The following is a 197,517-nucleotide window of genomic DNA, read 5'->3' on the forward strand; positions in this document are numbered from 1 at the left end:
ACTGATTCAGGAGTAACTGCGTGCAACAACAGCGAGTATCCTATTTGGGATTAGTCATGATCCTTGGCTTGCTTTCTATGCTAATGCCATTGGCAATTGATATGTATTTGCCAAGTATGCCAACGATCGCTGAAAATTTTGGTGTCAGTGATGGTTTGGTTCAGATGACGCAGAATAGCTATATTCTGGGTTTTGCCATCGGTCAAATGTTTTATGGGCCAATGGCGGATAGTTTGGGGCGTAAGCCTATCATTTTAGGGGGAGTTATTGTTTTTGCCATATCTTCTGCCGCATGTGCTTTAGCTCAAGATATTCATACCTTTATTTCCATGCGTTTCTTGCATGGTTTTTCTGCTGCCGCTGCCGGTGTTGTAATCAACGCCTTGATGCGTGATATGTTCACAAAAGATGAATTTTCCCGCAGCATGTCTTTTGTCACATTAGTGATGGTTATCGCACCCTTATTAGCTCCCATGTTAGGTGGGATGATGCTGATATGGTTCAACTGGCATGCCATTTTCTGGTCAATCGCTATTGCAGCGGTGGTCTCTGCGGTTTTGGTCACTTTCTTCATTAAGGAAACATTGCCGAAGGAAAAAAGGCAGCGCTTTAATTTAAAAAACACGCTAATGCAGTTTATTATGCTGTTCCGGCAACGTCAGGTATTATGTTATATCTTAGCCAGTGGTTTTTCCTTTGCCGGTATGTTCTCTTTCCTGAGTGTCGGGCCATTTGTTTACATTAAATTAAATGGCGTGTCTGAACAGAATTTTGGTTACTATTTTGGGTTGAACATTATTTTTCTGTTCATTATGACAACCATTAATAGCCAGTGTGTTCGTAAATATGGTGCATTGAAAATGTTGCACATTGGGTTGCTCGTCCAATTTGTCATGGGGCTGTGGTTATTGTTTAGTACCCTGTTTGATCTGGGATTTATTTCTTTAGTCATCGGCGTTGCTATTTATATCAGTGGAATTTCTATGATCACATCTAACACAATGGCTGTTGTGTTAGACGATTACCCTCATATGGCCGGAACCGTTTCTTCACTGGCAGGAACGATCCGTTTTAGTATTGCTGCATTGGTGGGGGCTACTTTGTCTTTTATGCCAGGAGAAAGTGCTTGGCCGATGGTAGGAGCAATGGTGTTATGTGCGACATTGGGAATGCTGCTTATTACCCAAGTACGTAAGGCACAAAAATAAAAAACTAAAAGGCTGTCTCTTTGTATGGGATGGCCTTGTGTTATCACTTCTGTTTATTATCTCTTCTTCACTCTTAGGTATAAGAACATATAGATTTTCTCAAGTTTTTTATGTGCTTAGAGCTAGTTTTGCATTTTCCTTCCTAAAATTTCTTGAATGCGCAAAGAAGCGATTGGTTGCACTGATAGACAGGAAATACCGAGTGATCATCAAATAAATGTAGAAAATTATTAATTTCGTTATGTTCAGATAGTATTAATGTGTTGGCTTTTTGTTAACTTTTTACGATTGGTTTCATAACTACAAATGATAATGGTGTTGTTATTAATTAACCTATTGTAAAAAAACAAAATTAATCTTTTTCTGGCGTTAGGTAAAGTCTAAAGAAAGCAAATATGTAAATGAATCTTGAATAAAAAGTTGCCATATTGCGTGAAAATAAGTTGAATTATTTACTTAAACAGTATAAATATATACAAAATGCGAGTTTGATCGCACTTTTTCAGGATGAAAAGGGAAGTAAGTGCGATAATGTGGTTTTCATTTTAACCTTTTTTTTACTTTTCTGTTGGGTGGTTATTCGGTTTTGACGAGTCGATAACCGACAGCTGGTGGTTAGATGTATTAATGTTGTTTCTGATAGGAATAATACGTGAATAATATCCAACTTTCGGTAGTACACAGACTGCCGCAAAGTTATCGGTGGTCATCTGGGTTTGTTGGTACAAAAGTTGAAATTATACCAGCAGAGGAAACAGATATAGGAAACAGCCTGACGGGGCTGAAGTTGTTAAGCCATGAAGGCGAAAAAGCACAGGAGATTTTGCGTACTATAAATCAGTCTATCGCTGATATGCAGATACTAAGTGCAGTGATTGAATGGGAAGGGGAGCCATGTTTGTTTTTTGCTAAGGAAGATGAAAGTGCAGTGATATGTCGTCTTAAGACGTTAGGAGCTGCAATTGCGGAAAACATAACGGCGTTATACCCGCTATAATTTTTTACCCATTAATAAAAAACGCTTCCTGAATGGAAGCGTTTTTTATTGCTTGCAAGGGAATTTTTTGAATAATACGGCCTTATGCCCGATTTAATGATGGGTTATATTGTGGCCTTCGTATCATCTGATAGTACTCGCCTTGCACCGTAGTATCGTTTATTCCAATAGTTATCAGTCAACTTAGAGACGATAACCCCACTACTGGTTGAAGCATGCACAAATTGGTTATTGCCGATGTAAATACCAACGTGACGCATATAACGGCCAGTTTTGAACAGTACTAAATCACCTGCACGTAATTTAGTACGGCTAACGGTTTGACCTATACGCTGTTGTCCTGATGTTGAACGAGGTAAATCCATGCCGAATTGATCATGAAAAGTACGCTGTACAAAAGCAGAACAGTCAATACCGCGTTTTGTATTCCCGCCTAACCGATAAGCAACTCCTTTCCAGTCTGCATATTGATTAAGTAACTTGGATTTAATATCTAAGTTGTTAACTAGAGTTTCAAATTCATCCTGAGATGGTTGCAGTAAGAAATGCTTTTGAGAGTTTACTGCATGCGTCTCAGTATGCTTATTACGTAGTTTGGAATCTGGTGAACTACATGCGGTCAGTGCCACTGCCGCCAGAATTGCGGGTATCAGCCGCAATATATATCTCAGTATTGGTTGAGATTTGACCATTGTATTAATTTTCCCTTGCAGCCCTTAAATCTGATTTATTACCACCATAAAAACACTAAACGTTTTAAAGCCTAGTAAGAATATGATGAATTAACAAATTTTCTGTCCCTAAAGTGTGTGAAGCAACACATTTTATTAGTTTCTTTACAAAACGCATTATTTTAACAAACAGGACGCAGGGAAGATTACTTAATTCATTAGTAAAAAGCGAGAGACAAAAAGGGTTATTTACAAAAAATTAGATTACTAACTAAGAGGTTAGAATGGCTTGTTGTTATTTTATACTGGTATGGTGAAAATTTTATGGTAATTGAGGAGATAGCTGATATCTCCTCAATATTATGGCCTTAATTTGTTCGTCTGATATGCGGTAATTTCTTATCCAGCCATTCTGCTATGTTGTCACTAAATGGCGTCAGTAATACCCAACTCATGCCGATCAGCGTCAGAGACAGGGAGCCTACGGCAACATCTGTAAACCAGTGAGCACCTGCCATAATGCGAGGGAGGGCGAAAGTGATCATAATCAGCAGGGCAATAAAAAATGCGCCGCGGGAGACATAACGTAGAATAAAGCTGCTGAAAATCAATAGCATTAGGCCATGATCGCCAGGGAAACTGTCTTTTGAGGCATCTTTTGTATGCCAGCTTGTCATACCGTCTATACGGTTGACGTTTTCAAATGTCAATGTTGGGCTTGGACGAGTGACAGGTATCTGGTGACCTATCTGATTAATGATGACAGCGGAAATGAGCATGACAAGGCCAATCATGAAAAGTCGGCGTTTACCCGCATAATCTTGTTTGCGAAATGCACTGTAATAAAGCATTCCCATAAAGAGTAGCGAGATCACATCAAATGCTCTGACATTGGCGATTGCTACAAATAGGGTAAATTTTGAGTTTGGCAGCAGTTTCTCATTAAAAAAATAAAAAATAGAAGAATCAATGTGAAACCAAAAGCCGTGGTTCTCAGGTAAGTACCATGAGAGAAACAGGGCGATGCCAAGGATATTAAGCATAAGTATAGCGAGTGGGCGACTGCGAGTCATGAAGTACCTATCTAACACGTAAAATGGTTTTAGTAGACAAATTAACAAGGGGGGCACTATAACAAACTTTCCAGAAAAGGGTAATCGCTGTGGAATATAATTGTTAACGTATGGTTATATCAGCATATTTTTAAAGTTAATCGGTTAAGTTTTTCTCATTAATATGGAAATGGTTCAATGATATCGGAAAAATAGCTAAATCCTAATTTCAGTACCGATAATATATATTTGATACGACATTGATATCTGACTATTATTAAACAACCAAGAATTGATTCCTTCATATCCAAACTTATTAGAATATTCTGTTGAATTGCGGGCTGAATAAATAAAAGGTATAAAGAAATTCTTCCATTTGCCGTTATATAGATAGCAGAGCGTTACACTATTATCTGGTTTAAAATTAGCGCGGGGCTAAAATTGAAAATAAAGATAATAATACCTGTAGTGGAGATTGACTGCTTATGTTACGAAAAATGACGACTTTTTTGTTTATGTCTCTATCTTATCCTGCAATGGCTCATTCTCCGTCAACCTCAAATTCTGGAACTATTCATTTTCAAGGTGCTATCGTCGATCCTCCATGCCAATTTAGTTGGGATGAAGAACATACTGAAATGGTTTGTTGGTATAATGGCGAAAAAATAACTCAAGATAAAGTAATTGAATATCAAAAGGATAAGAAGATTCTGTTATCTCTTCAAAAACATATCGGAACAGAAGAAATCAGATGGGTGGGAAAAAATAAGAAATTAGGCATTATTACTATAACTTATCACTAAATGTTATATGTGATAAATATAATTATCTTGTTTATTTTATTTAAATAATATAAATGAAATTTGCAGAATTTATTTGTGATTTAGTTCAATAAATGATTTTTAATAACATTTTTGTAAATTATTTAATAAAGGCATTAACTTTATTTTTTAGTCAAAGATTCACTTTTGATATTTATCAATAAAATGTGTCAATGTCGTATTTTTTTCATGTGAAATAGTTATGATGGAAAGGAAGGAATAAAAAGTAGTTGAGTCTGAGTTAATGGAAAAACGAAAGTGAGGTGACCATGCGAAATTATCTTAAATTGCTAATTAGCTGTTTGTTGGTTTCATGGCTTTCTTATGGGTATGCAGAATCTAATGGAGGAGTAATTCGGTTTTCAGGTGCAATTGTTGATCCAGGATGTCAAGTTGTCGTATCAAATATCCAAGCTAATATCTCTTGCTATCGGTTAGGGAAAAACCTCACTGTCAAGCAAATCATCTCAACTAAGAAAACAACAGGTAATGTTATGCTTCCCGGGAACATTGGTGTTTCCAGTGTGAAGTGGACGGATAACCAAAAACGAGTGGCAATCGTTAATGTGGATTATTTCTGATTTAATAGGTAATGAGTTGCTCTTTTTATCGGGTATTATTTCGACGAAGAGAGCAGCTCATATTTAAAGAGTATAGGATTAATCACAACGTCCCATATAACGACGTTCTGTAATATGAATGCGGATTTTTTCGCCTGAACTCAGATATTCAGGAACTTGAATAGTCAATCCTGTACTCATTTTGGCGGGCTTAGTTCTGGCACTTGCTGATGCGCCTTTAATACCCGGTGATGTTTCTTCAATGACCATATCAACAGTTTGTGGTAATTCAAGAGCCAGTAATTGCCCATCCATTGTTAGGACTTGCATTCCCGGTAAACCCTCTTCTGGAATGAAGAGTAATTCTTCTTCGATTTGATCTTTCTTGAAGTGATAGGGAGTGAAATCTTCATCATCCATAAAGATATATTCATCACCATCAATGTAAGAAAAACTTACACTACGGCGAGTTAATGTGATGGTTTCAAGAATGTCATCACCTTTGAAACGCTCTTCCACTTTCTGACCAGTACGAATATCAGTAAAACGCATTTTATACAAAGTGCTGGCCCCGCGTGCGCTAGGAGACTGAATATCGATGTCTTTGACTAATAGTAGTTTTCCATTGTGGCTGATTGCAGCACCGCGTTTAATTTCATTGGCTTTAGCCATAGATACCTTCCATAAGAACGAGGAAATAGTGGAATGAATATTCAAGTGGCGACAAAATTACTCGCAGTCGGTCTGTTAGGCAAGAGTTGAATGAATGCCCCAGTAAAAATACTGGGGAATAAGGAAGGTATCAGCGATAAGTAGGCAACAAATTAAACAAAGAGAGAATATGGGCTGTCGCATTGATCAAGCCGAACAGAATAACAAAGACTATCAGAAAATTACCGCCCGGAACTCGATAGCCAGATGTTGGATAACGCTTACGACTAGCTCGAACCATTAACGCAGGGATAATCACTGCCCAGATGGTTGCTGCCAGACCAGCAAAGCCGATTGCGTACAGAAAGCCATTGGGGAAAATCAGTGCCAGTACAGTGGGTGGAACAAATGTAATTAATGCTGACTTAAGACGACCTTTGCCACTGTCATCGAATTTAAAAAAGTCGGCCAGATAATCAAACAACCCCAGCGATACGCCTAAGAATGAACTTGCCAGTGCCATATATGAGAAGGCATTCAGAAACTGGGTCACGGTTGCATTGTTGGATGTATTATCCATTTGTTGCAGTAAGTTACCAATATTGCCCCCATCCGCAATAATTTGTTTGAAAGCTTCACGGGGAATGTTTCCCTGAATCACGTACTGCCACAAAATATAGATGACTAATGTTATTAATGTTCCGTATAACAAGCTGCGGGCAACAGCTTTACTGTCTTTGTGATAATACTTAATAAGCCCGGGAACATTACCATGATAGCCAAACGAGGCCAGTAAATAAGGCAGGGCGACTAAAGCGTAAGGTAAATAATTCGCTTCGGTATTGGCTTGGTCAAATAAAATAGCGGGTTTTACTTCAGTAAACATACCACCGACAGACATGATAAAGGTGATTACCATACCACCTATCAGGATGGTGCTTAAACGGTCTACAGCTTTCGTGGATAACCAGACAATGAAGGCAACGATAAAGGCGAAAATCAGACCGGCTAAGGGTTGTGTTATCGGGATAATATGCCCAATGTTATGAACAATAATTGAGCTCCCCGCTGAAACATAAGCATAGGTCAGGATATACAGAACAAAAGTAATGGATAAGCCTGTCAGGATGCTCCAGCCATTGCCTAGTAAATCTTGGGTAACCGTATGGAAACTGGAGCCAGCGGGATAATGCAGATTAGCTTCCATAATCATCAGGCTAGAAAAATACAGGCATGCGCAGGTATACACCAGCAAAATGATTGAACCTGTAAACCACACGCCTGAAGTAACGATCGGAATGGAAAACATACCAGCGCCGATAGCTGTACCGGCAATAATCATCGCGCCGCCAAATATGGAGGGACGTTTTAAATTTTGCGTTACCTCAATGGTCATAGAGACTCCCTGATGAATGGTGTTACCTTGTACTAGCGCGAAGATACATTAATGAATAATATGTGTAAACAAATATTTATGGAAACGCATTAAGTCACGTTGTCACATTTGGGATACATTTGCCGATAACTCAGGTAAGGCAGGTTATTTGAGTGAACCTGCCTTAAGGGATATTAAGCTTCTGAGTAGAACTGTGCCTTTTGCCATAGCTTGATGGCATTGCGGCTGGCTTCAAAATGCGGTTCGGGAAGATAATTAGGATTGCACCAAATGAGTTGTGAACATTTCTCTGGTTCCATTACTTTAGGCTCACCTCCGGTATACTGTGCTAACAAACAGACTGAAACTGTGTGTTTTCCTTCTTCATGATAAGTTTCGAGATTATTGCAAATACCATAAACCTTGGGGCTTTGGATTGTCAGCCCAATTTCTTCCTGAATTTCACGAATAGCGCAGTCTTCAAACGTTTCACCAGGATCAACATGCCCGCCAAAGATTGACCAATATGGCGCATGTTTGCTGGTACGTTTTCCCAATAAAACTTCACCTTTATCGTTAACGATAACAACACCTACTCCGACAACAACTGACACTGATATATTCCTCCGATAGTACTTAATGACGCTGGTTCAGATAGATTCTAGCTATCTGTAACAGTTTTCTTTTGTTACATAACAAGAAAACATATCGCAGCATATTTTTACTTTTAGATCGCGGTGACACAATGATCAATCAAGGAATAATTTTAACTGAAACGATTCAATTTTGATGATATAAATACATAGATAAATCTTAACGTTACTTATGACTGCTTATTCAGGAGAAACCGGGCAAGATGAGCCGCCGAGTTGCCACAATTACCTTAAATCCAGCTTATGATTTAGTTGGTTTATGCCCAGATATTACTAAGGGAACCGTTAACCGTGTACAGACAGCAGGGTTGAATGCTGCTGGTAAAGGAAACAATGTTGCGAAGGTACTGCGTGACTTAGGGATTGATGTTACTGTCAGCGGTTTTTTGGGGCGGGAGAATCAGGAAGGGTTTCAGCAGTTTTTCAGCGAAAATAATATGGTCAATCGCTTCCATTTGGTTTCAGGGCGAACGCGAATCAATGTAAAACTGACAGAAAAACACGGTGACGTGACGGATTTTAATTTTTCCGGTTTCCATGTGACGCCAGAAGAATGGAATCAATTTGTCAGTGATTCTCTCACGTGGTTGGGGCCGTTTGATATGGTTGTTGTCAGTGGCAGTTTGCCAGAGGGAGTGACGCCTGAGTTGTTTTCAGATTGGATGATACAACTACGGCAGTGTTGTCCTTGTGTTATTTTTGACAGTAGCCGTGAAGCTTTCGTTGCGGGTCTTGACGCATTGCCATGGCTGGTAAAACCCAATCGCCATGAATTGGAAATTTGGGCAGGTAAGCCACTGCCGGATTTAAACAGTGTGATTGATGCTGCCCATGAGTTACGTAACAGAGGGATTGCCCATGTCGTCATATCATTGGGAGAGCAGGGCGCGTTATGGGCTAATTCCTCTGGCGCGTGGCTGGCAAAACCACCCCATTGTGAAGTGGTCAGCACTGTTGGGGCAGGGGACTCCATGGTGGGTGGACTGGTTTATGGTTTGCTGATGCGTGAATCCAGTGAGCATACATTGCGTCTGGCAACCGCAGTTTCTGCACTTACGGTCAGCCAGTCGAACGTTGGAATTAGAAGCCGTACTGAACTTGCTTCAATGATGTCAAGGATTGAACTGATTTCAGTCAGATAATCAGTTCTGTTGGGATTTCAGCCAGGCAATTTCCTGGGCCCAAATATCTGGATTGATCGTTTCGAGTACTAAGGGAATACCACTGAAGCGATCATCTTTCATGATATAGCTGAAAGGCGTTTTGCCGATATTACCTTCGCCAAGACTGTGATGTCGGTCAACCCGGCTGGAAAATTCACTTTTGGCATCGTTCAAATGCATAGCTTTAAGATATTTGAACCCGACTATTTTATCGAATGCCTGAAAAGTTTCATCGCAGTCTTTTTCAGTGCGTAAATCATAGCCAGCAGCGAAAGCGTGGCAGGTATCAATACAGACACCAACCCGGCTTTTGTCTTCAACACCGTCAATAATTGCAGCGAGTTGTTCAAATTTAAAACCAAGGTTGGTTCCTTGTCCGGCGGTATTCTCGATGACAGCAATGACGCCTTGTGTTTTGTCTAACGTGATATTAATGGATTCTGCGATACGAGCGAGGCACTTATCTATGTCAATTTTGTTGAGATGGCTGCCCGGATGGAAGTTGAGCAGATCGATGCCTAACTGCTCACAGCGTTGCATTTCATCAAGAAAAGCGGCACGGGATTTTTCCAGTGCTTCCGTTTCAGGATGACCAAGATTGATTAAGTAGCTGTCATGGGGAAGAATTTGTCGGCTGCCATAACCATAACGTTCACAGTTTGCCTTGAATTTATCAATAACTTCTGTTGATAGCGGCGGGGCGTGCCACTGGCGCTGATTTTTCGTGAACAGGGCAAATGCGGTTGCTTTTAATTCGTGGGCTCGGGTCACCGCCTGATCAACACCACCCGCAGCGCTCACATGGGCTCCAACAAATTTCATATTCTTTTCTCCTATTTTCTCGTCATTATGGCATTGTTTGTTCCGTTGATACAATTTTGCCGGAAACAGTCAATTCAACTGAGAGTTAGATCCTCTTCATGCTGGATTAGCTAAATAAATGCTGAATGCCTTGATTGATGATTAGCCCTCCCACCATTAGCCAAATAAACAAGATGAGTGCCAATAAAATGGGCTTAATTCCTGCCTGACGTATAGCACTGATATGTGTGGTTAAGCCTAAAGCAACCATTGCCATTGCCAGCATGATGGTATCTATGGCAATGATATTGTTAACAAAGGATTCAGGTAATAAATGAAAGGAATTAAAACCTGCTGTCGCAATAAAGAACACAGCAAACCACGGAATAGTGATTGGGGATTTTTTCTGATCGGTCTGGCAATGTGCTGTTTCCATGCGGTTGATATAACCGGAAAGCAGCAACAAGAATGGTGCCAACAACATCACTCGGATCATCTTGCTAATGACGGCCGCATTTTCAGCATCGCTTCCTAATGTATGCCCAATAGCGACAACTTGAGCGACTTCATGAACGGTTGAACCAGAAAAGGTACCAAATGTTTCTTGAGAAAAGTTAAACCACTGGTAATGGGCATTGAGCTGATAAAACCACGGATAGATAAAGATTGCAAGCGTACCAAAAATTACCACTGTAGATACAGCCACAGCGACTTTGCTGGCCGCGGCTTTGACGACGGGTTCTGTTGCCATAACAGCCGCAGCGCCACAAATGCTGCTGCCGGCACCTATCAGAATGACGGTTTGGTTATCCAACTGAAAAAAAGAGCGTCCAACCCATAAGGCGATAAAAAAAGTTGAAGAAAGCATCATGACATCAATCAGTATTCCTGTTGCACCTACATCGGTGATTTGTTGGAATGTCAATCGAAAGCCGTAAAGAATGATGCCAGCCCGTAATAAATAATGTTTGGCAACATGAACGCCACTATCACAAGTGGGTTTTAAAAAAGGATATAGTGTGTTGCCGACACAAATTCCTAATAAAATAGCGAGTGTCAGCACGCCTAACCCCATGTTGATAAACCACGGAATATTACCAATATTGATAGCGAAGGCAGTCAGGATTGCGGTTAATATGAATCCAGGAATTAATTTTATTGCAGTGTGTTGGTGGCTTTTTTCTGGTTCACTGAATTGAGTTTCAGACATCTGGGCTACTCTATTGCTTATGTATTTTGGGAATAAGCATATAGCTAATCTTAAAATCAATAAAATTGATAATTTTTATATATATAACCACTAAAAGTAGTTAATTGCTGGTGACTTTTGTTAAGTTGCATAATACTGTCTAAAATCAAGACTACCTTTCAACTTATTTTGCTTCCCGTGAGGCCATATGCGTATCACTCTGAGACAACTGGAGATTTTTGCAGAAGTTCTGAAAAGTGGTTCAACGACACAGGCTTCTCAGCAGTTGGCGTTATCACAATCTGCGGTGAGTGCTTCATTGACAGATCTCGAAGGACAGTTAGGAGTACGGCTGTTTGATAGAGTGGGGAAACGTCTGGTGACTAATGAACATGGGCGTTTACTCTATCCTAAGGCATTAGCATTGCTTGAACAGGCTGGTGAAGTGGAACAGCTTTTCAAACTTGAATTGGGGGCATTGCGGTTAGCGGCCAGTAGCACGATTGGCAACTATATGTTGCCTGAAATGCTGGCGAAATATCGTCAGGATTACCCTGATACACCATTGGAATTGAATATCGGCAATACTGAAGATGTCATAAAGGCAGTTGCGGAATTTCGTGTCGACTTGGGATTGATTGAAGGTTTGTGCCATGAGCCTGAATTGATCACCCAACCGTGGATGAAAGATGAGCTAATTATCTTTTCTTCGCCGGAAAGTTCATTATTACAGCGTGATCTTACTATTGAGGATTTGATTACAGCACCTTGGATATTGAGGGAAAAAGGATCAGGAACCAGAGAAGTGTTAGATCATCTTTTATTCTCACAAATTCCTCGGTTCAATATTGCAATGGAGTTGGGAAATTCGGAAGCCATCAAACATGCGGTTCAATATGGAATGGGGATCAGTTGCCTTTCACGGAAAGTCGTTCACGAGCAACTAAAAAACGGGACGTTAACAGAGCTCATAATCCCTGGGCTTAGCCTCAATCGCAACCTGTATTTGATTTACCATCGCCAGAAACATATGTCCAATGCACTGCAAAAATTACTGAATTATTGTCGCTAATGTTAAGAGCATAATCGTGTAGCTTATAATTGGTTATGGATTATGAAGGTATCTTATAACCACGAATCGCCGCTATTCTGGAGACGAGGATTTGTTACAATTCCACATTAAAGTTATTTTTATGATATGGGAATAGAATGTCTCAAGAACAGTGTACGCCACGGGATCAGGCTCCGAAAAACCTGCGCCGTGAATTAAAAGCACGACATATGGCAATGATTGCCATCGGTGGATCAATTGGTACGGGATTGTTTGTTGCCTCAGGCGCAACTATTTCTCAGGCTGGCCCAGGTGGAGCTTTACTTTCCTATGCCTTAATTGGCCTGATGGTCTATTTCTTGATGACCAGTTTAGGCGAATTGGCTGCGTACATGCCGGTTTCGGGATCATTTTCAACCTATGGCTCCAAATATGTGGATGAAGGTTTTGGCTTCGCATTGGGCTGGAACTACTGGTATAACTGGGCGGTGACAATTGCTGTTGACCTTGTCGCTGCACAATTGGTGATGGGGTACTGGTTCAGTGATGTTCCTGGCTGGGTATGGAGTGCGTTGTTCCTTGGCCTGATTTTTCTGTTGAATTTCATCTCGGTTAAAGGCTTTGGTGAAGCAGAATATTGGTTCTCCTTGATTAAAGTCTCTACGGTTATCGTTTTTATCATCGTCGGTATTTTGATGATCGTCGGCATTATGAAAGGTGCTGAGGGGGCTGGTTGGCATAATTGGGCCGTTGATGATGCGCCATTTGCCGGTGGTTTTGCTGCTATGATTGGCGTGGCTATGATTGTCGGCTTTTCCTTTCAGGGGACAGAATTGATTGGGATCACCGCTGGGGAATCCAAAGATCCGGCGAAAAATATTCCTCGTGCTGTTCGTAAAGTATTCTGGCGTATCCTGCTGTTTTATGTGTTCGCCATTTTGATTATCAGCCTAATCATTCCTTACACTGATCCAAGCTTATTGCGTAATGGAGTGAAAGATATCAGTGTCAGTCCATTCACATTGGTATTTCAAAATGCTGGATTGCTATCAGCCGCTGCCATAATGAATGCGGTAATATTGACTGCTGTGCTTTCGGCAGGGAACTCAGGAATGTATGCCTCTACCCGAATGTTGTTCACACTCGCAAGAGAAGGTAAGGCGCCGAAAATTTTTGGTCATTTGTCAAAAGGTGGGGTTCCACGTAATGCACTTTATGTAACCACTGTGGTGGCAGGATTGTGCTTCCTTAGCTCTATGTTTGGCAACCAAACCGTTTATCTGTGGTTATTGAATACCTCAGGAATGACCGGGTTTATCGCCTGGTTAGGAATTGCGATCAGTCATTACCGTTTCCGTAAAGGCTATGTTGCGCGCGGGCTGGATCTGAATGATCTGCCATACCGTTCCGGTTTCTTCCCTATTGGGCCAATTTTTGCCTTTATTTTGTGTCTGGCAATCACATTGGGGCAGAACTATCAGGCGTTTCTGCAAGATAAGATTGATTGGTATGGGGTTATTGCAACGTACATTGGCATTCCGCTATTTCTGATTATTTGGTTTGGTTACAAATTAAAAAAGAAAACTCGCTTTGTTAAGTACAGTGAGATGGAATTTCCAGTATTCAACTACACTAATAAAGAATAGTTGTGAATAAATATTCAATGGATTGATATTTATTGATTACAACATTATGACTTTTATGTGACAAAAAGCTGCCTGTTCTGTGATGGAATCGGCAGTTTTTATTTTTCAGGGGATTAAGGGGAAAAATATAGACTGTAAATTTGGGATACACCGAATCAATCGCATTGATAAGTATTCTTATTTGCTTTATTGTTAGCGCCACAATTGTTGCATGAAGAGGCTAACTAAAGTGAAGTTTGTATTCCAAGCAGTCGTTAAAAGTATGGGTGTCAGTCTGATAGCAGGCTCCGCCATGATGGCAAGTTTTGCATCTTGGGCTGAAACAGTCACTGATGTTGCTGGACGTACTGTGGAAGTGCCTGAGAAAGTCAATCGGATTTTGTTGGGCGAAGGTCGTCTATTCCATTCTGTTGCACTGTTGGAAGGAGATAAACCCCTGGCTCGCATTGCTGGCTGGCAAGGTGATTTCCGCAAGTTAGATCCACAAACTTACGCCATTTATAAAGCTAAATTCCCTGAAATCGATAACATTCCCCTGATTGGTAATACCAGCGAGGATAGCGTCAGTTCTGAAAAAGTACTTACATTGAATCCTGATGTCGCTATTTTCGGCCTGTCTGGGCATGGTCCCGGAAAAAACAGCGAACTGGTAAAACAGTTGGAAAAAGCGGGTATTCCGGTTGTTTTTGTCGATTTCCGCAACGATCCTTTGAAAAACACATTACCTAGCCTCCGTATGCTGGGCAAAATCCTGCACCGTGAAGAACAAGCAAATGCTTACGCCGATTTTTATGAAAAAAATCTGAAACTGGTGACTGATATTACTGATCGTATACCAGAAGCTGAGAAACCTTCCGTATTTATTGAGTTAAGAGCTGGCTCCAGCGAAGATTGCTGTGGTACGGCAGGTAACGGCAATATGGGGAATTTCATTGACTTGGCTGGAGGCAAAAACATCGCCAAAAATGTATTGCCATCTCCATTGGGTACAATGAATCTGGAAAAAGTGATTGCCGATGATCCTTATATCTATATTGCAAGTGGTGCACAAGATCCGGGCGATAAAGATGAGGGCATTAAAATGGGTGCTCAGACTTCCGCAGATATTGCCCGTGCTGGACTAAAAGCCATCACTGAACGTAATGGCATCAACACGTTAACCGCAGTGAAAGAAGGCCGTAGTTATGCTATTTGGCACCATTACTACAACTCTCCTTATAATGTTGTTGTTACGCAAATTTTTGCCAAATGGTTCTACCCTGAAAAATTTGCGGACTTAGATCCACAGCAAACATTGAAAGAGCTTCACAATAAATTCTTGGCTGTTGAACCAGCAGGTACGTATTGGGTTAGTGAGAAATAAGTAGTAACAGGTAATAAAAATGAGCATCACTACCGAGCCTATGCCAATGGTGAAACAGAAATTGAATGAGTGCGATATAAAAGCACATTATCGTCATATCCTGCGTCGACGTGTTGCATGGATATTGTTCATCGTTTTGGTGATTGGCACTTCTGTTGTACTGGATTTTACAATGGGGCCATCGGGGTTATCACTGCAAACCCTTTGGCAAACCCTGGTTTCACCGGGAAGTGTTAACGCAGCAACACGGGTGATTGTTTGGGATATTCGATTACCCTATGCTCTGATGGCGGTAGTGATTGGCCTGTCTCTCGGGCTGGCCGGTGCTGAAATGCAGACAATCTTGAATAACCCATTAGCCAGCCCGTTTACTTTGGGTGTTTCCAATGCCGCTTCTTTTGGTGCGGCATTGGCGATTGTGCTTGGAATCGGTATTCCTGGCATTCCGGATCAGTGGTTCATTTCGGCAAATGCTTTTCTTTTTGCATTGTTGGCCGCGTTGATGCTTGATGGTATTACCCGCTGGACCAGAGTGGCAACTTCCGGTGTTGTATTGTTCGGTATTGCGATGGTATTTACCTTCAATGCGCTGGTTTCTATGATGCAATTTATCGCCACGGAAGATACCTTACAGGGTTTGGTCTTCTGGACGATGGGGAGCCTTTCCAGAGCGACGTGGGAAAAATTGGGCGTTATGATGCTGGTCTTTTCCGTTATTATGCCTATCTCAATGAGCAATTCTTGGAAATTGACCGCGTTGCGTCTGGGAGAAGATCGCGCTACCAGCTTTGGCATCAATATCAGCCGTCTTCGTTTAGGAACATTACTGCGTATTAGTATCTTGACTGCATTAGCGGTTGCGTTTGTTGGCCCAATTGCTTTTATCGGACTGGTGGCACCTCATATCGCCAGAATAATGTTTGGTGAAGATCATCGTTTCTTCCTGCCTGCAAGTGCATTAATTGGTGCATTGGTTTTGTCGATGGCCTCCATTGCCTCTAAAAATTTGATCCCGGGTGTCATTATCCCTGTGGGGATCGTGACATCGTTAGTCGGTGTGCCTTTCTTCCTTAGTATAGTTTTACGCCATAGGGGGAATGTATGAGTCAGGGCCTAAAAATCAATCGCCTGACGACGGGATATCCGAAGCATCCTGTCATTCAAAACCTGGATGTCAATACATTGCCGCGTGGTCAAATCACTGTGTTACTGGGACCAAATGGCTGTGGAAAATCCACACTTCTGCGTTCGCTGGCCGGATTGAATAAAGCGAGTGGAGAACTGCTGCTGGATGGGCAGGATTTGATGCAGATGAATTTTGCCCAACGCGCAAAAAGCGTAGTGTATTTGCCTCAATCGCTACCAGCGGGCGTTCATCTCCACGTACTCGAATCTGTGATTGTTGCTCAGCGAGCATCAGGTGGTATCAGCAATAGCCAGTGTGAGAAAGAAGTCATGGAGCTGCTACGCCAGCTCGGTATTGATCATTTGGCTCTTAGCTACTTGGATCAATTATCGGGTGGTCAAAAGCAGTTGGTTGGATTGGCTCAGTCATTAATCCGCCATCCGGCTCTGTTATTACTTGATGAACCATTAAGTGCACTGGATTTAAATTACCAGTACCACGTCATGGATTTGGTTGCACGCGAAACGAAACGTCGTAATATTATTACTGTTGTTGTTGTTCACGATATAAATATTGCATTGCGTCATGCAGACCATGTATTAATGCTAAAGAAAGGCCAATTAATTTCTGAAGGTGCACCTGAACAGGTTATCACACCTGATAGTTTGGCTGAGGTTTATGGTATTAAAGGCCGAATTGAGCGTTGTTCTCAGGGTGTGCCACAAGTATTAATTGATGGTTTAGTGACGGAATTGGCGAGTTAGAATAATAAAAGATATAAACGGTTTTATTAAATTAAAAAGTCATTAATTTAATAAACATAACACTGATAGGGATAAATACTTATCCCTATATTACGAGCGTATGTCGATTATCCATATTAAATTAATTCTATTCTACCTTTTGGAGAATCGGGAATGGCTGTTTTTGCAAAGAAAAAAATCGTATTAGGCATTATTGCTGCTATCTCATCCAGCACTGTTTTGACTGTTAATGCAGCTAATGATGGTGAAGATAAAATAATTGTAACAACCGCAGCGGGTTTCCAGCAAAAAATTGAAGATGCACCTGCTTCCATTTCAGTTGTTAGCCGTGAACAGTTGGAAACTAAAGCCTACCGTGATGTAACGGATGCATTGAAAGATGTGCCGGGGGTGGTTGTTACGGGTGGTGGTAGCAGCAGTGATATCAGTATTCGTGGCATGGCATCCAAATATACCATGCTCTTAGTTGATGGCAGACGTGTAGATACACGTAGCACTCGTCCAAATAGTGATGGTTCTGGAATTGAACAAGGATGGTTACCACCACTGTCTGCAATTGAGCGTATTGAAGTAGTACGAGGGCCAATGTCTTCTCTATATGGTTCTGATGCTATGGGTGGTGTTATTAATGTTATTACTCGTAAGGCTCAGAAAGAATGGCATTTAAGTCTGAGAACAGACGCTACCCTGACTGAAAGTAAAAATTCTGGTAACAGTTACCAGAATAGTATTTATGCCGCAGGACCAGTAATTGATGGATTGCTAGGATTGAGGGTAAATGGTTCATATTCGCATCGTAATGAAGATAAATTCCTCGGAGGATTTAGAAAGCAGGAAATGCGCAATGGTGCGGTGGCTCTCTCTTTAACTCCAGATGAGAAAAATGCTTTTACTTTTGAAGCTGCCCGCTATGAACAAGATCGCGACTCAACGATTGGTAAGACTCGTGACTGTCAGCCAAAATCTTGTGAAAATGATCTAAGCCGTTATAAAAGAAACAATTATTCCATTACTCATCATGGTGTTTATGATTTTGGAACGACTACGTCTTATATTCAAAGAGATGAATCTCGTAATCCTGAACGTGAAATGACAAACAACGATACGGTATTTAATAACCATACGACGTTTATTTTTGATGACCACACAATAAGTATTGGTGGTCAATATCGTTATGAAGATTTGCGGGACAATAGTAACAAACTACCTTCGGCCAAAGATGTTAATAAGTTAACTCGTTGGAGTTGGGCATTAGTTGCGGAAGACGAATGGCAAATGATCAATGATTTTGCTCTGACTGGCGGAGTTCGGTTAGATAAAGATCAAAATTTCGGCATGCATTGGACACCTCGTCTATATGGAGTATGGCATGCTGATGAGCAATGGACTATTAAGGGTGGTATTTCTACAGGTTATCGTTCTCCTGATATAAGACAAGTTGCCCCTAACTGGGGGCAGACAACAGGCGGACGTTTCAGTAAGGGCATGATCTTAGGTAACTCAAACCTCAAGCCAGAGAAGAGTGTTAATGAAGAAATTAGTATTATCTGGAATAACCAAGAGAACTTTAATATTGGTGTAACTGTGTTTAATACTGATTTCAAAGACAAAATCACTGAAATTAAAGATTGCGAAAAAGATTGTAATCTCGGTGGTGAGGGTTATGACTTTATTAACAAACGTATAAATGTTGATAAAGCTAATATTCGTGGTGTTGAAACTACCATGAGTTGGGATATCGTTGAGAGTCTATCATTGGCAGCAAACTATACTTATAGCGATTCTGAGCAAAAAAGTGGTAAGTTCAAAGGACAAGCGTTAAATAAAATGCCAACACATATGGCGAATGCAACCTTGAGTTGGCAGCCATTATCTGAATTGGATACATGGACTCGTATTAATTTCCGCGGTAAGACAAAAAATTATCAGAGCCGTACTGGTATGAAAGATGGAACTCCTTCTTATACTTTTGTCGATTTAGGGGTAACTTATAATTTGGCTAAAAACTTACGTGTGTTAGGTGGGGTTTATAACGTTTTTGATAAACGAGTAACCGCAGAAAGCCATGATGCAGTACTTGACGGCCGCCGTTACCATGTCGGCATTAATTATGATTTTTAATTAGCATTCACTTTTTTATTAATATTAGTCATTATACTTAGCATTTAGACGTAATATAAAATCATCCCACATCAATTTTATGATGATGGGATGATTTTTTTGACATCAACGTCATCATAATTAATTGGCACATAATTTCTCTCTGTGCTAAAAATTTACAGAGGCTAATCAATGGATATGATGGCGTTAAATTTTAGCACTGACTCAGTAAGGGCCTGTTCTCTAAGGCTCTGTAGTGTCGTAAAAAATAATAGATTTTTAGTGTCATAGCGCTTGCTATTTCTGGACTCGAAGTGCAAAATGCGTGCACTAAAAATAACTGATGCGTAAATATGCATCAGTTATTTTTTTTGCGTTGAGTTATTTTTTACAACACCAAGAGGCCGGATTTTGTTCCGGATCGATACTGACCAATAAGCAACCATAATTGAAACAAGGTTGCTGTACTGAGGAATGCAAATATGGAGCAATTATTCTCTTTTGCACTTGTGCCGATTGGCGCTCGTTGCTGCAACGATGACTACGGGGCATGGCGCTCTGTTAATTCACCATCCTCTAATTCTTCTTTCTTTTCTGTTTATAGACAGATGCGAAGTCTACCCAGTAACTATCGATTAAGTAGTTGTATCAGTACCCAGATCGAAGTTATGGGAGGTTTCGCTCATGTCGCATAATTCAATCTCTCTCGGCACTAACCAAGCCAGTGCCAATAACCGCGTCCAACTGAGAAAAACCCTGACCTTGTTTCAGGTGGTCATGATGGGCCTTGCTTATATACAGCCAATGACTATCTTTGATACTTTTGGCATTGTCTCTAAATTAACGGGCGGGCATGTCGCGACATCTTATGCTATTGCACTGATCGCAATTTTATTTACAGCTTTAAGTTACGGGAAATTAGTAAAACGTTTTCCATCAGCAGGTTCTGCCTATACATATGTACAAAAATCAATGAACCCTCATCTTGGGTTTATGGTAGGTTGGTCATCTTTGCTGGATTATCTGCTTATGCCGATGATCAATATCCTGCTGGCAAAAATTTATCTTCAAGCCATTTTTCCTGGGGTTGATCCTTGGATCTTTGTTGTTGGTTTGGCTATTTTGATGACAGTTTTCAACCTGAGTGGTATCAACGTTGTGGCTAACCTCAACGGTTTGATCGTGGTTGTGCAAGTAGCTGTTATAGTGGCATTTGTTGGCTTATTAATGTACGGCGTACATAATGGTGAAGGTGCTGGCACATTGCTCAGTATGCGGCCGTTTACGTCGGAAGAAGCAAAATTGATTCCAATGATAACCGGAGCGACGATACTTTGTTTCTCTTTCCTCGGGTTTGACGGCATCAGTTCCTTGTCTGAAGAAACACCTAATGCAGAAAAGGTCATTCCGAAAGCGATTTTTCTGACCGCATTAATTGGTGGAGTTATCTTCATTGCGGTATCTTATTTTTTACAACTCTATTTCCCTGATATTTCGCGATTTAAAAACCCGGATGAATCTCAGCCGGAAATTATGTTGTATGTCGCTGGGGCACTATTCCAAGCGATTATTTTAGTCTTCTCTTGTGTCACTGTAATGGCTTCTGGTATGGCTGCTCATGCGGGCGTTTCCCGACTGCTTTATGTGATGGGGCGTGATGGTGTATTGCCTGAGAAAGTGTTTGCTTATGTTCATCCAAAATGGCGTACTCCTGCGATTAACGTCCTATTGGTTGGCATTGTTGCTCTATCAGCCTGTTGGTTGAATCTGGTGACTGCAACTGCATTGATTAATTTTGGTGCATTGGTGGCATTTACTTTCGTTAACTTGTCGGTTATCTCGCAATTCTATGTTCGTGAACGCCGCAATAATACACTGAAAGACACCTTGAATTTCTTGATCCTGCCACTTTTGGGGGCAGCGACAGTAGGTGTTTTGTGGATGAACCTGGAAACAAAATCGATGGAATTGGGTTTGATTTGGGGCGGGTTTGGTCTCCTTTATATGTTCTTTGTGACTCGTAGCTTCCGTCAACCAATGCCACAGTTCAGTGAGTCATGATATCAGTGGATCATGATAGTAAAAAATGATTTCAGATTGCTGCTGCTACAGTAGTGGCCTGAAAGAAAAGAGTACATTGATACTTTTTTGAAACAGCACCTTCGGGTGCTGTTTTTGTTAGAAAAAATAGGAAATAGAAAAAAGCAGTTATTGCATGAAGAACATTAAAAGGCAGTCGGTGTTTAATAGATTCTAAGTTGAAAGGTGGATAAGAAATCAACAAATTATAATGAAAAGGGTATAATAGATAATAATTTCGCCATACCTGATTTCAGCAAGAGCCTGTCTGGTAGGTTCTCATAAGGTAATAGTACTATTATGAATGATGTTAAAAGCCCACAAAATCAACAAATAATTGCTGTTCTCACCAATATCGTTGGTTCTTCCTATATCCTCACTGAACCCAGAAAAACAGAACGTTATCGAAAAGGTTTTCGTTCCGGACAAGGCAATGCCCTTGCGGTTGTGTTTCCGGGGTCGCTATTGGAACAGTGGAAAGTTTTCAAAGCTTGTGTTGAAGCTGACAAAATTATCTTAATGCAAGCAGCTAATACTGGATTAACGGAAGGATCTACACCGAATGGCGATAATTATGACCGTGATATCGTCATCATAAGCACCCTACGGATGGATAAAATTCAGGTTCTGCAATCTACCAATCAAGTTATTGCATTTCCCGGCAGTACATTGTGGCATCTGGAAAAAGTATTGAAGCCGTTGGGACGCGAACCTCATTCAGTTATAGGTTCATCCTGTATTGGTGCCTCTGTTATTGGGGGGATCTGTAATAATTCAGGGGGTTCTCTGGTTCAGCGTGGACCCGCTTATACCGAAATGGCGTTATATGGTCGTGTTAATGAAAAAGGCGAAGCTGAACTCATTAACCATTTGGGAATATCATTAGGTGATAAACCTGAAACTATTTTGTCTTGTCTGGAAGAACAGCGTTATCGTGCCGAAGATATTGAGCACACTGAAAGAGTTGCTTCTGATCATGAATATTCACAGCGTGTCAGAGATGTCGATGCAGAAACACCATCACGTTTTAATGCCGATGAGCGAAGATTGTTTGAAGCCTCTGGCTGTGCGGGTAAATTAGTTGTCTTTGCTGTTCGCCTTGATACTTTTCCGGCAGAATCATCTTCGCAGGTTTATTATATCGGCACGAATCAACCTGAGGTACTGACGGAGTTACGCCGTCATATTCTGTCAAATTTCGAGAACTTGCCCGTTGCAGGAGAATACATGCATCGGGATATTTTTGATATTGCTGAAGTGTATGGAAAAGACACTTTCATCATGATTGATAAACTAGGCACAGACAAAATGCCAATGTTTTTCAGCCTGAAAGGGCAGATGGATGCCATATTGGGTAAAGTACCGTTTTTGTCTTCTCATCTTACCGACCGTGTCATGCAGGGCTTGAGCCGTTTATTACCTGCTCATTTGCCCGCTCGTCTGAAAGAATACCGAAATCGTTTTGAACATCACTTAATGCTGAAAATGTCTGGTGAAGGTATTAAGGAAGCGAATGAGTGGTTGAAAAGCTACTTCAAGCAGGCTGAGGGAGAATATTTTGCCTGTACGCCAGAAGAGGGAACAAAAGCATTTTTACACCGTTTTGCAGCCGCAGGGGCCGCTATTCGCTATCAAGCTGTTCACAGTAATGAAGTGGAAGATATTCTGGCATTAGATATTGCTTTGCGACGCAATGATCGTGGATGGTTTGAGACCTTGCCTGAAGATATCAATGAAGCATTAGTGCATCGGTTGTATTATGGTCATTTTATGTGCCATGTATTCCATCAGGATTATATTGTCAAAAAGGGGACAGATGTTTATGCACTGAAAGCAAAAATGTTGGAAATTTTGAATCAACGTGGAGCCGAGTATCCTGCTGAACACAATGTGGGTCATTTATATGAAGCTAAATCACAGCTCAAACAGTTCTATCAGATGACTGATCCTACCAACACCTTAAATCCGGGGATTGGCAAAACCTCCAAACTAAAAAATTGGGTGGGAGAGTGTGGGTGCCAGAATATGGATAAACAGCATGACTAGCTTGATTTAATGAGGAAATAGAAAAAGACAAAACCTGACGTGTTGTCTTTTTCTATTGTAAAAACAATATATTATTATAAAAACAATGTGGAAATTGTGTGGCAGTTTTATCCAGCTAGTTGGATTGCATAATCAACCAATGCTTTTAACTGGCGGCATTTTTCTTCATCAGATTGATATTCCACAAAAAGTGCTTCAATTGCTGCAAGATATTGATTAATACTTTCTTGTGTCAAAATATCTCGGCGATGACGTAACCAGCGTTGTTGTTCGTCATAATCCAGAGTTGCCGGATAGTTTCTGGCGCGATAACGGAATAAGAGTGCCTTAATGCGTACATCCTGGAACGATAAATCCAATGCCGGTAAATTTTGAGGGGCGGTTTCTCGAATAATTTCCATTGCGGTTTTATCGGCATCACTGAAAAAGCCATTATATAACTTGGTATCGACATTATCAGATTCTGGAAATTCTTCTGGATGAGAAAACAATTCAACAACTTTTTCTCTGATTTGGGGATGATTGCGCAAAATAGCTAAATTTTGCTCGCATTGGTTGCGATCTAATCCTACTCGTTCTGCATCCGCTGGCCGTAATGTATTTTCTGGTGCGATGATTGGACACTTATTGATATGCACTAATTTAATGGGTACTGGAGCTTGATCTGGCTGTAGTTCGTTACGCCGGGTGTATAAACGATCGCGTAACTCATCTGCATTGAGTTCCAATAATGGGGTGAGATCGCCTGCCAGGTCACACATGATCACCGCGTTACGATTTGTCGGATGCCATGCTAAGGGGGCAATAAGGCTGATATTACTGCGTAACGTACCAAACATACCTGATACATGAACCAGAGGTTTCATTTGTGGAATATCAATCTGATGACTGATTTTCTGCTTGTTTCTTAATTGGAAAAAGTAATCAAACAAGCGAGGTTGAGCTTTTTTTACCAGCTTTGCCATTGCGATAGTGGCATAAACATCGGACATAGCATCATGGGCCTGAGTATGTTCAATACCGTTGGCTTTTGTCAGATGTTCTAGCTTGAAACTCGGTAACCCATCATCATTTTCTGGCCAGATAATACCTTCTGGGCGCAAAGCATAGCAGGCACGTAATACATCAAGAAGATCCCAGCGGGAATTACCTTTTTGCCAACTATAAGCGTACGGATCGTAAAAATTACGATAAAAAATGTTGCGACTGACTTCGTCATCAAAACGAATATTGTTGTATCCAAGGATACACGTATTTGGTTTACTGAATGCTGCATGGATTTGACGAGCGAACTCCGCCTCATTGACGCCTTTTTTCAGAGCCAATTGTGGTGTAATGCCTGTGATCATGACAGCTTCAGGATCAGGAAGATAATCGTCAGCGGGAGCACAATACACCACTAAAGGTTCTTCAATGATATTGAAATCACTGTCGGTGCGAACGCCTGCAAATTGAGCGGGACGATCTAGGGCAGGGTGTTTACCAAAAGTTTCATAATCATGAAAGTAGAAACTTTGTTCTTCTTTACTGGTGTTCAACGTTGAGTTATCCCCATTTAATTTGTCAATTAATTATAGAGTTATGCTGTTATTGGCATCTCACTTGTTTGGTTAATATAGCTAAATTTCTTTATTGTTTTCCTGAGTAAATGCTGTGCATGTGTACCAAACTCCTGTTTAAGATGTGTACTCAGGATTACGGTTCTTAGTGACACCAGATTAAGCCTTTTACATGGTAAACCATATTCAAGCCAATCTGAATTATTAGATATGGATGGTTTTGGGATTAAGGTATCCGTTCTGTTGTGATATTTCCTTTCGCATACCAAAAAGCACACTTGCCGATTATCGGGTAAGGCGTGCTTTAACTAAACAGGTGTACTTTTTGATATGCGAGAATAGAAAAAATGGTCGGATGCCCTTTAATTCGGTGCTGCTATTTGGTCAGAGAAAGGAGTGCATAAGCATGGATGTTAGCAGCTTCTGGATTAAGGTGTACCAATCCTCTATCCAGTAAACGTAAGTCTATGTTGCTGTTATCCCACACAAGTGGATCAACACAATCATCAGCTAGAAGATCAGGAATATAATATTTTGTACCTTTCAGAGGTGGTTTTCTTTCAGGTACAGGCACGTCACATTCGCCAATGCGGATAATTAGCGGATTAGGCTTTAGCCTGAATTCCAATGTCTTGATAAAAATTAAATTCTTAGTGCAATTCTGCCAATTTTCGGAAGCATCCTTGCGGTATTGAAACCAGCGCCATGGTTCATCATGTTCGGCTGCGAGTTTTGCATATTCCTCAATTAAAGCTGCATGCGGGTGCGGGTACGCGGCTACTACAGTGTCAGAATGAACAAAGACACCATTAATCAAATACTTACCATTGTTTTGCTCTGTGAGTTTATAAATCTTGTTTTTAACTAAATTGTTTTGGGGATCGTCTTTCCCGATATATTTGGCGTACATGTGTATTCCTCGGCCTTTGCAATGTTTAACTCATTACAGTCCACTCGAAAATGAGCTAGAGTTAGTTAAATCTGCAGTAATTCAAGTTTCATCTTTTTACCGAAATCTGTTTTCCAATGTATTCAGGCAATTCTTTAAATTTCCCAAGTGTGGGCAATCTTACCTAAGGTTTCGACAAGATTTAATAAACCGATTTTGGATTTTATGATGAGCTCGTTAGTATGAGGCATGTGAATTCCCTGGTGAGGCAGAGAAGATAGAAATTACAGAAATACTTCTAACCTCACAAGAAGATGTCATATTACGTGAGCGAGCTGGCTTGTCTGCAAAGTCCATTGAATCTGCGGAGGAAGGGTTACTAAATTTACTGTTTGCAATCTGTTTACGCGATCAAGGTATCAATAAATTGTCGAAACTGACTTGTCTATGTGTGGCTTGAAATTGTATTGTGTAGTTAGCATAAGAAATTATCGGTCTGATTAAAAAGGTGTAAAAAATGGACAACACAAATAAACCAACATTCCACAATGTACTGGAGTTTGTGCGTATATTCCGTCGTAAGAACAAATTACAGCGTGAAATTGTAGATAATGAGAAAAAAATTCGGGATAACCAAAAGCGTGTGCTACTACTTGATAACCTAAGTGACTACATCAAACCGGGGATGTCAGTTGAAGATATTCAAGGGATTATTGCTCATATGCGCAGTGATTATGAAGAGCGCGTTGATGAATATATCATTAAAAATGCTGAGCTATCTAAAGAGCGCCGTGAATTATCTAAAAAGCTCAAAGCGATGGATAGTGGAATCAAGTGAGTTTTTAGTTGTTCAAGTTTGAACAGACAATTAACCACGCCATTAGGCGTGGTTGTGTTTTTAGGATCTTTTGTAAATCAGTTCCAATGCGGTTTTAGCTCAGGATCAACTAAGGCATAAATCTGGTAGTAAGTTTGTTCATCTTCGGCCATTTGTGCCAATTGCTTGGCGACATCTTCCCGGCTTACCATGCCATGAACTTCTTCTTGATAACGCTGACAATGGCCTGTACCTGATTGATCAGTTAAGCCACCAGGACGAATGATTGTAAAATCCAATGTGCTGGTTTGCAGATAACTCTCTGCGAGTGATTTGTGCCGGACTGACTGCCCAAATAATGATTTGGCCCGTGGAGATAATGTCTTCCAACTGTCACCACATCCGATAGATGTCACCAATAACATGCGAGAGATCTTAGCCTGTTCCAACACATCTATGATGGCAATATTTCCGTAATGATCGGCATCTCCCCCTCCAATAGTTGAAAAGATGATTGGATTTTCTCCTGCTTGTGAAATCGCTTTTTCTATACTCTTTTTGTCACAGGCATCACCGTGTATTACGTTAACGCCTGCTGTACTCAGTTCCAACACCTGTTGATCATTGCGGATTAATGCTGTGACAGGGCGATTCTGTTCCAGAGCAATAGTGACCAAATGGCGTCCAACTCCTTTTCCTGCACCAAAAATAAGCCAAGGTTTCATAGATGGGAATTTCTCCATAAAATTAACTAGATTAAATGAGAATGATAACCATCTAATTTTATTGGAATAGTTGGTTAAATAAAATTAAATTGGCTTATATTTATCGTATATGGATAAAAAAATGGCTCCTAACAAGAGGAGCCAATTTGAGTTCTACAGAAAATCACACTACCTGATTATTCGAATGATTGTGGTTTCGACATAGCAGAAGTTGCGATATTTGTTGCAGAATGTCCACCTGCACCACCTTTACCTTTGAATGGATAAGCAGGGCGCTGCCATTCAGTGATAACAACGGGTTTTGTTGCCATATCTGGTGCCGGCGCTTTCGTCATTGGGGAATAAGCGTGATGATTTTTTTCCACGATAATCGAAGACTCAGCAGCTTTTGCCTCTTCCGTTTTAACTTCCTCTGCCTTAGCGCATACTTCCGTTGCGACAGTTGGTTGTTCTTCATGATGTTCCTGTTCAAGAATAGGCGTCACAATGATGGCTTCCGCAGGGTGACGTGTTTCTTCAGCATCACATGATGCTGCATTATCATGCTGCACTGTCTCATGGGGCATGGTTTCATGAAGTATAGTTTCATGAGATATGGTTTCATGAGGCACAGTTTCATGGAATACGGCTTTATGAGGTGTAGTATCACCTACAACTTCTGGCTGATGTTTTTCATGATGATTGATAATAGGTTCCGCGATTTCCGGTTCTGCAACTTGAGATGTTTCAAGTTCCGGTTCTACAGGTATCATGATAGACGCATCATTGCTGGCTGATTCAGCTTTATCATAAGTAGTGACATCTTGTTTTTCAGCAACCTCAATATGAACTTTTGCTGAAGCAGGCGCAGATTCAACTACTGCTGGCATTAGAATCACATTTTCTTGCTGCACAAATGTTGTTTTTTCTTCAATGGTATCAATAGCTACCGGAGTTTCAAGCTCAACAGATGTTACTGGTGTAACAGGATAACGAACCCAAACTTTGCCTGATGCCAGCTCTGGTGAAACGACAGCCATTGTCAATGGCACGGGTGATTGAGTCAGATTACGTTCATCACGATAACGACGACGACGTTGACCACTGACACGTAAGTGGCGTGGCGAACGGCGGGAGCGACGTGGCATCGTGTTATCTGGTTGCTCATTATTTTGTGAAGCTGCATTTTGTGCAACCGGGCTTTGTGGCATAGCGGGTTGATTTGCTGCTTCAATATTCGTATCGATAACGGCAGGGACAGGCGCTTTAGCTTTTTGCGCTTCTCCTGTGTTTGTTGATACAGTTTCAGGCATTACTGTTGGTAAAGCTGCAATGCTGACTTCTTTTTTCACTTCATCAGTGATACGTACTTTTTGCTCAAGCTGGCGACGTTGACGACGAGGCATGACAGGCTGGAGCTCTTCTACTTCCTCTTCGACAACATCAGGTTTATTTGTTGCCTGTTGAGCTTTGGCTTCCAGTTGTTGCTGGCGTTTTTCTTCCTGACGACGACGCTGACGTTCAGCTCGTTGCTCACGGCGTTGTTGTTGCTGTGCTTCACGAACTTCATTGTCTATTGCCGGGTTTTCTTGAGCATTATTTTTCTGCTGAACATTGCGGCCCTTGCGTTGTTCATCACGTTCACGGTTATTGCGAGTTTCATTCTCGTTGCGTTCACGGCGTTGATTCTGGCGGCGAGAGTTGCGGCGGTCTGCTGAGCGACGGTTATCGTTACCAGAAGGTTTTCTCCCCTTTTCCTGAGTTTGTTTTTCTTCTTCACCACTGAACATTTTCTTCAGGGCAGAAACAAAACGGCTGAATAACCCAGGTTTTTCAGCTTGCTTCTGATTATTAACAGTTGTCTTTTTCTCTTTTGCTTTTGCAACAACAGGTGCTGGTGTTTCTGCCGGCAGATCAAACGTTGAAATGGCAGGTTGTTCTGGACGTTTACGCTCATGCTGACCGTCATCTTGAACGTTTATCATTTCAGCTTCATGAACTTGCGGGAGCATATAGCTTAAAACAGAAATTTCTTCACCTTTACGAACACGTAAAACGGAGAAATGCGGGGTCTGCATCTGATCGTTCGGAACAATAACAACGCCTACACCACCCTGACGATGTTCAATTGCGCTGACTGCCTTACGCTTTTCATTCAGTAAGTAGGAAGCAATTTGTACCGGAACAATAGCATGAACCTGATGTGTATTTTCTTTTAGTGCTTCTTCTTCAATGAGGCGCAGTATTGACAAGGAAAGTGATTCATTGTCGCGAATAGTTCCTGTGCCGCTACAACGAGGGCAGACATGGTGACTGGATTCGCCCAGAGATGGACTTAAACGCTGGCGTGACATTTCCAATAGGCCAAAGCGGGAAATTCGGCCAATTTGAATACGAGCCCGATCTTGGCGTACCGCATCACGCAACCGATTTTCAACTTCACGCTGGTGGCGAACAGGCGTCATGTCAATAAAGTCAATAACAATGAGGCCACCGAGGTCACGCAAACGCAATTGGCGGGCAATTTCATCAGCAGCTTCCAAGTTAGTATTAAAGGCCGTTTCCTCGATATCGCCACCGCGGGTTGAGCGGGATGAGTTAATATCGATTGCGGTCAAGGCTTCAGTCGTATCAATGACCACTGAACCGCCGGAAGGTAAACGAACTTCACGCTGGAAAGCTGATTCAATTTGTGACTCTATTTGATAATGGCTGAACAGGGGAACTTCACCGCTGTACAACTTGATTTTACTGGCAAAATCAGGACGGCCCAGAGCAGTGATGTGTTGGCGTGCTAAGTCAAGGATTTTCGGGTTATCAATCAGGATTTCGCCGATGTCTGGCCGCAGATAATCACGGAAGGCCCGCACGATAACATTGCTTTCCTGATGAATCAGGAATGGAGCGGGGTGGCTGTCTGCCGCTTTCTTAATTGCTTCCCAATGTTTCAGACGGAAGTTCAAATCTCCCTGCAAGGCTTCAGCAGATTTGCCTACACCTGCGGTACGGACGATAAGCCCCATCCCCTCAGGAACTTCAAGAGAAGAAAGCGCCTCTTTTAATTCGATACGATCATCACCTTCGATACGGCGAGAAATTCCGCCTGCTCTTGGGTTATTTGGCATCAGAACCAGATAGCTGCCAGCCAGACTGATAAAGGTTGTTAAGGCTGCACCTTTATTGCCGCGTTCTTCTTTATCAACTTGAACGATGACTTCCTGACCTTCTTTAAGGATATCCTTAATATTAGGGCGACCATGGGAGTGATAATTACTTGGGAAATATTCGCGAGCAATTTCTTTAATGGGGAGGAAACCATGCCGTTCTGCGCCGTAATCAACAAAAGCAGCTTCCAGACTAGGTTCAATCCGGGTAATTTTACCTTTATAAATATTGGCCTTTTTCTGCTCGTGTCCTGGGCTTTCAATATCCAAATCATAAAGACGCTGCCCATCAACAAGGGCAACACGCAACTCTTCCTGTTGGGTTGCGTTGATTAACATTCTTTTCATTCTAACTTACTCATTATTTTTTACATTAATATAGAGCTGCGAGCAAAAAAGAGATGCGCTACTGGTTACCGATGGCCTCGTGTCTTTTACAAAACCGCCAGCCTCACGGCTATCGTTTGTATAGAGGCGCCTATTTGTCGGTGAGCCTGAATTTCATTTAAATACAGCGCTCTTTATTTGGGACACTGTAATAAATTGGTACAGATTTTACCCAATCCAGTAAGCTGCAACTCGCAGCCCATAAATTGTTTGTTTAAACATTACGTCTTACGCCATTGCTGCGTTTTTGTTCAAACAAACAGATAACAAACAATTTCAATCTTGCCATTCATAGTTTAGTAAACTGTGGCCAGAAAGCATTATTCCATTGCTATTGGGGTGATAGCAAGGTGACTTTATCGCTTTGCGGCTTTTTTATTAGGAAATAGTGATAAGTTGTTAATCTTTAGCCTTTATCCTAAGACACTTGGAATAATGAAGTAAGAAAATATGGATGTTATTTAGTCATATTTAAAAATGAGTGGCACTATGTTTGTTGGATAATTAGAATCTCGCCCATGAAAACAAATAATCAAATTGTACAGTTTGTCACTATTGATGACGATGAAGCAGGTCAGCGAGTTGATAACTTTTTGCTGGCTCGTTTAAAAGGTGTACCTAAGAGCATGATCTATCGAATCTTGCGAAAAGGTGAAGTTCGAATTAACAAGGGAAGAGTCAAACCTGAATATAAATTGACCGCAGGTGACGTTCTCAGAATCCCGCCTGTCAGAGTTGCAGAAAAGCAGGAAACCCCTGTATCTGCGAAATTGGATAAAGTGGCTGCTCTGGCAGAGTGTATTTTGTACGAAGACGACCATATTCTGGTCATTAATAAACCCTCTGGAACGGCAGTACACGGTGGTAGTGGGCTGAGTTTCGGGGTGATTGAGGGATTGCGTGCGCTGCGCCCGGAAGCACGTTTCCTTGAGTTGGTGCATCGTCTTGATCGCGATACATCGGGTATTTTGTTGATTGCCAAAAAGCGCTCTGCGTTGCGAACTCTGCATGAACAGTTACGTTTGAAACAGATGCAGAAAGACTATTTGGCTTTAGTTCGCGGGCAATGGCAATCTCATTGTAAAGTCGTAGAAGCCCCCTTGTTGAAAAATATCTTGCAAAGTGGGGAAAGGGTAGTCAAAGTCAGTAGTGAAGGCAAACCTTCTGAGACGCGTTTCAAAGTTGAAGAGCGGTATGCGTTTGCTACATTAGTGCGAGCAAGCCCGGTTACAGGGCGAACGCATCAGATCCGTGTGCATACTTTACATGCGGGCCACCCTATTGCTTTCGATGATCGCTATGGTGATAGAGCATTTGATGCACAGCTTGCAGAAACAGGCCTTAACCGCCTGTTTCTGCATGCAAGTTCATTGAAGTTCACTCATCCCTCTACGGGCGAAACGTTACGTTTCGAAGCGCCAATGGATGATAGATTAAAGCAATGTTTAAAAATATTGCGGCAAAATAATCAATAAGAGTATTCCGTCAGTGGGTTGACCCCCTGACGGATAAACATGTCTGTCAAAGTAATCAATGGTAATCCGATAAGTGTGTTGGGGTCTTTACCATCTAACCTTTCAAATAACATAATTCCCAGCCCTTCACTTTTAAAACTGCCGGCGCAATTGAAAGGTTTCTCTTTGTTTAAATAGCTAATGATTTCTGTTTCAGTAAGTTCTCTGAAATAAACATTAAATAACTCACAACGGGTATCTGTGTTCCCGGTTTTGCTATTTAACAGCGTAATCCCCGTATAAAAGGTGACACACTTCCCACTGGCTTTTTGGAGTTGAATGAAAGCGTTCTCAAAATTATGGGGTTTGCCTGTAATTTTGTTATCTAAAACGCAAACTTGGTCTGAACCTATAATAAGATGGTTAGAATAATTCAACTGTAATGAACAGGCCTTTGTCTGTGCTAGCCGCATAACTAAATTTTCTGGACTTTCGTTCTCCTGCGGACTTTCATCAATATCGGGAGAGGCACAAGTAAAAGGTAATCCTATTTTTTCCAATAATAGGCGGCGATATACAGAAGTTGATGATAAAACAATCGGAAGCATCATTTTTCCATAAAATACGTAGAGAAATATTCGCAGACATTTTAAACTATACGCCGCTTAATAAGCGAATTTTTGGCGGAAAGGTGTAGATGTGTGGCCTTTTTCTTTGACTATGTCTCATTACAAAGATAATATGCGCGCCTTATGCAAAAGGTAAAATTACCCCTGACCATCGATGCGCTTCGAGCAGCTCAGAAAAGATTGGACTACCAAGGTAGTTATTCTGCTGGGCAAGTTTCTCGTATTGCAGAATCTGTGGTCAGTGTGGATAGTGATGTAGATAACTCATTATCATTTGAAATTGATAATCAGCGTCTGGCAGTTGTAAAAGGGCATTCTGATGTGGATGTCACGCTTCGTTGTCAGCGTTGTGGCAGTAATTTCAGTCATCATGTTCACACAACGTATTGTTTTAGCCCTGTCGTCAATGATGAGCGGGCTGAAGCATTACCGGAAGAGTATGAGCCAATTGACGTTAATGAATTTGGCGAAATAGATTTGCTGGCAATGATTGAAGATGAAATAATTCTATCTCTGCCGGTGGTTCCGGTACATGATTCTGAACACTGTGAAGTGTCCGACGCGGACATGGTATTTGGTGTTCTGCCTCTTGAAGCAGAAAAACCAAACCCATTTGCCGTATTAGCCAGTTTAAAGAAAAGTACTTAAGGAGTAAGGTCAATGGCCGTACAACAGAATAAACCAACTCGTTCTAAACGTGGTATGCGTCGTTCTCATGACGCACTGACTGCAACACATGTCTCTGTAGACAAAACTTCTGGTGAAACTCACCTGCGTCACCATGTGACTGCTGATGGCTACTACCGTGGCCGCAAGGTAATCAACAAGTAATTTCAGCTAATTATTAGCAAGTTGATATCTTGGCTAATCTAACCTTAGCGTTAGATGCAATGGGCGGGGACTTTGGTCCTCGCGTCACGGTGCCTGCTGCATTGCAGGCACTGGCGTCTAATCCACAACTAAAATTGTTGTTGGTCGGTAATCCCGAAACCATCTCTCCTTTGCTTGCAAATAAAAATGCTGAGCTGCTCAGTCGCTTGCAAATAATCCCTGCGGAACACGTTGTTTCCAACGATGTAAGGCCTTCCCAGGCTATTCGTTCCAGCCATGGTACTTCAATGCGCATTGCTCTGAATTTAGTTAAATCGGGTGAAGCGCAGGCTTGTGTCAGTGCGGGAAATACAGGGGTTTTGATGGGATTGGCCAAATTGATGCTGAAATCCATAGAAGGAATTGAACGGCCTGCATTAATGACAGTGATACCTAATTTAAAACAACAGAAGACCGTTGTATTGGATTTAGGAGCTAATATTAATTGTAATAGCGGTATGTTAGTTCAGTTTGCGATTATGGGCGCCGTAATGGCGGAGTATGTTGCAGGGGTTAATAATCCTCGTGTTGCATTACTCAATATCGGGGAAGAGGAATCCAAAGGGCTGGATAATATCCGCGAAGCTGCTATGACCTTACGCAATAGCCCGGCAATTAACTACATAGGTTATGTGGAGGGAAATGAGCTACTGACAGGCAAAGCTGATGTGCTCGTATGTGACGGCTTCGCAGGTAATGTTACGCTGAAAACGATGGAAGGTGCGATCAGAGTGATTCTATCTCTGGTAAAATCACCGGGTGGTCAGCAGAAAAATTCATCTTGGTTGATGAAAATATTCAAGATGAAGATATTCAAAAAATGGTTGCTGAAACAGCTGACCAGACGGTTTGGGCATCTAAACCCTGATCAATATAACGGAGCAACATTAATAGGGTTGCGTGGCATCGTCATAAAAAGTCACGGTGCTGCCAATGAACATGCGTTTAAGGCTGCTATTGATCAAGCAGTACAGGCTGTAGAGAAACAAGTTCCTGACAGAATTGCTGCCCGGTTGGATGCAGTATTACCCAAGAGTGAATAAAACATAAATGTATACAAAAATCTTAGGTACGGGCAGTTATTTGCCTGCGCAGGTGCGTACTAACGCAGATTTGGAAAAAATGGTGGATACGTCTGACGAGTGGATCGTCACGCGGACTGGCATTCGTGAACGCCGTATTGCAGCTGAAGATGAAAACGTTGCAGTTCTGGGGTTTAAAGCCGCTGAAAAAGCCATTGAAATGGCAGGTATCGATAAAACACAAATTGATTTAATCGTTGTTGCGACAACAAGCTCAACTCACGCTTTCCCAAGTGCTGCTTGCCAAATTCAGCAGTTATTAGGAATTCAGGGCGTTGCAGCTTTTGATGTTGCGGCAGCATGCGCGGGCTTTACTTATGCGTTAAGTGTTGTCGATAAATTTATTAAAACTGGTGCCGCTAAGCACGCATTGGTGATTGGTTCCGACATTATTTCAAGAGTTTTAGATCCTGAAGATCGCAGTACAATTATCCTGTTTGGTGATGCTGCGGGAGCAATGGTGGTCGGAGCTTCAGAGGAGCCAGGTATATTATCTACCCATCTTCATGCTGATGGTCGTTATGGTGATTTGTTGTCGTTGCCTCATCAGAGACAAATGAAGGGTGATACACCAGCATACGTTACGATGGTTGGTAATGAAGTCTTTAAGGTTGCCGTCCGGGAATTGGCTAATATCGTTGATGAGACATTGGAAGCTAATAACTTGGCTCACACCCAGCTTGATTGGCTGGTTCCTCATCAAGCTAACTTGCGTATTATTTCGGCAACAGCCAAGAAATTGGATATGACAATGGATAAAGTGGTTATCACACTGGATCGTCATGGCAATACTTCGGCTGCATCTGTTCCGACAGCGTTCGATGAAGCGGTGCGTGATGGAAGAATCCAGCGTGGCCAGCTTATCTTACTTGAAGCATTCGGCGGTGGCTTTACCTGGGGCTCAGCGCTAGTACGTTTTTAATTTAACAGGAAGATAGACATGTCTGATTTTGCAATGGTGTTTCCCGGTCAAGGTTCTCAGTCTTTGGGGATGCTGGCGAATTTGGCCGCAGAATTCCTACTGGTTGAACAAACCTTCGCAGAGGCTTCTGCGGTTTTGGGATATGATTTATGGGCATTGGTTCAGCAAGGGCCAGCAGAAGAACTGAACAAAACGTGGAAAACCCAACCTGCGTTGTTGGCCGCTTCAGTAGCGATTTGGCGAGTATGGCAGGAAAAGGGAGGAAAAGCTCCTTCCATGATGGCGGGCCATAGCCTTGGCGAATATTCAGCACTGGTTTGTGCTGGCGTGATTGAATTCCAGCAGGCCATCAAGCTCGTTGAGTTGCGTGGAAAGCTGATGCAAGACGCTGTACCGGAAGGGCAAGGAGCGATGTATGCCATTATTGGTTTGGATAATGAATCCATTGCAAAGGCATGTGAAGAATCAGCACAGGGTCAGGTAGTTTCACCTGTTAACTTTAATTCGCCTGGTCAAGTAGTGATCGCAGGTGACAAAGACGCCGTAGAGCGTGCGGGAGCCGCATGTAAAGCGGCTGGCGCAAAACGTGCATTGCCTCTGGCTGTTAGTGTGCCTTCGCATTGTGCACTCATGAAATCTGCCGCCGGGCAATTAGCTTCTGCGTTGCAAGAAGTTGTATTTAACCAGCCACAGTTCCCTGTCGTCAATAATGTTGATGTAAAAGTGGAACAATCTGCCGATGCTATCCGCGACGCGCTGGTTCGTCAGTTGTATAATCCTGTGCGCTGGGCAGAATCAGTTGAATATATTGCCGAACAGAATATTGCACAATTGTTGGAAATTGGGCCGGGCAAGGTATTGACTGGGTTGACTAAACGAATTGTTGATACTTTAAGTGCTGTAGCAGTAAATGATGTATCATCACTCACAGTTGCTCTGAATAAATGACTGGGGAAAACATGAGCTTTGATGGAAAAATTGCACTGGTCACTGGCGCTAGCCGTGGTATAGGTCGCGCGATTGCTGAATTATTGGCTGCACGTGGTGCATGTGTTGTTGGCACTGCAACCAGTGAAAAGGGAGCAGAAGAAATCAGCTCCTACCTTGGTGATAAAGGCAAAGGTTTTGTACTGAATGTCACAGATTCAGAATCTATTGAAAATGCACTATCGAATATTCGTGCTGAATTTGGTGAAATAGACATATTGGTTAATAATGCTGGCATCACTCGTGATAACTTGTTGATGCGCATGAAAGATGATGAGTGGCAAGATATTATTGACACTAATCTTTCTTCGATTTTTCGTCTGTCAAAAGCAGTAATGCGCTCTATGATGAAAAAACGTTATGGACGTATTATTTCCATTGGATCTGTTGTTGGGACGATGGGAAATGCAGGGCAGGCGAATTACACGGCAGCGAAAGCAGGAGTTATTGGTTTTAGTAAATCATTGGCTCGTGAAGTCGCTTCTCGTGGCATCACCGTCAACGTTGTTGCACCTGGTTTTATCGAAACAGATATGACAAAGGCGTTGACAGACGAACAACGTGCAGGTATTTCTGCTGGAATTCCTGCTAATCGTCTCGGTGATGCAAAAGAAATTGCCAGTGCTGTAGCGTTTCTTGCTTCTGACGAGGCCGCTTACATTACGGGTGAAACATTGCATGTCAATGGTGGCATGTACATGATCTAAAAATGAGCGAACCCTCTGTTTTTGATGCGTTTTTTGTACAAAAAGAAGCAGAAAGAAGCAGATTGTGGTTCGACCAGCCGGGATTTGGTTGCATCTTTTCCTGTATTTTATAAACTACGAAAACCATCGCAAAAGCGAGTTTTGATAGGAAATTTAATAGTATGAGCACTATCGACGAACGCGTTAAGAAAATCATCGTTGAACAACTGGGTGTTAAAGAGGAAGAAGTTGTGAACACAGCTTCATTTGTTGATGACTTGGGCGCTGATTCTCTTGACACAGTTGAACTGGTAATGGCTCTGGAAGAAGAGTTCGATATCGAGATCCCAGACGAAGAAGCTGAAAAAATCACCACAGTTCAGGCTGCTATTGACTACGTTGAAAACGCAGGTAAATAAGCACACATACCTAGGCGGTCGTTCGACCGCCTATGTTTTTCGTCCTAAATTTTTTCCCTCCCTGGAGGATAACCGTGTCTAAGCGTCGAGTAGTCGTGACCGGACTAGGCATGTTATCTCCTGTCGGCAACACAGTAGAATCTTCTTGGAATGCTGTTTGTGCCGGACAGAGTGGTATCGGCCTTATCGAACATTTTGACGCCTCTAACCATGCAACTAAATTTGCTGGTGTGGTGAAGAATTTTAATCATGAAGATTTCAATATTTCGCGTAAAGAAGCGCGGAAGATGGATCTCTTTATTCAGTATGGTATTGCTGCAGGCATACAAGCCTTTGAAGATGCAGGAATCAAAGTAACAGAAGCCAATGCTAGCCGCTTTGGTGCTGCTATTGGTTCTGGTATTGGTGGTTTGGGCCTGATTGAAGAAAACCACAGTACATTGCTTTCGGCGGGGCCTCGCAAGGTCAGCCCATTCTTTGTACCTTCGACCATTATTAATATGGCGGCAGGCCATCTGAGCATCCTTTATGGTCTGCGTGGCCCTAGCATTTCCATCGCAACCGCGTGTACTTCTGGTGTACATAATATCGGTCATGCGGCTCGTATCATTGCTTATAATGATGCTGATATTATGCTGGCGGGTGGTGCAGAGAAAGCCAGCACAGAATTTGGTATTGCCGGATTTGGTGCTGCACGAGCATTATCAACCCGTAACGATAATCCTCAGGGTGCAAGCCGTCCTTGGGATAAAGATCGTGATGGTTTTGTTCTGGGCGATGGCGCAGGTGTTGTCGTTCTTGAAGAATATGAACACGCCAAACAGCGTGGTGCAAAAATCTATGCTGAAGTTGTTGGCTTTGGCATGAGTAGTGATGCTTACCACATGACATCACCTCCTGAAGATGGAGCTGGTGCTGCTTTAGCGATGGAAAATGCCCTGAAAGATGCGGGTATTTCACCAGAACAGGTGGGTTACATTAATGCTCATGGTACTTCAACATCAGTTGGTGATATTGCAGAAGCTCGAGCGGTTGAGTCTGTTTTTGGTGAAGGCACTAAGGTATTGGTGAGTTCAACCAAATCCATGACAGGCCACTTACTGGGAGCTGCGGGAGCGGTTGAATCTATTTTCACTATTCTTTCCCTGCGTGATCAGATTGTTCCTCCGACCATTAATTTGGAAAATCAGGATGAGAACTGTCATTTGGATTTAGTTCCAGGTGAAGCGCGTAAAGTTGAAGGAATGGAATACGCATTGTGTAACTCTTTCGGCTTCGGTGGCACTAATGGGTCATTGATCTTCCGTAAGATCTAAAAACGCTTTGTGTTTATAAAGAGCCTCAACATTTGTTGGGGCTTTTTTACATCTGTTTTCTGACGGATTGTTTTTTTATGGTTTTTTGCACTGTCCGGACTCCTATACTATTATAACGCCCCTTAATAGTTGAGGTTATCACGCCTTTTTATCGAAAATAAGAAGTTAAAATGACGTATTGGATTAATGGTAATCAGTGTGATCAATTGCCTGTGAATGATCGCGCGGTACAATTTGGTGATGGTTGCTTTACTACAATAAGAGTTGAGCAAGAACAACCCGCTTTGTTGCCTTTGCATATAAAACGGTTGCAAAAAGGCGTTGAAAAACTGTTTATGCCAGCACCGGATTGGACGCAGCTTGAGAGTCATATTAAACAAGTAGTGCAAGGGTGTGAATCAGGTGTTCTGAAGGTTATTCTTTCCAGAGGAGCTGGAGGGCGTGGTTACGGTATTGACCATGAAATTGAACCTACAAAGATTCTCTCTTTGAACCCATATCCTGCACAATATATTACCTTGCGTCAAAATGGTGCTGCGTTGGCTCTTAGCCCTATTTCCATGGGGATTAATCCTTACCTTGCGGGTATTAAGCACTTGAATCGCTTGGAACAAGTTTTGATCAAAAGATTCATTGAACAATCCAAAACGGATGAAGCACTGGTGCTTGATAGTGATGGTCTATTGGTTGAGTGCTGTACTGCGAATATTTTTTGGCGGAAAGGAAAAAATGTTTATACGCCAGATCTCAGCCAGTGTGGCGTGGAAGGGATTATGCGGCAAAAAATAATCGAATTATTGGCAGACAGTGATTATAGCCTGTCATTTGTTATGCGTTATCCTGAAGCACTGGCTCATGCCGATGAAGTGATTATCTGTAATTCTCTGATGCCCGTGGTTCCAGTAAATCAAATTCAAGCACACAAATATCAACCTGCGTGGAAATATCAATCAAGGGAGCTGCATGAATTTTTATTACCAGAATGTTTAACACTTTAATTTTTAATTAAATAATGCTTAAGTTTTTAGCTATTTAGTCCTCATCATTGAAGCACACATAAAAGTGATTACCGAATGAAACTAAAAAAGCGCCTTCTCATTTTACCCGGATTGATTATCGCAATTGCTATGATCGTATTCTTTTCTTTTGTGAAAAAAATAAAAGACTTTGCAGATAAGGATATTATTCTTAATCAAGAGGTTATATTTACTGTACCGGCGGGCGCTGGGCGTACAGGTCTGGAAACCTTACTGATCCAGCAGAAATTAATTGAAGATAATCGATTATTGCCGTGGTTATTTCGACTTAAGCCTGAACTGGCAAAATTTAAGGCGGGAACTTATCGTTTGCAAAAAGGGATGTCCTTAAGAGCCGTTTTGCAGTTGTTTGCCAGTGGTAAAGAAACCCAATTTACTATCCGTTTTGTGGAGGGGAGTCGCCTTTCTGATTGGTCAAAAATCTTGCAGAATGCGCCATACTTAAAGCATGAAGCGGAAAACAAAACTGCGCAGGAGCTGGCTGATACATTAGGAATGAAAGAAGGAAAATCACTGGAAGGATGGTTTTATCCCGATACTTATCTGTATACAGCAGGCACGAGTGATGTGGAATTACTCAAGCGGGCGCATAACAAAATGAAAACGGTACTGGATCAGGAGTGGAAAAACCGCGAACCGAATCTCCCGTATAAGAATGCTTATGAGATGTTGATCATGGCATCCATCATCGAAAAAGAGACAGCGATTGAATCTGAACGTACCAAAGTGGCTTCTGTATTCTTGAATCGTTTAAGGTTAAAGATGCGGTTACAGACTGATCCGACAGTGATTTACGGCTTGGGAGATAAATACTTAGGTACGATTTTTCGCAGCAATCTCACTACCCTTACGCCATATAATACCTATATGATTGATGGATTGCCGCCAACACCTATTGCTATGCCAGGTTTGGCTTCGATTAAGGCAGCAGCCCATCCTGCCGCTACTGAATATTTATATTTTGTTGCGAATGGCAATGGCGGCCATACATTCACCACTAATCTGGTAGCACATAATAAGGCAGTAAATCTTTATCGTCAGAAGTTAAAGCAGGATAAATGAACAGCAAATTTATTGTAATCGAAGGGCTTGAGGGCGCAGGGAAAACGACTGCGATCCAAACAATTGTTGATACGTTGAAACAGTATGGTATTTCCGACCTGATTTTTACCCGTGAACCTGGTGGAACACCACTGGCAGAAAAGTTACGTCAGCTAATTAAACAGGGAGTCGAAGGCGAATTACTGACAGATAAAGCAGAAGTATTGATGCTATATGCTGCCAGAGTTCAATTGGTAGAAAACATCATCAAGCCAGCGTTATCAAAGGGAACTTGGGTTGTTGGTGATCGTCATGACCTTTCTTCTCAAGCTTATCAGGGTGGTGGTCGTGGTATTGATCAAAACCTGATGGCATCATTGCGCAAAGCTGCATTAGGTGATTTTTATCCTGATTTGACTATCTATCTTGATTTACCGCCAGAAGTAGGGTTACAGCGCGCTCGTGAACGTGGTGAATTGGATCGTATTGAAAAAGAATCGTTGGATTTTTTCAATCGCACACGTGAAAAGTATCTCGAATTAGTGGCGGAGAATGACAGCATCAGAAAGGTAGATGCAACTCAGTCATTAGAGAAAGTGCAGGATGATATTCGTCATACCTTACTTAATTGGTTAAAAGAACAGGAAACGCAGGCATGAATTGGTATCCGTGGCTTAATCATGCGTACCGTCAATTAGTTGAATTCCACCAACAAGGGCGGGGGCATCATGCAATTTTACTTCATGCGCATGAAGGGACGGGTGCAGATGCGTTATTGTATGGATTGAGCCGCTGGTTAATGTGCCAGAATAAACAGGGTCTGAAAAGCTGTGGCAAATGCCACGGCTGCCATTTAATGTTGGCAGAAACCCACTCTGACTGGCATGTTCTTGCTCCTGAAAAGGGAAAAAATATCATTGGAGTGGATGCCGTGCGTCAGCTTAGTGAAAAACTCTATGAGTATTCTCAGCAAGGAGGAGCAAAAATTGCCTGGTTGCCATCAGCAGAATCCCTGACTGATGCTGCTTCCAATGCCTTATTAAAAACTTTGGAAGAGCCACCTCAAAACACGTATTTTCTGTTGCGCTGTCAGCATCCCACAAATTTGCTGGCAACACTGCGTAGCCGTTGTTTTTATTATTTCCTCCCTGCGCCTGAAAATTCTATAGGGCTTTACTGGCTGAAAAATCAGCTTCCGTCCGTATCATCGCTGGATGCGCAGACAGCGTTAAGACTTTCTCAGGGAGCGCCACTGGCAGCGGAAAAATTGCTTCAGACTGAAAAATGGCATCAAAGAAATTCACTTTGTCAGGCAATTACACAGGCATTACGTAATAGTGATACCTTGTCGCTTTTGCCATTGTTGAATCGTGATGATGTACAGCAATCCTTGCATTGGTTGATCAGTTTATTATCAGATGCTGTAAAATGTCGGCAGCAAGTGCAACATTACTGCGTTAACCAAGATCAGCAGGCTTTGATTTATCTCCTTGCCTCTGCTCAAAATGCGGAAAGATTGTTAAGCACGGTTGATGATTGGATACGTTGTCGTCATCAATTATTATCTGTGGTGGGTATCAATCGTGAATTATTGCTGACAGAACAATTACTCAATTGGGAAAAGCAACTCGGCCTCACACAGTAACTTATTTAGATATGAGCATATTATGTTTTTAGTTGATTCACATTGTCATCTCGATTGCCTTGATTATGAAACATTACACAAAAGTGTAGATGATGTCGTGGCTAAAGCCGCAGAACGCGATGTTAAGTATATGTTGGCAGTAGCGACTACATTGCCAGGATTTCAACAAATGAAAAACCTGATTGGCAAACGAGAAAATGTAGCATACTCCTGTGGCATCCACCCATTGAATCTGGATGAAGGTTATAATTTTGAGGAACTCGCCCGTTTGGCTGCGGATGAGGATGTCATCGCAATGGGTGAAACGGGGTTGGATTACTATTATCAGAAAGAAAACGCTGAACTCCAGAGAACATCATTTCGTGAGCATATCCGTATCGGTCGTGAACTGAACAAGCCAGTGATTGTGCATACCCGCGAGGCAAGGGACGATACACTGATGGTGTTGCGGGAAGAGAAAGTGCAAGAATGTGGTGGTGTTTTGCACTGCTTCACAGAAGATAAAGAAACAGCAAGGCTTTTGCTTGATTTGGGATTTTATATCTCTTTTTCTGGTATTGTTACCTTCCGCAATGCAGAGCAGATCCGAGAAGCGGCAAGATTTGTACCACTTGACCGCATTTTGGTGGAAACTGATTCACCTTATTTAGCACCTGTTCCCTATCGCGGCAAACAGAATCAGCCTGCTTATGTGCGTGATGTTGCTGAATATATGGCAGTTTTAAAAGGCGTTAGTATTGAAGAATTGGCAGCAGTGACCACAAAAAACTTTTGTGAACTGTTTCATGTCAATATTGCATAAAATTAAGTGGAAAAGGAGAAATGAGATGGCAGAAGAAACTATTTTTAGCAAAATTATTCGCCGTGAAATTCCTGCTGATATTATTTATCAGGATGATTTAGTCACAGCATTCCGTGATATTTCCCCACAAGCACCGTCACATATTTTGATTGTTCCTAATGTGCTGATCCCGACTGTTAATGATGTCACCGCTGAGCATGAGCTTGCTTTGGGTCGTTTATTTACGGTTGCAGCAAAAATAGCGAAAGATGAAGGCATTGCAGAAGATGGCTATCGCTTGATTATGAACTGTAATCGTCACTCTGGTCAGGAAGTTTTCCATATCCATATGCATTTAGTGGGTGGACGGCCACTAGGCCCGCTTTTGGCAAAATAATATTATTCATGAGTATCGGTACAAGGTAGCGATGTAACTGGGGTAGATTAATGAAAAGAATTCTCTTTGTTATATTATCAGCAATGTTGCTGGCAAGTTGTGTAATTGAAAAAACGCAACAGCCTGCTCCTGTTACGCCAGTGGAACCAAAGAAAAAACAGGAACCACCAGTAAAACCATCGGAAAAAGTTCCTCAACCCCCTAAGATCCAGTCTATTAATTGGAATAGTGTCGTCCAGCCATTGGTAGAGCAGATGGTTGGGGCCAACGGCGTGGAAGCAGGAAAAGTATTGCTTGTTGATTCTGTCAAAAATAATACCAATGGTTCATTGCGGACACTGAAAGCGACAGATGCGATTACGGATGCAATCAGTAACAAACAAGTCTTTCAGGTTGTCCCGAAATCTCAAGTCCATACTGCCCGGCAGGCTTTGGGGTTGTCATCGGAAGATAGCTTGGGGTTACGCAGTAAATCTATTGGTCTCGCGCGTTATTTGAATGCTGATTATGTTTTGTATACCGCAATTTCCAGCCATAATGGTCAGCGTGACATAGAGATGCAACTGATGCTGGTTAAAACCGGTGAGATACTCTGGTCTGGTCGTGGTGACGTTAACTAACCATCATTCTTTGTTAAAGATGTTGTCTCAGCAATGGCCTGATATTCCAGTAGATTCCTGGGAAATTAGGCCATTAACGGGTCTGACACAGGCAAGTTATTACATTACGGATGGTGTTCGTCAGATGGTTGGACGTGCACAAACATCATATAGTAGTACGTTGGGGGTAAACCGTCAGCGGGAAAATCAGATTTTGCGCAGATTAACCCCTACTGGTGTCGCACCTAAGGTACTGGCGACGAACGAAACTTGGTTATTGCTGGAATGGCTCAAGGGAACAAAAGTAGACGCTGATACATTGAGTTCACCAGCTATACAGAAATCATTGGCTCAAACGCTTGCCACTCTTCACAGCCACTCTCCATTGGGCTATCCCCTTAAGCTTAAGCAGCAAATTGCATATCAATGGCAGCAAATAGATCGGAGACGTCTGTCCCCTCGTTGGTTACGCCTGCATAAATTATTTATGGCTGCCAGAATGCCAGCCACATTAAAAATCGCTCCGGCTCACATGGATGTTCACCCTGATAATCTGTTAATGACCAAAGATGGGCTAAAATTGATCGACTGGGAATATGCTGCTGATGTTGATATTGGTTTCTCATTGGCTGTTCTATTTAAAGGAAATCAATGGGATAAACTACAGCAAAAAACCTTTTTGAATTATTATTGCATCCAAATGTCAGGATATTCAGATATCCAACGATTACAGCAGCAGATTGAACGATGGGAGTCGTGGGTTAGATACATGATGCTGATGTGGTATGAAGTACGCTGGCAGCAAACGAAAGAGCAACAATTTTTATCACTGGCGTATCCTTTGCGCCATGCTTTTAAACTGTCGTAACAAATTGACACTGGCGTAGTGCGCGGGTGGAATTTTAATCAACGATAATATGGCAACCAATAAAAAGAAGTGAGGAATGCTATGGGTCCAGTAATGTTAGATGTTGTTGGCTATGAATTGGATAATGAAGAACGAGAAATTCTGCAACATCCATTAGTGGGCGGTTTAATTCTGTTTACCCGCAATTTCCACGATACAAAACAATTACGCGAATTAATTCGTCAAATTCGCGAAGCTTCCCGTCATCGTCTGGTGATTGCAGTGGATCAGGAAGGTGGGCGTGTTCAGCGGTTTCATGAAGGTTTCACTCGTTTACCCGCAGCACAGTCATTTGCCTGTATGAATGATTTGCTTATGGGAGCACATTTGGCAGAAGAGTCTGGTTGGCTGATGGCATCAGAAATGATTGCAATGGACATCGATATCAGTTTTGCGCCAGTGCTGGATTTGGGGCATAAATGTACGGCAATTGGAGAACGTTCATTTCATGAAGAGCCTGAACCTGCAATGGTAATGGCAGAAAAATTTATCAAGGGCATGTATTCTGCGGGCATGAGATCGACGGGTAAACATTTTCCGGGACATGGGGCAGTGACGGCAGACTCTCATAAAGAAACACCGAGGGACAATCGTTCAATGGATGCCATTAGTTGTCACGATATGGTGATATTCCGTGATTTTATCCAACGCAATCTGCTGGACGCCATCATGCCTGCCCATGTTATTTACCCTCAAGTAGATCATCGCCCTGCTAGTGGTTCGCCGTATTGGCTGAAATCTATATTGCGTGAGCAACTGGGTTTTGAAGGTGTCATTTTTTCTGATGATTTATCAATGGAAGGTGCCGCAGTTATGGGGAGTTACCCCGAGCGCGCAACAGCTTCATTAAATGCTGGTTGTGACATGATCTTGGTGTGTAACAATCGGGAAGGGGCTGTCAGTGTACTGGATAACCTTCCGATTATCGACTCAGGTAAAGTCACACGGTTATATCATCAAGGTAAACAATTTAGTCTGGAAGAATTGCAGAAATCTGACCGTTGGCAACAGGCTAATAAAGCCTTACACGGTCTGTGCGAAAAATGGCTAAGATGTGAATCATGATTGAATAATATAGGCTTATTTCAATAAAGTCGGGAATAGGGGTGCCATTGGTGATCTTATTCCCGACTTTTCTTCAATAATGCTATTTCTCACCTTTCTCTTCAATAACTTTGATATTTTGCCCTGAAAATCCCATATTCACATAATATTAACATTTACAATGTTAATTATTCATAAATCTGATTTATATCTAATTAATTGAAAATTATCATACAAATTTTGTGATTGTTGTCTAATTAATCAAAAGAATTTGATTGAAGCTATTTTTGGTATGACCAACTGACCTGCCATGATATTCTGGAGATATTTGCAGTATGAAATTTGTTTGACTTGGTGTTATTTAAGGACGTTATCCAAGGTTTTTACTCAAAAAAATGGGTTTAGCACCTTACATAACATTATGTTGTATTTTCAGTGGGGTAGTCATGACAACGCCAAAGACAAGAATTGTCATCATTGGTGGGGGCGCTGGTGGTTTAGAGCTGGCAACGCGTTTGGGACATAAATTGGGTCGTAAGCAAAAAGCCGAAATTACTTTGGTGGATCGCAACAACAGCCATTTATGGAAACCGTTATTACATGAGGTAGCAACAGGTTCCCTGGATGATGGTGTTGATGCACTGAGCTATTTAGCGCATGCCAGCAACCATTATTTCAATTTTCAGCTAGGTACGCTCACGGATATTAACCGTGAAGAGAAAAAAATCACTTTGGCGGCAATCCGTGATGAAGGCAGTGATTTGTTGGTACCAGAGCGTGAGTTGGCCTACGACATTCTTGTCATGGCATTGGGCAGCCAGTCGAATGATTTTGGGACGGCTGGAGTGAAGGAAAACTGTATTTTCCTTGATAACCCGCAGCAGGCACATCGTTTCCACAATGAGATGCTGAATTTATTCCTGAAATACTCTGCAAATCAATGTGCAGAAGAAAAAGTGAATATCGCGATTGTTGGTGGCGGCGCAACAGGTGTTGAACTTTCTGCTGAGTTATATAATGCGGTCAAGCAGCTTCATAATTATGGCTTTGAAAGCCTGAGTTCAGATGCTTTAAATGTGACTCTGGTTGAAGCTGGTGAGCGAATTTTGCCTGCATTGCCGGCGCGTATCTCTGGCGCGGCCCATCAAGAATTGACTAAGCTTGGCGTCAAGGTCTTAACCAAGACAATGGTGACCAGTGCTGATGAACATGGCTTGAATACTAAAGATGGTGAGCAGATCAAAGCTTCCCTGATGGTCTGGGCGGCAGGAATTAAAGCACCAGACTTTATGAAAGACATTGGCGGATTGGAAACAAACCGTATTAACCAATTAGTGGTGAAACCAACTTTGCAAACCACACTGGACGATCGTATTTTCGCCATTGGGGATTGTGCATCATGCCCGAAAAAAGAAGGTGGATTTGTTCCTCCTCGGGCTCAGTCCGCTCACCAGATGGCAAGCCGTTGTTATGATAATATTCTGGCATTACTGAATGAAAAACCATTGAAAGAATATGTTTATAAAGATCATGGTTCATTGGTTTCATTATCGAAGTTCAGTACGGTTGGTAGCCTGATGGGGAACTTAATGCGTGGATCAGTGATGGTGGAAGGCCGTATTGCCCGTATAGTTTATATCTCCTTGTATCGGATGCACCAAGTCGCTTTGCACGGATATATTAAAACAGGATTGATGATGTTGGTTGGTGGAATTAACCGTGTTATTCGTCCACGGTTGAAGTTACACTAATTAGTTAGCTGAGAGACTGAGTTAGCTAAGAGAATTAGCTGAAAATGGTTCATCTAGACATAATCAACCCAGATGAGCCATTTTCCTGCTTATTATATTTATTGTTATACATATCATAATTATTCTTATCTAAATCAATCGCAGTTATTTATTATAATGAATAAAACTGTATTTAATATAATTACAGCCATCCATTTGAGTTAACTCATTATTGTTATATATAAAATATATTAACATAATGAGGTTGTTATTATTTATATATTAAAAACAATAAGCCCAGATAACTCAATTGCATATGCGTTACCTGTAGGTAAATGAAACAATTTATCAGTGTATCTAATTAATCGTTGTAATAAAGCCAGTTTTAGTTAGGTTACTGTAGTATCATGACTTTGATCTGGCTGTTAGAATTAGATACATTATAAATGATATATGACCTTCATTTTTCGAGTTACCGCTTTACTGGTTGTATTAATACACTTCAGTTTGTAGTTATATAACATATAGATATATCACATCTTATTCTATGATAATGTTTATTTTTCATTGTGTTACAATTTTTTGGCACAGAAAAGAAGCGAAGAATATAAAATTAAATCTCCTTACTGAATGATAATGATTTTATTATATTAGATTAAGGAAATAGGATTTTTCTTAAATAACGAATTTAGCGCATTTTTAGCTTACATAAAATATCGGTAAAACTATTAATATATCAAGGTGCTATGTGGTTAAATTAAAGATAAGACAGTATGTAATTGGTTCAATAATTACTATTGCCATTATTGGTACTGCTGTAACGTTCTGTTTTGAATCCCCACGTCCCAGCGTTGCACAAGTATTATACTCGAAGCCTATTAGATCAACTGTTGCGGTTAGTCAATCCTATTGCCATATCACAGTATCTCCCATTCCTGCTACAGCAAAAGATATTACGGAAAGTTTTTTACCGAATCATGAATATCGTATATTAACACTTATTAATACTTTAAAAGTAAAGAGGGAATACCCTGCGTTAAAGCATTCGGAGCTAAAAAATTGTGTCATCGTTGATGTTAAGCAACCACGTGTTGTTGGGTACGATGTCGTTTATCGTATCGGAGATAAAACAGGGAAAATCAGGATACCATATATACCAGGGGAAACGATCCCTTTAAATGAGAAAGGCCAATTAATTTTAAAGGTACAGTAGAATAATACGTTCACGATACTCTTTAGTAGAGGGTTATTTAGAGGATTACACTGTTTAGCGGATAGTTCACATGAAATTAAATTGGTGAACAGTATTAGCAAAACAGTGCAATCATAAAATTAACTCCTCAACTTTTAATTTACAGGTTAAGGGCTATTGGGGACAACTCTGATGTTGAATAAACGCTTCCAACAATTGCTGAATGAAAGATAAACGAGCTGCACGCTCCGTCAATTCTGTAATAAATTTCAGTTTAGACGGGCCATCTAGTCGATAGATATGAGGCTGAGTCTGTAATAAACCGATCAAATAATTAGGATCGACTTTATTATCATTGCTAAAATCAATGAAGCCCCCTTTCTCATGTGCTTCAATACGTTTGATACCCAATTTACGGGCTATCAGGCGAATGGAAGCCGATTGTAACAGTTGGCGTCCCGGGTCAGGCAATAAACCAAATCGATCAATGAGTTCGACTTTCAATTCATCCAATTCGGCATCATCTTGCGCGCTGGCGATGCGTTTATAGAAAGACAGGCGCATGTTTACGTCCGGGATATAATCATCGGGTAAAAGTACCGGCATGCGTAGCTCTATGTCGGTCTGGTTATTGGTGAGATCTTCAAGTGAAGGTTCACGTCCGTTTTTGAGTGCATCAACAGCACTTTCCAACAATTCCATATAGAGGGTGAAACCGACGCTGGCCATCTGCCCACTTTGATCTTCACCTAGTAATTCACCAGCCCCTCTGATTTCCAGATCATGAGTCGCCAATGCGAAACCGGCACCTAAATCCTCAAGAGATGCGATAGCCTCCAGCCGTTTTTGGGCGTCACTGGTCATAGCTTTTGGATGTGGTGTCAGCAAATAAGCATAGGCTTGATGATGAGAGCGTCCGACACGTCCACGTAATTGGTGTAATTGAGCCAATCCAAAATGATCGGCGCGTTCAATGATAATGGTATTGGCACTGGGAATATCGATACCTGTTTCAATAATGGTGGTACACACCAAAACATTAAAGCGTTGGTGATGGAAATCTGTCATAACGCGTTCCAAATCACGTTCACGCATTTGACCATGTCCTACAACAATTCTGGCTTCGGGAACCAGTTCTTCCAATCGTGCTTTTGCCTTTTCAATGTTTTCGACATCGTTATAAAGATAATAAACTTGCCCGCCACGCAATATTTCACGCAGGATGGATTCGCGAACAACGAGGCTGTCATATTCCCGCACAAAGGTTTTTACTGCCAAACGACGGGCAGGAGGAGTGGCGATAATGGATAAATCGCGCATGCCACTCATTGCCATATTGAGTGTGCGAGGAATTGGCGTTGCAGTAAGCGTTAGGACATCAACATCTGCACGAATGGCTTTAATACGTTCCTTATGGCGAACCCCGAAGCGATGTTCTTCATCAACGACTAACAAACCGAGATCTTTCCAGCGCAGATCACTTTGTAAAAGTTTATGGGTGCCAATAATGATATCCACTCTCCCTTCAGCCGCCATGTCAATGACTTGTTGTTGTTCCTTTGCACTGCGAAAGCGTGACATAACTTCAATGTGCACAGGCCAGTTAGCAAAGCGATCACGGAAATTATCATAATGCTGCTGTGCCAATAGGGTTGTTGGTACAAGTACGGCGACTTGCTTGTTATTGGTAATGGACAGAAATGCGGCACGCATCGCCACTTCTGTTTTTCCAAACCCGACATCGCCACATACCAGACGATCCATAGCAATGGGCTGACACATATCACCCAGTACAGCGTTGATGGTCTGTTCCTGATCTGGAGTCGTATCGAATGGGAAACTTTGGCAGAACAATTGGTATTGTTCACGATCTTGCTTGAAGGCAAAACCCGGCTTAACAGCGCGTTGGGCATAAACATCCAATAGTTCGGCGGCAACATCACGCACTTTTTCGGCCGCTTTTTGGCGGGCCTTGCTCCATGCTTCTCCCCCCAGTTTATGCAGCGGTGCGCTTTCCTCTGCACCACCAGCATAACGGCTTATAAGATGGAGAGAGGAGACTGGAACGTACAATTTATCTTCTCCTGCGTAGGTAAGGATAAGATACTCAGCCTTGATGCTGCCCGCTTCCAGCGTTGTTAGACCTTGATAACGCCCGACACCATGTTCAAGATGTACGACAGGTTGACCGTGCCGTAACTCAGCGAGATTTCGGATTAGCGTATCAGTATTGATAGTACGCCGGTTATCCTGACGGCGACGACTGACCCGTTCCCCAAGCATGTCACTTTCACAAATAAGCGCGAGTTTATTGTCTTCATCAATAAAACCGTGTTCTGATGCTCCAATCATCAAAAAATGGCCGGGTTTATCAGCTTCTGTTAGCTGGCTTATTTTGGCTGGATTGACTTTGATTCGTGATAACAATTCTTGTACGGATTCCCGGCGTCCTTCACTTTCCACCGAGAACACAATCTTACCGTTAAACTGCTCCATAAAACGGCGCAATTTATCCAAAGGCGCTTTCTGCTGTGGAGACACCGATAGATCAGGCAGAACTTGATAAGCAAGATTGATGTTTCCTGCTTTTTGGGGAAGTGTTTCGTTATCAACTTGAAGACGGGGCCAGTTTTTTAACGCTGAGAATAGCTTATTGACTGGCAACCAAATCCGCTCAGGGGAGAGTAGCGGACGCATGGGATCAACTTTGCGGCTTTCAAATCGTAGTTTTGTGTCCTGCCAGAAACGTTCGGCAGCACTGATAAAATCCTGAGTGATGAGCAGCGTATTTTCGGGTAGATAATCAAGGATGGTCGGCAAGGGCTGTTCAAAGAATAGTGGCTGCCAATACTCAATGCCGGCGGGTAACACTTTTTTACTGACTTGCTGATAAATATGTTCAGCATCACGGCGAACTTCAAACTGCTCGCGCCATTGACTGCGAAAGAGTTCAATCGCATCTTGGTCAGTTGGAAATTCATGGGCTGGCAATAAACTGATTTTTTCCACTTCTGCCAGCGTTCGTTGGGTATCCACATCAAAAGTGCGCAGACTATCGATCTCATCATCAAAAAAATCAATGCGATAAGGATATCCACTACCCATTGGAAACAGATCGAACAAGGCTCCGCGCGTAGCAAATTCACCATGTTCAAGCACTTGTTCAACGCTGCGATAACCGGCTTGTTCTAATTCTGCCCGCAGTTTATCACGGGAAAGGTGTTGCCCTTTGTGCATGACCAAAGCGTGTCCCTTGAGGTACTCATGGGGGCAGACACGCTGCATCAGCGTATTGACAGGTAGGATTAATGCGCCTTTTGTCATGAATGGCAAGTGATACAGCGTGGATAGACGGTTAGAGATGATTTCCTGATGAGGAGAAAAACTATCATAAGGCAAGGTTTCCCAATCTGACATCATCTTTATCGGTGCGCGGGTGAATTGCTGAATTTCATCACGCAATCGAAGGGCATTCTGCATATCCTTTGTCACCAGCAGTATTGGCCCCGAGTGGCGTTCAATGATTGCGGCGCATTCAACAGCGCAGGCGGCACCGGTCAAATGACCTAATTGGCGGATATCACCGCGGCGTTCAGGAAGTTGATAACGATTTTTTGCTGACATAAGTGTTTGATGTGTTCTCTAAGATTCAGTTCATTCCCAACACACTTTTGACCCAGTAGCCTTGTAATAAATAAGCTGGCAGGTTGAGAGAAAGTAAAAAAACAGAACCGGGATGTGAATGGCTCCATAAAGTACAGCTACCCTTTATTATCCTCGTACACTTTGCTTTGGCAACAGGAGAGTAGCAGATTTCATGTTTAGATCAGAAATGAGTGACTTGGCACACTTGGAGATTGTTGATAACTAAAATTTATTTTTTTGTTGATGAGGTTGAAAATACTTGTTAGAAAATTTGGATTGACTGAGGTGTTGTACCATGATGTGGCGTATGACTTTCTGAATTCAGCAATAAGATACGCTGAAATTATTTTGCATAAAAGACAATATACAAAGGTGAAATTTCTATATTTAATAGTCAGAATTCCATCCTATATCTAAAATTTCCATCGTAGCGGTCCACTGGATTCATCAGTACAAAAACATAAAAAATAGAGGGGGTATTATATAGTGATACTTTTGTAGCTATTAATGTGAACATGAATAAATGGAATGCGAAGATATTTTAGAAACTATTTTTATATTACAATATAAACAATCATTTTAATTAATTGTATATTTAATGCTGGGTGATAAAGTATTTTCTATTTTATTATTAAGATTGAATATCAGATATCTGATTAATTTTATGTGTTTTTATTATAGGGTAATGTATGTATATTAATAATTTAATTATTGGAGTTGATATATAAGCATGCAATTTAACTTTCATGGAATTTAAAGAGTGAGAAATAAAATGATTGAAATTCTCGATGTTTGGGGTGAGGGAAGAATAGTTGATGGTAATTGTCCATCTGTTTTTTGTCCAGATACTATCATTACAGGTTTTCCAAATGCAGTAAATATAAATAAATATGATCAAAAAATTTCTAATGGCCCTAATAAAGGAATGGATATTCCTAATCTTTCACCTGTTGATGATTATATAAATCCGAAATTTGCTATAGAAAGTGGTTCATGTAAATACATTACATTAATGGGATCACCGTTAAGTCGCGGTACAGCTGAAGAGATTTTGCGGGTTTTCAGTGAAGAGCAGGGATTCGGGAAAATCTTTTTCTATGATTTATCTTATGTATATTTACAAATGTTTATAGGTATGGCTAGAGATAATTTTGTAATACATGATGGACGGTATAAACCGACTGAATTAAAACACCCTTTTAATGAGATTACAGCAAGCGCTGTTGATGTTTTCTTGCGTGAGTATACTTGTTAAAAATTAGGAGGATTTATGGCTAAAGTCACTGATATTGTTTCCATTGCTAATAATACACCTTATACGATGTCTTTAATAAATGGTGAAAATAGTGAACAAATATTTTCAATTGGAGCAGAAAGAGCCTGGAATGGACATTTATGGGTACCTTGGATTGGAAAGACTTCTGAAAATCACAAAGCTATAAAATTAATTTTAGGGCCAAAGAGTGATAATTACATTTATGTTTTTCAGGATTACTATAATCCTTCTGGTGAGAATGCCGTTAAATATTTTGAGGGATTATCTATGAACTACGATGGTGACACTAAAGAAGTTGAAGGTGATAATAGAGGCGGAGGAAGAAAAATTCTGGTGGTGAATCTAACTGGTAGACATTATGTTTTGAAAATGTTCAGTGGAAATCTATGATAGTTAAAACATAAATTGGCATAATATTTTCATTAAAATAACTTATATTCTAAGGGAACGAAAAATACATTGGTCTAGACTCACTTTAATAAAGTGATAGTTCCCTTTGTTAATATAAGATATTATTTATAGTATTTTTCTGTGTCTATATTTTTATGTTTTTCTAAAATTAAATTTTTTAATTGCTATTAATTCTATTCTTTATGAATTAAGTCATTACGTTGGAGGGTTGTTTGTTTTATAACCTGTACTATGCTTCGTTATTGTCACTCATTTTCTTCGTAAGTGCTTTAAATGTTCGCTTAAGTTCCCTTGATGTAAGCTCATTAAAGTTATGATTGTAAATGAAATTTGTTTAGTTACTTTACTTGCTAAATTATCAATAAATAACTAAAACAGTAAGCTTCTGTAGAAGGCTGTGATTTAGCAGTTTTTTATCTTTGATTTGAAAAGGGAGTAAGTAAATTTCGATAAAACGATGATAGTATGTAGTCAGTGAAGTTAACTTAATAGTTTTTAATTTATACAGAACGTACGTTCATAAATAGAGATAGAATATGGAATCTTTCACTAATCTATTGTTTCTAAATAAATTTCTTTGATACGGCGGATTTCATGTTTCAATCTGTCTCATTATTTATAGGATTGCGCTATATGCGCGGGCGAGCGGTCGATAAATTTGGCCGTTTTGTTTCATGGTTATCAGCTATTGGTATTACGCTGGGGGTGGCTGCACTGATTACCGTATTGTCAGTAATGAACGGTTTTGAGCGCTCACTGGAGAGCAGCATTTTAGGTTTTATGCCTCAGGCTATCATTACATCGGAAAAAGGTTCTATTAATCCGGTTGATCATCCGAGTGATCAGTTGAAAGGATTAAAAGGTGTTAACAACATTACACCTATTGTGCAAGGAGATGTAGTGTTACAAAGCCCCGGTAATGTTGGGGTTGGTGTTATGTTGGGTATCACTCCACATGAATATTCTCCATTGGCGGAACATATTGTCGATGCTGATCGTAGTCAATTACAACCAGGGCGATATTTTGTCATTCTGGGAGAAAGATTGGCTGCAAAATTGAATGTTAAACGTGGTGATAAAATCCGCGTTATTGTACCAAGTGCCAGTCAATTGACGCCGATGGGAAGGATCCCTAGTCAGCGGTTATTTACTGTCGCTGGCACGTTCTTTGTCAATAGTGAGGCTGATGATACAGAAATGCTGGTTAATCAGCAGGATGCAGCGCGATTGTTACGTTATCCTATTGGTAATATTACAGGTTGGCGCTTATATCTCAATGAACCCCTGTTGGTTGATGAACTGAGCCAACAAACTCTGCCGGAAGGGTTGATTTGGAAAGATTGGCGCGAACGCAAGGGGGAATTTTTTCAGGCAGTCCGCATGGAAAAAAATATGATGGGTTTATTGTTGAGCCTGATTATTGCTGTTGCTGCTTTTAATATTATTACTTCTCTTTCTTTGCTGGTGATGGAGAAACAGGGGGAAATAGCCATTTTGCAAACGCAAGGGCTGACCCGCCGTCAGGTAATGGCAATCTTCATGATCCAAGGCGCGGGAGCAGGCATCGTTGGTGCTTTACTGGGAACTGGATTGGGAGTGCTGCTTTCCAGCCAGTTAAATAATCTTATGCCGGTTGTTGGACTGCTGGTTGAAGGCATTCAATTACCTGTTGCCATTGATACCACGCAAGTGGTGATGATCGCTATCAGTGCGATGCTGATATCCCTATTATCAACTTTATATCCTTCCTGGCGCGCGGCTGCCACTCAACCTGCTGAGGCTTTACGTTATGAGTAACCAACCTTTATTGCTGTGTCATCACCTGTGCAAAAAATATCAGGAAGGAAAGGTCTCCACTGAGGTATTGAAAAATGTCACTTTCTCCATGCAGCAAGGAGAAATGATGGCTATTGTCGGGAGTTCGGGATCAGGTAAAAGTACACTTTTACATTTACTTGGTGGTTTGGATTCTCCTACTTCGGGAGAAGTGCTTTTCAAGGGGCAATCACTGAACGATATGTCCTCTTCTGCGCGGGCAGAATTGCGCAACAATGAAATTGGTTTTATTTACCAGTTTCATCATTTATTGCCTGATTTTAATGCACTGGAAAATGTTGCCATGCCGCTATTGATTGGAAGGAAGCCAATTGGCGGGAAATCAATTGGCGGTAAGAAACGTCTGGCACAACAAAAAGCACTGGATATGCTGGCGGCCGTTGGGTTGGAACATCGGGCGCAACATCGGCCATCCGAGCTGTCAGGAGGGGAGCGGCAGCGTGTAGCGATTGCCCGGGCGTTGGTAAATGCGCCTTCATTGGTATTGGCGGATGAACCAACCGGTAATCTTGACCAGCGTAATGCAGACAGTGTGTTTCAGCTTTTGCAAGAGTTGAATCAGCAACAGGGCACGGCATTTCTGGTTGTGACTCATGACTTGAAATTAGCTGACCAACTGACGCGTCAGGTAGAAATGCGTGATGGGTATTTACAGGATGAATTAACCCTAACGGGAGAGATGTAATGGCAAATCTGCCTCTTGCATTACTGACTGCTTTACGGTTCAGCCGGGGCCGCCGTCGTTCAGGAATGGTATCTCTGGTTTCTGTTATTTCGACACTGGGAATTATGCTGGGCGTTGCAGTATTGATTATTGGTCTGAGCGCTATGAATGGCTTTGAGCGAGAACTGAAAAACCGGGTACTTTCTGTTGTTCCACATGGGCAGATTTATGCAGTAGAGCAGCCTTTTCAAGATTGGCAACCGGCGCTTGAGCGTGTAAGGCAGACGCCGGGTATTGTGGGAGCGTCTCCCTATATTACGTTTACCGGCTTGATGGAACGTGGCGAAAAACTCCATGCTGTACAGGTGCGGGGGGTGGATCTGGAAACTGAAGCGGAAGTCAGCACCTTACCTCAGTTTGTGCGTAATGAAGCGTGGAAAACGTTCAGGGCAGGTAAGCATCAGGTAATTTTGGGGCAGGGTGTGGCGAATTCACTGAATGTAAAACAAGGTGATTGGCTGACGGTCATGCTCCCCAATACGGACCCGAGCCTGAAACTCTTACAACCTAAACGTATCCGCTTACAAGTTGCCGGCATTTTCCAATTGGGTGGGATGTTAGATCACAGTTTTGCTTTGGTTCCTTTATCTGATGCCCAGCAATATCTGGATTATGGTAATGCCATTACAGGGATTGCCATCAAAGCCGACAATGTTTTTGCTGCGGAGCAGCGGGTTTTAGAGGCAGGCAAAGCGACTGAAAAATATGTTTATATCAGCACATGGTTAAAAGATTATGGCTATATGTACAACGATATCCAGATGATACGCGGCATTATGTATCTGGCTATGGTTCTGGTTATCGGTGTTGCTTGCTTTAACATCGTTTCAACGCTGATTATGGCTGTCAAAGATAAAAGCAGCGATATTGCTATTTTGCGCACACTGGGCGCTAAAGACAGTCATATCAGGGCCATATTTTTGTGGTATGGATTACTGACAGGCATGATTGGTAGCATCATTGGCGTGGTTGTTGGAGTTTTCACATCATTAAATTTGACGACTATTATTAAGGGACTGGAAAAACTGCTTGGGCATCAATTTTTGTCAGGCGATATCTATTTTATTGATTTTCTGCCGTCAGAATTACATATGATGGATGTTTTTTATGTTTTGCTAACGACATTAGTATTGAGTTTATTGGCTAGTTGGTATCCTGCTCGTCGGGCCAGTCAGCTTGATCCAGCCCGAATTTTAAGCGGTCAATAATAAGCTAAAGTATCAACATGTATTTGATCACGCTATTGTATGATCTTCAATCGGCAAAAAATGGATCAGCAAAACGCTCTCAGGTACATGTTCTGAGTGGAATTAAGAACACCATGCCTTAAGGAAATAGCCATATGCGGGTTCGTTATCGGTGCAGTAAATTTTGCCGGATTAGACGGTTACGGCGTCAAAGGCTGCAAAGACAAATTTTTTACAGGGATACTCAATTGGCAAATAAAATAAGAAAACCCCATGTGGTGGTGCTGACTGGAGCGGGTATTTCTGCCGAGTCAGGCATTAAAACATTCCGCTCTTCCGATGGCCTGTGGGAAGAGCATCGTGTTGAAGATGTTGCTACACCTGAAGGTTTCCAGCGTGATCCGAGTTTAGTACAGGCTTTTTACAATGCACGACGGGAACAGCTCCAACAACCAGAAATTAAACCTAATGCAGCGCATTATGCTTTGGCAGAGCTTGAACAGGTGCTTGGTGACCATTTTCTATTGGTGACACAAAATATTGATAATTTGCATGAACGTGCGGGGAATCATCGTGTGTTACATATGCACGGTGAATTGCTGAAAGTTCGTTGTTGCCAGTCTGGGCAAGTGATTGAGTGGACGGCTGAACTAAGTATGGAAGATCGTTGCCATTGTTGCCAATTCCCATCTCTATTGCGTCCTCATGTCGTGTGGTTCGGGGAAATGCCATTAGGTATGGAGCAAATCTATTCTGCTTTGACTGACGCCGATATCTTTATCGCTATCGGAACATCAGGTCACGTTTACCCCGCTGCCGGTTTTGTACATGAAGCAAAATTATCTGGAGCACATACGGTTGAGCTGAATCTGGAGCCCAGCCAGGTTGAAAACCTGTTCGATGAAAAACACTATGGCTATGCCAGCGAAATTGTTACTCAATATGTTCAGTCTTTAATTCAGCAGGTGAAGGCAGATAAAAGCTGATTTGACGCAATACCTGCGCTATTCATCTTCTCCATAATAAATCCACATGAATTAGGGGGAGAAGATGGATAGACTATTAGAGCGTTTTTTTAAATATATTGCATTTAATACTCAATCAAAACCATCCGCTAAGACCATTCCCAGCAGCGGCGGCCAACTGCAACTCGCTAAAGCCTTATATGAGGAGCTGATTCAACTTGGCTTTGTCGATACTACTTTCGATGGGCGGGGATGTGTTATGGCTACATTACCATCAAATGTTGTCTGGCCTGTACCGATGATTGGCTTTATTGCGCATCTTGATACCTCACCAGACTTTTCTGGAAAGCATGTTAATCCTCAAATTTTGGAAAATTACCGTGGCGGTGATATTGCATTGGGAATAGGCGATGAAGTGTTGTCGCCGGTGATGTTTCCGGTACTGCATAACTTACTGGGAAAAACCTTGATTACGACCGATGGAAAAACCCTGTTAGGTGCGGATGATAAAGCAGGTATCGCTGAAATCATTACCGCTATGGTGCGCTTGCAGCAAAAAAATATCCCACATGGCGATATCCGGATTGCATTCACGCCTGATGAAGAAATTGGTAAAGGTGCGCACTATTTTGATATAGCAGCTTTTGGTGCTGAATGGGCCTATACCGTTGATGGCGGAGGTGTGGGGGAATTGGAATTTGAGAACTTTAATGCGGCATCAGTGCTTATTAAGATTGCAGGTAACACGGCTCATCCCGGCAGTGCCAAAGGCGTAATGGTCAATGCGTTGTCGCTGGCAATGCGTATTCACCATGAATTGCCTGCCGAAGAGACGCCTGAACATACAGAAGATCGTGAAGGTTTTTATCATTTGCTGAGCATAAAAGGTACGGTAGAGCGAGCTGAGATGCACTATATCATCCGGGATTTCGACAGTACAAATTTTGAGAAACGCAAAAAAACACTACTCGCCATTGCTGGAAAAGTAGGAAAAAGCCTGCATCCAGATTGCTATATAGAACTGACGATTGATGATGATTATTACAATATGCACAAAGAGATAATTAAACATCCGCATGTGATTGCATTGGCTAAACAAGCCATGCTGGATTGTGGTATTGAACCGATCATCCAGCCGATTCGGGGTGGCACGGATGGAGCACAGTTATCTTATCGTGGGTTACCTTGTCCGAATATTTTTACCGGCGGATATAATTATCATAGTAAGCACGAATTCATTTCGCTAGAAGGTATGGAGCAGGCGGTTAGCGTTATCATGCGGATTGCTGAATTGGCTGCAAGTCATGAAAATAGAGTGATATCTGATTAATGCTATGACACCAACAGAGTATTTTCTCTTATCACTGATAACGGTTCAGAAATAGGTATCTCAGGTTAGAAATACGAGAAAAGGGGCAAAAAAGAGCCCCTTTGTTCACAGATTAATCATTAAAATACCAATAACCGCTATTAACCAAGGCGGTGAGCAGGCTGATAAACCGAACATCATCGATGGCATCACCCAAAAGTTTGGCGTTGACTTTATCATATTGACAAAGCGCATCAGCGGCGTGGATGTGAGAAGTATCCATCAATTCTCCATTGACGAAACATTGATCACCGACACGCAGGACGCGCAATCCACTCAACCGATTTAGCTCTTCACCCTGTTTCAGTAATTCATAAATCTCGTCACTTTCATAAGGTGGTTCAGGTGGTGCAAGATCCAATTCATGGCGTGATTGCGAGATAAATTCACCAAACCAATGTTGGAAAGTTTCGGGTTGTTCCAACAATTCACGCATCATTGAACGCAGTGAATCCAGTTCATTTGTTTGGATCAACGCTGGGTTATCACGGAATTTCAGGTCGGGATCGCTGTAACGATTGCTGCCTAATTCATTTGCCAGAATATAATCAGCAAATCCACTGAATAACTCACGGGCATTAGGGGCACGGAATCCGACCGAATAATTCAGCGAGTCTTCAATAGCATAGCCTTCATGTGGGAAACCCGGTGGAATATAAAGTATATCGCCCGGCAGCATTTCTTCATCAATAATTGCCTCGAAGGGATCTACCTGCAATAAATCAGGATGAGGGCAATGTTGTTTCATAGGTATTTTTTCACCTACGCGCCAGCGCCGGCGACCTTTTCCCTGAATGATAAAAACATCATATTGATCAAGATGAGGGCCGACACCACCACCGGGCACAGAGAAAGAGATCATCAAATCATCCATGCGCCAGTCAGATAGCACACGGAAAGGTTTCATAAGTGCAGAAGAGGGGAGATGCCAATGGTTGACCGCCTGTACAAGCAATGACCAGTCTTTCTCGCCTAAATGGTCGTAGGATTCAAATGGCCCATGGGAAACTTCCCAGCGCCCATTTTTCTGGCTGACCAAACGGCTATCAATTTCATTTTCCATCGCCAGACCCGCCAGTTCATCGGGAGAAAGGGGATCGATAAACTGATGGAAACCCTGCTTAATCAGCAATGGTCGTTTTTGCCAATGGTTTTGCAAAAACGCCTGCCAGTCCAGATTCAGCTGATAATCCATAGTGACATCCTGAAGTGAGAAGTGAATTTCGCGCTATTATAACGAATAGTTAACGGCGATATCAGATTTGGTTGAAATATTTCGCGATTGTTATGGCAATCACTTAACTATCAGTCAGCTAGGTATCAGCCACCTAGCTATCAGCGATATTGATTTGTTGCACCTGAAATATCACGCTCACTCTGGCCCCACCAAGTGGGCTATCTTCAATATTGATAGTACCTGCATATTGCTCGACAATTTCAGAAGCTATCGACAGACCTAATCCTTGTCCTACTCGCAATGTATCAGCTCGTAAACCACGCTGGAAAATCATTTCACGTTTGTTTGGTGGTACGCCAGGGCCATCGTCATCAACTATTATAGTGACAGAGTTTCCTCCCATGGTGGCGGTGACTCTGACAAACTCCAGACAATATTTACAGGCGTTATCCAGAATACTTCCCATTACTTCAAGAAAGTCATTCTTTTCACCTAGCCATGTCACTTCAGGGGATACATCCAGCGTAATACTGATGCCTTTATGTTGATAGACTTTCGTCAGCGCGCTGATAAGGCTATCCAGCAAAATTGGGACGGAAGAAACTTGTCTGAGGAGCAGGGGATGATCACTGTGCATATTGGCTCGATGCAGATAGTAGCCGATTTGTTGGGATATCCGATCAATTTGCTCAAGCATGATGGGTTCAGCTTGTTCAATGGTCATTTTTTGCGGGGGACGTAGAGAGCGCAGGGTCGATTGTAGCACTGCTAAAGGTGTTTTCAGGCTATGCGTTAAATCAGAAAGCGTTGTGTGGTACTTAGCATAGCGTTTACGCTCATTGTTTAATAAGGAATTTAAGTTCCTGACCAGTTTTTTTAATTCTGTGGGGGGATTTTCATCAAGTTTTTCTCGTTCTCCGTTTTCTAAGGAGCTTATTTGAGTAATCAGCGACTTAATGGGACGAAGGCTCCAATCAGCAGCAAGCCAAATGAGTGGAATAACCAGAAGTAAGTTGGCTATTAACACATATCCAAACCATTCCCAGACCTTTGCTGATTCTTGTACATCCTGTGGCATGATATCAATAATGACGATAGTCAGTGCAGGCAGTCTATCAGTTGCGGGATAAATATTGACCGCCACCGAGTACGTTAACAACACATCATTATCGTCGATTGACTTGTTTGTATCACCTTGATTTGATGTTTGATTATAAAGAAAATCTCCTTTTTCTTTGAGATTTGTCTCTAGTTCATGTAAGCCATCTTTTTTCAGCCAATTAGGATCGAGCATTTTTTCCAGTTCAGGCACATTATTCTGACGCCAGAGTATATTTCCTCTATTGTCATAAATCAGAACCGATAAGCGTGGGTTCATGGAAAAATGCTTCGGAATAAGAATATCCAGCTTGTTGTTATGCCATTGAGCAAGCGTAAAAAATAAATTACTTTGGCTCCGGAGTATAGAGTAGGTTGTTTTATCAAAACTCACTAAATACCCAACAATAGCGACAATTCCATATGATAGCGTTAAGGCTAAAATAATCGCGGCTGTTGCTATGAGGAACCGGGTTCTTAAAGAAAGATGTTTTTCAGAGAAATTACGCATCATGTGATTTCACGTCAAAACGGTATCCTTGACCACGGACGGTGACTATCACCTCCTTGGACCATTCACTCAATATTTTTTTCCTCAAACGTCCCATTAATACATCAATGGTATGACTTTCACGTAATTCTGCATCAGGATATAACTGACGCATTAACGATTCTTTACTGACAACCTTGCCATTATTACGCATCAAGGTTTCAATAATAGTGTATTCAAAGGCGGTCAGCTTGATATTGTTACTATTGATAGAAAACTCTTTTCGTGAAAGATCAATTAAAAAAGGTGAAATTTCAACTAATTGTGAGGCCAATCCATTATTACGTCGCATTAATGCTTGTATCCGGGCATTAATTTCTTCCAGATGGAAAGGCTTAGTCACATAATCATCTGCTCCTGCGTTTAACACAGTTGCTTTTTCCTGCCAGCTATCACGAGCAGTAAGAACAAGAATAGGTAAGTTAATCTGCTCATTACGCCAACGGCGTAACATACTCAGCCCATCCTCGCCAGGTAAACCCAGATCAACGATAGCAATATCAGGATGACTTTCTTTAAGATAATAATCGGCTTCTTTAGCATTCTCCGCGGCATCGACTTGATGCCCAATATCCCGCAGTTGTACGGTTAAGTGATGACGAAGTAATGCGTTATCTTCAACAATCAATATCCGCATAATGATTCCTTATGCTAATCAATAACGTTTACCAAATAAATTTAAAATAGCTAAGTAGTCAAATTCGTCAATAAATATTAAATAAAATTATGGGTAAATCTTTTTATGAGTAACCTTAAGTATAGTAACTATTTAGCTTTTGTTGGTATGTTAATGAGTGAACCATTTAAAAACAAATAATTAGATAGAAATAACAAATAAATTTACAATCTATTTATATTTTATATAAGGTTAGGCTGTTTTTGGAGAGTTTGCTCTCTATATTTTAACTCATTGTTCTGCTGATTTTATTCACTTCTTCAAACCCTGTGGTTATCTACACATTAGCCATGCTCCCTAATAGAGAGTCATTTTTGTTTCAGCTCTGTTTCAATACTGAAAGCATAAGATTTGCAGGTGATTTTTGGTAGGAAGTTCAGCTAATTAAGAAAATCAGTTAAGTGTCGTTGAAGTACAACTTGGATGAGGCGTATTGAATATGGGCGGGATATACTCCGCCCATTTGCATGAAAAAAGTTTATTTCAACTTATCAACCAGCAAAGTGGCATAACCAATGTAGTTTGCTGGTGTCATGGATTTGAGGCGTTCTTTTTCCGCTTCAGGAAGTTCAAGGCCATTGATGAACGTTTTCATTCCTTCAGCATCAACACGTTTGCCGCGCGTCAATTCCTTCAATTTTTCATAAGGTTTTTCAATGCCATAACGGCGCATAACAGTCTGAATAGGCTCCGCCAGCACTTCCCAGTTGTGATCCAGTTCATTCAGTAGGTGCTGTTCATTAACCTCCAACTTACTCAACCCTTTCATGGTGGATTGATAAGCAATCAAAGCATATCCCAGACCTACACCAAGATTGCGCAGTACGGTTGAATCCGTTAGGTCACGCTGCCAACGGGAAACAGGAAGTTTGCTGGCAAGGTGCCCCAAAACGGCGTTTGCCAATCCCAGATTTCCTTCTGAGTTTTCGAAATCAATCGGGTTGACTTTATGTGGCATGGTGGAAGAGCCGATTTCCCCAGCAATGGTTTTTTGTTTGAAGTGATTCAGGGCGATATAACCCCAGATATCGCGATCAAAATCGAGCAGAATGGTATTGAAACGCGCTACACAGTCAAACAGTTCTGCAATGTAGTCATGAGGTTCGATCTGGGTGGTATACGGATTCCATTGGATACCCAGAGAAGTCACAAATGATTCGCTGAATTGATGCCAGTCAATATGTGGATAGGCTGACAGGTGCGCATTATAGTTACCGACTGCTCCGTTGATTTTACCCAGAATGTCTACTTGACTGAGCTGACGGCATTGGCGTTCCATACGATAAGCGACATTAGCCAGCTCCTTGCCGACGGTAGAAGGAGTCGCTGGTTGCCCGTGAGTACGTGATAGCAGAGGAAGATCGCGATAATCGTGCGCCATACGCGTGATGGTGTCGATCAACTGACGCCACTGAGGCAGTAAAACTTCTTCACGGGCAGTTTTAAGCATCAACGCATGTGACAGGTTATTGATATCTTCTGACGTGCAGGCAAAATGAATAAATTCCGCAACTTGATGCAAGGCTGGAATATGCGCGACTTTTTCTTTCAGAAAATATTCAACAGCCTTAACGTCATGGTTAGTTGTGCGTTCAATTTCTTTGATACGCAACGCATCCTGTTCATTGAAATTTGCAATAATTTCATCAAGGTAAGCGTTTGCGTTGGCGTCAAAAGCAGGAACCTCTTTGATTTCTGCTGTAGCGGCCAGTTTTTGCAGCCAACGTACTTCGACCTGCACACGAAATTTCAGTAAGCCGAACTCACTAAAAATGGCGCGTAGCGCGCTGACTTTATCGCCGTAACGGCCATCAATTGGAGAAACAGCGGTCAGTGAGGATAATTCCATTGGTAGCAACTCCCGGATTTTATTTAACAATTTGTGTCTAATAATTTTGTTTAACAACGAGCAAGAATATCTTTTGCCTGTTTGATCAGGCGCTGACGGGAAAACATGATTTGCAGGCGAGTACCGCCAACCTGTTTCCATAAAACGGCACTGCGAATGCCCGCCAGTAAAACGGATCTGACTTTTGCCTGAATGAGTGTATTACGTAATACATCAGGCGACCCTGTAACTTGGATACGAGGCCCCAGTGGACTGATGACGTCGACATAAATCCCTGCAAGAGCGTTGAGCATTCCTTCTGACATAGGTTCAAAATAGGCTTGCTGACGTTCTAACTGATTGATGCGATTTGCTAATTCATTAGCAGCAGATTGATTTTTACTCAGATGACGTTCCAGAGCCATTAAACCCAGCATATAGCGGGTAAGGTCGGCAGAAACACCGCTATGTGAGCCATTGAACATGCCCAGCATAGCATCAAGGCCAATGCGAAGGTTGCAGGCATTGTTGCCAAAAACATCCAATGTGGATGCCGGGTTCATATTCAAAATACTGTTGAGCATCATTTCAAAAGCATCATTATCGCACTGGCCTTCATGAGCAAGCTTTTGTACCAGACGACCTGACTGGCAGATACCTGCCAGCGCCAGTGTAATGTCGTAATAATTTTTAGCCACAATTACTCCTGTATACGTTGTTCGATCACGCCACCACCGAGACAGATCTCATCTTGATAAAACACGGCTGATTGGCCGGGAGTGACAGCGGCAACAGGGCTATCAAAACGGATTTCAATTTTATCTTCGCTTAGGGGAACAATAGTGCAGGGAATATCGTGCTGACGGTAGCGTGTTTTCACTACACAACGAATTTTTGTCTTCAATGGTTGGCGATCAACCCAATGAAGTTGCTGTGCAATCAAACCAACAGACATCAGGCGAGGATGTTCATGGCCTTGAGCAACAACCAGCGTATTGTTTTCGACATCTTTATCAACAACATACCATGGTTCTTCACTGCCATCCTTCGTTCCGCCGATCCCCAATCCTTTGCGTTGGCCCAGTGTATGATACATCAAGCCAGAATGCTGGCCGATAGTTTGCCCGTCGACTGTCATAATTGGGCCCGGTTGGGCAGGCAAATAGCGTCCCAGAAAATCACGGAATTTGCGTTCACCAATAAAGCAGATACCAGTCGAATCTTTTTTCTTTGCTGTGATCAGACCGAGCTCTTCGGCAATGCGGCGTACTTCAGGTTTTTCGAGTTCGCCAACGGGGAATAGACTCTTGGCAACCTGCTGGTGACTTAAGGTATATAAGAAATAGCTTTGATCTTTATTGCCATCCAGACCGCGAAGCAATTGGCTAATGCCATCGACATCCCGGCGACGGACATAGTGCCCGGTTGCAATGTAGTCAGCACCCAAATCCTCAGCGGCAAACTCTAGAAACGCTTTGAATTTGATCTCTTTATTGCAAAGAATGTCCGGATTTGGGGTTCTGCCAGCTTTATATTCAGCAAGAAAATGTTCAAATACATTGTCCCAATATTCGGCTGCAAAATTGATGGTATGCAGTTCAATGCCCAGTTTGTCACAAACGGCTTGCGCATCGGCAAGATCGGCGGCTGCCGAGCAATACTCTTCACCATCGTCTTCTTCCCAGTTTTTCATGAACAGGCCAGCTACCTGGTAGCCCTGCTGTTGCAGAAGGTAGGCGGAAACTGATGAATCAACACCGCCGGACATTCCGACAATGACTTTTTTCTGGCTGTTATCTGACATGGATATATCTCACTGCGGAAAAAAACAAACGCAATACTTTAGCACGTTGGTGGCTGTGGTGCATCAAACGTCTCACGTTCTTTCTATTCGATTTTTTTATTTATGCGGCCATTTTCAAAAGGGGGGCCGTAACTGTCCAATATCGATAGAGGATACGCCTTGTGTTCTAAGTAGCAGTGAATACTTTCAGCGACCAGTGGTGAGCGTAGTTGAGAACTGTTAATAATTTCTTCTGCGCTTAACCAGTGGCAGCAATGGATATCGTCATCTTGTGGATTAGTATCAATGATTTTTTCCATTTCAACCAAGAACAGAAAACGGATAAATGGCGTTCCATCGGGAGCAATCCATTGATATAGTTTTAAAAATGCCTGTAGTTGAGCACGAATCCCTGTTTCTTCCCACAATTCCCGTTCAGCGGCTTCCTGCAATGTTTCTCCGGCTTCAAGATGACCAGCAGGCTGGTTCCAGAGAGATTTACCATTGATTAGTTCTTCGACAACCAGAAATTTATTTTCTGCATGTACAATACAAGCAACAGTGATATGTGGACTAAACAAGATTAATTTCTCTCCATTCTCCGGGGGACAATGAGCTTAATTGTATCGAACCCATACTGAAACGAATTAGGCGCAATGTGGGAAAACCAACATGAGCAGTCATTCTGCGTACCTGACGGTTACGGCCTTCATATAGCGTTATCTTGAGCCAGCTTACGGGAATATTTCTTCGCTCTCGAATGGGTGGCATTCGTTTCCAGAGCCATTCTGGTTCTTCCACTCGTTCTGCGCCGGCAGGTAGTGTCGGACCATCTTTTAACGTGACGCCATTGCGCAGCTTATCCAGAGCTGCCTCATCAGGAATGCCTTCTACCTGAACATAATAAACTTTAGCTGTTTTTTTGTGAGGTTGAGTCAACCTGGCTTGCAATTTACCGTCATTGGTTAACACGAGTAACCCTTCGCTGTCGCGATCCAAACGACCTGCGGCATAAACATCAGTAAACGGAATAAAATCTTTTAACGTTGTTCTTCCCATTTCATCGGTGAACTGGGGAAGAACATCATAAGGTTTGTTAAAGATTAATACCCGACGAGGACCTGTTAATTTTTTTATCGTATTGTTATTTTTTCTTTGGCTGAATCGGTTAAGTTGGCGTTTTTTAAAAGAGATATTTGTCATGATAAGCCATCGCGAAAAATTAGGGTGCGTATTATACCTTAAATCTGTGACCATTGGCGTTTGCAGAATATTCAAGTAGTATTGACACGTCCCTTACAAAAATTTAACAAGGCATTGCGTTTATTTGAAAGGAGAGGTTAATGGAAAGCAAAGTAGTTGTTCCGGCGGAAGGTAAAAAAATTACTATCGATGCCAAAGGTAAATTAAATGTTCCGAATAACCCTGTAATCCCTTATATCGAAGGGGATGGCATTGGTGTTGATGTTACGCCGGTCATGCTGAAAGTTGTGGATGCTGCTGTTCAGAAAGCTTATAGCAGCGAGCGCAAAATTTCTTGGATGGAAATCTACACAGGTGAAAAATCCACACATGTTTATGGTAAAGATGTTTGGTTGCCAGATGAAACACTGGATTTGATCCGTGAATACCGTGTTGCTATCAAAGGCCCTCTGACAACGCCAGTCGGTGGCGGCATCCGCTCGCTGAACGTGGCGCTGCGCCAGCAATTGGATCTGTATGTCTGCCTGCGCCCGGTTCGTTACTATCAAGGTACACCAAGCCCTGTTAAACAGCCTGAGCTGACTGATATGGTCATTTTCCGCGAAAATGCTGAAGATATCTATGCGGGTATCGAGTGGAAAGCCGGTTCAGCGGAAGCGGACAAAGTCATCAAATTCCTGCAAGATGAAATGGGTGTTAGCAAAATTCGTTTCCCTCAACAGTGTGGCATCGGCGTGAAGCCTTGTTCAGAAGAGGGCACTAAACGCTTGGTGCGTGCTGCAATTGAATACGCTATTGATAATGATCGTGAATCCGTGACTCTGGTTCATAAAGGCAACATCATGAAATTCACTGAGGGTGCCTTTAAAGATTGGGGTTATGAATTGGCCCGCACTGAATTTGGCGGAGAACTTCTGGATGGCGGCCCGTGGGTTAAGATCAAAAATCCTAAGAGTGGCAAAGACATTATCATCAAGGATGTGATTGCAGATGCTTTCCTGCAACAAATTCTGCTTCGCCCTGCTGAATACGACGTTATCGCTTGTATGAACTTGAATGGTGACTACATTTCTGATGCCTTGGCTGCGCAAGTCGGCGGTATCGGTATCGCTCCGGGTGCAAACATTGGTGACGAGTGTGCATTGTTCGAAGCAACACACGGTACTGCACCTAAATATGCGGGTCAGGATAAAGTCAATCCGGGTTCTGTCATTCTCTCCGCTGAGATGATGTTACGCCATATGGGTTGGTTAGAAGCGGCTGATCTCATCGTTAAGGGAATGGAAGGCGCAATCGCTGCCAAGACCGTCACTTACGATTTCGAACGCCTGATGGATGGCGCTAAGCTGCTGAAATGCAGTGAGTTCGGTGATGCAATCATCTCTCACATGTAATTGATTGCGTAACTGAATAAATAACGGGAGCTTAATGGTTCCCGTTAGTTTATTATCACGTATGAAACGGTTATCAAAATCTATCAAATTTTGAACGACTCAGGCGACAATTTTTATCCAACTTTTACCACGGTCATCATGGTATTTATCGGTCTGTTGTTGTGTTTTATGCCTTTAAATCTTTCGTATTGACACCTTGTTCGCGGTATAGACGCTCCGACAATGAGTGTTGTTCATGGAAAGTTGCTGGAGTTCCTTCTCCCCGATTTTGATAGTGCGTGGTTTGAGGCGGTATTTTATATAAGAGTAAAAAGGGATGTCATTTCTACACGTACGTCATTCGGAATAACCACCGTGTTCATATTCATATTCGAAATACTCCCTAAAGTTATCGTCATTTTTTACGAAATTCAAAAGCATCAAGGATGATGCCTGTTATCCTCAATATAGGGTCTACGTCAGACTAAAAGACAAAGTATATATGGGTATAAATAAGACAGAATTAACTTGTTAAAAAATAGTGAATTAGTTGTAACGTGGTCGCTTATGCGGCCTTTTTTACGTCCAGAGGAGAACTAAATGGCTAACTGGATTTGAGGCATTACTAATGCTGAGGAAAATTGCTTGCTTAGCTGCCCTGTTTGCCTCAATGGGATACCTCCAATAGAAGTACTGACACCACTCTTGCTAGTGTTAATGTATATTCCAGGAGCTATTTTGATTCGTTTTCTGAATTTAAAGCCCATAATTACCTCGCATTACATTGTTTTATTTAGAATATTTCTAATGTTTATAGTGCAGTCTAACGAGATATTCAGTGGCAAAGATTTCGACCATCAAGGCCAAACCTAACTCTAGTAAATTGCAAAACAAGGGTGGCCTTAAGCCCCGCAAGGGGTCATTTTTCATCCATTAAAGTTGATAATAGATATTCATTGAATTACAATTTAATGACAACGTCATTCAATGAGGTATTTTATTATGGCTACAAACCAGTTAGTACAAACCCGTATTGACGGTGAAATTAAGGCAGAAGCTGCTGCCGTTTTAGCTGCAATGGGGCTGACTGTATCAGATGCAGTTCGTATGATGTTAACGCGAGTAGCAAGGGAAAAAGCGTTACCGTTTGAACCTTTGATACCGAATGAGACAACAATAGCCGCAATGAAAGAAGCCCGTAAAGGTTGCGGTAAATCATTCTCTACAGTTAAAGATTTGATGGCAGATCTCAATGCGGGCGACTGACTACACGAGCCAGTTTTAGCGTGATTTCAAGAGGGAAAAGAAAGGCCGACATCGTGAAATTCTTGATGAATCCCTTATGTCGGTGATTGAGTTATTGGCTTCTGATACTCCACTGGATCCGAAATATTGTGATCATGCCCTTTCTGGTGATTGGACGGATTTTCGAGACTGTCACATTAAACCTGACTTGATATTGACTTATCAGAAGCCAGACGCTGGCACATTGCGCCTTGTCCGCCTTGGCTCTCACTCAGAGCTTGGTTTATAGCATCTCTTTGACAGAAACAGAACCAACCTGAATACAGCTCACTTCTCACGTCTTTTTTCGTATACGCCGCTTAACTGCGGCTTTTTTTTACATCTAAAAACAGGTGAGATATGTTTGGAATGCCAGATATACCCAATTGGAAGGGAGTTCCTAGCGTCGCAATGGATGAGGGTATCAGTCTGGGCGGTGCTACATTAATAAATACGCTGTTTGGTAATTATTGAGGCATATTCAATCAATATGGTATCTCCCTTTTACTTGCTGGTAGCGTAATATCACTGCAATACCAGAACCAATATCGGGTAGTGAGTGCGCCGATAACTTCTTGTTAAATCATGTGGTTATATATAGCCAGTCAGTGGTCTTTCTTAGCTTTCAAATGAAAATAATTAAATCCAAATTGTTATGTATATTCTGACTATATAATGTTACGTCATATGGGCTGGTTCGAAGCGGCTGATCTCATCGTTAAGGGAATGGAAGGCGCAATCGCTGCCAAGACCGTCACTTACGATTTCGAACGCCTGATGGATGGCGCTAAATTGCTTAAATGCAGTGAGTTCGGTGATGCAATCATCTCTCACATGTAATTGATTGCGTAACTGAATAGATAACGGGAGTTTAATGGTTCCCGTTAATTTTTTATTCCCTGCAATTTCTTAGAATAGATATCCAGTAATGGCTTATACTTGTTGATAACTTATCTCACTATGGTGCGCTTATGTGGAACAGCTATCCTCAGAGAGGAAATATGCGGTTATTAGCAAATTTTCTGTCACCAATAGATGCTCACATTATCTTGGGTAGAATGTTATCAGAAGGCATTTGTGCGGTAGTGATAGATGAAAATATCATATGGAATAATTACATGTGTTCTCAGGCATTTGGAGGGGTGAAACTCCTTGTCCATCACTGTGATATTGAGCGGGCGAAAGAGATATTTTTTAAAATTGAAGATAATCAGTATCTTTTAGATGGAAAACAATCGGGTTTAGAAAAAAGAAAATTATCATCACCTCGATATTCTTTTACGATGCTAATAAACATTTTTTTAGTTCTTTCTTTGTTTTTGACAACAGGCATAGCTTTACCTTTAAAATTTGATGCTTATTCTTCTCTGTAATTATAATAACCTGAACGTGCGGATTTTTGACGGTAAATATTTTCAATGTTATGGCGATTTTATATAACAGGAGAATATCAGGAAAAACAGTAAATGATGTATGTCCGTTATTAGAAATGTCTTGTGATAATGGATATGAACGCAGTTGTAAGGTGCTAAAATTGCACCCTAATTAATAACCAATTGAAATTGAAAGCAAACTTATTAAATCTTCATGCAACTGCTACCTAGTGAGCAAAATTTGTTTTCTCTTGCTCATGGAACAGAGCGAAAAGACGGATATTTCACCATCAGATTGAAAGAGGAAATGCAGTGCGTACTTTTATCGGAATGGAATTTATTCCACAGAGTTGATATCTACCTGACAGATTTCAAGTTGTAGCACAGTCAACAAAGCAACAATTTGAAAGACGATGGATATAGATATTAGTGAAATAGAGCGACGACATGAGTCAGTCGCTCTATAGGAAGTTTATTTAACCCCCTGAGATAAGGAGTGCTTTGTTTGCTCTTTGCAGGCTTTGACTGATTTATCCAATGATTCATCAAAATGGCGGGGACTCGGGAATGCCTGTTTATTTTTTCTGACTTCTGTGACGGTTTGTTTGATAGATGCAATAAACTCATTCTTGTTGCTATGGATTTCTTTGAGATCGAACCCCTTATTGCTTAATTCACTAAAAGCTTTTTGGGCTATCGCATCAGGTGAGGCATTGGTTTTAAATGCTTCAACAGAGACTTTTCCAAACAAATCACAATAGGTTTCTACTGTTTTATCTACATTCGCCTGTGCGGCATAAGAGAAGAACGGGGCAAGGAAAAGTGGCAGTAAAAGACGTTTCATAATTTCCTCTTGATCGACTATACCATGATAGTGGTGACAACATTAACAATAGTACATTATTCATTGTTTGTGCCGAATCCCGGTAGAAAATCGGACTTGTTAAATATGTGTTTATTGGTGTTTCTGCTCTACACACTGACCTCTTTTACATAATGCACGGAGTGTTTTAACGGGATCATTCTTACCGTTTATATTGATGCGAGTAAGAAGGTTAACATTTTTGTCAGTAATTTTGAGCGCATCAACTTCCAGATAATTCCCAGATCCTACCGAAAGCTTGGTGACGATTAATTCTTTGGCACCATCATCGTTGATGTCTGCAAATGTAATTCTGGGCTTATTGTTATCATCAAACACTGAACCGTCACGGGAAAAAATGGCTCCAGTTTCAAATTCTGAGAGCTCTTTATCTTTGAAAACAGCGATTGAATAGCTGCCAATTGATTCACTTTCCAAATCACCGACTGATATAACAGCAAATCGTTTATCAGGTAAGTTAATCAATGCTCCATCCTTTGCGATAGCTGGTACTGATAAAAACAGGACGGTTAGAGAGGAAATAACAATAGTTTTTAGGCTCTTACTTATACACATAAGCAATACTCCATTGTTTACTATCTTGTTCGATATACTCATAGGATGAGATTTATAGAGTAGCACGAATTTTGAAAGACCATATTTTTAGTAAAAGTGTAATTCGGAATCTATTTGGAGCCAACGCTATAGTGCTTAAATATCGGAAATAAAACATAAGATTATCTGATTTTTCCGAGGGCTTTGAGAAATGAAATTCATTACGATAAGGAATGGAAAAATATTTTGTGGTATAGGTTATTTTTGATGTATTTAATGAATTTTGTTCAAATGGAATAAAGCCATGGGCATCAACGGGAGTGGTGACTCCCGTTTCTTCATTAACTTCAACATATATTAAGCTCTACGTGCTGTTTTTTTCTATTTTTTCGACAATCTTATTGTACTCTTTCTAAACAACGGATACAGGTGAACTCAAACAACAGATAGAGATTGATCCACCTGTTGCAGGATGATATTCATACTTTGATTTTCCTCTATAAACTCGCTTGGGCAGTATGTTGTCCGCGGGGTTTTTTCTTTTGCGCTCTAACATCAATTATAACCTCACTTGCAGATTACCTGATGGCCAGATAGTGGAATATTAACATGTTATTTACTTATTATTGTGGTTTCCTACCGTAAAAATAACAATTGAAAATTTTAATATGGGATGGTGGCTTTTTCCAACTATCACAGTATTAAAATTTAATAATCTCATTTGAAGAAAATTATTGCTATATGTTTTCGAAAATATTAGAAATTTCAATATTAAATTTTGTAATTATTTTGTGGTTTTTAATGAATTGGATTATTGCTATGTGAGTGATATCACCCAGTGTGATCATCTAAATTTGTTCGGTACATTGTTTAATTTGGCCTTAAGAACTTTTGATTAACACTCTCTTTTTGTATGGTTATTGCGTTGATATTGTTTTATTATGGTTTTCATTTGGTTATTAAATTGTTTCTTATTTTGGATTGAATTGTTAATCAATTAATGCTCCTTGCTTATATATAGGAAAGGAAAATTCTTGTATTTATTGTTTGCAAAATGAGTCAAACAGGCTTGAAATGGGGAGTGAGACATTATGAACACCAAAATAAATGTTCAGTAACACTAAAGTAAATGTAAAAAATTCATTAAAAGTTACCCATTGAAATAGATCTTGTGTTACATTCTTTTCGTTTTTACTGGCTAGTATCTCTGTGTTTTTTGTATACAGAATTGTATTACTTGTTAATTAATAAAGGAAATTAAGCACAACAAAATTTCGCCGGATACTGCATTATGGTCAGCTAATGTTTTAATTAGTAAGGGGAAAATATCTTGACGGATCCGATTAACTTCATTAACAACATTCTTTGGGACTATGTATTAATATACCTGCTGCTTGGGGTTGGTCTCTACTTCACACTGCGTTCTGGTTTTATACAACTTCGCCATTTTGGCCACATGTTTTCAGTTCTGAAGAATAGTAATAAATCAGATAATTCTGGCATTTCATCTTTTCAGGCTTTATGTACTAGTCTTGCTGCCCGTGTAGGAACCGGTAACTTAGCAGGGGTTGCTATTGCAATTACTGCCGGGGGACCAGGGGCTATTTTCTGGATGTGGGTAGTGGCATTCATTGGTATGGCAACTTCCTTTGTGGAAAGCACGCTTGCCCAGTTGTACAAGACGAAAGACGATCAAGGGAATTATCGAGGTGGCCCTGCCTACTATATGGAGAAGGGGCTCAAGAAGCGATGGATGGGAGTGTTATTTTCATTTTTCCTTATTATCGCGTTTGGTCTTGTATTTAATGCCGTTCAGGCAAACTCAATTGCGGAAGCGGCTGCCTTTGCCTTTAATGTTAAACCTCTTTATGTCGGTATTGTATTAGTCATCATCAGTGGCGTAATTATTTTCGGCGGGTTGCGTTCCATCGCCCGGGTAGCGGAATTAGTTGTACCATTTATGGCGGGGGCTTATTTAATACTGGCATTTTGGGTTGTTGGTCACAATATTGAACGCATTCCAGATGTATTCGCATTAATTTTCAGAAGTGCCTTTGGCCTTCAGGAAGCGATAGCCGGAACATTAGGCTACGGCATCTCTCAGGCAATGCTTCAGGGTGTTCAACGCGGATTATTTTCGAATGAAGCAGGGATGGGTTCTGCGCCAAATGCGGCAGCGTCAGCTTCTCCCTACCCACCACATCCTGCCTCTCAGGGTTATGTGCAGATGTTGGGGGTATTTATGGATACCATCGTTATCTGTAGTGCAACGGCTGTCATCATCCTCTCTTCTGGAATTCTCAACGAAAACGTCACGGCTATCAGCGGAATTGAACTGACTCAGAGAGCATTGTCATCAGCGGTTGGGCATTGGGGAACAACCTTCATTGCTATTGCTATTTTCTTCTTTGCTTTCACATCGATCATTGCTAATTATGCTTATGCTGAAAGCAACATGATATTCCTGGAACGCAACCACACAGCCGGCTTATTCATTCTGCGATTGGCTGCGTTGGGAATGGTGATGTTTGGTTCATTGGCAGAAGTCCCTGTGGTTTGGAGTATGGCAAATTTATCAATGGCTTGTATGGCTATTGTTAACTTGATTGCCATACTGCTATTGTCAGGTATTGCGATAAAATTAGCCAAAGACTATAACCGACAGAGAAAATTGGGTCAGTTACCCACATTCAATATCAACTCTTACCCAGAAATTCAGCAACAAGTTGAAAAAGGTATCTGGGATAATGATGCTGTGCATAACAGCGGGAAAGATACTCGTTAGTACGGGGATATCCCAATAGATTGCGGATGCCGCTAATAAAGCAGCAACTCGAAAGATGATGAGTAATAGACTAAAACCGTAACAAGGTATTACTCATATAAAATAATGTTATCAGCCGGGCATTTTGGCCATTTCACAAATGCCCGGCTTTTATTTGTTCTTAAAATCATGCTTGAAAGTAAAAAACATCACATCTATTTTAGTTTCATCTACGATATAGTCATCATAACGTTACCTTTTTTTAAAATAGCTGACCAATCATGATAAGAATATTAATAGCATGCGTGTTTATCACTCTGTTGATTGGCTGCGCTTATTCCCCTGAGCGTGAAGACAGAAACAGTTATATTGTTGAACATTCCTATCCTTATTCAACTAAGCAGCATATTGATTCAGTTGATTTCCTTGTTTTGCATTATACGGCTTTAGATGACAGACGCTCTCTACAGGTATTAACGGGTGGAAAGGTCAGCGCGCATTATCTTATTCCCTCTCAACCAAAATATGAGAATGAAGAACCGATTATTTTTCAATTGGTTTCAGAAAAGGAAAGGGCATGGCATGCGGGAAAAAGTGAATGGGATGGATACCAAAGCCTAAACCGCTATTCTATTGGTATTGAAATTGTTAATTGTGGATTTAAGCAACATTTTATCAAAAAAGAGTGGTGTTTATATCACCCATCACAAATTGATGCAGTGATTCGATTGGCAAAAGATATTATTCAGCGTTATCAAATCAAGGCGGTGAATGTTGTTGGTCATAGTGATATAGCACCACTTAGAAAAGAAGATCCTGGGCCTGCTTTCCCGTGGCAATTACTTTATGAACAAGGGATCGGTGCTTGGCCTGATCATGTGACGGTCAATAAACATTTGGCTGGAAGGGCTCCTGATGTACCCGCATCTGTTCTGTCAATACAGAAAGCCTTAGCTTATTATGGTTATAGCATCCCTCAGACGGGTTTACTGGATGATGCAACCCACAAAACTATCCAAGCATTTCAGATGCATTTTCGCCCGTCAGATATCAGTGGTCGTCCTGATGCAGAAACAGAAGCGATTGCTTTGGCATTGGTCGAAAAATATCGATAACCGTATATGCTTAATGTATCGGAAAAGAAAAATAACAAAATAACATAGTGTTATTTAGCAAAAGGAATAGTGAAGGGGCATGCAGGAGCGGCCATTCAATGGCCGCTGACAATATCAAGCTTTATGATTCGCAGTTGTAAGTCAGATGCAATGGAAGTTTAACTTCAAGTTCAATATCTATACTTTGGCGAAAATCATAAGGTGTAATGCCATATTCTTTACGGAACATATATGTGAAGTGAGATTGAGAGCCGAAGCCGAAGTCCAGGGCAATATCAAAAATTGGCAATGAACTGTTTCTCAGTAGGGAAACTGCACCAGCCAAGCGTCTCTGACGAATGTATTTGCCAAGCGATATCCCTGTGACTTCTTTGAATATTTTCTGCATGTGCCAAAGTGAATAGCCAGAGTAAGCAGCAAGCTCTTCAAGATGAATGACACGGCCAAGATGGTTTTCTATCCATTTACTCAGTGCGCATACAAGTGCTAAGTGGTTATCTTGTGGCATTACAATTTTAAATTGGTTGAAGGTTGGGGAAGTATACACAACTTCTTTTCAAGATGACAAAATCGATCATTGCGAGGTTCAGTAATGACTGAATTAAAATTTGAATGTTTTATCATATAAAACCCCCTATAATATTTGATTATAACATTAACTACAATGAAATCATTCTAAGGTGGCCTAATTGAATATGAAAGTAATAGTATTAATTTTGTGCTTGATATTAGTATGTCTATTTTTGTATTTACTGGCACTGGACGTACATTGTGAGCAAGGTACCGTACACGGTGATCAAGGACATGGTCATGGACAATTCGAATTAGGTATTTGTTCTATTACTCGATATTTACCTTTTTGATGAGCATCCTAATCATTTTCCTGCTTACATGTGTGTTAACATACATTCGTGGTATTCATTCTTTGTAAATGATGTTTTAATATCCACCTGATTCTAATTAACAGACTAAATATCGCGTTAAGTCAGGGGATAGCCCAATTATTACAATAATTGAAGTAATTTAGATTCGAAAAATTTTGTGAGAATTGGGAGGCAGGTGGATTTTTTTACGCTACTCAGGTCTAAGAGCAACAAATAAAATGGCTTTTAATGAGACAGGTTCCAAGCATCGCAAAAAGAGGACTAGATGGCAGGACAACAAGAACAACAAACGACGCTTAAGCGTGGTTTAAAAAATAGGCATATTCAGCTTATTGCCCTCGGTGGTGCAGTAGGAACAGGATTATTTCTGGGCATTGCCCAAACGATAAAAATGGCTGGCCCTTCGGTACTTCTCGGATATGCGATTGCTGGATTTATTGCATTTTTGATTATGCGACAGCTAGGGGAGATGGTCGTTGAGGAGCCTGTTGCGGGGTCATTTAGCCATTTTGCTTATAAATACTGGGGAAACTTTGCTGGTTTTCTATCGGGCTGGAATTACTGGGCAATGTTCATTCTGGTCGGCATGGCAGAATTAACCGCCGTTGGTATGTATATCCAATATTGGTGGCCAGAGGTTCCGACATGGGTTTCTGCTGCAATATTCTTTGTACTGATTAACCTTGTTAATCTGATTAATGTTCGGTTATACGGTGAAACCGAATTTTGGTTTTCTATCATCAAAGTTACTGCAATTATCGGCATGATTATCTTTGGAAGCTATTTACTGGTTAGCGGTAATGGCGGTCCACAGGCAAGCATAACCAATTTATGGCAGCAGGGCGGTTTTATGCCAAATGGGGTTACTGGCTTGATTATGGCGATGGCGGTAATCATGTTTTCATTTGGTGGGCTGGAAACCGTGGGAATTACTGCGGCGGAAGCGGAACATCCTGAGAAAAATATACCAAAAGCAACCAATCAGGTTGTTTATCGAATCTTGCTGTTTTATATCGGTTCACTGGCTATTTTGCTTGCACTTTACCCTTGGCAGAACGTAGTAGAAGGTGGTAGCCCATTCGTTTTAATCTTCCATGATATGGATAGCTTTTGGGTAGCGAACATCCTAAACGTGGTGGTACTTACGGCTGCATTATCTGTTTATAACAGTGGTGTGTATTGTAATAGCCGAATGTTATATGGTTTGGCTAAACAAGGTAATGCTCCCCGCATTCTGACAAAAGTTAATAAACGTAGTGTACCTGTCTTGTCCATTGGTTTATCGGCCTTAGCAACATCGATTGGTGTGTTGATTAACTATATTATGCCCGGTAAGGCATTTGAGTTGCTGATGTCATTGGTGGTGACAACGTTGGTCATTAACTGGATTATGATTTGTTTTGCTCACCTGAAATTCCGCGCGGCTAAGAACAAAGAAGGTGTTAAGACCCAATTTCGGGCATTATGGTATCCATTCGGGAACTACCTGTGTCTGGCATTCTTGGCGTTCATTCTCATCATTATTCTGATGATGCCAGCAATTCGTATTTCAGTTATTCTGATGCCATTCTGGATTGGTGTATTGTGGGTGGGTTACTTGGTGGCTAGAGCAAAAAAGCAGACAAACGAGTAAGCTAGCTATTAATCCATTCAGCATGTTTTTCAGCCGGGTATGATATCGATATCCGGCTGATTATTATTGTCAGTACCAATATGACAAACATCAATATAACAAACACGAATATAAAAAACATAGTGATAGATGAAAACCAATTGATTAAGAGAATTTTTGTTATATACCCAATGAATTTCGATATATTAGATATTTACCATTGCCAACGTAACCAGCTAAACAGCACATTACCGTTATTGTATGTACCGGGAATATAGGTTGATTGAAAAGAGAGCCTATTATACTCAATGGAAAAAATCGGTAATGGTATGGGCAAGGGAATATATTGATAATCATGACGTGCTGTAATACTAAATGTAAACCCTCCGCCCACTCTGAAACTATCAAGGCCATTAGGAACCCACATTTTTTGAAACCCGTAGCCAATAATAGGCTCAAGACGATTATGTGAGTCCATAAAAACCATCGCATACAAAGAGTGCCAATCGTTATCTTTATCGTAATGAGATTTGCCGTAACCAAATCCCCAGGGCATTTCGTTGTACCTATCTGTTTTTTCTTTATCATAGGTAAAACGGTTATGCCATGTGATTACGGGTAAATAAATGTCATTATCTGGTGAATTCCATGTTGATGAGATATTACGCCTGAATTTTTCCAATAAGGAAGAATAAATGTATTTATAGCCTTTTTCTGTTTTTCCCTGCGGTACAGTCCCAGGCTCTGGAGTGGTACCTGAATAGGCCATCTCTGATGATATAAATAATGTTATTGGTAGAACATATGACGTGGCTAAATAAAACCTCATTTTAAAACTCCAACCACTCTAATTTCAGTAAGCTGTATGGAATCAGTTTACCATATAGATAGAATAGTCAATTTTTAGCAATTAATATTATAATTGAACAATATTTAATAAAAGATAAACAAAAAGTAATCTGGTTATATGTAGAATAATTATATTGTATGCTTCAATGAATAGGTGCGAATTTAACCATTATTTTATAGTTATCCAAAATGGAACTTCGGGATAACTATAACTCTCTGATCTACCCTATAGTAGGCGTAAAAAACAGCATTATATATTAGATTAATTAAAGTTGTTTCTTGGGTTAAAATTTTCTTTTTGTATTTATTCATGAAGTTATGTAACTTAAAAATTATTGTGTAATTTCAAATCGGTATGGAAGTTAAGTATTTTAAATATGTGCGTTAGCTCCAGCACCTGAAAAAAATGGCTTGCGATTATATAAAGAGTATGTGATAAAACACATGGGTAAACGAAGTTCTGTTTTGTTAATAAATAACAGCAACCAATACTGGTTTGTTTATTTTTATGCCTGTCGGCTAATAAAGTGATTCAAAGGAAATTTTTGAAATGGCAAAAATCACTGGTACCGTGAAGTGGTTCAACGAGTCTAAAGGTTTTGGTTTTATTACTCCAGCTGATGGTAGCAAAGATGTATTTGTACATTTTTCTGCAATTATGAAAGATGGATTTAAAACATTGTCTGAAGGCCAACAAGTTGAGTTTGAAATTCAGGATGGTCCTAAAGGCCCTGCTGCTGCAAACGTCTCAGCTTTATAGTAATAAATTCATTTTGGTTAGTATTTAATTACTGGCTAGATGTATTATTGTCAGTCTGGTTTTACTGTCTGATAATAAACTATTGCAAATATCACTCTATTGGGATACTAATAGAGTGATTTTTATTTTGACTCGGGGCGTTCTTTATTGAGCTGAGAAGTACCCGTATTACCTGATCTGGATAATGCCAGCGTAGGGAAGTCATGGTATCTCCTATTTTGATATCTGCTTTTCTTTGGCTGGTGATAGGAATCACCATAATGAGAACTAACTCACTGACTATCGCAGGGACAGATCCTAGCGGTGGTGCCGGCATTCAGGCCGATTTAAAGACTTTTTCCGCGCTTGGTGCTTATGGCACGGCTGTGATAACCGCACTGGTTGCCCAAAACACAATGGGCGTACAATCAGTTTATGATATCGATCCCCTCTTTGTTGCTTCCCAACTCGAATCTGTACTTTCAGATATCAGAATAGATAGCGCCAAAATTGGCATGTTATCGAATGCTGCTAATGTCGCTATAGTGGCTGAATCATTGCGCCGTTATCCTATTCCTTATATCGTATTGGATACTGTTATGCTGGCAAAAAGTGGTGATCCGCTATTATTACCAGAAGCCGTTACGGCAATGGTAGAACAGCTATTGCCAATTGTTTCTTTGGTCACACCAAACTTACCGGAAGCCGCTGCCATACTGAAATGCGCCCTTGCCAAGACAGAAGCTGATATGTTGCAACAGGGACGTGAATTGCTTTCAATAGGATGTCAGGCGGTTTTATTGAAAGGAGGTCATTTGATCGATAAGGAAAGCCCCGATTGGCTGTTTACTCCTGAAGGCGAATGGCGTTTTACTTCAACCCGGGTGAATACACGGAATACTCATGGTACAGGTTGTACTTTGTCTGCCGCACTTGCTGCATTGCGCCCCCGTTATCCTGATTGGCAAAGCACGTTGCCTGTTGCAAAAATGTATTTGCAGAATGCGCTTGCGCAGGCTGATACCCTCGAAGTTGGCCAGGGAATAGGGCCAGTCCACCATTTTTACCAGTGGTGGTGAATAATGTGGGTGCCCGCTTGTCATTAAATGAAATACTTGTATTAAATAATGGGGATACGAATATCCCCATCTTGAGTATGGAAGGCGAAAAAAGCTGGATTACGCAATTGTGATCTTTTTGTCGAGATAAACATCCTGAACGGAGTGAATTAGCTCAACGCCTTCTTTCATTGATTTCTTGAACGCTTTGCGACCAAGGATCAACCCCATGCCTCCGGCACGTTTGTTGATGACAGCGGTACGGACTGAATCACTCAAATCGTTATCGCCAGAAGCACCACCAGAATTAATTAATCCAGCGCGCCCCATGTAGCAGTTAGCAAGTTGGTAGCGAACGAGATCAATCGGGTGTTCAGTGGTCAAATTGCTATAAACACGTTTATCAGTATGCCCAAACCCAATAGCCGTATAGCCACCATTAGTTTCAGCCATTTTCTGCTTAACGATATCAGCACCAATGGTTGCTGCCAGATGATTTGCTTGGCCCGTTAAGTCGGCGCTGGTATGGTAATCAACTCCATCTTTTTTGAAAGCAGAATTACGCAGATAAGCCCATAACACAGTAACCATGCCTAGTTCATGAGCGCGTTCGAATGCGGCAGAGATTTCTTCGATTTGACGACGTGATTCAGGAGAGCCGTAATAGATTGTTGCACCGACCGCCACTGCACCCATGTTAAATGCCTGTTCGACACTGGCATACAAGGTTTGGTCATATTGAGCTGGATAGGTCAACGTCTCATTATGATTTAGTTTCACTAAGAACGGAATTTTATGGGCATAACGGCGAGAAACCGATGCCAGCACACCATAAGTTGAAGCAACACAGTTACAACCCGCTTCGATCGCCAATTCAACGATATTTTTGGGATCAAAATAGAGCGGGTTGGTGGCAAAAGAAGCACTCGCAGAATGCTCAACGCCCTGATCTACCGGCAAAATTGAGAGATAACCAGTGCCTGCCAGACGACCGTGATTCATTAAGGTCTGCATGGAACGTAAGACAGTATTGGGTCGATTATTTTCGATCATCACCCTATCGACAAAATCGGTGCCGGGGAGATAGAGATTTTCACGTGGAATGGTATTGCAGTGATGTTGTAATAAACTTTCAGCGTCTTTTCCTAACAACTTAGCGATATCAGTCATGATTAACTCCAGTTTGCAAAAGGCGCTGCTGATTGTTGTTGATATTTATATTGATCACAAGGTAAGCAGAGAGGGAAACCGTAGTGGATCGCTTCAGTTAATACAAATGTTGTTAAAATTTAATCATTCTGCATGACAGTAAAGTAAAATAATACTTATTTGGCATGATGATAAATAACCATTAGTCTATTCTGTAATTGAATAAATTGAGCGGTGTTTTCTTAAAGTTTCCTTCATTAAACTGAAGGAAATCAGATGATATTTATTCTATATGGTTTTATTACTCATAATAAATAATGTTACCAATTTCTGATTAATATGTATCCAATTGGAAATTGAAAAACATTAAGCTAATTTATATTTTTAAAGTGAAGGGTTATTTCCCTAATTAATTGAATTTATTGTTGTTTTTTATTTTTTGTATAAAAGAAAAGGCCAGCCCAAGGGAGATTGAGCCGGCCAAGGAGGTGGTTCCTAGTCTTACAGTAAAACTTTTTTAGTTCTTCGTTTTTCAGAGCAGATAATACGAGAAATAAAATGGTATTGATGTGATCTGTTTCTAAAAAAACATAACAATTTCTTTAAAACTTCATTTCGAATTATTTCACTGGAAATTCTTGTGAATGAGGAGCTCTGGTATTGCCGCTCTTTAAATGTCGGACAAGTAAGGCATAATTCAGATCAATTTCTTCAGGAATTGGGAGATAAACGATATGCCCATCACCGGGTGCGACTTCCACTGGCTGACCTTTCTTATTTGTCATGGATTCTAACGTAAAGTTAATATTGCCTGATGGTGTCATGAGCTCCAGTTGATCTCCAACAAGAAACTTATTCTTCACGGCGACTTCGGCCAATCCGTTGATTCGGTTGCCAGTAAGCTCACCAACGAATTGTTGAGTGTCCGATACCGAATAGCCGTATTCATAAGTCTGGTAGGCATCATGGGTATGACGACGCAGGAAACCTTCTGTATAGCCACGGTGTGCCAGACCTTCCAGAGTAGTCATGAGAGTGGGATCGAAAGGTTTTCCGGCAACAGCATCATCAATGGCACGGCGATATACCTGAGCTGTGCGGGCACAATAATAGAAAGATTTTGTACGGCCTTCGATTTTTAATGAGTGAACACCCATGCCGGTCAATCTTTCCACATGCTCAATCGCACGTAAATCTTTAGAGTTCATGATATAAGTGCCATGCTCATCTTCAAATGCTGACATGTATTCGCCCGGACGCTTGGCTTCTTCAATCATGAATACTTTGTCTGTTGGAGTACCCTGGCCCAATGTGGGTTCAACATTCTTGACAGGGATAGGCTCGTGCATATGAACAATATTACCGACAGTATCTTCTTTACCTTCCTGTACATTGTATTCCCAACGGCAGGCGTTAGTGCACGTTCCCTGATTGGGATCGCGTTTATTGATATAGCCCGATAACAGACAACGACCAGAATAAGCCATGCAGAGTGCGCCATGGACAAAAACTTCAAGTTCCATTTCTGGTACTTGCTGACGGATTTCAGCAATTTCTTCCAGTGAAAGTTCACGGGAAAGAATGACACGCGTTAATCCCATTTGTTTCCAGAATTTGACGGTAGCCCAGTTAACCGCGTTTGCCTGAACCGAAAGATGAATGTCTATTTCAGGAAATGCTTCGCGCACCATCATGATTAAACCCGGATCGGACATAATCAGCGCATCAGGCCCCATTTCCACAACAGGTTTCAAATCACGGATAAATGTTTTCAGCTTTGCATTATGTGGTGCGATATTGACGACGACATAAAAACGTTTACCTAATTCGTGGGCTTCTTTAATGCCTTGAGCCAACGTTTCATGGTTAAATTCATTATTGCGGACACGCAGGCTATAGCGGGGTTGGCCGGCATAGATAGCATCTGCACCATAGGCAAATGCGTAACGCATGTTTTTCAAAGAGCCGGCGGGAGAAAGTAATTCTGGAGTAAACATATTGTTAGCATTCTCGGTCTGAGTTCAAGTCAGCCCTTACCCTATCATCTTTATCATTACTAAGGGTAAGGTTAAAGGGAGGGGGATTTTAGCGCTTATTCCGTCATTAGCACAAATATATTATTGTCCCGGAAGGGGGCTAATAAGAGATGATTTCTTCTGAGATTACTTTGGACATCAGAACAAGTCACCCTGCATTGGTTATAAATTGAATTGCCGGATATGGTTAAAGAAAAACGCGCCGCTGATACGGCGCGAGCCATTAATTGTGTTCATTAATTTTATTTGGTCAAATCACGGATACTTTCCGTCGGTCCGGTTTTCATGACCGATTGTATACATTTCTTCATGCTGGCTTCATTAGCATAAGGTTCACTGACACCAATAATCTGATGATTGCGGGCTTTCAGGACAAAATAAGACTTACCTGACTTATTTTTTCTCACTTCATGGCGGGTTTTATCGGGAGAATTGACCCGCACAGAGTTAATACCTTTATTGGCAGCAGCCTTAGTGGTATACATTTCACTGTTCAAAATAATATCACCGCTTGCTGCCACCAGATTGAAGTAAAATTGCCCGTTCTTTGCTTTCTTAAGATCATAATGCCCAGTAGCCATAAGAAATTCTCCTGATTGGGTAATTATCAGCTTAAGTTTAGCTTGAATTTTGTACAGCAAAGAGGTTTGGCAAAAAATTTTTTTGTAGTCTTCCTGAAATCGCAACGACATTTAAGAAAAATCGCGTGAATTGTTGAGACAAAACCGGTTGCTGTGAATATCATCACATCAAACGACAGATCTCGGCTTCCCAACGATAGCCAAGGCCATAAATTGAACGAATAAAAGATTTATCTTCATCCAATTGTTCTAGCTTTCTACGCAAGTTCTTAATATGGCTGTCAATGGTACGATCATTCACGATGCGATGATCATCATAAAGATTATTCAATAGCTGATCACGGGAAAAAACACGCCCCGGTTGGCTGGACATAATCTTAAGCAGACGAAATTCAACGGGTGTCAGTTCAAGCGCCCGTTCAAGATAACGTGCCTGAAAGTGATTTTCATCTATGGTCAGCGCACCTTGTTCGCTGACGATATCTTGCGGGCGATAACAACGGCGCAGGATTGTTTTTACCCTGGCTACCATTTCCCGTGGGCTATACGGTTTGCAGATATAATCATCAGCCCCAATTTCTAATCCGAGAAGCCGATCAATTTCTTCCGTTTTCGCCGTCATTATTACAATCGGGATATCAGAAAACTTACGAATTTCCCGACAGACCGATAACCCATCAAGACCGGGTAGCATCAGGTCAAGTAAGATAATATGGGGTTGGTATCTTTGAACATGATCAATGACTTCATCACCGCGTTTCAGCCATTCAGTTTGATAATCTGCCGATTGCAAATAATCAACCAGCAACCGTCCCAATTTCGGTTCATCTTCAACGATGAGAACGGTATATTGTGTAGAATATATACTCATTGCGTCTTAGGTTCAGAGTGTTTCACGTTCAGGGAATGTCATCAACGGTAATTCTACGTGAATTTTCATACCACCTAAAGGTGATCTTTCTGCATGAATCGTTCCATCGTGCGCTTCGACGATATTATAACAAATTGCCAGCCCTAACCCTGAGCCACCGCTTGCACGATTGCGGGAAGACTCACAGCGATAAAAACGCTCAAAAACATGTTGGCATTGCTCGGCAGTCAGTCCGGGAGCACTGTCTTGTAAATCCAATACCCAACAGTGTTGATTTGAATAAGCTTGAATAATTGTTTTTCCGTGCTCATTGGTATAGCGCAGGCTGTTTTCCAGCAAGTTTTGGAATAGCTGCATCAGTCGATCTGGATCAGCAAACAGAGTTACATTTTCTTTCAGGCTCAACGCCAGGGTGATTTGTTTATCAGCGAAACGACCTTGATAACCTGCCACAGAGAGTTGCAGTAATTCGCTGACCTTAACGGCTTCTTTTCTATAAGTCAGAGAGCCGCGATCGGAAAGCGATAATAAATGCAGGTCGTTGACCAATTTTGTTAAGGTCGTGACTTCCGTGAGTAGAGAATGGATAGTCTCCTGTGTCGGTTGTCGCACACCATCCTGCAAAGCTTCCAGTTCCCCACGCAGTACAGAAAGCGGGGTGCGCAATTCATGGGAAATATCCGCCATATAATCACGTCGCATCTGCTCATTTTTTTCCAGTGTACTGGCGAGCTGATTAAAATCTGACGCCAGCTTACCGATTTCATCTTGACTGGATGGAATAACGCGGACACTAAAATCACCCGCAGCAAGTTTGTGGGTTCCTTCTACCAGACGTTTGACCGGCCTTAAAAAGCCACGGGAGAGAAGAAAAGTCGCAATCAGTGCCAGTAAGGTGGAAAAACCAGCAATAATCCAACTGGTGAATTGTTGCTGGTGGGCGAAACTAATATCGGCCTGACGAGTAATTTTGTCCGAAGTGCTGACAATGACCCAACCGACAACGCCATTTTGATAGGTGACAGGTTCACGGTAACTTTCTGCCGGAATGTCATTGGAATGACCTACCAGACGATTCATTTGAGTATCCACAACCCAGAACTGGGGACGCCAACCGTGGGAAGTTGTTCTTTTATAGATATCACTATTTTGTTCAATGGTACGGATGATTTGAAAAATCATCCGATCATTTTGGGTTAAGAAACGCCAGTCGCCGTATTGCTGGTATTGTTCTGTCAATGCGTCTGCCAGCATCTTTGCGCGCATTTGGCTATTTTGTTTGATATAGCCAATAAAGCCGTGCTGGAAACTGAGGCGGACGCCCCAGTGCATAGTGACCAATACCAACATACAAGTGGCAAAAATCGCCAAAAATAACTTACTGCTGATGCCTGTTTTTATCATGAATTTCCTGCTGATGCCGATGCGTGAGGCTGTTTGGTACGATGTCGCAGCCATTTTTCGCGCAGTCGGTCAAAGAACAAATATACAACGGGGGTGGTGTATAGCGTAAGCAATTGGCTCATCACCAGACCACCGACAATGGTGATACCCAATGGGAAACGCAGTTCAGCGCCGTCGCCGTTGCTCAGAACCAAAGGTAAGGCACCGAACAAAGCAGAAAGTGTTGTCATCATAATCGGCCGGAACCGCAATAAACAGGCTTGAAAGATCGCCTCTTGAGGACTGACATTACCGTTTCGTTGCGCTTCGAGGGCGAAATCCACCATGATGATGGCGTTTTTCTTGACAATACCCACCAGCAACATGATTCCAATCATCGCAATCAGGCTAAATGGCGTATTGAACAACTCCAGTGCTAATAATGCCCCTATTCCCGCAGAGGGCAAGGTAGAAAGAATCGTCAATGGATGAAGATAACTTTCATACAAGACGCCCAGAACCAGATAAACTGTCACAATCGCGGCAAGGATCACAAACAATTGGGAGCGTTCACTCTGTTGGAAATCTTGTGCAGTGCCTGCAAATGAGCTGCGAACTGACGAAGGAACACTGAGTTCTGTCATGGTTCTTTCTATTACAATGATTGCGTCAGACAACGTATAACCCGGCGCAACATCAAAACCGATAGTCGAAGAGGCAGAAAGCCCTTCGTGGTAAACATCTAATGGGGCGTTAGCAGGACGCCAGTGAGCAAAATAGGAAAGCGGGATACGTTCCCCTTTGCTATTAATGACAAACATTTTCTCCAGAGCCGTTGGGTCCTGATTGTATTGCGGTGCAACTTCCATCACCACCTTGTACTGATTTAACGGTTGGTAAATGGTAGAAACTTGCCGTTGTCCAAAGGCATTATAGAGTAATTTATTGGCATCAGAGACATTGATGCCTAAACGTGCCATTACATCACGATCATAGATAATTGCTATTTCTGCCCCTTTAGCCTCTTCGTCTTCATCTGAATTGACATCCACTAATTGCGGCTGTTTTTCCAATGCTTTTTTGACAGTAGGACTCCATTTGCGCAGTTCGCCAAAATCATCAGACAGTAAATTAAACTGATAAGTGGATTTTGAACCGCGACCTCCGGATCTGAGATCCTGAACAGGAACTAAATGAAGACGTGCTCCTGCCTCATTGGTGAGCTTACTTCTTAAACGCGTTATCACTTGTTGGATACTTTCAGAACGCTCTTCCAATGGTTTCAGGGAAATAAACATAACGCCAGTGTTGATGCTATCACCACCGGTAGATCCCACAACATTATCCACTGTCGGATCTTCATCAATGATCTGCATAAAGCGTTTCATTTTTTCACGCATAGCTTGAAATGAAATACTTTGATCCGCAACCACAAAGCCCAATATTTTTCCCGTATCTTGATGCGGGAAAAATGTTTTCGGGATACTGATATAGAGCCAGATATTCAGAGCGATAATACCGACTAATGTAAGTAGTACCCAGCGGGTATGATTGAGTATCCATTTCAGTGAACGGCCATAACTTTGCTGAATTTTCAGCAATACCTTACCGAATCCTTGCTTTTGTCTCTGTGTTTTTATTGGTGATGATTTGAGTAAATATGCGCACATCATTGGAGTCAATGTCAGTGAAACTAACAGAGAAATTCCAATGGCGGTTGCAAGTGTGACAGCGAAATCCCGGAAAAGCCTGCCGAGTAGCTCATCGATCAACACAAGAGGAATGAAGACGGCAATGAGTGACAGACTCATGGCAAGTACTGTGAATCCAACTTCCCTGACACCTTTGAGGGCAGCTTCCATCGGCTTCAACCCGGCATCCAGATGCCGGGAAATATTTTCCAGTACAACAATCGCATCATCGACAACAAATCCGGTGGCAATGGTTAGTGCCATCAGCGAAAGGTTGTTCAAACTGAAACCACATAAATATATAGCAGTAAAAGTGCCAATGAGTGATACCGGAACGGCAATTGCCGGAATCAATGTGGCCCGGCCTGAACGTAAAAACAGGAACACCACCAGAATGACCAAGGCAACCGCAATGGCAAGTGCCCTTTCTACTTCTTGCAGGGAAGCTTGGATAGCTGGTGAGCGATCCTGCGCGATATTTAATTGAATACTGGCAGGCAGAGATTCTTGCAGGATAGGAAGTTGATCACGAATGCGTTGAACAGTTGCGATAATATTCGCACCGGCTTCACGGCGAATAATAATGACAATTGCAGATTTATTGCCGGACATCCCCGCTGCCCGGATATCCTCGATCGAATTTTTAACATCTGCGACATCCTGCAAACGAACCGGAGCGCCATTATTATAATGCACAATAATAGAGCGATAGCTGTCTGCTGTTTTCAGTTCATCATTGGTGTGCAGTTGCCAGTTTTGTTTATCTGAATCAACATAGCCCGTTGGGCGCCGGACATTGGCATCACTGATAGCATTGCTGACATCATTGAGAGAAACACCTTGATTGAAAAGGGCGTTAGGGTTCAATTCAACACGTATAGCAGGTAATGAACTACCGCCGACACTGACCTTGCTGACGCCTTCTACCTGAGAAATTTTTTGAGCCAATCTGGTGGAAGCCAGATCATAGAGTTGCCCTTCACTATAACTGTCTGACGTGAGGGTTAATATCATGATCGGGGCGTCTGATAGATTGGCTTTATAATATACCGGTTTGCTTGGCATACCGGAGGGCAATAAGCTTTGCGCAGCATTGATGGCGGATTGAACGTCCCTTGCTGCGCCATTGATATCCCGATTGAGGTCGAACTCCAAATAAATAAAGGAGGTTCCCAACGAGCTGGTGGACCCCATCTCTTTTACCCCTGCAATCCTGCCTAACGCGCGTTCCAGAGGTGTCGTCACAGAGGACGCCATCGTTTCTGGTGACGCACCGGGCATAGAGGCATGGACTGTTATCACAGGAAAATCCACTTTTGGCAGCGGCGATACAGGCAACAAGATAAAACTGAGCGCACCACACAGAGTGATAGCTAAACTCAGCAATGTCGTGGCAACCGGCCGCTGGATAAATAGGGCGAAAAATTTCACAGCGGCTCCTGATGATTAACAGAGGGTTTATCAAGCCTGGTTTGATTACCTTTCTCAGTCTTCTGGTTCTTATTTTTCCGGTAAGAATGCGCTAACTGATCAAAAAGTAGATAAATGACGGGCGTTGTAAACAAGGTCAGAATCTGGCTCATAATCAAACCGCCCACCATGCTGACACCCAATGGGCGACGCAGTTCCGCACCAATACCGGTGCTGAGCATCAGAGGCAATGCGCCCAATAGCGCCGCCATTGTCGTCATCAATATCGGCCTGAAACGTAACAGACAGGCTTGATAAATAGCCTCATATGGAGACATGCCTTTTTCACGCTCCGCTGCCAGAGCAAAATCGATCATCATGATAGCGTTCTTCTTCACAATGCCGATTAAGAGAATGATCCCAATGATGGCGATAATATCTAATTCATATCCGCCCACCATCAAAGCCAGCAATGCGCCAACACCCGCAGTAGGCAAGGTTGACAAAATGGTAACTGGATGGATAAAACTTTCATACAGTACACCGAGCACAATATACATAGCGACGACCGCAGCCAGAATCAGCCAAAGGGTATTGCTGAGAGCATCCTGGAACGCCAGCGTTGCCCCTTGAAATTGCGTGATAATATCTTTTGGCATTTGAATCGACCGTTCTGTCTCCTTGACGGCATTCACTGCGTCTTCAAGGGAAGCGTTTTTCGTAGTGTTGAACGAAAAAGTGACAGAAGGGAATTGTTGCAAGTGATTGATAGATAAATTCCCAAGCCGTTGTTCAACAGTAGCAATGGCATTAAGTGGCACCATTTTTCCATCATTTCCAGTCAGATAAAGATCGTTGAACGCCTCTAAACCGGATGAATTTTTCGTATCTTGTTCAAGAATGACCCGGTACTGATTTGACTGTGTGTAAATGGTCGAAATCAGGCGTTGGCCGAAAGCGTTATACAGCGCATTATCCACGGCAGCCATGGAGATCCCGAATCGGCTGGCCATATCACGATCCACATTGAGATAAGCGACAAGCCCTTTATCTTGCCAATTGTGACCGATATCTACCAACTCCGGCCGCTGCTTCAGGGCACTTTGCAATTTGGGAACCCAGACAGCGAGTTCATCAAGAGAAGTTGCCTGCAATGTGAATTGGTATTGCGTACGGGATACTTGGGTGTCAATTGTCAAATCTTGTGTCGGTTGCAGATACAATGTGACATCGGGTACTCCGGCAATACGTTTCTGTAATCGAGGGATTACCTCGTCAACCCGGTCGTCACGTTGGCTGAGCGGTTTCAACGTAATCTGGAGACGTGCATTATTCAACGTTGAATTATTACCATCAACGCCGATAAATGTCGTGACATTATCCACCGCAGGATCTTGCAGTAACAGCGTAGTCACTTGCCGTTGTTTATCTGCCATCGCATTGAATGAAATGGATTGTGGAGCTTCCAGTGTGCCCTGAATCAACCCGTTGTCTTGCAAAGGGAAAAAACCTTTGGGGATCATAATATAGAGCAGGGCAGTCAGCGCTAACGTACCAAACGCAACGCTAAGGGTGATCCAAGGATGATTTAACACCCGTTTCAAAAAGACCGCATATATCGCAATCATGCGTTCAAAAAAATGTTCGCAAGCTTGTTCAAAGCGATTGTGTTTAATGTCTGCTTCGGATTTCAACATTCTTGCGCACATCATTGGTGTTAGTGTCAATGACACAACCGCAGAAATTAAAATGGCGACAGCAAGAGTAATAGCGAATTCCCGGAACAGGCGGCCGACGATATCTCCCATAAACAGCAATGGGATCAATACAGCAATTAACGAAAAGGTCAGCGAAATAATAGTAAAGCCAATTTCTCCCGCTCCTTTTAATGCTGCCGCCAGAGGTTTTTCTCCCCGTTCAATATAACGGGAAATATTTTCTATAACGACAATCGCATCATCGACCACAAAGCCGGTTGCGATGGTTAATGCCATCAAGGTGAGGTTATTGACGGAAAAGCCGCAGAAATACATAACGGCGAACGTCCCCACCAATGAAAGCGGTACAGCAATACTGGGAATCAGGGTTGCCGTGGTATTGCGCAAGAACAGATAAATCACCATGACAACCAGCGCAATAGCCAGCAACAGTTCAAATTGAACATCCTTGACTGAACTGCGGATTGTAACAGTACGATCTGTCAGGACTTCCACATTGACTGATTTGGGTAAGCTGCTGATCAGCTCCGGCAGCATGACACGGATATTATCTGTGGTCTCGATAACATTCGCGCCGGGTTGGCGTTGAACATTGATGACAATAGCGGGTTTTTCATTGGCCCATGCGCTGAGTTTGTCATTTTCTGCCCCTTGTTCAATGTTCGCAACATCACTCAGGCGAATAGGGGAGCCATTTTTATAGGCGACGATTAACTTGCGATAATCATCGATAGATTTCATCTGATCATTGGAGGAAATTGTGATAGAACGTGTTGGCCCATCAAAACTGCCTTTTGCGGAATTGACATTGGCTTTCATGATAGCCGAACGAATCGTATCACTGTCCAAACCTTGTGCGGCGATGGCCTGTGCATTCAATTTCACCCGTACCGCAGGACGCTGCCCGCCAGCCAATGTGACCAAACCCACGCCACTGACCTGAGAAATACGCTGAGCTACACGGGTTTCCACCATATCTTGCACTTGCGTCATGGGCAGGGCATCAGACGTTACGGCCAGCGTCAGAATAGGGGGATCAGCCGGGTTGACTTTGCTATAAATGGGGGGATAAGGCAAATCTTCCGGCAGTAGATTGCTGGCTGAATTAATGGCCGCCTGTACATCTTGCTCTGCTACATCCAATGGCAGTGAAAGCTGGAATACCAGCGTGATAACAGAGGCTCCCCCGGAACTTCTGGAAGACATCTGCTTTAAGCCGGACATTTGCCCGAACTGGCGTTCCAGCGGCGCTGTAACGGCAGATGTCATAACATCAGGATTGGCACCGGGATAGAACGTTACCACTTGAATAGTCGGATAATCCACTTGTGGCAACGCAGAAACGGGCAGCATCCGATAACCGATAAACCCGGCCAGCAATATCGCAATCATAAACAGCGTCGTGGCAACAGGACGCAAGATAAACAGGCGGGATGGTCCCCCGCCTGGAATTGGAGAATCAGGTTGCATTAGGAATTCTCCACTTTACCGTTTGATTGCTCTGAGTTTTTTTGAACTTTATCGGTATCAAGTGACTCAACTGTCAAAGGTTTGACAATTTCAACCTTGGTACCTTCGGTCAGTTGGTCAATACCATCGGTGACAACCCGTTCGCCTGCGGACAAACCGCTGTTGATAACCACGAGTTGGCTATTTTGCAGGCCCGCAATGACTTTATGCTTGCTGACTTTATTTTCTTTATCCACTTTCCAGACGAAGTTACCTGAATTGCCCATTTGTAACCCGGCTGTTGGGATCACAACAACATTATCCAGTGTGTCGACTTTTATCTGGATATTGACGAACTGATTAGGAAATAACACGTTGTCCTGATTATTAAATTGAGCTTTCATTTTAATCGTGCCAGTAGCGACATCAATTTGGTTATCAATACTGTGCAGTTTACCTTGCGCCAATTGTTGCTGATTATTGCGATCCCACGCACTGACAGGTACATTTGCGTGATTTTTCTGGGCGTTTAATACCAAGCTGATATCATTTTCAGGCAGAGAAAACAGGACATCAATGGGATCGACTTGTGTAATGACAACAATCGGAGTACCGCCTGCACCAGATATGTAATTACCGATATCAATACGTTTCAAACCAACACGACCGGAAATAGGTGCAGTAATGCGGCTGTAGTTCAATTGTAGTTTAACTTCGTCAATATCTGATTGATCAGCTTTCAGACTGGCTTCGCTCTGACGCACCAAAGAAATTTGCTTATCCAGATCTTGTTGGGAGATAAGTTTATTCTTCACCAATTGTTGAAAGCGGATCAGATCTTGTTTGGCATTCGTTAATGTTGCCTGGTCTTTGGCATATTGCCCTTGTGCTCTTGCTAATTTGACCTGAAGAGGACGCGGATCAATTTCAGCCAGCAAGTCCCCTTTTTTGACATATTGGCCTTCACTGAAATGCAGATTTATTAACTGGCCTTCCACTTGGCTGGTGACCGTCACGGTATTTGCAGCCTGAACCGTCCCTAATCCTCTTAAATAATGGGGGACAGATTTTATTTCAGCCGTTGCTACTTGCACAGGCGATCGGGCTTGCTTCATTTCATTTTGTTCGGTTTCTGGATCCTGAGTCTGATCTGGTGTTGAAGGCGTGTTAAAGTATTTCCACGCAAAGAAAATCACTGCAACGATCACGGCTATAGCCGCAGCGAGTCGGAAAAAGTAGGAACGACTTTTGTTATTCATTTGCTCGACATTCTCTCAATGTTGTGGCGATAATCAATCGTGCCGCATCTTATACCAAATAGATGCAGGATATATTATTAGTGTAACCAGCTAGAATTAGTCAATAATGAAGAAAATATGGAGGTTATGTCAAAAAGATAATGTTTTTGATAGTGATTTTTCATGGAATTTGTGATGGGGCCTCCAAAGGAGGGCAGAGAATTATGTTATGAGCGATAGGCGTTCCTCTTTGCAATTAATTAACATGACCTTGTTCATCAAGTGTTAATGATATGTATTTTTTTCATAGAGTTAATATTTTACTTTATACATTGGTAACAAATATCAGGCTAGTCAGGAGAATGAAATATCTGTATTAAAGTGACATCATTCCATTCACAGAGAAAAAAATGTTAACCATAGTCCAATTGTATTTGTAAAACCACAAGATAAATCATCACCATTATTACTGATGTCAATTTCAGATGATGAAACATTAAATCTGAGATTTGACTCTTATCGCACAGCCCAATCTGGAGCACAGGAATTATATTATTTTATCGAATGTCGTGATGCGACAATTCTTGAGTTATCACCGAACTATCCGCACAGTGTTAACCATGCGGAAGCACAACCAGAAAAATTGGTTCTATTAAATTTAAAGACATTATTTACCGTCACCATATGATATGGCGGGAACTTCTGGATATAGTGTCTGGGAAGACAGAGTATATTAATAATTGAGATAAACGCCGATTAAATCATCGGCGTTTTTACACAGGCCCAATTGTAATGCGTTGGGTAAAATAATATATGTATGAAAGCACTTAAACCAAAAACAGCGTTGCCAACCCCAAAAAGATAAAGAACCCACCAGTATCGGTAATTGCTGTAATCATTACGCTGGAACCAATTGCAGGATCTCTTCCCAATTTCATCATGATAAATGGAATCAACACACCCATCAGGGCTGCCATCAATAGGTTCAGTATCATTGCCATTGTCATCACACCACCCATAGCCAGATCGCTGTAGAGTAAGTAAGTGACAACGCCCATTATTCCACCCCAAATAATACCGTTGATTAAAGCAACGCCAAGTTCCCTTAATAACAAGTAAGAAAAACTACCGGTTTGGATTTGATGGAGTGCCAGCGCCCGGACGATCATCGTAATGGTTTGGTTGCCGGTGTTACCCCCAATCCCCGCCACAATAGGCATTAAAGTTGCGAGGGCAACAAGCTGGGAAATAGTATGTTCGAATAGCCCGATAACACGTGAAGCGACAAAAGCTGTACATAGGTTTATCGCGAGCCATGTCCAGCGAGTTTTGACAGCTTGCCCAACAGGAGCAAAAACGTCCTCTTCCCGGCTCAGGCCTCCCATGCGGCGGATGTTGGTATCCGTTTCTTCACTTAAAGTATCAACAATATCTTCAACGGTCAGACGGCCCATCAAACGCCCATTATTATCGACTACCGCAGCAGAGATTAAGTCATAACGTTCGAACGCACTGGCCGCATCTTCACCTTTTTGTTCTGGCGAGAAAGTCACGGTATCCGTATTCATCACTTCGGAAACCAATCTGTCCGGTGCCTTGGTCAGTAAGGTGGTGAGAGGAAGCTCCCCTTGAAGCCGGTTTTTACGATCAATAACGAAGATCTTATCTGTAGTTTCGGGAATTGAGCCTCTGGAACGTAAAAAGCGTTGAACTGTGCTGAGCGTAATGCTTCCCCGTACTGTTACGAACTCAAAATCCATCATCTGGCCGATGCTGTCTTTATGGTACTGTAATACTTCGCGGATGCGGTTGCGTTGACTCGGCTCCAGATAAGTCAGTAAGCGGCGTGTGGTTTCACGTGGCAGATGTTCCGCAATGTAAGCTTGCTCATCCACATGCAGTGTACCAATAGCGCGCAGCAGCTTGACGTCAGACATATCTTTAATCAAGTTGTCCCAGATCGGGACAGAGGCTTCAACCAGAACTTCACCGCGCTGGTTATTGTCGATCAAACGCCACAAAGCAAGACGCTCATCATAGGGTAACGCTTCCAGAATATCCGCAATGTCGGCAGCATGCAGGTCTGCCAGCAGAATACTGACTTCCTCTATTTTCTCCAGTAACTGTTCGTCGCTGATGGTTGAATGTTCATCAGCCTGGCCCAATAATTTATCGACAAATAGCTTGTCGTTAATGAATAACGAAAGTAAGCGTTGACGGACATGTGCCAGTTTTTGGGAATGCTGGTTGGCAACGGTTGCATTATCAGGTGTAAAGGCCGGTTGTAACATGGTGTACCTTTAAGACAGAAAATAGGGCAAAAAACAGGATAATTACAATAACATAACCATAACATAATCAGGAGCATTGACCTTAAGTTAGCATAGTAACTACTTTGTTTCTGGTCTATTAAGATATTCCACCGATTGCTGTTTTGTTTGCTTTTGCTGGTAATGCTCCAGAGCTGCAACGAATGAATAGATAAAGCGCCCAAATAAAATCAGAAAGCTGATAAGCAGTATCAATTTTGTAATTTGAACAGTTTTCTTTTTCTTCTTCATAACGTGTATCGTTAAGTCGATTCCTCTTTAATGTGTAAATTCCAGCCTGTCACGTCACGCCAGTACTCTTGTTCTTTCTCTAAATCAAGCTGCACGAGGGCATTTTGCGTTAAATAATTGGCTGGCAGATAGAGCGTCCAATGACCATGGTCAGTTTCCAGCCTCAGGGTTTCCGGTGTCGTGGTCGATTGGCGCTGATTATTCAACAGGGTTGCTAACCGCAATATCTTCAGCATAGGAAGATACTGTTTTTTCTTGAACAGATAGAAACGGGGATGCTCATGTACTTTAATCGCCTTGCGATGATAACGTACCAGTGTTGCCAGTAACGATTGCTGTTCTTGATTAAACCCCGGTAGATCGGTATGTTGCAGGATATAAGCGGAATGCCGTTGCAGCCCACTCAAATTGATACTTAAACCGACTTCGTGCAACATGGCAGCCCATAGCAGAATAGACTCCAGTTGTGGGTGCACCCGCTTGGGATTTTGCTCTACCCATTGATCATAAAGGTTTTTGGCGGTGTTCCAGACCCGATCGGCTTGTTCCCGGTCAATATTGTAGTGTTCAGCAAGACTTTTGGCGGTTCTTTGACGAATATCTTGATGGCGGAAACGATCTTCCATTTCGTAAAGTACACCTTCCCTGAGCGCTCCTTGGGATAGACGCAATTCCTGAATAGGCAGGGCGTCGAAAATACCACACAATATTGAAAGGCCGGGAACAAAAGTTCGTTTGCGGTCATCGGAAAGCCCCGGCAGATCCAGCGAATCGAAATTTTTGTGTTTCAGAACCCGTTTTACCAGCATATTAAGGCGTTCTGGGGTAATCAAACCATCTTTTTCACCCAGTTCCACCAATAATTCGTGGATAGCTTTAATGGTTCCCGATGCTCCCAAGGCAAAATCCCAGCCTTTTGTGCGGAATTGCCAAACAAGGTTTTCCAGTTTTTGTGCGGCTTGGAGCCGCGCCTTGCGGAAATTATGCTCGCTGATTACACCATCAGGAAAGAATTGACGGGCAAAACTGACGCAGCCCATGCGACGGCTTTCAATCAGCAGCGGCTCGAAGTCTTCACCAATAACCAATTCCGTTGAGCCGCCACCAATATCAATCACTAATTTTCGGCCTTTTTCTGGTTGAGTATGTTCAACGCCCATAAAAATCAGGCGGGCTTCTTCATGACCAGAAATAATTTCAATCGGGTAGGGAAGAATTTCTTTTGCCCGTTTTAAAAACTCTTGTGCGTTAGTTGCTTCGCGTAAACTATGCGTTCCCACCAAACAGACATTATCTGCGGAAAAACCCTGCAATCGTTCGGCAAACAGAGAAAGGCAGCTCAAACCACGCTGGATAGCTTCTTCGCTTAATTCATTTTTGCTGTTTAAACCATCGGCAAGGTAAACCCGCTTCTTTAAACGTCCGATAACCTGTAATGCCCCGTTTACAATACGGGCAATTACCATATGAAAGCTGTTGGAGCCTAAATCAATAGTCGCAATTTCTTGGGGTTTGGGTACGGGGGTGTCGTGTTTCAACGGCATAAATCAGGCTCTGGGTTCCGGTTGTTCAAGGTGTTTCAGATAATCATAAACAGCAAGTTGCGCACGGATTTTACGCTTATTTCCTCGTGGAACATAGCGGTTGCTCAACTCTTTATCAATATAACGTGCCTTGACGGTATCACTGAACTGTAATTCGAGGATATCCAGAACCTGTTGTTTTAACATGGGTTCCAGCAGGCAAACGGCCACTTCAATGCGATAATCGATATTTCGTGTCATCCAGTCAGCAGAGGAGAGAAATATTTTCTCATCACCTTTATTGGCAAAAACATAAACGCGATCGTGTTCCAGAAAGCGATCGACAATACTGGTGACCTGAATATTTTCACTGAAACCCGGTTGATTGGGAACTAAAGAACACATGCCACGTACCAGAATGCGAACTTTAACACCGGCTTCTGAGGCATCATACAGGCGATCCACCAGTTCCTTATCAACTATGTTATTAATTTTAAGGGTAATTCCGGCTACTTCACCCGCTTTGGCGTTTTCGATTTCTTGCGTAATTAATCGATTGAGCGTTGCCCGTGAGTTTTGTGGCGATACCATTAAATTATCAAATGTAACCGGACGATAAGGGTTTTCAATAAAGTTAAATACCCGGCGAACTTCATTGGTGACTTCGGGTTTTGCGGTCAACAGTGAGTAATCGGTATATAACCGCGCTGTTTTTTCATTGAAATTCCCTGTACCAATATGGGCATAACGGATAATTTCATTTCCCTCAAGGCGCGAAATGATGAATAGCTTGGCGTGAATTTTCAGGCCAGGGGCGGAAAAAATAACATGGACGCCAGCTTCGGTCAGGCGTTTTGCCCAATGAATGTTGGCTTCTTCATCAAAACGTGCCTGTAGCTCTACTACAACAGTGACTTTCTTGCCGTTATGTGCTGCATGGATCATGGAGTCGATAATGCGTGAGTCTTTTGCAACACGGTAGATATTAATTTTGATAGAGATCACGCTGGGATCGAAAGAAGCCTGCCGCAGTAATTCCAGTACGTGTTCAAACGTGTGGTAAGGATAATAGAGCAAGACATCTTTTTCGCGAATAGCATCGAATCCGTTGCGGAAATGGTCGAACCAGGTATGGCGCAGCCGTGGCATGGGTTTGTTCAGTAAATTGCGGTTTCCTTCATTGGGAAATTTAATGAAATCCTTAAAATTATGATAGCGTCCGCCTGCAATGACGGAATCATCATTGGAAAGCCCTAGTTTACTGCGCAGCAAGTCCACCATTTCATCTGGCATATCACGCTGGTAAACAAATCGTACTGGCTCTGCCGTCAACCTCTGTTTAAGCGTGGAGGACATCAATTCCAGAAGGCTGGATTCCATTTCTGTTGCCAAATCATACTCGGAATCGCGAGTCATTTTCATGGAGTAGACATTCAAAGTATCGTAATCGAAGAACCCTTTGAAAATTTCATCCAGCGTGTAACGCAGAATATTATCAAGTAAGATCATTGACTTGCGTCTGCGTGGCATTTCGGGAGGGAGGTTAACGAAACGAGGGACTTTATCCGATGGAATTTCCAGCAGGGCGTATTGCGTTTCTTGACCACGGATAATTTCAACGGCCAAATAGGTATAGTCATCTTTGAGAAACTCAACCAAATTAGTTTCTGGATTGATGACAATTGGCGTAATGTGTGGGCGCAAATGTTGCCGAAAATATTGCCGTAGCCAGATTTGTTGATTCGGCGATATTTGCCGTTCATTGATCAAAAAAATCTGGTTGCGAGCCATTTCCAGTAGCAGCTCGTTATAGAGTTCATCGAACTCTTGATCGATTTTGGCTACTTTAGCCTCAATTTTTTTCAACAATTGGCGGGCGCTGGTGGCTGAACCCCGTTCCTCACTGATAAGAATTCGCCGTTTTACGTCAGCAAAACGAACTTTATAAAACTCATCCAGGTTATTGGAGTAGATCCCTAAGAACCTCATTCTTTCTATCAGCGGGTTACTTTTGTCAGCCGCTTCCTGAAGTACACGTTCGTTGAAAGAGAGCCAGCTCAGTTCTTTTTCGGTATAGAGACGATCGTGGGACATTACTACTCCATTTGGTTTGCCATTTAATCTAATGGTCAGCGTTTAATGGGCCAGGTGTTTAACCGGCTAAGTGTTTAACCGGCCAAGTGGTTAACCGACCAAAATATCGGTCTGTGCTTCACGGGTTTTATTGGCAAAATAGTGGTGTTGGAATGTACACATCCTAATGGCTGTATGATAAGAGCCATTTACAAAAAATTCATCGATTAATTCGCCTTCGGTGTAAAATCCCAATTTATTGTATATGTGAATTGCTTTCGAATTTTCTTTATCAACAATTAAGTACAGCTTGTAAAGATTCAAAACAGCAAAAGCGTACTCCATCGCAAGTTTGGCGGCTACGGCAGCATAGCCTTGCCCTTGGTAGGCCGGGGCAATGATAATCTGAAATTCTGAGCGACGGTGGACATAATCAATTTCGACTAATTCGACTAACCCGACTTTGGAGTTCATGCTTTCGATAATAAAACGGCGCTCACTTTGGTCATGAATGTGCTTGTCATAAAGATCGCATAATTCAACAAAGGCTTCATAAGGCTCTTCAAACCAATAGCGCATGACACTGGCATTATTATCAATTTGATGAACAAAAGGGAGATCTTCCCGCTCAAGGGGGCGCAAATTTACGGATGGTCTTTCTGGATCACTGGACATTGGATACCTCAGTGCTTCTTGCAGATTGTATGAATTCATTCTATACCCTTCAACTTTCTTCAAACGGTCGTCGCGTTGCAAGGTGAAATCTATCGGGTACAAATATAGCTAATAATGTTCGAATAAATAATTATTACAAGATAAATAATTATTGTCGGGCTAATATTTTTAGGTGGATAAACAACCAGATTCTTTAGGCATGGAAGTATAATAGAAGCATAAAGGGATAGAGGCAGAGAAAGAGAAACCAATCCGAAGCGGCAACTTACAGCAAAGTATTATCTTAATTACAGTATATTAATTAAAGTGCGTATTAACACTGAGCTGTAAGTTAGGGGCTAACTATTCTGAAGCATAACCTTGTGGCGGTAAAACGTTGCCATCCATTACCGCTGTATTTCTTTCCATAGCTAAACGACCATTCAGGAACCAACCAATGACCAGAGGATAAATATTATGTTCTTGGGTCTGGACGCGTCCGATAACGTCTTCTTCCTTATCTCCATCAAAAATAGGTACTTTAGCTTGTAGAATGATTGGGCCGCCATCCAGCTCTTCTGTAACAAAATGGATGGAAGTGCCATGTTCTTTATCACCATTTGCAATGGCTTTCTGGTGAGTATGCAGGCCGGGATATTTTGGTAATAGGGAAGGGTGAATATTGAGCAGGCGTCCATGATAATGCCGGACAAAATCAGGCGATAAAATTCTCATATAGCCTGCCAAAACAACTAAATCCGGCTGATATTGATCGATAGCCTTGAGCAGAGCAACATCATAACTGGTGCGATCAGTATATCCTTTTGGGTCAATAAAATGGGCTGGAATATTGGTCTGTTCAGCCCGTTTCAAACCATAGGCATCAGCATTATTACTGAAGACGGCAGAAATACTCCCATTAATCCGGTTTTGTTGGCAGGAATCTATGATGGATTGAAGATTGCTACCATTGCCGGATACTAAAACGACAATTTTTTTCATGGTTTCTCTTAGCTGAAGATTTCATTGACTGATATACCCTTTATCTTGCAAGTTGCAGTTTTATTGACTGCAACTTGCAATTTATTGGGAACAATATTTGTTTCTTTATAATTTATTTATTGATAACAACTGGTTGATCATCAGCGTTGAGTTCGGAAATTGTACCAATTTGCCAGGCATTTTCACCGGATGCTTTCAGATATGAAATTGCCTGTTCTGCCTGAGATTGAGGCAAGGCAATTATCATACCCACCCCGCAGTTAAATGTGCGGTACATCTCATGTTCGCTGACATTGCCGGCTTGCTGTAGCCACGTGAAAATTGATGGCCACTGCCAACTGCCGGCATTGATTTTGGCTTGCATATTTTCTGGCAGAACGCGAGGAATATTCTCCCAAAAACCACCCCCGGTCAGGTGTGCAACTGCATGAACGTCAACTTTTTCAATCAATTCAAGGATTGATTTAACATAAATTTGCGTTGGGGCAAGCAGATGATCTGCGAGTGATTTTCCGTCAAGCTCAGTTGTTTCAGGATTTGCCTGACTGACTTCGAGTATTTTACGGATTAAAGAATAGCCGTTGGAATGTGGGCCACTGGATGCCAGCGCAATCAGTGCATCACCAACCTGAACCTGACTGCCATCAATAATCTCTGCTTTTTCAACGACGCCGACGCAAAAACCAGCGACGTCATAATCTTCACCGTGATACATACCAGGCATTTCTGCTGTTTCACCACCAACCAGCGCACAGCCTGCCTGTTTGCAGCCTTCGGCTATCCCTGTGATAACACTGGCTGCGGTATCCACATCCAATTTGCCTGTAGCATAGTAATCAAGGAAGAAAAGAGGCTCTGCTCCCTGAACAACCAGATCATTGACACACATGGCAACCAGATCAATCCCGATGGTATCATGGCGTTTCAGATCCATGGCAAGGCGCAGCTTAGTACCAACACCATCTGTACCGGAAACCAACACCGGCTCACGATATTTCTGAGGCAGGGCACATAATGCACCGAAACCGCCCAATCCCCCCATCACTTCAGGGCGACGGGTCTGTTTTACGACACCTTTGATACGATTGACTAAGGCATTGCCAGCATCAATATCGACACCGGCATCTTTATAGCTAAGAGAGGTTTTGTTGGTCACTGCGTAGCTCCCAGATGGTTGCATTTTTATGAATAAAACATAACGGCCGCAATTCTAACAGCCTAAGCAAACGTTTGCGATAGCTTTATACAAGATTCCTGCTAAATGAAAATTAAAGAAAAATAGTTGTGGTTGATAAAAATCAATAGATTGATAGTGGCGTGCTGCTGAAAAGGCGGTATAATCCCGCGATTTTTTATCTGCCGGCTATATTAGGAGAAACTCATGAAGATCGTTGAGGTTAAACACCCACTGGTTAGACATAAACTTGGTCTGATGCGAGATCATGATATAAGCACTAAACGCTTTCGTGAATTGGCCTCAGAGGTGGGTAGTCTTCTGACATATGAAGCAACTGCTGATTTAGAAGTTGAGAAAGTAACCATTAATGGATGGTGCGGTCCGGTAGAAATAGACCAGATTAAAGGGAAGAAGATTACAGTAGTCCCTATCCTGCGTGCGGGATTGGGCATGATGGATGGTGTACTGGAAAATATCCCGAGCGCGCGAATCAGTGTCGTCGGGGTATATCGTGACGAAAAAACACTCGAACCTGTGCCTTACTTCCAGAAATTGGTTTCTGACATTAATGAGCGCATGGCATTGGTTGTCGACCCAATGTTGGCAACCGGCGGTTCCATGATCGCCACGATTGATCTGTTGAAAAAAGCAGGATGCCCTGTCATTAAAGTATTGGTTCTGGTGGCTGCTCCAGAAGGTGTCGCTGCACTGGAAAAAGCTCACCCGGATGTTGAACTTTACACGGCTTCAATTGATGAACGCCTCAATGAACATGGGTACATTGTTCCTGGCCTGGGGGATGCAGGCGATAAAATATTTGGTACTAAATAACATTTTTAGCCGGCTGAAAAGCCGGTTTTTTTTGGTTTCTAGCAAGATGAGATAAGAGGATATCAAGCATGACCCGTCGGACTATTGGAGTAGACGAAAGACCGCCTTTGGCACAGACTATTCCATTAAGTTTACAACATCTGTTTGCTATGTTTGGGGCAACCGTTTTGGTTCCCATTTTGTTTAAAGTTAATCCCGCCACGATTTTATTGTTCAATGGTATTGGAACGTTACTCTATTTGGTGATTTGTAAAGGGAGAATTCCCGCTTATTTAGGTTCAAGCTTTGCCTTTATTTCGCCTGTGTTGCTGCTGCTGCCTTTAGGGTATGAATTGGCATTGGGGGGATTTATTGTCTGCGGCTTGTTGTTCTGTCTGGTTGCCCTGATTGTCAAAGTAGCAGGAAGAGGTTGGATCAACGTGATGTTTCCACCTGCCGCGATGGGCGCTATTGTTGCGGTAATCGGCCTGGAATTGGCTGGTGTTGCTGCGGATATGGCGGGTTTGCGCCCAGCGTCAGGTTCGGAAGTTAATATGACCAATTTGACCATATCTATGGTAACGCTGGCTGTAACCATTTTAGGATCTGTCGTATTCCGTGGTTTTATGGCGATTATTCCGATTTTGATTGGTGTGCTGGTGGGTTATGGGCTGTCATTCTTTATGGGCGTTGTAGATTTAACGCCAGTACGTGAAGCCCCATGGTTTGCATTGCCAACTTTCTATACGCCTCGTTTTGAATGGTTTGCCATCATGACGATTTTACCGGCGGCGCTGGTGGTGATCGCGGAACATGTCGGGCATTTGGTGGTGACGGCTAATATCGTACAAAAAGATTTGCTGAAAAATCCGGGTTTGCATCGCTCAATGTTTGCGAATGGCTTTTCAACGATGATTTCGGGGTTCTTCGGTTCAACGCCTAACACAACTTATGGTGAGAACATCGGTGTTATGGCATTGACCCGTGTTTATAGTACATGGGTGATTGGGGGTGCTGCGGTGTTGGCGATATTGCTTTCTTGCGTCGGTAAATTAGCCGCGGCGATACAAATGATCCCTGTTCCCGTTATGGGCGGTGTTTCTTTGTTGCTATATGGTGTCATTGGTGCATCAGGTATTCGAGTTTTGATTGATTCTAAAGTTGATTACAGTAAAGCACAGAATTTGATTCTGACTTCCATTATTTTGATTATTGGTGTCAGCGGAGCGAAAATTCAGATAGGTACAGCGGAATTGAAAGGGATGGCGCTTGCAACTGTCGTCGGTATTGGCCTGAGTCTGCTTTTCAAACTGATCAGCATTATTCGCCCAGAAGAGCAATATATTAACTCTTCTGTAGAATCGATTAAAAAATAATAGAAAATGTGATGCAGTAGAATAAATCATATAATATAAATTAATAAAGTAAGGGCTTTGAAAAAAGCCCTTTTTAATCATTTTATAATGTTATTTTGGTAATCTCTTTCTGTTGAATTTTATCTTTAATTTGTTCTTTTTTTGGTTGCATTCATTTAACTATCTCCATGGTTTAACTTGAAAGATGTCAGGTATCGATATGATTGAATGTTACATTTCTATTATCATTTTTAATATTTATCGTATTTCATCTATATCAGGAAAATCCATATCAAGAAGTTCTTTTTTTTCTATTTCACTGATGTCATATGGGACCTTACATAAATCATTCTTGAATTTATTTAGTGTATTAATATTGCCTTTTCCATCAATAAAAGCTATATATGCTGGTTCAAACTTATCATATGGTAAAATCATATTGTATACTTCTGGTCTTGTAGGGGAAAAAAATCCATCATATTTATTTGTTACAGCATTGGAGTAATTTTTAGAGCTTTCTGTTGCTACGAAAACATTTTCATTTTCCCATTGTTTCATTTTGCTCTTCCATTGAAGAGGGTAATCTTTTCCTTTACAGACAATTTCTGCCCAAGGATCACATATCCATGAATCCGGCAGGATGTGTGAAAATAGTCCTTTTCTGATAGCTAAAAAAACATCACTTTTTAAATGACTTATCGTGATAAAAGCATGATCCTTAGGAAATGTAGTTTCATATATGACGACATATATATTCTTTTCTGGGTTGGGATCTATGGTCTTGTAAAGGTTGAAAATTGCAAATGAATGCTGTTTTATTAGATAATGAAAAGCATAAGTACAATGTTCACTACAATTTCCAACCAAGTTCATTTTGAATTTGATTTCATTAATATATTGATATAGATGAGGAAGTCGTGAATCTCTGATATCGTTAAAACGTGTTTTACTAAGTTTATTTGATTGACTGGAAATAAGATGTTGCAGTTTAAGTGATATAGGATCTCCTTGGTTATCTACCTTATCAAGGTTTCTTGTTTCAAAATGAAATTTGTTGGCAGATCCTCCCATAAAAGCGTTTTTTGTTCTTAGTATCACATCACGTAATATATTTTCCATTAACATATGAACCTCGGAAAATTAAAATTTAAGATAATTGCATTAAAATTAGCCGTATTATATTTTTACATTAGAATATCTGTTTGTCAGATATGAAATAAAATTTATGTTAGTAAAGAGTATCTCTGGTCAACCGAAAAAATGGATTTTATTATAGGCCTTCTGTTATAAGGCTTTTGTTCTGGAACATGTTCTGATACTAATCTTCTGATTACCGGAATACCAATATTAAAAAATAAATTTTTGCCATCCTGTTGGTTGTAAACTATCCATTTTATCGCTCGACTAACATCGACAATAACCCCTTGTTTTAAACAAAGCATTCGTTTCATTTATAGGGACTTTTTGTGGTAGACTTAGCACTGTTCGTTATCCATTCTGTTTGAGGTGCTTCTGAATACACCGTCGCAGCTTTCATTGCCATTATATTTGCCAGATGATGAAACGTTTGCCAGTTTCTTTGCAGGTGAGAATACTTCCTTATTAGCTGCAATAAAATTGGCCATTAGTCAGTCACATGGCAGCTATATCTATTTTTGGTCCCGCGATGGCGGGGGCAAGAGTCATTTGCTTCATGCTGCCTGTGCCGAATTGTCCCAACAGGAAGAAGCAGTAGGATATGTACCACTGGATAAACGCGCCTATTTTGTTCCCGAAGTCCTTGATGGTATGGAACATTTATCATTGGTGTGCATCGACAATATTGAGTGCATTGCGGGTGATCAGGAATGGGAGATGGCTATTTTCAATCTTTACAATCGAATTGTGGAGATTGGCCGGACTTGCCTTTTGATCACAGGCGATCGTCCTCCAAGGCAGATTAACCTGACGTTACCGGATTTGGCATCTCGTCTGGATTGGGGTCAAATTTACAAATTACAGCCTCTGTCTGATGATGAGAAAATCCAGGCATTGCAGTTACGGGCTAAATTACGGGGTTTTGAATTACCGGAGGATGTCGGGCGCTTTGTGTTGAAACGGCTCGACCGGGAAATGCAAACACTGTTTAAAACCTTGGATGAACTTGATCGCGCTTCTATCGTGGCACAACGTAAGCTGACGATCCCGTTTGTAAAAGATATCCTTGAGCTTTAAGTTGATGTTTTGAGTTGATAGAGCGGCAAGTAAACGAGTTCAGAATGTAAAAGTGATCCGAATGTAAAAGTGATAGTGAACGTGTTCCTATCACTTTTTTGTTCGGAATTTCTGAAAATTAATCAGGACAGAATCTCTTTAACTTGCTCCGGTGGCCTCCCCAAGCGCGCTTTATCGCCGACAACAACAATCGGGCGCTCTATCAGTTTTGGGTTTTCAGCCATCGCTTGGATCAATGCTTTTTGCGATAGTGAATCATCACCGAGGTTGAGTTCCTTATAGAGTTCTTCTTTAGTTCTCATTAATTGGCGGGCATCTTTGAAGCCAAGTTGCTTCAATAGTACGGTCAGTTGCTCTGCTGTTGGTGGTGTATCGAGATAGTGGATGATTTCCGGTGTAATACCGAGTTCTTCAACCAGCTTAAGTGTCTCGCGGCTCTTTGAGCAGCGGGAATTGTGATAAAAAGTCACTTGTTGCATAGAAAAATCCCTCATTTTGTATATTGGCTATAACTTTGTTGCAGCTGGCGCAATTGATCAATACGGGCATCATACCGCGCCTGAGCATAACTGCCCAATTTTGCCAATTTACTGGCCTTGCTCAGATAATCGATAGCCAAGTCAAATTTCCCCTGTAATGCCATAAATTCCGCATAAGCGGCGAGTTCTTCATCATTTTTTCCCTGCTTTCCTGCGGTTTTTCTCAATAAATCCCAACCGTTGAGATCGTCAGGGTTATTGAAGGTATAACGGAACAGAAGTTGTGATGCCTGTGAGTATTGCTCCGCGTTAAAGTAGGCATTTGCGAGATTGATTTGCAGTATGGGATTGTTTTTCTGTTTCTTGAGCGCATCTTGCAATCGGGTAATAGCGCTGGCGTAGTGTTTTTGATTGATATCGATATCAGTCATTGCATCAATGAACCAAACATTGTCCGGATGTTTATCCAGAAGTGGAGACAGGATCGCTTTAGCAGCAGCATACTTTTTATCTTCAGAAAGCAAAATAGCCTGTCCATAAGCAGCAGCGAGCTGCTCTTTCGTCGCTCCTTGGCTATATTTGTTCAACAATTGATTAATGTTAGAAGGTTTTTCATTTGAATACATTGTCAAAAGACGAACACGGGCGAACAGAAAATCTTGAGATTCAGGAACAGTTTTAATCGGGTATTGATTTGCTCTATTACGAGCGTCAGCCAACCGACTATCAGGTAATGGGTGAGTATAGAGTATTTCAGGCAGCTTGGAGCTGTAGCGAGATTGATCTACCAGAATTTGCATAAAGTTAGGCATTCCATGTTGATCAAATCCTGCACGGCTGAGAATTCGTATTCCAATGCGATCAGCTTCTTGTTCATTTGACTGGGTAAAACTGATCATATTTTGCTGAAAACCTGCAAATGTACCGCTGAGTGCAGCTATGCCTGCATTCGGATTAGCCATCATCAGCAGAATAGAACCAAGGATACCAGCCCAGGCAAGGGGACCTTTGCGCTGTTGATCTTCCATCAGGCGCGCCAGATGGCGTTGTGTAACATGGGAGATTTCATGAGCCATGACAGAGGCCAGCTCACTCTCATTCCGGCTATGGCGGAACAACGCTGAGTGAAGAACAACATGACCACCGAAAAATGCGTAAGCATTAATATTGGAATTTTCGACCAGATAGAAATGGAAAGGTGTTTTTACGGAGTCTGCGTGGTGAACTAATCTTTGGCCTAGTTTATTTATGTACTGTGTCAGCAACGGATCATAAATCAAAGGAACCTGAGCCCGTATTGAACGTATGTATAAATCACCCATTGCCAATTCTTGATTGATGCTGAGGGTTGCTCCTGCGGTAGTACCGATGTCAGGCAGTGAATCTTCAGCCGGTGCGGAGAATACAGGGGTATTACTCAATAATAACAGGCTTGCAACGATGGCTATCAGGGATTTTTTCGGTATTTTTCTCATAAAGCGATTCTCATAAGACAGTACCCATAAGATAACTCCCATAAAATAATTTCCATAAAGCAATTCCCATAAAACATGCGTTCTAATTAGCTACCAATTTCATGGATATGTGTATGATAGCAAAAGGTACCTGAAAATCCGTTAATCGTAATAATTTTTAATGAAAAATAGTTATTGAGTGTCGTTATCAAGGAGTCGTATTTATGCTGGAAATGATTATGCAGTGGTATCACCGCCGCTTCACTGATCCACAGGTGGTGGCGTTATCAATTATTTTGTTGGCCGGGTTTGGGATTATTTATTTCTTTAATGGAATCCTGGCACCTGTCCTTGCCGCCATTGTTTTGGCTTATTTATTGGAATGGCCAACGGTGAAATTAGAAAAGCTGGGTTGTGGTCGAGTGCTTTCCGTTTCCATTGTATTAACTGTCTTTATGGGAATCAGCGCATTGGTTATCTTGATTATTGCGCCTGCTGTCTGGCAACAGGGATTAAATTTGTTTTCTGATTTGCCCAATATGTTAAATCGTTTCAATGAGTATGCCCATACTTTGCCTTCCCGTTATCCGGCATTAGTCGATGCAGGTATTATTGAAATGATTGCTGATAATTTACGTAGCAAACTCTCTCTGGCTGGTGAATCTGTTTTTAAGTTTTCAGTGGCATCTTTGATTGGTTTGTTGACCCTCGCAATTTATCTGATCCTTGTCCCCTTAATGGTGTTTTTCCTGCTGAAAGACAAAAATCAAATGGTGGTGGCATTACAGCGAGTATTGCCGCGTGATCGCGGTTTGGCAGGAAAAGTATGGCATGAAATGAACCAACAGATTACTAACTATATCCGTGGTAAAGTCACTGAAATGGTTATATTAACCATCTGTACATACGCAGTATTTGCCTTCTTTGGATTGAATTATTCTTTGTTGCTTGCAGTCCTGGTTGGTTTGTCTGTACTCATTCCTTATATTGGTACGGTAATTGTGACTATTCCGGTTATTGTCGTGGCACTGTTTCAATGGGGACTTGGAACGGATTTCTGGACTCTGTTTATTGCCTATTTGGTTGTACAGGGGTTAGATGGCAATCTCCTTGTGCCAATTTTATTTTCGGAAGCAGTCAATCTACATCCTCTTGTCATTATTTTTTCTGTCATTATTTTTGGTGGGTTATGGGGATTCTGGGGCGTTTTCTTTGCTATTCCACTGGCTACACTAATTAAGGCTGTCATTAATGTTTGGCCGGAAGAAAAAATTGAAGGGCAAGAAGAGTAATGGCAAATGCCAATATTAAAGGTGGCTATGGTGAAGGATATTAAGAACAAAATTACTCTGAATATAATAAATTGAAAATAAGGGAAGGAGTAGGTATGCGATCACTGTTGAGTATTGTGCCCTGTATGCTTTTGGGCTGGGGATTATCATTGCTGAGCCTGCCCCTAGCTTATATGTTTGGTGCAATTGCTGCTGTGATTATTGCGTATCGATTTCGGGTTGTCATTGAAGCACCCAAACACGGCTTCACGGTGGTCCAGATAGTATTGGGTGGTTCAGTGGGATTGATGATCAGGGGGTTACAAGCAGAAGAGGCTCAGGATATTTTTTTGTTGCTTCCTGCTTTGCTGATTTGCCTGATATTGCAATTTGTTACTGGTTACCTATGGTTTAACCGGAAAATGGGTTGGAGCCGTGAAGAGTCGGTGCTGGGTGCCGTTCCGGGGGCTATGGCAGCAGTGTTGGCACTGAGTGATCACACACAGACTCAATCCCAGAAAATTGTTATATCCCATGCTATTCGCTTAGTGGTGTTGATTATCATTGCGAGCATTATTGTCGGATTGAATCCACCTCCGGCCACAGATCCAGTTACAGAAATTGTGCCATATATCTATGCGATTAATGCCCATACATTTAGTGTGATTGGCTGGTTGTCAGTGATTGCAGTGGGAGGATATTGGCTGGGACGCTTGTTAGCGCGTATCCATGTTCCTGCTCCTTATATGTTGACTTCATTGGCTGTTGCGGTATTGGTGCATTTACTATCCGAGACAACGCTGGTTATGCCTGATTTTCTTAATTCCTTATCTATGACGTTGATTGGTATGCGAATAGGCATGAATTTTATAGCCTTACCTTTATCTATGCTTATCAGCAATATCTGGTCTTCTATACAGGCCGTCTTTATCAGTCTGGTTGTGACTATTCTGGTGGCCTTGATTACGGCAAAGCTGATAGATTACCCGATGGATCTGCTGATTCTGGCTTGGGCGCCTGGCAGTATGGAAGCGATGTTATTTGCAGCAATAGCAATGAAAGTAAATGTGGGAATTGTGATGTCGAGCCATATTATACGTATGTCACTGCTTCATGTTATACCCGCCATCGTTTTGGCTTTTCAGGCGCGTCGTCACCGGAGTTGATATTGATTCACTCATGTTACTTCACTCCCGTTGTCAGGTTAGACCGCGGGAGTGAATGATGCTATCTGGCTATCATTGGTTATAACTGATTCACGATGAATGCTGTTTCAGGTAATCGAGTACAATTTGATGATGATCACTGGTTTTGAACTTATCAAAAACGTGTTCAATACCGCCTTGTGGATCAATCAAGAAACTGATGCGGTGAATACCATCATAGATTTTTCCCATGAACTGCTTTTCACCCCAAACACCAAATTGCTCAGCAACCTGATGATCAACATCAGAAAGTAGCGTGAAATTCAGCATCTCTTTTTCTGTAAAGCGAGATAGTTTTTCTGGTGCATCTGTGCTGATCCCCAACACTTCGACATTAAGATTTTTTAGTTCATTCATCGTGTCACGCAAACCACATGCCTGAACGGTGCAACCTGGTGTCATTGCTTTGGGATAAAAATAAACTAAAACCCGCTGACCTTTGAAGTCAGACAAATTAATGGTTTCGCCATCTTGGTCAGGAAGGCTGAATTGAGGTGCCTTATCACCGGCTTTCAATGGACTCATCACGCATTCTCCGTTTAATCGTTTTGATTTAAATGATTTTTGTACGATAATACTGCCATATGTTCACACGTTAACATGTATATGTATTAAATGTCATTGGTTTTAACTATTCATATGAATTTAAAGGGTTATTTCTCTCTCCTTGCCTAATGATATTCAACATTGTTCGTATGTATTCATCTTGTTTCATGAAAAATGTGTACATATATCAGGATATGAACTGCATTAAAAGCGGTATTATTTTTGAGAAAATTGATCGGGCAATGACTGAACCATGGTTGTTCTCCATCAGCGGAAAACGCCCTGAAAAAAAATGATTACCAAATCCGATAAGGACGATTTGTCTATTTGTGCTATTCCTAAAGAAAAAATTATATTTAAATTTAGGTATTGCTGGGACAGCAAAAGAGATTGAATTGATATTGGGATCTATCCAACGTCACGAAAAATCATAATAGAAGATTAATCATATAAAAACTAATTATCTTGGGAAAACCAGGGTTATATCTGGTTTTCCCGGAAGTAGTATTATTGTTTATCCCAATAGACTTTTAGTTTTTTCTGCCGGAATAAGGGCGAACATATTTCATGATGCAGTCAAGTTTTTCGCAAGTTTCCTGCCATTCTCTTTCTGGTTTTGAATCTCTGACCAACCCTGCGCCAGCCTGAAGCCAACAGCGTCCTTTATGCTGATAAAGAGAGCGTAATACCAGAGCGGCATCTAATTTACCTGAGCTATCCAATAGCATGACACAACCACTGTAAAGCCGACGTGGATCACCTTCATAGCGGGAAATGGCTTGCAAAGACGGTTTCTTTGGTATCCCGGAAGCCGTTACCGCCGGGAATAAGGCAATGAAAGCATCCCAGCGATTTTTGTCTGTTTGGAGTAATCCTTTTACCCTTGATGCCAAATGTTGTACTGAACCGCGTTCACGAATAGCCATGAATTCTGACACACAAAGCGTTTCAGCCTGACAAATCGGCGCTAGTTCTTCTAAGGCTAATTTAGCAGAAACGGCGTGTTCAGAGATTTCTTTCGGGTCAGAAAGTAAATCTGCCCGTAGCCGTTGATCCTGATCTTTGTCATGTGTCAATGCTCTGGTGCCTGCCAATGGTTGGGTGCTGACCCAACCTGAACCATCTGCTTCAACCACAGTTTCCGGGCTGAAACCGTAAGCAGAGAAATCTTCATCACGTAAGAAGAAAGAGCGGGCGGGTGTGTTGGCTTGACGGCCCAGCCAGTAACTATGTGTCATATCGATATTTGCACCAAGCTCAACTTGGCGTGATAAGATCACTTTTTGGTAGTGACCTGCGGTAATGTCCTTAACCGCATTTGCTACGTTGTCTTGGTAATTTTTTGCGGCGTTTGCTGTGTTGGCAATTGCCATCTCTTTTGTAGTTGGGAAATTTGTAGTTGGGAAATTTGTAGTTGGAAAAGCCGGCGTGCCTAATTGATCAGCTTGGCTGACTTTTTCTCTCAGGATGGCGATCTGAGCTTCTTCAAGTGTCCGTATCAGAACCTGACCTTGAGTTATGCGTAATTCATGCTGTGGAATGATGATTTTTATTAATGATTCGTTTTGTTGTTCTAATGGCAATCCATATGCCATATGGGAAAACTCAAATAATGTTCTCCCATAAGCACGCCAGTCTTTAACCTGAACCGCGTTGAGTGCCTGTTCAAGCTTCTGGCTTAAAGTACTGATATCATATGAATGATAATTACCTTGTGAATCAATCAATTGTCCTGCTGCATCTGCACTGATAGTTGCTGCACAGCCTATTCCCAATGACCATTCACCTTTTGCTTCATAGAGCGTACAAGGTTGTGAATTATTATCTGAAAGCAAATGCGTGATCAGATCTAACGGGGTGCTGGTAATAGCGAGAGTGTGTTCATGATATTGTTGCATAGGGCTTCCGTGCTCTGTTTGTGCCATCTGTACTAACTGGCGTTTGTCGATTTTTCCTACTGTGGTTAAAGGCCAATACGCTACAAACAACCATTGATCAGGGATTTTATGACGCTGAACACCTTTCTGGTGCAAGAATGTCTGCATCTGTGTAGGTTCTGGTTGGTTGCCACTCTTTGGCAGGCAAGCGCAAATTCGCTCACCCAGTAGTTCATCAGGGACAGCGATGACAACTGCATCATCAATGTCAGGATGTTGCAGCAACAGCGTCTCAACTTCTTGTGTCGAAATTTTTTCACCACTGCGGTTGATCTGTTCTTTAATCCGCCCTTCAACGATCAGGTTGCCATCTGAATTCATGCGAACCAGATCGCCGGTACGATAGAATCCATCAGAAGTGAAAGCGACGGCATTATGTTGTTCTGCACGGTAATATCCCGTAATGGTGTAGGGGCCGCGTGTAATCAACTCGCCTACCTCACCGGGTGCAACAGGTTGCAGGCTGGTATCAACAATTTTGATTTCATCCTCTTCCGACAATGGGCGTCCTTGGGTATTAATGATGACCTCATAGGGATCATCCAGCCGGGTATAGCAAAGTAATCCTTCTGCTGTACCAAATACCTGCTGTAAAGGGCCAAGGCGTGCCATGACCTGTTCCGCCAGTTCTGGTGTGAGCCTGCCGCCACCGACTTGTAAGCAGCGCAGGGATGAAAGGTCGCTTTGTTCCCAGTCGCGGGCCTGCTCCCAGAGACGTGCAAGAGCCGGTACTAATGCCAGATGTGTCACTTGATACTGTTCGATCAGCGGCATGGCTTCATCACAGCTAGCGGTATCGCTTAGGAGTACACATCCGCCTTGAGAAAGCGTACCCAGAATACCGGGACTGCCTAAAGTAAAGTTATGGGCAACAGGCAATACCGCTAAATAAACGCTTTCAGGATTTACCGAACACAGGCGGGCAGAAAGCACAAAATCATAGGTATAGGCGTCGTGAGTACGCGGAATTAATTTAGGTGTCCCTGTCGTTCCACCAGAAAGCAGCAGTACAGCAATATCGCCATAACTTGGGCCGGAAATATTGAGTGGTTTATCACCAATGGATGCCAATGCGGTAAATTCTCCGGCTTCTCCATCAACGATAATATGTTTCAGTTCGGGACATGAGGCTGCAATTTCTTGCGCCATTTCCCGGTAATCAAAGCCATGAATACAGTCAGGGATAATATAAGCGACCGGGCGCGCAATTTGGCAAAGGGCATGAATATCATGTGCCCGTTGTGTCGGCATTAATAGCACAGGGTGAGCGCCTAGCCTGAACAAAGCAAAACAGGTGACAACAAAGGAAATGCGGTTAGGCAGTTGTACCATGACATTATCACCACGGCGTATTCCTTTGTGGAATAACCCGCTTGCGAGCCTTTCCGCGGCTTGATGAAGTTCATGATAAGTCAGTTGCTCTTCCTGACAGATCAGCGCCGTTTTATCACCCCAGAGACCAGACCATCCGGCAAGTTGTTGGTCCAGTGTTTTGCCATTCCAAAAATAGTCTGGCGTCATTGTTAGTGCTCTTTCTGGGATTGAAAAAAGTGCCATTATGCGAACTCCTTTGAATAAACATACTGCATAAATTGCGTAATGTAATGAATAAAACTCTGTGGTTTTTGAGTAATGTAAAAATGGTCGCCGGTAATCTCCCGGCAACAATACGAAAGGTTTTGTTTGTCGCCTGCAAGCCAGTGATGCCACTGCTGAACTTCCAGAGCAGAGGCCTCTTTGTCTTCATTGCCATAAAGCAGCAACGTTGGTATTTGCAGTTTCACTGAATCCGGTTGAATGACATGGTGATAATGCTCAGTGGCAAAAAAATCAGCACGCAGCATGGGTAAAAATAGCGCAAGTAATCCCGGATCTTCCTGTAAAATCGGGCTGCAACCACCAATATCAATCAGTTGCTCAATGAATTCATGATCAGATAATCCACTCAACTGGCGGCGGGATTGAAGATGGGGGGCATGACACCCCGAAAGTACCAGCGCCTTGGGAAAACAGCTATGTTGTTCAAGGCGCCGGCAGGTTTCAAAAGCCACCTGAGCCCCCATACTGTGGCCGGCCAGTATTAAGTTCTCTCTTTGTGCAGGCGTGAATGACACGATCAGGTCGAAAAGTGATTGTGCTAATGGTGCAATGCTGGTGACAGCTCGTTCATTCATGCGGCTGTCACGTCCCGGATAAATGACCAGCGAAACCGCGATGTCTGAACTTTCCAGCGTGGACCATTGGCGGAATGCACTGCTGCTGCCCCCGGCAAAGGGGCAGATTAACAGGGTGTATTTGGGTTCATCATGCGTCGTCAGGCACGGACGAATCATCGGGTGTGTAGGGAGTACCCATGTCATCAGCGTTCTTCCTTAGTCAGCATCAGTTGGGTTGGATCAATCCAGACAGGAGCCAATAAATCTTGGGCAACAGGCTCTCCCATAATGCGCAGAATTTGTTGCCATAAACCCGCCAGCCGCAGTTGGTAGCCGCAGGAAAAAGCGGGTGGGCAGAACGCACCATTCAATACAGAACTCAAGGTGTTGAGTAGAAATGCCACACCTTCAGCGCCATCACATTCAAATGCTGTCATCCAGTTTTGGGTTGCCGGACAAAGAATGTGTGATGTTGTCTGGTGCAGATAAGCGCCATCCGGCTGACTGGCACTCAGGTAGAGGCTTTGCTCATTATTCAGATGATCCGGCGCATGAAGAACCGGCGTCCAGACAACCGGGCCATAACTGGCTTCCTGCGTAAGATAACCGGCAGGCCAGATCAGCGTCATTTTATGCATAACCAGGTTGTGCATGTCTGGATCTCTGGGGTCCAGATAGGATTGAACGTTTAACGTTATCGTTGTATCCGCAGTACTGAGTTCAAAGCAATGAAATGCGTTGCTTCGCTGTCCCATATAGACTATCTCCATTTGCTCAGGGCAATGACATGCCTGTAATAACAGATCAAGTGCGGAAAATAGTAACTGGCGGCTGGTGGTCAGATAGCCACTCACCGGACGTTGCTGTGATAATTGATTAATTTGTTGTGCCGCATGTAACCAGCTCCTGCCTGCATGGCATTGACTGTAGAAGCTATTGACCCAAAACATAGCATCATGCTTGTTAGCGACTGATTGGTGCCTTTTGATGGCTTCTGCATCAAGGGGGTGCTCCTGAATGACAGAAATACCCCGTGCCAATAGTGCTTGGGTCAATTGGTCGCCTTTGCCGCCAATAACCTCTGCGCGTATTACGACACAGGCAATATCAATGTCGTTTGGCAATTCATCCAATGAGCGGAATAGTGGCACATTGAAATCACGGGCAAGTTGCTGTGAACGAGGACTTCCTTGCGCCAGAATACCGGCCAGTTCCAGACCTGTCCGAGGTTGTAGAAACGCATTAAGATACAGTTCGCCAAATTTTGAACCGACAATCAGAACCCGCCGTGGCTTTATCATATGTTCTCCTTAACAGGTGCAATAGTTGGGGCTGAACTCAGGATGTCTTTCAGACATGCAACCAGAGAGCCGACATGTTTATGTTGGAATAGACTGTAATGATCACCATCAAGTTGTGTCACATTGACCGGCCCGAAAGCCTGCCAGCCAAGATCAGTTGCGGTGAGTGTTGTTGGATCAAGGTAATCCATAAAATCAGGTAATGCCTGCGCTGCCCGGATAAGGCAGAAAGGTTGTGAAGTTTGCGGTGGGCAGTAGCCAAGCAATGCACTCAGGTTATGGCGCCATACGGCATAAAGTGCGGTCAATGAGCCGTCAATCTGTGCAGATTGCGGCAAGGCTTCGTGCAGAGCCTGAAGGAATGCCTCCGTGTTAGCAGCGATAGCGCTGTTATCCAGCTTCAGGTCAGGGAATTGTCCCTGTAAGTCGAGCAGGAAATGACGATGGCAGAATGTATCGTTCAGAGTCAGGTCAGTGCGTACGTTCGGCGCGAAACTATCAATCAGGATACAGTGAGAAACACTTTCACCCGCAGTTCGTAACTGATGCGCCATTTCATAGGCTACCAAGCCACCGAAAGACCAGCCCGCCAGTGCATAAGGCCCTTTAGGCTGGAAGGTACGGATTTGGTTGATATAGTTAGCGGCCAGCGCTGCAACGGAAGGCTCACCGATATTCAGGCTGTCTGGTGCAAATGCTAACCCAACTATACATTGAGAATTGAAATTAGCTGCTAAATGGCGATACCCCAGTAAGTGCCCGCCAATAGGGTGTACGATGAACAATGCAGGTTGCTCTGTGTTTCCCTTGTTCAGTATCACACTCTGACATGTGTTTTCCGGTTGATGTTCAATGAATTCAGCCAATGACTGTACGGTATCGTAAGTTTGCAGCAGGCTGAGCGGGTATTGGCGATTAAATGCCTGATTGATTTTCACCATTAATCGCACTGCCGCCAGAGAATCTCCACCAAGAGTAAAGAAACTCTCATGTACGTTAATAGCTTGTTGCTCTAATACGGATTCCCAAAGGCTTAATACAGCTTGTCCTGTTGCGTTGAGAGTCGCCGTCAGTGGCACTGAATTAATTTCTTGCGCTTTTTCAACCAGAGTAACTAATGTGCGTCTGTCAATTTTACCGTTGTCTGATACAGGTATCGCATCAAGAATGATAAATCGCTGTGGGCACATCCAAACAGGTAAGGTTTGCTGCAACCAGTGAGGCAGTACCGGTAAAAGTTCTGTAGATACTGGCGTGTCGCCGGTTAAACGCAAGCCTGCGACGAGTTGCAATGCGCCGGTTGACGTAGTATGTGCAAACACTAACGCTTGTTGTATATCAGGGTGTTCGCATAAACGGTGCTCAATTTCGCCCAGCTCAATCCGGTAGCCACGAATTTTAATCTGGTGATCATTGCGTCCCAGAAATTCGATATTGCCGTCCGGCCGCCAGCGGCCTAAGTCGCCAGTGCGGTAAAGTCGCTCACCTGTTTGAGGATGCGTGATAAATGCCTGTTCAGTTTTTTCTGAATCGGCCCAATAACCCTGCGCCAGCCCTTGTCCGCCAATATAAAGTTCACCGGTTACCCAGACCGGGCAAGGTGAAAGTGAGGGATTAAGCACATAGAAAGTCTGATTAGCCAAAGGCTTACCATATGGAATGCTGCGCCAATTTGGATCAACTTGTGCGATAGGATAGGCGATAGACCATATTGATGCTTCGGTGGCACCTCCCAAACTGAGAAGATTTAGCTCAGGGTGGAGAGCATATAATCTTGCCGGCAAATGGGTTGGTACCCAATCACCGCTCATCAAGATCCAGCGCAGACTATTCAGGGAATGCGGATAGCTTCGGGCGTATTCCTCAAGCAGTTGCACAAATGCCGGAACAGAGTTCCAAACTGTCACCGCTTCCTGTTGTAACCATGCCAGTAACTTGTCGGGTTGCCGACTGTCACCAGGAGAAGGCATAACCAGCTTCGCCCCACAACTCAAAGTGCCGAACAGGTCATAAACTGAGAGATCGAAGGTTAACTCTGATATTGCCAGTACGCTATCGTGTTCATTGAGTGCAATGCGTTGGTTAATATCAAGGATAGTGTTGACCGCACCCTGATGATCGATCATCACACCTTTCGGTTTTCCGGTAGAGCCGGAGGTGAAAATCACATAAGCTAAATCTTCAGGATGTGCGAATAAACTCTGCTCGCCAGTATTTACCGGTAAGCCGTTAAGTAATGTTTCATCCAGAGAGATAACTTGTACCGCGTCAGACCCGCTCATCTGTTGAGCAAACTTAGGTTGAGTCAGTACAGTATCAACTTCCCCTGATGTTAATAGCTGATGGATACGTTGTTGCGGATAACTGGCATCAATAGGCAGATAAGCTCGTCCCGCTAATAAAATCGCGAGAACCGCTACAACCTGTTCCCAGCCTTTTTCCATCACCACACCAACCAGAGACGAAGTCTGATTTTCCTGCGCTTGCAGATGAGCAGCCAGTGCCAGGCTTTGTGACCACAAAGTGCGATAATCAATCTGACGAGCGGTATCGACAACGGCAATGTGTTGTGGGTAACGGTTTACTGCCTGTTCAATTAGAGAACAAAGTGTATGTGGTGGAAAACTGTTTTTTGTCGCGTTACTGTTCTGGCACAAAGTGCGATCACTTGCCGGGAGCCAGTCAGGAAGCGGAGCGTTCCATTGATAATCCGGTTCGAGCAGGGCAATGACACTGGCTTGATAATGAGCAAACATATTTTCTGCAACTTGGGGCTGGAACAGTTGCGGCAAAATCGCCCATTGTAGGGTGACGCCACCATCTGAACCGGAAATGAGCATACAGTCGAGATAAACATGGGGCGTTTGCGCACCAAAAAGATTCAGTGTCCCTAATCCTGATGGCCCTTTGCCCGCCGTACCGGTTGTATCGTTGAATACGATTGGCATTCCGGCATTCAGGTTGTGGCGATGCTGATTTTTCTCCCTGAGAACCAGTTGCCCGTCAAACAGCGCATGTTGAAGATCCGCTAGCCATTGTTTTTGTATCCGGCTCACTGCATCACTGAATCCTGCGATATTGCGTAAATCCACTTCCAGCAACGACGTGGTGGACAGATTGCCGACTAACATATCGCAATGCTGTGGCATCAACAGGCGGTTGCCATGCAGAACATTGATAGTGAAATGCTCGTTATTGCTCCATACCGACAAAATATGGGCAAATAGTGTGAGCATTACTTGTGATGGTGATACCCGATGTTCTGCCGCACGTTGTTGCAAACGCTGCCATTGTTGTGGGTTGATGTACCCTGTCAGGCATTGTTGATCAAGTTGCTGTGATTGATGGTCTTTCAGTGGTAACACCGGAGCATCAGGAAGCAAAGGTAAGCGATCAAGCCAGTATTGCCGGCTTTGTTGCCAGGTTTCTCCCACTTTTTCATCTTCCAGTGCTTGAATGTAGTCACCAATAGTTGCGGCTGGTGGCGCTGGTTGCCAGTTAGGTTCCTGATACCAGTGGTGTAAGTCACGCAAGATTAACGTCAGACTTTTCCCATCAGCTACCAGTAGATCGATGGTCAGATGCAATAGATGTGTTCGGTCATCAGTATGATACAACGTTAAATCAAACAGCGGCCAGTTGTCGCTGGGAACGCCCTGAGTACGCAGGATGTCACGGGCATTATCCAACTGTGTCTCACGCTCGTTCGGCATCATGTCACGGCAATCAATGACCGTCGGTGTATAACAGGAAACCTCCGGCAGAATATGATACTGACCATCCTTCACATAACCGCGTAATTGCGCATGATGGTTTATCACCCGGTTCCAGGCAGTGGTGAAACGGGGCAGATCAAGACCGTTGATAGCCAGTTCAGCATAGAAATGGGCGATACCGTTACCAAATTGGAACAGTTCACTTTCTCCCAACCAGTAAGCGTATTGCAGTGCGGTGAGTGGCAAAATCTGCTCTGATGCTGGTTCAGCTGCATGTGATTCAGTTGAATGTGATTCAGTTGAATGTAATGTAGTAAGTGTCGCTGAATTTGTTTCGACTACCTTCAGGGTACGGCAAAATTCACTCAACTTAGGATGTTCGAATAACTGTTGCAGATTGGCTTGTTCATAACCTTGGCGCCGTAGTTGCACCACCATTCGGGTCGCAATTAAGCTATCACCGCCACTTTGGAAAAAGTCACTGTAGCGTTGTATTGGTTGAGGAAGCAGTGAATTCCAGAGTGCAATTACTTGCTGTTCAATATCATGGAGCTGATCATCCTCTGTTTCCGGCTGTGCTGTTTCCGTAGTCAACGGTTGTACCATGCTCTCTTTCGCTGTCACTATCAGCGGTAATGCTGTCAACGGTAACTGCTCTTGCTGTTGAATATGCAATGAATAAGGCAAGGTGGAAAATTGTGCTGCGATTTCACTGATATTAAGCCGTGCTTGTTGTTCAGCCCGCGCCAGAATCAGTTGTTGATGCAGTTCTGGCCCGTCTTGCCCCGGCCATTCCAATGAAACCCGATAACCGGACTTCTCCAGACATTTACGCCAGTCTGTAAGTTCCAGCAACGCGCTATCACCCCGATCGTCACTCCAGGCATTAATGCCTTCAATAAATCCGACACTGGCGAGCTGCATAGCGCTTTCGCGTTTAGTGGATTCAATGATCAATAGCCATCCGCCCGGTTTCAGTAACCGTGACAGACGTTGCAGGGTATTTTTCAGATGGATGGCATCATGTAATACGTTAACCGCCATAATCAGGTCATAACCCGATTCAGGATGCTGGCTGAAATCGATACGCTGGTTAATGTCGAACAGGGCAAATTTTACAGTTTCGCCATAGTGATTGAGTAACTGGCGTGCATCATCCAGAAACAGCGGCGAAACATCAGTAAAGTGATAGCTTGCAATGGATTGTGCATTGTGTTTGAGGACTTTTTCTGATGTGGCTCCCGTTCCTGCCCCCACTTCCAATATGGTGAAATGTTCAGATGTCTGACTTAATTGTTGGATAATTTCAGCCGCAGCTTGGTTCAGGCAACGCAATGCCGGGTTCTCACTGTAGAGGCTGGCTGTCGTCTGTTTATCGGCAAACAGAAGTTCCAGTGCATTGCTTCGTCCGGCAAGCAGGGTGTCATGTTGCTCAATACAGGTTGCAACATATCGGCTGATGGTTTGGCACCACACGGCATCATCCAGTTTTGCTGTAGGAGCAGGCATATGGCTAAGCGGCTGCAAACAGCGGTATCCGTCAGCGGTTTTTTCAATCAATCCGTGATGGGTTAATAACGTCAGCCATTGGGTAAGCAGGCGCCGATACTGTGGTGCAAGTTGCAGGCGTTGTTCGATCTCTTCACGAGCGTGACATTGTTGCGGATAGGTGAATAGGCTATGGCGCAGCAACGTCTGGCTCAGGCCAAATAATGCTTGTTGCTCAATGTGTTGCCAGGAGCGTTCAAACGACTGTTGTTCTGTTAACGTCGGCAGAGGTAATACATCGGTATTGATAATCAGCGGTTCTGGCAGTGATAGCGATAAATTATCTTCTGCAACCAGCCATAAGTTATAGCCTTGTGTCTCGTCCTGATGTGGCCGAATTTCTGCCAATCGTATTTCAGGTTTAGCACGCAGGTTTTGCTCAGCCTGACGCAATTCAGGATGCTGTGGCCAGAAGTCATAGCGTGTATAGCCAGCAGGTGGTATATGCAGGTCATAACATTCCATGTGTTCAGGCTGGCGGCAAATTTGCACTAACAGCGCGTTATAAGCGGCAAACAACGCTTCAATGACACCCGGCTCTAGCACATCATCCATGCAATACCAGTTAAACAGTAAATCACCATCAACTTCCATGACCTGATGATCCAGCCAGACTTGCGGCGTCTGGCTCAGAACAAAGACCGGATCACCGAGTAATTGAGTGATGGATTGTTTGATTGCGACACCTTCCTGTGCCATCCCCAACATACTGGTGAAAACGACCGGCGTCAGTGGTTGTCTGCTTTGAGATTCGCCATTTTGCTGGCGTCCAAGTTCCCGCAATACCTCAACACCATTGACATGGTTATGACTCAACCGTTGCCAGAGCAAAGCCTGTGTTTTTTCCATGCTGGCACGCAAGGAAGTTGTCTTGCGTAAATCAAAATCCATCAGCATGACTGAGGTAAAATCACCGATCAGGTTCTGAACCTCTGGATGGAAAGGCTGCCGGTTAAAGAATGTCAGGTTGAGGGTAAACAGCGGATGGCGGCTGTACCATTCAAGCGTATGGGCAAACAGAGTCAGCAGGCCGGCAGAAGATGTCACACCCCATTTTTTCCAGCTTTGTTTAAGTATCTGCCAGTCAGATTGTGCCAGCCGACCTTCATAAGTCGTGAATTGTGGCTGACTGCGTTGGGGCAGTTGTGGGTTCAACGGCAATTTTGGGGCAGGGGACAGTGAAGGTAATTGCTCCTGCCAGTATGACCATGATGCCCGCCATTCTTTACTTTCACGTTGCGCTTGTTCTGCCATCACGTAGTCACGGAAAGTAAATGCTTGTGGCGCCAGAGGTTGCTGGCGATAAGCAAGTTGCAGATCGTCCATCATGATCCGGAAGCTCTGTACGTCAAACTGCAACAAGTCCAGATTCATATGTAAGCGGCAACGTTCATTGGGGAGCAACGAAATCGAGACTTCAAACAGCGGCCACTGTTCCGCGGGCGGTACTTGATAGGAAAGGGTATGACGACGCTGAGCCAAAGCCTGTTCGCAGGCTGTATCGTCCAGCACTCTCAAATCATCCTGTGATAAAGCATACCACGGTGTTTCAGGCAGAATTCTTTGTTGTCCCTCTTCATCCACTACCATGCGCAACATGCCATGACGCTGAATTAAAGCATTCCATGCTTTCTCAAAGCGCTGGATATCAAAATTATTCAGTGCCAGATCCCATTCAAATAAGACATGACAAGCTACACCGCCAAAATCAATGGCCTGGGTACGACCAATCCAATAAGCGTGTTGAATTGGCGTCAGAGGGAATGGTGCATGACGTTGGGAACTGTCAATAATGAACTCAGGTTGAGAAGAAACCGCCGATTGTTCAGGCAATGCGTCTCCAATAAGTGCATTAAGCCCCTCCAGCGTCATATTCTTATAAGCCTGTTCAGCGGTTAGCCTGATGCCAAATTGCTGGTGGATAACCGTATTCAGATCAAGAAACAGCAGGGAGTCCAAACCGAATTGCAGTAAATCCTGTTGTAGTTTCAGGTGATCAGGCTGTTCTAACCGTAATAATGTCGCGACACGCTGACGTAACCAATTGAGCCGTTGTTCACTATCTTGATATAGCGTGTTATCGGCAGAAGGTGAAGATGCAGATGTTGCAGCCATATGGGTAATATCGGCCTGTAAACGCCGCAAAATATCAGGATGATGTTCATCTAACCGCATTGCCAGATAGCAAGGTGATGTAGTGCGCAAAGACTGGTTGAAATGCCAGATACCCTCATTTACGCTGAACGGTAACATGCCATCTTGTGCCAGTTTTTCCACTAATCGCCGATCGCTGGCCATACCAATACCGCTCCAAACGCCCCAAACCAACGCTTTTACTGTCAACTGATTTGGCGCTGTCAGCGCTAAAGATTCCAAACAAGCATTGGCGATTGCATAAGCGCCTTGTCCTTGAGCACCCAACATTGACGCGGCAGAAGCGTGAAGCAGCAAATATCGTGCATTATGTTGCTGGAGCACGGCTTGCAACGCCGATGCACTGTGGGCTTTTACAGATAACATCTGTGACAGGTGTGGACGCCCAAGTTCTGTCAGCCGGGTATGATCAGCGATACCTGCCGCATGGATCGCTCCGGCGATATCATCCTCTTGTGCCAGTGTTTGCACGGCGTCTAACAAGGCTGGCGTATCAGTAACATCAACGTTAATCCAACGTATTTCACATTCGATACTCAGTGACAACTCTTGTACAAAAGCATCCCAGTCCGTGTTTTTTCGGCGGGCAAACACGGCAACCTTACGCACGCCTTGGGTCAGCAACCAACGGATGGAAATCTGACCGATACCGCCCATACCGCCTGTAACAATATGCCAACCCTGATGGGGAATCGACATAGGTTGTTGCGATAATGCCAATGGCTGACGTTGTAAAACAGGTACAGAGACTTGATTCCCGCGTACTCTCAGCCAGCAATTGTGTTCATGATGGCGTTTATCCAGATAACCAAATGCCAGTGATAAAGCGGCTGCGTCGTTGATATCAGCGATATCAATCGCCTGAATATGGCGATGGGGATACTCTTCAACCGCAACGCGTAGCAACGCCCAAACAGCGTATTGAGCCGGGTTGATATCCGCTTTTGATAACGTGCTTTCTGGTTGTGCGCAGCAGGTTATAACGGTTAAAGTCGCTGTTTCATCACGTTTTAATTCACTAATAACCTGATCACATAATTCAACAACATCATTGCCTTGGAGCAGTAGTATTGTATTCCCGCTTTCAGGCTGTAAATTAATCCCCGCCTGACGCCAATGATGAATAATTTCATCATTCGCAGTTGAAGAGCGGAGGGTATATGCCGTTGAAGATCCCGGTTTATTCGCCGTGTTTATGGTACGCCAATGTAGGGCATAGTGTGTATCAGGGCAGGGCTGTGGCGCAGGAAGCCATGATTTTGTTATGGGTTGGGTTGCCACAACTTGGCGAGGAAGATCAGCACGATCGCTCAACAGAGCGAATAAACGTTCGCCAGCATAAATCAATGCAGGGAAAGCCGCGAGCAAATGGCTCTCTAATGATCGGCGTTTGGCATATGGCAGGGCGCGGAGAGGACGATACATTTTACTTACCGTCGGCCCGAAAACTTCTTGGTAATAACCTTGCTGGACACTATACGTCAATAATTGTTCCAGCAAAAAGCGCCAGCAAGGTTGCAGCCGGCCAGCCCGGATAGTGTCGATAGCACTGAAACCTTGCTCAGCATTACGCCCATGACATTGATATACCAAGGTATCGGTATACAGTGCTCGTAATATTGCCGCATCAGGGTGTTGCTCAATGGCAGGATCAAGCAGGGAATTGACATCAAGCCCCGTATTGATATTGGCTGAATGTTGCACAGATTTATCCACAGGGTAACTGTAATGCTGCTTATCAAATGGATAGAGTGGAGCATGGCATTTACTCCCTGTGAACGGGAAAAGGTGTTGCCAATCAAGATGTGCCCCAGCGCAGTAAAGCTGCATGAGTGCCGTTTGCTGAACGGTCTCTGGAGAGCCTTGGCGATGCGCACTGGCAACCCAGGTTTCCTGTGGCAGACTGACACGCCGCCCGATCCCCGTTAACGGGGCATCAGCGCCGAATTCTACGAATAATGCAACACCTTGCTGGCGGGCAAATTCAATGGCTTGATAATAGCGTACGGTTTGGCGCATATGGTTACGCCAGTAGTCTGGTGAACCCAATTGCTCATAAGTTGCAATATTTGCCGTTAGGGTAGAAATTAGTGGAATTTCTCCCGATGTAGGCTGTAACTGGCGACAACGCAGAGAAAATGTCTCCAGAATGGGATCAAGCATGGCTGAATGGGCTGCACAGGCAATATTAATACGCTGGCAACGAATCTGTTGTTGTTCCAAACGTTGTGCCAGAGTATCAATTTCCGTCTTCGTACCGGCCCAAACCCAGTGTTGTGGGCCATTGCAAACCGCCAGATCCAATGCCAGTGAACGAGTAAAGGGAAGAATATCTTCTTTGTTGGCAAAAACTGCCAGCATCGCTCCTTCTTGAGAGCAGCTTTGCATTAATTTGCCCCGTATCGCGACTAGCGGCATCATTTGTTCAGGCGTGAAGACACCGGCAACAACGGCAGCGGCAAATTCTCCGACAGAGTGCCCCAGTACGTAATCAGGCTTTAATCCAAGGGCCCGCCAATGTGCCGCCAGCGCAATTTGATGGGCCACAATTGCTGGTTGTGCGTATTCAGTAGTCGCTAATGCGGCATCATGTTCTCCGAACATCACTGCCTTTAACGGCAATGCCAATTCGGAGGTACAGGCGGCACAACAACGATCCAACATAGCGGCAAAAACAGGAGAACCGGCATACATAGCCTTTCCCATGCCAGCCCATTGGCAACCCTGACCGCTGAATTGCCAAAGTTGCTTGTTTTCGCTATTGACTTGCCCGCTAAAAATGTTTGGTGTCGGGCTATTGCTCGCAAAAGCGGATAAGCTCGTGGCACTTTGTGGTGTCAATGTAAGTGCTAAACGCCAGGTGAGTGAAAGGTCACGCCCTTGCAATGCAGTCCAGGCCAGATCTGCATAATGTTCTGGCTTAGCATGAAGTGCTGCCGCGTAGCGTTGTGCCAATTGACGCAATGAGACTTCGGAAGCAGCAGAGAGCAATAACGGCGAAATTTGTGGATTATGAACACGGCGATGATGTAATTCTTCTGGCAATGATTGCACCACAATATGACAGTTAGTGCCGCCAATACCGAACGAAGAAACGCCTGCGGTGCGCAATTCTTGCGTCCAGCGCTGTCCTTGCGTTGCTAGCCTGAATGGGCTTTCTTCCAGCCGCAATGCCGGGTTTGGTTGCTGTACATTGATTGTGGGCGGAATGTAACTATGCCAGACAGACAGAACCGTCTTGATCAGGCTGGCAATGCCCGCGGCAGTATCAAGATGGCCTATATTGCTTTTCACTGAACCAAGGTAACAAGGTGGTATTGTCACATTGCGGTCAGAGAATATACTGCGTAACGCGTCAACTTCTATCGGATCGCCAAGAGGCGTTCCTGTACCGTGCGCTTCAATCATGCCGACATCATCAATACTGACATCTGCCAGTTGTAATGCTTCAGTAATCACACGGCGTTGACCATTAACCGAAGGAGCAGTAAAGCCAACTTTTTCGTTGCCATCATTATTAATTGCACTGCCACGTAATACCGCCATGATGGGATCTCCATCGCGTAAAGCATCACTCAGGCGTTTCAGCGTGACAACACCAACGCCATTACCACCGTAGGTGCCATTTGCCTGGCTATCAAAGGGGCGGCAATGTCCGTCAGGCGAGAAGATCATACCGGGTTGATACAAGTAACCGCTTTCTTGTGGGAAAGAAACGGCTACACCACCCGCCAGTGCCATGTCACACTCTCCGGCACGCAGGTTCTCACAAGCCATATGCACGGCAACCAGTGAACTTGAACACGCTGTTTGTACTGTTAGTGCAGGGCCTTTCAGGTTTAATTTATAGGCAGTACGGGTCGCAAGATAATCTTTATCGTTGCTGATTAGTGCCTGTAGTCCTTTAACCTGACCAACATTGGTCATCGTGAATTGTGACCATGAAGGCCAGGTACTAACCCGGCTACTACCGAAAACGCCTGTTTTCAGTCGTACGTTACGTGGCGCATAACCTGCATGTTCAAGAGCATGCCAGGCTGTTTGAAGGAATAGACGCTGTTGGGGATCGAGCATCTCTGCTTCCTGGCGTGAATAGCCAAACAGCGTGGCGTCAAATTGTTCCGCATTCTCCAATATCGCTGCTTGATTGACAAAGTATTCACTATCAATGACTTCAGGAGGGATACCTGCATCCAACAATGTTTGACGGGAGAGTGTGGTAGTACATTCAACCCCGTGTTGCAGGTTATACCAGAAAGTCTCGCTATCTGGTGCCTGTGGAAAGCGGCAGGCAAGGCCAATCACTGCGATGGGATCACAATTATCGTAGTGAGGCGTTAAATCAGTCATTGTGCAGCTCCTTTATGACGTTTTTCCCGTTGTTGCAGACGCTTTTGTTGTTGACGCTGGCGAGGAGTCATCGACGGGTGATTCCCTTCGCAGGAATCTTTTCGGCAGCGTAAGCTGAGTGTCTCTGGTGTTGGATAAGCGAATAAATCAGTAACGGCAAGATGATGAAAACCCGCATGTTGTAATTTGCCGTGTAGTTGAATTAGCTGTAGCGAGTTAGCTCCAGCCTCAAAAAAGTTTTGTTGGGCATTGATAGGATGATTTGTTACAGATAAAAACAGGCGCTGAATTTCACAGCATGTTTCACTGCCTATTATTTGTGGCTCGCATCCTTCCGAACGCGGTGATGGTGTAATAGCAACAGAAACGTTATCTTCAGGCGTCAGGCATTGCTGGCGTGGCATCAGTTGTTCCAACGCTGAATGCCAGCTTTCTGGCTGTGCTGCGAGGGTACGCAATAACGCCATATAGCTGTTGAACATGTTTTGTAACTGATGTGGTTCAAATAATTCTTCGACCGCATCCCAGTTCAGACAAAGCTCATTGTCAGATTCATAAACCTGATGATCCAACCAGATTTGTGGGGTTTGCGAGATGCCCCAAACGGGTTTCATCCATGATGAACGTGAAAGGAATTGCCCTTCATGTGTCCCCAATGCGCTGGTGAAAACGACCGGCATAATGGCTGCATCAGGGCCACGACTCTGTGCCAGCTCACGCATCACTCTGATCGCTGAAATATGGCGGTGATCCAGATCCTGCCATAATTGTTGTTGCAGCCGCCGTGTGCTTGATAACCAATCGTTTTCCGGGTGCCACGCCAGTAGGGACAGTGAAGTAAAATCACCCAGAATATGTTTAATGTCCTCATGCCAGTGCGGGCGATCGAACAGGGTAAGATTGAGGGTTAACTCCGGTCTGGTGCTGAATGCGGACAGAACGGCTGCATAAGCTGCAATTAAGAGCGCAGAAGGGGTTATCTGATGGGGCGCAGCATATTGCTTTAACTGATCCCATTCATGAGCAGATAATCGGTCGCTATAGCGCACAAAACGCGGAGATTGAACGCCTTCCGGTGCAATGCGCAATGGCAATTGCGGTGCCAGCGGCAATGTTCTTACCTGCTCCTGCCAATATTGCAGCGAACTCTGATGCGCTGACGTTTGTTGCTGGCGTAACACACAATCCCGGAATGTGACTTTCAGTGGCGGCAATTCGTGTTGTTCGTCGAGATATAGCTGTTCTAATTCAGCCAGCAATATCTGCATACTCAGCCCATCTAATAACAAATTATCCAGACTGACAAATAGCCGGGAAACAAGCTTGTTGTCTTGTGCAAGCTGAAAATCGAACACTGGCCAGTGGCTGGCATCCAAAACCTGATGTGACAGACGGTCGCGTAATGTGTCTGCCTCACTAATATCAGTAAATTGGTGCTGTTTAACCGAAAATATTGAGACATCTTGCAATATCTGTTGCTGTCCATTGATAACAATCGTTCTAAGCACAGGATGACGCTGGATCAGGTGATTTAACACCCGGTTAAGACGTTGAACGTCTAACTGTTCTATCCGGTATTCGATAAAGAAATGTGCCCCAACACCACTTAGGGCAAAACCAGGATGGCGTCCAACCAGATAGGCTTGCTGAATTTCAGTTAATGGGAACGGCTGATATTCATCCTGTTCTTTTGGTATTGAATAGGGTTCTGATGAAGTTTCAGACAGAGGAACCAGTGTAGCGGCAAATGCAGTCAATTGCGGGTTACGGAAAAGATGCCCAAGTTCGCCTTTGAAACCTTGTTGTGTCAGTTCACCAATCAGACGCGTAGCCAGAAGACTGTCACCGCCAAGTTGAAAGAAGTCACTGTTACGGCCTAACAGCTCTGTATTTAGCAGGCGTAACCAAATATTGGCAACGATTTGTTCCACCGCATTAAATGAGGCCACTTCATGCTGATGTGGCATTTCTGTTTTTGTGACAGGCTGTATGGCTTGCGATAGCGCCTTACGATCAATTTTGCCGTTAGGGGTTAGCGGCAAACGAGGAAGAATATGCAAACGTTGTGGGATCATATATCCCGGCAGATGTTGCGCCAACACAGATTTAATTTTTTCCCGATCAGGGATCATGACGTTGTCACTTACCTGCATCAATAACACACTAAGATTACCGATAGTAATTGGTGTTTCCGTTTGTAGTGGAAGAAGAGGTAACCACTGCGATGCAGAACGTAGTTGAATACCGTGAGGTGAGAGCAGTTCAGTTGTAATCAAAGAGAGGGAGGAAGCTTGTTGCAACTCCATTGCCAATACCAACGCACCTGGTTGTGCCAGGGGGAGCAAAGCGTTAATGCAATTTGCTGGATCTTCCTCACGGTGTAATACATTGTTTAGCAGGATGATATCTGCCTGATGCTGTAGCGACTCAGAAATTTGTTCTGACCAATATTGCACTGATGCGTGAGTATAACCACTTAACCGTGTCTGCATCTGGTTGATCAGTGCCTGAGAACGTTCAAAACCGAGATAAGACAGATGCTGGTCTGTAATATGTTCTGCCAGCCACTGAGCACAGAAACCGCTGCGGGCATCGAATTCCATCAAAGTTACAGGGCGTTGTAATCGTTGGGAGAGAGCAACGATTACCTGTTTTAATCCTGCCAACCATTGCTGGGTTTCTGGCAGTGCGAAGAGCTGTTGTTCCGGTGCGAATTGCGGATCATCGAGCAATGTGACTGCTGTCTGTTGTCCGGTAAGAATACTGTGTAGTACAGAATGCCAGCGTTCGGGGATACATCCTGCTTCACTATTGAATATAGTGGGGGTATTGAATGTAGTGGGGGACACGACGATCTGATATACATGATGTGTGGACTCAGCCAATAGATTACATTGGCAAAGATACGTCAACATACGGGCAAACCAGTTATGGTATTCCGGTTGAGCCTGATAATATTTCAGACAATCGCTGAACGACTGGGGTGAAGTAAACGTCATGCCGTGACGTGACAGATGTTCCAGCAGAAATAGTGCAACTTGTGGCTCACTGTTATCATCGGTTATTGCCCGCGCTGCGGGAAACAGATCACGATAGTTTGTGGGTAATTGTGGGGCACGAGTTACACGTTGGCATAAAGTATCGCCTTCCAACTCAAGGAATGCCACCAGCGATTTCTCTTTTTCGCCATGAGCTAAGGCAACCCCTTTATTGATACCGATTACTTGATTGAGGGCCGCATCAATTTCTCCTAACTCAATTCGGTAGCCACCAATTTTCACCTGGCTATCGCGGCGTCCCATAAATTCAAGCCAGCCTTCGGGATGGTAGCAGCCCAGATCACCCGTACGGTACCAGCGCTCTCCCTGATCAATGACAAATTGGGCGGAAGTGCGTTCTTCATCATTAAAATAGCCTAATGCTACACCGGCACCACCAATCCAAAGTTCACCGACAACCCAGTCAGGACAATCACGGCCATCTTCACCCACTACACGGTAACGTTGGTTAGCCAAAGGATAACCATAAGGAATAGAGCGCCATTGTGCGTTAATCCCTTTGACGATGTATTCATTCGACCAGATAGCGGCTTCCGTTGCACCGCCCATCGCACTTAACACACCATCAGGATTGAACGCACGGTAACGTTCAGGCAGTGACAAGCCGATCCAGTCCCCGGATAACATCACGGTACGAAGAGCTTTCGGCGCATCTACCTCCATCCCTTCGCAATAGGTTAGTAACATATCAAACAATGCCGGCACGCTATTCCATAACGTAACATTGTGCTGCTCGATCAGCATTTCCCAGGTTGATGGGTCGCGGCGCTGGGCTTCGTTAATTAATACCAGCGCCCCTCCGGCACTGAGGATGCCGAAAATATCATAAACGGAGAGGTCGAAATGCAGGGCAGAGAGTGCCAACAATCGGTCACTGCTTTGAACATGATGACGGTGATTGATGTCCAGACAGGTATTAAGTGCGCTTTGATGGCTGATAACCACACCTTTTGGCATTCCGGTTGAACCAGAGGTATAGATGATATAAGCCGGATCAGTCACGGCACGTTCAGCCATGTTTGCTAAAGGCAGTAATTGCTCATTCTGATGCCAGGAAATGCAATGTATATCTTGTGACCAAGAGCTATTTTGTAACCAAGAACTATTTTGTGACCAAGAACTATTCTGTGACCAAGAACTATTCTGTTGTTCAGAGTCAATAATAACAACATTGATCCCGGCACTTTCACAGATAACACGACGTCGGTTTAAGGGTTGATCGAAAGGAACCGGGACGTAAACACCGCCAGCATAAAGTATTGCTAATACAGCGACAATTTGTCCGATACCTTTTTCCATACTAATGGCAACCCGATCTCCCGGCATAACCGACATATTTTGCAGTACAGCGGCTAATCGGCGGGCTGCCAGACTGAGTTCGCCATAACTCATTTTGTTATTATGAGTCACCAAAGCAACAGCATTGGGTGTGCGTTCTGCCTGTATGAACACCTCTTCATGCAGCAGGGCATTGGGTAGTGTTTTAACCGTGTTATTGATTTGGTGCCGCAAATGGGATTGCGATTCGGGCATCAAATCTGGCAGCTTTTGGTTCCACTGCGCCGCGTTTTCCGTCAGGTTTTCAATCAGTTCCTGATAGGCGGTGAATAAGGTATCCATTAAGCCATCAGGAAAGAGTTCATCGTTGCTGTCCCACTGAATATTCAGAGCGTTTTCATGCTCAAATGCAACGAAATCCAGCCATACCTGAGGTGTTTGTGATATTCCCCAACTTGGTTTTCCCAGAACATCACGGGTATTTTCACCATATAAAGGGCGGCCTAAATTGCTGGTAAACACAATGGGTGCGCCGTGTGGATGGTTGCCTCGTTTCTTGAGTTCACGCAGAACTTCTACACCAGACCAGTGACGATGTTCGTAAGCTTCGGCAAATGTTGCCTGTGCATCCTGTGCCAATTGGCAGAACGGTAAATTATCACCAGGAATATCCAACAGCAGAATGTTGGTAAAATCGGCCAGCATGTTATCAACTGCGGTATGCAGCGGAGCCCTGTCAAATAGCGTTAGGTTGAACAACAAGCGTGTTGCACTGCTCCAGCGACATAATAAAGCCGCAAATGCGGTCGCCAATGACATCGTTGGCGTAACCCCATTTTGTTGGGCGAGCTGCTTAAATCGTTCCCAATGTTCTGGCGCTAAACGAAAACGTCTGCGCTGAATCAGGACATTTTTTATTAGGGCAGGGTCTTGAGCCAAAGGCAGTTGAGGAGCAAGTGGCAGAATGTCTAACCGGTTACGCCAGAAGACTTCTGCTTCTTGTCGGGCCTGCTTAAATTGGGTCTGATATTGTGTTAGATAACTGCAAAAATCATAGCCAGAAGGAATTGCAGGCAGGCTACGTTTGGCAATTAATGCTGCCAGTTCGGTAAAGAATAGACTGAAACTGGCAGCATCCATGATCAGTAAATCGATATTGGTATGCAGACGATGTTGATTATCACCAAACAGACTAAGCTGAATATCGAAAGTTTCTCCTTCTTCAACTTGTAATACCCGGTGACTGAGCTGTTCACGTAGGTTGTTCAGCGCTTGTTGCTGTTCACTTACTGCCAGATTACGTAGATCGTGAACAGTGAGTTTTTTCCAGTAAGCACTGGTCATGCCTTGTTGACGGCCATCTGGCAAAAAACGAACGCGCAACATCGGATGCCGTTGAATCAGTACATGAATCGCCGCTTCTAACTGTTCAGGTTTCAGCCCAACACCATCAAATTCCTGATACAGATGGCATCCGACTCCCCCCAAGGTTTGTTCCGGTGAACGTCCAACAAAATAAGCATGTTGGACTGCCGTCAACGGGAATGGATGGGCATCTGCAATCAGTGGCTGTGGAGCTGTATCTTGCGGTACTGTGTGAGCAACAGGTGTCTGGCGTTGTAAAAGCTGGCTCCAGGCATGCAGGGTTGGTTTTTGGTAAAGTTCGCGCAAAGTGACGCGATGCCCTTGACGTCTAAGCTGGTTCAGCAATGCCATTATTTGCATTGAATCCAGCCCCTTGCGAATTAAATCGTCATTATCGTCCACCAGAATATTTTTTTGATTAAACAGACCAGATATGAGCTGGCGCAGCGAATCTAGGGAGAAAAGGTCCGTGTGCATGAAGAAATCCTGTAAAAATGGCGGTTACGTAATAAGTCAGATAATGGGTGGATCACACTTTATTCGGGTGTATTTTGGGGTGTATTTTGGGGTGTAAATGCCAATGCTCTTCTGAACCAAGGTGATTTTTCCAAAGAGATTGGTAAAGTGGACAACGTCTTAGTAATTCGTCATGGGTACCGCTATCACAAAGAGTTCCATGATCCATTACCAATATTTGATCAGCGCGGACTATCGTGCTTAACCGATGGGCAATGACAAAGACGGTTTTATTCTGCGTAAGAGAATCAAACGCTTCTTGTATCAATTGCTCATTTTCGGGGTCCAGTGAAGCTGTGGCTTCATCAAGGAATAAAACAGGAGATTGTTTTAGAAGAGCGCGGGCAATGGCAAGGCGCTGGCGCTCACCGCCAGACAGCGTACCGCCATCCACACCCAAAGGTGTATCGTACCCTTGTGGTAATGCCATAATCGTATCGTGAATATTGGCAAGACGTGCAGCCTTTTCCAGTTCCAACTGAGTCGCATTCGGATCACCCAAACGGAGATTATTAGCGACAGTATCCTGAAATAGTGCCGTTTCCTGGAACACCATTGTAACGGTGTCATACAGTGCCTGAGTCTGGTAATGATGGACAGGGTTTCCACCCAGACGGATCTCACCTTTATCCAGTTGATAGAAAGAGAGCAATAAATAGGCCAGTGTGGATTTACCACTGCCGCTTGGCCCTACAATGGCGGTCATACTGCCTTGTGGCGCATAAAATGAAACATTTTGAATAGCCGGCTGGCTAGTTCCAGGGTAGCTAAATGAGATATTGTCCACTTCAACATCATATTTGGCGGGAGCGGCTAATGGCCCGGAAACTTGCGTTGCGACAGCCTCTATCTCTGCAATATGTGTTTCGCCGACTTGGGTCAGGGCAGTCACATTGATCAGGGGAATAATCCCGCGCAGAGGGGTAATCGTGGCAAACAGCAGAAGAATAGTGGTGAGCATTTCTGGGAGAGTGAGTGCTCCCGGTGTATTAAAGCGCAGGGCACCAGCCAGAATGCCAACGACCACGCTAGTATCAATAATGATGTAAAACAGGCTCAGTAGCGGTATGCTTTTGAATATTCCACGACGGAATGCGACACGTAATTGTTCAATTTCCTGGTCAAAACGTTGTTCTACCGTTGTCGTAGTCGCTGCTGCACGGATAAAGGCCATGCCTTGTGCATACTCTACGATCGCTTCGGATACGCCAGCCATCATAACTGCCCGTCGACGCAGTATCTCATTTAGCTTTTGACGAATAGCGCCCAGAATGAGTAACCCAACCATCAATACCAATAGTGCACTGCCAGCAACAACCCAATCAAACCAGAATAAAGCCAGATAGATGAGGGTCAGCATTATAATCTGACAGACTATCTGTGGGGTGGTATAGGCTGATTGATTTTCCTGCCATTGCACATCTTCAGATAGTGTCAGTGCTATTTTTCCGGCACTCAATCCCCGAATTGTTGCTACAGACATATTAACCAGTCGTTGTAGCAAAGAACGACGAATTTCTATACCTAGTCCATAAGCAGTAATGGTGAGCTTACGTAATGCGCGACTCATAAAAGCGAACCGCAGCAATAATAAAATAACCAATAACGTCAGTGTAATAAGTGGCAGCATATCGTTGCCACTTTCCTTCTGATAAGTTTCTCCCAGATGAGTGATGGCCCAAGCTGCGATAGCAAGTTGAGCAATAATCGCTATGGTATCAAGTTGCTTATATAACAACCCGCTGAACCAAACCCGTTGTAGTTTTGGTGACAGATGTTGCTGGAGGCGATTAAATAATCCCATGATAATTTACTCCTGTTTCGGTATCTTCTCCCCGCCAAGCTGCCCATTGTCTGGCGTATGCGCCTTGCTGTGTGACCAGTTCATCATGGGTTCCTTGCTCAATGATTTGTCCTTGATCCAAGACCAGCATTTGATCAAGATGACGGATAGTTGGCAGCCGATGGGCAATAACAATCACGGTTTTATTGCGGCCTGTCTCAGTGTGACAAAGCGCATTAAGTGCTTGTTGCATCTCTTTTTCACATTCTGGGTCGGCATAGGCTGTGGCTTCATCCAAGACAAGAATTGGCGCATTTTTCAGGATAGCTGCGGCAACGGCGATACGCTGTTTTTCCCCCACAGATAAGCTGATACCGTTGTTCAGCACGGTGTTGTAGCCTTGTGGTAACTGTTGGATAAATTGATGTGCTTGTGCTGCGGTGGCCGCTGCTTCAACTTCAGCTTGTGAAGCATCAGGACGGGCCAGTCGTATGTTATTGGCTATCGTATCGTTGAACAGAAATACCCGTTGGAAAACAAAAGAGATGTTATTGCGCAGGGTTGGTTCATCCATGTTGCGAATATCAATCCCACCAACAGTAATTTTACCTTGTTGCGGGTCCCAAAGACGGGCAATCAGGTTGGCTACCGTGGATTTACCCGAACCACTGGCGCCCACCAGGGCCAGTGAACTTCCGGCAGGTACAGAAAACGAGATGTTATTTAAGACATTATCCTGTTCGTTTTGATAGGTGAAACTGACGTTATGCAGCGTAACACTATGATCGGCAGGCGTTTGGCTCTGAGTACATGGCGCGAGTTCAGGTTGATTCATTAACCAACGATAACGTGTGATCAACGCCTCTTGTTGTTGTAAACGGGTCATTACAGCAAACATGGATGAGGCAATATTGCCGAATGCCATAGCAGCCAGAATAAAGAAAGTGAACTCAAATAAAGCGATTTCTTGTCGGTTAAATAACCAGACTGCCAAAGGAAGTACAAACAACAGATTAGCGCTGGACAACACAAAAAACCGACTGGATTTGACCTGCACTTTCTCAATCCAAACATCAATAACCCGTGTCAGGGCGGTAAAAGCATCTTCGGCTCGCTGTAGTGCAACCTTGCCGCCTGAATAAGTTTTCACCACCGGAATGGCATTTATCACTTCACCCATTGTTGAAGCGATACGGTTTTGGGCTGCATAAAAGCGCTGAGTGGTAGTTTGAACTTTCATCTGAATATAGATGAATAATAAACAAGCTCCCAAAGTTGGGGCGAATGCCGCTAATGCCAATCGCCAATCAATGGCCAACATGACACTCAATGCGATCAGTGGACCAAACAAGGTTGCTGACATTTCTGGAATAATATGGGCAATACCATCCTCAAGCTGTTCGACGTCATCTAACATCATCTTCTTTATTTCAGTGCTGTCAGTCAGCATGAAGAAGCCTAAAGGAACGGATTTCAACTTATTGCTGATGTTACGACGAACATCAGCCTGAACATCGGCGGCAATCAAATGAGCAACAAACGTCGAACCACTGAACGTCAACATGGCGGCAAAAGTGAAACCCAATAACATGATGCCGTAACTCAGTAACGTGTCATATTGCCCGTCATAGATAGATTGGGTAATCAGCCCGGCAACCGCTGCCGGTAGTATTTGCAGCCCTGCGGAAACAATAGCAAGTGCAATAGCAACGTAACTCAGGGTGCGATATGGGCTCATCAGATTCCACAACTCTTTAATGACACCGGCATCAGCAGCGCGCTGCTCTGGTGAGCTCTGAGCAGAAGAGTCATTACTGAGCATATAAGTTTTCCTTTTGGAAATCGCGGCGCTTGTGTAATGTCCAGAACAGGCCTGCGAGGGTGAAGAACGATGCAAGAGCGAAAAGGGAGGCGTAGCTTGCTTTGGTCACAATCAGTCCACCTGCCATTGAACAGATGATTGCAATGCTCATATCTGCGGATTGCATCAACGCAAAATCCACACCAGATTGTGCGCTTGCTGCCAGAGACATCATCTGGGTATACAAGGCAACAAATTTGGCAGCGGTGATTAACGTGATGAAGACGTATGCAGCTGAGAGCAGGGATAGGGGAGCTTCTGGTTGTTGGGCAAGCCAGAAAATACCAACCAGTACCATACATTCAAGCAGCATGAGGCCCAATAATGTTTGAATGGCGCCTGATTTACGTACAATGATGCCGCCAAGCAGGACACCGGATAATCCGGCTAATGCACCACCACTGGCAGCAATGATGCCAAGTTGGGTTAAATCGACTCCACGATCGACCAAAAATGGGGAAAACATGCCAAGTGACAGGCGGGTACCAATCATACATAGCAGTATTAAAACCAGTGCCTGTTTAACCGGAGTACGGCGTAAAGCATTCTTTAGGGATGGTTTTACCGAAGCTTTTGCAACACCCGGCTCTTTCTTTTCCTGAGATCCTCGAATGAACAAAATAGGCAGTGACATCAATAGGATCACGATGACTAACATGCCTGCACCGATATGCCAGCCATACAGTGAAGTAAGATATAGAAACAGGCCGCTGCCGATAATGGCGCCCAGATAACTTCCCCCAACCTGCATGACATTGCTCCAGGGGCGATGCTGTGGTGATAACCGATCGATAGCATGACCATCAGTGGTGGTATCGACTACGGTCAGGACAAGTGTAATCAGAAACAGAGCCGCGATAATCAGCGGCATATGTTCGGCAGGTTTTGCCAATGATATCGAACCAAAAAGCAGGGCAATTAACAGATTACCGCAGAGCATGATGCGGCGGGGATTGGTATCCCCCAAGCCTGATTTGCGATAGCGTTCTACAATAGGAGCCCAGAGAAATTTGAACGCCCAAGGTAACATCAACAGATAAAGTAACCCTATCTTATCCGGGGTGACACCGTGGCTGCGCAGAAATGCAGGCATGCTTTGTAACGTAAACATACCGATGGTGCTTTGGATGGTGTAAACACCAGCCAAAGTCAGAAGTAGCAACGAGATATAACGAGGGGGTAAGAGATTGTCCGTCGAGGTATTGTTTGCCGAGGTATTGTCCGTCGAGGTATTGTTCGTCATAATGCAACGCTCACATCCAGCCCGACATTCAAGCCCTTACTGATCATGTACATATTGTTTCCTAGTTGGAAACCAGAAACACGGTACTTTTTGTTACCCAGATTTTCGCCATAGAGTTTTACACTGACGCCATGGGCCATTTCCAGACTTAATGCAGCGTCATAGAGGGTATATGCTCCTTGTTCAAGGGTATTCGCTTCATTAAAGTAGCTTTTTGAATAGTGGCGGGCACCGGCATTTAAATAGAGATTTCCGGGTAATAATGTTTGATCAATCAGGTAATCGAAACTTGCATTGAGCATGACATCGGGTGCGTAAGGCAGGCGTTTACCGTTATAACTGATGCCAGCTGTTGTATCGGTCGCATGAGTGAAATTGGATTTACCGACATTACCACCAAGCGAAATTCTGAGTCCTTGTATTGGCCTAATCTGGCTGCTCAGCTCAATACCTTTACTTTCCGCTTTGCCAGCATTGCGAATGGACTGCATACCAACAGGGCCAACATAAATCTGTTTGTCTTTAGAGCGAATGTAATAAACAGCACTGTTTAACGTCATCGCATTATCAAAGAACGACGTATGCCAGCCGAGTTCATAATTGTCTGAGGTTTCGGTATCGTAAGGCTTCCTATCATTGGCGGCAGAAACAATGTTATTGAACCCGCCAGGTTTATAACCTTTAGTTGCCGAAACATAGAGACGGTTATCTGGTGTCAACTGCCAACCCAGAGCCGCCTTAGGTGTGAATTCATTGTTGGAAACTTGGTTATTAAAAGCGTCAATCGCCATCACGCCGGAACGGCCTGCATAGGCTATCTGCGATTTTTCATGTGACAAACGACCGCCAAGCGTCAGATCCCATTGAGAAGCAACCGGTAATTTAACTTCACCAAACAGTGCCAGTGATTTTGCTTTTATTGTGTTAGAGGCAGCGCCATAGTAACCGGCATAGCCGCCGATATGGTGTTTATTATTTTCATCAGAAAACCAGCCACCGAGAACACTGGTAATTCCATTTGAATAGCTGGATTTCAGGCGCAGCTCTTGGGTTGTCGCGTGGTGTTTCTCTTTCCATTTACCCCCGATGAAATTACGGGAAAGATCGCGCTCCTGATAGGAAGTGACACTGGTTAATGAATGATCGCCGAAATCATATTCAGCTTTCAGTGCATAACTGTTAACCCGACGCGTTAGATCAGGAATAGGGCCATCGTATTCTTTCCGACGGAATTGTTCGTCGGTTAAATAAAGCTCTTCGTGTGAATTAAGATCTTCATGGGCAAAGCTAAGTTCAGCACTGAAAGGGGAATCTTCTGGAGCAAATGTCAATTGCCCTTTACCGAGCCAGGTTTTGCTGGAGTCAATATTTTTGTCGCCACGATTTGGGGCATCAATTTGTCCGGGCTCTTTTACCCAGCGCAGACTGGCACTACCATAAAGAATGTCGTCAATAAGAGGAATTGATCCGCTGAAAGAACCTCCCTGTTTCAGCTTAGAATAATTACCGGAAAGGTTAAGCCAAGGGCCTTCTTTTGGGGAACGGGTAATAATATTGATAACCCCTGCCTGGGCGTTCCCGCCATATAATGTGCCTTGAGGGCCACGTAATAATTCTACGCGTTCTACATTGATTAATTCTTGTGTCAGAAACTGGTGATCTTGGGGAACGCCATCAACATAAATTCGAACGGAAGGTGAATAGTAATCGGGTGAGCTGATACCCCGAATTGTGGTTGCAGAATAGGCTCGGTTACCGCGGGAGCGGATTTGCAAGCCTGAGAAAGCCCGCTCAAGATCCTGTACTTGGGTAATGCCCGCTTGCTCAAGTTCTTCGCCAGTTTTAACCAAAACACTGCTGTCAATTTTATTTAGTGCTTCTTCTCGTTTATTAGCTGTTACGATCAAAACATCTTCTTTAGCTTCGGGTGAATGTTCCGCCCAAGCCACAGGTGAAATCAGGCAACATAAGACAGATGCTTTAGCATATTTCTTTTTCATATCAGTACTCTTCAAAGCCCTTCCAAATCATGTTTTACAGTGCGTAAAACAAAAACATATAAAGGAGACTATCGAGAGTAGAAAAGTAGAGCTAACGGGATAGGGACAAAAGTAGCGCAATGCGTACTATTGATAATGATTATCATTAATGATAAGTTGCGTTATATTTACATTATGTAATATATATATAAAATAAAAGCATAATGCTTTTTTATACACAACATGTTGTTTTTACAGTGTAAATTGCTTCTGAAATAGTTTCTGATGCTAATTTTACAGGGGATCTCATGAAGACGATCTATAGCGAGAAATTGAGAGTTTTCTCTGCTGGCCATTGCAATTTTATGCACTCACCAGTGGAGGGAAATAATACAAATCCTTCATTGCTCACTGAGGAATTATCTGACGGAATTCACATAAACCGGATTCGTCTAGAGCTCAATAAAGATTTCACAGAATATTGCGAAGGACCACCGACGGTATCAATTGCTTTTGTTCTGAGTGGAAAAGGAAAAATGGCGATTGAGAACGGCGATGTTTTAGATATTAATCCGGGAACAATGATACTTTTTTATTCGCCTAAAATGACACGTGGCATGAATTTCTTTGGCTGCGGGACATGGCATATTCTCGATATCCGTTTTTCTCTGAACGAAATTGAAGCTCAGGAATTGCCATCCTTTGCCAAATTAACGGCGGGTTTTGAAAAAAATGTCAGCTATAGTGATGCCTTAATGATGGCCCGTCCTATCTACCCACCATTTATGCAGATAGTCAATCAGATAGAGGAATGTCAATTAAATGGTAGTGTCAGGAAGGTGTATTTAAAGGCAAAGGCGTTAGAAATACTCGCTTGTGTAACAGCTCAAATTTATGATTGCCAATATAGTGTAATTAATGGCTTGCAGCGCCGGGCTGTTTACAATGCAATAAAAATAATTAACAGCGACTATCATTACCCTTGGACAATAAAATCGTTATCAAAAGCCGTTGGTTTGAATGAACGGAAATTAAAAGAAGGGTTCCGTGCAGTTGTCTTTCGTACTTTCCATCAATATCTGGAAAATGTTCGTATGACCACGGCGGAGGATTTATTGAAGAAAGGAATGAGTGTCATTGAGGTTGCTGCCGCAGTGGGTTATTCCAGTCCAAGCCACTTTTCTAAACGTTTCCGGCAACATTATTTGATCAACCCAAAAGCATGGCAAGTGAAGTATGCGGTGAATCACTCATTACTGACAGAGCATGTTGCAGCGGAAAGTCAGTAAAAGTTCCGGCTGTGAGATTAATGTGTTGATACTTTTATGCTGATGCCTTTATTTGGAAAACATTTAGCGGAAAACGCCATAAACCCTCACCCAATGCGGACGAGGGATATAAGGTGAAGAACTTTATCGGGCTTTTAAAGAGCAATCAATCGTCTCTTTTTTAAACATTTAGATGATTTTGTACGATAATACTGCCTTGTGCATTTAATTCTTTACATAGTTGATAAAACGTTTCTTTAAATATCGTACCATTGTCACTCAATGGGTGATGACCTGTAATTTGGATTTCCAGGCGGGCAGAGTTATTTCCTTCAGCGGGATGGGTTTTTGAGACCAGTTCAGCGATATTAAGATTTTGAGCGGTAAACAGGCTGGTAAAACGTTCAACAATGCCTGGTGAATCATCGATATCTACTTTGACGGTAATGGTCGAAGGAAATTTTGTCTGGATACCACATCGGGTACGTTTCATCACAATGAGTAATTCAAGCGCTGCGCCTTTTTGCGGCAAAGTTGACTCTATCAGGGCAATGGCATTCCAGCTACCAGACAGCAACATGATAAAAGTAAATTCTTCGCCAAACATTGCCAGACGGCTATCTTCAATATTACAACCGCATGTACTGACAAGACGGGTGATAGTATTGACAATGCCGGGACGATCCGTACCCAAAGCTGTGATCACTAAAAAATGTTGTTCTGATGTTGGCAAAGCGATTTTCCTTTTAATTGTAATAGGTGTCTGCTGTGTTGTTGCCTAAACATAAAAAATGATCAAGAGAAGGTCAATCGCATTTGTTGGGGAAGCACGATTATAATCTCTGTTTAATCGACTACACTTGGTATTAACAAAATTCATTGAAATCGAGTGTGTAAGGAGTTTTCTTCTGTATAACAAGGAAGTACCATGAACTTCTCACTTTGCAGTTTAAGGTTTTAATTAAGGGGAAATGGCAATGGTAAGCAATCACTCTGATTTTACAGGCAGTATAGTTGCATTGATAACTCCGATGAATTCAACTGGTCAGATTGATAAGGCCAGTTTGAAAAAATTAGTTGATTATCATATCGCCAGTGGTACATCTGCGATTGTGTCTGTTGGTACAACGGGGGAGTGTGCAACACTTAGTCACGATGAGCACGTTGAAGTCGTACTGACAACGTTAGAAGTGGCTGATGGGCGTATACCTGTGATTGCCGGAACAGGCGCAAATGCTACGGCAGAAGCCATTTCACTGACTGGCCGTTTCGAAAACACAGGCGTTGCGGGTTGCCTGTCTGTGACACCTTATTATAATAGGCCGTCACAGGAAGGCTTATATCTGCATTATAAGGCGATAGCTGAGAATACCGACTTACCACAAATTCTGTATAATGTGCCATCTCGTACCGGATGTGATTTACTGCCATCGACGGTTGCCCGTTTGGCGAAATTGGAAAATATTGTTGCAATTAAGGAAGCGACGGGGAACTTAAGTCGTGTCAGTCAAATCCAAGCATTGGTTAATGATGAAAATTTCATTTTGCTGAGTGGTGATGATGTAAGCTTTGTCGATTTCATGCAGCTTGGTGGAAGAGGGGTTATTTCTGTGACAGCGAACGTTGCAGCGGCAGAAATGGCACGGATATGTGAATTGGCTGAGCAGGGCGAATTTTTGACAGCCCGTGGCTTGAACAGCCAGTTAATGGAATTGCATCATCAATTATTTGTTGAACCCAGCCCGACGCCAGCCAAGTGGGCCTGCCGTCAATTGGGGTTGATTACTGATGATACTCTGCGTTTGCCAATGATTCCGCTAACGCAGGAAGGGCAAATTTCAGTTGGTAACGCCTTGAAAATAGCTGGATTACTGTAAATTTTAGGGAATTTTAATGGCAACATTATTGCAAAAATCGAAGGTCATGAAGGTTGCTGGACTGTCATTGGTAGTTTTTTTGGCAGCCTGCTCCAGCGATCAGCGCTATAAACGTCAGGTAAGCGGGGATGAATCTTATCTCGAAACTCCCCCGTTGAAAGCACTGAATATCCCTGCGGGAATGATATTGCCGTTGCAAAACAGTGAATATAATGTTCCGGCAGTGGTTTCAACAAGTGCAGTGGGTAAAAACCTGGATATTCGCCCGCCATTGCAGGCCCTTGCGTTACTGACGGGGTCCCGCATTGAAAATAGCGCAAAAAGCAGTAAATTGTTGCTTGAAAATAACCCGGAATACAGCAAGTTGTGGTCACAGGTAAACAATCTGTTGACGAAGAAAGGTTATCATATCAGTCAGAAAGATGATGCTGCACAAACGTTGACAACTGATTGGATTACATGGGCACGGGCAGATGAAAATATTCCTTATCAGGGGCGTTACCGTATCTCGGTTACCCAGCAAGGTTATCAAACAGCCCTGTCTGTTTCCAATGAGGGATTGAAACTGGGCGAAAAGGAAGTCACCGATCCGGTAGAAATTCAACGTTACACGGTATTGATGCTTAATGAATTAGCGAGTGATTTAAGTCAGCAGCAGGAAGAGTCAAGTCAAAATAGTGCCAAAGATTCGGGTGCGTTATCCGTACAGAGCGGTAGCGATAATACCGGATTACCAAGAATTATTGTTCGTGCGCCATACAATGTCGTCTGGAACAGATTGCCGTACACATTAGAAAGTGTAGGTATGCAAGTGACGGATCGTACTCGTTCTACAGGAGCGATAGCCGTAACTTACAAAGGTCTCAGTTCTTCTAACTGGAAAGCATTGGGTGTAGAAGCGCCTTCTATCAGCGAAGGAAATTACAAGCTACAGGTAGGTGATTTGGATAACCGAAGCAGCCTGCAATTTATCAGCGAAAAAGGTAAGCCGCTGACTCAATCTGAAAATGATCAATTGGTGGCTGTGCTGGAAGCCGTATTCAGCAAATCCACAAGTAAGTAATATTTAAAGGGGCCTTGGGTCCCTTTAATTTTTGGGTGAAATTTTTCGTTTAATTTTTTACGTTTAAAGAAGTCACATTTCTGGAGTATAAGATGCAGAAAAAAGCTGAGTTGTATCGTGGAAAAGCAAAAACAGTGTACGCCACTGATAATCCTGACCTGCTTGTACTGGAATTCCGTAATGATACATCAGCATTGGATGGTGAACGCATTGAACAGTTTGATCGTAAGGGAATGGTAAATAATAAGTTCAATCATTTCATTATGAATAAACTCGAAGCAGCGGGCATTCCGACGCAAATGGAACAACTTCTGTCAGATAATGAATCCTTAGTGAAAAAGCTGGATATGGTGCCTGTTGAGTGTGTTATTCGTAACCGGGCTGCGGGCTCTCTGGTGAAACGTCTTGGGGTAGAAGAGGGGATGGTACTTAATCCGCCACTGTTTGACCTGTTCTTGAAAGACGATGCTAAACATGATCCGATGGTCAATGAATCCTACTGTGAAACATTTGGGTGGGTTAGCAAAGAACACTTGTCTGAAATGAAACGCCTGAGTTACAAGGCCAATGAAGTACTGAGTAAGCTGTTTGATGATGCCGGCTTGATTCTGGTGGATTTCAAATTGGAGTTTGGTCTGTTCAAAGGCAAAGTCGTATTGGGTGATGAATTTTCACCGGATGGCAGCCGTCTGTGGGATCAACAAACAATGGATAAAATGGACAAAGACCGCTTCCGTCAGAGCCTTGGTGGTTTGATTGAAGCGTATGAAGAGGTTGCACATCGTATTGGCGTTATTTTGGATTAATGACGCAAACGATTACTTAAAGAATATTGCTTAAAATAAAAGGATGCCCTTACTAATTTCAAGGGCATCCTGTCATCATCTTGTGCCTTTAGTCAACGTTAAAGCAGGTATTTGATTTTCTGCTTCCAGCCTTTTTGCTGCATGCAATTATTATAGGTGTTGTTTCTTGAACTCTGATTAACATCGATCACATAGCTTTCAGTCATGGGAATACTCTGAGTGTAATAACCGTCTTTCCCGCATTGGCTTCCATTCGCACAGGGCTGTCGTACTGTCCTGAGTTCTGATCTTTGGGCAACTTCATTTTTTACAGGAAACAGTCTCAATGCCAATTGATTGCATTCTGTAGTCGCTTCATTAAAAGGAGTAGGACTACTTGTTGCAGGTACCCATTGTGTTGTACAACCCGCTAAGGAAATACAGATTAAAATAAAGAATGTCAGTCTTCTCATATCGTTTATACGAACGCTTCCTGTTTGCAAGGCATTCCTTACAACCTTTCTGCATTCACCTTGATAAAAATGTTGGTGTTTATCAGTAAAGCACAATAAGGCCGGCTTGTTACTGACGTTATGAATAAATTGCCCACGTTGTAATATTTTCCGCTACCAAGAAACAAAGTTTCACCTTGATTTGGATGGGTAATTATTTATTAATGTTATTATTTAAGCAAGAATGTTAACAAACTACGCGTCGATATACCATTTACCCAATTTAGTGAATATGAATAATTTTAAGTAAGTGCAGAAATTTTAAGTTATTATCCTGCCGGTGCCAGAATACATATTTTCTGGTTTTAATATAATCAACTCATTGTTTTCTGATTTAAAAATAATCAAATGTTATTTTCTGGGAAATAAATATTTATGGACCATATTGATCCTACTTTGCTGATTTTGCTCGTGTTAGCAGGGCTTGGTATTATCAGTCATAACATGACAGTGACACTTGCCATGTTATTTCTGCTAGTCGTTCGCATTACACCATTGAGTCAATTTTTTCCTTGGGTGGAAAAACACGGTTTGACGATAGGTGTCTTGATTCTGACTATTGGAGTCATGGCGCCTATCGCAAGTGGAAAAATCTCTGCACAGGAAATCTTCAGCTCTTTCTTGAATTGGAAATCCCTGCTGGCGATTGCTGTTGGTATCTTGGTTTCATGGTTAGGAAGCCGGGGTGTTGCTTTAATGTCCGGCCAGCCTTCAACCGTCGCAGGGTTATTGGTTGGTACCGTATTGGGCGTTGCTCTGTTTAGAGGCGTTCCTGTCGGGCCGTTGATTGCTGCCGGTATTCTGTCAATCATGATTGGCAAATCATGATCACTTAGCGACTACGCTGGGATAATTATGTTGGATGATAATTATGTTGAATGATAGTTATGTTGGATAGTGCATGGGACGTGTTGCAGACACAGATGCAACAACAAGGGCAGCGCTGCTTAGTGGTATTGAGTGGTAACCCTCAATGGAGTGAATGGATTGTTAGACAACTAAAAGAACAATTTCAAGGAGATTGGTTAACAGTTTCATCTTGTGGGCCTGATGCTATCGAGCCAACGAAAGCGGTTAGTTTACTTGGACGTGAATTTTTGCATGGCGTTTTTGATGCAACGAATGGTTTTAACGCTGAAGCATTGGCAATATTGGCAGGCACGTTAAAAGCAGGCAGTTGGCTGGTGATGCGTGTACCCGTTTGGTCACAATGGGCAGAATGGCCTGATACAGACAGTATTCGCTGGAATGAATCGGCGGGAGTCATCCCGACACCTAATTTTATCCGGCATATCCAGCGGCAGCTCCTCTCCTGTCCTGACGTATTACTCTGGCAACAAGATACTCCCCTTCAATTACAACCATTGCGTCAGACTGGCTTGTGGCAGATGCCTGATGGAAATCCAACGGTTAGTCAGCAAATGCTTCTTGAAGAATTGTTGCAGTCATCAGGCGGAGTTTGGGTAATCACTGCCCCACGCGGACGAGGAAAGTCTGCTCTGGCCGGAATGTTGGTACGGCATTGGCAAGGTACGTGTTGGCTGTGTGCACCCGCAAAAATCACAACAGAAGTCATTCGATGTTACTCCGGTATTTCAGAGCAAGAGATGCCATTCTGGGCGGTAGATAATTTATTGAAGTATTGTCGATTGAAAAAGGATGGACCGGGAAATAAAAATGACGCTGATTGGTTATTGATTGATGAAGCAGCGGCGATCCCAACACCACAATTGGCCGAATTGATCCGCCACTTTCCTCGAGTGTTGTTAACTTCAACGGTTCAGGGATATGAGGGAACCGGGCGTGGTTTTTTGTTAAAGCTCTGTGCTGCCCTGCCTGATTGCCATGTTCGTGAATTGAAAACACCAATGCGCTGGGCTGAAAATGATCCGTTGGAATCCTGGTTGGATAGCGCGCTATTATTTAATGATAGATTACAGCTTAATGAGCCACCAGCTCACTTTAATATTGAAAAAGATCTGCGCCTTTACCCTATTGAACAACCCATGTGGTTACAACAACCCGCATTATTGCGTCAATTCTATGGGTTATTGACCAGCGCACATTATCGCACATCGCCCCTTGATTTACGCCGATTGTTGGATGGCAATGGGATGACATTTTTGTCTGCCATGTCTGGTTTAGCAGTGAATGAACCCCGATTGGTTGGAGCAATGTGGTTGGTGAATGAAGGTGGTTTATCACAAATACTTGCACACGAAATATGGGCAGGAAGGCGTCGCCCGAGGGGAAATCTGGTCGCTCAATCCTTGGCAGCTCACGGCGGATTTCCACAAGCTGCGGTTATGCGATCACAGAGAATTAGCCGTATTGCCGTGCAAGCACAATATCGCCGCCGTGGCATTGCACAACATTTGATAGCTCATCAGTGTCAGGAAGCGAGAAAACACAAATTGGATTTTCTTTCTGTCAGTTTTGGCTATACCGTCGAGCTTTGGGCACTTTGGCAAAAATGTGGTTTTCGGCTGGTCAGAATGGGAACCCATCGGGAAGCGAGCAGTGGTTGTTATACAGCAATGGCGATCTTACCGTTGAGCGGGCAAGGTAAACGTTTTGCTCAATTGGCACAGCAACAATTATCTCGTGATGCCAGTGGATTGGCGTTGTTACTTGGCTTTGCCTTGCCGATTGAGCACGATAACGATGAACGGCTCAATGCCAGTGACTGGCAGGAGTTGGCTGGTTTTGCATTTGCTCATCGTTCCTTGTCCGCCTCTTATTTTGCATTACAGAGATTATTGTTGACGAGTGATTTGGCTTTGCCCGGATTAAGAAAACATCTTCAGCAGCAGACAGATATTGAACAGTGTGCACACGATTTATCGTTAAGTGGACGCAAGGCGTTATTAAAACTTTGGCGGGAAGAGACGGCTCACGCTTTGGCAAGCATAGATGAAATGCTTGCCAATCAGTGGCGAGATTGGGTTATTTCTTGCGATTCTGTTGAGGCCAATCGTCCTCGTCATCCCATTGATCGTTAAAATCCCGATGGGGCGGTAATTTTGGCTTGTTATCTAAAAAATATTTTTGGTCGACACGCCTCAGCGCTTTTACCGCATTAATGATAATGCCAGCGAGCACTAACAGAATAACCCACCAATAATCTATCAGCCAATACATTGTATTTCCTCCCAAGATATTAAGAGCCTCCTCCATAAGGCTCTTGGAGCCTGATTGGTTATTTTTCTAATCCGCTATTTTGATATATTTTTCAAATAAATAAGACAGATTGGTTCTTAACCAGTCGATGCCGGCAATGTCACGACCTTGCCAAGCGTTCAGTAGCACGTTCCCATCGAACAATTGTTCAGCCTCATGGGATATAGGCCAATAACTGATATGCCATGGCTCATAAGCTACGCCAGCATCATGGCGAATATACGGGCGATAGAAATCATAATGCGACATGTTTTCTGTCAGCCAATGAGTCAATGGCTCAAAGTAGCCTCCGTCTTCATATTCCCAGGGTTCCAGCAATAATTTTTTACCTTGCGGCAGCAGGAACGGATCATACACATCCAGTTCGGTGCCCCAATGATGACGGCTCGCTCCCGGCAAAGCTGACCAACGGAGAATGGCTTCACAAAGCTCACCTTCGCTCATCTCTGAAATGTTAAGAGGTTGGCTATGATCATCTAATACCGGACGTTGACCGCGAAATTTTTCATTCCAGATGGTTTGCTGACGTGTGAAATCACGGAATGAACTGGCAGGTTGTAGCTTAAATCCTGCCTTAACTGCATCTTTCTGCATGGCAAGAAATGCTTTGGTGGCATTGAACTGCAAACGGTGATTGCCAGCAAGGGTTACCAAATGATCTGTGGACAAGCCAGTCAACATTTCAGGTGTCATCATTTGATTAATTTCTCCATGATACGTTGATAAATCAGGCTTAACTCCTGTAAATCCGTCACCTTGACGCATTCATTCGTTTTATGAATAGTCGCATTAATGGGCCCCAGCTCCACAACCTGAGCGCCCATTTTGGCAATAAAACGCCCATCGGATGTACCGCCACTCGTTGATAGCTCCGGTTTATATCCGCAATAATGAGCAACCGATTCAACTGCCGCATCAACGAGGACACCTTTACTGGTCAGGAAAGGCTGGCCCGATAACCACCATTCAAGTTCGTATTTCAGATTATGCCTTTTCAGCATATCTTCTACTTGTTGGCGGATTGCAACGTCTGTTAATTCGGTACTGAAACGGAAATTGAATTGAACCCACAGTTTGCCCGGAATAACGTTATTGCTACCGGTTCCTGCCTGAATATTAGCGACTTGCATGCTTGTGGCAGGGAAAAACTCATTTCCGTTATCCCACCTTGTATTAACCAGTTCTTGTAAAAAGGGTTGTGAACGATGAATAGGGTTATCAGCCAATTGAGGATAGGCGACATGGCCTTGAGTACCCAAAATAGTCAGGTTGGCAGTTAACGAGCCTCTCCGTCCATTCTTGATCATATCTCCCAGACGTTGCTGGCTGGAAGGTTCTCCTATCAGGCAGTAATCCAGGCGCTCATGGCGGGACATTAATGCTTCAACGACTTTGACGGTACCATTTATTGCTTTGGCTTCTTCATCAGAGGTGATTAGAAAAGCAAGGCGGCCTTTATGGGCAGGATACTCCTCGACGAAACGTTCAGCAGCCACAACCATAGCAGCCAGAGAACCTTTCATATCTGCGGCACCACGGCCATAAAGCATCCCATCGCGGATAGCAGGTTCAAAAGGAGGTGTTTGCCATTGTGATGTATCACCAGCAGGAACAACATCGGTATGTCCAGCAAAGGCAAAAGTTTCTCCCGTTCCACGATAAGCCCAGAAATTCAAAGTATCACCAAAAGGCATTCGCTCTATCGTAAAACCGATGTTTTGCAGACGCTGAATGAGAAGCTCCTGACAGCCTTGATCATCAGGACTGACGGAAGGGCGCTGAATTAACTGCTGAGCAAGATCAATTACTGGACAACTCATGATGAGATCCTTATCTAGTCATGCGAGAAAAATTGTTGATACTGTTCGGCCTTGAAACCGATTAAACACTTTTCTATTGTTGAAGCTGCCGTTTTTGAGATCAAGAGAGGCCGTTTTATGATTGCGGGTTGTTCTAGCATGAGTGCTTGAGCAGCCTCTGTATTATTAATGGCAGCTTTTTGCTCATCAGACAACTTTCGCCAAGTTGTACCACGAGTATTCAGCAAAGGCTCCCAGCCGACTTGTTCAATAAATGCCTGGAGTAGCTCAGGAGATAAACCATCAACGCGATAGTCATGAAATTGATAGGGGATCTCTTGGTCTTCTAGCCAGCGACGCGCTTTTTTTATGGTATCGCAGTTTTTGATACCGTAGAGAGTGAATGCTTTATGAGAAGTGGTATCCGACATGATGAGATCCTTGGTTTTGTTTAACGTAGCCGACATAATGCGGGAAATTTGGGATTTTATCCAGACAGAGATAAGGCCCAATTGAAATAGTAAACCAAATAAATAATACCTGTGTTTATTATGTTGGAAATTAATTCACTTTTAAATTAATTTGCTTTTCTTGATAACTCACAATTTCCCTGCTGACAAAACTTAGGGAAATTGTGTTTTATAATGGAGAGGTGGAGAAAGAATCCAATGTTAGATGAACTCTGTTTTCCTATGTTTTAGATAAATGATAGTGGCTTCGAGACGGGAGCGGGATTTAAGTTTTTTCAATAGGTTACGGGTATGTACTTTCACTGTCTCTTCTGAAATAAAAAGGAAGTCAGCAATTTCTTTATTTGTCATTCCTTCTGAAATTTCTTTTAAGACATCTAACTCACGCTTGGTTAATTTTGATAATGGGTCGACATAAAGATGGCGGGTAGATAAATATTGATAAACTTTTTCACTGAACACCGCATGACCATCGGCGGCTTTTTTTATGTTGTTCAACAGAGGAACAAGCTCAGTGCCTTTTAATAAATAGCCATTTGCACCGGCATCAACCGCATCATAAATATCACCACGATGATCAGAATCGGAAAGTACCAAAATATACGAATCAAGGCCTTTGCGACGAAGGGATTTAATCGTATCAACCCCTGAAAGGCCGTGAATTTTCAGATCCATCAAAATAATGTCTGGTTTTATCTGACAAGCGATATTAATCGCATCTTCACCATTGTCAGTTTCAGCCGTTACGATGAGTTCCCGCTCTAATTCAATCAACCCTTTTAAGCCGTGACGGATGATAGGATGATCATCAACTATCATGACCGAATGATTGTGCATGTTCTTTCTCCCATATAGAAATGCAGATTATTATGTTTAATAAAACATAAAAGACAGAGTTCTGCTTTATGTTAAATTGCTGTGTGATTCTTATGGAGTATATTGAATCATCTTTAATGAGATTCTGAAAATATATCCTGATATAAAATTAGAAATATCGCAAACAGGTTTAACCATTCAGGTGAAATAAGATTCACTTTCATAAGAAATGCGTTTCCTTAATTGCTAATAATTTTCCAAATAAATTTGGGCTAATATTTTATAGATTATTTTTTGTTTTTGTAAACTTATTTTAAATGCTGACTTTAAAATACTTCTTTAATTAATTTATCAGTCCGTTAATTGAAGATAAAATACCTCTCTATAGGTATCTCTAGGATAATGTCTATATAATGCTGGTTAACATAAAATCATTATTAGCCTGCTTTTTGATCTTTGGTTTTTGGGCAAGAATAAAATAATGCTGCTGACATCATGATTTAACTTTCCGTAACTATTATACTGAGCAGATTTTCACTTCGATATGACGCGTAAAGGATCTGATGATGGACGAAAAACTAAAACAAAGTGCGCTTGATTTTCACGAGTTTCCACAGCCGGGAAAAATCACGGTTACTCCGACTAAGCCACTGACAACTCAACGTGATTTGGCGCTGGCATACTCGCCGGGTGTTGCGGCTCCTTGCCTTGAAATAGCAGCAGATCCTTTGGCGGCTTACAAATATACTGCTCGTGGTAATCTTGTTGCGGTTATCTCCAATGGGAGTGCTGTCTTAGGGTTGGGTAATATCGGTGCATTAGCCGGTAAACCTGTTATGGAAGGTAAGGGCGTTCTGTTCAAGAAATTCTCTGGCATTGATGTTTTTGACATCGAAGTTGATGAGTCCAACCCTGATAAATTGATTGATATCATTGCGGCTCTGGAACCGACTTTCGGTGGCATTAACCTTGAAGATATTAAAGCGCCGGAGTGCTTCTATATTGAGCAAAAACTCCGTGAGCGAATGAACATTCCTGTATTCCACGATGATCAACACGGAACGGCAATTATCTGTACCGCAGCGGTATTGAATGGCTTGCGGGTGGTTAGCAAAGATATTAGCAATGTGCGCATGGTGGTATCGGGTGCTGGCGCTGCCTCGATTGCCTGCATGAACTTGCTGGTGGCTTTGGGATTGAAACGTGAAAATATTGTCGTTTGTGACTCGAAAGGGGTTATCTATCGTGGTCGCGAAGAGAATATGGAAAAAACCAAAGCAGACTATGCTATTGAGGATAATGGCAGCCGTACATTGGCAGATGTGATCCCTAATGCTGATATTTTCCTCGGCTGCTCTGGGCCGGGTGTATTGACACAAGACATGGTAAAAACCATGGCGAAAGATCCGCTTATTATGGCATTAGCCAACCCGGAGCCGGAAATTCTGCCACCACTGGCAAAAGCTGTTCGCCCTGACGCCATTATCTGTACTGGCCGCTCTGATTTCCCTAATCAGGTGAACAACGTTCTTTGCTTCCCCTTTATTTTCCGTGGCGCATTGGATGTTGGGGCGACAACCATCAATGAAGAAATGAAACTCGCCTGTGTCCGCGCTATTGCAGATTTGGCACTGGCGGAACAAAGTCAGGAAGTGGCTTCTGCCTATGGTGATCAAGACCTGTTCTTTGGCCCTGATTACATTATTCCAAAACCCTTTGATCCTCGCCTGATTGTAAAAATTGCTCCGGCAGTGGCGAAAGCAGCGATGGAATCTGGTGTTGCAACACGGCCTATTACCGATTTCGGGGCATATATTGAGAAACTCAATGAGTTTGTCTATAAAACCAACTTATTCATGAAGCCAATTTTCTCTCAAGCTAAAAAAGAGAAAAAACGCATTGTACTGGCAGAAGGGGAAGATATCCGCGTATTACATGCCACACAAGAACTGGTTTCTCTTGGGTTGGCGTTCCCTATTCTGATTGGCCGCCCTAGCGTTATTGAAATGCGGATTAAAAAACAAGGTCTGCATATCGAAGCCGGGAAAGATTTCGAAGTCGTGAACAACGAGAATGACCCGCGTTTCAAAGAATACTGGCAAGAATATTACCAGATGATGAAACGTCGTGGCGTGTCTCAGGAGCAGGCCCGTCGCGCAGTGATTGGTGATCCAACCTTGATCGGTGCAATCATGGTGCATCGTGGCGAAGCCGATGGCCTGATTTGCGGTACTGTGGGCAGCTACAGCGAGCATTATCGAGTGGTGAAAGATGTCTTTGGCTTCCGTCAGGGAGTACATACCGCAGGCGCCATGAATGCCCTGATGTTGCCAACGGGGAATACGTTTATTGCCGATACTTATGTCAATGAAGATCCAAGCCCGGAAGAACTGGCAGAAATCACATTGATGGCGGCTGAAACCATCCGTCGTTTCGGTATTGAACCTAAAGTAGCGCTATTGTCACGCTCAAGTTTTGGTTCTGCTGATTGTGATTCTGCGCGAAAAATGCGTAAGACACTGGAATTGGTTCAGCAAATAGCCCCATCCCTTGAAATTGATGGTGAAATGCACGGCGATGCTGCACTGATGGAAAGTATTCGCCGCGATATCATGCCGGACAGCCCGCTGAAAGGTTCTGCGAATTTGTTGATCATGCCAAATATGGAAGCTGCCCGTATCAGCTATAACTTACTGCGTGTCACTGGCTCGGATGGGGTAACTGTAGGCCCGGTCCTGATGGGAGTAGCAAAACCTATCCATATTTTGACACCGATTGCTTCCGTGCGTCGTATCGTGAATATGGTGGCATTGGCGGCGGTTGAAGCGCAAACCAATCCTCTCTAAAAAATAGCCATTCATTGTTCTGGTCTGTTCATAAGGCCGGAACAAAATAGAGAGTGACCCTGTTAAGTCTATGCTTAACAGGGTGTTTTTATTTGTAAATAATTCTCATTATCTATAATATGCGGGCAATTTTTCTTTTGATAATGAATAAATATGAAAACATCTGCCTGCATAAAATCGACTTTTCTGGCCTGTTCGTTATTACTTGGTGGTTGTGCCATTGCGCCAAATAATGCTCAAAATACCCCTCAAACGGTACTTCAAGTTCTTCCTGATGAATTAATACAATCCGGGGCAGTACTTGATATGAAAACAGGGAAGGCTATAACCCCTGATGACCTGCTTGAACAACTGGCGAGCTATCCTCGTGTTGTTGTTGGTGAAAAACATGACAATCCCTACCATCACCAGATCGAGTTATGGCTGGTGCAACAACTTGGAAAAAAACGTCCTCACGGTTCCGTCTTACTGGAGATGATTGATCCAAGCCAGCAAGAAAAAGTCAATAAAGTTAAAAGTTGGTTACAAGGGAATCCGATTGTCAGGGGTGAGCGGGTCCAGACATTATTGGCATGGCATCAAGGTTGGCCATGGAAATGGTATGGTGATTTGGTGATGGAGTTAATGAGAGCACCTTACCCATTACTTGCGGCAAATCTGACGCGTAGTGAAATCGATCAGGCGTACAAAGATCACCGGGCCGGAGATAGAACTTCACTGGTTTCTGATGATGTTAAAAAACGCATTGAAGAAACCATCAAAAATTCCCATCGTGGAAATATCGATGAACAACATCTCTCTGCGATGAGCAAAATTCAACAAATGCGTGATCAGAGAATGGCAGAACAGTTGGCCAAGGCACCATCACCAGCGTTGTTATTTGCGGGCGGATATCACGCAGTAAAAGCAATGGGTGCTCCTCAGCATATGAAAAAAATAGCGCCAAATGAAAAAATGGCAGTGTTTGTGATTGCAGAACAAGGCGTTTCTTTGAACAACGATTATGCTGATTTTGTCTGGTTTACCCCAAAAGTGAGCGAAAAAGTAACCAAATAATGTTAAGTATCACAAGGATGTGAATAACTAATAAATAAAAATAGTTTTCATTTATATATTGAATTGATTATCATTCATCTCCATTTATTATTGACATAATGTGCTATGAGAGATGTTGACGTATACCGCTTATCAAAATGCTCACACTGGTCACGTGACAAAATCCTTTCTCGCCGCGATCACACTCCATGCTTTGTTGGTAGGCTGGCTCGTCTACAAACCAAAGGATGTTGATATAGAAGAGTTGTTGCCTCCACCTGCGGTGATGGTGGAACTATCAACACAGACAGAAGCAATACATAAAATACAAAACCAGCCGATTGGCATTGAACAGCAGCTATCTGTTACCAGTAAGCAGCAGGAAAGCAAGGTTGATGAAGTGAATTTGCCCAAGCTGGATGTTAACGAAAATGCTTTGCTTTTAGTCAACAAGCAAAAGAAAAAACAGAAAGAACAAGATACACCGAAAAAAACACAGCCTGTTAAGCGAGTGAAAGCCGAAGAACAGGAAAGTGAAAAGTCGCGCAGCACCGCAGCACCAACAACCAGTAATGCAACGGCGAATAATGTAACCATTCGTACAGCAGCATCCTATGAAAGTAATTCTAATGCCATTGCCGATGCCAGAGCAGTTTGGCAGGCAGAAGTGACCGGGCATTTGAACCGCTACAAAAAATATCCAGAAGATGCCCAGCGAAGAAAGAGAACAGGGCGCCCAATGGTGAAATTTACTGTCAATCAGTTGGGAGCTTTGATTGACAGTGAGTTAACACGACGTTCAGGGACTAACTCTCTGGACAGAGAAGCAAGGATGGTATTGGAAAGGGCGCAGCCTTTACCTGCACCACCTGACGTTATTTTAACCAATGGCAGGGTTACGGTTGAACTGCCAGTGGAGTTTTCTTTATCTCAATAAAAACGCAGGATTGATGGCATGTCACAGTATAAGACGGTACTTTCATCGAATACGAAAAGGCTAACCAAAAGAACAACACACAGTAAAAGAATAATGCTCGGTTTTTTGCTAGGTGGTAGTTTATTGAGTCATAGTTTTACCACTATCGCAATGGAGAAAAGTATGTTGCCGCCTATGGCCACAAAACAGCCGCATAAAATGGAAAATCACGGGGATGCCCGTGTCGATAATTATTATTGGCTGCGTGATGATAACCGTCAGGACAAAAATGTCATTGATTATTTAACGGCGGAAAATCAGTATACCGGGCAGATGCTGAAATCAGGTCAGGAACTGCGTGAAACTCTGTATAAAGAAATGACGGATCGAATGAACAAAGAAGATCAGTCAGTTCCTTATACCTATAACGGGTATGTTTATCGTACCGTTTATGAGGCAGGGAAAGATTTCCCAATCTACCAGCGCAAACCCGTTGATGATTCAACCGATTGGCAGGTCATGGTGGATGGCAATGAGCGGGCAAAGGGCCATAAATTTTATCAAATTGGTGGACTTGCGGTGACGCTGGATAACAAGCGCATCGCTGTGGCAGAAGATATCCAAGGTCGTCGTAACTATCAGGTTTCATTTAAAAATCTTGATGGTGCTGACTGGCAGAACAATGTCATCGAAAACACATCCGGCAATATTTTGTGGGCAAATGATGGCGAGACATTGTTTTATGTACGCAGAGATCCCCAAACGTTGCTGCCTTATCAGTTATTCCGCCATCAATATGGTACTGATACCCGGCAGGATAAAAAGGTCTATCAGGAAGACGATGATCGCTTCTATCTGTCGATTTCAGACAGTACTTCGCGTGATTATATTTTGATCTCGAGTGTCAGTTATTCGACTTCAGAGTATCGCTTGATTGATGCCAATAATCCGCAATCGGAACCGCAGGTTTTCTCTGCCCGTCAGGCGGGGCGTGAGTACGATCTCGACCATTTCCGCGGGCAATTTTATATTCGTTCCAACCATGAAAACCCACTGTTTGGCTTATATCGTACAGAAGCTAGCGATAAGCCGTGGGAAACGGTGATTGCACCACAAGAAAACACGGATCTGGAAAATTTTGAATTATTCAATAACTGGCTGGTGGTACAGGAGCGTACCAGAGGATTGTCATCAATTCGTCAGATTGATTGGAAAACGCAGCAGGAAAAGCGCGTTTCATTTGATGATCCGGCCTATATGGCATCGATAAGTTATAACCCAGAGCCAGATACTCATTTATTGCGCTATAGCTATTCATCCATGACCACGCCAAGTTCAGTGTTCCAGTGGAACATGGAAACAGGTGAACGTGAATTATTGAAGCAGCAGGAAGTTAAAGGGTTCAACAAGGAAAACTATGAAAGCCAGCGTATTTGGGTAAAAGCCCGCGACGGAGTGGAAGTGCCCGTATCTCTGGTATATCGTAAGTCCCTGTTCAAAAAAGGTGAAAACCCGATCTTGATTTACGGTTATGGTTCTTATGGCATCAGCATGGATCCTTATTTTAGTTCAGCATTGCTAAGTTTGCTGGATCGTGGCTTTGTCTATGCTTTAGTGCATGTCCGTGGCGGTGGCGATTTGGGCAAAAACTGGTATCTGCAAGGTAAACTCGAAAACAAGATGAACAGTTTCCACGATTTTATTGATGCTACCAGAAAACTGATTGCTGATGGCTACGGAAATAGCAAGCGGGTTTATGCAGAAGGTGGCAGTGCAGGTGGTTTATTAATGGGTACGGTGATTAACCAGACACCAGAATTATACCGGGGAGTCATTGCGAAAGTACCTTTTGTGGATTCTTTGACAACCATGCTTGATTCATCTATTCCATTGACAACGGGTGAATATGAAGAATGGGGTAATCCAAATAATAAAGAAGATTACTTTCGTATTAAATCTTATAGCCCTTATGACAATATTAAACATCAGCGTTATCCTCATTTATTAGTGACAACAGGTTTGCATGATTCCCAAGTGCAATATTGGGAACCGGCAAAATGGGTTGCGAAATTAAGGGAAATGAAACAAGGCGACAGTCTGGTATTGTTAGAAACTAATATGGATACCGGACATGGTGGAAAACCAGGGCGTTTTAATCGCCTGAATGACATTGCCTTTGATTATAGTTTTCTATTAATGTTAGATAACGCTAAAACATATTTTCCAGAATTAAAAAATTAATAAAAATATTTATAACTTCTGGCGCTGATAATTTTTTACCAGTGCCAGGGGTGTTTTATACACAAACTTACGAACCGATGTAAGCAACAATAAATGTAAGCAGCAATAAATGTAAGCAGCAATAAATGTAAGCAGCAATAAATGTTCTTCTATTTAGGGTGATAGTAATGAAAATTGTGGCAAAAATAGCTGGAGCCAGCGCAGTATTAATCGGGCTTCAAGGAATCGCTTATGCTGAAAATACGAATGACAATAAAAAAGAAAAAGTCATGCGGTTCAGCAGCCTGAAAGTTTCAGGTGCTCAGGATAATAATAATGCTCCCCAGATTGAGGCAATGGAAAAACCAGGTGCTTATAGTTCTGTGGGGGAAGATAATAAACTTGAATCTATGGATAGTGTACTGCGCAGTTTGCCGGGCACTTATACTCAGATGGATGCAAGTCAGGGGCAAGGAGTCGTAAGTGTTAATATTCGTGGGTTAAGTGGCTTCGGGCGCGTTAATATGATGGTGGATGGTGTTAGCCAGAGTTTTTATGGCACATCACCGAGTGAATTTGCACATGGGGGACAACCATATAACCAGTTTGGTGCTTTGGTTGACCCTAACTTTATTATCCGTACGGATATTAATCGTGGGCAGGCTGGTGATGAGGATTCAATTAACGCGTTAGTGGGAAGTGCTAACTTCCGTACTATTGGTGTTGATGATGTGATTTTTGAAAGTAACAAATTTGGAATACGTACTAAATCAACATATGGAAACAATGGAATCGGCCGAAGTGGTATGATGGCTGTTGCAGGAAAAACACAGGCATTCAATTCAGAAGGTTCTTTGGGGGTTCTACTCGCTTTCAGTGGACACAATATTGATGCTCATTATAGAAATGCTGATGGTATTAGTAGTGAGGAATTTGGTACAAGAAATACATTCAAACAAAAACCCAACTCTCAATTGATGAAATTAAATATTAAACCAAATGACTTTCATGATCTAGAGCTATCTGGACGTTTTTATCATAATAGATTTAATATGCGTCATATTGATAGCTATGATTATTATATAAAATATAATTACACACCATTTAGTGAATTGATCGATACGGAAATTTTGCTTAGCACAGGAGAAGGAATTCAAGATTTTCAGGGTAAGGTTTTAAGTGGCTTAGATAGAAGTGAATCACGTAATAAATCTGACTCTATAAATATTAAAAATACAAGCAGATTTGATTATGCCGATATTGATTTTGCATTTACCTTAGGTGGTAAATTGATGAGTACTGAATATACTAAAAAAACAGGTATTGAGCTAGCTGGCGAAAATAAATCTACGGAAAAAAATAATGTCTTTTCACCAAGTGGAAAACAAGACATTACCAGTATCTATAGCAAGTTAAAAATTGAACGGGGGATTTATACTGCTGATTTAGGACTAAGCTATTTGGAATCTAGTTTAAAAGGAATAAAACCAGCTTGTGATGAATTGTTAGATTGTTTTCCTCAGGGGGAAGCATTATTAAATATAAAGTCACGAGGGCTTAACCCAAATATTTTATTATCGGCAGAAATTACACCTGCATTTCAGCCATTCGTAAGTTATACGCACTCAATGAGGGCGCCAAATGCTCAGGAAGTTTTCTATTCTAATGAAGAAGGAGCTTCTGTGAATCCATTCTTGAAAGGAGAGAAAGCGGATACTTATCAAGTTGGTTTTAATAGTTATCGCCCAAATCTGCTTGTAGACGGGGATGAATTCCATCTAAAAGCAGCATATTTTCATACTAAGATTAAAAACTACATCAAAAGTGATTCTTATGTATTATGTGCGACAGGGAAAATATGTTTGGATGATGGTTCCCTAGAACCAAAAGATTATCATAAGAGAAATTTTAATATTTTTATTTATACCAATAGCTTAGCTACGGTCAATATGAGTGGTTATGAATTGTCAGCAAACTATGATGCGGGCGTATTTTATAGTTCATTAGCTTATAGTCAGCAAAAAACGCAGCAGCCAACTTCTAGAGCAACATCTGATTTTGGGGCAAGTCCTGCTTCCCAGTTACCAGAACGATATCTTACACTAGATACAGGTATTCGTTTGTTAGATGAAAAAATGCGTCTTGGGGCTATTGTGACATATACAGGTAAATCTTATCACCAAGATCCTGAAATTGAACTGGATGCAGAGAATGGAAATCAAATAAAGATGATTAAGGATGATAAGATACCGACTGTTATCGATTTATACACAGATTACCAAATTAATAAAAATATATTAGTTAAATTATCTGTGCGAAACTTAACCAATAGAAACTATGCTGACGCATTAAATCGTATGAATTCTTCTGCTTTTATGGGAGATAGTGATGCAACTACCCAAACCGCCCGAGGCAGAACCTACGTTATGGGCGCAGAAATTCGTTTCTAATAGATTTTAAATACCTATAAAATAATAGCGGTGAAAATTCATCGCTATTTTTACAAAATTATTATTATCCTATATTTAATACATCTAATTAAGTAAATAATATGGACACCGACTCAATTCAAACTGGGAAATAAAATTTTCTAACAGCATAGTCGTAAACATGTATTTGGCTTCAACAAGCCCTAATAAAAACCCGCACTCTCTGCCTTCATTACATCTAAAAGAACCCTGATTATGGTAACCTGTTTATGATGCAGGTTACGATGACTTTGTAACGTTTGAACGAAAATAAAGGCCAGTCAGTCATACTAAGCACTATTTAACAAGCCCCGTAATTATATAGAACAGAATAAAAGTGAAACTATCATATTTTCTTTATGGTTTGTTTTTGAGGGGATATGAAATTGAGAAATGAATATTTTCAAGTTTCAGTATGATAAAAAACTATAAATAATAGACAGAGAAGCCATGATTACGCCAGTTTTCAGGAGAAATTACCAACCTGCAAAATAATAACTTAAAACTCCATAAGGATTTTCGTGCTTTTAAGGGTATTTAAGTGGATTCATTAGATAAAATCTGAGTTATTAAAAATAAATAAAGTTCAAACAGAAATGTCCGATTTTTTTATCATATACATCTATAAGAAATTTTCCATAATTACCATCTTGATTCCAACCTTCTATGGAGTTATAAGCAGGTATTATAGGCGGTCAAATTGGCTTATAATATCCAGTATAAAGGTGTGTATTAAATAAAAATGCGTTATAGTTCATAGCAAATGTGGCAATTACGTCATTGGTAGGGAGAATAGCAATGGATAACCTTGGCGTTCTCGAAATTTTCGTCCGTGTCAGTGAAGCACGAAATTTTACTGCGGTAGGTAACCAATTAGGCATATCATCTTCAGCTATCAGCAAAGCAATAGGCCGTCTGGAAGAAAGGTTACAGGTCAGACTTTTTCATCGTTCTACGCGTATAGTGACTTTAACACCGGAAGGAACTCGTTTTCTCAAACGTTGTCGACGCATTCTTGATGAAATAGAGGCAGCAAAAAATGAACTTTCCGAGTCACAATCGCTGCCATATGGAAAACTAAAAGTAAGTATACCGTCAATTGGTATGCTATTTATGCCTCAATTTGTAAAATTCAGTCAGCAGTATCCTAATATTGAATTAGAAATAGATACTACTGACAGTTTGGTTGATTTAATTGAAGAAGGATTTGATGCTGTAATACGTATAGGAGAACTTACTGATTCACGATTAATGGCTCGTGTACTTGGTTCTTATAAAAGGATCCTGGTTGGTTCACCGGATTATTTCTTAAAAGCGGGCATTCCTGAAAAACCAGAAGACCTTATTAAACATACCTGCATAATGTATCGTTATAAAAGTACAGGAAAATTGGATATTTGGCCAACCAGTCAATATAGTCAAATATTACAGACGGAATGGCCTACAAGAATGGTGACTAACACACTTGAGCCATTAATTGCTTGCGCGGAAAATAGTCTTGGTATCGCATGTATTCCTGATTTAGCTGTTCGAAATCAACTAACCACAGGAAAACTTATCACTGTCTTAGATGATTTTAATCACGATATAACAATATGTAGAATACTTTGGCCTTCAGGAAAATATTTATCACCCAAGTTAAGAGTGTTCATTGATTTTATGGTTGAAAATTTATTTAAAAATTAGGCAAATACCAAGGAAGGTATTGACTTTATTGTGTAATCGGGAACAGCAGATCAATAGCATACAGGTAACGACTTGATATTTAATAGGACTTAAGAGAGCTGATATTTCCTGTCTCCAACAACATATATGACATATTTGTCATATATGTTGTTCACTATAGTCTATTTTTCTTCTTTATGTGAATGTGCACCATGTCAAAGTCAGGCTCTGTTAAGGGCTGGAGCTACTCGACTTGAGGAATCTAATTGATGAATAAAACAACTGCATCTGCTCAACACAAGGAAATTGAACGCTTGCCTATAGCAGCACTGCTTGCTTTGGCGATGGCAGCCTTTATCACGCTGCTGACCGAAATCATGCCAGCCGGATTGCTTTCTTCTATTGCAGAAGGCTTGGATGTATCAGAAAGCCTGGCTGGCCAGTTTATCACCGCCTATGCTGTAGGAGCGTTGGTCGCTGCCATTCCGGTGACAGCCCTTACACAAGGCATGCGGCGACGTCCTTTATTATTGATAGCTATTTTCGGCTTCGCTGTTATTAATCTTATCACTGCGCTATCCAATAACTATAATGTCTCACTGGTAGCACGTTTCTTCGCCGGTGTTTTCGGTGGCATCGTCTGGTCACTGCTAGCGGGTTATGCGGTGCGTATGTCACCCTCTCATCTCAGCGGGAGAGCGATTGCAATATCTGGCGCAGGCGCGACCATCGCTCTGGTGCTCGGTGTGCCGCTCGGCTCGTTACTCGGCCGATTCATCGGCTGGCAAGGCGCTTTTGGATTGATGTCTGCCTTGGCACTGTTGCTTATCATGTGGGTGATTGCCATCGTTCCAGATTTTCCTGGCCAAACTAAGGAGCAGCGCCGGTCTCTTGTCGGCGTATTTATGAAAACAGGCATTCCTGCCGTATTATTTGTTGTCTTTACTTTCGTTATCGCTCACAACATTCTCTATATTTATATTGAGCCTTTCCTTGAATCTTCAGGGTTGTCCAAGAGTGTGGATATTATTCTGCTTATCTTTGGACTTGGCTCGATAGTGGGCCTGTGGTTTGTCGGTATAATGGTCGATCGACGACTGCAATTCCTTGCTGTAGCGAGTATCGTGCTCTTTGCTTTTACTGCTCTGCTGCTTGGCCTTTGGGGTGATATGCCACAGATGGTCTATCTGTGTATAGCTGTCTGGGGCCTCGCCTTCGGCGGATTTGCCACTATCACTCAAACAGCATTGGCTCGTTTCGCAGGTGACTCAGTTGATGTTGCACAATCCATTTATACGACAGTCTGGAATACCGCAGTTGCCGGTGGCGGTATCATAGGGGGTATTTTGCTTGATCGAGCAGGTGCAATATCCTTTGCATGGGTAGTGATTGTTCTCCTTATCATCTCTTTGTTGGGCACGATCTTCGCCATGAACAAGTCATTGCTGCGTAAGGGCTAAAAGATACCCTATGAAGACCCTTCGTGGGTCTTCATAGATCCTGTAGCTTTGTGGTGTATGGCTGTACCCTCTTATTTGTGTTTAAAATTACATTAGATAGTGCTGAATAAACGGTTATAGCTAAAGATTCTCTCTATGATAAGGCTATAAAATATAGACTTTGTATCGGAGATACTTTATGAATACTGTTGTAGAAAAATCTAAAGAAGAAATTCAGATAAAAACTGCCACATTGACTGAATGGCTGAATGTAATTGAAATGGGTCGTCAGGAAAAATGGGATCCAGGATTGGGGGACGGACATCTTTTTTTTAATGTCGATAATGAAGGTTTCTTTATTAGTTATTTTCAAGGAAAGCCGATTGCTTCTGTGGCTGTCGTGAATTTTAACGAAAATTATGCAAGTATCGGACATTATATTGTTAAACCTGAATTTCGCGGTAAAGGTATCGGTCTTGCGCTCTGGAGGTTTGCTATTAAACATGCTGGAGAACGCATTATTGCTTTAGATGCTGTGTCAGAGCAGAAAAAAAATTATGCTAAATGGGGATTTAAAACTTATTATCGTACATTTAGGATCCAAGGACGAGCATCAGGTCACCAGGTAAACAGACCGAATATAAATATTGTTGACCAGAGTTCCATCCAATCATTGATAGCGTTTGATGCAAGTATTACTGGATATTCCCGTGACAGGTTACTTACTTCTTGGTTTTTTGGTAATAATCGCAAAGGATTTATTCTCTCAGATAATCAAAATATAAAAGGGCTGATCGGATTGCGTCAATCTAATGATGGGTATAGGATCGGACCGTTTTACGCAAAGGATAAGGATCATATAAAGGATCTGTTTCTGACGGCTATTAGGGAAATACCCAAAAACGCTCTTGTGACGCTAGATGTCCCCGAATATGCACAAACAACTATTAATCTCTTACATTCATTTGGATTTCGTACTCTTTTTCATACCTACAGGATGTATCGCGGAACACCACGGGTAGGTTATACCCAAGGAAATAATGCGCTGGCCTCACTTGAAATAGGTTGAAATTTATTTTTTCACGTATTTCAACTTATTCAGGGGGCAAGGGCGTCACTGTGATCGATTGCTCTTGCCTTCCTGCCTTAATTGACGTACTCATCTGTTCATCGCTGATTTAATAATATTCATCGCTTTTACTGACATTGTTCTTTTGGTTAAATACTAACTGTGCTGATTCCCATTTTGAATTCTGGGCTGAAATGTCTTTGAATTATGTCACCTGTTTATTGTTGAAGTGAGGATATCACCTCTATCACGGTGACCAAAATCAATGTGCCACATCAGTTTTTGGCGAAAGCAATAATACCAAATCATCATGCTGTCTAATAATCTCTCACAAAACGTTAACACTCCCTAATCGAATCCACCGTAAAATAATTTTCTCAAAGAGATCGTGGGATTAGATAAAAGAATTTTATCTATGTTGATTATTTCATCTGTCATTTTTGTTAATTCAAGACTGCTAAAAAGCGATGAATTAGATACCCAACGAAAAGCTCTTTTCGTTGGCTCTATTTGCATTGTCAAAAAAGAATTTATTTTTTCATCTGGCTCAGAATCTATTGGGTTGTCTTCAATATTTTCATAATTGACAACATCAATTCCAAAAATGAATTTGGAATTTAAAAACTCCGATAATTTCAATTTAGGGTAACGGAATCTTATATCTTCAGTAAATGTTTTATGTTTATTTACTGTAGCATATTCAATTGATATAGCACTATATAAATCAAATGCAGTGCCGTCAAGGTTAACATAAAACTCAAAAGGAACAGTATCAGAAAAGAAAATAGAATAATTCAAATTTTTGTTTTTAAATAAATGGGTCTTCCAAGCCAGATGGAAATGTTGAGTGTTATTAGATAATGACAAATATACAGCTAATGCACTTAATATGTGAAACAACCTGTCTTCATTTTTGAACCTGATCATTTCATCATATAAGTTCCACTTATAGTAGATATCAAAAATACAATCTTGATAATGACACTCCTGATTTTCCAAAATAGTCTTTAGCGGTTTACTTGATTCGAGACGTTCAACCCAAAATGATTCACAAGAAACCAAATTTTCATGCTCTTGGGTTATATCGTCACAATCATAATCGCTAAGGGTAGGTAAAATATCTCCCACATTTATATCAAGCTGATAAGCTAAAAAATCAGCTCCAAAATATTCTCCTTTCAATTGCATGAACTCGATTTTAATATCTGTAGTTGCAGTTGTTATCACCCAAAAATCTTGTGATATATCAACTAAAATACCGGGTTTCTCATGTGAGGAGTTAGAAAGTATTTCAAGATTTTTAACTATGCCAACAGTGCTCATTAAATAAAATTTCGGCATACATAGTGGATTGTGATAATGTTCGCCAAAATATAATCCCCGCACCAGAGCTGACAATTCCTCAGCTGTTTTTTTCCATTGCAGACAAGCCAATGAATATGGACGTTTTCGATTTGAAAAAAACTTCCTTTCAGATAAATCTTGTTTTGTATATTCTATATTTTCACTCTTAATAAGAAGTATTAATTTTTTAAACCCTTCAAATGCGGCATAATAACATTTTATATTCAATGAAAAAGCAGTATCTGATGGGGTTATATCTACATTTTTTTGTACAACAATATCTCCAACTTCTTCCTTGAAAACAACTCGATGCCAAGTAATTGAATATTCCTTCTCTAGTGAAAGAATAGCCCATGAGGTAGCATGATATCCAGTGTATTTAGGCAATGGTGCATCATGATAATTAAACGCACCCAACGTAATGTTGTTTAATAATTTAGAGTTAAAAATAAGAGGGCATGATATAGAAAATAACCATTCAACCGAATTATCACAGACGAACAACTCTAATTCACCTATAGAATTAATATGTTTTATTTCCTCTTTCTTAGACCATGAAGTAAAAACTGAGTCTAAAGAGAGAACTGCATCAATATAGAAGCCTGAGTCAATTAGAAATTGACAGCACCTAATAGCTAAAGCACCTTGTCCAATAACCACGCAATGATAATTTTTACGTAATTTCATAATGTTCATTATCTTATTTAGTGACATTTTTATATGATTTGTTTTTAATTTTAACTTGTTCTAGAGAATACATTTCATTCGAGTGGTTAGTATTTTCATATCTGTTAATAGATTTGTAACTCCTAATTCTGTTAATAATTAAAAAAGTATTATTAACTTAGAAAAAATTGTTTTAGGTACTGAATAATATTCACAGGAATAAAAAAGTTCATCAGTAAAGGAAATATTAAAACTACTGATTAGTTGAACATGATTTCAATTTCCGCATATTTAACTGTTTTTTCAATGGCTTGTTTGATATTATTGAATGAATTTGATTTACACCTTATTAAAATGAAATGAATTTATAATATTACATCTTTTTTAAGATGCAGGCTTTAAATCATATTATTTACCATAAGTTAAATGGCTTATATGGTGATATCCTGCATCTTCAATTTTAAAAATTTCCTGATTAGTTAAGATATGAAATTAAAATACCCTGATTCTGAATAATCTTTGCCTACTTGTTTGAATCTTTCATTAGGAAAATTATATCCATTATCTAAATACCTTTTTGCGAAATACAAAGAAGCTTTGTCGTTAATTCCTATGTTTTCCAATGCGTTACGTTGAGCATCAGAAATTTCAAAATCAATACTATTTATATAATCAATCAATGTATTTTTGACTCCACTTCCATCTGGCATTCTGATTTTAGGTCTGTCAACAATATAGCTCGGCAAAATATCTCTAAATGCTTCTCTAAGTATATATTTTTCAACTCCATCTTTTATCTTCAATGATTCATCAAGGCTTAATACATAGTTTACCAGTTTATAATTCATAAAAGGTACTCTTGCTTCTACAGAATGACGCATACTTGCGCGATCAACGCGTTGTAAATCTGTACGATGTAAATTATTTAGCCGATAAAGGGATAATTCATCAATAGAAGGATATGTCTTGAATAGATCATAACCACAAAAAATTTCGTCGCTACCTTCTCCACATAAAGCGACCTTAAAGCCAAGCTTACTAGCGATAAAATAACCAAAGCCTGCTATAATAGAGTCTATAGAATCTATTTTTTCGAAAAACTCTCCATAATACACAGCTTTTTCAATTTCGTTAATTAAATCTTGCTCGGTAAACGTATATATTATTTGACGTATTTTATTTTCTTTGCAAAAGCGCTGCGATATTTTTATATCATTTGAATCAGGTAAACCAAATGTAATGGCTGTAATATTAGAATGGTATTTCTTGGCAAGAGCCAATACAATAGCGCTATCTATTCCGCCACTAAACATTATGGCAATTGGTAAATCAGTATCAACTTGAGATTTAACCGCTGTTTCCATTAGATTACGTACTTTTTGTTTTGCGATAAGGTAGCTATCCTTACTTTTCTCTATTTTTTTGTCATAGCTAATATATTTATACAATCTATTACCATCGTAAAGATTCCCGGGTTCAAGCGTTTTAACCTCAACAGAAAGTCCCAGAAAGGCCTTCATTTCTGAGGCGATATACCAAACATCATCTTTGAAGGCATAGTAAAGTGGTTTAATGCCCACATGATCTCTGCCAAGTAAAAATGTTGAATTTTTATTATCAAATATAACAAATGAAAACATTCCATCCAGCATTTTTACAAATTCTTTACCATATTTAATATATAATTTTAATATTACTTCGGCATCACCACGCCTTTCAAAAACACATCCTTCTTTTATAAGATTTTCTCTTAGTTCCTTATAATTAAAGATTTGTCCATTAAGAATGATATGAATATCTCTTTCTGCATCTGAAACAGGTTGTTTGGCATTATCTCTTTCCAGAATAGCCAAACGGTTAGTTGCCAGCCCGAAATTTTCTCTGACCAGGTTTTCATTAAAAAGAGGTAAATCTCCCCGGTGCTTAATCATTTCGGCCATGGAAATCAATTTTTCATTTATCTGTTCAACTGACTTTTTTTTTGTTGTAAATATTGCAGAAATACCACACATAAAGTTATCTCCTTTACAGAATAATCAATTATATTTAGTCAGTTATTTAATATTTGCCCCTAAGGAGCTAATTTCAGAAAAATATTCTGGGTAAGTTTGTCCAACATGATAAGGTTCTTTTATAACAACAGGTTCACTACAATGAAGTCCTATTGTTGTAAGCCCCATTATTAAACCATGATCATAATGTCCATCTAAAACAACGCCGCCTTTATATCCTTTTGGATTTCCATGAATAATGAGTTGATCTTGTTTTTCATCTGATTTTACACCCAGTTTTGATAATTCTTTTCTAAAATCTGATATTCGGTCAGACTCTTTATATCGTATATGCTCAATGTTATAAAAAATACTTGTACCAGAGGCAAATGCTGCCCTGGCTGCTAAAGCAGGAACAGCATCTGGAGCCAGCGAACCATCAAAGTCAAGAGGTAGGATATCTGTAGTACCACGTATTTTTATTGTTTCATCTTTAATAAATGTTATATCTGTACCAGTATCTATTAAATATTGAATTACAGCTCCATTTCCTAGCTCTTCTTCAAAAAATCCATTCAATTGGACATCTGATTCCAAAGAACTACAAAGTGACAGAATTGCAGCTGTACTTGCTGGATCTGCTCCTACTACAAAATCACTAGGCTGTAATTGGCTGTTACCAGATATGAAAAATTTGCGAAAATCACTATCGTATTCGACTTTAACACCTGCTTTTTTCAAATTATTTATTGTCGTGTGAACCATTGATTTAGCTGTAATATCATCAATGACTTTTATGGTTAAATCATTGTCCATTATTGAACCAAGATATAATAATCCGCTTAGGAATTGTGAACTTTTCCTACAAGATACTTCGGTATAGTTATTTAATCTCTTATTCGATTTTATTGTGATAGGAAGTCGATGCTCTTGACCTGATGCTTCGCATTGAACATTCAGCATCCTAAGAGCACTAATCATCTCAGTTTGTGAACGAACGCCAAGAGAAGAGTGATAGTCTGTTATGAATTTAGTCTCTGGTAAAAAACCAGCTACACCCATTAATAAACGAAGAACTACCCCCGAGTTACCAGGATTAATTTCTAATGGATGATTGATAGAACGTACATCAACTCCATTCACGATCAATTTGTTTCCATTCTCTTTAAAGATAGCACCCAATCTCTCACAATTTGATTTCATTGCTAATGTATTAAATCCAGTAGCAATATTCTTGATACTACTTTCCCCGGAAGTAACAGAAGAAGTTAAAAGAGCTCGAGTTGAAGAGCTTTTAGACGCGGGTAAATTAAGTGTTCCATGCAAATTTTTAGAGAAATTAATTTCGACAAATTGTGTATTATGATCAATTCTTTTAGTCATTTTATATTATCCTATAGATATCCCAACTATTTAACTATAACACCCAAGTCTTTGAGTGTTTCTATATATCCGGGGAAACCGTCGTTTAATTTATGAATATCATATATTGTAGATTCTTTCTCTGCGCCAAGAGATGCTATAATATTAGCAGCACAAACTCGATGATCTTCATAGCTTTTAAGTTCAACACCTCCTTTTGTGGGGCCTTTTCCTTCAATACATATTGAATCAAACATACCTTTTTTATCGAAGATTAAAGAGCTATTTGCTCCCATGGTTCTTATATTTTCATTAACAATAAAAGCTCGTTGGCTCTTATGGTTATTGATGGTATTTAATCCACTGAAAATTTTTTTTCCCTTTAGATTTGAGGTTGCCGCAATGATGTTTACTGCTACTGAGGGGAGTTCTTTTAAGGAAAACTTTCCATCATAAGGCTCAAGTAAGCTTTTATTTATTCTTAATTGCCCAATATCCAAATCATATTTAATTTTTAAGCCTATTTTTTCATAAAGTTTAAATAGATAACGCTCATTTATTGTATCACCAAAATAATAATTTCTTATAAGTACATCACTTTCTCCCTTTGAACTTAATACAGAAGAAGCAATGTAACTTAATGATGTAAAGTCAGAAGGTATTTTTATTTCAATGTTTCCAGAGTCGTACTCAGTGACTTTAATATGATTTTTATCATGTATTACTGTACTTCCTAAAAGTGCCATTGATTTAACGGTCATGTCAATATAACCTATCTTACTGTCATCCATAATTACGGGAACTTGTTTTTGTTGACTGAAAGGGGCAACAAATAAACAAAATGTAATGAACTGAGTACTATTAGTAACAGTTAATGGTTTTTTTATGTTGCTTTTATTTTTGGTGATGATAACCTTTTCACCTTCTATTCTTTCAATGTCAATATCTAAATAATTGCAAAAATCTTCATCAAATATACTTTCTCTGCTGAATAGAGATTCATTGCATTGTATAGTTACTTTACAATTTTCAATCAATGATGCCAAAGCTACACACATTCTGAATAACATTCCAGAACCGCCGGCATATATTTCTCCATGGCATGATAAATCTCTTCCTACACCACGAAGCAATAATGTTGTTTTGTCTTCATATAATATCTCTAATCCAAATTTTTGCAGAGCATTGAGCTGATTTTTTGTCTCCGCATTCCAGGATACATTAACAATCTTAGTTTTACTTTTATTCAGCAAAGCTAATAATAGGGCACGTTGTAAATGAGGTTTAGATGATGGAATAGCAATTTCGCCTGTCAAACCAAGGCTTGGAAAAACAGTAATTCTTCTCATTTCTTTCCTTTTGAAAATTTTCAAACATATAGTAGATATATACTATCTTATAATAATAAGAGCGTTTTTATTTTGTTGGAAAAACATACGATAATTAATCAATGTATTAATTTGCTAATGATGTTCAAGGTGTAAAACAAATTAATATTAGATTAACACAAATTATTAGATAAATGTGCATGAAAGATAAATAGCCTGATATTCACAACTATTATGACAGTTTGGTCATTAATTGATTTTTTGTTACATGAAAATATAGTTAATATATTTAATTTTAACTGTTTGATATGTTATTTATATATGGTTGTGAAAATAATATACTCCATGTGAAATGATTTAGTTAATTTATTAGGAAATTATTCTTATTATAATATTTATATGAGTTTTGACCCAACATCAAGCTCTTTTTGGTATCATTAGTAGTGACCAGATATCCTAAAATTTTCGCCTTATCTTGGTAAACTCTTCGAAGTATTTTTTTATCCATGGCGATGAATGCTCTTCCTTCTTGTGAACAGCATTCGTTGATCTGACTGAATAAGAGCTTGGTTGTAATGGCTTTGAGTTAATATCAGGTTGAATTTGTTCAATAACTGTTAATAAAGTATGTTTCCGTCCTGAGTCTATTATAGACTCACGTGTCACAACACTTATGAAATATAGATCTATTCTCATAAAACAATTTCCTGTGATAGTAATAGATGATATGGCACCATGGTTTTATAAAATATTAAAAATAATATATATCAATGGGTTAAATGTACAGTGCAGCAGTAAAGAAACAGATTCCTAAGAACATAGATAACTATGTGACTGGGAAAAGTAAGCATAGCTAACAAAGTTGTAATTTGAAAAATAACCGTTATCGTGATTTTAACCTTATTGTGTTAGGTGGGTGTTAATGGAAAATATTTACTATCGAAACTTGCCAGTCTTACCACGGGATCCTGAGATAATTAAAGCTATTAAGTACAAGGCAGAAAAATTATGGGAAGAAGTACTCAGGTTAAACATCAAGCTAAATATAGCCAGAGGAAAACCGTCCACCAAACAACTAGAGTTATCTTCATCAATGTTAGAGTGGAATCCAATTAATGATTTTCTTTCTGAAGAAAATATTGACTGTCGAAATTATGGAGAACCGGCAGGAATTTCTGAAATGAAGGCTCTTTTTGCTGGCCTCTTAAATATCGATAAAAGTAATGTAGTTGCTTCAGGAAACTCAAGCCTGGAAATTATGTATCAAGTTATTGCAGCACTCATGATTTATGGCCCGGATGATTCTTCACCTCCATGGTCATCTTATGAAAAGATAAGTTTTATTTGCCCTGTTCCAGGATATGACAGACACTTTAATATCTGTGAAGAAATGGGAATAAATATGATCCCAGTACCGATGAGAGATAATGGTCCAGATATTGATATCATTGAAGAATTGGTATCTAAGGATGCGTCTATTAAAGGTATTTGGTGTGTTCCCAAATATAGTAACCCAACAGGAGTGACATATTCATCAGAAGTCATAAGGCGCCTGGCAGGATTAAAAGCTGCGGCACATGATTTCAGACTATTCTGGGATAATGCGTACGCCGTCCATGACTTGACAAGTAAAGAAATAAAAATTGATGAAATAATATCTGTTTGTTCTTCAGAAGGATATCCTAATCGACCTTATGTTTTTACATCGACATCTAAAATAACTTTACCCAGCTCAGGTATTGCTGTTTTTGCCTCTTCAGAATCGAATATAAAATGGTGGCTGGCAAGATCTGCAATTAGAACTGTCGGTCCAGATAAATTAAATCAGCTTAGACACGTTCGTTTCCTTCAATCTCATGAGAGGATCAAAGCACTTATGATTCAACATCGTGAGATATTGGCTCCAAAATTTTCAACTATCATTAAAGTATTTAAAGAAGAGCTCAGTCAATTTTCAATAGTAAATTGGAGTGAACCACTTGGCGGTTATTTTATTTCATTGGATATTCCAGATGGATGTGCGAAACGTACCGTGAAATTAGCAGCTGACCTTGGTATTGAATTAACACCAGCAGGAGCTACTTTTCCCTATGGGAAAGATCCTCAGGATTCGAATATTCGTATTGCACCTAGTTTCTTATCTACCGATGAAGTTTCACTTGCAGCTAAAGGGATTGTGGCAGCTATTCTCATGGCTGTATCAGAGCGAATATCTTGAATATGAGTGGATTTCAATATGAGGAAGCTTTTTTTTAATTAGTTCCCAGAAGCATATTGCTGATGAAAGATTGCTGACAAAAGTATAAAACAGGCGATATTAAGGATATAGATATGCAATTAAAAGAGTCGAAATACGGCTGGACGAAACTTATGCACGCTAAAGATTTCGAATGGAAAATTATTCCATCCGATACTGTAAACGGTAGTCAAGCGTCCATAAAAACCTGTATTTCACGTAAGTCCGAAGGCGTGATATTCGAGTATTGTAATATCGAAAGCCTTCCTGGGTTCTTTTTCTCCCACGTTTTCAAAACACCAAATAATATTGCTGTAACGTTTGAAGATGAAGCTCTCAGTTATAACGAATTAGCAAACATCGGGCTTCATTTGGCAAATTACCTGCGTTACTTGGGGTGTTCACCAGACGATCGCGTTGGCCTGTTTACAGATCCTTCGCTTGAACAAATGATTGGAATTTGGGGTATTATTTTTTCAGGAAGCGCATATTTACCTTTAACACCCGGATATCCGCCTGAACGGCTAGGTTTCATGATTGAAAATGCTTCTATTAAAATTATTTTCACCCAAGAAAAGTTAAAGAGTGAGCTTGCAAAGTTCATTTCAGAAGAAACCAAGATAATTACACTTGAGGATGTGTATGATTTTTCAATATCGAAAGGTCATATGGCATCAGTGCCTACAGTAATTAAGCTTAATCCCGAGAATCTTGCCTATATTGTTTATACTTCCGGCAGCACAGGAAAACCCAAAGGTGTATTGATTGAACATCGCAGCGTAATTAATCAAATGCGTTGGCTTATGAGAATGGGATATCTGGGAGCCGATAAGACAATAATTCATAAAGCATCCATCAGTTTTGATGCTGCGCAGTGGGAAATGTTGTCAATATGTAGTGGCACTAAATTGGTTATAAGTAATTTCGGGGTTGATAAAAATGTATTCGATCTGATCGATAAAATTGTTTCTAATAAAGTGACATTACTACAATGCGTACCTACTCTTTTGCAGGCACTTGTCAATAAGCCACAATTTTCTGAATGTACCTCGTTGACGCATATTCTATGTGGAGCGGAAAGCTTAACCAAGAAACTTGTACAGCAATGTTTTGATGTGTTGCCAAATTGTATGCTGGTTAATTTATATGGGCCATCAGAATGTACATGTAATGCTTCTTTCTATGAAGTTACTCAAGCGAACCTACATGTTGATGAAAATGCCGGAGTTCCTATTGGCATCCCAGTCGATAATACCAAATTCTATATCTTAGATGATGCGGGTTTACCGGTCCCTGACGGAAACATTGGGGAAATATGCGTCTCAGGTGTACAAGTCGCTCGCGGATATCTCAATCGAAGCGATTTAACCCGTGAGCGTTTTATCGAATATCCTATTGGGAATAATTCCGAACCTATCAGGGTATATAGAACGGGTGATCTTGCGTATTTAGGCAGTGAAGGGGTCTATCATTTTGTTGGAAGGAGTGATACTCAGGTAAAAATAAAGGGAGTGAGGATCGAGCTTGAAGAAGTCAAAATTGTTCTGGAAAGCCTCGATCTGGTAGAAAGTGCAGCAGTTTTGGTTAATGAAGGGCAACATGGGGGCAAGTATCTGGCAGCCTGCATACAAATTAGCGCCAATGAGAGTACGTTTATATTGCAGGAAAAAACGAGTAGAGATGAACTGGTTTCATGCTTCAAGCAAAAACTAAGTGAGTTGATTCCAGATTATATGATCCCAAGTGTTTTTGTTTTTGTTGATTCGATGCCGCATACAGTTAATGGAAAGATTGACATGCGAAAAATAAAAACACTTATAGATGAACGTGATGCCGAAGAATTTATCATTCCAAGGACCCCAACTGAGGAAGCTATTCTTGAAATATGGAAAAGTACTTTAGGGATTGAAACTATCTCTGTCACTGATGATTTCTTTGAGCTAGGTGGTAATTCGCTGAATGCTGTTGATACCATCTCGTCAATCAATATGCGCTTCAATGTTAAGTTGCCGTTTCATATTATTTTTACTGCCTCAAGAATTGAGGAAATCGCAGGAATTATTGACCAAGGACTTACTAAAAAATCTTCTCGATTGGTTTGTCTGCAATCTTCGGGGATGAAAACTCCGATATTTTGCTGGCCAGGATTGGGAGGATATCCCATGAGCTTAAGAATATTAGCCGAAAAAATGGCAAGAGAACGGCCGTTTTATGGAATACAGGCATTCGGAATCAATGAAGATGAGACTCCTTATAGCTCACTTAAAGAAATGGTATCTGCCGATATTGCGGAAATACGTAACATTCAGAAAGAAGGGCCGTACTATCTCTGGGGGTATTCATTTGGAAGTCATTTGGCTTTTGAAGCGGCTTTTCAGCTTGAGGCAATGGGAGAAAAAGTGGAGAAGGTTGTCTTGCTTGCTCCCGGCATGTTGAAAGGATTACTCACAACAAATCCATCTGACGAATACAATAATAAGGAGTTAATTGCTCTGCTCTTTACAGTTTTTTCACGCAATGTTGATGATCCTGATTTGCACGCGTGTCTGGAAGCATCCAGTGATGAAGCTAGCTTTGTTGAATTTGTCTGTCAGAAATATTCAATCGCTAATCCTGATCTGGTCAGGCGAATCTCTAAAGTGGTAATCGAGTCGCGGAGAATTTCACGCGAACTCAGTCGTAAAGCCCAAAAATTTATAGCTGCCCCGACATACATTTTTAGTGCGCTTAACGATGAGCTTTCTATCTTTGAGAAGAATGCAGATTGTTTCCGGGGAGGGGTTGAAATTATAAAACTCGATGTCACTCATTTTGATTTCTTGGTGGAACCCGGCATTAATAATCTTGTGTCACTCATGACCAAACATGTTCCTTCGCTGTGAGCGAATGGAAGTCTTTTATCGCTGGATAAACATACATGATGTTTCTCTTAGAAAATAAGGTAAAAAAATGAGAAACATCATCCCAATGGGATAATTTTTTCCCATTAGGAGCCAGCCATCAGACTGACCCGATATCGCGATATGATATATGAAGAGTTTCTTAAACGCTTTAGCAATCCCCATTTTCAAAGAGTAAATGGGTTTACCCAGAGTATTTACTGTCTGCTTTTTCAGGTATGGCAGATAATATAGTCACTCGAAAGCGCTTCTTTCAGGCTGCTGAAACATTGGTAGGTTGCAGTGCAACATAAAATTTTGCTTATATTTAAACCAATTAACAATAATATCAACCTGTTTTTCATATTCCCCCCAATCATAAATTACTTATGCATTGAAAATCCCTAGCCTTACCGTTGGGCTTTGTGCTACATCTTGAAATTTTCATAATTAAATAATTTACTCCAGATTAAATAAGAAACATTTAACCTAATAAAGAATAAAATAAGTTCACGAATCTAAAATTAAATCTAATATATTTTATATAAATCAATATCTGAGTATAAAAAAAACTTCATAAAAAAAATACACATCAAATGCTTAAATTGTAGTGTATGATAATTTTTATCAACAAAAAGTCTTTTCCTTTATAAAAAGTTTTCCCAGACAAAGATTAATCAAAAAAGAACCAATTATTAATATTATTCAATATGTTAAAAAAACATAAAATTAATTTAAAATAATTGCATGCGTATTTATTTCTTTATGTGTAATTTTCAGATTGGAATATATATTTTGCTAATTTGACTTATTTCTGATGAGTATGTAAAAAGGTTTTTGCGAACATGTTATCGCTGAACAGACAATATTTATTTAAAATAATACAGATATATTGGAGGTTATATGAGTAATTATATCAAATCTGGTGTTCGTCCCGACGCAATGAAATCAGGGGTTCGTCCCGATGCAATGAAAACTGGTGTTCGTCCCGATGCAATGAAAACTGGTGTTCGCCCTGATTCAAATATTTAAAATAGTAGTAGTGTAAGCCAGCAATTATGCTGGCTTATTCTCAAATTTTAATCTTCTTAAAAAGAAAAAGGTAAAACAATGAAAATTAATTTCCACGAAAAAATTTGGGAAGGGTTTGAAGAAAAAACAAATCATGGTAAATCCCCTTTTCTCTTTAAATCAATATTGCCTTTGAATGAAGGATTTTCTAATCATGAAACTGTTCAACAAGCATTTTATAATTTGCGTATAAAATCAAATTTACAAAAAACTGATTGTCGCTTGCGTATTTATGATGGTGAAAAACGTCGTGATGACCTTGTAGAGCAATTATTTTCTGAAGAAATATTACCCAATGAAACAGTTGTAAACTTTATGCAACGTTTAACAGGAAAAGAACGTTTCAGCTTAGTGATTAATAATCTTGAACAATCCAATTCAAAATTAGCTGCTGATTTCGGACTATTTGCACAATCTTTCTTTGCATATAAAGGTTTTCCTATTGGAGGAATTGAACAAGCAGCGTTTTGTGGTAATTATTCAGGGACAGCCTTTGGAATACATGAAGGTTTTGAACATGCCTTTTTGTGTCATTTAGGCCCAGGGATTAAATATTTTTACTGTTGGTCAAGAGAGTTATATTTAGAAATAGCAAATTCACGCGAACCAACATTCTCCGAATCAGAAATTTATGATAAATTAATGGAGAAAGGTACTCTTTATACCCTTGAGCCAGGAGATGCTCTTTATCTACCCGCATCTGTCTATCATGTTGGTCGTCAAGATGAATATTCTGTATCTATTGCATTGCCATTCTATACTTATCCATTATCTCGCTTCATGGCTATAAAGATTATTCCAACTCTTAGCGAGCAATCATTATCGTTTGATCAAGAGGGAATGTCAGAATTAACTCCATTCGATAATGGTCAATTTATAACCAAATCACTTGCTAACCTTTTAACAGAAACAATGAGTAAGTGGACTCAGCAAGATTTACCTAAATTTATGAAATATTATTGGCATAGACTGCGTAGTAATGGTGGCTGGGAATTACCTTCTAGCATAAGCGAAAATCTATTAAAGGAGCCTAATCAAAAAAACAAATTAGCTATTCCCATTAACTCTCAAGTATCTCTACAGTCTCCATTTATTATTAGTTATGAGCATGGATTAGATTGTGAAAATAATGAAATTCGCGTATTTATTGCAACAAAAAGTGTGATATTACCTGCAAGTAAAGAAGTTTTAGATATTTTGTCAAGTCTTAGCAATCATCATACAATTACAGTACTCTCAGGATTAACTCATAATATACTAGAAAAATTATCTTGTACTGGTGGACTAGCTTTAAATTAACTTTGAGGAGACATGAATATGTATAGAAATTTTCCTGCATTGGTAGATGATTACCTAATAAAAAATACTTCCACTGGAAAGTTACTTAATTGCATTATTAGAGAAGGAAAAGAAAAAATTGATGGAAGTGAACTCATCGATAGACACTTTGATCCTATGATTTTAACTCTTTACAATCAAATTAAGGAGCTAATAAATCCTTTAAATCTTGATGAGAATGAAGCGAAATTATATATAGGCGAGCTTTCTATTTTTGCTCGCTACAATTCTACAATGCTCTTAAGAGCAGCTGATAATGTTCGCGGCTTTTGTCCCGAACTAGCACAAGAATTAACACGTAACTTTTTAGAGGAAGGTGGTGAGCGAGGAAAACTGCCAGCACACTACGTTGTTTTTAGTGGAGCATTACTGGCAGATTTAGATTTTCGAATCAATGGTTGGATGCCACGAGTTTCTTCAACTCGTACTCTTATTTCTTTAATCGACATACTCACTTGGTCCCATTGCCCCTCAACATTGTTAGGAATGTATTATGCAACTGAAGCTGTTGCAATTTCGGAAACTTTACTTTTGCAAGATATCACCAATCGCCTAGGACAAATTACGGGGAGAGGAACAGGAGATTCATTGCCAAAACTTGACTTTTATTACCGGATGCACTTGGATGAAACACATAGCGCAGCAACTAACAATGTTGCTGTAGAACGTGGTCACCAAGATGGTATTGCCAAATTTATCAGGGATGCGAATTTATTCCATTTTCAGCAACCTCAGATTGTGGATGGCTTTCTTCAGATGCTCACTCCTTTCGTTGATCAATGGGTTGAAATTCATCATTTAATTTTAAAAAATCGCTTCAACAATCAGTAATTTTCCTAGGTGAATGTAATGAAAAAAAATGAATACTCTGGTGGTTGTCTTTGTGGACATATTCGATTTGTAGTTACAGGGGAGGCTGGTAATCCGCACACATGTTCCTGTTCCATGTGCCAACAACATTCAGGTTCACTGACCCTATGCTGGGTTGAATTTCCTAAAGATGCAGTGCAGTGGAGTGGACCTGGAGGAGTACCCTCATTATTTCGCTCTTCTGACTATTCTAGCCGCGCATTTTGCTCACAATGTGGAAGCTCTCTGGGAGCCATAGACGATGGTCCTACTATCGGCTTATTACTTGGCAATTTTGATAGCAAAAGCAAAAAAAATCTTCGTCCTACTGCTCATTCTTTTAAATCATCCCGTCCACGTTGGTGGTCGATAATCATCGAACCTTAATAGAGAGAATCAGTCAAATGTTGAATTCACCCATTTTGTATAAGGCAGAGTTAATTCGCCGCATACGTACTTTCCTTGATTCCCAAAACTTTATTGAAATTATGACACCGGTCATGCGTCGTTATGCTGGTGATGATTCCCGCCCACGACTCTCTCTTCACAATGGAAGCTGGTTAAGAGAATCCTCGGCGTTTGCTCTTCGTTTTAATATCCAATTCCATGACAGTATCTACGAGATAGGTCCTAGTTTTAGACCCGACGCAGTAGATAATACACATTTGCCAGAATTCACAATGCTTGATTTATATAAAAAAGACTCTACTCTTGATGAAATGCTTAAGCTTGCTAAATTAATAATAGAAATGTTTTATAAAGGGAAAGTTAGTGTATTTTCATTTGCAAAGCATCTTAATCAACAATTTTCTATTGATTTTTTTGAAGACCCTAAAGCTTCCTTAAAACTCATTAATTGTTTAAGGAAAATATACTGTGATACAGCCAGCCCACCTTTGACGTTAGTTGACCGTTATATTGTTGAAAATATTGAACCATTATCTCAGCGATGTTGCATGATAGTAACCGATTTTCCTTTACTTACTGAAATACGCGCAAAAAAAAGAACAGAAACAACAGGAATTGTGGAACGCTTTGAAATTTTGATAGATGGAATAGAAATTGTTCATGGTTATACTGACGAAGATAATGTAGAGCTTTTTGAAAGTCAGGCTAGAGAGCTTAATATGTTTGGATCTGAAGATTCAGTAATATGCTCAATGATAAAAGATAATAAATTATCTTCGTCTAGTTCTGGATTTGCAATTGGCATAGAAAGATTATGTCAAGTAGCACAAGGAGAAAAACAAATATCGATATACTCCCCCTCTCGTCCATTTTCTCCTTTTTAATTTATAATTAACAAAACGCTTATCGGGAAAAATAATGGTCACACTCAACGAATGGTTAATTATGGCCTTTTATATCGCTTTAATTTTAATTACTCCAGGCCCAACAAATACATTGTTATTATCAGCCGGATTACAGAGAGGATTAAACAAATCATTCCATTTTATTTTTGCAGAGGCAATAGGATATATACTAGCTATTTCAATATGGGGTTTCTTTTTATTATCTTTAGAAAAAATATTTCCTTATATATATCAGATTGCTAAGTTATTATCTTCTATTTATGTATTGTGGTTGGCCTCTAAGTTATGGATGCTAAGTTTAAAAATGGATTACTTAACATCCAAAAGCTCTAGCTTAGTAAAGACTTTTTCAGGAAAGCATACAAATTTCGTTGATATAACAATAGCAACACTATTGAACCCTAAAGCGATATTATTCGTAAGCACCATTATTCCGATAAGCGCATTTAACTCTATAAATATATTTTTATCTTCAATTGTTATTTTTTTGACGATTTTAATACCAATAGGAGTATTATGGATATTTTTAGGAAATATAGTTCACTCTAATAAATACTTACGTAAGTATATTGGAGTTTTTCTGCGCATAGCATCTACTATACTCATCTTATTTTCCTTTTTGCTAGTTTATTCAGGTATAGCAAAAGCTGAAAACTCATTAACCTTATATAATTGGCAGAGTTACACTAGCCCAGAGTTACTTAAAAAATTTAAACAAGAATATAATATTGATATATTATTACTGGAGTACAAATCAAATGAGGAAGCGTTGGATGGTGTTAAAAATGGAAAAATTGATGCAGACATTGTCGTTGTTTCTGATAATTTTTTACCTCATTGGATAACAGCGGGGCTATTAAAACCTATTAATGTTAATTCATTGAGTAACTCCAAAAATATCACCGCTTCTTGGCAAAAGCCTTCCTCTGATATTAAGAGAAACTATGGTATTCCTTGGTCTTGGGGTATTGTTGGTATTGCCGTACATACTGATACTTTTAATGGTGATGCCAATACATGGAAAATTATATTAGAGCCACCAAAAGAACTATCTGGAACTATTAATGTAGGTTCAGATATGAATGAACTAATTTATGCAGCCATTCGTTATCATGGTGGAAAAATATGTGATTCACACCCTGAATTACTAGAAAAAGTTAGAAATACTTTACTTAAAGCAAAAAAACATTGGGCAGCAATGGATTATGGTAGTGTGTATATGATGGCTTCAGGGAAGTTTAAAGCGAGTATAGACTGGAATGGTGCAGCAATGCGCCAACGTAAAATTAACCCTCATATTCAGTTTAGTTTCCCTCGTGAGGGGACATTGATCTTTCGTGATAATCTAGTCATCCTCAAAAAATCAAAAAATTATGAAAGTGCCAAATTATTTTTGAATTTTATCATGCAACCTGAGAATGCAGCCCTAAATTCTGCTTTTCATGGATATGATAGTGCAATAGAAGGCGCTAATACTTATTTACCTTCATGGATGCAAAATGCGCCTGAGCTCAACATTCCTGAGCAAGTCTTAAGAAACTCAGATTATTCAATTAATTGTCCTTTTTTTGCCCGTGAAAAATATACTGATATCTGGCAACAACTTTTAGAAAAATAATGATTTTTCATAAAATAAAAATTTTACTTCCAAATAAACAATAAAATCATAACCACCCGTATAACGGGTGGTTTGCTCTTGCCCTATAAGGGCTTGTTACCGACTGCGCCTAAATGACGCTGCTTTCTCTTCGTTCAAGCTAAGTGTCTTTGCTGCTTTGGCCTACCCCTTGAAGGGGTCTACATGCTCTTTACTACTCAATTTATCCGAGATTAAATCCGACTGTTCTTGCTCTCTGATAGACTTTTGAATTGTCGCTTCATTTAGCCCTACCGTACTGACATAGAACCCTTCCGCCCAAAACTTTCTGTTGCCAAATTTATATTTTAAATTGGCGTGTCTATCAAAGATCATCAACGAACTTTTACCCTTCAAATATCCCATAAAGCTTGAAACGCTTAGCTTTGGTGGAATACTCACCAACATATGAACATGATCTGGCATGAGATGACCTTCGATTATTTCCACACCTTTATACTTACAAAGGTCTCTGAGGATCTCTCCCACACTTGAACGAATATTATTAAAAATCACTTTCCGTCTATATTTCGGCGAAAAGACGATAGGGTATTTACACAGCCACTTTGTATGCGCTGAGCTTTGTGCTTTAATGCCCATAAACACCTTTCCTTATTTGAGTTACGAATATTAGCTTGAACATCTATATCGTAACGGAAAGGTGTTTTTCTTGGTATAACCTTTGAACTCCACCCGCAAAGCGGGTGGTTTTATGTTTAAGACGCTAACGCGACTTAAACTGGCTAAAGCCATAATTAAAGGCGTTACCGAAGGTAACGCCTTAGATCAGTAACAAATGCAGAAGCATTTTTCATAGCAGCAATTATTAATGTACCATCAGTGTAGTGTTGAGGTGGCTTAGTTTCCAATTGATTAAGTTCTCCACTTTTTACCTCACACACTTCTCTCTGAGATAACGCAGGTAATCTTTTCGTGAAGTCGGCATCATCAGTTTTTTTCTTCTTCCAAATTTGAGGATAACAGTTTCCATCCTTTAATAACCTCAACATTACCTTTAGAAATAAACAATTTCCCTCCTATATCAAAAGAGATAGTTTCTATATCTGAAATTTATTATTCTTCCAAATTTCAATTATTTGAATTTAAGAGAAGAAAGAATACAAAATAAACGAATTTTAACCCTTGCGTAATAAAAAACAAACTATATTAAAGAGACTTATAGTTTATTGAATGAACTGCTTCTAATTAAATTTATTAATAAGAGGGGGATAAGATGAAAATTTATAGATATTACTATTATGGAAAGATAACTTACTCTCAGAATTTATCTTTATATGAAAAAAATAATCCAGTATATAATTATTCTAGTATGTTATTACTAACGTTTATTATCACATATTACCGCTATATTATCTATTAGAAAATATAGTTACCTTTAATTCCTAAATCCAAGGCCATCATTATCTTTGTTTCCGATAATTTTTCTTGTTAGATCATAACAACACTTTATTTTTTTGCTCACTGAAAATCGGGAAAAAACCTCTAACTCAATAATAGAGTCATCCATTTTATTCGCTTTAATCATATGATGTGTATGAACATTTTCACCATTTTCAGCAATAAATAAAATAGTTACATTCAAGTCAGTTAAAGGCTTTCTTAATAGCTTTATATGAGAAATGAAATCATTAAAGGATATTTAATTAACGCTTACTACTTGAAAATAATCATTTGAGAAAAAACTCTAATACTTGAGGTTTCCAAATCATTATTTTCAAGTATATATTTCAAAGCATTTACTACAATATTAGAACAGGACACTGTATACCCCCATGAAAAAACAGCATCTGATGTTATAGATTGTAGTATCAAATCTAAAGTGCTCGCCGCAGTCTTTGGCTGAGGTACCGCAGCGGAGAGGGGAACGAACAGCCAAAATGAGGAAGCGGAATTTCACCAATTGCTAAGTAGTTACTATCGATCACTTTCATCTGGGCAATGATAACCGTCTAGATCGTAATATCCGTGTTTCAAAGGCTCTATATCAGGCGTTTTAGATAAGACAAACGCTATAATAAAAATAACATTGCTATTATGGCTATGGTGGTGATGATGCTTAAGATAAGTGCCGTCATTACACGCCTTAATTTAATTTTTTCTCTTACTTACTTTTGTAACCTGCGTCACCTGACTCTCAACCCAACCATCCTGCAATCGTGTTTTCACCATATCACCCGCTTTTACCTGCTTAACCTGTTTCAGCAACTTTCCATCAGGTGTTTCACTAATGCTGTAACCACGGTTTAATGTTGCCAACGGGCTCACGGCTTCCATCCGTGAACAGGAAATGACAAACTTTTCCCGACAACGTCCTAATTGTCGTTCAATGGCCTGTTGCAAACGAAAATCAAGTTGTTGGATCGATTGATTATAATGGCGGATTTTCCGTTCGGGATTGGTTTGTAACAGTCTCTGGTTCAACTTCTCATATGAAATTGAATTTTGTTTCAGGTAACGCAATAAACTATCAATCAACTTTTGGCGCAATGCAGCCAAATGATTTTGTTGCCGCGCCAAACGCAAATCAGGGCGCTGTTGTTGAAGCCGATGGGACAACATATTAAACACGCGTTGTTTTTGGGCAAAGAAATAATCCATCGCCATTTCAAGGCGTTGTTGTAAGGATTGAATTTGCCTCAATAACTCTATCTGATTACGACTAACCAGCTCTGCTGCCGCAGAAGGTGTAGGGGCGCGTAAATCAGCAACAAAATCCGCAATTGTCACATCCGTTTCGTGCCCGACAGCGCTAACAATCGGAATACGGCTTTGGAATATCGCACGTGCAACTTGCTCATCATTGAAGCACCACAAATCTTCCAGTGATCCTCCGCCACGTCCGACAATCAGAACATCACATTCTTGTCGCGCATTTGCCAGTTCGATTGCGCGAATAATCTGTAATGGCGCTTCGGCTCCCTGAACTGCGGTGGGATAAATTACAATGGGCAAGGAAGGATCACGCCGTTTCAGTATATTCAGAATATCGTGCAATGCAGCGCCACTTGCCGAGGTGATGACACCGAGCCGCTTTGCCGGTGAAGGCAGGGTTTTTTTATGGGTTTGATCAAATAGGCCTTCTGCGGTGAGCTTTTGCTTCAACATTTCAAACTGTTGTTGTAGCAATCCATCTCCGGCAGGCTGAATACTCTCGACAATCAGTTGATAGTCGCCCCGAGGTTCGTACAGTGTGATTTGTGCCCGTACCAACACTTGCTGACCATTTTGTGGACGAAATGTTGCCCTCAGATTGCTGCTTCGAAACATGGCGGCACGAATTTGTGCTCGTTCATCTTTTAATGTGAAATACCAATGTCCTGACGATGGCTGAGAAAAATTGGACATTTCGGCAGTTAGCCAAATTCTGCCCATTTCCAGCTCCAATAGCTGACGAACTGTCTGATTCAGACGGCTAACAGAAAAAATTCCGGTATTGGTTGGTAGTGACATGTGAGCTAGATCAAATTTTAAAACAAGGACTTAATTAAACGATATTAATCTCCTTACCTGACTAATCAAGAATTTTTTTCAAAAAATGCTGGAGGCAACCGATTTCGGCCTGTATAATGCCGCGGCAATATTTTATCCCTCTTATTGCTCCATAGCCTGGTGAGATATTGCCCATGTTACGAATTAAAAAAGAAGCATTAACTTTTGACGATGTTTTGTTGGTTCCTGCCCATTCTACAGTCCTGCCAAACACAGCAGATCTGTCCACTCAATTAACTTCTACCATTCGCCTGAACGTTCCTATGCTTTCCGCTGCTATGGATACCGTGACGGAATCTTCACTGGCAATTGCACTGGCACAGGAAGGGGGCATTGGCTTCATTCATAAAAATATGTCAATCGAGCGTCAGGCTGAAGAAGTCAGCCGCGTGAAGAAACACGAAAGCGGTGTTGTTACCGATCCTGTTACTGTAACGCCACAAACGACTCTGCGTGAAGTCCATGAATTGACTGAACGTAATGGTTTCGCCGGTTATCCGGTGGTCACCGAAGAGAATGAATTGGTGGGTATCATTACTGGTCGTGATGTCCGTTTTGTTACCGATTTAGATCAGCCGGTAACTGCGGTGATGACGCCGAAAGCGCGTCTGGTGACAGTAAAAGAAGGCGAATCCCGTGAAGTTGTTTTGCAGAAAATGCACGAACAACGTGTTGAGAAGGCATTGGTTGTTGATGATAACTTCCATCTGCTCGGCATGATTACGGTGAAAGATTTCCAGAAAGCAGAGCGTAAACCAAACGCATGTAAAGATGAACAAGGTCGTTTGCGTGTTGGCGCTGCGGTTGGCGCAGGTGCCGGCAATGAAGAACGTGTTGATGCACTGGTCGCGGCGGGTGTAGATGTGCTGCTTATCGACTCTTCTCACGGTCATTCGGAAGGTGTTTTACAACGTATTCGTGAAACCCGCGCTAAATACCCTGATCTACAAATTATCGGCGGTAACGTAGCCACCGGAGAAGGTGCTAAGGCGCTGGTGGAAGCAGGCGTGAATGCGGTTAAAGTAGGTATCGGTCCTGGCTCTATTTGTACAACCCGTATCGTAACGGGTGTGGGGGTTCCTCAAATCACTGCAATTGCAGATGCAGTTGAAGCATTGGAAGGCACGGGTATTCCTGTTATTGCAGATGGTGGTATCCGCTTCTCTGGTGATATCGCCAAAGCGATCGCGGCAGGTGCATCGTGTGTGATGGTCGGTTCAATGCTGGCTGGTACAGAAGAATCTCCGGGTGAAATCGAACTTTATCAAGGTCGTTCATTCAAATCCTACCGTGGTATGGGTTCCTTGGGCGCGATGTCCAAAGGCTCTTCTGATCGTTACTTCCAGACTGATAACGCAGCAGACAAACTTGTGCCGGAAGGCATTGAAGGCCGCGTGGCTTATAAAGGTCTGCTGAAAAGTATCGTGCACCAGCAAATGGGTGGCCTGCGTTCCTGTATGGGCCTGACTGGTTGTGCAACCATTAATGAACTGAGAACTAAAGCAGAATTTGTTCGTATCAGTGGTGCAGGTATTCAGGAAAGCCACGTTCATGACGTGACGATTACCAAAGAATCACCAAACTATCGTTTAGGTCTGTAATCTATTCAGGGTGGCCCGCAATCGGGCCACTGACTTTTTAAACTTTTAATTGCCACTTGTTTTGGAATTCACCTCAAATGACAACTAATATCCATCAGCATCGTATTCTGATCCTTGATTTTGGTTCGCAATACACTCAGCTTATTGCACGCCGCATTCGTGAAATTGGTGTTTATTGTGAACTTTGGACATGGAATGTCACTGAAGAGCAAATCCGCGAATTTAACCCGAATGGTATTATCCTTTCTGGTGGACCGGAGAGTACAACTGAGCACGATAGCCCACGTGCGCCGGAATATGTTTTCAATGCAGGTGTACCAGTATTGGGTGTCTGTTATGGCATGCAAACGATGTCCATGCAGTTGGGTGGTCAGGTTTCCAACTCTAATGAGCGTGAATTTGGTTATGCTCAGGTTGAAATTAAGCAGGATTGTGAATTATTCCGCGATATTCAAGATGCACTGAGTGAAGCCGGTAAACCTCTGCTGGATGTATGGATGAGCCATGGCGACAAAGTGACTGCTATTCCGGCTGATTTCACGACTATTGCCAGCACAGATTCTTGCCCGTTTGCTATCATGGCCAATGATGAAAAACGTTTTTATGGTGTGCAATTCCACCCAGAAGTGACTCACACTCATCAGGGTTTGAATATCCTGAAACGCTTCGTACTGGATATCTGTCAATGTGAAGCGCTGTGGACACCGGCTTCTATCATTGACGATATCGTAGAACGTCTGCGTGCGCAGATTGGTGATGATCAGGTTATTCTGGCCCTGTCTGGCGGTGTGGATTCTTCCGTCACCGCACTGTTGCTGAACCGTGCAATTGGTAAGCGCCTGACTTGTGTTTTTGTAGACAACGGCTTGCTGCGCTTGAACGAAGCAGATCAAGTGATGGAAATGTTCGCCGGTAAATTTGACCTGAACATCGTTCATGTTAAAGCAGAAGATCGCTTCTTGTCTGCGTTGGCGGGAATTAATGATCCAGAAGCCAAACGTAAAACCATTGGTCACGTCTTTATTGATGTGTTTGATGAAGAAGCTTCGAAACAAACTCAAGTTAAATGGCTGGCACAGGGCACGATTTACCCGGACGTTATCGAATCTGCGGCATCTGCAACGGGCAATGCCCATGTGATTAAGTCTCACCACAACGTGGGTGGCTTGCCGGAAGATATGAAACTGGGTCTGGTTGAACCATTAAAAGAGCTGTTCAAAGACGAAGTTCGTCGTATCGGTCTGGAATTAGGACTGCCATATGAGATGTTATATCGCCATCCATTCCCGGGTCCGGGCCTTGGTGTTCGCGTATTAGGCGAAGTGAAGAAAGAGTACTGTGACTTACTGCGCCGTGCTGATGCTATTTTTATCGAAGAACTGCATAAAGCCGATCTGTACCATAAAGTGAGTCAGGCATTTACCGTATTCCTGCCAGTCCGTTCTGTAGGCGTTATGGGTGATGGTCGTAAATACGACTGGGTTGTTTCCCTGCGTGCGGTAGAAACCATTGACTTTATGACTGCTCACTGGGCACATTTGCCATATGATTTCTTGGGTCGTGTATCGAACAGGATCATTAATGAAGTCGCTGGTATTTCGCGGGTGGTCTATGATATTAGCGGTAAGCCACCAGCGACGATTGAATGGGAATGATTTAACGTCTCCCCAAGCCCCACCAAATTGTCATGATTTTCTAATTAACGCCCTGATTTCAGGGCGTTTTTTCTCTGTGTTTCACCAAATTCCCGCATTCGTGTACATTCGTGTTTATATTGATACTGCCAAATGGTATCCAATAAGTTGGTATGTTCCATGATTCGAAATGGTCAGGAGATCCTGATGATCTATTCATTGGTGAGCGATGATATTACGGTGAAATGGCGTAATAGTTTTGCTGCATTTCTCAATTTCCCTACATTCGCTAACGTAAAGAAGTCATCTATAATTTAATCTCCACCAGTGCTAAATAAGGAAGCTTTCATGGCTATGCTGAAAGAGAGACAGCTTATGATTATTCGAGCTATGAGTGATCAAAATCGCTTAATGCAACCTATCAGTGAAGAGAAATTTCAGTTCCTTGGGGAGACGCTTGGATGGGATCAATTAGCTGACGACATAAACTACTTAATAAAAATTGGGCTGGTTAATCATGATGCAATCCTTTTTGATATTGATGGTGGTTATGATTTTAATCCAGAAGCAATGACGCTTACCTCTGCGGGTGTTGATTACGTTAATACGGACATAATAGGTAATGAAATTAATACGGTTATTATCAATATCCATAAAAATACACTGGAACAGATTGAAACAATAATTAATGCTGCGAACCTGTCTGATATTGAAAAGAAAACCCTTTTACAGTTAGTGAAAGAGAAAGGTACAGAATTTGTGGTTGGTAAGTGCGTAGATACCTTATTTACTCATACTGATCTGGCTACTGCTGTGCTTTCAAAGGTAGTAAAAAGAGCTTTTTGATTCTCGTTGATAAGCCGGACTCCCGGCTTAAACTCTCACAATCTTTTCTATAAATTAACCCGAATTCTGCTTAAGCCATCACTGGAAGATCTTCTTCTGAGTAGAAAACTTTAAGTGATGGTTTTTTCAATTTAAGGCAGTAAGCAATGACTGCCCCTAAAACAGTCAAGAGAAATCCTTTTATACTTCGATGGCGCGAATGTTCTATTTGAGACAAGGTTTTTAATTGCCCATTAATCGTTTCAATGATAAAACGCCTTGATAACATTATCTTATCCCACTCAGCTTGCAGGCGGGCTTTCATGTTTCGGCGCTTTTGGGTGATGAAAGTGACACCGGTTTTACCTAAATCGTCGGCCAGTTCCTGACTGAGATAACCTTTATCGCCGTACAGAGAACCCGTTAATCCTGTTGTTAATTCGCGCACAGGTTCCCGATCATCGACATTACCGGCAGTGACTTTAAGCGCCAAAATTTCCCCCTGATGATTGACAACCAGGTGTAATTTGAAACCGTAAAACCATATATGGACGCCCCCGGTTGTGCAAGCATTGAGTCGATACGGTTTGCTACCATATATCCGGCGTCATAAAGGACTTATTTGCCCGCGCCATGATGT

Annotated in this window: 150 protein-coding genes, 3 pseudogenes and 1 riboswitch; of the genes and pseudogenes, 84 read left to right on the top strand and 69 right to left on the bottom strand. The window is 41.9% G+C overall.

Annotated features, from left to right (window positions below; all coding sequences use genetic code 11):
- Positions 1-20 precede the first annotated feature (20 nt).
- Positions 21-1,208: a Bcr/CflA family multidrug efflux MFS transporter gene (locus Xmir_RS04310; protein ID WP_099113190.1), complete on the top strand. Its 1,188-nt coding sequence runs from the start codon at positions 21-23 to the stop codon at positions 1,206-1,208.
- A gap of 652 nt (positions 1,209-1,860) precedes the next feature.
- On the top strand, positions 1,861-2,205 hold the full coding sequence (locus Xmir_RS04315) for a YejG family protein (protein ID WP_099113191.1): 345 nt from the start codon (positions 1,861-1,863) through the stop codon (positions 2,203-2,205).
- Between the two features lie 104 nt (positions 2,206-2,309).
- On the opposite strand, the gene mepS is transcribed toward Xmir_RS04315, so the two are convergent.
- Complete coding sequence (mepS, locus tag Xmir_RS04320; RefSeq protein ID WP_099113192.1) at positions 2,310-2,897, bottom strand: bifunctional murein DD-endopeptidase/murein LD-carboxypeptidase; 588 nt, start codon at positions 2,895-2,897, stop codon at positions 2,310-2,312.
- 347 nt (positions 2,898-3,244) lie between these two features.
- The gene (locus tag Xmir_RS04325; protein ID WP_099113193.1) at positions 3,245-3,949 is read right to left on the bottom strand and encodes a phosphatase PAP2 family protein; all 705 of its coding nucleotides are present in this window, start codon (positions 3,947-3,949) and stop codon (positions 3,245-3,247) included.
- 464 nt (positions 3,950-4,413) lie between these two features.
- Between Xmir_RS04325 and Xmir_RS04330 the strand changes: the two genes are divergently transcribed.
- Together Xmir_RS04330 and Xmir_RS04335 are read left to right on the top strand one after the other, a co-directional pair.
- A complete protein-coding gene (locus Xmir_RS04330) occupies positions 4,414-4,731 on the top strand; it encodes a type 1 fimbrial protein (RefSeq protein ID WP_099113194.1) in 318 nt (105 codons plus the stop codon).
- 287 nt (positions 4,732-5,018) lie between these two features.
- Positions 5,019-5,330, top strand: a complete 312-nt coding sequence (locus Xmir_RS04335; protein WP_099113195.1) for a hypothetical protein — start codon at positions 5,019-5,021, stop codon at positions 5,328-5,330.
- A 78-nt stretch (positions 5,331-5,408) separates the two neighbouring features.
- On the opposite strand, the gene yeiP is transcribed toward Xmir_RS04335, so the two are convergent.
- From yeiP to Xmir_RS04350, 3 genes are all read right to left on the bottom strand, one after another.
- Positions 5,409-5,981 carry an elongation factor P-like protein YeiP gene (gene yeiP / locus Xmir_RS04340; RefSeq protein ID WP_099113196.1) on the bottom strand — a complete coding sequence of 191 codons (573 nt, stop codon included), beginning with the start codon at positions 5,979-5,981 and terminating at the stop codon, positions 5,409-5,411.
- A gap of 130 nt (positions 5,982-6,111) precedes the next feature.
- Complete coding sequence (gene mtr, locus Xmir_RS04345; protein ID WP_099113197.1) at positions 6,112-7,356, bottom strand: tryptophan permease; 1,245 nt, start codon at positions 7,354-7,356, stop codon at positions 6,112-6,114.
- Between the two features lie 173 nt (positions 7,357-7,529).
- Entirely contained in the window at positions 7,530-7,949 is a 420-nt protein-coding gene (locus tag Xmir_RS04350; protein ID WP_099113198.1) for a nucleotide triphosphate diphosphatase NUDT15, read from the bottom strand.
- Between the two features lie 242 nt (positions 7,950-8,191).
- On the opposite strand from Xmir_RS04350, the gene fruK reads away from it, so the two are divergent.
- Positions 8,192-9,130, top strand: a complete 939-nt coding sequence (gene fruK, locus Xmir_RS04355) for a 1-phosphofructokinase (RefSeq protein ID WP_099113199.1) — start codon at positions 8,192-8,194, stop codon at positions 9,128-9,130.
- On the opposite strand, the gene nfo is transcribed toward fruK, so the two are convergent.
- Together nfo and Xmir_RS04365 are read right to left on the bottom strand one after the other, a co-directional pair.
- On the bottom strand, positions 9,131-9,973 hold the full coding sequence (gene nfo / locus Xmir_RS04360) for a deoxyribonuclease IV (RefSeq protein WP_099113200.1): 843 nt from the start codon (positions 9,971-9,973) through the stop codon (positions 9,131-9,133). It abuts the gene before it with no gap.
- 106 nt (positions 9,974-10,079) lie between these two features.
- Positions 10,080-11,162: a YeiH family protein gene (locus tag Xmir_RS04365; protein ID WP_099113201.1), complete on the bottom strand. Its 1,083-nt coding sequence runs from the start codon at positions 11,160-11,162 to the stop codon at positions 10,080-10,082.
- Between the two features lie 187 nt (positions 11,163-11,349).
- On the opposite strand from Xmir_RS04365, the gene yieE reads away from it, so the two are divergent.
- From yieE to dld, 9 genes are all read left to right on the top strand, one after another.
- Positions 11,350-12,213: a DNA-binding transcriptional regulator YeiE gene (gene yieE / locus Xmir_RS04370; RefSeq protein ID WP_099113202.1), complete on the top strand. Its 864-nt coding sequence runs from the start codon at positions 11,350-11,352 to the stop codon at positions 12,211-12,213.
- A 137-nt stretch (positions 12,214-12,350) separates the two neighbouring features.
- Positions 12,351-13,838 carry an amino acid permease gene (locus tag Xmir_RS04375; protein WP_099113203.1) on the top strand — a complete coding sequence of 496 codons (1,488 nt, stop codon included), beginning with the start codon at positions 12,351-12,353 and terminating at the stop codon, positions 13,836-13,838.
- A 229-nt stretch (positions 13,839-14,067) separates the two neighbouring features.
- Positions 14,068-15,201: an ABC transporter substrate-binding protein gene (locus Xmir_RS04380; protein ID WP_099113204.1), complete on the top strand. Its 1,134-nt coding sequence runs from the start codon at positions 14,068-14,070 to the stop codon at positions 15,199-15,201.
- A gap of 19 nt (positions 15,202-15,220) precedes the next feature.
- Positions 15,221-16,306 carry a FecCD family ABC transporter permease gene (locus Xmir_RS04385; protein ID WP_099113205.1) on the top strand — a complete coding sequence of 362 codons (1,086 nt, stop codon included), beginning with the start codon at positions 15,221-15,223 and terminating at the stop codon, positions 16,304-16,306.
- Positions 16,303-17,091: an ABC transporter ATP-binding protein gene (locus Xmir_RS04390; protein WP_099113206.1), complete on the top strand. Its 789-nt coding sequence runs from the start codon at positions 16,303-16,305 to the stop codon at positions 17,089-17,091. Before Xmir_RS04385 ends, Xmir_RS04390 begins: the two co-directional genes overlap by 4 nt.
- A 153-nt stretch (positions 17,092-17,244) precedes the next feature.
- Positions 17,245-19,212 (top strand): ligand-gated channel protein, encoded by a 1,968-nt coding sequence (locus tag Xmir_RS04395; RefSeq protein WP_099113207.1) that lies wholly within the window; start codon positions 17,245-17,247, stop codon positions 19,210-19,212.
- A 461-nt stretch (positions 19,213-19,673) separates the two neighbouring features.
- A complete protein-coding gene (locus Xmir_RS04400) occupies positions 19,674-19,886 on the top strand; it encodes a hypothetical protein (RefSeq protein ID WP_099113208.1) in 213 nt (70 codons plus the stop codon).
- Positions 19,876-21,252 (top strand): APC family permease, encoded by a 1,377-nt coding sequence (locus Xmir_RS04405; RefSeq protein ID WP_099113209.1) that lies wholly within the window; start codon positions 19,876-19,878, stop codon positions 21,250-21,252. Before Xmir_RS04400 ends, Xmir_RS04405 begins: the two co-directional genes overlap by 11 nt.
- A 318-nt stretch (positions 21,253-21,570) precedes the next feature.
- The gene (gene dld, locus Xmir_RS04410) at positions 21,571-23,316 is read left to right on the top strand and encodes a D-lactate dehydrogenase (protein ID WP_099113210.1); all 1,746 of its coding nucleotides are present in this window, start codon (positions 21,571-21,573) and stop codon (positions 23,314-23,316) included.
- A 107-nt stretch (positions 23,317-23,423) separates the two neighbouring features.
- On the opposite strand, the gene sbcB is transcribed toward dld, so the two are convergent.
- Together sbcB and Xmir_RS04420 are read right to left on the bottom strand one after the other, a co-directional pair.
- Entirely contained in the window at positions 23,424-24,854 is a 1,431-nt protein-coding gene (gene sbcB / locus Xmir_RS04415; protein WP_099113211.1) for an exodeoxyribonuclease I, read from the bottom strand.
- Positions 24,855-25,251: 397 nt separating this feature from the next.
- Positions 25,252-25,785: a hypothetical protein gene (locus tag Xmir_RS04420; protein ID WP_099113212.1), complete on the bottom strand. Its 534-nt coding sequence runs from the start codon at positions 25,783-25,785 to the stop codon at positions 25,252-25,254.
- Between the two features lie 496 nt (positions 25,786-26,281).
- On the opposite strand from Xmir_RS04420, the gene tmaR reads away from it, so the two are divergent.
- Positions 26,282-26,602, top strand: a complete 321-nt coding sequence (gene tmaR / locus Xmir_RS04425; RefSeq protein ID WP_047964408.1) for a PTS system regulator TmaR — start codon at positions 26,282-26,284, stop codon at positions 26,600-26,602.
- A 77-nt stretch (positions 26,603-26,679) separates the two neighbouring features.
- Here the strand turns inward: tmaR and Xmir_RS04430 are convergent, their stop codons facing one another.
- Both Xmir_RS04430 and rne read right to left on the bottom strand, forming a co-directional pair.
- Entirely contained in the window at positions 26,680-27,306 is a 627-nt protein-coding gene (locus Xmir_RS04430) for an SDR family oxidoreductase (protein ID WP_099113213.1), read from the bottom strand.
- 176 nt (positions 27,307-27,482) lie between these two features.
- Positions 27,483-30,797, bottom strand: coding sequence for a ribonuclease E (gene rne / locus Xmir_RS04435; RefSeq protein ID WP_099113214.1), 3,315 nt, complete (start codon positions 30,795-30,797; stop codon positions 27,483-27,485).
- A gap of 557 nt (positions 30,798-31,354) precedes the next feature.
- Here rne and rluC point away from each other — a divergent pair.
- Positions 31,355-32,311, top strand: a complete 957-nt coding sequence (gene rluC / locus Xmir_RS04440) for a 23S rRNA pseudouridine(955/2504/2580) synthase RluC (RefSeq protein ID WP_099113215.1) — start codon at positions 31,355-31,357, stop codon at positions 32,309-32,311.
- Here rluC and Xmir_RS04445 read toward each other — a convergent pair.
- Positions 32,305-32,898: a Maf family protein gene (locus tag Xmir_RS04445; protein WP_099113216.1), complete on the bottom strand. Its 594-nt coding sequence runs from the start codon at positions 32,896-32,898 to the stop codon at positions 32,305-32,307. The genes rluC and Xmir_RS04445 overlap by 7 nt on opposite strands.
- Before the next feature lie 144 nt (positions 32,899-33,042).
- On the opposite strand from Xmir_RS04445, the gene yceD reads away from it, so the two are divergent.
- The 19 genes from yceD to umoD all read left to right on the top strand — a co-directional run bounded on the left by yceD (position 33,043) and on the right by umoD (position 49,595).
- Entirely contained in the window at positions 33,043-33,567 is a 525-nt protein-coding gene (yceD, locus tag Xmir_RS04450; RefSeq protein ID WP_099113217.1) for a 23S rRNA accumulation protein YceD, read from the top strand.
- 12 nt (positions 33,568-33,579) lie between these two features.
- Positions 33,580-33,750, top strand: coding sequence for a 50S ribosomal protein L32 (gene rpmF / locus Xmir_RS04455; RefSeq protein ID WP_004247080.1), 171 nt, complete (start codon positions 33,580-33,582; stop codon positions 33,748-33,750).
- A 29-nt stretch (positions 33,751-33,779) separates the two neighbouring features.
- On the top strand, positions 33,780-34,832 hold the full coding sequence (gene plsX / locus Xmir_RS04460; protein ID WP_099113218.1) for a phosphate acyltransferase PlsX: 1,053 nt from the start codon (positions 33,780-33,782) through the stop codon (positions 34,830-34,832).
- 7 nt (positions 34,833-34,839) lie between these two features.
- Positions 34,840-35,793 (top strand): beta-ketoacyl-ACP synthase III, encoded by a 954-nt coding sequence (locus tag Xmir_RS04465; protein WP_099113219.1) that lies wholly within the window; start codon positions 34,840-34,842, stop codon positions 35,791-35,793.
- A gap of 18 nt (positions 35,794-35,811) precedes the next feature.
- The gene (gene fabD / locus Xmir_RS04470; protein ID WP_099113220.1) at positions 35,812-36,741 is read left to right on the top strand and encodes an ACP S-malonyltransferase; all 930 of its coding nucleotides are present in this window, start codon (positions 35,812-35,814) and stop codon (positions 36,739-36,741) included.
- An 11-nt stretch (positions 36,742-36,752) separates the two neighbouring features.
- Positions 36,753-37,487, top strand: a complete 735-nt coding sequence (gene fabG / locus Xmir_RS04475) for a 3-oxoacyl-ACP reductase FabG (RefSeq protein ID WP_047962910.1) — start codon at positions 36,753-36,755, stop codon at positions 37,485-37,487.
- Positions 37,488-37,648: 161 nt separating this feature from the next.
- Complete coding sequence (gene acpP, locus Xmir_RS04480; protein ID WP_012989255.1) at positions 37,649-37,885, top strand: acyl carrier protein; 237 nt, start codon at positions 37,649-37,651, stop codon at positions 37,883-37,885.
- A gap of 74 nt (positions 37,886-37,959) precedes the next feature.
- Positions 37,960-39,201, top strand: coding sequence for a beta-ketoacyl-ACP synthase II (gene fabF, locus Xmir_RS04485; protein ID WP_099113221.1), 1,242 nt, complete (start codon positions 37,960-37,962; stop codon positions 39,199-39,201).
- Positions 39,202-39,371: 170 nt separating this feature from the next.
- Positions 39,372-40,199, top strand: a complete 828-nt coding sequence (pabC, locus tag Xmir_RS04490) for an aminodeoxychorismate lyase (RefSeq protein WP_099113222.1) — start codon at positions 39,372-39,374, stop codon at positions 40,197-40,199.
- Positions 40,200-40,274: 75 nt separating this feature from the next.
- The gene (gene mltG / locus Xmir_RS04495) at positions 40,275-41,300 is read left to right on the top strand and encodes an endolytic transglycosylase MltG (protein WP_099113223.1); all 1,026 of its coding nucleotides are present in this window, start codon (positions 40,275-40,277) and stop codon (positions 41,298-41,300) included.
- Entirely contained in the window at positions 41,297-41,938 is a 642-nt protein-coding gene (gene tmk / locus Xmir_RS04500) for a dTMP kinase (RefSeq protein ID WP_099113224.1), read from the top strand. Before mltG ends, tmk begins: the two co-directional genes overlap by 4 nt.
- Positions 41,935-42,924, top strand: a complete 990-nt coding sequence (holB, locus tag Xmir_RS04505) for a DNA polymerase III subunit delta' (protein WP_099113225.1) — start codon at positions 41,935-41,937, stop codon at positions 42,922-42,924. Before tmk ends, holB begins: the two co-directional genes overlap by 4 nt.
- Positions 42,925-42,946: 22 nt before the next feature.
- On the top strand, positions 42,947-43,726 hold the full coding sequence (locus Xmir_RS04510) for a metal-dependent hydrolase (protein ID WP_099113226.1): 780 nt from the start codon (positions 42,947-42,949) through the stop codon (positions 43,724-43,726).
- Between the two features lie 25 nt (positions 43,727-43,751).
- A complete protein-coding gene (gene hinT / locus Xmir_RS04515; RefSeq protein WP_099113227.1) occupies positions 43,752-44,102 on the top strand; it encodes a purine nucleoside phosphoramidase in 351 nt (116 codons plus the stop codon).
- Between the two features lie 50 nt (positions 44,103-44,152).
- Positions 44,153-44,722, top strand: coding sequence for a penicillin-binding protein activator LpoB (lpoB, locus tag Xmir_RS04520; protein ID WP_099113228.1), 570 nt, complete (start codon positions 44,153-44,155; stop codon positions 44,720-44,722).
- Positions 44,685-45,569 (top strand): phosphotransferase, encoded by an 885-nt coding sequence (locus tag Xmir_RS04525; protein WP_244170853.1) that lies wholly within the window; start codon positions 44,685-44,687, stop codon positions 45,567-45,569. Before lpoB ends, Xmir_RS04525 begins: the two co-directional genes overlap by 38 nt.
- Positions 45,570-45,650: 81 nt before the next feature.
- Positions 45,651-46,673: a beta-N-acetylhexosaminidase gene (nagZ, locus tag Xmir_RS04530; RefSeq protein ID WP_099113230.1), complete on the top strand. Its 1,023-nt coding sequence runs from the start codon at positions 45,651-45,653 to the stop codon at positions 46,671-46,673.
- A 425-nt stretch (positions 46,674-47,098) separates the two neighbouring features.
- Positions 47,099-48,403, top strand: coding sequence for an NAD(P)/FAD-dependent oxidoreductase (locus Xmir_RS04535; protein WP_099113231.1), 1,305 nt, complete (start codon positions 47,099-47,101; stop codon positions 48,401-48,403).
- 727 nt (positions 48,404-49,130) lie between these two features.
- Positions 49,131-49,595 carry a UmoD family flagellar biogenesis regulator gene (umoD, locus tag Xmir_RS04540; RefSeq protein WP_099113232.1) on the top strand — a complete coding sequence of 155 codons (465 nt, stop codon included), beginning with the start codon at positions 49,131-49,133 and terminating at the stop codon, positions 49,593-49,595.
- A gap of 153 nt (positions 49,596-49,748) precedes the next feature.
- Here the strand turns inward: umoD and mfd are convergent, their stop codons facing one another.
- A complete protein-coding gene (gene mfd, locus Xmir_RS04545; protein WP_099113233.1) occupies positions 49,749-53,198 on the bottom strand; it encodes a transcription-repair coupling factor in 3,450 nt (1,149 codons plus the stop codon).
- Positions 53,199-53,991: 793 nt separating this feature from the next.
- Here mfd and Xmir_RS04550 point away from each other — a divergent pair.
- From Xmir_RS04550 to pepT, 7 genes are all read left to right on the top strand, one after another.
- A complete protein-coding gene (locus Xmir_RS04550; protein WP_167385940.1) occupies positions 53,992-54,474 on the top strand; it encodes a hypothetical protein in 483 nt (160 codons plus the stop codon).
- Positions 54,475-54,489: 15 nt separating this feature from the next.
- Positions 54,490-54,885 carry a hypothetical protein gene (locus tag Xmir_RS04555; RefSeq protein WP_099113235.1) on the top strand — a complete coding sequence of 132 codons (396 nt, stop codon included), beginning with the start codon at positions 54,490-54,492 and terminating at the stop codon, positions 54,883-54,885.
- A 615-nt stretch (positions 54,886-55,500) separates the two neighbouring features.
- The gene (gene lolC / locus Xmir_RS04560) at positions 55,501-56,703 is read left to right on the top strand and encodes a lipoprotein-releasing ABC transporter permease subunit LolC (RefSeq protein ID WP_099113236.1); all 1,203 of its coding nucleotides are present in this window, start codon (positions 55,501-55,503) and stop codon (positions 56,701-56,703) included.
- Entirely contained in the window at positions 56,696-57,427 is a 732-nt protein-coding gene (lolD, locus tag Xmir_RS04565; protein ID WP_099113237.1) for a lipoprotein-releasing ABC transporter ATP-binding protein LolD, read from the top strand. Before lolC ends, lolD begins: the two co-directional genes overlap by 8 nt.
- On the top strand, positions 57,427-58,674 hold the full coding sequence (gene lolE, locus Xmir_RS04570) for a lipoprotein-releasing ABC transporter permease subunit LolE (RefSeq protein ID WP_099113238.1): 1,248 nt from the start codon (positions 57,427-57,429) through the stop codon (positions 58,672-58,674). Before lolD ends, lolE begins: the two co-directional genes overlap by 1 nt.
- Positions 58,675-58,808: 134 nt before the next feature.
- Positions 58,809-59,639 carry a Sir2 family NAD+-dependent deacetylase gene (cobB, locus tag Xmir_RS04575; protein ID WP_099113239.1) on the top strand — a complete coding sequence of 277 codons (831 nt, stop codon included), beginning with the start codon at positions 58,809-58,811 and terminating at the stop codon, positions 59,637-59,639.
- A 64-nt stretch (positions 59,640-59,703) separates the two neighbouring features.
- The gene (pepT, locus tag Xmir_RS04580; protein ID WP_099113240.1) at positions 59,704-60,948 is read left to right on the top strand and encodes a peptidase T; all 1,245 of its coding nucleotides are present in this window, start codon (positions 59,704-59,706) and stop codon (positions 60,946-60,948) included.
- A gap of 112 nt (positions 60,949-61,060) precedes the next feature.
- On the opposite strand, the gene Xmir_RS04585 is transcribed toward pepT, so the two are convergent.
- The 8 genes from Xmir_RS04585 to rluE form a co-directional block, all read right to left on the bottom strand.
- On the bottom strand, positions 61,061-62,182 hold the full coding sequence (locus Xmir_RS04585) for a ribosomal protein uL16 3-hydroxylase (RefSeq protein WP_099113241.1): 1,122 nt from the start codon (positions 62,180-62,182) through the stop codon (positions 61,061-61,063).
- A gap of 133 nt (positions 62,183-62,315) precedes the next feature.
- On the bottom strand, positions 62,316-63,773 hold the full coding sequence (gene phoQ / locus Xmir_RS04590) for a two-component system sensor histidine kinase PhoQ (RefSeq protein ID WP_422646030.1): 1,458 nt from the start codon (positions 63,771-63,773) through the stop codon (positions 62,316-62,318).
- Entirely contained in the window at positions 63,766-64,449 is a 684-nt protein-coding gene (gene phoP / locus Xmir_RS04595) for a two-component system response regulator PhoP (protein WP_099113243.1), read from the bottom strand. The genes phoQ and phoP overlap by 8 nt, the downstream gene beginning before the upstream one ends.
- A gap of 517 nt (positions 64,450-64,966) precedes the next feature.
- Positions 64,967-66,337: an adenylosuccinate lyase gene (gene purB, locus Xmir_RS04600; RefSeq protein ID WP_099113244.1), complete on the bottom strand. Its 1,371-nt coding sequence runs from the start codon at positions 66,335-66,337 to the stop codon at positions 64,967-64,969.
- A 50-nt stretch (positions 66,338-66,387) separates the two neighbouring features.
- Positions 66,388-67,014 carry a high frequency lysogenization protein HflD gene (hflD, locus tag Xmir_RS04605; RefSeq protein ID WP_099113245.1) on the bottom strand — a complete coding sequence of 209 codons (627 nt, stop codon included), beginning with the start codon at positions 67,012-67,014 and terminating at the stop codon, positions 66,388-66,390.
- A gap of 2 nt (positions 67,015-67,016) precedes the next feature.
- Positions 67,017-68,120 carry a tRNA 2-thiouridine(34) synthase MnmA gene (mnmA, locus tag Xmir_RS04610; RefSeq protein ID WP_099113246.1) on the bottom strand — a complete coding sequence of 368 codons (1,104 nt, stop codon included), beginning with the start codon at positions 68,118-68,120 and terminating at the stop codon, positions 67,017-67,019.
- 83 nt (positions 68,121-68,203) lie between these two features.
- Positions 68,204-68,680 carry an NUDIX hydrolase gene (locus Xmir_RS04615; RefSeq protein WP_099113247.1) on the bottom strand — a complete coding sequence of 159 codons (477 nt, stop codon included), beginning with the start codon at positions 68,678-68,680 and terminating at the stop codon, positions 68,204-68,206.
- On the bottom strand, positions 68,673-69,302 hold the full coding sequence (gene rluE / locus Xmir_RS04620) for a 23S rRNA pseudouridine(2457) synthase RluE (protein ID WP_099113248.1): 630 nt from the start codon (positions 69,300-69,302) through the stop codon (positions 68,673-68,675). Before rluE ends, Xmir_RS04615 begins: the two co-directional genes overlap by 8 nt.
- A 140-nt stretch (positions 69,303-69,442) precedes the next feature.
- Between rluE and icd the strand changes: the two genes are divergently transcribed.
- Positions 69,443-70,696, top strand: coding sequence for an NADP-dependent isocitrate dehydrogenase (icd, locus tag Xmir_RS04625; protein WP_099113249.1), 1,254 nt, complete (start codon positions 69,443-69,445; stop codon positions 70,694-70,696).
- Positions 70,697-70,795: 99 nt separating this feature from the next.
- Here the strand turns inward: icd and Xmir_RS04630 are convergent.
- Together Xmir_RS04630 and Xmir_RS04640 are read right to left on the bottom strand one after the other, a co-directional pair.
- Positions 70,796-70,958 (bottom strand): annotated as a pseudogene (locus Xmir_RS04630) (integrase); the annotation flags it as partial.
- 313 nt (positions 70,959-71,271) lie between these two features.
- The gene (locus Xmir_RS04640) at positions 71,272-71,442 is read right to left on the bottom strand and encodes a DUF4236 domain-containing protein (protein ID WP_099113251.1); all 171 of its coding nucleotides are present in this window, start codon (positions 71,440-71,442) and stop codon (positions 71,272-71,274) included.
- A gap of 235 nt (positions 71,443-71,677) precedes the next feature.
- Between Xmir_RS04640 and Xmir_RS04645 the strand changes: the two genes are divergently transcribed.
- The 4 genes and pseudogenes from Xmir_RS04645 (at position 71,678) to Xmir_RS04660 (ending at position 73,332) form a co-directional block, all read left to right on the top strand.
- The gene (locus Xmir_RS04645) at positions 71,678-71,941 is read left to right on the top strand and encodes a type II toxin-antitoxin system RelB/DinJ family antitoxin (RefSeq protein WP_099113252.1); all 264 of its coding nucleotides are present in this window, start codon (positions 71,678-71,680) and stop codon (positions 71,939-71,941) included.
- 31 nt (positions 71,942-71,972) lie between these two features.
- Positions 71,973-72,209, top strand: a pseudogene (locus Xmir_RS04650) (type II toxin-antitoxin system YafQ family toxin); the annotation flags it as partial.
- Positions 72,210-72,613: 404 nt separating this feature from the next.
- Positions 72,614-72,799 (top strand): annotated as a pseudogene (locus Xmir_RS04655) (isocitrate/isopropylmalate family dehydrogenase); the annotation flags it as partial.
- A 131-nt stretch (positions 72,800-72,930) separates the two neighbouring features.
- The gene (locus Xmir_RS04660) at positions 72,931-73,332 is read left to right on the top strand and encodes a putative signal transducing protein (RefSeq protein WP_099113253.1); all 402 of its coding nucleotides are present in this window, start codon (positions 72,931-72,933) and stop codon (positions 73,330-73,332) included.
- A gap of 472 nt (positions 73,333-73,804) precedes the next feature.
- Here Xmir_RS04660 and Xmir_RS04670 read toward each other — a convergent pair whose 3' ends face one another.
- Together Xmir_RS04670 and Xmir_RS04675 are read right to left on the bottom strand one after the other, a co-directional pair.
- Entirely contained in the window at positions 73,805-74,176 is a 372-nt protein-coding gene (locus Xmir_RS04670) for a hypothetical protein (RefSeq protein WP_099113254.1), read from the bottom strand.
- 111 nt (positions 74,177-74,287) lie between these two features.
- The gene (locus Xmir_RS04675; protein ID WP_099113255.1) at positions 74,288-74,770 is read right to left on the bottom strand and encodes a PliI family lysozyme inhibitor of I-type lysozyme; all 483 of its coding nucleotides are present in this window, start codon (positions 74,768-74,770) and stop codon (positions 74,288-74,290) included.
- 1,309 nt (positions 74,771-76,079) lie between these two features.
- Here Xmir_RS04675 and Xmir_RS04685 point away from each other — a divergent pair.
- Positions 76,080-77,534: an alanine/glycine:cation symporter family protein gene (locus Xmir_RS04685; protein ID WP_099113256.1), complete on the top strand. Its 1,455-nt coding sequence runs from the start codon at positions 76,080-76,082 to the stop codon at positions 77,532-77,534.
- 263 nt (positions 77,535-77,797) lie between these two features.
- Complete coding sequence (locus tag Xmir_RS04690) at positions 77,798-78,628, top strand: N-acetylmuramoyl-L-alanine amidase (protein ID WP_244170857.1); 831 nt, start codon at positions 77,798-77,800, stop codon at positions 78,626-78,628.
- A gap of 121 nt (positions 78,629-78,749) precedes the next feature.
- Here Xmir_RS04690 and Xmir_RS04695 read toward each other — a convergent pair whose 3' ends face one another.
- A complete protein-coding gene (locus Xmir_RS04695) occupies positions 78,750-79,136 on the bottom strand; it encodes a helix-turn-helix domain-containing protein (RefSeq protein ID WP_047962082.1) in 387 nt (128 codons plus the stop codon).
- A 187-nt stretch (positions 79,137-79,323) separates the two neighbouring features.
- Here Xmir_RS04695 and mgrB point away from each other — a divergent pair, with 187 nt between their 5' ends.
- Positions 79,324-79,491, top strand: a complete 168-nt coding sequence (gene mgrB / locus Xmir_RS04700; protein ID WP_099113258.1) for a PhoP/PhoQ regulatory lipoprotein MgrB — start codon at positions 79,324-79,326, stop codon at positions 79,489-79,491.
- A gap of 286 nt (positions 79,492-79,777) precedes the next feature.
- Entirely contained in the window at positions 79,778-81,145 is a 1,368-nt protein-coding gene (locus Xmir_RS04705) for an amino acid permease (protein ID WP_099113259.1), read from the top strand.
- A 193-nt stretch (positions 81,146-81,338) separates the two neighbouring features.
- Here the strand turns inward: Xmir_RS04705 and pagP are convergent, their stop codons facing one another.
- Positions 81,339-81,953, bottom strand: coding sequence for a lipid IV(A) palmitoyltransferase PagP (pagP, locus tag Xmir_RS04710; RefSeq protein ID WP_099113260.1), 615 nt, complete (start codon positions 81,951-81,953; stop codon positions 81,339-81,341).
- Positions 81,954-82,523: 570 nt separating this feature from the next.
- On the opposite strand from pagP, the gene cspE reads away from it, so the two are divergent.
- Both cspE and thiD read left to right on the top strand, forming a co-directional pair.
- Positions 82,524-82,733, top strand: a complete 210-nt coding sequence (cspE, locus tag Xmir_RS04715) for a transcription antiterminator/RNA stability regulator CspE (RefSeq protein WP_047962061.1) — start codon at positions 82,524-82,526, stop codon at positions 82,731-82,733.
- Positions 82,734-82,856: 123 nt separating this feature from the next.
- Positions 82,857-82,949: riboswitch (TPP riboswitch) on the top strand.
- 44 nt (positions 82,950-82,993) lie between these two features.
- Complete coding sequence (gene thiD, locus Xmir_RS04720; protein ID WP_099113261.1) at positions 82,994-83,791, top strand: bifunctional hydroxymethylpyrimidine kinase/phosphomethylpyrimidine kinase; 798 nt, start codon at positions 82,994-82,996, stop codon at positions 83,789-83,791.
- A 99-nt stretch (positions 83,792-83,890) separates the two neighbouring features.
- Here the strand turns inward: thiD and fbaB are convergent, their stop codons facing one another.
- From fbaB to Xmir_RS04760, 8 genes are all read right to left on the bottom strand, one after another.
- Positions 83,891-84,940 carry a class I fructose-bisphosphate aldolase gene (gene fbaB / locus Xmir_RS04725; RefSeq protein ID WP_099113262.1) on the bottom strand — a complete coding sequence of 350 codons (1,050 nt, stop codon included), beginning with the start codon at positions 84,938-84,940 and terminating at the stop codon, positions 83,891-83,893.
- A 599-nt stretch (positions 84,941-85,539) separates the two neighbouring features.
- Entirely contained in the window at positions 85,540-86,916 is a 1,377-nt protein-coding gene (trhP, locus tag Xmir_RS04730; protein ID WP_099113263.1) for a prephenate-dependent tRNA uridine(34) hydroxylase TrhP, read from the bottom strand.
- Positions 86,917-87,197: 281 nt separating this feature from the next.
- Complete coding sequence (locus tag Xmir_RS04735; RefSeq protein ID WP_099113264.1) at positions 87,198-87,536, bottom strand: YegP family protein; 339 nt, start codon at positions 87,534-87,536, stop codon at positions 87,198-87,200.
- A 163-nt stretch (positions 87,537-87,699) separates the two neighbouring features.
- On the bottom strand, positions 87,700-88,407 hold the full coding sequence (gene baeR / locus Xmir_RS04740) for an envelope stress response regulator BaeR (protein WP_099113265.1): 708 nt from the start codon (positions 88,405-88,407) through the stop codon (positions 87,700-87,702).
- A 12-nt stretch (positions 88,408-88,419) separates the two neighbouring features.
- On the bottom strand, positions 88,420-89,808 hold the full coding sequence (gene baeS / locus Xmir_RS04745) for an envelope stress sensor histidine kinase BaeS (protein ID WP_208620387.1): 1,389 nt from the start codon (positions 89,806-89,808) through the stop codon (positions 88,420-88,422).
- Positions 89,808-92,912: a multidrug efflux RND transporter permease subunit MdtC gene (mdtC, locus tag Xmir_RS04750; protein WP_099113267.1), complete on the bottom strand. Its 3,105-nt coding sequence runs from the start codon at positions 92,910-92,912 to the stop codon at positions 89,808-89,810. Before mdtC ends, baeS begins: the two co-directional genes overlap by 1 nt.
- Positions 92,909-96,079 (bottom strand): MdtB/MuxB family multidrug efflux RND transporter permease subunit, encoded by a 3,171-nt coding sequence (locus Xmir_RS04755; protein WP_099113268.1) that lies wholly within the window; start codon positions 96,077-96,079, stop codon positions 92,909-92,911. The genes mdtC and Xmir_RS04755 overlap by 4 nt, the downstream gene beginning before the upstream one ends.
- Positions 96,079-97,317: an MdtA/MuxA family multidrug efflux RND transporter periplasmic adaptor subunit gene (locus tag Xmir_RS04760; RefSeq protein ID WP_099113269.1), complete on the bottom strand. Its 1,239-nt coding sequence runs from the start codon at positions 97,315-97,317 to the stop codon at positions 96,079-96,081. Before Xmir_RS04760 ends, Xmir_RS04755 begins: the two co-directional genes overlap by 1 nt.
- 406 nt (positions 97,318-97,723) lie before the next feature.
- Here Xmir_RS04760 and tssD point away from each other — a divergent pair, with 406 nt between their 5' ends.
- Positions 97,724-97,984: a type VI secretion system tube protein TssD gene (tssD, locus tag Xmir_RS33295; protein ID WP_422646031.1), complete on the top strand. Its 261-nt coding sequence runs from the start codon at positions 97,724-97,726 to the stop codon at positions 97,982-97,984.
- A 139-nt stretch (positions 97,985-98,123) separates the two neighbouring features.
- On the opposite strand, the gene mgtE is transcribed toward tssD, so the two are convergent.
- From mgtE to purM, 7 genes are all read right to left on the bottom strand, one after another.
- Positions 98,124-99,587, bottom strand: a complete 1,464-nt coding sequence (gene mgtE / locus Xmir_RS04770) for a magnesium transporter (RefSeq protein WP_099113271.1) — start codon at positions 99,585-99,587, stop codon at positions 98,124-98,126.
- A gap of 99 nt (positions 99,588-99,686) precedes the next feature.
- A complete protein-coding gene (locus tag Xmir_RS04775) occupies positions 99,687-99,857 on the bottom strand; it encodes a YfgG family protein (protein ID WP_099113272.1) in 171 nt (56 codons plus the stop codon).
- Positions 99,858-99,868: 11 nt separating this feature from the next.
- Positions 99,869-101,401 (bottom strand): exopolyphosphatase, encoded by a 1,533-nt coding sequence (gene ppx, locus Xmir_RS04780; RefSeq protein WP_099113273.1) that lies wholly within the window; start codon positions 101,399-101,401, stop codon positions 99,869-99,871.
- A gap of 3 nt (positions 101,402-101,404) precedes the next feature.
- Entirely contained in the window at positions 101,405-103,474 is a 2,070-nt protein-coding gene (gene ppk1, locus Xmir_RS04785) for a polyphosphate kinase 1 (protein ID WP_099113274.1), read from the bottom strand.
- 90 nt (positions 103,475-103,564) lie between these two features.
- Positions 103,565-104,128, bottom strand: a complete 564-nt coding sequence (gene speG / locus Xmir_RS04790) for a spermidine N1-acetyltransferase (protein WP_099113340.1) — start codon at positions 104,126-104,128, stop codon at positions 103,565-103,567.
- A 342-nt stretch (positions 104,129-104,470) separates the two neighbouring features.
- The gene (gene purN / locus Xmir_RS04795) at positions 104,471-105,109 is read right to left on the bottom strand and encodes a phosphoribosylglycinamide formyltransferase (protein ID WP_099113275.1); all 639 of its coding nucleotides are present in this window, start codon (positions 105,107-105,109) and stop codon (positions 104,471-104,473) included.
- A gap of 112 nt (positions 105,110-105,221) precedes the next feature.
- Positions 105,222-106,265, bottom strand: coding sequence for a phosphoribosylformylglycinamidine cyclo-ligase (gene purM / locus Xmir_RS04800; RefSeq protein ID WP_099113276.1), 1,044 nt, complete (start codon positions 106,263-106,265; stop codon positions 105,222-105,224).
- Between the two features lie 225 nt (positions 106,266-106,490).
- Between purM and upp the strand changes: the two genes are divergently transcribed.
- Entirely contained in the window at positions 106,491-107,117 is a 627-nt protein-coding gene (gene upp, locus Xmir_RS04805; protein ID WP_099113277.1) for a uracil phosphoribosyltransferase, read from the top strand.
- Positions 107,118-107,185: 68 nt separating this feature from the next.
- Complete coding sequence (uraA, locus tag Xmir_RS04810; RefSeq protein WP_099113278.1) at positions 107,186-108,472, top strand: uracil permease; 1,287 nt, start codon at positions 107,186-107,188, stop codon at positions 108,470-108,472.
- A 237-nt stretch (positions 108,473-108,709) separates the two neighbouring features.
- Here uraA and Xmir_RS04815 read toward each other — a convergent pair whose 3' ends face one another.
- Positions 108,710-109,570 (bottom strand): hypothetical protein, encoded by an 861-nt coding sequence (locus Xmir_RS04815; protein WP_099113279.1) that lies wholly within the window; start codon positions 109,568-109,570, stop codon positions 108,710-108,712.
- Between the two features lie 387 nt (positions 109,571-109,957).
- On the opposite strand from Xmir_RS04815, the gene hda reads away from it, so the two are divergent.
- Entirely contained in the window at positions 109,958-110,665 is a 708-nt protein-coding gene (hda, locus tag Xmir_RS04820) for a DnaA inactivator Hda (RefSeq protein ID WP_047963722.1), read from the top strand.
- 122 nt (positions 110,666-110,787) lie between these two features.
- Here the strand turns inward: hda and arsC are convergent, their stop codons facing one another.
- Both arsC and bepA read right to left on the bottom strand, forming a co-directional pair.
- Positions 110,788-111,144: an arsenate reductase (glutaredoxin) gene (gene arsC, locus Xmir_RS04825; RefSeq protein ID WP_099113281.1), complete on the bottom strand. Its 357-nt coding sequence runs from the start codon at positions 111,142-111,144 to the stop codon at positions 110,788-110,790.
- Positions 111,145-111,155: 11 nt separating this feature from the next.
- Positions 111,156-112,619 (bottom strand): beta-barrel assembly-enhancing protease, encoded by a 1,464-nt coding sequence (gene bepA / locus Xmir_RS04830; protein WP_099113341.1) that lies wholly within the window; start codon positions 112,617-112,619, stop codon positions 111,156-111,158.
- A gap of 203 nt (positions 112,620-112,822) precedes the next feature.
- Here bepA and Xmir_RS04835 point away from each other — a divergent pair, with 203 nt between their 5' ends.
- Together Xmir_RS04835 and Xmir_RS04840 are read left to right on the top strand one after the other, a co-directional pair.
- Entirely contained in the window at positions 112,823-113,890 is a 1,068-nt protein-coding gene (locus tag Xmir_RS04835; RefSeq protein ID WP_099113282.1) for an AI-2E family transporter, read from the top strand.
- Positions 113,891-113,985: 95 nt separating this feature from the next.
- A complete protein-coding gene (locus tag Xmir_RS04840; RefSeq protein ID WP_099113283.1) occupies positions 113,986-115,035 on the top strand; it encodes an AbrB family transcriptional regulator in 1,050 nt (349 codons plus the stop codon).
- A gap of 90 nt (positions 115,036-115,125) precedes the next feature.
- Here the strand turns inward: Xmir_RS04840 and bcp are convergent, their stop codons facing one another.
- The 10 genes from bcp to Xmir_RS04890 all read right to left on the bottom strand — a co-directional run bounded on the left by bcp (position 115,126) and on the right by Xmir_RS04890 (position 145,887).
- Entirely contained in the window at positions 115,126-115,599 is a 474-nt protein-coding gene (gene bcp, locus Xmir_RS04845; protein WP_099113284.1) for a thioredoxin-dependent thiol peroxidase, read from the bottom strand.
- A gap of 551 nt (positions 115,600-116,150) precedes the next feature.
- On the bottom strand, positions 116,151-119,078 hold the full coding sequence (locus tag Xmir_RS30005; protein WP_422646032.1) for a salicylate synthase: 2,928 nt from the start codon (positions 119,076-119,078) through the stop codon (positions 116,151-116,153).
- A gap of 35 nt (positions 119,079-119,113) precedes the next feature.
- On the bottom strand, positions 119,114-119,890 hold the full coding sequence (locus tag Xmir_RS04855) for a thioesterase II family protein (RefSeq protein WP_099113342.1): 777 nt from the start codon (positions 119,888-119,890) through the stop codon (positions 119,114-119,116).
- 26 nt (positions 119,891-119,916) lie between these two features.
- Positions 119,917-121,014, bottom strand: a complete 1,098-nt coding sequence (locus Xmir_RS04860) for a Gfo/Idh/MocA family oxidoreductase (protein WP_099113286.1) — start codon at positions 121,012-121,014, stop codon at positions 119,917-119,919.
- A complete protein-coding gene (locus Xmir_RS04865) occupies positions 121,011-132,782 on the bottom strand; it encodes a hybrid non-ribosomal peptide synthetase/type I polyketide synthase (RefSeq protein ID WP_099113287.1) in 11,772 nt (3,923 codons plus the stop codon). The genes Xmir_RS04860 and Xmir_RS04865 overlap by 4 nt, the downstream gene beginning before the upstream one ends.
- Complete coding sequence (locus Xmir_RS04870) at positions 132,779-138,961, bottom strand: non-ribosomal peptide synthetase (RefSeq protein WP_099113288.1); 6,183 nt, start codon at positions 138,959-138,961, stop codon at positions 132,779-132,781. Before Xmir_RS04870 ends, Xmir_RS04865 begins: the two co-directional genes overlap by 4 nt.
- Before the next feature lie 52 nt (positions 138,962-139,013).
- Positions 139,014-140,804 carry an ABC transporter ATP-binding protein gene (locus Xmir_RS04875; protein ID WP_099113289.1) on the bottom strand — a complete coding sequence of 597 codons (1,791 nt, stop codon included), beginning with the start codon at positions 140,802-140,804 and terminating at the stop codon, positions 139,014-139,016.
- A complete protein-coding gene (locus Xmir_RS04880; RefSeq protein ID WP_099113290.1) occupies positions 140,791-142,605 on the bottom strand; it encodes an ABC transporter ATP-binding protein in 1,815 nt (604 codons plus the stop codon). Before Xmir_RS04880 ends, Xmir_RS04875 begins: the two co-directional genes overlap by 14 nt.
- Positions 142,595-143,887, bottom strand: a complete 1,293-nt coding sequence (locus Xmir_RS04885; protein ID WP_099113291.1) for an MFS transporter — start codon at positions 143,885-143,887, stop codon at positions 142,595-142,597. Before Xmir_RS04885 ends, Xmir_RS04880 begins: the two co-directional genes overlap by 11 nt.
- Positions 143,884-145,887: a TonB-dependent receptor gene (locus Xmir_RS04890; protein ID WP_099113292.1), complete on the bottom strand. Its 2,004-nt coding sequence runs from the start codon at positions 145,885-145,887 to the stop codon at positions 143,884-143,886. The genes Xmir_RS04885 and Xmir_RS04890 overlap by 4 nt, the downstream gene beginning before the upstream one ends.
- 287 nt (positions 145,888-146,174) lie before the next feature.
- Here Xmir_RS04890 and Xmir_RS04895 point away from each other — a divergent pair, with 287 nt between their 5' ends.
- Positions 146,175-147,155 (top strand): helix-turn-helix transcriptional regulator, encoded by a 981-nt coding sequence (locus Xmir_RS04895; protein ID WP_099113293.1) that lies wholly within the window; start codon positions 146,175-146,177, stop codon positions 147,153-147,155.
- Between the two features lie 160 nt (positions 147,156-147,315).
- Here Xmir_RS04895 and Xmir_RS04900 read toward each other — a convergent pair whose 3' ends face one another.
- Entirely contained in the window at positions 147,316-147,867 is a 552-nt protein-coding gene (locus Xmir_RS04900; protein ID WP_099113294.1) for a glycine cleavage system transcriptional repressor, read from the bottom strand.
- A 244-nt stretch (positions 147,868-148,111) separates the two neighbouring features.
- Here Xmir_RS04900 and dapA point away from each other — a divergent pair, with 244 nt between their 5' ends.
- The 3 genes from dapA to purC all read left to right on the top strand — a co-directional run bounded on the left by dapA (position 148,112) and on the right by purC (position 150,880).
- Positions 148,112-149,011, top strand: a complete 900-nt coding sequence (dapA, locus tag Xmir_RS04905; protein ID WP_099113295.1) for a 4-hydroxy-tetrahydrodipicolinate synthase — start codon at positions 148,112-148,114, stop codon at positions 149,009-149,011.
- Positions 149,012-149,027: 16 nt separating this feature from the next.
- On the top strand, positions 149,028-150,074 hold the full coding sequence (gene bamC / locus Xmir_RS04910; protein ID WP_099113296.1) for an outer membrane protein assembly factor BamC: 1,047 nt from the start codon (positions 149,028-149,030) through the stop codon (positions 150,072-150,074).
- 92 nt (positions 150,075-150,166) lie between these two features.
- Positions 150,167-150,880 (top strand): phosphoribosylaminoimidazolesuccinocarboxamide synthase, encoded by a 714-nt coding sequence (gene purC / locus Xmir_RS04915; protein ID WP_047963730.1) that lies wholly within the window; start codon positions 150,167-150,169, stop codon positions 150,878-150,880.
- 98 nt (positions 150,881-150,978) lie between these two features.
- Here the strand turns inward: purC and Xmir_RS04920 are convergent, their stop codons facing one another.
- Positions 150,979-151,332, bottom strand: coding sequence for a hypothetical protein (locus tag Xmir_RS04920; protein ID WP_099113297.1), 354 nt, complete (start codon positions 151,330-151,332; stop codon positions 150,979-150,981).
- A 414-nt stretch (positions 151,333-151,746) separates the two neighbouring features.
- Between Xmir_RS04920 and Xmir_RS04925 the strand changes: the two genes are divergently transcribed.
- Both Xmir_RS04925 and Xmir_RS04930 read left to right on the top strand, forming a co-directional pair.
- A complete protein-coding gene (locus Xmir_RS04925) occupies positions 151,747-152,199 on the top strand; it encodes a DUF441 domain-containing protein (protein WP_099113298.1) in 453 nt (150 codons plus the stop codon).
- A gap of 50 nt (positions 152,200-152,249) precedes the next feature.
- Entirely contained in the window at positions 152,250-154,373 is a 2,124-nt protein-coding gene (locus tag Xmir_RS04930; RefSeq protein ID WP_145956865.1) for a tRNA(Met) cytidine acetyltransferase TmcA, read from the top strand.
- On the opposite strand, the gene Xmir_RS04935 is transcribed toward Xmir_RS04930, so the two are convergent.
- The 5 genes from Xmir_RS04935 to Xmir_RS04955 form a co-directional block, all read right to left on the bottom strand.
- The gene (locus Xmir_RS04935; RefSeq protein ID WP_099113343.1) at positions 154,318-154,512 is read right to left on the bottom strand and encodes a YpfN family protein; all 195 of its coding nucleotides are present in this window, start codon (positions 154,510-154,512) and stop codon (positions 154,318-154,320) included. The genes Xmir_RS04930 and Xmir_RS04935 overlap by 56 nt on opposite strands.
- 66 nt (positions 154,513-154,578) lie before the next feature.
- Positions 154,579-155,247, bottom strand: a complete 669-nt coding sequence (locus tag Xmir_RS04940) for a M15 family metallopeptidase (protein WP_099113299.1) — start codon at positions 155,245-155,247, stop codon at positions 154,579-154,581.
- The gene (gene dapE, locus Xmir_RS04945) at positions 155,244-156,371 is read right to left on the bottom strand and encodes a succinyl-diaminopimelate desuccinylase (RefSeq protein WP_099113300.1); all 1,128 of its coding nucleotides are present in this window, start codon (positions 156,369-156,371) and stop codon (positions 155,244-155,246) included. The genes Xmir_RS04940 and dapE overlap by 4 nt, the downstream gene beginning before the upstream one ends.
- Before the next feature lie 14 nt (positions 156,372-156,385).
- Entirely contained in the window at positions 156,386-156,781 is a 396-nt protein-coding gene (locus Xmir_RS04950; RefSeq protein WP_099113301.1) for an ArsC family reductase, read from the bottom strand.
- Between the two features lie 240 nt (positions 156,782-157,021).
- A complete protein-coding gene (locus Xmir_RS04955; protein WP_099113302.1) occupies positions 157,022-157,657 on the bottom strand; it encodes a response regulator in 636 nt (211 codons plus the stop codon).
- A 545-nt stretch (positions 157,658-158,202) separates the two neighbouring features.
- Here Xmir_RS04955 and maeB point away from each other — a divergent pair.
- The 8 genes from maeB to Xmir_RS04995 all read left to right on the top strand — a co-directional run bounded on the left by maeB (position 158,203) and on the right by Xmir_RS04995 (position 171,294).
- The gene (maeB, locus tag Xmir_RS04960) at positions 158,203-160,482 is read left to right on the top strand and encodes an NADP-dependent oxaloacetate-decarboxylating malate dehydrogenase (RefSeq protein ID WP_099113303.1); all 2,280 of its coding nucleotides are present in this window, start codon (positions 158,203-158,205) and stop codon (positions 160,480-160,482) included.
- A gap of 153 nt (positions 160,483-160,635) precedes the next feature.
- Complete coding sequence (locus Xmir_RS04965) at positions 160,636-161,538, top strand: ChaN family lipoprotein (RefSeq protein ID WP_099113304.1); 903 nt, start codon at positions 160,636-160,638, stop codon at positions 161,536-161,538.
- Between the two features lie 112 nt (positions 161,539-161,650).
- The gene (locus Xmir_RS04970; protein WP_099113305.1) at positions 161,651-162,454 is read left to right on the top strand and encodes an energy transducer TonB family protein; all 804 of its coding nucleotides are present in this window, start codon (positions 161,651-161,653) and stop codon (positions 162,452-162,454) included.
- Positions 162,455-162,616: 162 nt separating this feature from the next.
- Entirely contained in the window at positions 162,617-164,674 is a 2,058-nt protein-coding gene (locus tag Xmir_RS04975) for a S9 family peptidase (protein WP_244170859.1), read from the top strand.
- Between the two features lie 167 nt (positions 164,675-164,841).
- The gene (locus tag Xmir_RS04980) at positions 164,842-167,103 is read left to right on the top strand and encodes a TonB-dependent receptor domain-containing protein (RefSeq protein ID WP_099113306.1); all 2,262 of its coding nucleotides are present in this window, start codon (positions 164,842-164,844) and stop codon (positions 167,101-167,103) included.
- Between the two features lie 816 nt (positions 167,104-167,919).
- Positions 167,920-168,807: a LysR family transcriptional regulator gene (locus Xmir_RS04985; protein WP_099113307.1), complete on the top strand. Its 888-nt coding sequence runs from the start codon at positions 167,920-167,922 to the stop codon at positions 168,805-168,807.
- 248 nt (positions 168,808-169,055) lie between these two features.
- Positions 169,056-170,246 carry an MFS transporter gene (locus Xmir_RS04990; RefSeq protein ID WP_099113308.1) on the top strand — a complete coding sequence of 397 codons (1,191 nt, stop codon included), beginning with the start codon at positions 169,056-169,058 and terminating at the stop codon, positions 170,244-170,246.
- A 178-nt stretch (positions 170,247-170,424) separates the two neighbouring features.
- Complete coding sequence (locus Xmir_RS04995; RefSeq protein WP_099113309.1) at positions 170,425-171,294, top strand: GNAT family N-acetyltransferase; 870 nt, start codon at positions 170,425-170,427, stop codon at positions 171,292-171,294.
- Positions 171,295-171,642: 348 nt separating this feature from the next.
- Here the strand turns inward: Xmir_RS04995 and Xmir_RS05000 are convergent, their stop codons facing one another.
- The 4 genes from Xmir_RS05000 to Xmir_RS05015 all read right to left on the bottom strand — a co-directional run bounded on the left by Xmir_RS05000 (position 171,643) and on the right by Xmir_RS05015 (position 178,006).
- The gene (locus Xmir_RS05000) at positions 171,643-173,325 is read right to left on the bottom strand and encodes a formyltransferase family protein (protein WP_167385942.1); all 1,683 of its coding nucleotides are present in this window, start codon (positions 173,323-173,325) and stop codon (positions 171,643-171,645) included.
- 458 nt (positions 173,326-173,783) lie between these two features.
- The gene (locus Xmir_RS05005; protein ID WP_099113311.1) at positions 173,784-175,316 is read right to left on the bottom strand and encodes an asparagine synthetase B family protein; all 1,533 of its coding nucleotides are present in this window, start codon (positions 175,314-175,316) and stop codon (positions 173,784-173,786) included.
- Positions 175,317-175,358: 42 nt separating this feature from the next.
- Positions 175,359-176,678 (bottom strand): 3-phosphoshikimate 1-carboxyvinyltransferase, encoded by a 1,320-nt coding sequence (gene aroA, locus Xmir_RS05010; protein ID WP_099113312.1) that lies wholly within the window; start codon positions 176,676-176,678, stop codon positions 175,359-175,361.
- 26 nt (positions 176,679-176,704) lie between these two features.
- Complete coding sequence (locus tag Xmir_RS05015) at positions 176,705-178,006, bottom strand: 3-phosphoshikimate 1-carboxyvinyltransferase (protein ID WP_099113313.1); 1,302 nt, start codon at positions 178,004-178,006, stop codon at positions 176,705-176,707.
- Between the two features lie 901 nt (positions 178,007-178,907).
- Here Xmir_RS05015 and Xmir_RS05020 point away from each other — a divergent pair.
- The 8 genes from Xmir_RS05020 (at position 178,908) to Xmir_RS05050 (ending at position 189,289) form a co-directional block, all read left to right on the top strand.
- Positions 178,908-180,203: an aspartate aminotransferase type Ic gene (locus tag Xmir_RS05020; protein ID WP_099113314.1), complete on the top strand. Its 1,296-nt coding sequence runs from the start codon at positions 178,908-178,910 to the stop codon at positions 180,201-180,203.
- Between the two features lie 113 nt (positions 180,204-180,316).
- Entirely contained in the window at positions 180,317-183,103 is a 2,787-nt protein-coding gene (locus Xmir_RS05025; protein ID WP_099113315.1) for a non-ribosomal peptide synthetase family protein, read from the top strand.
- Positions 183,104-184,003: 900 nt separating this feature from the next.
- Positions 184,004-184,132 carry a hypothetical protein gene (locus Xmir_RS30010; protein ID WP_279627201.1) on the top strand — a complete coding sequence of 43 codons (129 nt, stop codon included), beginning with the start codon at positions 184,004-184,006 and terminating at the stop codon, positions 184,130-184,132.
- A gap of 78 nt (positions 184,133-184,210) precedes the next feature.
- Positions 184,211-185,470: a cupin domain-containing protein gene (locus Xmir_RS05030; protein WP_145956866.1), complete on the top strand. Its 1,260-nt coding sequence runs from the start codon at positions 184,211-184,213 to the stop codon at positions 185,468-185,470.
- 18 nt (positions 185,471-185,488) lie between these two features.
- The gene (locus tag Xmir_RS05035) at positions 185,489-186,340 is read left to right on the top strand and encodes a DUF3865 domain-containing protein (protein ID WP_099113316.1); all 852 of its coding nucleotides are present in this window, start codon (positions 185,489-185,491) and stop codon (positions 186,338-186,340) included.
- An 18-nt stretch (positions 186,341-186,358) separates the two neighbouring features.
- Positions 186,359-186,745, top strand: coding sequence for a GFA family protein (locus Xmir_RS05040; protein WP_099113317.1), 387 nt, complete (start codon positions 186,359-186,361; stop codon positions 186,743-186,745).
- 17 nt (positions 186,746-186,762) lie between these two features.
- On the top strand, positions 186,763-187,650 hold the full coding sequence (locus Xmir_RS05045) for an amino acid--tRNA ligase-related protein (RefSeq protein WP_099113318.1): 888 nt from the start codon (positions 186,763-186,765) through the stop codon (positions 187,648-187,650).
- A 34-nt stretch (positions 187,651-187,684) separates the two neighbouring features.
- Positions 187,685-189,289 (top strand): extracellular solute-binding protein, encoded by a 1,605-nt coding sequence (locus tag Xmir_RS05050; protein ID WP_099113319.1) that lies wholly within the window; start codon positions 187,685-187,687, stop codon positions 189,287-189,289.
- A 162-nt stretch (positions 189,290-189,451) separates the two neighbouring features.
- On the opposite strand, the gene tnpA is transcribed toward Xmir_RS05050, so the two are convergent.
- Positions 189,452-189,907, bottom strand: a complete 456-nt coding sequence (tnpA, locus tag Xmir_RS05055; RefSeq protein ID WP_099113320.1) for an IS200/IS605 family transposase — start codon at positions 189,905-189,907, stop codon at positions 189,452-189,454.
- 1,509 nt (positions 189,908-191,416) lie between these two features.
- Positions 191,417-192,778 carry an exodeoxyribonuclease VII large subunit gene (gene xseA, locus Xmir_RS05065; RefSeq protein WP_099113322.1) on the bottom strand — a complete coding sequence of 454 codons (1,362 nt, stop codon included), beginning with the start codon at positions 192,776-192,778 and terminating at the stop codon, positions 191,417-191,419.
- A gap of 173 nt (positions 192,779-192,951) precedes the next feature.
- On the opposite strand from xseA, the gene guaB reads away from it, so the two are divergent.
- The 3 genes from guaB (at position 192,952) to Xmir_RS05080 (ending at position 196,898) form a co-directional block, all read left to right on the top strand.
- Complete coding sequence (guaB, locus tag Xmir_RS05070) at positions 192,952-194,418, top strand: IMP dehydrogenase (RefSeq protein ID WP_099113323.1); 1,467 nt, start codon at positions 192,952-192,954, stop codon at positions 194,416-194,418.
- Positions 194,419-194,495: 77 nt separating this feature from the next.
- The gene (guaA, locus tag Xmir_RS05075; protein ID WP_099113324.1) at positions 194,496-196,073 is read left to right on the top strand and encodes a glutamine-hydrolyzing GMP synthase; all 1,578 of its coding nucleotides are present in this window, start codon (positions 194,496-194,498) and stop codon (positions 196,071-196,073) included.
- Positions 196,074-196,400: 327 nt separating this feature from the next.
- Positions 196,401-196,898: a hypothetical protein gene (locus Xmir_RS05080; protein WP_099113325.1), complete on the top strand. Its 498-nt coding sequence runs from the start codon at positions 196,401-196,403 to the stop codon at positions 196,896-196,898.
- A 70-nt stretch (positions 196,899-196,968) separates the two neighbouring features.
- On the opposite strand, the gene Xmir_RS05085 is transcribed toward Xmir_RS05080, so the two are convergent.
- Entirely contained in the window at positions 196,969-197,478 is a 510-nt protein-coding gene (locus Xmir_RS05085; RefSeq protein WP_339373865.1) for an IS982 family transposase, read from the bottom strand.
- Between the last annotated feature and the right edge of the window lie 39 nt (positions 197,479-197,517).

It is taken from the genome of Xenorhabdus miraniensis (assembly GCF_002632615.1).

What these genes read in the sequence shown, in the direction of transcription:
- mepS (WP_099113192.1), bottom strand. Translation starts at nt 2,897, where the DNA reads ATGGTCAAATCTCAACCAATACTGAGATATATATTGCGGCTGATACCC.
- Xmir_RS04325 (WP_099113193.1), bottom strand. Translation starts at nt 3,949, where the DNA reads ATGACTCGCAGTCGCCCACTCGCTATACTTATGCTTAATATCCTTGGC.
- Xmir_RS04330 (WP_099113194.1), top strand. Translation starts at nt 4,414, where the DNA reads ATGTTACGAAAAATGACGACTTTTTTGTTTATGTCTCTATCTTATCCT.
- Xmir_RS04335 (WP_099113195.1), top strand. Translation starts at nt 5,019, where the DNA reads ATGCGAAATTATCTTAAATTGCTAATTAGCTGTTTGTTGGTTTCATGG.
- yeiP (WP_099113196.1), bottom strand. Translation starts at nt 5,981, where the DNA reads ATGGCTAAAGCCAATGAAATTAAACGCGGTGCTGCAATCAGCCACAAT.
- mtr (WP_099113197.1), bottom strand. Translation starts at nt 7,356, where the DNA reads ATGACCATTGAGGTAACGCAAAATTTAAAACGTCCCTCCATATTTGGC.
- fruK (WP_099113199.1), top strand. Translation starts at nt 8,192, where the DNA reads ATGAGCCGCCGAGTTGCCACAATTACCTTAAATCCAGCTTATGATTTA.
- nfo (WP_099113200.1), bottom strand. Translation starts at nt 9,973, where the DNA reads ATGAAATTTGTTGGAGCCCATGTGAGCGCTGCGGGTGGTGTTGATCAG.
- Xmir_RS04365 (WP_099113201.1), bottom strand. Translation starts at nt 11,162, where the DNA reads ATGTCTGAAACTCAATTCAGTGAACCAGAAAAAAGCCACCAACACACT.
- yieE (WP_099113202.1), top strand. Translation starts at nt 11,350, where the DNA reads ATGCGTATCACTCTGAGACAACTGGAGATTTTTGCAGAAGTTCTGAAA.
- Xmir_RS04375 (WP_099113203.1), top strand. Translation starts at nt 12,351, where the DNA reads ATGTCTCAAGAACAGTGTACGCCACGGGATCAGGCTCCGAAAAACCTG.
- Xmir_RS04385 (WP_099113205.1), top strand. Translation starts at nt 15,221, where the DNA reads ATGAGCATCACTACCGAGCCTATGCCAATGGTGAAACAGAAATTGAAT.
- Xmir_RS04390 (WP_099113206.1), top strand. Translation starts at nt 16,303, where the DNA reads ATGAGTCAGGGCCTAAAAATCAATCGCCTGACGACGGGATATCCGAAG.
- Xmir_RS04395 (WP_099113207.1), top strand. Translation starts at nt 17,245, where the DNA reads ATGGCTGTTTTTGCAAAGAAAAAAATCGTATTAGGCATTATTGCTGCT.
- Xmir_RS04400 (WP_099113208.1), top strand. Translation starts at nt 19,674, where the DNA reads ATGGAGCAATTATTCTCTTTTGCACTTGTGCCGATTGGCGCTCGTTGC.
- Xmir_RS04405 (WP_099113209.1), top strand. Translation starts at nt 19,876, where the DNA reads ATGTCGCATAATTCAATCTCTCTCGGCACTAACCAAGCCAGTGCCAAT.
- dld (WP_099113210.1), top strand. Translation starts at nt 21,571, where the DNA reads ATGAATGATGTTAAAAGCCCACAAAATCAACAAATAATTGCTGTTCTC.
- Xmir_RS04420 (WP_099113212.1), bottom strand. Translation starts at nt 25,785, where the DNA reads ATGTACGCCAAATATATCGGGAAAGACGATCCCCAAAACAATTTAGTT.
- tmaR (WP_047964408.1), top strand. Translation starts at nt 26,282, where the DNA reads ATGGACAACACAAATAAACCAACATTCCACAATGTACTGGAGTTTGTG.
- Xmir_RS04430 (WP_099113213.1), bottom strand. Translation starts at nt 27,306, where the DNA reads ATGAAACCTTGGCTTATTTTTGGTGCAGGAAAAGGAGTTGGACGCCAT.
- rne (WP_099113214.1), bottom strand. Translation starts at nt 30,797, where the DNA reads ATGAAAAGAATGTTAATCAACGCAACCCAACAGGAAGAGTTGCGTGTT.
- rluC (WP_099113215.1), top strand. Translation starts at nt 31,355, where the DNA reads ATGAAAACAAATAATCAAATTGTACAGTTTGTCACTATTGATGACGAT.
- Xmir_RS04445 (WP_099113216.1), bottom strand. Translation starts at nt 32,898, where the DNA reads ATGCTTCCGATTGTTTTATCATCAACTTCTGTATATCGCCGCCTATTA.
- yceD (WP_099113217.1), top strand. Translation starts at nt 33,043, where the DNA reads ATGCAAAAGGTAAAATTACCCCTGACCATCGATGCGCTTCGAGCAGCT.
- rpmF (WP_004247080.1), top strand. Translation starts at nt 33,580, where the DNA reads ATGGCCGTACAACAGAATAAACCAACTCGTTCTAAACGTGGTATGCGT.
- Xmir_RS04465 (WP_099113219.1), top strand. Translation starts at nt 34,840, where the DNA reads ATGTATACAAAAATCTTAGGTACGGGCAGTTATTTGCCTGCGCAGGTG.
- fabD (WP_099113220.1), top strand. Translation starts at nt 35,812, where the DNA reads ATGTCTGATTTTGCAATGGTGTTTCCCGGTCAAGGTTCTCAGTCTTTG.
- fabG (WP_047962910.1), top strand. Translation starts at nt 36,753, where the DNA reads ATGAGCTTTGATGGAAAAATTGCACTGGTCACTGGCGCTAGCCGTGGT.
- acpP (WP_012989255.1), top strand. Translation starts at nt 37,649, where the DNA reads ATGAGCACTATCGACGAACGCGTTAAGAAAATCATCGTTGAACAACTG.
- pabC (WP_099113222.1), top strand. Translation starts at nt 39,372, where the DNA reads ATGACGTATTGGATTAATGGTAATCAGTGTGATCAATTGCCTGTGAAT.
- mltG (WP_099113223.1), top strand. Translation starts at nt 40,275, where the DNA reads ATGAAACTAAAAAAGCGCCTTCTCATTTTACCCGGATTGATTATCGCA.
- tmk (WP_099113224.1), top strand. Translation starts at nt 41,297, where the DNA reads ATGAACAGCAAATTTATTGTAATCGAAGGGCTTGAGGGCGCAGGGAAA.
- holB (WP_099113225.1), top strand. Translation starts at nt 41,935, where the DNA reads ATGAATTGGTATCCGTGGCTTAATCATGCGTACCGTCAATTAGTTGAA.
- Xmir_RS04510 (WP_099113226.1), top strand. Translation starts at nt 42,947, where the DNA reads ATGTTTTTAGTTGATTCACATTGTCATCTCGATTGCCTTGATTATGAA.
- hinT (WP_099113227.1), top strand. Translation starts at nt 43,752, where the DNA reads ATGGCAGAAGAAACTATTTTTAGCAAAATTATTCGCCGTGAAATTCCT.
- lpoB (WP_099113228.1), top strand. Translation starts at nt 44,153, where the DNA reads ATGAAAAGAATTCTCTTTGTTATATTATCAGCAATGTTGCTGGCAAGT.
- nagZ (WP_099113230.1), top strand. Translation starts at nt 45,651, where the DNA reads ATGGGTCCAGTAATGTTAGATGTTGTTGGCTATGAATTGGATAATGAA.
- Xmir_RS04535 (WP_099113231.1), top strand. Translation starts at nt 47,099, where the DNA reads ATGACAACGCCAAAGACAAGAATTGTCATCATTGGTGGGGGCGCTGGT.
- mfd (WP_099113233.1), bottom strand. Translation starts at nt 53,198, where the DNA reads ATGTCAGCAAAAAATCGTTATCAACTTCCTGAACGCCGCGGTGATATC.
- Xmir_RS04550 (WP_167385940.1), top strand. Translation starts at nt 53,992, where the DNA reads ATGATTGAAATTCTCGATGTTTGGGGTGAGGGAAGAATAGTTGATGGT.
- Xmir_RS04555 (WP_099113235.1), top strand. Translation starts at nt 54,490, where the DNA reads ATGGCTAAAGTCACTGATATTGTTTCCATTGCTAATAATACACCTTAT.
- lolC (WP_099113236.1), top strand. Translation starts at nt 55,501, where the DNA reads ATGTTTCAATCTGTCTCATTATTTATAGGATTGCGCTATATGCGCGGG.
- lolD (WP_099113237.1), top strand. Translation starts at nt 56,696, where the DNA reads ATGAGTAACCAACCTTTATTGCTGTGTCATCACCTGTGCAAAAAATAT.
- lolE (WP_099113238.1), top strand. Translation starts at nt 57,427, where the DNA reads ATGGCAAATCTGCCTCTTGCATTACTGACTGCTTTACGGTTCAGCCGG.
- cobB (WP_099113239.1), top strand. Translation starts at nt 58,809, where the DNA reads ATGCGGGTTCGTTATCGGTGCAGTAAATTTTGCCGGATTAGACGGTTA.
- pepT (WP_099113240.1), top strand. Translation starts at nt 59,704, where the DNA reads ATGGATAGACTATTAGAGCGTTTTTTTAAATATATTGCATTTAATACT.
- Xmir_RS04585 (WP_099113241.1), bottom strand. Translation starts at nt 62,182, where the DNA reads ATGGATTATCAGCTGAATCTGGACTGGCAGGCGTTTTTGCAAAACCAT.
- phoQ (WP_422646030.1), bottom strand. Translation starts at nt 63,773, where the DNA reads ATGCGTAATTTCTCTGAAAAACATCTTTCTTTAAGAACCCGGTTCCTC.
- phoP (WP_099113243.1), bottom strand. Translation starts at nt 64,449, where the DNA reads ATGCGGATATTGATTGTTGAAGATAACGCATTACTTCGTCATCACTTA.
- purB (WP_099113244.1), bottom strand. Translation starts at nt 66,337, where the DNA reads ATGGAATTATCCTCACTGACCGCTGTTTCTCCAATTGATGGCCGTTAC.
- mnmA (WP_099113246.1), bottom strand. Translation starts at nt 68,120, where the DNA reads ATGTCAGATAACAGCCAGAAAAAAGTCATTGTCGGAATGTCCGGCGGT.
- rluE (WP_099113248.1), bottom strand. Translation starts at nt 69,302, where the DNA reads ATGACAAATATCTCTTTTAAAAAACGCCAACTTAACCGATTCAGCCAA.
- icd (WP_099113249.1), top strand. Translation starts at nt 69,443, where the DNA reads ATGGAAAGCAAAGTAGTTGTTCCGGCGGAAGGTAAAAAAATTACTATC.
- Xmir_RS04640 (WP_099113251.1), bottom strand. Translation starts at nt 71,442, where the DNA reads ATGGGCTTTAAATTCAGAAAACGAATCAAAATAGCTCCTGGAATATAC.
- Xmir_RS04645 (WP_099113252.1), top strand. Translation starts at nt 71,678, where the DNA reads ATGGCTACAAACCAGTTAGTACAAACCCGTATTGACGGTGAAATTAAG.
- Xmir_RS04660 (WP_099113253.1), top strand. Translation starts at nt 72,931, where the DNA reads ATGTGGAACAGCTATCCTCAGAGAGGAAATATGCGGTTATTAGCAAAT.
- Xmir_RS04670 (WP_099113254.1), bottom strand. Translation starts at nt 74,176, where the DNA reads ATGAAACGTCTTTTACTGCCACTTTTCCTTGCCCCGTTCTTCTCTTAT.
- Xmir_RS04675 (WP_099113255.1), bottom strand. Translation starts at nt 74,770, where the DNA reads ATGTGTATAAGTAAGAGCCTAAAAACTATTGTTATTTCCTCTCTAACC.
- Xmir_RS04695 (WP_047962082.1), bottom strand. Translation starts at nt 79,136, where the DNA reads ATGCCACAAGATAACCACTTAGCACTTGTATGCGCACTGAGTAAATGG.
- mgrB (WP_099113258.1), top strand. Translation starts at nt 79,324, where the DNA reads ATGAAAGTAATAGTATTAATTTTGTGCTTGATATTAGTATGTCTATTT.
- Xmir_RS04705 (WP_099113259.1), top strand. Translation starts at nt 79,778, where the DNA reads ATGGCAGGACAACAAGAACAACAAACGACGCTTAAGCGTGGTTTAAAA.
- pagP (WP_099113260.1), bottom strand. Translation starts at nt 81,953, where the DNA reads ATGAGGTTTTATTTAGCCACGTCATATGTTCTACCAATAACATTATTT.
- cspE (WP_047962061.1), top strand. Translation starts at nt 82,524, where the DNA reads ATGGCAAAAATCACTGGTACCGTGAAGTGGTTCAACGAGTCTAAAGGT.
- thiD (WP_099113261.1), top strand. Translation starts at nt 82,994, where the DNA reads ATGAGAACTAACTCACTGACTATCGCAGGGACAGATCCTAGCGGTGGT.
- fbaB (WP_099113262.1), bottom strand. Translation starts at nt 84,940, where the DNA reads ATGACTGATATCGCTAAGTTGTTAGGAAAAGACGCTGAAAGTTTATTA.
- trhP (WP_099113263.1), bottom strand. Translation starts at nt 86,916, where the DNA reads ATGTTTACTCCAGAATTACTTTCTCCCGCCGGCTCTTTGAAAAACATG.
- Xmir_RS04735 (WP_099113264.1), bottom strand. Translation starts at nt 87,536, where the DNA reads ATGGCTACTGGGCATTATGATCTTAAGAAAGCAAAGAACGGGCAATTT.
- baeR (WP_099113265.1), bottom strand. Translation starts at nt 88,407, where the DNA reads ATGAGTATATATTCTACACAATATACCGTTCTCATCGTTGAAGATGAA.
- Xmir_RS04755 (WP_099113268.1), bottom strand. Translation starts at nt 96,079, where the DNA reads ATGCAACCTGATTCTCCAATTCCAGGCGGGGGACCATCCCGCCTGTTT.
- Xmir_RS04760 (WP_099113269.1), bottom strand. Translation starts at nt 97,317, where the DNA reads ATGAATAACAAAAGTCGTTCCTACTTTTTCCGACTCGCTGCGGCTATA.
- mgtE (WP_099113271.1), bottom strand. Translation starts at nt 99,587, where the DNA reads ATGTTACAACCGGCCTTTACACCTGATAATGCAACCGTTGCCAACCAG.
- Xmir_RS04775 (WP_099113272.1), bottom strand. Translation starts at nt 99,857, where the DNA reads ATGAAGAAGAAAAAGAAAACTGTTCAAATTACAAAATTGATACTGCTT.
- ppx (WP_099113273.1), bottom strand. Translation starts at nt 101,401, where the DNA reads ATGCCGTTGAAACACGACACCCCCGTACCCAAACCCCAAGAAATTGCG.
- ppk1 (WP_099113274.1), bottom strand. Translation starts at nt 103,474, where the DNA reads ATGTCCCACGATCGTCTCTATACCGAAAAAGAACTGAGCTGGCTCTCT.
- speG (WP_099113340.1), bottom strand. Translation starts at nt 104,128, where the DNA reads ATGTCCAGTGATCCAGAAAGACCATCCGTAAATTTGCGCCCCCTTGAG.
- purN (WP_099113275.1), bottom strand. Translation starts at nt 105,109, where the DNA reads ATGAAAAAAATTGTCGTTTTAGTATCCGGCAATGGTAGCAATCTTCAA.
- upp (WP_099113277.1), top strand. Translation starts at nt 106,491, where the DNA reads ATGAAGATCGTTGAGGTTAAACACCCACTGGTTAGACATAAACTTGGT.
- uraA (WP_099113278.1), top strand. Translation starts at nt 107,186, where the DNA reads ATGACCCGTCGGACTATTGGAGTAGACGAAAGACCGCCTTTGGCACAG.
- Xmir_RS04815 (WP_099113279.1), bottom strand. Translation starts at nt 109,570, where the DNA reads ATGGAAAATATATTACGTGATGTGATACTAAGAACAAAAAACGCTTTT.
- arsC (WP_099113281.1), bottom strand. Translation starts at nt 111,144, where the DNA reads ATGCAACAAGTGACTTTTTATCACAATTCCCGCTGCTCAAAGAGCCGC.
- bepA (WP_099113341.1), bottom strand. Translation starts at nt 112,619, where the DNA reads ATGAGAAAAATACCGAAAAAATCCCTGATAGCCATCGTTGCAAGCCTG.
- Xmir_RS04835 (WP_099113282.1), top strand. Translation starts at nt 112,823, where the DNA reads ATGCTGGAAATGATTATGCAGTGGTATCACCGCCGCTTCACTGATCCA.
- Xmir_RS04840 (WP_099113283.1), top strand. Translation starts at nt 113,986, where the DNA reads ATGCGATCACTGTTGAGTATTGTGCCCTGTATGCTTTTGGGCTGGGGA.
- bcp (WP_099113284.1), bottom strand. Translation starts at nt 115,599, where the DNA reads ATGAGTCCATTGAAAGCCGGTGATAAGGCACCTCAATTCAGCCTTCCT.
- Xmir_RS30005 (WP_422646032.1), bottom strand. Translation starts at nt 119,078, where the DNA reads ATGACGCCAGACTATTTTTGGAATGGCAAAACACTGGACCAACAACTT.
- Xmir_RS04855 (WP_099113342.1), bottom strand. Translation starts at nt 119,890, where the DNA reads ATGATTCGTCCGTGCCTGACGACGCATGATGAACCCAAATACACCCTG.
- Xmir_RS04860 (WP_099113286.1), bottom strand. Translation starts at nt 121,014, where the DNA reads ATGATAAAGCCACGGCGGGTTCTGATTGTCGGTTCAAAATTTGGCGAA.
- Xmir_RS04865 (WP_099113287.1), bottom strand. Translation starts at nt 132,782, where the DNA reads ATGACTGATTTAACGCCTCACTACGATAATTGTGATCCCATCGCAGTG.
- Xmir_RS04870 (WP_099113288.1), bottom strand. Translation starts at nt 138,961, where the DNA reads ATGCACACGGACCTTTTCTCCCTAGATTCGCTGCGCCAGCTCATATCT.
- Xmir_RS04875 (WP_099113289.1), bottom strand. Translation starts at nt 140,804, where the DNA reads ATGGGATTATTTAATCGCCTCCAGCAACATCTGTCACCAAAACTACAA.
- Xmir_RS04880 (WP_099113290.1), bottom strand. Translation starts at nt 142,605, where the DNA reads ATGCTCAGTAATGACTCTTCTGCTCAGAGCTCACCAGAGCAGCGCGCT.
- Xmir_RS04885 (WP_099113291.1), bottom strand. Translation starts at nt 143,887, where the DNA reads ATGACGAACAATACCTCGACGGACAATACCTCGGCAAACAATACCTCG.
- Xmir_RS04890 (WP_099113292.1), bottom strand. Translation starts at nt 145,887, where the DNA reads ATGAAAAAGAAATATGCTAAAGCATCTGTCTTATGTTGCCTGATTTCA.
- Xmir_RS04895 (WP_099113293.1), top strand. Translation starts at nt 146,175, where the DNA reads ATGAAGACGATCTATAGCGAGAAATTGAGAGTTTTCTCTGCTGGCCAT.
- dapA (WP_099113295.1), top strand. Translation starts at nt 148,112, where the DNA reads ATGGTAAGCAATCACTCTGATTTTACAGGCAGTATAGTTGCATTGATA.
- bamC (WP_099113296.1), top strand. Translation starts at nt 149,028, where the DNA reads ATGGCAACATTATTGCAAAAATCGAAGGTCATGAAGGTTGCTGGACTG.
- purC (WP_047963730.1), top strand. Translation starts at nt 150,167, where the DNA reads ATGCAGAAAAAAGCTGAGTTGTATCGTGGAAAAGCAAAAACAGTGTAC.
- Xmir_RS04920 (WP_099113297.1), bottom strand. Translation starts at nt 151,332, where the DNA reads ATGAGAAGACTGACATTCTTTATTTTAATCTGTATTTCCTTAGCGGGT.
- Xmir_RS04925 (WP_099113298.1), top strand. Translation starts at nt 151,747, where the DNA reads ATGGACCATATTGATCCTACTTTGCTGATTTTGCTCGTGTTAGCAGGG.
- Xmir_RS04930 (WP_145956865.1), top strand. Translation starts at nt 152,250, where the DNA reads ATGATAGTTATGTTGGATAGTGCATGGGACGTGTTGCAGACACAGATG.
- Xmir_RS04935 (WP_099113343.1), bottom strand. Translation starts at nt 154,512, where the DNA reads ATGTATTGGCTGATAGATTATTGGTGGGTTATTCTGTTAGTGCTCGCT.
- Xmir_RS04940 (WP_099113299.1), bottom strand. Translation starts at nt 155,247, where the DNA reads ATGATGACACCTGAAATGTTGACTGGCTTGTCCACAGATCATTTGGTA.
- dapE (WP_099113300.1), bottom strand. Translation starts at nt 156,371, where the DNA reads ATGAGTTGTCCAGTAATTGATCTTGCTCAGCAGTTAATTCAGCGCCCT.
- Xmir_RS04950 (WP_099113301.1), bottom strand. Translation starts at nt 156,781, where the DNA reads ATGTCGGATACCACTTCTCATAAAGCATTCACTCTCTACGGTATCAAA.
- Xmir_RS04955 (WP_099113302.1), bottom strand. Translation starts at nt 157,657, where the DNA reads ATGCACAATCATTCGGTCATGATAGTTGATGATCATCCTATCATCCGT.
- maeB (WP_099113303.1), top strand. Translation starts at nt 158,203, where the DNA reads ATGGACGAAAAACTAAAACAAAGTGCGCTTGATTTTCACGAGTTTCCA.
- Xmir_RS04965 (WP_099113304.1), top strand. Translation starts at nt 160,636, where the DNA reads ATGAAAACATCTGCCTGCATAAAATCGACTTTTCTGGCCTGTTCGTTA.
- Xmir_RS04970 (WP_099113305.1), top strand. Translation starts at nt 161,651, where the DNA reads ATGTTGACGTATACCGCTTATCAAAATGCTCACACTGGTCACGTGACA.
- Xmir_RS04975 (WP_244170859.1), top strand. Translation starts at nt 162,617, where the DNA reads ATGTTGCCGCCTATGGCCACAAAACAGCCGCATAAAATGGAAAATCAC.
- Xmir_RS04980 (WP_099113306.1), top strand. Translation starts at nt 164,842, where the DNA reads ATGAAAATTGTGGCAAAAATAGCTGGAGCCAGCGCAGTATTAATCGGG.
- Xmir_RS04985 (WP_099113307.1), top strand. Translation starts at nt 167,920, where the DNA reads ATGGATAACCTTGGCGTTCTCGAAATTTTCGTCCGTGTCAGTGAAGCA.
- Xmir_RS04990 (WP_099113308.1), top strand. Translation starts at nt 169,056, where the DNA reads ATGAATAAAACAACTGCATCTGCTCAACACAAGGAAATTGAACGCTTG.
- Xmir_RS04995 (WP_099113309.1), top strand. Translation starts at nt 170,425, where the DNA reads ATGAATACTGTTGTAGAAAAATCTAAAGAAGAAATTCAGATAAAAACT.
- Xmir_RS05000 (WP_167385942.1), bottom strand. Translation starts at nt 173,325, where the DNA reads ATGAAATTACGTAAAAATTATCATTGCGTGGTTATTGGACAAGGTGCT.
- Xmir_RS05005 (WP_099113311.1), bottom strand. Translation starts at nt 175,316, where the DNA reads ATGTGTGGTATTTCTGCAATATTTACAACAAAAAAAAAGTCAGTTGAA.
- aroA (WP_099113312.1), bottom strand. Translation starts at nt 176,678, where the DNA reads ATGACTAAAAGAATTGATCATAATACACAATTTGTCGAAATTAATTTC.
- Xmir_RS05015 (WP_099113313.1), bottom strand. Translation starts at nt 178,006, where the DNA reads ATGAGAAGAATTACTGTTTTTCCAAGCCTTGGTTTGACAGGCGAAATT.
- Xmir_RS05020 (WP_099113314.1), top strand. Translation starts at nt 178,908, where the DNA reads ATGGAAAATATTTACTATCGAAACTTGCCAGTCTTACCACGGGATCCT.
- Xmir_RS05025 (WP_099113315.1), top strand. Translation starts at nt 180,317, where the DNA reads ATGCAATTAAAAGAGTCGAAATACGGCTGGACGAAACTTATGCACGCT.
- Xmir_RS30010 (WP_279627201.1), top strand. Translation starts at nt 184,004, where the DNA reads ATGAGTAATTATATCAAATCTGGTGTTCGTCCCGACGCAATGAAATCA.
- Xmir_RS05030 (WP_145956866.1), top strand. Translation starts at nt 184,211, where the DNA reads ATGAAAATTAATTTCCACGAAAAAATTTGGGAAGGGTTTGAAGAAAAA.
- Xmir_RS05035 (WP_099113316.1), top strand. Translation starts at nt 185,489, where the DNA reads ATGTATAGAAATTTTCCTGCATTGGTAGATGATTACCTAATAAAAAAT.
- Xmir_RS05040 (WP_099113317.1), top strand. Translation starts at nt 186,359, where the DNA reads ATGAAAAAAAATGAATACTCTGGTGGTTGTCTTTGTGGACATATTCGA.
- Xmir_RS05045 (WP_099113318.1), top strand. Translation starts at nt 186,763, where the DNA reads ATGTTGAATTCACCCATTTTGTATAAGGCAGAGTTAATTCGCCGCATA.
- Xmir_RS05050 (WP_099113319.1), top strand. Translation starts at nt 187,685, where the DNA reads ATGGTCACACTCAACGAATGGTTAATTATGGCCTTTTATATCGCTTTA.
- tnpA (WP_099113320.1), bottom strand. Translation starts at nt 189,907, where the DNA reads ATGGGCATTAAAGCACAAAGCTCAGCGCATACAAAGTGGCTGTGTAAA.
- xseA (WP_099113322.1), bottom strand. Translation starts at nt 192,778, where the DNA reads ATGTCACTACCAACCAATACCGGAATTTTTTCTGTTAGCCGTCTGAAT.
- guaB (WP_099113323.1), top strand. Translation starts at nt 192,952, where the DNA reads ATGTTACGAATTAAAAAAGAAGCATTAACTTTTGACGATGTTTTGTTG.
- guaA (WP_099113324.1), top strand. Translation starts at nt 194,496, where the DNA reads ATGACAACTAATATCCATCAGCATCGTATTCTGATCCTTGATTTTGGT.
- Xmir_RS05080 (WP_099113325.1), top strand. Translation starts at nt 196,401, where the DNA reads ATGGCTATGCTGAAAGAGAGACAGCTTATGATTATTCGAGCTATGAGT.